Origin of the sequence: Caldifermentibacillus hisashii (assembly GCF_039654145.1) — a bacterium.
GTDB classification, from domain to species: domain Bacteria; phylum Bacillota; class Bacilli; order Bacillales; family Caldibacillaceae; genus Caldifermentibacillus; species Caldifermentibacillus hisashii.
Genome location: NZ_CP155467.1, coordinates 2879902 through 3110587 on the forward strand (window position 1 = coordinate 2879902; position 230686 = coordinate 3110587).

Annotated in this window: 219 protein-coding genes, 22 tRNA genes, 3 rRNA genes, 4 pseudogenes and 3 riboswitches (1 of these 251 cut by a window edge); of the genes and pseudogenes, 64 read left to right on the forward strand and 184 right to left on the reverse strand. The window is 38.0% G+C overall.

The features are described from left to right. Positions 1-111: the 5' portion of a hydrolase gene (locus NSQ14_RS13965; RefSeq protein ID WP_346216500.1), read on the reverse strand. Its footprint begins 216 nt before the window's first position; the window shows 111 of its 327 coding nt (coding positions 1-111); the start codon lies at positions 109-111; its stop codon lies off the left edge, out of view. A gap of 196 nt (positions 112-307) precedes the next feature. On the opposite strand from NSQ14_RS13965, the gene NSQ14_RS13970 reads away from it, so the two are divergent. Then, on the forward strand, positions 308-1384 hold the full coding sequence (locus NSQ14_RS13970; RefSeq protein ID WP_251250007.1) for a branched-chain amino acid aminotransferase: 1077 nt from the start codon (positions 308-310) through the stop codon (positions 1382-1384). A 149-nt stretch (positions 1385-1533) separates the two neighbouring features. Further along, the gene (locus NSQ14_RS13975) at positions 1534-1785 is read left to right on the forward strand and encodes a DUF6154 family protein (protein ID WP_346216501.1); all 252 of its coding nucleotides are present in this window, start codon (positions 1534-1536) and stop codon (positions 1783-1785) included. Between the two features lie 61 nt (positions 1786-1846). Here the strand turns inward: NSQ14_RS13975 and NSQ14_RS13980 are convergent, their stop codons facing one another. Beyond that, positions 1847-2281, reverse strand: coding sequence for a Dps family protein (locus tag NSQ14_RS13980; protein WP_034771904.1), 435 nt, complete (start codon positions 2279-2281; stop codon positions 1847-1849). 239 nt (positions 2282-2520) lie between these two features. On the opposite strand from NSQ14_RS13980, the gene yidD reads away from it, so the two are divergent. Both yidD and NSQ14_RS13990 read left to right on the forward strand, forming a co-directional pair. Beyond that, complete coding sequence (yidD, locus tag NSQ14_RS13985) at positions 2521-2811, forward strand: membrane protein insertion efficiency factor YidD (RefSeq protein WP_043988500.1); 291 nt, start codon at positions 2521-2523, stop codon at positions 2809-2811. Between the two features lie 243 nt (positions 2812-3054). Further along, positions 3055-4032, forward strand: a complete 978-nt coding sequence (locus NSQ14_RS13990) for a metal ABC transporter solute-binding protein, Zn/Mn family (protein ID WP_346216502.1) — start codon at positions 3055-3057, stop codon at positions 4030-4032. Between the two features lie 36 nt (positions 4033-4068). Here the strand turns inward: NSQ14_RS13990 and NSQ14_RS13995 are convergent, their stop codons facing one another. Together NSQ14_RS13995 and menB are read right to left on the reverse strand one after the other, a co-directional pair. Next, on the reverse strand, positions 4069-5571 hold the full coding sequence (locus NSQ14_RS13995; protein WP_341288360.1) for an o-succinylbenzoate--CoA ligase: 1503 nt from the start codon (positions 5569-5571) through the stop codon (positions 4069-4071). A gap of 77 nt (positions 5572-5648) precedes the next feature. Continuing rightward, positions 5649-6467, reverse strand: coding sequence for a 1,4-dihydroxy-2-naphthoyl-CoA synthase (gene menB / locus NSQ14_RS14000; protein ID WP_041844762.1), 819 nt, complete (start codon positions 6465-6467; stop codon positions 5649-5651). A 501-nt stretch (positions 6468-6968) separates the two neighbouring features. Between menB and NSQ14_RS14005 the strand changes: the two genes are divergently transcribed. After that, complete coding sequence (locus NSQ14_RS14005; protein ID WP_041902940.1) at positions 6969-7904, forward strand: 1,4-dihydroxy-2-naphthoate polyprenyltransferase; 936 nt, start codon at positions 6969-6971, stop codon at positions 7902-7904. A gap of 78 nt (positions 7905-7982) precedes the next feature. Here the strand turns inward: NSQ14_RS14005 and NSQ14_RS14010 are convergent, their stop codons facing one another. The 12 genes from NSQ14_RS14010 to NSQ14_RS14065 form a co-directional block, all read right to left on the reverse strand. Beyond that, complete coding sequence (locus tag NSQ14_RS14010) at positions 7983-9071, reverse strand: tartrate dehydrogenase (RefSeq protein ID WP_095142324.1); 1089 nt, start codon at positions 9069-9071, stop codon at positions 7983-7985. An 89-nt stretch (positions 9072-9160) separates the two neighbouring features. Beyond that, positions 9161-10153, reverse strand: a complete 993-nt coding sequence (locus tag NSQ14_RS14015) for a hydroxyacid dehydrogenase (protein ID WP_034771910.1) — start codon at positions 10151-10153, stop codon at positions 9161-9163. Positions 10154-10216: 63 nt separating this feature from the next. Continuing rightward, on the reverse strand, positions 10217-11404 hold the full coding sequence (locus NSQ14_RS14020) for a thiolase family protein (RefSeq protein ID WP_034771912.1): 1188 nt from the start codon (positions 11402-11404) through the stop codon (positions 10217-10219). Between the two features lie 5 nt (positions 11405-11409). Beyond that, on the reverse strand, positions 11410-12567 hold the full coding sequence (locus NSQ14_RS14025) for an acyl-CoA dehydrogenase family protein (RefSeq protein WP_041844764.1): 1158 nt from the start codon (positions 12565-12567) through the stop codon (positions 11410-11412). Between the two features lie 27 nt (positions 12568-12594). Beyond that, the gene (locus tag NSQ14_RS14030) at positions 12595-13392 is read right to left on the reverse strand and encodes an enoyl-CoA hydratase/isomerase family protein (protein ID WP_041844765.1); all 798 of its coding nucleotides are present in this window, start codon (positions 13390-13392) and stop codon (positions 12595-12597) included. Further along, positions 13379-14224 (reverse strand): 3-hydroxyacyl-CoA dehydrogenase, encoded by an 846-nt coding sequence (locus NSQ14_RS14035; RefSeq protein ID WP_034771917.1) that lies wholly within the window; start codon positions 14222-14224, stop codon positions 13379-13381. Before NSQ14_RS14035 ends, NSQ14_RS14030 begins: the two co-directional genes overlap by 14 nt. 110 nt (positions 14225-14334) lie before the next feature. Further along, the gene (locus NSQ14_RS14040) at positions 14335-14985 is read right to left on the reverse strand and encodes a 3-oxoacid CoA-transferase subunit B (protein ID WP_034771919.1); all 651 of its coding nucleotides are present in this window, start codon (positions 14983-14985) and stop codon (positions 14335-14337) included. After that, a complete protein-coding gene (locus tag NSQ14_RS14045) occupies positions 14963-15658 on the reverse strand; it encodes a CoA transferase subunit A (RefSeq protein ID WP_034771921.1) in 696 nt (231 codons plus the stop codon). Before NSQ14_RS14045 ends, NSQ14_RS14040 begins: the two co-directional genes overlap by 23 nt. A 256-nt stretch (positions 15659-15914) precedes the next feature. After that, complete coding sequence (locus tag NSQ14_RS14050; protein WP_034771922.1) at positions 15915-17405, reverse strand: aldehyde dehydrogenase family protein; 1491 nt, start codon at positions 17403-17405, stop codon at positions 15915-15917. Positions 17406-17574: 169 nt separating this feature from the next. Then, positions 17575-18747, reverse strand: coding sequence for an aminotransferase class I/II-fold pyridoxal phosphate-dependent enzyme (locus tag NSQ14_RS14055; RefSeq protein WP_269919343.1), 1173 nt, complete (start codon positions 18745-18747; stop codon positions 17575-17577). Positions 18748-18847: 100 nt separating this feature from the next. Further along, the gene (locus NSQ14_RS14060; RefSeq protein ID WP_152617962.1) at positions 18848-19825 is read right to left on the reverse strand and encodes an ornithine cyclodeaminase family protein; all 978 of its coding nucleotides are present in this window, start codon (positions 19823-19825) and stop codon (positions 18848-18850) included. A gap of 13 nt (positions 19826-19838) precedes the next feature. Then, the gene (locus NSQ14_RS14065) at positions 19839-21005 is read right to left on the reverse strand and encodes an NAD(P)/FAD-dependent oxidoreductase (protein WP_251242371.1); all 1167 of its coding nucleotides are present in this window, start codon (positions 21003-21005) and stop codon (positions 19839-19841) included. 157 nt (positions 21006-21162) lie between these two features. On the opposite strand from NSQ14_RS14065, the gene NSQ14_RS14070 reads away from it, so the two are divergent. The 3 genes from NSQ14_RS14070 (at position 21163) to NSQ14_RS14080 (ending at position 25229) form a co-directional block, all read left to right on the forward strand. Further along, positions 21163-22347 (forward strand): CdaR family transcriptional regulator, encoded by a 1185-nt coding sequence (locus NSQ14_RS14070; protein ID WP_095142317.1) that lies wholly within the window; start codon positions 21163-21165, stop codon positions 22345-22347. A gap of 431 nt (positions 22348-22778) precedes the next feature. Further along, positions 22779-23321 carry a flavodoxin family protein gene (locus NSQ14_RS14075; RefSeq protein ID WP_346216503.1) on the forward strand — a complete coding sequence of 181 codons (543 nt, stop codon included), beginning with the start codon at positions 22779-22781 and terminating at the stop codon, positions 23319-23321. A 447-nt stretch (positions 23322-23768) separates the two neighbouring features. Beyond that, positions 23769-25229: a sodium/proline symporter gene (locus NSQ14_RS14080; protein ID WP_041844771.1), complete on the forward strand. Its 1461-nt coding sequence runs from the start codon at positions 23769-23771 to the stop codon at positions 25227-25229. 526 nt (positions 25230-25755) lie between these two features. Here the strand turns inward: NSQ14_RS14080 and NSQ14_RS14085 are convergent. From NSQ14_RS14085 to NSQ14_RS14205, 25 genes are all read right to left on the reverse strand, one after another. Beyond that, positions 25756-25827 (reverse strand) — tRNA-Glu (locus NSQ14_RS14085). A gap of 13 nt (positions 25828-25840) precedes the next feature. Continuing rightward, positions 25841-25928, reverse strand: a tRNA-Ser gene (locus NSQ14_RS14090). A gap of 1 nt (position 25929) precedes the next feature. Further along, a tRNA-Asn gene (locus NSQ14_RS14095) sits at positions 25930-26004 on the reverse strand. A gap of 21 nt (positions 26005-26025) precedes the next feature. Beyond that, positions 26026-26099, reverse strand: a tRNA-Ile gene (locus NSQ14_RS14100). 7 nt (positions 26100-26106) lie between these two features. Further along, a tRNA-Gly gene (locus NSQ14_RS14105) sits at positions 26107-26180 on the reverse strand. 90 nt (positions 26181-26270) lie between these two features. Continuing rightward, a tRNA-His gene (locus NSQ14_RS14110) sits at positions 26271-26343 on the reverse strand. A gap of 19 nt (positions 26344-26362) precedes the next feature. Then, positions 26363-26438, reverse strand: a tRNA-Phe gene (locus NSQ14_RS14115). Positions 26439-26459: 21 nt separating this feature from the next. Next, positions 26460-26536 (reverse strand) — tRNA-Asp (locus NSQ14_RS14120). A gap of 4 nt (positions 26537-26540) precedes the next feature. Then, positions 26541-26614 (reverse strand) — tRNA-Met (locus NSQ14_RS14125). A 20-nt stretch (positions 26615-26634) separates the two neighbouring features. Then, positions 26635-26727: transfer RNA gene (locus NSQ14_RS14130), tRNA-Ser, on the reverse strand. A 9-nt stretch (positions 26728-26736) separates the two neighbouring features. Continuing rightward, positions 26737-26813 (reverse strand) — tRNA-Ile (locus tag NSQ14_RS14135). A gap of 162 nt (positions 26814-26975) precedes the next feature. Beyond that, positions 26976-27049: transfer RNA gene (locus tag NSQ14_RS14140), tRNA-Met, on the reverse strand. 25 nt (positions 27050-27074) lie between these two features. Then, positions 27075-27150, reverse strand: a tRNA-Ala gene (locus tag NSQ14_RS14145). A gap of 15 nt (positions 27151-27165) precedes the next feature. Then, positions 27166-27239: transfer RNA gene (locus NSQ14_RS14150), tRNA-Pro, on the reverse strand. A gap of 9 nt (positions 27240-27248) precedes the next feature. Further along, positions 27249-27322, reverse strand: a tRNA-Arg gene (locus NSQ14_RS14155). Between the two features lie 6 nt (positions 27323-27328). Continuing rightward, positions 27329-27417, reverse strand: a tRNA-Leu gene (locus NSQ14_RS14160). Positions 27418-27424: 7 nt separating this feature from the next. Further along, positions 27425-27499, reverse strand: a tRNA-Gly gene (locus NSQ14_RS14165). A 15-nt stretch (positions 27500-27514) separates the two neighbouring features. Beyond that, a tRNA-Leu gene (locus NSQ14_RS14170) sits at positions 27515-27596 on the reverse strand. Between the two features lie 3 nt (positions 27597-27599). Further along, positions 27600-27675: transfer RNA gene (locus NSQ14_RS14175), tRNA-Lys, on the reverse strand. Between the two features lie 20 nt (positions 27676-27695). Beyond that, positions 27696-27771: transfer RNA gene (locus NSQ14_RS14180), tRNA-Thr, on the reverse strand. A gap of 12 nt (positions 27772-27783) precedes the next feature. Continuing rightward, a tRNA-Val gene (locus NSQ14_RS14185) sits at positions 27784-27856 on the reverse strand. Positions 27857-27859: 3 nt separating this feature from the next. Next, a 5S ribosomal RNA gene (gene rrf / locus NSQ14_RS14190) occupies positions 27860-27975 on the reverse strand. A gap of 379 nt (positions 27976-28354) precedes the next feature. After that, positions 28355-31291: ribosomal RNA gene (locus NSQ14_RS14195) — 23S ribosomal RNA — on the reverse strand. A 729-nt stretch (positions 31292-32020) separates the two neighbouring features. After that, positions 32021-33571 (reverse strand): 16S ribosomal RNA (locus tag NSQ14_RS14200). The 16S, 23S and 5S rRNA genes sit together here with 21 tRNA genes alongside, the layout of an rRNA operon. An 823-nt stretch (positions 33572-34394) precedes the next feature. Then, on the reverse strand, positions 34395-35285 hold the full coding sequence (locus tag NSQ14_RS14205) for a DMT family transporter (protein WP_034771949.1): 891 nt from the start codon (positions 35283-35285) through the stop codon (positions 34395-34397). Positions 35286-35412: 127 nt separating this feature from the next. Between NSQ14_RS14205 and NSQ14_RS14210 the strand changes: the two genes are divergently transcribed. Then, a complete protein-coding gene (locus tag NSQ14_RS14210; RefSeq protein WP_081912369.1) occupies positions 35413-36114 on the forward strand; it encodes an MgtC/SapB family protein in 702 nt (233 codons plus the stop codon). A 228-nt stretch (positions 36115-36342) separates the two neighbouring features. On the opposite strand, the gene NSQ14_RS14215 is transcribed toward NSQ14_RS14210, so the two are convergent. The 7 genes from NSQ14_RS14215 to NSQ14_RS14245 all read right to left on the reverse strand — a co-directional run bounded on the left by NSQ14_RS14215 (position 36343) and on the right by NSQ14_RS14245 (position 44052). Beyond that, positions 36343-37050 (reverse strand): N-acetylmuramoyl-L-alanine amidase, encoded by a 708-nt coding sequence (locus NSQ14_RS14215; protein WP_034771950.1) that lies wholly within the window; start codon positions 37048-37050, stop codon positions 36343-36345. Between the two features lie 399 nt (positions 37051-37449). After that, the gene (gene leuD / locus NSQ14_RS14220; protein WP_346206475.1) at positions 37450-38037 is read right to left on the reverse strand and encodes a 3-isopropylmalate dehydratase small subunit; all 588 of its coding nucleotides are present in this window, start codon (positions 38035-38037) and stop codon (positions 37450-37452) included. A 216-nt stretch (positions 38038-38253) separates the two neighbouring features. After that, on the reverse strand, positions 38254-39663 hold the full coding sequence (leuC, locus tag NSQ14_RS14225; protein WP_041845265.1) for a 3-isopropylmalate dehydratase large subunit: 1410 nt from the start codon (positions 39661-39663) through the stop codon (positions 38254-38256). 2 nt (positions 39664-39665) lie between these two features. Beyond that, a complete protein-coding gene (locus tag NSQ14_RS14230) occupies positions 39666-39788 on the reverse strand; it encodes a hypothetical protein (RefSeq protein ID WP_268754229.1) in 123 nt (40 codons plus the stop codon). Further along, positions 39785-40885, reverse strand: coding sequence for a 3-isopropylmalate dehydrogenase (gene leuB, locus NSQ14_RS14235; RefSeq protein WP_041847914.1), 1101 nt, complete (start codon positions 40883-40885; stop codon positions 39785-39787). The genes NSQ14_RS14230 and leuB overlap by 4 nt, the downstream gene beginning before the upstream one ends. A gap of 52 nt (positions 40886-40937) precedes the next feature. After that, a complete protein-coding gene (locus NSQ14_RS14240) occupies positions 40938-42485 on the reverse strand; it encodes a 2-isopropylmalate synthase (protein ID WP_034771983.1) in 1548 nt (515 codons plus the stop codon). Positions 42486-43086: 601 nt separating this feature from the next. Then, complete coding sequence (locus NSQ14_RS14245; protein ID WP_346216504.1) at positions 43087-44052, reverse strand: bile acid:sodium symporter family protein; 966 nt, start codon at positions 44050-44052, stop codon at positions 43087-43089. Between the two features lie 1063 nt (positions 44053-45115). Between NSQ14_RS14245 and ilvB the strand changes: the two genes are divergently transcribed. The 5 genes from ilvB to NSQ14_RS14270 all read left to right on the forward strand — a co-directional run bounded on the left by ilvB (position 45116) and on the right by NSQ14_RS14270 (position 50670). Further along, the gene (gene ilvB, locus NSQ14_RS14250; protein ID WP_346207314.1) at positions 45116-46813 is read left to right on the forward strand and encodes an acetolactate synthase large subunit; all 1698 of its coding nucleotides are present in this window, start codon (positions 45116-45118) and stop codon (positions 46811-46813) included. After that, entirely contained in the window at positions 46810-47325 is a 516-nt protein-coding gene (gene ilvN, locus NSQ14_RS14255) for an acetolactate synthase small subunit (RefSeq protein ID WP_034771961.1), read from the forward strand. The genes ilvB and ilvN overlap by 4 nt, the downstream gene beginning before the upstream one ends. A gap of 172 nt (positions 47326-47497) precedes the next feature. Beyond that, positions 47498-48529 (forward strand): ketol-acid reductoisomerase, encoded by a 1032-nt coding sequence (ilvC, locus tag NSQ14_RS14260; RefSeq protein WP_346216505.1) that lies wholly within the window; start codon positions 47498-47500, stop codon positions 48527-48529. Between the two features lie 186 nt (positions 48530-48715). Next, positions 48716-49684, forward strand: a complete 969-nt coding sequence (ilvA, locus tag NSQ14_RS14265; RefSeq protein WP_346216506.1) for a threonine ammonia-lyase — start codon at positions 48716-48718, stop codon at positions 49682-49684. A gap of 503 nt (positions 49685-50187) precedes the next feature. Further along, positions 50188-50670 (forward strand): hypothetical protein, encoded by a 483-nt coding sequence (locus NSQ14_RS14270; RefSeq protein ID WP_346216507.1) that lies wholly within the window; start codon positions 50188-50190, stop codon positions 50668-50670. 27 nt (positions 50671-50697) lie between these two features. Here the strand turns inward: NSQ14_RS14270 and NSQ14_RS14275 are convergent, their stop codons facing one another. Both NSQ14_RS14275 and NSQ14_RS14280 read right to left on the reverse strand, forming a co-directional pair. Next, on the reverse strand, positions 50698-52059 hold the full coding sequence (locus tag NSQ14_RS14275; protein WP_346216508.1) for a PFL family protein: 1362 nt from the start codon (positions 52057-52059) through the stop codon (positions 50698-50700). 27 nt (positions 52060-52086) lie between these two features. Next, a complete protein-coding gene (locus NSQ14_RS14280) occupies positions 52087-52359 on the reverse strand; it encodes an ACT domain-containing protein (RefSeq protein ID WP_034771967.1) in 273 nt (90 codons plus the stop codon). A 74-nt stretch (positions 52360-52433) separates the two neighbouring features. Beyond that, a riboswitch (glycine riboswitch) is annotated at positions 52434-52510 on the reverse strand. Between the two features lie 571 nt (positions 52511-53081). Between NSQ14_RS14280 and NSQ14_RS14285 the strand changes: the two genes are divergently transcribed. The 4 genes from NSQ14_RS14285 (at position 53082) to NSQ14_RS14300 (ending at position 57780) form a co-directional block, all read left to right on the forward strand. Beyond that, the gene (locus tag NSQ14_RS14285) at positions 53082-55898 is read left to right on the forward strand and encodes a cation-transporting P-type ATPase (protein WP_346216509.1); all 2817 of its coding nucleotides are present in this window, start codon (positions 53082-53084) and stop codon (positions 55896-55898) included. Between the two features lie 21 nt (positions 55899-55919). Then, a complete protein-coding gene (locus NSQ14_RS14290) occupies positions 55920-56570 on the forward strand; it encodes a potassium channel family protein (RefSeq protein WP_034771971.1) in 651 nt (216 codons plus the stop codon). A gap of 12 nt (positions 56571-56582) precedes the next feature. Further along, positions 56583-57248, forward strand: coding sequence for an NAD-binding protein (locus tag NSQ14_RS14295; RefSeq protein WP_095141648.1), 666 nt, complete (start codon positions 56583-56585; stop codon positions 57246-57248). A 459-nt stretch (positions 57249-57707) separates the two neighbouring features. Next, a tRNA-Ala gene (locus NSQ14_RS14300) sits at positions 57708-57780 on the forward strand. A 157-nt stretch (positions 57781-57937) separates the two neighbouring features. Here the strand turns inward: NSQ14_RS14300 and NSQ14_RS14305 are convergent. Continuing rightward, positions 57938-58138, reverse strand: coding sequence for a YbdD/YjiX family protein (locus tag NSQ14_RS14305; protein ID WP_034771975.1), 201 nt, complete (start codon positions 58136-58138; stop codon positions 57938-57940). A 4-nt stretch (positions 58139-58142) separates the two neighbouring features. After that, positions 58143-60212 (reverse strand): carbon starvation CstA family protein, encoded by a 2070-nt coding sequence (locus NSQ14_RS14310; protein WP_343126861.1) that lies wholly within the window; start codon positions 60210-60212, stop codon positions 58143-58145. Positions 60213-60441: 229 nt separating this feature from the next. On the opposite strand from NSQ14_RS14310, the gene NSQ14_RS14315 reads away from it, so the two are divergent. From NSQ14_RS14315 to NSQ14_RS14335, 5 genes are all read left to right on the forward strand, one after another. After that, positions 60442-60771 carry an NUDIX hydrolase gene (locus tag NSQ14_RS14315; RefSeq protein ID WP_268875748.1) on the forward strand — a complete coding sequence of 110 codons (330 nt, stop codon included), beginning with the start codon at positions 60442-60444 and terminating at the stop codon, positions 60769-60771. Between the two features lie 409 nt (positions 60772-61180). Next, positions 61181-61546: a helix-turn-helix domain-containing protein gene (locus tag NSQ14_RS14320; protein ID WP_052480297.1), complete on the forward strand. Its 366-nt coding sequence runs from the start codon at positions 61181-61183 to the stop codon at positions 61544-61546. Positions 61547-61571: 25 nt separating this feature from the next. Then, a complete protein-coding gene (locus tag NSQ14_RS14325; protein WP_152617983.1) occupies positions 61572-62357 on the forward strand; it encodes an ImmA/IrrE family metallo-endopeptidase in 786 nt (261 codons plus the stop codon). Next, the gene (locus NSQ14_RS14330) at positions 62350-62925 is read left to right on the forward strand and encodes a hypothetical protein (RefSeq protein WP_041847905.1); all 576 of its coding nucleotides are present in this window, start codon (positions 62350-62352) and stop codon (positions 62923-62925) included. Before NSQ14_RS14325 ends, NSQ14_RS14330 begins: the two co-directional genes overlap by 8 nt. Before the next feature lie 373 nt (positions 62926-63298). Next, positions 63299-63814 (forward strand): type 1 glutamine amidotransferase domain-containing protein, encoded by a 516-nt coding sequence (locus NSQ14_RS14335; RefSeq protein ID WP_216407534.1) that lies wholly within the window; start codon positions 63299-63301, stop codon positions 63812-63814. Positions 63815-63864: 50 nt separating this feature from the next. Here NSQ14_RS14335 and NSQ14_RS14340 read toward each other — a convergent pair whose 3' ends face one another. Continuing rightward, positions 63865-63996, reverse strand: coding sequence for a YuzL family protein (locus NSQ14_RS14340; protein WP_342020507.1), 132 nt, complete (start codon positions 63994-63996; stop codon positions 63865-63867). A 319-nt stretch (positions 63997-64315) separates the two neighbouring features. Here NSQ14_RS14340 and NSQ14_RS14345 point away from each other — a divergent pair, with 319 nt between their 5' ends. Continuing rightward, positions 64316-64942: a spore coat protein gene (locus NSQ14_RS14345; protein ID WP_041902272.1), complete on the forward strand. Its 627-nt coding sequence runs from the start codon at positions 64316-64318 to the stop codon at positions 64940-64942. Positions 64943-65715: 773 nt separating this feature from the next. Here the strand turns inward: NSQ14_RS14345 and NSQ14_RS14350 are convergent. After that, a complete protein-coding gene (locus tag NSQ14_RS14350; RefSeq protein WP_342020508.1) occupies positions 65716-66645 on the reverse strand; it encodes a dipeptidase in 930 nt (309 codons plus the stop codon). A gap of 319 nt (positions 66646-66964) precedes the next feature. On the opposite strand from NSQ14_RS14350, the gene NSQ14_RS14355 reads away from it, so the two are divergent. Next, positions 66965-67963, forward strand: a complete 999-nt coding sequence (locus NSQ14_RS14355) for a potassium channel family protein (RefSeq protein ID WP_342020509.1) — start codon at positions 66965-66967, stop codon at positions 67961-67963. A 184-nt stretch (positions 67964-68147) separates the two neighbouring features. Here NSQ14_RS14355 and NSQ14_RS14360 read toward each other — a convergent pair whose 3' ends face one another. The 3 genes from NSQ14_RS14360 to NSQ14_RS14370 form a co-directional block, all read right to left on the reverse strand. Then, complete coding sequence (locus NSQ14_RS14360) at positions 68148-68657, reverse strand: PTS sugar transporter subunit IIA (protein WP_041845253.1); 510 nt, start codon at positions 68655-68657, stop codon at positions 68148-68150. Positions 68658-68962: 305 nt separating this feature from the next. Further along, entirely contained in the window at positions 68963-70318 is a 1356-nt protein-coding gene (locus NSQ14_RS14365; RefSeq protein ID WP_034772024.1) for a glucose-6-phosphate isomerase, read from the reverse strand. A gap of 110 nt (positions 70319-70428) precedes the next feature. Next, positions 70429-71592: an iron-containing alcohol dehydrogenase gene (locus NSQ14_RS14370; RefSeq protein ID WP_034772026.1), complete on the reverse strand. Its 1164-nt coding sequence runs from the start codon at positions 71590-71592 to the stop codon at positions 70429-70431. Positions 71593-71731: 139 nt separating this feature from the next. On the opposite strand from NSQ14_RS14370, the gene NSQ14_RS14375 reads away from it, so the two are divergent. Next, positions 71732-71965, forward strand: coding sequence for a DUF378 domain-containing protein (locus NSQ14_RS14375; RefSeq protein ID WP_034772028.1), 234 nt, complete (start codon positions 71732-71734; stop codon positions 71963-71965). Positions 71966-72168: 203 nt separating this feature from the next. Here the strand turns inward: NSQ14_RS14375 and NSQ14_RS14380 are convergent, their stop codons facing one another. After that, entirely contained in the window at positions 72169-73368 is a 1200-nt protein-coding gene (locus NSQ14_RS14380; protein ID WP_216407547.1) for an ornithine--oxo-acid transaminase, read from the reverse strand. 473 nt (positions 73369-73841) lie between these two features. Then, positions 73842-74246, reverse strand: coding sequence for a S1 domain-containing post-transcriptional regulator GSP13 (gene yugI / locus NSQ14_RS14385; protein WP_034772032.1), 405 nt, complete (start codon positions 74244-74246; stop codon positions 73842-73844). Positions 74247-74436: 190 nt separating this feature from the next. Here yugI and NSQ14_RS14390 point away from each other — a divergent pair, with 190 nt between their 5' ends. From NSQ14_RS14390 to NSQ14_RS14400, 3 genes are all read left to right on the forward strand, one after another. Next, positions 74437-74658, forward strand: a complete 222-nt coding sequence (locus NSQ14_RS14390; RefSeq protein ID WP_034772034.1) for a helix-turn-helix domain-containing protein — start codon at positions 74437-74439, stop codon at positions 74656-74658. A gap of 165 nt (positions 74659-74823) precedes the next feature. Further along, positions 74824-75669, forward strand: coding sequence for an alpha/beta hydrolase (locus NSQ14_RS14395; protein ID WP_342020510.1), 846 nt, complete (start codon positions 74824-74826; stop codon positions 75667-75669). Positions 75670-75921: 252 nt separating this feature from the next. Next, entirely contained in the window at positions 75922-77091 is a 1170-nt protein-coding gene (locus NSQ14_RS14400; protein WP_041845250.1) for a MalY/PatB family protein, read from the forward strand. Between the two features lie 282 nt (positions 77092-77373). Here the strand turns inward: NSQ14_RS14400 and NSQ14_RS14405 are convergent, their stop codons facing one another. Beyond that, positions 77374-77565, reverse strand: coding sequence for a hypothetical protein (locus NSQ14_RS14405; protein ID WP_108898534.1), 192 nt, complete (start codon positions 77563-77565; stop codon positions 77374-77376). Between the two features lie 217 nt (positions 77566-77782). Further along, positions 77783-78369: pseudogene (locus NSQ14_RS14410) on the reverse strand (peptidylprolyl isomerase). A gap of 316 nt (positions 78370-78685) precedes the next feature. Here NSQ14_RS14410 and asnB point away from each other — a divergent pair. The 5 genes from asnB to NSQ14_RS14435 all read left to right on the forward strand — a co-directional run bounded on the left by asnB (position 78686) and on the right by NSQ14_RS14435 (position 83624). Continuing rightward, complete coding sequence (asnB, locus tag NSQ14_RS14415) at positions 78686-80533, forward strand: asparagine synthase (glutamine-hydrolyzing) (protein WP_041845249.1); 1848 nt, start codon at positions 78686-78688, stop codon at positions 80531-80533. 463 nt (positions 80534-80996) lie between these two features. After that, complete coding sequence (locus NSQ14_RS14420) at positions 80997-81263, forward strand: hypothetical protein (protein ID WP_346216512.1); 267 nt, start codon at positions 80997-80999, stop codon at positions 81261-81263. A 357-nt stretch (positions 81264-81620) separates the two neighbouring features. After that, positions 81621-81761 carry a hypothetical protein gene (locus tag NSQ14_RS14425; RefSeq protein WP_346216513.1) on the forward strand — a complete coding sequence of 47 codons (141 nt, stop codon included), beginning with the start codon at positions 81621-81623 and terminating at the stop codon, positions 81759-81761. A gap of 57 nt (positions 81762-81818) precedes the next feature. After that, positions 81819-83042 (forward strand): MFS transporter, encoded by a 1224-nt coding sequence (locus NSQ14_RS14430; RefSeq protein WP_346216514.1) that lies wholly within the window; start codon positions 81819-81821, stop codon positions 83040-83042. Between the two features lie 195 nt (positions 83043-83237). After that, positions 83238-83624: a hotdog fold thioesterase gene (locus NSQ14_RS14435; protein ID WP_108898539.1), complete on the forward strand. Its 387-nt coding sequence runs from the start codon at positions 83238-83240 to the stop codon at positions 83622-83624. 292 nt (positions 83625-83916) lie between these two features. Here NSQ14_RS14435 and NSQ14_RS14440 read toward each other — a convergent pair whose 3' ends face one another. From NSQ14_RS14440 to NSQ14_RS14485, 10 genes and pseudogenes are all read right to left on the reverse strand, one after another. Continuing rightward, positions 83917-84432, reverse strand: a complete 516-nt coding sequence (locus NSQ14_RS14440; RefSeq protein ID WP_346216515.1) for an SMI1/KNR4 family protein — start codon at positions 84430-84432, stop codon at positions 83917-83919. 132 nt (positions 84433-84564) lie between these two features. Next, positions 84565-85359, reverse strand: coding sequence for an ABC transporter ATP-binding protein (locus NSQ14_RS14445; RefSeq protein ID WP_326973620.1), 795 nt, complete (start codon positions 85357-85359; stop codon positions 84565-84567). Then, positions 85352-86331 (reverse strand): annotated as a pseudogene (locus NSQ14_RS14450) (ABC transporter permease). The gene NSQ14_RS14445 and the pseudogene NSQ14_RS14450 overlap by 8 nt, the downstream one beginning before the upstream one ends. A gap of 339 nt (positions 86332-86670) precedes the next feature. Further along, complete coding sequence (locus NSQ14_RS14455; RefSeq protein ID WP_034772060.1) at positions 86671-87033, reverse strand: Na+/H+ antiporter subunit G; 363 nt, start codon at positions 87031-87033, stop codon at positions 86671-86673. 85 nt (positions 87034-87118) lie between these two features. Further along, a complete protein-coding gene (locus tag NSQ14_RS14460) occupies positions 87119-87406 on the reverse strand; it encodes a Na(+)/H(+) antiporter subunit F1 (protein ID WP_034772063.1) in 288 nt (95 codons plus the stop codon). After that, positions 87403-87882: a Na+/H+ antiporter subunit E gene (locus NSQ14_RS14465; RefSeq protein ID WP_346216516.1), complete on the reverse strand. Its 480-nt coding sequence runs from the start codon at positions 87880-87882 to the stop codon at positions 87403-87405. Before NSQ14_RS14465 ends, NSQ14_RS14460 begins: the two co-directional genes overlap by 4 nt. Continuing rightward, positions 87883-89370 carry a Na+/H+ antiporter subunit D gene (locus NSQ14_RS14470; RefSeq protein WP_346216517.1) on the reverse strand — a complete coding sequence of 496 codons (1488 nt, stop codon included), beginning with the start codon at positions 89368-89370 and terminating at the stop codon, positions 87883-87885. Further along, positions 89363-89701 (reverse strand): Na(+)/H(+) antiporter subunit C, encoded by a 339-nt coding sequence (locus NSQ14_RS14475; protein ID WP_034772069.1) that lies wholly within the window; start codon positions 89699-89701, stop codon positions 89363-89365. Before NSQ14_RS14475 ends, NSQ14_RS14470 begins: the two co-directional genes overlap by 8 nt. Beyond that, on the reverse strand, positions 89689-90126 hold the full coding sequence (locus NSQ14_RS14480; protein ID WP_346216518.1) for a Na(+)/H(+) antiporter subunit B: 438 nt from the start codon (positions 90124-90126) through the stop codon (positions 89689-89691). Before NSQ14_RS14480 ends, NSQ14_RS14475 begins: the two co-directional genes overlap by 13 nt. Further along, the gene (locus tag NSQ14_RS14485) at positions 90113-92524 is read right to left on the reverse strand and encodes a Na+/H+ antiporter subunit A (protein ID WP_346216519.1); all 2412 of its coding nucleotides are present in this window, start codon (positions 92522-92524) and stop codon (positions 90113-90115) included. The genes NSQ14_RS14480 and NSQ14_RS14485 overlap by 14 nt, the downstream gene beginning before the upstream one ends. 327 nt (positions 92525-92851) lie before the next feature. Here NSQ14_RS14485 and NSQ14_RS14490 point away from each other — a divergent pair, with 327 nt between their 5' ends. Further along, positions 92852-93532: a universal stress protein gene (locus tag NSQ14_RS14490; RefSeq protein ID WP_251245994.1), complete on the forward strand. Its 681-nt coding sequence runs from the start codon at positions 92852-92854 to the stop codon at positions 93530-93532. A 15-nt stretch (positions 93533-93547) separates the two neighbouring features. Here the strand turns inward: NSQ14_RS14490 and NSQ14_RS14495 are convergent, their stop codons facing one another. The 11 genes from NSQ14_RS14495 to NSQ14_RS14545 all read right to left on the reverse strand — a co-directional run bounded on the left by NSQ14_RS14495 (position 93548) and on the right by NSQ14_RS14545 (position 107742). After that, positions 93548-94111 (reverse strand): tyrosine-type recombinase/integrase, encoded by a 564-nt coding sequence (locus NSQ14_RS14495; RefSeq protein WP_346216520.1) that lies wholly within the window; start codon positions 94109-94111, stop codon positions 93548-93550. Positions 94112-94661: 550 nt separating this feature from the next. Next, positions 94662-95612 carry an L-lactate dehydrogenase gene (locus NSQ14_RS14500; RefSeq protein WP_244810224.1) on the reverse strand — a complete coding sequence of 317 codons (951 nt, stop codon included), beginning with the start codon at positions 95610-95612 and terminating at the stop codon, positions 94662-94664. Between the two features lie 511 nt (positions 95613-96123). Next, the gene (locus NSQ14_RS14505) at positions 96124-97326 is read right to left on the reverse strand and encodes an MFS transporter (protein ID WP_346216521.1); all 1203 of its coding nucleotides are present in this window, start codon (positions 97324-97326) and stop codon (positions 96124-96126) included. Between the two features lie 1196 nt (positions 97327-98522). Continuing rightward, complete coding sequence (gene yhbH, locus NSQ14_RS14510; RefSeq protein WP_342014260.1) at positions 98523-99689, reverse strand: sporulation protein YhbH; 1167 nt, start codon at positions 99687-99689, stop codon at positions 98523-98525. Between the two features lie 640 nt (positions 99690-100329). Beyond that, on the reverse strand, positions 100330-102225 hold the full coding sequence (locus NSQ14_RS14515; RefSeq protein ID WP_041903532.1) for a PrkA family serine protein kinase: 1896 nt from the start codon (positions 102223-102225) through the stop codon (positions 100330-100332). A gap of 494 nt (positions 102226-102719) precedes the next feature. Beyond that, positions 102720-103466: an oxygen-insensitive NADPH nitroreductase gene (nfsA, locus tag NSQ14_RS14520; protein ID WP_346216522.1), complete on the reverse strand. Its 747-nt coding sequence runs from the start codon at positions 103464-103466 to the stop codon at positions 102720-102722. A 157-nt stretch (positions 103467-103623) separates the two neighbouring features. Beyond that, entirely contained in the window at positions 103624-104112 is a 489-nt protein-coding gene (gene trmL / locus NSQ14_RS14525) for a tRNA (uridine(34)/cytosine(34)/5-carboxymethylaminomethyluridine(34)-2'-O)-methyltransferase TrmL (protein ID WP_176458906.1), read from the reverse strand. A 20-nt stretch (positions 104113-104132) separates the two neighbouring features. Next, positions 104133-104996, reverse strand: coding sequence for an amidase domain-containing protein (locus NSQ14_RS14530; RefSeq protein WP_041903534.1), 864 nt, complete (start codon positions 104994-104996; stop codon positions 104133-104135). Positions 104997-105071: 75 nt separating this feature from the next. Continuing rightward, positions 105072-106196 (reverse strand): tRNA epoxyqueuosine(34) reductase QueG, encoded by a 1125-nt coding sequence (gene queG, locus NSQ14_RS14535; RefSeq protein ID WP_328187332.1) that lies wholly within the window; start codon positions 106194-106196, stop codon positions 105072-105074. A 374-nt stretch (positions 106197-106570) separates the two neighbouring features. Continuing rightward, complete coding sequence (locus tag NSQ14_RS14540) at positions 106571-107290, reverse strand: 3D domain-containing protein (protein WP_034772095.1); 720 nt, start codon at positions 107288-107290, stop codon at positions 106571-106573. Positions 107291-107418: 128 nt separating this feature from the next. Beyond that, positions 107419-107742, reverse strand: coding sequence for a YuiB family protein (locus NSQ14_RS14545; RefSeq protein WP_095141638.1), 324 nt, complete (start codon positions 107740-107742; stop codon positions 107419-107421). A 304-nt stretch (positions 107743-108046) separates the two neighbouring features. Between NSQ14_RS14545 and NSQ14_RS14550 the strand changes: the two genes are divergently transcribed. Continuing rightward, positions 108047-109042 (forward strand): NAD(P)/FAD-dependent oxidoreductase, encoded by a 996-nt coding sequence (locus NSQ14_RS14550; protein WP_034772096.1) that lies wholly within the window; start codon positions 108047-108049, stop codon positions 109040-109042. Positions 109043-109392: 350 nt separating this feature from the next. On the opposite strand, the gene NSQ14_RS14555 is transcribed toward NSQ14_RS14550, so the two are convergent. Next, complete coding sequence (locus tag NSQ14_RS14555; RefSeq protein WP_034772098.1) at positions 109393-109755, reverse strand: HesB/IscA family protein; 363 nt, start codon at positions 109753-109755, stop codon at positions 109393-109395. Positions 109756-110080: 325 nt separating this feature from the next. Between NSQ14_RS14555 and NSQ14_RS14560 the strand changes: the two genes are divergently transcribed. After that, positions 110081-111148: an NAD(P)/FAD-dependent oxidoreductase gene (locus NSQ14_RS14560; RefSeq protein ID WP_034772100.1), complete on the forward strand. Its 1068-nt coding sequence runs from the start codon at positions 110081-110083 to the stop codon at positions 111146-111148. 94 nt (positions 111149-111242) lie between these two features. On the opposite strand, the gene NSQ14_RS14565 is transcribed toward NSQ14_RS14560, so the two are convergent. Beyond that, positions 111243-111566, reverse strand: coding sequence for a YuzD family protein (locus NSQ14_RS14565; protein ID WP_034772101.1), 324 nt, complete (start codon positions 111564-111566; stop codon positions 111243-111245). A gap of 285 nt (positions 111567-111851) precedes the next feature. Here NSQ14_RS14565 and NSQ14_RS14570 point away from each other — a divergent pair, with 285 nt between their 5' ends. Continuing rightward, complete coding sequence (locus NSQ14_RS14570) at positions 111852-112082, forward strand: NifU family protein (protein ID WP_034772103.1); 231 nt, start codon at positions 111852-111854, stop codon at positions 112080-112082. 71 nt (positions 112083-112153) lie between these two features. On the opposite strand, the gene NSQ14_RS14575 is transcribed toward NSQ14_RS14570, so the two are convergent. Both NSQ14_RS14575 and yutH read right to left on the reverse strand, forming a co-directional pair. After that, on the reverse strand, positions 112154-113143 hold the full coding sequence (locus tag NSQ14_RS14575) for a 2-hydroxyacid dehydrogenase (RefSeq protein ID WP_041903540.1): 990 nt from the start codon (positions 113141-113143) through the stop codon (positions 112154-112156). Between the two features lie 96 nt (positions 113144-113239). Continuing rightward, positions 113240-114241 carry a spore coat putative kinase YutH gene (yutH, locus tag NSQ14_RS14580; RefSeq protein WP_095141631.1) on the reverse strand — a complete coding sequence of 334 codons (1002 nt, stop codon included), beginning with the start codon at positions 114239-114241 and terminating at the stop codon, positions 113240-113242. Between the two features lie 140 nt (positions 114242-114381). Here yutH and NSQ14_RS14585 point away from each other — a divergent pair, with 140 nt between their 5' ends. Beyond that, positions 114382-114885 (forward strand): phosphatidylglycerophosphatase A, encoded by a 504-nt coding sequence (locus NSQ14_RS14585; protein WP_346206482.1) that lies wholly within the window; start codon positions 114382-114384, stop codon positions 114883-114885. Positions 114886-114978: 93 nt separating this feature from the next. Here NSQ14_RS14585 and NSQ14_RS14590 read toward each other — a convergent pair whose 3' ends face one another. The 3 genes from NSQ14_RS14590 to NSQ14_RS14600 form a co-directional block, all read right to left on the reverse strand. Beyond that, on the reverse strand, positions 114979-115743 hold the full coding sequence (locus tag NSQ14_RS14590; protein WP_346216523.1) for a TIGR01457 family HAD-type hydrolase: 765 nt from the start codon (positions 115741-115743) through the stop codon (positions 114979-114981). A gap of 165 nt (positions 115744-115908) precedes the next feature. Further along, positions 115909-116349, reverse strand: coding sequence for a DUF86 domain-containing protein (locus NSQ14_RS14595; protein ID WP_034772115.1), 441 nt, complete (start codon positions 116347-116349; stop codon positions 115909-115911). An 85-nt stretch (positions 116350-116434) separates the two neighbouring features. Then, positions 116435-116710 carry a YutD family protein gene (locus tag NSQ14_RS14600; protein WP_041903542.1) on the reverse strand — a complete coding sequence of 92 codons (276 nt, stop codon included), beginning with the start codon at positions 116708-116710 and terminating at the stop codon, positions 116435-116437. A 182-nt stretch (positions 116711-116892) separates the two neighbouring features. On the opposite strand from NSQ14_RS14600, the gene NSQ14_RS14605 reads away from it, so the two are divergent. From NSQ14_RS14605 to NSQ14_RS14630, 6 genes are all read left to right on the forward strand, one after another. After that, positions 116893-117873 carry a M23 family metallopeptidase gene (locus NSQ14_RS14605; protein ID WP_375293574.1) on the forward strand — a complete coding sequence of 327 codons (981 nt, stop codon included), beginning with the start codon at positions 116893-116895 and terminating at the stop codon, positions 117871-117873. A gap of 293 nt (positions 117874-118166) precedes the next feature. Next, the gene (locus NSQ14_RS14610; protein ID WP_346216524.1) at positions 118167-119366 is read left to right on the forward strand and encodes an ABC transporter substrate-binding protein; all 1200 of its coding nucleotides are present in this window, start codon (positions 118167-118169) and stop codon (positions 119364-119366) included. Between the two features lie 165 nt (positions 119367-119531). Continuing rightward, positions 119532-120410 carry a branched-chain amino acid ABC transporter permease gene (locus tag NSQ14_RS14615; protein WP_034772121.1) on the forward strand — a complete coding sequence of 293 codons (879 nt, stop codon included), beginning with the start codon at positions 119532-119534 and terminating at the stop codon, positions 120408-120410. 11 nt (positions 120411-120421) lie between these two features. After that, positions 120422-121381: a branched-chain amino acid ABC transporter permease gene (locus tag NSQ14_RS14620; RefSeq protein WP_192878687.1), complete on the forward strand. Its 960-nt coding sequence runs from the start codon at positions 120422-120424 to the stop codon at positions 121379-121381. Next, positions 121362-122159, forward strand: coding sequence for an ABC transporter ATP-binding protein (locus tag NSQ14_RS14625; RefSeq protein ID WP_176458904.1), 798 nt, complete (start codon positions 121362-121364; stop codon positions 122157-122159). The genes NSQ14_RS14620 and NSQ14_RS14625 overlap by 20 nt, the downstream gene beginning before the upstream one ends. Next, positions 122152-122859, forward strand: a complete 708-nt coding sequence (locus NSQ14_RS14630; protein WP_326973673.1) for an ABC transporter ATP-binding protein — start codon at positions 122152-122154, stop codon at positions 122857-122859. The genes NSQ14_RS14625 and NSQ14_RS14630 overlap by 8 nt, the downstream gene beginning before the upstream one ends. 165 nt (positions 122860-123024) lie before the next feature. Here the strand turns inward: NSQ14_RS14630 and yunB are convergent, their stop codons facing one another. The 21 genes from yunB to NSQ14_RS14735 all read right to left on the reverse strand — a co-directional run bounded on the left by yunB (position 123025) and on the right by NSQ14_RS14735 (position 145347). Continuing rightward, on the reverse strand, positions 123025-123864 hold the full coding sequence (gene yunB, locus NSQ14_RS14635) for a sporulation protein YunB (RefSeq protein WP_251241948.1): 840 nt from the start codon (positions 123862-123864) through the stop codon (positions 123025-123027). A gap of 70 nt (positions 123865-123934) precedes the next feature. After that, positions 123935-124234, reverse strand: coding sequence for a YunC family protein (locus tag NSQ14_RS14640; protein ID WP_041903546.1), 300 nt, complete (start codon positions 124232-124234; stop codon positions 123935-123937). Positions 124235-124296: 62 nt separating this feature from the next. Continuing rightward, a complete protein-coding gene (locus NSQ14_RS14645) occupies positions 124297-125682 on the reverse strand; it encodes a bifunctional UDP-sugar hydrolase/5'-nucleotidase (protein ID WP_326973632.1) in 1386 nt (461 codons plus the stop codon). A gap of 246 nt (positions 125683-125928) precedes the next feature. Then, complete coding sequence (locus tag NSQ14_RS14650; protein ID WP_326973633.1) at positions 125929-127098, reverse strand: phosphoglycerate dehydrogenase; 1170 nt, start codon at positions 127096-127098, stop codon at positions 125929-125931. 12 nt (positions 127099-127110) lie between these two features. Next, positions 127111-128193 (reverse strand): 3-phosphoserine/phosphohydroxythreonine transaminase, encoded by a 1083-nt coding sequence (serC, locus tag NSQ14_RS14655; RefSeq protein ID WP_326973634.1) that lies wholly within the window; start codon positions 128191-128193, stop codon positions 127111-127113. A 267-nt stretch (positions 128194-128460) separates the two neighbouring features. Then, entirely contained in the window at positions 128461-129858 is a 1398-nt protein-coding gene (gene sufB / locus NSQ14_RS14660) for a Fe-S cluster assembly protein SufB (protein WP_034772145.1), read from the reverse strand. 59 nt (positions 129859-129917) lie between these two features. Further along, entirely contained in the window at positions 129918-130358 is a 441-nt protein-coding gene (gene sufU, locus NSQ14_RS14665; protein WP_041903553.1) for a Fe-S cluster assembly sulfur transfer protein SufU, read from the reverse strand. Continuing rightward, entirely contained in the window at positions 130348-131577 is a 1230-nt protein-coding gene (locus NSQ14_RS14670; protein WP_326973635.1) for a cysteine desulfurase, read from the reverse strand. Before NSQ14_RS14670 ends, sufU begins: the two co-directional genes overlap by 11 nt. Continuing rightward, positions 131577-132887, reverse strand: coding sequence for a Fe-S cluster assembly protein SufD (sufD, locus tag NSQ14_RS14675; RefSeq protein WP_346216525.1), 1311 nt, complete (start codon positions 132885-132887; stop codon positions 131577-131579). Before sufD ends, NSQ14_RS14670 begins: the two co-directional genes overlap by 1 nt. Positions 132888-132917: 30 nt before the next feature. Continuing rightward, entirely contained in the window at positions 132918-133697 is a 780-nt protein-coding gene (gene sufC, locus NSQ14_RS14680) for a Fe-S cluster assembly ATPase SufC (RefSeq protein WP_041846722.1), read from the reverse strand. A gap of 327 nt (positions 133698-134024) precedes the next feature. Then, positions 134025-134876, reverse strand: coding sequence for a MetQ/NlpA family ABC transporter substrate-binding protein (locus NSQ14_RS14685; RefSeq protein ID WP_251246001.1), 852 nt, complete (start codon positions 134874-134876; stop codon positions 134025-134027). Positions 134877-134893: 17 nt separating this feature from the next. Next, on the reverse strand, positions 134894-135562 hold the full coding sequence (locus NSQ14_RS14690; protein WP_034772165.1) for a methionine ABC transporter permease: 669 nt from the start codon (positions 135560-135562) through the stop codon (positions 134894-134896). Further along, entirely contained in the window at positions 135555-136580 is a 1026-nt protein-coding gene (locus tag NSQ14_RS14695) for a methionine ABC transporter ATP-binding protein (RefSeq protein WP_034772167.1), read from the reverse strand. Before NSQ14_RS14695 ends, NSQ14_RS14690 begins: the two co-directional genes overlap by 8 nt. A gap of 144 nt (positions 136581-136724) precedes the next feature. Beyond that, positions 136725-136834, reverse strand: a riboswitch (SAM riboswitch). Between the two features lie 253 nt (positions 136835-137087). Further along, on the reverse strand, positions 137088-137417 hold the full coding sequence (locus NSQ14_RS14700; RefSeq protein ID WP_034772172.1) for an SCP2 sterol-binding domain-containing protein: 330 nt from the start codon (positions 137415-137417) through the stop codon (positions 137088-137090). A gap of 186 nt (positions 137418-137603) precedes the next feature. Beyond that, entirely contained in the window at positions 137604-137909 is a 306-nt protein-coding gene (locus NSQ14_RS14705; protein WP_034772299.1) for a thioredoxin family protein, read from the reverse strand. A 33-nt stretch (positions 137910-137942) separates the two neighbouring features. Further along, entirely contained in the window at positions 137943-138290 is a 348-nt protein-coding gene (locus tag NSQ14_RS14710; RefSeq protein WP_346216526.1) for a toprim domain-containing protein, read from the reverse strand. A 270-nt stretch (positions 138291-138560) separates the two neighbouring features. Further along, complete coding sequence (gene gcvH / locus NSQ14_RS14715) at positions 138561-138947, reverse strand: glycine cleavage system protein GcvH (RefSeq protein WP_041848331.1); 387 nt, start codon at positions 138945-138947, stop codon at positions 138561-138563. Positions 138948-139156: 209 nt separating this feature from the next. After that, a complete protein-coding gene (locus NSQ14_RS14720; RefSeq protein ID WP_326973636.1) occupies positions 139157-139519 on the reverse strand; it encodes an arsenate reductase family protein in 363 nt (120 codons plus the stop codon). A 278-nt stretch (positions 139520-139797) separates the two neighbouring features. Next, positions 139798-141582 carry an acyl-CoA dehydrogenase family protein gene (locus NSQ14_RS14725; RefSeq protein WP_108898569.1) on the reverse strand — a complete coding sequence of 595 codons (1785 nt, stop codon included), beginning with the start codon at positions 141580-141582 and terminating at the stop codon, positions 139798-139800. Positions 141583-141665: 83 nt separating this feature from the next. Continuing rightward, a complete protein-coding gene (locus NSQ14_RS14730; RefSeq protein WP_343126892.1) occupies positions 141666-142841 on the reverse strand; it encodes an acetyl-CoA C-acetyltransferase in 1176 nt (391 codons plus the stop codon). 121 nt (positions 142842-142962) lie between these two features. Beyond that, the gene (locus NSQ14_RS14735; protein WP_346216527.1) at positions 142963-145347 is read right to left on the reverse strand and encodes a 3-hydroxyacyl-CoA dehydrogenase/enoyl-CoA hydratase family protein; all 2385 of its coding nucleotides are present in this window, start codon (positions 145345-145347) and stop codon (positions 142963-142965) included. Between the two features lie 398 nt (positions 145348-145745). Here NSQ14_RS14735 and NSQ14_RS14740 point away from each other — a divergent pair, with 398 nt between their 5' ends. From NSQ14_RS14740 to NSQ14_RS14755, 4 genes are all read left to right on the forward strand, one after another. Beyond that, positions 145746-146024 (forward strand): hypothetical protein, encoded by a 279-nt coding sequence (locus tag NSQ14_RS14740; RefSeq protein WP_343126893.1) that lies wholly within the window; start codon positions 145746-145748, stop codon positions 146022-146024. Between the two features lie 29 nt (positions 146025-146053). Then, positions 146054-146392 carry a spore coat protein gene (locus tag NSQ14_RS14745; RefSeq protein ID WP_041903565.1) on the forward strand — a complete coding sequence of 113 codons (339 nt, stop codon included), beginning with the start codon at positions 146054-146056 and terminating at the stop codon, positions 146390-146392. Positions 146393-146660: 268 nt separating this feature from the next. Continuing rightward, the gene (locus tag NSQ14_RS14750) at positions 146661-147776 is read left to right on the forward strand and encodes an AI-2E family transporter (RefSeq protein ID WP_216406967.1); all 1116 of its coding nucleotides are present in this window, start codon (positions 146661-146663) and stop codon (positions 147774-147776) included. A 170-nt stretch (positions 147777-147946) separates the two neighbouring features. After that, the gene (locus tag NSQ14_RS14755; protein ID WP_034772197.1) at positions 147947-148201 is read left to right on the forward strand and encodes a DUF1450 domain-containing protein; all 255 of its coding nucleotides are present in this window, start codon (positions 147947-147949) and stop codon (positions 148199-148201) included. 63 nt (positions 148202-148264) lie between these two features. Here NSQ14_RS14755 and NSQ14_RS14760 read toward each other — a convergent pair whose 3' ends face one another. Further along, positions 148265-148717: a YwnF family protein gene (locus tag NSQ14_RS14760; RefSeq protein WP_051989137.1), complete on the reverse strand. Its 453-nt coding sequence runs from the start codon at positions 148715-148717 to the stop codon at positions 148265-148267. 264 nt (positions 148718-148981) lie between these two features. After that, positions 148982-149089: pseudogene (locus NSQ14_RS14765) on the reverse strand (ABC transporter permease); the annotation flags it as partial. A gap of 94 nt (positions 149090-149183) precedes the next feature. Between NSQ14_RS14765 and NSQ14_RS14770 the strand changes: the two are divergent. From NSQ14_RS14770 to NSQ14_RS14780, 3 genes and pseudogenes are all read left to right on the forward strand, one after another. Then, the gene (locus NSQ14_RS14770) at positions 149184-149348 is read left to right on the forward strand and encodes a hypothetical protein (RefSeq protein WP_156103241.1); all 165 of its coding nucleotides are present in this window, start codon (positions 149184-149186) and stop codon (positions 149346-149348) included. A 37-nt stretch (positions 149349-149385) separates the two neighbouring features. Then, positions 149386-149589: pseudogene (locus NSQ14_RS14775) on the forward strand (IS1634 family transposase); the annotation flags it as partial. Further along, positions 149562-149723, forward strand: a complete 162-nt coding sequence (locus NSQ14_RS14780; RefSeq protein WP_156103242.1) for a hypothetical protein — start codon at positions 149562-149564, stop codon at positions 149721-149723. The pseudogene NSQ14_RS14775 and the gene NSQ14_RS14780, both read left to right, overlap by 28 nt. Positions 149724-149860: 137 nt before the next feature. Here NSQ14_RS14780 and NSQ14_RS14785 read toward each other — a convergent pair whose 3' ends face one another. The 3 genes from NSQ14_RS14785 to NSQ14_RS14795 are packed head-to-tail and all read right to left on the reverse strand — an operon-like array spanning position 149861 to position 153007. Further along, positions 149861-150856, reverse strand: a complete 996-nt coding sequence (locus tag NSQ14_RS14785) for an ABC transporter permease (protein WP_041846869.1) — start codon at positions 150854-150856, stop codon at positions 149861-149863. Positions 150857-150869: 13 nt separating this feature from the next. Continuing rightward, a complete protein-coding gene (locus NSQ14_RS14790) occupies positions 150870-151835 on the reverse strand; it encodes an ABC transporter ATP-binding protein (protein ID WP_041846858.1) in 966 nt (321 codons plus the stop codon). Between the two features lie 2 nt (positions 151836-151837). Beyond that, positions 151838-153007, reverse strand: a complete 1170-nt coding sequence (locus NSQ14_RS14795; protein ID WP_041848337.1) for an NEW3 domain-containing protein — start codon at positions 153005-153007, stop codon at positions 151838-151840. A 226-nt stretch (positions 153008-153233) separates the two neighbouring features. On the opposite strand from NSQ14_RS14795, the gene NSQ14_RS14800 reads away from it, so the two are divergent. Both NSQ14_RS14800 and NSQ14_RS14805 read left to right on the forward strand, forming a co-directional pair. Next, on the forward strand, positions 153234-153815 hold the full coding sequence (locus NSQ14_RS14800) for an RNA polymerase sigma factor (RefSeq protein ID WP_251246010.1): 582 nt from the start codon (positions 153234-153236) through the stop codon (positions 153813-153815). Then, positions 153812-154531 carry an anti-sigma factor gene (locus NSQ14_RS14805; RefSeq protein WP_342014268.1) on the forward strand — a complete coding sequence of 240 codons (720 nt, stop codon included), beginning with the start codon at positions 153812-153814 and terminating at the stop codon, positions 154529-154531. The genes NSQ14_RS14800 and NSQ14_RS14805 overlap by 4 nt, the downstream gene beginning before the upstream one ends. Positions 154532-154686: 155 nt before the next feature. Here NSQ14_RS14805 and NSQ14_RS14810 read toward each other — a convergent pair whose 3' ends face one another. The 15 genes from NSQ14_RS14810 to NSQ14_RS14880 form a co-directional block, all read right to left on the reverse strand. Continuing rightward, complete coding sequence (locus NSQ14_RS14810) at positions 154687-155430, reverse strand: amino acid ABC transporter ATP-binding protein (RefSeq protein ID WP_346216528.1); 744 nt, start codon at positions 155428-155430, stop codon at positions 154687-154689. Positions 155431-155444: 14 nt separating this feature from the next. Continuing rightward, entirely contained in the window at positions 155445-156104 is a 660-nt protein-coding gene (locus NSQ14_RS14815; RefSeq protein ID WP_034772206.1) for an amino acid ABC transporter permease, read from the reverse strand. A 153-nt stretch (positions 156105-156257) separates the two neighbouring features. After that, entirely contained in the window at positions 156258-157043 is a 786-nt protein-coding gene (locus NSQ14_RS14820; RefSeq protein WP_346216529.1) for an amino acid ABC transporter substrate-binding protein, read from the reverse strand. Positions 157044-157323: 280 nt separating this feature from the next. Beyond that, positions 157324-157560: an indolepyruvate ferredoxin oxidoreductase subunit alpha gene (locus tag NSQ14_RS14825; RefSeq protein ID WP_034772207.1), complete on the reverse strand. Its 237-nt coding sequence runs from the start codon at positions 157558-157560 to the stop codon at positions 157324-157326. Positions 157561-157747: 187 nt separating this feature from the next. Then, complete coding sequence (locus NSQ14_RS14830) at positions 157748-158461, reverse strand: ATP-binding protein (protein ID WP_095141623.1); 714 nt, start codon at positions 158459-158461, stop codon at positions 157748-157750. A 12-nt stretch (positions 158462-158473) separates the two neighbouring features. Then, positions 158474-158953, reverse strand: coding sequence for an ECF transporter S component (locus NSQ14_RS14835; RefSeq protein ID WP_034772209.1), 480 nt, complete (start codon positions 158951-158953; stop codon positions 158474-158476). Then, positions 158950-159537 (reverse strand): cob(I)yrinic acid a,c-diamide adenosyltransferase, encoded by a 588-nt coding sequence (locus tag NSQ14_RS14840; RefSeq protein WP_346216530.1) that lies wholly within the window; start codon positions 159535-159537, stop codon positions 158950-158952. The genes NSQ14_RS14835 and NSQ14_RS14840 overlap by 4 nt, the downstream gene beginning before the upstream one ends. A 16-nt stretch (positions 159538-159553) precedes the next feature. Continuing rightward, positions 159554-159979 (reverse strand): bifunctional adenosylcobinamide kinase/adenosylcobinamide-phosphate guanylyltransferase, encoded by a 426-nt coding sequence (locus NSQ14_RS14845; protein ID WP_034772211.1) that lies wholly within the window; start codon positions 159977-159979, stop codon positions 159554-159556. A 105-nt stretch (positions 159980-160084) separates the two neighbouring features. Continuing rightward, on the reverse strand, positions 160085-160876 hold the full coding sequence (cobS, locus tag NSQ14_RS14850) for an adenosylcobinamide-GDP ribazoletransferase (RefSeq protein ID WP_095141622.1): 792 nt from the start codon (positions 160874-160876) through the stop codon (positions 160085-160087). Positions 160877-160942: 66 nt separating this feature from the next. After that, entirely contained in the window at positions 160943-161527 is a 585-nt protein-coding gene (locus tag NSQ14_RS14855) for a bifunctional adenosylcobinamide kinase/adenosylcobinamide-phosphate guanylyltransferase (RefSeq protein WP_095141621.1), read from the reverse strand. Next, complete coding sequence (gene cobD, locus NSQ14_RS14860) at positions 161497-162582, reverse strand: threonine-phosphate decarboxylase CobD (RefSeq protein ID WP_034772217.1); 1086 nt, start codon at positions 162580-162582, stop codon at positions 161497-161499. The genes NSQ14_RS14855 and cobD overlap by 31 nt, the downstream gene beginning before the upstream one ends. Then, the gene (gene cbiB, locus NSQ14_RS14865) at positions 162539-163522 is read right to left on the reverse strand and encodes an adenosylcobinamide-phosphate synthase CbiB (protein ID WP_095141620.1); all 984 of its coding nucleotides are present in this window, start codon (positions 163520-163522) and stop codon (positions 162539-162541) included. The genes cobD and cbiB overlap by 44 nt, the downstream gene beginning before the upstream one ends. Beyond that, entirely contained in the window at positions 163519-164997 is a 1479-nt protein-coding gene (locus NSQ14_RS14870; RefSeq protein ID WP_095141619.1) for an adenosylcobinamide amidohydrolase, read from the reverse strand. The genes cbiB and NSQ14_RS14870 overlap by 4 nt, the downstream gene beginning before the upstream one ends. Then, positions 164994-166052, reverse strand: coding sequence for a FecCD family ABC transporter permease (locus NSQ14_RS14875; protein WP_034772223.1), 1059 nt, complete (start codon positions 166050-166052; stop codon positions 164994-164996). Before NSQ14_RS14875 ends, NSQ14_RS14870 begins: the two co-directional genes overlap by 4 nt. Next, positions 166018-166983, reverse strand: coding sequence for an ABC transporter substrate-binding protein (locus NSQ14_RS14880; RefSeq protein ID WP_346216531.1), 966 nt, complete (start codon positions 166981-166983; stop codon positions 166018-166020). The genes NSQ14_RS14875 and NSQ14_RS14880 overlap by 35 nt, the downstream gene beginning before the upstream one ends. 155 nt (positions 166984-167138) lie before the next feature. Then, positions 167139-167323, reverse strand: a riboswitch (cobalamin riboswitch). Positions 167324-167484: 161 nt separating this feature from the next. Here NSQ14_RS14880 and NSQ14_RS14885 point away from each other — a divergent pair. Continuing rightward, positions 167485-167766, forward strand: coding sequence for a GNAT family N-acetyltransferase (locus tag NSQ14_RS14885; protein WP_328186944.1), 282 nt, complete (start codon positions 167485-167487; stop codon positions 167764-167766). 106 nt (positions 167767-167872) lie between these two features. Continuing rightward, positions 167873-168823 (forward strand): DMT family transporter, encoded by a 951-nt coding sequence (locus NSQ14_RS14890; RefSeq protein ID WP_346216532.1) that lies wholly within the window; start codon positions 167873-167875, stop codon positions 168821-168823. A 303-nt stretch (positions 168824-169126) separates the two neighbouring features. Here the strand turns inward: NSQ14_RS14890 and NSQ14_RS14895 are convergent, their stop codons facing one another. Both NSQ14_RS14895 and NSQ14_RS14900 read right to left on the reverse strand, forming a co-directional pair. Continuing rightward, entirely contained in the window at positions 169127-169258 is a 132-nt protein-coding gene (locus NSQ14_RS14895; protein WP_285847706.1) for a hypothetical protein, read from the reverse strand. Then, positions 169255-170481, reverse strand: a complete 1227-nt coding sequence (locus NSQ14_RS14900) for a hypothetical protein (protein ID WP_326973655.1) — start codon at positions 170479-170481, stop codon at positions 169255-169257. Before NSQ14_RS14900 ends, NSQ14_RS14895 begins: the two co-directional genes overlap by 4 nt. Before the next feature lie 853 nt (positions 170482-171334). On the opposite strand from NSQ14_RS14900, the gene NSQ14_RS14905 reads away from it, so the two are divergent. From NSQ14_RS14905 to NSQ14_RS14915, 3 genes are all read left to right on the forward strand, one after another. Further along, positions 171335-172015 carry an ABC transporter ATP-binding protein gene (locus tag NSQ14_RS14905; RefSeq protein ID WP_346216533.1) on the forward strand — a complete coding sequence of 227 codons (681 nt, stop codon included), beginning with the start codon at positions 171335-171337 and terminating at the stop codon, positions 172013-172015. Further along, a complete protein-coding gene (locus NSQ14_RS14910) occupies positions 172008-173090 on the forward strand; it encodes a hypothetical protein (RefSeq protein ID WP_346216534.1) in 1083 nt (360 codons plus the stop codon). Before NSQ14_RS14905 ends, NSQ14_RS14910 begins: the two co-directional genes overlap by 8 nt. Before the next feature lie 473 nt (positions 173091-173563). Then, entirely contained in the window at positions 173564-174499 is a 936-nt protein-coding gene (locus NSQ14_RS14915; protein ID WP_326973658.1) for an FtsX-like permease family protein, read from the forward strand. Between the two features lie 401 nt (positions 174500-174900). Here NSQ14_RS14915 and NSQ14_RS14920 read toward each other — a convergent pair whose 3' ends face one another. Continuing rightward, complete coding sequence (locus NSQ14_RS14920; RefSeq protein WP_269919544.1) at positions 174901-175410, reverse strand: GNAT family N-acetyltransferase; 510 nt, start codon at positions 175408-175410, stop codon at positions 174901-174903. 331 nt (positions 175411-175741) lie between these two features. Further along, the gene (locus NSQ14_RS14925; RefSeq protein WP_216406778.1) at positions 175742-176194 is read right to left on the reverse strand and encodes a GNAT family N-acetyltransferase; all 453 of its coding nucleotides are present in this window, start codon (positions 176192-176194) and stop codon (positions 175742-175744) included. A gap of 428 nt (positions 176195-176622) precedes the next feature. Between NSQ14_RS14925 and NSQ14_RS14930 the strand changes: the two genes are divergently transcribed. After that, complete coding sequence (locus NSQ14_RS14930; protein WP_326973659.1) at positions 176623-177411, forward strand: MFS transporter; 789 nt, start codon at positions 176623-176625, stop codon at positions 177409-177411. Here NSQ14_RS14930 and NSQ14_RS18920 read toward each other — a convergent pair. The 46 genes from NSQ14_RS18920 to NSQ14_RS15155 form a co-directional block, all read right to left on the reverse strand. Next, the gene (locus NSQ14_RS18920; RefSeq protein WP_412097942.1) at positions 177349-177690 is read right to left on the reverse strand and encodes a helix-turn-helix domain-containing protein; all 342 of its coding nucleotides are present in this window, start codon (positions 177688-177690) and stop codon (positions 177349-177351) included. The genes NSQ14_RS14930 and NSQ14_RS18920 overlap by 63 nt on opposite strands. A 15-nt stretch (positions 177691-177705) precedes the next feature. Further along, positions 177706-178158: a hypothetical protein gene (locus NSQ14_RS14935; protein WP_326973660.1), complete on the reverse strand. Its 453-nt coding sequence runs from the start codon at positions 178156-178158 to the stop codon at positions 177706-177708. 273 nt (positions 178159-178431) lie between these two features. After that, positions 178432-179124 (reverse strand): AIM24 family protein, encoded by a 693-nt coding sequence (locus NSQ14_RS14940; protein ID WP_034772237.1) that lies wholly within the window; start codon positions 179122-179124, stop codon positions 178432-178434. Between the two features lie 481 nt (positions 179125-179605). After that, on the reverse strand, positions 179606-180310 hold the full coding sequence (locus NSQ14_RS14945; protein WP_034772242.1) for a hypothetical protein: 705 nt from the start codon (positions 180308-180310) through the stop codon (positions 179606-179608). Positions 180311-180337: 27 nt separating this feature from the next. Next, on the reverse strand, positions 180338-180754 hold the full coding sequence (locus tag NSQ14_RS14950; protein WP_346216535.1) for a hypothetical protein: 417 nt from the start codon (positions 180752-180754) through the stop codon (positions 180338-180340). A gap of 93 nt (positions 180755-180847) precedes the next feature. Next, a complete protein-coding gene (locus NSQ14_RS14955; RefSeq protein ID WP_346216536.1) occupies positions 180848-181033 on the reverse strand; it encodes a hypothetical protein in 186 nt (61 codons plus the stop codon). Between the two features lie 106 nt (positions 181034-181139). Then, complete coding sequence (gene istB / locus NSQ14_RS14960) at positions 181140-181865, reverse strand: IS21-like element helper ATPase IstB (RefSeq protein WP_108897602.1); 726 nt, start codon at positions 181863-181865, stop codon at positions 181140-181142. Then, positions 181862-183286 carry an IS21 family transposase gene (gene istA / locus NSQ14_RS14965; RefSeq protein ID WP_216405330.1) on the reverse strand — a complete coding sequence of 475 codons (1425 nt, stop codon included), beginning with the start codon at positions 183284-183286 and terminating at the stop codon, positions 181862-181864. The genes istB and istA overlap by 4 nt, the downstream gene beginning before the upstream one ends. 78 nt (positions 183287-183364) lie before the next feature. Then, a complete protein-coding gene (locus tag NSQ14_RS14970; protein WP_346216537.1) occupies positions 183365-183556 on the reverse strand; it encodes a hypothetical protein in 192 nt (63 codons plus the stop codon). A 172-nt stretch (positions 183557-183728) separates the two neighbouring features. Continuing rightward, positions 183729-184376, reverse strand: a complete 648-nt coding sequence (locus NSQ14_RS14975) for a hypothetical protein (protein WP_346216538.1) — start codon at positions 184374-184376, stop codon at positions 183729-183731. 359 nt (positions 184377-184735) lie between these two features. Further along, positions 184736-185590 (reverse strand): hypothetical protein, encoded by an 855-nt coding sequence (locus NSQ14_RS14980; RefSeq protein ID WP_095142630.1) that lies wholly within the window; start codon positions 185588-185590, stop codon positions 184736-184738. Between the two features lie 104 nt (positions 185591-185694). Then, entirely contained in the window at positions 185695-186960 is a 1266-nt protein-coding gene (locus NSQ14_RS14985; RefSeq protein ID WP_095142629.1) for a hypothetical protein, read from the reverse strand. Between the two features lie 648 nt (positions 186961-187608). Next, positions 187609-188202, reverse strand: coding sequence for a hypothetical protein (locus NSQ14_RS14990; protein WP_346216539.1), 594 nt, complete (start codon positions 188200-188202; stop codon positions 187609-187611). A gap of 35 nt (positions 188203-188237) precedes the next feature. Further along, positions 188238-188450, reverse strand: coding sequence for a hypothetical protein (locus NSQ14_RS14995; protein WP_346207541.1), 213 nt, complete (start codon positions 188448-188450; stop codon positions 188238-188240). Positions 188451-188466: 16 nt separating this feature from the next. Beyond that, positions 188467-189858 carry a vWA domain-containing protein gene (locus NSQ14_RS15000; protein ID WP_346216540.1) on the reverse strand — a complete coding sequence of 464 codons (1392 nt, stop codon included), beginning with the start codon at positions 189856-189858 and terminating at the stop codon, positions 188467-188469. 385 nt (positions 189859-190243) lie between these two features. Continuing rightward, positions 190244-190837 (reverse strand): hypothetical protein, encoded by a 594-nt coding sequence (locus tag NSQ14_RS15005; protein WP_051989143.1) that lies wholly within the window; start codon positions 190835-190837, stop codon positions 190244-190246. Beyond that, positions 190830-192344, reverse strand: a complete 1515-nt coding sequence (locus NSQ14_RS15010) for a hypothetical protein (protein WP_346216541.1) — start codon at positions 192342-192344, stop codon at positions 190830-190832. The genes NSQ14_RS15005 and NSQ14_RS15010 overlap by 8 nt, the downstream gene beginning before the upstream one ends. A 186-nt stretch (positions 192345-192530) precedes the next feature. Then, positions 192531-193913 carry a vWA domain-containing protein gene (locus tag NSQ14_RS15015; RefSeq protein WP_346216542.1) on the reverse strand — a complete coding sequence of 461 codons (1383 nt, stop codon included), beginning with the start codon at positions 193911-193913 and terminating at the stop codon, positions 192531-192533. A 61-nt stretch (positions 193914-193974) separates the two neighbouring features. Next, the gene (locus tag NSQ14_RS15020; protein ID WP_095142692.1) at positions 193975-194646 is read right to left on the reverse strand and encodes a pilus assembly protein TadG-related protein; all 672 of its coding nucleotides are present in this window, start codon (positions 194644-194646) and stop codon (positions 193975-193977) included. Then, positions 194643-195053 (reverse strand): pilus assembly protein, encoded by a 411-nt coding sequence (locus NSQ14_RS15025; protein WP_041846190.1) that lies wholly within the window; start codon positions 195051-195053, stop codon positions 194643-194645. Before NSQ14_RS15025 ends, NSQ14_RS15020 begins: the two co-directional genes overlap by 4 nt. Further along, positions 195053-195499, reverse strand: coding sequence for a hypothetical protein (locus tag NSQ14_RS15030; protein WP_346207551.1), 447 nt, complete (start codon positions 195497-195499; stop codon positions 195053-195055). The genes NSQ14_RS15025 and NSQ14_RS15030 overlap by 1 nt, the downstream gene beginning before the upstream one ends. A 25-nt stretch (positions 195500-195524) precedes the next feature. Next, the gene (locus NSQ14_RS15035; RefSeq protein WP_095142691.1) at positions 195525-196160 is read right to left on the reverse strand and encodes a hypothetical protein; all 636 of its coding nucleotides are present in this window, start codon (positions 196158-196160) and stop codon (positions 195525-195527) included. Further along, on the reverse strand, positions 196153-196530 hold the full coding sequence (locus NSQ14_RS15040) for a hypothetical protein (RefSeq protein ID WP_095142690.1): 378 nt from the start codon (positions 196528-196530) through the stop codon (positions 196153-196155). The genes NSQ14_RS15035 and NSQ14_RS15040 overlap by 8 nt, the downstream gene beginning before the upstream one ends. Before the next feature lie 623 nt (positions 196531-197153). Then, positions 197154-197765 carry a hypothetical protein gene (locus NSQ14_RS15045; RefSeq protein ID WP_095142688.1) on the reverse strand — a complete coding sequence of 204 codons (612 nt, stop codon included), beginning with the start codon at positions 197763-197765 and terminating at the stop codon, positions 197154-197156. Between the two features lie 171 nt (positions 197766-197936). Further along, positions 197937-199565 carry a hypothetical protein gene (locus tag NSQ14_RS15050; protein ID WP_346216543.1) on the reverse strand — a complete coding sequence of 543 codons (1629 nt, stop codon included), beginning with the start codon at positions 199563-199565 and terminating at the stop codon, positions 197937-197939. Between the two features lie 16 nt (positions 199566-199581). Further along, positions 199582-200973 (reverse strand): vWA domain-containing protein, encoded by a 1392-nt coding sequence (locus NSQ14_RS15055; protein WP_346216544.1) that lies wholly within the window; start codon positions 200971-200973, stop codon positions 199582-199584. Positions 200974-201053: 80 nt separating this feature from the next. Continuing rightward, positions 201054-201263: a hypothetical protein gene (locus NSQ14_RS15060; RefSeq protein WP_235819669.1), complete on the reverse strand. Its 210-nt coding sequence runs from the start codon at positions 201261-201263 to the stop codon at positions 201054-201056. Positions 201264-201283: 20 nt separating this feature from the next. Beyond that, complete coding sequence (locus tag NSQ14_RS15065) at positions 201284-202216, reverse strand: type II secretion system F family protein (protein ID WP_041846094.1); 933 nt, start codon at positions 202214-202216, stop codon at positions 201284-201286. Positions 202217-202226: 10 nt separating this feature from the next. Continuing rightward, positions 202227-203153 carry a type II secretion system F family protein gene (locus NSQ14_RS15070; protein ID WP_041846093.1) on the reverse strand — a complete coding sequence of 309 codons (927 nt, stop codon included), beginning with the start codon at positions 203151-203153 and terminating at the stop codon, positions 202227-202229. After that, entirely contained in the window at positions 203150-204502 is a 1353-nt protein-coding gene (locus tag NSQ14_RS15075; RefSeq protein ID WP_034772282.1) for a CpaF family protein, read from the reverse strand. Before NSQ14_RS15075 ends, NSQ14_RS15070 begins: the two co-directional genes overlap by 4 nt. 12 nt (positions 204503-204514) lie before the next feature. Beyond that, the gene (locus tag NSQ14_RS15080; protein ID WP_095142694.1) at positions 204515-205666 is read right to left on the reverse strand and encodes an AAA family ATPase; all 1152 of its coding nucleotides are present in this window, start codon (positions 205664-205666) and stop codon (positions 204515-204517) included. 72 nt (positions 205667-205738) lie between these two features. Continuing rightward, on the reverse strand, positions 205739-206485 hold the full coding sequence (gene cpaB, locus NSQ14_RS15085) for a Flp pilus assembly protein CpaB (protein ID WP_346216545.1): 747 nt from the start codon (positions 206483-206485) through the stop codon (positions 205739-205741). Positions 206486-207800: 1315 nt separating this feature from the next. Further along, positions 207801-208583: a Cof-type HAD-IIB family hydrolase gene (locus NSQ14_RS15090; protein ID WP_244996649.1), complete on the reverse strand. Its 783-nt coding sequence runs from the start codon at positions 208581-208583 to the stop codon at positions 207801-207803. Positions 208584-208737: 154 nt separating this feature from the next. Then, positions 208738-209565 carry a hypothetical protein gene (locus NSQ14_RS15095; protein ID WP_227203116.1) on the reverse strand — a complete coding sequence of 276 codons (828 nt, stop codon included), beginning with the start codon at positions 209563-209565 and terminating at the stop codon, positions 208738-208740. Positions 209566-209729: 164 nt separating this feature from the next. Further along, the gene (locus NSQ14_RS15100) at positions 209730-210974 is read right to left on the reverse strand and encodes an aminopeptidase (RefSeq protein ID WP_346216546.1); all 1245 of its coding nucleotides are present in this window, start codon (positions 210972-210974) and stop codon (positions 209730-209732) included. A gap of 163 nt (positions 210975-211137) precedes the next feature. Beyond that, a complete protein-coding gene (locus NSQ14_RS15105) occupies positions 211138-211287 on the reverse strand; it encodes a hypothetical protein (RefSeq protein WP_176458941.1) in 150 nt (49 codons plus the stop codon). A 100-nt stretch (positions 211288-211387) separates the two neighbouring features. After that, positions 211388-212293, reverse strand: a complete 906-nt coding sequence (locus tag NSQ14_RS15110; protein ID WP_095142144.1) for a TIGR01777 family oxidoreductase — start codon at positions 212291-212293, stop codon at positions 211388-211390. A gap of 247 nt (positions 212294-212540) precedes the next feature. Then, positions 212541-214286 (reverse strand): adenine deaminase, encoded by a 1746-nt coding sequence (gene ade / locus NSQ14_RS15115; RefSeq protein WP_095142143.1) that lies wholly within the window; start codon positions 214284-214286, stop codon positions 212541-212543. 584 nt (positions 214287-214870) lie between these two features. Further along, positions 214871-215386 carry a PTS sugar transporter subunit IIA gene (locus tag NSQ14_RS15120; protein ID WP_216406759.1) on the reverse strand — a complete coding sequence of 172 codons (516 nt, stop codon included), beginning with the start codon at positions 215384-215386 and terminating at the stop codon, positions 214871-214873. A 53-nt stretch (positions 215387-215439) separates the two neighbouring features. Next, on the reverse strand, positions 215440-215934 hold the full coding sequence (locus NSQ14_RS15125) for a hypothetical protein (protein WP_095142141.1): 495 nt from the start codon (positions 215932-215934) through the stop codon (positions 215440-215442). Between the two features lie 10 nt (positions 215935-215944). After that, the gene (locus tag NSQ14_RS15130; RefSeq protein WP_095142140.1) at positions 215945-216733 is read right to left on the reverse strand and encodes a MurR/RpiR family transcriptional regulator; all 789 of its coding nucleotides are present in this window, start codon (positions 216731-216733) and stop codon (positions 215945-215947) included. A 138-nt stretch (positions 216734-216871) separates the two neighbouring features. Next, the gene (locus NSQ14_RS15135) at positions 216872-218197 is read right to left on the reverse strand and encodes a 6-phospho-alpha-glucosidase (protein ID WP_216406756.1); all 1326 of its coding nucleotides are present in this window, start codon (positions 218195-218197) and stop codon (positions 216872-216874) included. Between the two features lie 16 nt (positions 218198-218213). Then, positions 218214-219824, reverse strand: coding sequence for an alpha-glucoside-specific PTS transporter subunit IIBC (locus tag NSQ14_RS15140; RefSeq protein ID WP_346217126.1), 1611 nt, complete (start codon positions 219822-219824; stop codon positions 218214-218216). A gap of 686 nt (positions 219825-220510) precedes the next feature. Then, entirely contained in the window at positions 220511-221257 is a 747-nt protein-coding gene (locus NSQ14_RS15145) for an HAAS domain-containing protein (RefSeq protein ID WP_095142139.1), read from the reverse strand. Next, a complete protein-coding gene (locus NSQ14_RS15150) occupies positions 221254-221616 on the reverse strand; it encodes a PadR family transcriptional regulator (protein ID WP_041846085.1) in 363 nt (120 codons plus the stop codon). Before NSQ14_RS15150 ends, NSQ14_RS15145 begins: the two co-directional genes overlap by 4 nt. A gap of 503 nt (positions 221617-222119) precedes the next feature. Continuing rightward, the gene (locus tag NSQ14_RS15155) at positions 222120-225314 is read right to left on the reverse strand and encodes a DEAD/DEAH box helicase (RefSeq protein ID WP_095142138.1); all 3195 of its coding nucleotides are present in this window, start codon (positions 225312-225314) and stop codon (positions 222120-222122) included. A 373-nt stretch (positions 225315-225687) separates the two neighbouring features. Here NSQ14_RS15155 and NSQ14_RS15160 point away from each other — a divergent pair, with 373 nt between their 5' ends. Next, complete coding sequence (locus NSQ14_RS15160) at positions 225688-226212, forward strand: hypothetical protein (protein WP_346207561.1); 525 nt, start codon at positions 225688-225690, stop codon at positions 226210-226212. Positions 226213-226253: 41 nt separating this feature from the next. Here the strand turns inward: NSQ14_RS15160 and NSQ14_RS15165 are convergent, their stop codons facing one another. The 3 genes from NSQ14_RS15165 to NSQ14_RS15175 form a co-directional block, all read right to left on the reverse strand. Further along, on the reverse strand, positions 226254-226745 hold the full coding sequence (locus tag NSQ14_RS15165) for a GNAT family N-acetyltransferase (RefSeq protein ID WP_095142136.1): 492 nt from the start codon (positions 226743-226745) through the stop codon (positions 226254-226256). A gap of 94 nt (positions 226746-226839) precedes the next feature. Beyond that, the gene (locus tag NSQ14_RS15170) at positions 226840-227121 is read right to left on the reverse strand and encodes a hypothetical protein (RefSeq protein WP_141227972.1); all 282 of its coding nucleotides are present in this window, start codon (positions 227119-227121) and stop codon (positions 226840-226842) included. A gap of 5 nt (positions 227122-227126) precedes the next feature. Then, positions 227127-227291, reverse strand: coding sequence for a hypothetical protein (locus NSQ14_RS15175; protein ID WP_176458939.1), 165 nt, complete (start codon positions 227289-227291; stop codon positions 227127-227129). A gap of 342 nt (positions 227292-227633) precedes the next feature. Here NSQ14_RS15175 and NSQ14_RS15180 point away from each other — a divergent pair, with 342 nt between their 5' ends. From NSQ14_RS15180 to NSQ14_RS15190, 3 genes are read left to right on the forward strand one after another with little or no spacing between them, the layout of a single operon-like run. Continuing rightward, positions 227634-228008 (forward strand): GntR family transcriptional regulator, encoded by a 375-nt coding sequence (locus NSQ14_RS15180; RefSeq protein ID WP_041845472.1) that lies wholly within the window; start codon positions 227634-227636, stop codon positions 228006-228008. Continuing rightward, positions 228005-228877 (forward strand): ABC transporter ATP-binding protein, encoded by an 873-nt coding sequence (locus NSQ14_RS15185; protein ID WP_346216547.1) that lies wholly within the window; start codon positions 228005-228007, stop codon positions 228875-228877. The genes NSQ14_RS15180 and NSQ14_RS15185 overlap by 4 nt, the downstream gene beginning before the upstream one ends. After that, positions 228878-229654 (forward strand): hypothetical protein, encoded by a 777-nt coding sequence (locus NSQ14_RS15190; RefSeq protein WP_346216548.1) that lies wholly within the window; start codon positions 228878-228880, stop codon positions 229652-229654. It abuts the gene before it with no gap. Between the two features lie 187 nt (positions 229655-229841). Here the strand turns inward: NSQ14_RS15190 and NSQ14_RS15195 are convergent, their stop codons facing one another. Further along, on the reverse strand, positions 229842-230477 hold the full coding sequence (locus tag NSQ14_RS15195; protein ID WP_346216549.1) for a LysE family translocator: 636 nt from the start codon (positions 230475-230477) through the stop codon (positions 229842-229844). Positions 230478-230686: the final 209 nt, after the last annotated feature.

Below are 230686 nucleotides of genomic sequence, written 5' to 3' on the forward strand. Positions count from 1 at the left end.
TAATTTTTTTATATCACTATCTGCCGCATGGATTACATAATGATATGTATCCAATTCACTTTTACTTATTTCACCATTTACTATATCTATATAGTATTTTTGTGTTTCCATCAATCTTTCACTCCCTGCAAATTTTTGCCTTTTCAAATATCATAACTAGTTTTACATCAAATAATTACACATTTCCTAAGTTAAAATTTTTAAAATTTATTGACTAAATAATAAATCAGCTATAAAATTATCATTACAAATAATTTTTGAAAATAACTTAGAATGATTTTATTTCATTTAGGAAGGAAGACAACAAATGAATCAAGTCTCAAAAATTGATTTTATCAAAGCAGAGAAATTAAAAGAAAAACCGGACCCGGATACGCTTCAATTTGGTAAAAACTTTACAGACTATATGTTCATGATGGATTTTGATGGAGAAAACGGTTGGGTAAATCCGATCATCAAACCGTTTGAGTCGATTACATTATCACCGGCATCTTTTGTTTTCCATTATGGTCAAGCTGTTTTTGAAGGGTTAAAGGCTTATAAAACCATTGATGGGCGTTCAGTCATTTTCCGACCGGAAAAACATATCGCTCGCCTGAATGCTTCTTGTAAAAGATTATGTATTCCACCATTAGACTCTGAATTAGTATTGGAAGCCTTGACCACACTTGTAGAATTGGAAAAAGATTGGATTCCGGAAAAAGAAGGCACCTCATTATATATACGGCCTTTTGTCATTTCCACAGAACCATATCTCGGTGTTCGGCCTTCATACCATTATAAGTTTATGATCATCTTGTCGCCGGTAGGGGCTTATTATTCAGACGGACAATTAAATCCGGTAAAAATTTACGTGGAAGATGAATATGTTCGTGCGGTTAAGGGCGGTGTCGGTCATGTTAAAACCCCGGGAAATTATGCAGCAAGTATTTTGGCCCAAGAAAGAGCAAACGAGGTCGGCTATGAACAAGTACTTTGGCTCGATGGCAAGGAAAATAAATATATTGAAGAAGTTGGAAGTATGAATATCTTCTTTAAAATTAACGGAGAAATTTATACCCCGAAATTGAACGGCAGTATTTTACCCGGGGTCACGCGTGATTCCGTTATCCAAATTGTACATGATTGGGGAATCCCGCTCCATGAAGAACTAATTTCGATTGATGATCTTTATGAAACATATCAAAAAGGACAACTGGAGGAAGTATTCGGTACAGGAACGGCTGCAACCATCTCACCGGTGGGAGAACTAAAATGGGAAGAACATGTGATGACGATCAATCATTTTGAAACCGGCGAATTTGCCAAAAAATTATATGAAACAATGACCGGTTTCCATTACGGTAAAATTAAAGATAAATTCGGTTGGATTAAAGAATTATAATCAAGAAAACTCGGCGACTGCCGAGTTTTCTTTAAATGGTGTTATAAGTTTGTTTATTTTTACATATAGATATAAAATATAGGTAGTAAGGCTGACAGATTGTTTGTTCGATGATTGCTCCAAATTACAGATAAAGGAGGTTTTGGATCATGAAGTTCGTCGATGAATTATATGATTTTCACAAAAAGAAATTGACTGCTGACGACGAAGATATCGAGATTTTAGTAAGTTCAATCATGCAGGAATTATCCAAACAAGATATGTTAAACATTCTTTCCGAGCTGAATCAGCAGGAACTTTATCAAATAACCGGTACATATATAGCCTATAAATTGCGAGAAAAACTAGTCCAAGATCAACAATTAGGCTCAATTCATGACAAGGATACATATATTCATTAATAAAAACGGCTGTTATTGGTAATAACAATACATATTACCAATAACAGCCTTTGTCATTTGCTTATTTTCCTAAAAAAGCTTTAAACATCCAAATATGTTTTTGGAAGCTTTCACTGATTCCCAGTAATAAATCGGCGGTTCCTTCATCATCACCGGCCAATTCCATTGTAGCTGTTAATTCCTTGTCTATCGTTTCTAAATCGTTAACAAGCTCTTCCACCATTTCAACATCGGTTCCGACTTTACTTGCTTCTTTCACTGTAGCAAGATCGAGACATTCTTTTAATGTGGAAATTGGTTTTTCATTTAATTGTAATAACCGTTCAGCAATACTGTCGTTATGTTCGGTTACTTCATTATAAAGTTCTTCAAATTTTGCATGTAAAGTAAAGAAGTTCGGGCCTTTCACAAACCAATGGAAGTGATGAATTTTCATATAAAGGACATTTAAATCCGCAACCAATTTGTTCATATTTTGTTTTAATTCTGCGTTCATAATAATTCCTCCTTATTTATGACACATTTCTTTATATACTTTTTTCAGAACATGATACAATTATGTAAGAAAAAAGCAAATAAAAAAAGCATATTAGAGAATTAGGAAATTTTTACTAAGTAATCCTTAATTCTCCATAGCTTTATTTTAAAACAATTACTTTGAACAAGCTATAGATATAATTTGAACATTTCCCCATGACCAGGTTATTTTATTTCCCAAAAAGGATGAAGCAAACAATGTTAAAAAACATATTTATCGGGCTCATTCGTTTCTATCAAAAATTTATTTCCCCGGCGACACCACCAAGCTGTCGATTTTATCCTACTTGCTCCCAATACGGTTTGGAAGCAATTCAGCGATTCGGCGTATTAAAAGGCGGCTATTTAACGGTCAAACGAATTTTAAAATGCCACCCTCTCCATCCCGGTGGTATCGACCCCGTTCCACTTGAATGGTCGTTTCGGTCTAAAAAAGGAGATGCGAATGAAAAGAATTCGAACCCAAATATGAAAAAAGTTGAGAAATAAAGAAAAAAGTTTCCCATCTTAACGGGCAGTAAACCCGCCCCAAGATTTTCGAGTTTACAAAAAAATAGGTGGGGGTTCAACTAACCATCAAGACCCAAGTTTCTTTTTCAAATTTTTTCTTGCATAATGGAAAAAAATAAATTATGATATTAATATGCTAAATCGTAATGAATACGATTTATCTTAGAAACTAAATCGTAATTATTCCGATTTATAAATCACCAATTATTTAAGGAGGAATTTATGGGTAAAGGAAAATTAGCTATTCTCACACTCACTTTTATTTTTACCGTTATTTTAAATGGTTGTGGACCAGAAAATAAAACAAACTCTGCCGACACAAAATCAGATGGAAAAATTTCCGTTTACACGACCGTATTCCCGTTGGCTGACTTTACGAAAAAAATTGGCGGTGATTATGTTGATGTTCAATCCATCTATCCGCCCGGTGTTGATGAACATTCCTATGAACCGACACAAAAAGAAATTATTGACATGGCGAATGGCGATTTATTTTTTGCAATCGGATATAACCTTGAAGGATTTGTTAAAAAAGCACAACCGATTTTAAAAGAAGAAGGAGTTAAGGTTGTTCCGGTTGGGGAACAAGTTCATCTGGCAACACATGAAAATGACAACGGGCATTCAGATCATGCAGAACATTCAGAAGATGAAGAGCATGGACATGATCATGGCGGCGTGGACCCTCATATATGGTTAGACCCAGTTTATTCCATTGAGCTGGCCAATGCAATTAAAAAGAACTTAATAGAAAAAATGCCCGAACAAAAAGAAACGTTTGAAAAAAACTTCGAATCATTAAAAACTCAGTTGGAACAGTTAAATAAACAATTTACAGAAGTTGCCAACCAGGCAAAAGTGAAAAAATTTATTGTTTCCCATGCAGCCTACGGATATTGGGAAGAACGCTACGGACTCGAACAACTCAATATTTCCGGCATATCTACTTCTCAAGAACCGACGCAAAAGCAATTAATGGCAATAGTCGATGAAGTAAAAGCCAATCAATTGAAATATATTCTCGTGGAACAAAATGTCCACAATAAACTTGTTGATGTGATTCAATCTGAAACAAATATTTCAACACTACCGATTCATAATTTATCGGTTTTGACTGAAAATGATCTGAAAAACGGTGAAGATTATTTCTCATTAATGGAGAAAAACTTGGAAACATTGAAAACAGCATTAAATGAATAGTCCAATTAGCACTCAAAAAGGTCCCCGGAGAAATTATTATTCCCGGGAGACCTTTTTATTGTTAAGCTTTTCTTTTAACACTCTGCGAAGGACTTTATTCGCTGCGTTTTTCGGTATTTCATCCAATTCAATCCACCGCTTTGGAACTTTATACTTTGCTAATTTTTTTACACAAAATTCCTCCAACTCGATATTTGTCACTTGACAGCCATCTTTTGCGACAAAAAATGCCACCGGAATTTGTCCCCAAAAAGAATCTTCCATTCCGACCACACTGACCTCTTTTATGGCAGGATGTCTATGAATCACGTTCTCAATTTCAGAAGGATAAATATTTTCGCCACCGGAAATAATTAAATCCGAACGTCGATCTAAAACAAACAAAAATCCTTCTTCATCCAAATAACCGATATCCCCGGTATGAAACCAACCATCTTTTGTAAAACTTGTTTGATTCGCTTCATTTCGATTAAAATATCCCTTTGTCACATTCGGGCCTTTGACAACAATTTCCCCTACTTGATTAGGCAAGGCAATTTCGCCATCTTTTTCAATGCGAATATCACTAAAAAATAATGGCTTACCGGCAGAACCAAGTTTTCTAATACTATCTTCCGGTGCCAACGTAACAATTTGTGAGGAGGTTTCCGTTAATCCATAGGTCTGAAAAACGGGAATATTTTTCTGGTTACATGTTTCTAAAAGGCTCAACGGAACCGGTCCCCCACCGGTCAACATGCAGCGAAATGAAGGATGATAATTTCGGCTGCCAAGTTGCTGAATCATTCGTTGGAGCATGGTGCTTACCACTGACATGATTGTTGCTTTTCCGTCAACTAATGCTTGATTAATTTTTTCCTCCTCAAATTTTTCAAATAATACAATCGGAATCCCGTATAAAACACTTCGAATTAAAGTGGAAAAACCGCTAATATGGAAAAGCGGTACAGCAGTCAGCCAGGCATCATTCTCCTGTAAACCTAAATTCAATGCAGAGCCAATTGCACTTGACCAATGATTCCCGTAAGTTTGCATAACCCCTTTAGGTTTGCCTGTTGTTCCCGATGTATACATAATGGTGCAAACCTCATCAAACGGAAAATCAGCCACTTCTTCAAAAGACATCCTTCCATAATGATGAAATTTTTCAATCCATAGTATCGGCTTGGACCAAAATGACTCTATTGCTGAACATTGGTCCGTGAAATCCGCTTCACTAATTAAATATTGTGCACGACTGTCTGTAATTTGAAAAATCAGTTCATTCGCTTGAAGCCGACCGTTTAATAAAACGGCCGGACAACCAAGCAATTGTAAAGCATGAAGAATAACGACCATATCCAGATGATTCTTTAGTAAAACCGCAACATGGTCACCTTTTTGCACTCCGGCACTATGGATTTTTTCCGCTGCTTCTTTTGCCTTTTCGTACAACGCTTGAAAAGTTATTTCTTGACCATTGAAATGGACAGCAACTCGGTTCGGAGTTAAATTTGCCCGTTTCCGTAACCAGTTCGGAATTGTTTGAAAACCTGTCATTTTTCCACCTGACTTTACTTTAATGCTTGAGGATGAAAATTGAAGGGGCTCAGTTCAGCCCCTTGTCTACTTGATTTTTACGGAAATCTCGGGAATTGGTCAAAGTCCGGTTTCCGTTTTTCTTTGAAGGCATCCCGACCTTCTTTTGCCTCATCCGTTGTGTAAAATAATAATGTTGCGTCCCCTGCCAACTGTTGAATACCTGCCAACCCGTCAGAATCAGCGTTAAAGGCAGCTTTTAAGAAACGGATAGCTGTCGGACTCTTTTCTAAAATTTCTTCACACCATTTCACAGTTTCGTCTTCCAACTGTTCTAACGGTACTACCGTATTGACAAGTCCCATTTCCAGTGCTTCCTGTGCATTATATTGGCGGCATAAATACCAAATTTCCCGCGCTTTTTTATGACCGACAATTCGGGCCAAATAACCGGCACCATATCCGCCGTCAAAACTGCCGACTTTCGGACCGGTTTGTCCAAAAATGGCATTGTCTGCAGCAATCGTTAAATCACAGACAATATGTAATACATGTCCGCCACCAATGGCATACCCGGCTACCATTGCAATTACCGGCTTTGGAATTACCCGGATTAGCCGTTGCAAATCCAAAACATTCAGGCGTGGAATATTATCTTCACCGACATATCCTCCATCCCCACGGACCTTTTGATCACCGCCGGAACAGAATGCTTTATCGCCGGCACCGGTTAAAATAATCACCCCGATTTTCGAATCATCACGGGCGTAACTGAATGCGTCAATCATTTCTGTAACAGTTTTTGGTCGGAAAGCATTTCGAACTTCCGGACGATTGATCGTAATTTTGGCAATGCCATTATAGGTTTCATAAATAATATCTTCATATTCCCGTTCACGAATCCATTCTCTCGCCATTATAATCCTCCTTCTTTAACTGTATTCACGAAAATTTATTGGATATTTTAACAAAATGTCCATATTTATTTTACCAAACTTATCCCATTTTTCCACGGGATTAACCCGGGGAAGAGCAAAATTTGTTTTTCCATCTTATTTTTTCATTTTTATGAGGGATATTTCTTGAACTTTTATCCTTTTATTAAAATTGCACGTTTTTACTATACTGATCCCGGTTTTCTACGTGATTTGCTTTTAGAATCTATCTCTTAAATTTGATACTTCCATTTAATATTGTGAGTTTATGATCATTCTATTTCCCCGGAAACTTTTTTCGATTATCTGCTAAAGTCCGATGTTCTGATGTTCTTTACCGGATAATCTTATTTCCAACAATTACATACAGATTCGCTGAAAAAACTTGTCTATTTAATTGACACAATTGTACCGAATCCATAAACTGAAGATAGGGATGTTCACAAGTTTTTCAAAAATATTTCTTTTAGAGGAGAGAGTTTTATGCAACCTGGGATTCAGTCAAATCAGGCAAACTTGAATCCTAATAAAAAGGAATGGCAAGTATGGTGGCAGCTGACGAGACCGCATACATTAACCGCATCATTTGTGCCCGTCATTTTAGGAACGGTGATCGCCTATGAAATAACGCCAATCAAATTCGATCTGTTTCTTGCCATGCTAATTGCCAGTTTATTAATTCAAGCCGCTACAAATATGTTTAATGAATACTATGATTATAAAAGAGGGTTGGATAACGAAAAGTCCGTGGGAATTGGCGGTACCATTGTTCGTGAAGGAGTTCACCCAAAAGTAATTTTAAATCTTGCCATTACTTTAATTGCCCTGTCTGTTTTATTAGGGGTCTATATTTCCATGAACAGCAGTTGGTGGGTAGCACTCGTCGGGTCGGTATCCATTCTTATCGGTTATTTATATACCGGCGGACCTTTACCAATCTCATCAACACCCTTTGGCGAGTTGTTGTCAGGTTTATTTATGGGAATAAATATCATCTTGATTTCATTTTATATCCAAACGGGGACAATCACTGCAACAAGTATTCTTGTCTCTATCCCGACTACGATTTTAATTGGGGCTATTAATCTATCGAATAATATTCGTGATCTGAACGGAGACAAAGAACATGGTCGAAAAACCTTGCCGATTCTGGTCGGACGGGAAAATGCCATCAAAATACTGGCAGTTGCTTTTCTTATTTCTTATTTATGGATTCTTGCACTAATTTTATTTGCAGATTTATCTCCATGGTTACTTGTTGTCTTTCTCAGTTCACCAAAAGCTTATCAGGCAGTAAAAAAATTTATTGGAAAGACGATTCCCATTGAAATGATGCCGGCAATGAAAGCAACCGCCCAAACCAATACCTATTTCGGATTCTTACTTTCAATTGGGTTTATTATTTCATATCTTTTTTAAAACAATGGTTTATTCATATGCCCATCCAATTGGTTCAACTAACCATCAGTGGGGAAGAAAACCCCCACTGATGGAGTTTCACTTACTTTTGTTCTCCGTTACCATCTGAGTCAATATTTCTATCAATCGATCTCCTGTTTCAGTTGTAAGAGATTTCCCACCTAAATCCCTCGTTAAGTACCTTCCTTCTTTTAATAGGACTCTTATGGATTCAATAATATAATCTTTCCAATTACCTTCATGAAAATATTCCATCATTTGAGCAACAGACCAAATTGCGGCAAGCGGGTTCGCAATACCTTTCCCGGCAATATCAGGTGCGGAACCGTGAATGGGTTCGAACATTGGTGGAAATTGCCTTTCCGGATTAATATTTGCACCAGCAGCAAGACCAAGCCCTCCAGTAATGGCAGCACCCAAATCTGTAAGAATATCGCCAAACAAATTGGTCGTTACAACAATTTCAAATCTTTCAGGTTCCTTTATAAAATACATACTCGCGGCATCAACTAAATACGAGTACGTTTTTACGTCCGGATATTCCTGACTAATTTCATTGAACACTTGATCCCAAAATACCATTGAATAATTCAATGCATTTCCCTTACTGATACTCGTCAACGATTTTTTTTGGCGTCGTGCTTCTTCAAAAGCATAACGAATAATTCGTTCCGTGCCCTTTCGAGAAAAAACACTGGTTTGCAACACAACTTCTTCCGGGGTTCCTTTATTCATCCATTCACCAACGCCGGCATACTCACCTTCACTATTCTCTCTAATAACAAGAAAGTCAATATCTTTTTCACTTTTATCCTTTAATGGTGTTAATGATTGATTTAATAACGTTATCTCCCTTAAGTTGACATACTGATCAAATCCTTTTCGAATTTTTAACAACAAGTCCCATAATGACACATGGTCCGGGACGCTCGGATGACCCACTGCACCAAGATAAATTGCATCAAAATCTTTTAATTGTTCCAAACCATTATCGTCCATCATTTTTCCGTTCTTAACATAGTAATCACAGCCCCAAGGGAACTCTTCAAATTCAAAAAATAAGTTATTATCGATTTTATCAATTGTTTTTAATACTTTTACACCCTCCTGAAGAACTTCTTTTCCAATACCATCACCAGGTATTAAAGCTATTTTCAAACGTTTCATTATAAACCCACCTTGCGAGTTAATATTCGATTTTCTTTCAGTTGCAATGATATTCGGGAAAACTTAAGTATCATTAATTTCGAACCGGATTATCCAAACAATTGGTTATAATTAACCATTGTAGACGGTTTTTCCCCTTTTATCGTTTTTATTAAATTTTCCGCAATAATTTCTGAAGTCTTCCTTGCAGCTTCAACACTTATTCCCCCCATATGAGGAGTCATAATTACTTCATCCAATTCAAAAAATGGGTGATTTTTATTCGGGGGCTCTTCAGAAAATACATCAATTCCCGCTCGAAAGATTTTTTTCTCTTTTAGTGCTTCATATAAATCGATTTCATTTATGATTCCGCCTCTTGCTGTATTAATAAGTACAGCAGTTGGCTTCATCATATGGAAAAATTCCTTGTTTATCATGTTCCTCGTATCGTTGGTTAATGGAATATGCAAGCTAACAATATCGCTTTCTTTAAATACTTCATGAATTGATGTTGTTAGTTTCAAATCCAAAGATTTTGCTATTTCCATCTTTTTTTGGTTCATTTCACGGACATAGGCAATCACTTCCATATCAAAACCAACACGCATAATTTTCGCAACTTTTTGGGCAATGGTACCGAAACCAACTAATCCAAGTGTTTTTCCCTTCACTTCATAAGTAAATTGACCATCACGGAAATTGAAATTCCCTTTTTTAGTTTCTTGATGAAATTGAATGAGATTTTTCATTGTTGCCAAAATTAAACATACCGTATGTTCAGCAGTTGCCTGACTATTTAATTTAGGTGCATGTAGTACAGGAATACCTTTTTTCGTCGCATAGTCCACATCAATATTATCTAAACCAACACCTGCCCCTGAGATTGCCTTAACATTTTTACACGCATCAATGATTGCTCGGGTAATTTTTGCAGGCGCGCGCAAGATGATTCCATCAACATCCTCATTGTCATGTAAAAACCGAATAATTTCCTGTTCATTAAATGTAACAAATTTCGTTACTTTGGCACTCCTTTTTAAAATTTCTTCACCATGAACATGATACATGGGCAGAATTTGGAGAATATGGATTTCACACATAGAAAACCTCCCGTAAATTTATTGGAGCTTATAAACAATGGAATTTCCGGCAATCTTATTATATTAATATAATGATTCTACAACAGTTGTAATTCCTTGCCCTCCACCAATGCAAAGTGTGACTAGACCGTACTTTTCTCCTCTTCTCTCCATTTCATACAGCAATTTTGTCATTAAAATCGCACCTGTAGCACCTATCGGGTGTCCGAGTGCAATCGCTCCACCGTTAACATTGACTTTATCCACGTTCAAATCCAGTTCTTTGATGACGGCTAAAGCTTGGGCTGCGAATGCCTCATTTAATTCGATTAAACCGATATCTGCCAAAGTTAACCCACATTGTTTTAAGGCTTTCCTTGTCGATTCAACAGGTCCGATTCCCATGATTTCCGGGGATACCCCACTTACGGCTTGTGCAATGATTTTTGCCTTAGGTTTCAGTCCATATTGCTTCACTTTTTCTCCACTCATCATTAAAATTGCAGCCGCACCATCATTTCTTCCGCTTGAGTTTCCTGCCGTTACCGAACCGTCTTGTTTAAACACTGCGGGAAGCTGTCTTAATTTTTCTGTTGATGTTAATCTGGGGTGTTCATCAACTTCAAACAATATTGTATTTTTTCTATTCTTTATTTCAAAAGGTACAATTTCATCTTTAAATCGTCCCTCTTTAATTGCCCGGTCGGCTAAAATTTGGCTGCGATGGGCAAATTCATCTTGCTCGTCACGGGAAATACGATATTTTTCCGCTAAGTTTTCTGCAGTAAGTCCCATTGTTAAGTTTCCATATTTCTCCCTTGGTTGTGAACAAGGCTGACTTTCTGTATTTGGATCAAGTAATTCACCGTTTCCGGCACGGTACCCAAATCTGGCATGACGCAAATAATAAGGTGCAGTACTCATACTTTCCGCTCCACCGGCAATAATCACATGAGATAAACCGAGCATGATTTGCATATGTGCATTATTAATGGCTTGCAGTCCTGAACCGCATTGACGGTGAACAGTATACCCGGTCACGGTGACAGGCAACTCCGCACGTAATGCAGCTAACCGAGCTAAGTTCGATGTGTCGGCACTTTGTTTTGCTTGACCTAAGATGACCTCGTCCACTTCCACCTCTTTTCCATATCGATATAAAACCTCTCGAATAACCTTCTCAGCAAGTAAATCGACGGTTACATCTTTCAATGTACCCCCAAGTTTTCCAATTGCAGTACGAACAGAACCAATGATATACGAATCTACCATTTCCTTTACCCCCGTCTTCTAAACTCTCTTAATAATTCATTGGCAATGATGTTGCGCTGAATTTCTGAGGTACCTTCATATATTTTTGTGATGCGGGCATCTCTGTAATATCTTTCAATTGGATAATCTTTCATATAGCCGATTCCGCCATGAATTTGTACGGCCAAATCCGCCACTTTATTATAGACTTCCGATCCATACAGTTTTGCAATGGCCGCTTCTTTTACCACCCGTTGTTTTTGGTCAGTCATCCAAGCCACCCGGTACGTCATCGACCTTAACACTTCAATCATCATACTGATTTCCGCTAACATATGTTGAACGGCCTGAATTTCAATAATTGGTTTTCCAAACTGTTTTCGCTCATTTGCATAAGAAAGGCAATATTCCAATAGTTTTTCACAGGAACCGAGGTTTCTTGCAGCAAGACCGGCACGACCGTTTGCCAATATTTTTAATGCATTCACATACCCTTGCCCTTCTTCTCCAAGAACATTTTCGACCGGAACTTCCATATTTTCAAAAAATAACTCTGCTGAATGAGAGCCTCTTAAGCCCATTTTTCTTTCCACATTGCCTAATACAAATCCAGGAAAATCTTTTTCAACAATAAAAGAGGTAATTCCTTTTGCCCCTTTAGCCGGATCAGTGACAGCCATAACCGTAAAAACATGCGCCTCAACTGCATTGGTAATATAATGTTTTGAACCGTTGATAATATATTTATCTCCTTGTTTTACTGCTGTCGTTTTCAGGTTGGCAGCATTTGAGCCTGCTTCCGGTTCAGTTAATGCAAATGCACCGATCCATTCCCCCGATGCCATCTTCGGTAAATATTTCTGCTTTTGTTCCTCTGTCCCGAGCTCAACAATCCCGACAGTACCAATTCCCGTATGGGCACCAATTAATGTTGTGTATCCATTATGTGTTTTTCCCAATTCTTCATAAATTGCACATTTTCCAACCATATCAAGGCCTAAACCGCCGTACTCTTCAGGAATACTAAGGCCAAAAAGCCCCATTTCTTTTGATTGATTAACGATATCTGCAGGAATTTCATCATTTTCTTCAATTTCCATCGCTCTCGGATCTACTATTTCTTTAACAAATTTACGAATATTCTCTCTTAAAAATTCAATTTCTTCAGGTAATTGGAAATCCATGTGTTTTCTCCTCCCGTAAAAAAATATTTATCTATTTTTAAAGTTTGCTTCCCGCTTTTCTATAAATGCTAATGTTCCTTCCTGTTTATCTTCCGTTCCCAATGCAACAGCTTGTGATAATTTTTCTAGCCACAGTGCTGTATCGGTATCAATGTCAAATCCTTTATGAACGGCATATTTGGCAAGTTGAACGGCAATTGGTCCTTTTTTTATCACTTTTTCGGCAATTTCAGCCACTTTTGAATGGAGTTCTTCCTCATGTACATAATAGTTTGCTAAACCTATTCGTTCCGCCTCCTCACCGTCTATTATTCTCCCAGTTAAAATCATGTCGAGGGCACGACTTTTCCCGACTAAACGGGCCAGCCGTTGTGTACCGCCGGCGCCCGGGATAATCCCCAAGTTCAGTTCCGGTAAACCAAATTTCGCCTTATTCGATGCAATCCGGATATCACAAGCCATTGCTAATTCGCATCCCCCGCCCAGTGCATAGCCATTAACAACAGCAATTGTAACTTTTGGGAAATTTTCTATTTTCGAATATAATCCTTGCATTCCGGGGATAAGAGCTTCTAAAGGTTTCCTGGCATGCAATTGCTTTATATCTGCACCGGCGGCAAATGATTTTCCACCTGCACCTTCTATTATTAAAGCTTTTACTTCATCATTTTGTTTTGCCTCATCAAGAGCCGTATCGATTTCAGCGAGCATGTTATTATCCAGTGCGTTACGAACTTCAGGACGATTTATGATAAGCCGGAATATTCCTTTTTCAATTTTAATTTCAATGCACTCATAATGGTTTGATGGTTCAGTTGTATTCATAAAAACCTCTCCCACTCTTTCTTCCTAGTCTTCCCGCTTTTACATATTTTACAAGAATAGGAGAAGGACGATATTTTTCCCCTAATGTTTGATATAAATACTCCATATTTCGAAGGCGTGTGTCTAATCCCACAAGATCGGCTAATTCAAGCGGACCCATCGGATGATTTAAGCCAAGCTTGATGGCTTTGTCGATATCCTTGGCACTGGCTACACCTTCCATCAGCATATTCATTGCTTCATTTCCAACAAGGCAATTCATTCGAGAAGTGACAAATCCGGGAAATTCATTGACCTCAACATATTCTTTTTTTAATTTTGTTGCGACTTCTTTTGCGAATTGAACGGTTTCATCTGATGTTTCTAAACCGCGAACAATTTCAATCAGTTTCATTTTATGGACAGGGTTAAAGAAATGCATGGCAACCACTTTATCCGGTCTTGACGTTTGGGCGCCTATTTCTGTTGGACTCATTGTTGAAGTATTCGTTGCTAAAACAGCATCTGACTTACATAATTTATCAAGTTTTTGAAATACATCCGCCTTTATATCCATTCTTTCTATAACAGCTTCTACAACTAAATCAGCATCCTTTACCGCTGAGGCTAATTCCATATCGTACTGTAGGTTCTCCTTAGCCCGGGCATATTGGACCTCGGACAAAAAACCTTTTTGGAAACTATCGTTAAGCAATTGATTAATATCCGCTTCTGCCTTTTGAAGTGCTTCTAAACGAATATCATTTAAAACCACTTGAAAGTTTGAGATGGCAAATGCATAGGCAATTCCCTTTCCCATGACACCTGCCCCTACAACCGTAACACGTTCCATTGGTAAACCTCCCCGAATATGTATGGAATGAGCTGTTAAGGGCTGATTCCCAAACAATTTTCACTATCAAAAAAACCCTTTATAACTGTGCATGCCGGTAAAATTAGGTTCTAATTTCTTATTAATTCTTGGCTAATTGTAAAATTTGCGCCTGTGATTTTTTGTAATTCTTCTAAACTGATATCGCTTAATATCTCTACAAGCTCCACTCCTTTATTTGAGAACGTAAATACCGCATGCTCTGTTACAAGCATATTAGCTTTTTTTCCACCGCTCGTAGGATATGTAAGCTTTTTTACTAATTTCGGGCTACCGTCTTTAGCCTGATGTGTTGAGGCAAGAATAATTTTTTTCGCTCCGGCAACGAGATCCATTGCTCCGCCGACACCAAGGACGTCTTTTCCCGGTACGGACCAGTTGGCGATTTCACCAAATTCATCCACTTGAAGGATTCCCAGCACTGCAACATCAATATGCCCCCCGCGAATCATCACAAAGGAGTCGGAACTATCGAATAAAGAAGCACCTATTTCCATTGTAATCGGTTTCTTACTTGCGCTGATTAAATCCATATTTACTTGCTGCGGTTCCGGAGTCGGACCCATCCCTAGAAGACCATTTTCTGATTGTAAATAAACCTTTTTATCTCCTAAATAATCCGGAATCAATGTGGGGATACCGACCCCCAGATTAACTATCTCCCCATCGGATAATTCTTGCGCGATTCTTTTGGCAATCTTAATCCGGGCTGATTGACTCAACGTACACACCTCCTACCTTCACATAGTGACTGGCCACCACATAGTCTACATAAACATGTGGCGTGACAATTTCATAAGGTGACAAAGTTCCTGCCTCAACAATTTCATCAACTTCAGCAATAACAATTTTACTTGCTGTTGCCATAACAGGATTAAAATTCCTCGCCGTATATTCGTAGACCAAGTTACCAAGGGTGTCCGCTTTCATTGCCTTTATTAAAGAAACATCTCCTTTGATTGCTTTTTCCAAAATATATTTTTCACCATCAATCTCTTTTACTTCCTTACCTTCACCTATTTTGGTTCCGAGTGCCGTTTTTGTATAAAATCCGCCTATTCCGGCACCACCACATCTAATCGCTTCCGCAAGTGTCCCCTGTGGAATTAACTCAATTTCGAGGTGACCTTCTTTCCATGCTTTTATTGCATCCCTGTTTGTTGTAAAATACGATCCAACCGCTTTTTTCAAACAACCGGAGAGAAGAAGTTTTCCAAGACCTTTTCCCGGCTCTCCCAGATTATTACTGACAACTGTTAAGTTTTTTAAGGATGACGAAGCTATTTCATCAATCAAGGTCAGGGGTGTACCGGACAAGCCAAAACCACCAACAAGTAATGTATCTCCATCCTTTATTAATTTTAAGATATCAGAGCTTTGGATGAACTTTTTCAAAATATCTCCTCCAAACAAAAGATTAACTCGTTGTTTGTCCTCCTTTTTAATTGTTTTTCCAAAATATTTATTTATTGAAAAAATATAAGTAACTTCTGAGGTTATCTTTTAAACGAATGGCAGACATCAAAGGTAACCGGGAACCCCAATTAAAGAAATTGCCCTTGACTAAGGTTTAAGTATTTTTCACCTGACAGTCTGTTGGATTATCCCCTTTATCAAGGGCTTTTTTTATCCTATATTTCCATGATTTTCCTTACTCTACATCAATCTGGGCCCGTTGTAATTTCCCACTATAATCCACATAGACAGCTCTCCATTCGGTAAAGACATCAAGTGCTTGAATACCTGAGTCGCGATGTCCATTCCCTGTTCCTTTTGTCCCTCCGAACGGGAGATGAATTTCCGCACCTGTTGTTCCCGCATTCACATAAACAATACCCGTATCTAGATCACGCTGGGCCCTGAATACTTTGTTTACATCTTGAGTAAAGATTGAACTGGACAAGCCAAATTCCACACAATTATTGACCTCAATAGCCTCTTGAAAACTTTTAACGGGTATTAGCGATACAACCGGACCGAAGATTTCTTCTTGAGCAATTCGCATCGTTCCTTTAACATCTGTAAATATAGTCGGGGCAAAATAGTTTCCTTTTTTCAAATCCCCTTCTATTAGTTCATATCCACCGGTCAGCAATCTTGCTCCTTCTTCTACACCAATCTCAATATACCGTTTAATTTTTTCAATTCCTCGTTTATTAATAATTGGACCGACTTTTACCTCCTCATTTAGCCCGTTACCGACCGTTAAATGTTTAATTTTTGCAAGCAATCTCGCTTCCAATTCAACCTTTACTTTCTCATGAACAATGACTCGGCTGCATGCGGTACAGCGTTGCCCACTCGTCCCGTAAGCACTCCAAATGATTCCATCCGCTGCCAATTCGAGATCCGCATCATCCATGACAATGACCGCATTTTTTCCACCCATTTCCAAAGAAACTTTTTTGAGCTGTCTTCCACATTCAGCAGCAATGTTGCGACCGATTTCATTGGAACCGGTAAAAGAAATGACTTGAATATTCGGGTGGTGTACCATTGCATCCCCAACAGTTGAACCCGAACCGAATACTAAATTCATCACTCCTTTTGGTAAACCGGCTTCTTCTAGAATTTTTGTCAGCTCATAGGCCATCATTGGTGTTTCTGTTGCCGGTTTCCAAACCACTGCATTTCCGGCGACGATTGCCGGAAAAGATTTCCAAGAAGCAATGGCAATCGGAAAATTCCATGGTGTTATAATGCCTATTACACCAACGGGAACCCGCACACTCATCGCAAACTTATCTTTTAATTCCGACGGTGTCGTCTGGCCAAATAGTCTTCTCCCTTCACCGGCCATATAAAATGCCATGTCTATTGCTTCTTGCACTTCTCCTCTTGCTTCTTCCAAGACTTTTCCATTTTCCATAGTTAATAATCGGGCTAATCTTTCTTTTTGCTCCCTTAATAAGGTACCGGTCCGGTAAAGAACTTCTGCACGTTGAGGAGCCGGGACAAGCGCCCATTCCTTTTGTGCCTTCTTTGCTGCTTGAACTGCTTTTTCCACATGTTGTTCACTGGAAAGCGGAACTTTAGCAATTTCTTCTCCGGTTGCAGGATTTATAACCGGTGCGGTATGTTCTGCCTCCATCCATTCTCCGTTAATATAGTTGGCCAATGTTTTTGTATCCATTTGTTTCATAATTGCATTCCTCCCAATTAATCTTTTTTTAAAAAAATCAAAGCAACTTTTTTACCCCACCTTAACGGCGAGTCAAGAACCCAACCTCAGGATTTTCGAGTTTCCAAAGAGATAGGTGGGGGACGAACTTCCCACATGTACCCGATTGGTTCAACTCTTATCTTGGTTTCTAGAAAACTAGTGTTTTAAAACGCCGAATGACCTCATTCAGTTTTTCTTCTTTTACGGATAATGAGATCCTTATATATCCTTCACCCCCATTACCAAAAGCAGATCCGGGTGTGACGATTATTCCTGTTTCTTCAAGTAGTCGATTAACAAAAGATGATGAAGTGTAACCGTCCGGAACTTTTACCCAAAGAAAAATGGAGCCTTTTGGTTTATCAGTTAATAATCCAATCCCATTTAATGCCTGATGAAGTTTTTCCATTCTCTTTTCAAAAATTAAATTGTTTTTCCTGACGATGGTTAAATCACTTCGAAGTGCTGCAGCTGCTGCTTTTTGAATAGGTATAAACTGACTGGTGTCCATGTTGCTTTTTAATGTTGCAAGAGCCTTAATCACCTCTTGGTTACCAACAACATAGCCAATTCGCCAGCCGGTCATATTGAAACTTTTAGATAGTGAACCAAATTCAACCGCATATTCTTTTGCATTCGGAACTTGAAGTATACTTGGTGACTTATATTCACCGAATGTAACAAGGTCATAAGCTGCATCATGCGCAAGTAAAATTTGATTCTCCTTTGCAAATTGAACTGCTTCTTGAAATACCGGTAAATCTACTGTTGCTGCAGTCGGGTTACTCGGGTAATTAAGAAACATTAATTTCGCATCTTTTTTGTCTTGTTCTGTTAAGGACGTATAATCCGGGATGTAACCGTTTTCCTTATTTAGATACAAAGAAATACATTCACCGCCTGCTAAGTATACACCCATGCGATAAACAGGATAACCCGGGTTGGGAATAATCACCTTTTCCCCTGGGTTAATAACGCTTTGAATCAGGTGGACAATTCCTTCTTTTGAACCGATTAATGTTAAAATTTCCGTCTCAGGGTCCAATTTCACACCATAATGCCGGTCATAAAATTCAGCTACGGCTTCACGAAATTCGATACTTCCGTTATAAGGAGAATAACGATGGTTGACTGATTTCCTCGCCTCTTCCACCAAAACATCATAAATAAAATCAGGCGTTGGTAAATCCGGTGCCCCTATTCCTAAATCAATTACATCTACACCAAGTGCCTGTAGTTCTTTTTTCTTTCTTTGAAAATCTGAAAAAACATAAGGCGGTATGGATTGAACCTTTTTGGAGACGAAATTTCTGTTATTCATGGATGCCCTCCTTTCTTTACCAATGATTTAACATACCCCAAAATGTGGTGAATCTGCTTTTGTTTGATGAAAAGTCTAGAGACGAAAAATATTTATTTGATTAAGAGAAACTTAAACGGATCCCTATATTCTTTTTTACCGCTTTTTTATATATAAAATTAGCGACTACGATATCAAACAGCGCCATTCCTGTTGATTTAAAAACAATACTTTTTTCGCGATTAAGAATTATTTTTTCTTTGTTTACGATATAATTTGACATATGGATAATCGAGTCTCTGTGAATCAATTTCTTTTGAAGTGGAATGATAATATCACCGGTTTCTTTTATTGCATCCTCACTATCAACAAAAAGGTGTTCAGCCGTTTTATACAATGCATCGGGGAATTCTTGCATTTCTTTTTGAAAGGACCCAATCCCTATCACAATTTTATTTTTATATAATTCCTGTTTATCAGGAAGAACGGGTTCATAAGAGTTTGTTGCTGTGATAATGATATCCGCTTCTTTTACTGCATCTTCTGCATGTAATACTGTATGAATACGAATATCTGTACCAATCCATTTTTGTAATTCCTTTTTAAACTGCGGAATCTTATCACGGGTTCTGTTAAACAAATAAATATCCGTCATTCGTCTTTCCGTACAAGCGGCTATTGCTTGGTACAGTCCTTGAACCCCTGTTCCGATAATAGCTAATTTAGTTGCTGTCTCCGCGGCTAAATGGCGGATGGCTGAACCGCCAATGGCACCTGTTCGAAATCCCGTTAAAAAAGATCCATCCATAATTGCTTGTATTTCCCCTGTTCTTGGATTATTTAAAATAACTAAACTATGAAGTGTCGGTAATGGTGTGTTTTGAGGAAATACGGTAACAATTTTTGTACCAATCGCTTGATTAATAAAACAGGGCATTAAAAGAAGAGTATTCAAATTGTTTGAGACTTGCATCCGCTGTGGCATCAAAAATTCTTTCTTCTCATATAATTTGTATGCTTCATCAATGGAATCAATGGCATCTTTCATTGTAATAATTTTTTTCATATCGGATTGGTTTAAAAATAGTATTTTCCTCACTCCCTTCAAATGTTTAATAAATTCCTTCTTCTACAATCAGTTCATTTCGCTCAAATCGCTCATAGGACAAGGGGGATAAATCAACCGTCCTATACCTGCCTTCCCTAATTAATTCTGACATTCCTTTACCGATTGCCGGTGCTTGTTGCATACCATGACCGCTGAATCCACAAACTAAATAATATCCGGTTAACTCAGGATGTTCCCCAATAATGGCGTTTTGATCTTTTGTATTGTGGTCATAAAGCCCTGCCCAACCACGAATAATTTTTGCCTGTTCAAAATTGGATACCCTATGACTTAAAATTGGCCATAGCTGTTCTAAAAAAAGTGAACGTGACCAAGTAAAGTCTATTCCCGGTTCCACCTCTTCGGCATAACCAACAATCAATTGCTCTCCCTCGTGGCGAAAATAAACACCTGTTACATCAATTGTTAACGGGAGTTTCTTTTTTAATGGAACTGCAATATCAAATTGTGTAATCTGTCTTTTTAATGGAATGACCGGAATGGGAAGTCCGATTTTTTCACTTAAAGTCGACGCCCAGGCACCTGCCGCATTAATAACAATGGGCGATTTGTAGACAACCCCGTTTTTCAGTCGGACCCCTGAAATCTTATTGCCTTCCGTAAGAATTGTGTCCACTTCTTCGTACACATACTGACCACCCAGTTGTCTTGTTTTACGTGCATATCCTTGTAATACCGAATAAGGGTCTAAATAGCCATCTTCACGACAAAATAGTCCTCCTTCCAAATCATCAATATTTAATTCCGGAATAATCGAAAGCAGTTCTTCTTTTGATAAAAGTTCAGAAGGAGCGCCATTTTCACTCTGAATTTTGTGTTGTATTTTTAAATCATTTATATTTTCCTTATTCCCTAATAGAAGATATCCTCGCTGTTTCAAATCAATTTCCGCTTTTTCATTACCAATTGCCATGTCTTCCGCAAAGGTTAAATATTTTTTTAAACTGTATCTGCTAATTTGTACGTTAATCGCTGTTGTATACAACTGTCTTATTCCACCGGCACTGCGCGGTGTGGATGCATATTGATAAGTCGGATCCTTCTCAAAGATTGTAATTTTCCCTGTGTATCCGTCATTCAGTAAATTATATGCAATGCTTGACCCCATGACCCCTCCACCAATAATTACTATGTCCGATTTTCCCAAAATAGTTCCCCCTCTTAATCTTCTTTTTCTACATTTAAGCGAAAAACAGATAATAATTCTATGGTTAATATGCACAAAATTTTTACTCTTATTTATATTTACATAATGTTTTAATTAATGTTAATATAAATAAAAAACATCTTTATAGGGGGAATACTCGATGGAAGATTTAGTACAGTTTGCACAAAAAGTTATTTCATCGATATCGCAAATTTTACCATTTCCAATTAGTTTAAGTGATAAAGATGGAGTCATCATTGGTTCGACAATCCCGGAACGAATTGGTACTGTGCACCCCCCTTCAAAAGAAGTTTTGAAGAAAAATACTTATGTCGTTTTTGATGAAAATAAAATAAAAAATATGGAAAATGTTTTACCCGGGATTGCTGTACCACTAACTTTTGACAATAAAACAATCGGTGTTTTAGGAATCATTGGTCCACCAAATGAAGTTAAGCCTTATGCTCAATTAATTAAGAAATCTGTTGAGTTGATGTGGCAGGAAACAATTTATAAACAATCAGAAAATTTACGAATGCAAACTTATGAAACTTTTGTTCAATATATTCTGTTTGAAGAAACCCCCGACCCCGTAAAGATTAAAGAATTCTGTCATACGTTTCAAATTCAGGATTATAAAAAACGCTTTTGTATCTTGATCGACATAGGGAATACCGGACTCATTGAGGAGAGAATGAGAAGGGAAAATATAAAAAGACAGTTGCTCGAACATACATGTAAAGCTTTTGAATGTGACACTGATGCGTTATGTGCGTTTTTATATACAGAGAAAATTGTTTTATTAAAACCCCTTTCAAACGAAAAAGATTTTCTTCATGAGTTAAAACAATTTGAAATTCAAGCAAAAAAATTAATTAATACGTTTGAAACGATGAGTATATCTGATATTCGGATTTCAGCAGGTAACTGGCGTAGTCGTTTGGGTGAAGTCAATCACTCTTACCGGGAAGCGGAAAAAATCTTAAGTTTTGGCAAGATCTCCAAGATAAAATCTGGAATCTATAGTTATTATAATTGGGAAAGCTTATTATCAATGTTACCGCATTATTTACATGATCAATTTCAAGATGATGTCTCGATCCGACTGAAACCATTAATGGAGAATACTTCCTTTCCTGAACTCGCCAGAACATTTATCGAATACTGTCATTCCAATATGAATATTAGTAAAGCTGCCAAGAAATTGTTTATTCATCGAAACACGCTCATCTATCGATTGCAAAAGATAGAAGCACTAACATCCTTAGATACAAAATCATTTGGAGATAGTGTTATACTATATTTAGCTATAAGAACTGTGAAATCAAAGCAAAAAAGTAGTTAAGTTAAATCAAAAGGATGTTTATTTAAAGATAACTCGGTGAATGCGAGCATTTAGGCGAAAGCTAAGCCGTAGTCAGCGAAAAAACATTTTCGCTTGCGAGATAATGCTACCGAAGCTTCTCTAGTCACCGAAAAAATATAAAATTTTTTCGGCTGCGCTGTATTCCCGCGAAGCTTTCCTTGTTCACCGAAAAAATATAAAATTTTTTCGGTTGCGATGTATTCCCACGAAGCTTTCCTTGTTCACCGAAAAAATATAAAATTTTTTCGGTTGCGATGTATTCCCACGAAGCTTTCCTTGTTCACCGAAAAAATATAAAATTTTTTCGGTTGCGATGTATTCCCACGAAGCTTTCCTTGTGCTCTTATGCGTTAGGAAAGTAGAATTCGAAAAATTTATACTTTCATTAGCTAAAAATAGGAGGTTACAACATGTCCATTGCTGTTCTATACGGAGGAACAAGAAACCAAGGGAATTCAGAAATATTAACGGAAATTGCTGTGAATCATTTACCTGTCGAACGAATCTATTTAAGAAATTACAATATTCAACCCATTAAAGACGGACGCCATAGTAAAACCGACTTTCAAGAAGTAAATGATGATTATCATACGGTCATTGATCAAATTCTGCCACATGAAATTATTATTTTTTCTACCCCAATATATTGGTACAGTATGTCTGCAACGATGAAGCTATTTATTGATCGGTGGTCACAAACATTCAGAGATGCGGATTATCCCCAGTTTAAAGAGATAATGGCTGACAAGAAGGCATACGTTATTGCCGTTGGAGGCGATTCTCCATCTATAAAAGGTCTCCCACTTATTCAACAGTTTAATTATATTTTTGAATTTATGGGTATTACTTTTTCCGGTTACATAATTGGTGAAGGAAACAAACCGGGAGATATTTTACACGATGAGAATGCAGTACATGCTGCAACTCAATTAAATAAGGTGCTATTGACTTAGTCCCATTGAATAAGTACAGGATTTATCTTTTAGATGAATCCTGTATTTTTTGTATTGTGTTTTTACTGAAAACTTTCGAATTCCACATTTGTCGGTGTTTAGTTTATCCTATTTCTCCAAAATATTATTTAAAGCATCCTTAGGCTTTAATTTCCTGCCAGTTAGTTAATCTGCACAATTAGATTTCTTTGATTTTTCTGATGTGTTAAATTTCCTTCCATTACAAATATAATTTTCCTTCCTTTTTTTTGTGCAATGCAACTATAGACTTTTATCCAAAAATTAATTATAAATTTATTAATCAAGTTAGAATTTTTTTAATTTACTATAATGAAATAATTTTTAATGAAAGGAAGTGATTTAATTAGGAAAAAATTCGTTTGTTTAATAATATTATTAGGTTATGAAAGCGCTTTTATAAAAAATTACCCCTTAAGGAGGAAGTTTATGAACACGATTTTGATTATATTTATTTTGTATTGTATAGGTATTTGTACAATTGGTATCTATTTTAGCAAGAGCATACAAACGAAATCAGATTTTTTATTAGGAGGGAAAAAAATACCAGGTTGGGTCTTGGCGTTTTCAGAAAGAGCAACCGGTGAATCTGCTTGGTTACTCCTGGGTTATACAGGTTTCGTCTTTATGACCGGTTTATCCGGTATATGGGTAGCAATTGGAATTTCGATCGGAATTATTTTTTCATGGGTTTTTTTAGCAAAGCGTTTTATGAAAGAAACTGAAAAATACGATGTCTTAACTCTTAGTGATTATTTGGCGGTTCGCTTTGGACAAAAAGCAAATGTCATTCGCTGGTTAGCAAGTTTGTTAATCGTTGGCTTAATGATTTTTTATATTGGCGCTCAAATGGCTGGGGCAGGTAAGATTCTTTTTACAACTTTCAATTTGCCAATTATTGTTGGTGTTGTATTATCTTGTGCTGTTATTATATTTACATCTTTTTCCGGCGGCTTTATTTCAGTGGTCTGGACAGATATGATTCAAAGCCTAATGATGATTGTTACGTTGGTTGGGCTACCGATTGTTGCATTTACCCATATTGTAGCAAATGACATCTCTGTTACTGATTCACTACTAAGAGCAGGTGATTCCTTTGATGCTTGGTTTGGAGGTTTATCCGGATTTGCCATAGGTGTTCTCTTTTTTAATAATTTCTCTTGGTTTTTCGGCTTTTTAGGTGGACAGCCACAATTAAGTGCCCGTTTTATGGCATTAAAAAATGAAAAAGAAGCCAATCAAGGAACGATTGTAGCAACCGTATGGACAATTTTAGCGTATGTTGGTGCTTTTTCCATCGGGATCGCAGGAATTGCTCTTTATAATCAAGGGTCATTTTCAGATGTTGAAACCATGATGCCAACAATGGTTTTGGAGTTAATGCCACCTTGGATAGCAGGAATAATTCTTGCCGGGGTTTTAGCTGCTATAAACTCAACTGCAAACTCACAAATTATGGTTATCACAAGTTCCATCACTGAAGATATTGTCCACAAAACTTTAAAACTTCGATTAACAGAAAAGCAACTAATTCTTTTATCTCGTATTTCCATTATTATTATCGCTTTAGTCGGTATGGTAATTGCTCTTGTCTCGGATTCTTTAGTGTACCTAGTCGTCAGCTGGGCTTGGGCAGGGATTGGTTGTACGTTGTCTCCTGCCATTCTTATGACATTTTTTTGGAAACGTTATTCAAGTATTGGAGTAATTGCAACAATTATTTCAGGATTTGTTTCAACTGTTTTATGGATTAGTACGCCTCTAGAAAGCATCATTACTTCCCGTTTTACAACATTTTTCATTGCAGCATTTTTCGGAATCGTGTTCAGTCTCGTTTTCCCAGATAAAAATAGGATAGATAAGGATGCTGATACAGAGGTTGTTGTGTAATAAGATGTTCAGCACGTCGCATCGCTTCATAGTAGTTTACAGTATGGAAGATTACTCATAAAATCACTCAAGTAGTCTTGCCTCACCTTGTTTGTTTTTCCTTCGTGCCATTCAAATTCGAGGAAGATTATTCAGTGTCCTTGGAAACCTAAAAGTACAACTTCTAAATTTTTATTGCTAAAAGAATAGATTCGGTTGATTTTTAGTTTCGGTAGCGGATGCGCACCTTAGGGCAGGACTTGAGCCGCCTCAATGCTCGCTTCCTCACGCCTGCTTAGTTTGGCTCGTGTGACTGTCGCTATCGCTTTCGTTACAAAAGCTTTTTCGCTGCCGCCTATGCTTTTGTCGAATATGTGTGCTGTTCCCGCAGGCAACTAGTATTAATAGTTGAATTTTTATCAAAAAGGCGGACCCATTAAACATGGTGTACGCCGGTTTTTAGTATAGTTAACTGAAGTCACAAGTGTTCAGGGCTTTCCAATAAAGTAAAAACCACACATAACTTATATGTGTGGTTTTTACTTTATGACCCCTACGGGATTCGAACCCGTGTTACCGCCGTGAAAGGGCGGTGTCTTAACCGCTTGACCAAGGGGCCTACAAAATTAGAATGGAGAAGGCGGGATTCGAACCCGCGCACCGGTAACCCGATCTAACGGTTTAGCAAACCGTCCTCTTCAGCCACTTGAGTACTTCTCCATGGCTCCGCAGGTAGGATTCGAACCTACGACCGATCGGTTAACAGCCGATTGCTCTACCACTGAGCTACTGCGGAATAATTATAATACTTGTAAAATGGGCCTGAATGGACTTGAACCATCGACCTCACGCTTATCAGGCGTGCGCTCTAACCAGCTGAGCTACAGGCCCATAAATATGGAGCGGGTGATGGGAATCGAACCCACGACAACAGCTTGGAAGGCTGTGGTTTTACCACTAAACTACACCCGCATTATTTAATTTTATTGTTGAGACTGGACAGCTTTCCGTCATGTCTCCTCCTCTACCAACCCATTCCGAAAAGCTACAAATATAAGATAGGGCGACTAGTGGGAATCGAACCCACGAATGTCGGAGCCACAATCCGATGCGTTAACCACTTCGCCATAGCCGCCATAATAGTTGGCTCAAAGTGGTGGCTCGGGACGGAATCGAACCGCCGACACAAGGATTTTCAGTCCTTTGCTCTACCGACTGAGCTACCGAGCCATAATAGTTAATGTTATGGTATGGCGGTCCGGACGGGACTCGAACCCGCGACCTCCTGCGTGACAGGCAGGCATTCTAACCAGCTGAACTACCGGACCAATATTGCGGGGGTAGGATTTGAACCTACGACCTTCGGGTTATGAGCCCGACGAGCTACCAGACTGCTCCACCCCGCGATAATAAAATTATTAATATATGGCGGAGGAAGAGGGATTCGAACCCCCGCGCGGTGTAACCCGCCTGTCGGTTTTCAAGACCGATCCCTTCAGCCAGACTTGGGTATTCCTCCAAACAAATATGGTGGACCTTGTAGGACTCGAACCTACGACCGGACGGTTATGAGCCGTCTGCTCTAACCAGCTGAGCTAAAGGTCCATTGATACGTTTTAAAAAATTTTCCATTTTCAATAACTAAAATTTATTCGTACCCATACCAAAAAACTTATGGGTATAATAAGAGATTTAGTCAAAGACGCTTTGCACTAACCAGCTAAAACTAAAGGTCAATTTTATTATTTACTTTAAAACATAAAATAATAGCGGCGGAGGGGATCGAACCCCCGACCTCACGGGTATGAACCGTACGCTCTAGCCAGCTGAGCTACGCCGCCATATTAAATTATTATAAATAATAAATGGTGGAGCCTAGCGGGATCGAACCGCTGACCTCCTGCGTGCAAAGCAGGCGCTCTCCCAGCTGAGCTAAGGCCCCATCATATTTTTGCTATCGGGAAGACAGGATTCGAACCTGCGACCCCATGGTCCCAAACCATGTGCTCTACCAAGCTGAGCTACTTCCCGTATTAAAAACGCGCCCGATAGGAGTCGAACCCATAACCTTCTGATCCGTAGTCAGACGCTCTATCCAATTGAGCTACGGGCGCATTTAATGGTGCCGAGGACCGGAATCGAACCGGTACGGTAGTCACCTACCGCAGGATTTTAAGTCCTGTGCGTCTGCCAGTTCCGCCACCCCGGCGTTATTCTGGAGCGGAAGACGGGATTCGAACCCGCGACCCCCACCTTGGCAAGGTGGTGTTCTACCACTGAACTACTTCCGCATAAATTAATAGACATGCGGGTGAAGGGAGTCGAACCCCCACGCCTTACGGCGCCAGATCCTAAGTCTGGTGCGTCTGCCAATTCCGCCACACCCGCAAATGGTGAGCCATGGAGGATTCGAACCTCCGACCCTCTGATTAAAAGTCAGATGCTCTACCGACTGAGCTAATGGCTCATTTCTAAAACTTGTCCATATGGTGCCGGCCAGAGGACTTGAACCCCCAACCTACTGATTACAAGTCAGTTGCTCTACCAATTGAGCTAGGCCGGCATAATATTATAATGGAGGTTGACGGGATCGAACCGCCGACCCCTTGCTTGTAAGGCAAGTGCTCTCCCAGCTGAGCTAAACCTCCAATGCCTGGCAACGTCCTACTCTCGCAAAGGCAAAGCCTTCACTACCATCGGCGCTGAGAAGCTTAACTTCCGTGTTCGGGATGGGAACGGGTGTAACCTTCTCGCCATTATTACCAGACCATAAGTAAAACAACAATATGTATTATAATATGTTCTTTATCATTTTGCAAGAGAATTTTTCATTCTCTCAAAACTAGATAACGTAAGGCAATTTTCCGAGTAACGTTCTTATCTGTCTTGCTTCGGCTCCTAGCGACTAGCGCCACTTCACACTCACTCACTACGATAAGTCAACATCGGCTCATTACTTCGCCGTGTTTCCTTTTCCTCGAAAATGCATTCGCATTTTCTTCGTGCGATGCAAATTCAGAGAAGTAACTCTGCTCTCATTTCTGAGTGCTCCAGTGCGTACGTCGCTGAGCATAAGGAATGCTTCGTCAGCATTACCTCGCAAAGTAAAATCTGTGATTTTACTTGAGTCGCCTCAGCATTTCTAATAGGTTAAGTCCTCGAACGATTAGTATCCGTCAGCTCCACACGTCACCGTGCTTCCACCTCGGACCTATCAACCTTGTCATCTTCAAGGGTTCTTACTTCCATAAAGGAATGGGAAATTTCATCTCGAGGGGGGCTTCATGCTTAGATGCTTTCAGCACTTATCCCTTCCGCACATAGCTACCCAGCGATGCCTTTGGCAAGACAACTGGTACACCAGCGGTGCGTCCATCCCGGTCCTCTCGTACTAAGGACAGCTCCTCTCAAATTTCCTGCGCCCACGACGGATAGGGACCGAACTGTCTCACGACGTTCTGAACCCAGCTCGCGTACCGCTTTAATGGGCGAACAGCCCAACCCTTGGGACCGACTACAGCCCCAGGATGCGATGAGCCGACATCGAGGTGCCAAACCTCCCCGTCGATGTGGACTCTTGGGGGAGATAAGCCTGTTATCCCCGGGGTAGCTTTTATCCGTTGAGCGATGGCCCTTCCATGCGGAACCACCGGATCACTAAGCCCGACTTTCGTCCCTGCTCGACTTGTAGGTCTCGCAGTCAAGCTCCCTTGTGCCTTTACACTCTGCGAATGATTTCCAACCATTCTGAGGGAACCTTTGGGCGCCTCCGTTACCTTTTAGGAGGCGACCGCCCCAGTCAAACTGCCCACCTGACACTGTCTCCCAAGCCGCTAAGGCTTGCGGGTTAGAATTTCAATACAGCCAGGGTAGTATCCCAAGGTCGCCTCCATGGAAGCTGGCGCTCCCACTTCTCCGGCTCCTACCTATCCTGTACAAGCTATACCAAAATTCAATATCAGGCTACAGTAAAGCTCCACGGGGTCTTTCCGTCCTGTCGCGGGTAACCTGCATCTTCACAGGTACTATAATTTCACCGAGTCTCTCGTTGAGACAGTGCCCAGATCGTTACGCCTTTCGTGCGGGTCGGAACTTACCCGACAAGGAATTTCGCTACCTTAGGACCGTTATAGTTACGGCCGCCGTTTACTGGGGCTTCAATTCGAAGCTTCGCTTCAAGCTAACCTCTCCTCTTAACCTTCCAGCACCGGGCAGGCGTCAGCCCCTATACTTCGCCTTTTCGGCTTTGCAGAGACCTGTGTTTTTGCTAAACAGTCGCCTGGGCCTATTCACTGCGGCTCTCGCGGGCTTACACCCACAAGAGCACCCCTTCTCCCGAAGTTACGGGGTCATTTTGCCGAGTTCCTTAACGAGAGTTCTCTCGCTCACCTTAGGATTCTCTCCTCGCCTACCTGTGTCGGTTTGCGGTACGGGCACCCGGATTCTCGCTAGAAGCTTTTCTTGGCAGTGTGAAATCAGGAACTTCGGTACTTAAATTTCCCTCGCCAATCACAACTTGAGGTTATGGTCATAAGGATTTGCCTCACGACCCCTCTTATTGCTTGGACGCGGACGACCAGCGCCGCGCTTACCCTATCCTCCTGCGTCACTCCATCACTCAAACGAATCCATAGGTGGTACAGGAATATCAACCTGTTGTCCATCGCCTACGCCTTTCGGCCTCAGCTTAGGTCCCGACTAACCCTGAGCGGACGAGCCTTCCTCAGGAAACCTTAGGCATTCGGTGGATGGGATTCTCACCCATCTTTCGCTACTCATACCGGCATTCTCACTTCTAAACGCTCCACCAGTCCTCTCGGTCTAGCTTCTACGCATTTAGAACGCTCTCCTACCATAGACTCTAACAGAGTCTATCCGCAGTTTCGGTGATACGTTTAGCCCCGGTACATTTTCGGCGCAGAGTCACTCGACCAGTGAGCTATTACGCACTCTTTAAATGGTGGCTGCTTCTAAGCCAACATCCTGGTTGTCTATGCAACTCCACATCCTTTTCCACTTAACGTATACTTTGGGACCTTAACTGGCGGTCTGGGCTGTTTCCCTTTTGACCACGGATCTTAGCACTCGTAGTCTGACTCCCAAGCATAAGTATTTGGCATTCGGAGTTTATCTGAATTCGGTAACCCGATGAGAGCCCCTAGTCCAAACAGTGCTCTACCTCCAATACTCTTATCTTGAGGCTAGCCCTAAAGCTATTTCGGAGAGAACCAGCTATCTCCAAGTTCGATTGGAATTTCTCCGCTACCCACACCTCATCCCCGCACTTTTCAACGTGCGTGGGTCCGGGCCTCCAGTAAGTGTTACCTTACCTTCACCCTGGACATGGGTAGATCACCTGGTTTCGGGTCTACGACCCTATACTTATTCGCCCTATTCAGACTCGCTTTCGCTACGGCTCCAGTTTCCACTTTAACCTTGCATAGGATCGTAACTCGCCGGTTCATTCTACAAAAGGCACGCCATCACACATAATTGTGCTCTGACTACTTGTAAGCACACGGTTTCAGGTACTCTTTCACTCCCCTTCCGGGGTACTTTTCACCTTTCCCTCACGGTACTGGTTCACTATCGGTCACTAGGGAGTATTTAGCCTTGGGAGATGGTCCTCCCAGCTTCCGACGGAATTTCACGTGTTCCGCCGTACTCAGGATCCACTCAGGAGAGAACGAGAGTTTCAATTACAGGGTTGTTACCTTCTCTGACGGACCTTTCCAGATCGCTTCATCTACTCCGTTCTTTTATCACTCCGTATTGAGTGTCCTACAACCCCAAGAGGCAAGCCTCTTGGTTTGGGCTCTTCCCGTTTCGCTCGCCGCTACTCAGGGAATCGAAATTTCTTTCTCTTCCTCCAGGTACTTAGATGTTTCAGTTCCCTGGGTGTGCCTTCCTTACCCTATGAATTCAGATAAGGATCCTCTTCCATTACGAAGAGGGGGTTTCCCCATTCGGAAATCTCCGGATCAAAGCTTACTTACAGCTCCCCGAAGCATATCGGTGTTAGTCCCGTCCTTCATCGGCTCCTAGTGCCAAGGCATCCACCGTGCGCCCTTTCTAACTTAACCTTCGACGAATGATAAGCGGCGGATTTCTTCGTCGACTTCCCTTTCTCCACTGCTCATGTACCCTTTAAACGTACATTCCGCTGTTCGAAAGCTCGTCTCCTCGAACTCCTTGCTTCTAATTCGTCTCTTCTGATGAATAAGCTTCGAATGACTTCGTTAGCTTTAAATCCATCTTTTTGATTAAAAAGATTTTGTTACTTCCATGATGAGCGATCATCATTTCCGTAAACATTTTTACTCGGTTTATTTGTCTAGCTTCGGCTTCTAGCGACTAGCAAACTTCACCCGCCTCCACTACGATAAGTCAACATCGACTCGTTACCTCGTCGTGTTTCCTTTATCTCATTGCGGCGTGTTCCAGTTTGTACGTCGCTGAGCAGTCGCCTCAGCTTTTCTTTTCGCCTTACATTGTTATCTAGTTTTCAAAGAACGAATAATGATTGAGAGTATTGAACCCTCAAAACTGACAAGACAAAGACGTTTGTCACACGTTTACGTGTGTTCCATAAATTGTCTAGCTTCGGCTCCTAGCGACTAGCGAGACTTCCTTCATCCTCCGTACGATAAGTCAACATCAATTCGGCTAACGCCTCATTGTGTTTCCTTTATCTCCTGCGGATTCAGTCCAGTCCGTACGTCGCTGGGCATAAGGAATGCTTCGTCAGCATTACCTCGCAAAGTAAAATCTGTGATTTTACTTGAGTCGCCTCAGCCTTTCGTTTTCCTTAGAAAGGAGGTGATCCAGCCGCACCTTCCGATACGGCTACCTTGTTACGACTTCACCCCAATCATCTGTCCCACCTTCGGCGGCTGGCTCCTTACGGTTACCTCACCGACTTCGGGTGTTACAAACTCTCGTGGTGTGACGGGCGGTGTGTACAAGGCCCGGGAACGTATTCACCGCGGCATGCTGATCCGCGATTACTAGCGATTCCGGCTTCATGCAGGCGAGTTGCAGCCTGCAATCCGAACTGAGAATGGTTTTCTGGGATTCGCTTATGCGTCGCCGCTTCGCTGCCCTTTGTACCATCCATTGTAGCACGTGTGTAGCCCAGGTCATAAGGGGCATGATGATTTGACGTCATCCCCACCTTCCTCCGACTTGTCGCCGGCAGTCGCTCTAGAGTGCCCAACTGAATGCTGGCAACTAGAACCAAGGGTTGCGCTCGTTGCGGGACTTAACCCAACATCTCACGACACGAGCTGACGACAACCATGCACCACCTGTCATCCTGTCCCCGAAGGGAAGACCCTGTCTCCAGGGCGGTCAGGAGATGTCAAGACCTGGTAAGGTTCTTCGCGTTGCTTCGAATTAAACCACATGCTCCACCGCTTGTGCGGGCCCCCGTCAATTCCTTTGAGTTTCAGTCTTGCGACCGTACTCCCCAGGCGGAGTGCTTAATGCGTTAGCTGCAGCACTGAAAGGCGGAAACCCTCCAACACTTAGCACTCATCGTTTACGGCGTGGACTACCAGGGTATCTAATCCTGTTTGCTCCCCACGCTTTCGCGCCTCAGCGTCAGTTACAGACCAGAAAGCCGCCTTCGCCACTGGTGTTCCTCCACATCTCTACGCATTTCACCGCTACACGTGGAATTCCGCTTTCCTCTTCTGCACTCAAGTCCCCCAGTTTCCAATGACCGCTTGCGGTTGAGCCGCAAGATTTCACATCAGACTTAAAGGACCGCCTGCGCGCGCTTTACGCCCAATAAATCCGGACAACGCTTGCCACCTACGTATTACCGCGGCTGCTGGCACGTAGTTAGCCGTGGCTTTCTCGTCAGGTACCGTCAAGGTACCGGCATTTCCTCCGATACTTGTTCTTCCCTAACAACAGAGCTTTACGATCCGAAGACCTTCTTCGCTCACGCGGCGTTGCTCCGTCAGACTTTCGTCCATTGCGGAAGATTCCCTACTGCTGCCTCCCGTAGGAGTCTGGGCCGTGTCTCAGTCCCAGTGTGGCCGATCACCCTCTCAGGTCGGCTACGCATCGTCGCCTTGGTGAGCCGTTACCTCACCAACTAGCTAATGCGCCGCGGGCCCATCTGTAAGTGATGGCAATAGCCATCTTTCCTTATCTCTCCAGGCGGAAAGATAATCTATCCGGTATTAGCACCGGTTTCCCGGAGTTATCCCGGTCTTACAGGCAGGTTACCCACGTGTTACTCACCCGTCCGCCGCTAACCAACAAAAAGCAAGCTTCTTATTGGTTCGCTCGACTTGCATGTATTAGGCACGCCGCCAGCGTTCGTCCTGAGCCAGGATCAAACTCTCCAAAAAAGAGTTGATTGCTCAAAATTAAAACTGACTTAAATGGTTTATTAAAACGCTTTGTCTTGTTCAGTTTTCAAGGTTCAAAACCAAAATCGACTTACTTATTCTAACCAATTTTCTTCAATTTGTCAACTGCTTTTTTACAAAAGCAAAAAGATTAGAAAAGCAACTTTTAAGATACTAACAAAAAAACTTTTGTAAGCCGACATTCTAAAGTGACTCATCTATATTATCATCACTCAATCCGAAAGTCAATTGATTTTGAAATCAACTACTTTCTTAACGACAAGATTTATTATATCACCGGCAAATCTATATGTCAATAAATTATTCTAAAATTATTTTTTAGAGTTAATGTTAGTGTTAGAATTAACCTAGAATTATTTTGAAATTACTTTTTTACTCTTAAAGTAGTTTACTTCCTTGCCTGACATAATCCTATTATAAATGAAAGTCTCAGCATACACTAAAATCTAATCTTTTTTTTACGAATTAGATACGATATATTCCTTCCATTGCAATTTGTCACATTATAGACGTTCATTTTTACAATTACCTTCAAAATTTATTGGTGAGCTTAAATCTCTCTTACATTAAATAAGAAGGATTCCAAAGATGACCACTTGTGTTTTTCGAAAACCACAAATTCTTTATTGGCAAAATCGAATATTGGAGGTTTCTGCTTCCATAATCCTTTCAAATACATGATAGTCACCCATGTATCGCCAGGCTGCACCATAGAGGATGAAAATGGTTTTTTCATGGTTGTAAAAATTTTTCGTGCTTTCAATTTGCTTCAATCAGTAAAAGGGCTAAGTAAGAGCATTATTTACATTTGGTTACTTTTACTTTTAGCAGAGCCTAATGAAAAAATGATTAATCCACTTATCACAATGAATCCACCTACCCATTGTGTCCAGATAAGTTTTTCACCAATTAGTATATAAGCCAGTATGGCCGCTCCAACCGGTTCAAATAAAATAGCCATCGATATAATATTCGTACTTACCCATTTTAGTGCTAAGTTGAATAATGAATGACCAAGCAAATTTGGAAATATCGCCAATAACAAAAAATAAATCCAATCTGTTGTTGGATATGGGTAGAGCGGTTCTTTCTTTATCATTACATATAGTAAAAGTGCTACAGTGCTCATAAAATAAACAACAAATGTATAGGATACCACAGAAATTCTTTTTCGAACCGCTTGACCAATTAACAAATAGGCAGTGATCAATGCACAGGCTATAAGTGCCAATATGTCACCAATCAATGCTTTTTCATTTAAATAAAAATCTCCCCAACTAATCATAACACTTCCAGAAATTGCGACAACAGCACTAAAAATTGTTTTTACTGATATTGGTTCTTTAAAAAGCAAATACGTTCCAAAAAACGAAAATAATGGTTGTAATGTTACTAATACAGTAGAACTCGCAACTGAAGTATAGTCCAAAGATTCAAACCAAAGGATGAAATGAAACGCAAGAAAAACACCGGCTATGGTTGATAATATGTAGTCCTTTTTTGTCATATTTCTTAGCTCTTTAACGTATTTTATAAGATATATTGGCAACATTATTAGCACGGTGAAAAACAATCGATAAAACGCAATAACACCTGAAGGGGCTGTTGAAAATTTAACAAAAATGGCCGACGTTGATACGGATAATACTCCAATAATGACAAATATATATGGGTTTACTTTTGGTTTTTCCATACTTGTTCTCCCTATTTTCTTCATAATTATGTTTTATTTATTACTTTCATATAAATTGTTTCGTATAATAGCATTATATAGTATAGATGATAATAAAAAAATTACTAGATTGTAAGAAGGGATAAGATTGCTCGAATATATTCATTGGGAAGTATTGGTGAAATTAGGAGTTACAGCTATTCTTGGATTAATCATTGGTTTAGAGCGAGAGATTAAACGGAAACCAATTGGCTTAAAAACATCACTAGTCATTTCGATTGTTTCCTGTTTATTAACCATTGTGTCGATTGAATCTGCCTATCGGGCTACTAGTGCACAACAGGGAGTTAACATAACAATGGATCCGCTCAGACTGGCTGCACAAATTGTATCCGGGATCGGTTTTTTAGGAGCTGGTGCGATTTTAAGAAGGGGAAATGACAGTATATCCGGATTAACGACTGCGGCCATCATATGGGGAGCTGCCGGAATAGGAATTGCCGTTGGAGCCGGATTTTATTTTGAAGCGATTGCTGGTGTTGTTTTCATTATGATTAGTGTTGAATTAATTCCTTCCATTATGACTTGGATCGGACCGAAGCAGTTAAGGGAAAAAGAAATGAAGTTAGATATCATTGTTCATGAAAATAAATATGTTAAAACCATCATTGATACCATTCAAAATAAAAAAATTTCTGTTTATCATATCCGTATTCGGGATTTAAAAGATGGCGGGCATTTGATTCAATTGAATATTGGAGTTAACTACAAATTGAAACTAACGAATTTATATGAACTGATCTCCAATATGGAAGGCGTTAAACAAGTGGAAATTGAAAGTCTTCACTAAAAAATTCTTTACTCGATAAGTTGCACCATGGTATAAAAGATTTTTCACATGTCCCGAGTCAAAAAAATGGGAGTGTTGCCTTTTGTAAAATCGGTTATAGGCAACATTCCCCTATTTTCCTTTATGCCATTCATAACTTTTCATGTGTAAAAAATAACCATTCCTTCTATTATTTATATGCTCGAGTCATTTCAATAACTTATTACATGTATGAAATCTTGCTCCATGTCATGAATCATGTACAATATATACTTGAAACCCTGCATTTCTCGCTCTCTCCGCTAAAGCTTCAGCATTCTCCCGCTTTGAGAAAGCACCGATTTGAACTTTATATAAGGTATTTTGGTTTACCGACGAAGGTGGTGAGGACGGGATCGGGTTTACAGGTGCACCGGTTTTCCTTGGTAATCTAAATGCCCTCGCTAAACCGTTCACATGTCCCCGTGCAATCCGATTAATATATGCAGGATCCTTCAATTTATTTGCATCCGTAACATTGTCGACAAAACCATTTTCAGTTAGCAGTGCCGGCATATTTGATTCTCTTAACACGTGAAAATTTGCCTGCTTTTGTCCCCGGTCACGATAATCTGTTTGTTTTACCACTTCTTCATGAATGGCATCCTGATAACTTTTTGTTAATGCATCTACATTCGGATATACATAACTTTCAAAACCGGTTCCGCCACCGGAATTTATATGAACGGACAAATAAAAATCAGCTCCCCAGCTGTTTGCGGCAGATGTCCTGGCATTTAGGCTAACGGTTTGGTCTGTTGTTCTACTCATTCTTACAGAAACATTTTGGTATTCATTCAATAAAATTTGCTGAATTTGATTTGCAATTTGTAAAGTAATATTTTTTTCACTGATGCCATTACCAACTGCACCAGGGTCCGAACCACCGTGTCCCGGATCGATAAAAATTTTAACCAAATTTTTCACCTCTCCAATTTTTTTAGAATTTGAAAATTGTACCCGAATCCAGTAGAAAACATGACTATACTCGCCGGGATTTCACAATTTTTATCACAAATATAATTAGGAAATGTAACAGTTCCTTTTCCTTGATAGTCAGTCCCAAGATGAAAGACACAAAGACCGGGTATAAAATTAAAGACTTCCTAATTTATTTATATGTAAGAACTAAAAAAGGGTTAAGAATTCTGTCGTTGGTACATCGGAGGAAATTTTTTAAAAAATCGGCATACTGATTATGGTACAAATATTGTTTTTGAGGTTTTTTGCGGCATGATTTGTTTCTAATAACTGCAAAAAATGCAAGGCCTATTTCAAGATAAGCGGCTTGCATTTTTCACCAAAAATATTGGCATTTCAAACGAGTTGTCTACTCTGTTCATATGCTTCAATTTTATCTTTAAGTAATAAAGTTAAGTCAATATCATCCCAACCATTTACTAATTTTTCCTTATGATAGGCGGGAATGTCAAACGCAATAACTTGGTCACCGTCAGTAATTGTTTGTGCTTCAAGGTCAACAGCCAGTGTAAATGAATCCCGTTCGGCCTTTTCCATCCAATCTTGAATAATAGATTGGTCAAGCATAATTGGTAGGATACCATTTTTTAACGCATTATTGTAAAAAATATCGGCAAAACTTGGTGCAATTACAACTCGGAAACCATAATCAAGAAGAGCCCAAGCCGCATGTTCACGTGAAGAACCGCAGCCAAAATTTTTTCCTGCCAAAATAATGCTGGCACCGTTGTATTTTTCATCATTCATTGTAAAATCTTGCCGAAGACTCCCATCATCATTGTATCGCCAGCTATAGAATAAAAATTTCCCAAACCCCGTTCGTTCAATGGCTTTCAAAAATTGCTTCGGGATAATTTGGTCGGTATCGACATTTTCCCGATTTAACGGGTAAACGAGTCCTTTATGATATTGAATAGCTTCCATTATTTATACCTCCTTTGAAAGATGTAACAAGTCTGTCCGACGTAATTCCAAAATTTGTAAATAATGCATAACATGTTTAAACCGTCTGATTAGCGATAGATTTATTCATGTTCCTGCATGATCATGTGCCAAAGGTGGTTCATTGGACAGACTCACAGGTCCGTGCTTAATCTTTTATAAACGATTTCAACTATACAAATTACCGTTCATAACCGATTACTGAAGGACTTGTTGAAATTTCCGGACATCGATAAAATGACCGGTAATCGCCGCAGCGGCCGCCATTTCCGGACTGACCAGATGGGTGCGGGCACCATTCCCTTGCCTTCCTTCAAAATTCCGATTTGAGGTTGATGCACATCTGCCACCGGGTGGTACAATATCTTCGTTCATCCCTAAACACATACTGCAACCGGCATCCCGCCATTCAAATCCGGCATCCTTAAAAATTTGATCCAGTCCTTCCTTTTCCGCTTCCATCTTTACGAGAAAAGAACCCGGAACAACGATGGCCCGTTTAATATTTGGATGAACTTTTCGGCCACGGACAATTTCTGCCGCTTTCCGTAAATCACTTAAGCGGGAATTGGTGCAAGAGCCGATGAACACATGATCTATATTAATAGAAGAAATTGGTTGATTTTCTTCCAATCCCATATATTCTAATGCGCGGCGGACCTCCTCTTTATTTTCAACTTCACTAATCGCAGGTGTCGAACCGCTAACCGGCACGCACATACTTGGATTTGTCCCCCATGTGACTTGCGGTTCAATTTCTTCCGCATTAATCGTTAATGTTTTGTCATAAGTCGCTCCCGAATCAGTAGCCAGCGATAACCAATTTTCAGCAATCTCTTCAAACTGTTCCCCTTTTGGCACATATCTTTTTCCTTTTAAAAATTCGACCGTTTTCTCATCGGGACTAATTAACCCGGCTCGAGCCCCGCCCTCAATGGACATATTGCAAATCGTCATCCGGTCTTCCATCGAAAGTTTTCGAATGGCATCCCCCGTATATTCAACAACATAACCTTGGCCAAAACTTACTCCAAATTTTGCGATTATTGCCAAAATTAAATCTTTCGCAGTTACACCGGGACCTAGCTCTCCAACAACATGGACATTCATTGTTTTTGGTCGTTGTTGCCAAATCGTTTGAGTAGCCAGTACATGCTCAACTTCACTTGTTCCGATCCCAAATGCCAATGCACCAAATGCACCATGCGTCGATGTATGACTATCACCGCAAACAATTGTTTTACCTGGTTGTGTTAATCCGAGTTGAGGTCCGATTACATGAACAATTCCTTGGTCCGGATGAAACATATCCGCCAACCGGATTCCGAACTCTTCGCAATTTTCCTTCAATGTTTCCATTTGTTTTTTCGAGATTGGATCGCGGACAATTTCCCGGTTTGCTGTCGGAACATTATGATCCATCGTCGCAAAAGTTAGATCTGGTCGCCGTACTTTTCGATTATTCATCCGCAACCCTTCAAAAGCTTGCGGTGATGTAACCTCATGAACAAGATGCAGATCAATATATAGTAAATCCGGTTTTCCTTTCTCTCTGTGAACAACATGATTTTCCCATATTTTTTCAATAATCGTTTTCGGTTTTCCCATATTTAAACCTCCTGCAAAATCAAATCATTATCAAGGAAAAATAATGCATAGTCAAACATTACTAACTTTTCCCCGGTGGTTACCGGTACTAGTGCTTCCGGTGCCGATCCAATGAACAGAGTCATACATTGCTAAACTTTTTCCCGTTGATTACTGATTGTAATTTTTCTGTAATGACTTCCGTTATTTCGTTTGTACTGAGTTTTGTTCCGTTTTCTATTTGTAAATCAGCGGTATGATAACCGTCTGATAATGTTTCATTGACTGCTGCTTCAATCGCACTAGCTTCTTCTTCCATAACAAAAGAGAACCGGAGCATTAATGCCGCAGATAAAATCATCCCAATCGGATTCGCCATTCCTTTACCGGCAATATCGGGTGCCGATCCATGAATCGGCTCATACAAACCGAACTGATCGGATCGGATACTGGCAGAAGGAAGCATACCTAATGATCCGGTCAAAACCGATGCCTCATCACTTAAAATATCGCCAAACATATTTTCCGTTACAAGAACATCGAACTGGCTTGGGTTGGTTATTAATTTCATACTGGCGGCGTCTACTAAAAGATGTTCTACTACTACATCTGGGTATTGACCGCTTTTTTCATTGACAATTTCCCGCCAAACCCTGCTTGATTCCAGCACATTTGCTTTATCAACAGAGGTAAGCTTCTTCTTCCGCATCCGGGCAAATTGGAATGCCTTATCTACAATTCTTTCTATCTCATACCGTTCATAATATAACGTATCGACAACGACTTTCCCGTTTTCACGGCGTTCACTCGGTTTACCGAAATAAATTCCGCTCGTTAATTCACGGACAATTAAAATATCACTATCCTTAATAATATGTTCTTTTAACGGAGATGCATGGAGCAATGAAGCAAAAGCTTTAATCGGGCGGAGATTGGCAAATAGACCAAGTTCCTTTCTAATTTTTAACAGCCCTTTTTCCGGCCGAATGTCAGCGGGCACGTTATCCCATTTTGGCCCGCCAACTGCCCCTAACAGAACCGCATCGGCATTTTTACAAGCATTAACCGTTTCATCCGTCAAAGGAACTCCGAACCGATCAATTGCATTACCACCAATGGCATGTGTTTCATATACAAAACGATGATTAAATTTTTCTTCCACTACATGAAGAACTTTTACTGCCGCCTCTAAAATTTCCTTTCCAATGCCATCACCGGGAAGGAGAATAATACGATTTTCCATAGTTTTCACCTGACTTTTCTTAGCAAAATAGGTTGAATTTTTATCGATTCTACTATTTAATCGCAGTCGGCTCTTTGACAACTGAGCTTTGTTTAATTAAATACTTATTGACCGCATTAATGTAGGCATGTGCTGAAGCTTCCAATACGTCAGAAGCTGTGCCACGTCCATTCATAATTTCACCGTTCACCTTTACCTGAACATAGGCTTCTGCAAGCGCATCTTTTCCCCCGCCAATCGAACTGATTTGATAGTCTAAAAGATTTGTTTCTTCTGTAATCAAGGCCGCTATTGTTTTATATAAAGCTTCCACACTGCCATTTCCTGTACATGCCGTTTGCACGATTTTATCTTCTGGCGTTTTAACGGATACGGTTGCTGTCGGAATATTGGCTGAACCATATTGGACCTGGATCATTTCTAATTGATATTTTTGGACTGTGTTCGCATTGGTTTGGATTTCCATCAAAATTGTGAACAAATCTTCATCGGTCACTTCTTTTTTATGATCGGTTAATTGTTTGAATTGTCCGAATGCTTGGTTTAGTTTTTCCTCAGAAAGTGTAAAGCCGAGCTCTACTACTTTTTCTTTAAATGCATGTCTGCCGGAATGTTTTCCAAGGACAAGATTATTGGAATGAACGCCAACCAATTCCGGTGTAATAATTTCATAGGTTTGAGCATTTTTCAGCACACCATCTTGATGAATCCCTGACTCATGAGCATAGGCGTTTCGGCCAATAACCGCTTTATTCGGTTGTACGACCATGCCGGTTAGTTTTGCGACTAAATCACTGGTCCGCTTCAATTCATCGAGCTTCAAGTTCGTTTCATACGGGTAAAAGTCAGAACGAATCTTAAGGGCAATTACGACTTCTTCCAATGCTGCATTTCCGGCCCGTTCGCCGATCCCGTTAATGGTCCCTTCAACCTGGGTTACCCCGTTTTCAATCGCAGCCAAGGAATTTGCTACAGCCATGCCTAAATCATCGTGACAATGACAAGAAAGCGCCACTTGATCAATATTCGGCACATGTTCCCGAATATACCGGAACATTTTTCCATACTCTTCAGGCGTTGTGTAACCGACCGTATCCGGTAGATTAATCACATTGGCTCCTGCTCCAATGACTTTTTCAATAATTCTTGCTAAAAAGTCCAAATCGGAGCGTGACGCATCTTCTGCTGACCATTCAATAAACGGAAATTTTTTCTTTGCATATTTCACCATGTTCACTGAAGTTTCAATGACTTGTTCCGGTGTCATTTTTAATTTGTATTTCATATGAATTGGTGATGTGGCTAAAAACAGATGCAAACAAGGTTCTTCAGCAACTCGCAAAGCCTCCCAAGCCGCATCAATATCAGATTGAACCGCTCTGGAAAGCCCAATCACCGAGGAGTTTTTAATTGTTTGGGCAATCGCTTTTACAGCCTCAAAGTCACCTTTGGACGAGGCCGGAAACCCGGCTTCAATTCGGTCGACACGAAGCCTTTCAAGTTGTCTGGCAATCTCTAATTTTTCCAGTTGATTCAAGTTTACACCCGGTGATTGTTCTCCATCCCTCAAAGTCGTATCGAAAATTTTTATCATCGTCATACCCATCCATCCCTTCTTTAAAATTTTTTGCTTGATTTTTCATAACACATAAACAGTATCGCCATAATCTGACTGGAGACTTTTCCTTCTTGCCGGTAACCTCAAACCGATGATTATTTATAAAAAAAGGCTCTCTTCTCCCACACAAATCTATATTTAGATTCATGTTGGGGAGAAAAGAGCCTTTCCTCGGTACCACCCAAGTTCATAGCATCCTCGCAGATACTATCTCGTGAAGCATGAAGCCTCGTTTTGGTAACAGGTGTTAGAGTTACACCCGGCGAAACTTAATGAGATGAATCATCCGTTCAGTTTCACACTCAGGGATGAGACTGGAACAATATGTATTTCCGGGCTTCCACCGCCCCCGGATCTCTGTGAATACATGCCCATTGTTCCATAATCCCTTCATTGCTTTCATCTATTTTTAAAATTTCGTCATCAACTAATATTGTCATTTATCATAAAACATTTTATTTAAAAGAGCAAGAGGTTTTTATAAAAAATTTTATATAAATCTTTTTAAAAATAATTATCTAAAAAATCATGACAAAGCTCATTTAATTAAACCATTCAATCTGTTCTTGCAAGCCGTTTTAGACTACTTCGACAAATCGATTCCTGTTCCAATTGTTTCCGAGTTAGCTGCTTTCCTGCTCCAAAATGTTGCCAACAGCGGACCTGAGATATTATGCCAGACACTGAAAATAACACTTGGCACTGCCGCTAGCGGTGAAAAATAAGTCATTGCCAATGTAGTGGCCAGTCCGGAGTTTTGCATACCTACTTCAATTGCGATTGTCTTTTGGCTCGGATAATTGAGCTTGAAAAGTTTCGCTGACCAAAAACCAAGCAATAAACCGAGACAATTGTGTAAAACAACAACAATGAAAATGAGCAATCCATTTGATAATAGATTATCTTTATTCACTGCCACAACTGCCGAGGCGACTCCAACAATTCCGATAACCGAAATTAACGGTAACACAGCCGTACTCTTCTCCACTTGTTTGGGAAATAGATAATGAACTAAAACCCCTAAGACAATTGGTAACAACACAACTTGTACAACAGAAACAAACATACTCCAGAACGAAACTTCCATCCATTGCTTTGCTAATAACCATGTTAAAAACGGTGTCATTATAGGAGCCATCAATGTGGATACTGCTGTCGCACAAACAGATAACGCCGCATTTCCTTTAGCCAAATAAGCCATAACATTCGATGCAGTCCCACCTGGTGCACAACCGACAAGAATAACACCCGCAGCTAATTCCGCTGGCAACTTGAGTAAAATGGCTAGCGCAAAGGCCACTAACGGCATAATCGTATATTGACTAACTGCAGCGATAATGACACTTTTCGGTGCTTGGAAAACAGCCTTAAAATCATCAACAGATAATGTTAATCCCATTCCAAACATAATGATGCCCAGCAATAACGGAATATGAGGGGCTATCCAAGTAAAGCCTTCCGGAATAAAGTAACTTAATAGTGCAAATAAAATGATCCAAACAGCAAATGTATTGCCGGCAAAATTACTGACTTTCGCCAATTGATTCAATGTAATCACCCGCTTTTATAGTTTAATTAATGATTATAGTATAAATTTTTATTTTTTCAATACTGTTATCAAAAGATATTTTTTAGAAAAATTTTTAAAAACACTTGACTTATGCGTGAAATTCAAATAAACTATCTTTTAAAATAACGGTTAAATTGATTGATAATTTATACAATTACTGTATAAATTTTAAAGCGATGACGGGAACGGGGAAGCAAAACCAATGTGTAAGCAGCGAATCGGGGATGGTGAAAGCCCGGTTACACAGTTTGTTTCCTGATCATCCCGGAGTGCCGGACTGAACAGGGTTAACCTTAGTAAGTTTGGCCGGGTACGAACGATCAGTACCTGTTATCAAAAGAAGCTCCATGCTTCATGAGGTAGTATCTGTGAGGATGCTATGAAGTTGGGTGGTACCAAGAAAAGCAACTCTTTTCTTCCCAAACATGTCATAATTGTTCTGGGTTGAAAAGGGTTTTTATTTTTAAGCAGTCTATCTAATTTTAATTAGCCGACTCATTTGAAATATTTATTTTACTCATCTTTTACAAATTTATAAAATATTAACAAATATCCTATTGACCCTTTCAGAAAAATATTTTATTATTAACGGCAAAACAATCTTTTTTAACGCAGTGCAGCATAAATTTAATAAAGTGTTCTAAATCATTTAAGATATTTTTAACACGATGACGGGAACGGGGAGCAAAAATCATGTATTTGCAGCGAGTCGGGGATGGTGAAAGCCCGGTCATACATTTTGTTCCTGGATCATCCCGGAGTGCCGGTTTGAACAGAATTTCCAAGTAGGATCGGCCGGGTGCTTCGTTTGCACCTGTTATCAAAAGAAGCTCTATGCTTCATGAGGTAGTATTCGCGAGGGTACTATGAACTTGGGTGGTACAGAGGAAAGAGATCTCTTTTCTCCCCAAAAATTCTGCTTGATGTAGGTTTAGGGGGGTAAAGAGCTTTTTTTATACTTTCTAAATTTCTTACCAAAATACTCAATTTATTCAAAGGGGAGGTTTCTTTCGTGAGTCTTAAGGTAAAGAATGAAGAGGATATGCAAGTTGACCAAATAACTGGTGCTGACCTTTTAGTCGATACACTGATCAATGAAAAAGTGGATACGATTTTTGGGTACCCTGGGGGGGCGGTATTACCTATTTACGATGCTTTTTATCGTAAAAAAGCACCTTTCAAACACATTTTAACGAGACATGAGCAAGGAGCCATTCATGCGGCGGAAGGATATGCCCGGGTTACAGGAAAACCAGGAGTTGTGTTTGCTACATCCGGCCCTGGTGCGACCAACTTAGTAACAGGAATTACCGATGCCATGATCGACTCAATCCCGCTTGTTATTTTTACAGGTCAAGTTGCAAAAAATGTAATTGGTACTGACGCATTTCAAGAAGCAGATGTTATTGGAATTACAACACCGATTACAAAATATAATTATCAAGTGAACGATTTGGAAGATTTACCGTCAATCGTTAGGGAAGCTTTTCATATTGCATCAACAGGAAGACCCGGTCCGGTTGTTATCGATATTCCTAAAAATATCGCAACGAGGTATGTTAGTGGCAACTATACGTACGTTTCTGAAATCAATCTGCCCGGTTATCAACCAAATTTTATGCCGAATCCACTGCAAATTACAAAATTAGTTGAAGCGCTCAAAACAGCCAAAAGACCGCTTGTATTGGCAGGTGCCGGAGTATTGTTTGCCAATGCGACAGAAGAGCTGAAACAATTTACTGAAAAATACCAATTGCCTATCACTAATACATTACTTGGATTGGGAAGCTTTCCCGGTGATCATGAACTGTTCCTTGGCATGGCCGGTATGCATGGAACTTATGCTGCAAACATGGCCATATCTGAATGTGATTTATTAATTAATTTTGGCGCACGTTTTGATGATCGGCTCACCGGGAATTTGAATTATTTTGCGCCTCATGCCAAAGTTGCACATATTGACATTGATCCTGCCGAAATAAGTAAAAATGTCGAAACCCATATCCCGATCGTGTGTGATGCCAAAGAAGCACTAAAAGCACTGTTAAAATGTGAGCTTGAGGTTTCATCGCATAATGAATGGAATCAGAAACTAGCTGTCTATAAAACTGAAAAACCGTTATGGTATGAAAAGCCAAAAGAATTCGTGTCACCTCAATGGTTTATTGAACAAATATACAAAATTACTAATGGCGAGGCTATTGTGACAACAGATGTCGGTCAACACCAAATGTGGGCAGCTCAATACTTTCATTTTAATAAACCAAATTGTTGGGTAACTTCAGGAGGTCTCGGTACAATGGGATTCGGTCTTCCGGCTGCGATTGGGGCACAAATTGCAAGACCGGACGAACTCGTTATTGCGATCGTCGGTGATGCCGGTTTTCAAATGACCTGTCAAGAGCTTGCTGTTATAAGGGAAAGAAACCTTCCAGTTAAAGTTATTATTGTTAACAATGCTGCGCTCGGAATGGTTAGACAGTGGCAAGAAATTTTTTATGAAGAAAGATACTCAGAATCTATACTTACATTTAACCCGGACTTTATTAAACTTGCTGAAAGTTATGATATCAAGGGCGTAGTTATTGATAATCACGAAAATGCCGTTCAGCTATTGGAAAAAGCCATTCATTATAACGGACCGGTTCTCATTGACTGTAGAGTCCCTCAAAATGAGTGTGTGTATCCGATGGTTGCACCGGGAGCCGGCCTACATCAAATGGTGGGGGTGACAAAATGAGACGGATTATTACAGCAACCGTCCAAAACCGAAGCGGTGTTCTTAATCGAATTACCGGAATGTTGACAAAACGCCAATTTAATATTGAAAGTATTACGGTAGGCGGCTCAGAAAAAGACGGTATTTCAAAAATGACCTTTGTTATCGATGTGGCCGACCCGCTGAAATTCGAACAGTTAACAAAACAATTAAATAAACAAATTGATGTTATTAAAGTAACCGACATTACCGAAAAGGCTCATGTTGTTCGTGAATTGGCTTTAATTCGCGTCGCAGGCTCTCGTCAGCAACATGCAGAAATTCAAAGTGTCATTGCACCTTTCCGTGCCTCAATTATTGATGTGAGTAAAGACAGTTTGATTATTCAAGTAACAGGGAAACCGGATAAAATTGACGCTTTAATTGAATTATTGAAGTCCTATGGAATTAAAGAATTGACAAGAACAGGCATCACCGCATTTTTACGGGGAAATCAACCGCAAGTAACAGAGATGAATTCACTTTCTATCTAAAGAAAAGCAAATGCCCATTTCGAACGTATAGCTCGCATTGCTTTTGGTGAATTTACTTCTATCTAAAGAAAAGCAAATTTCGAAAGTAGAGCTTGGATAAGTTTTGATGAATTTACTTTCTGTCTATCACTAAAAACTGGAAAAATATAACTAATTTTTGGAGGGAATAATTATGGTAAAAGTTTTACATGATGAAGATATCCAAAGAGACGTACTAACAGGAAAAAAAGTTGCCGTCGTCGGCTATGGCTCACAAGGCCATGCCCATGCACAAAATTTGCGTGACAGCGGTTATGAAGTTGTGATTGGGTTACGTGAAGGAAAATCTGCCGCACGTGCCAGGGAAGACGGCTTTACGGTGTTGCCTGTTGCTGATGCGGTAAGTGTTGCAGATGTTGTCATGATTTTAATGCCGGATGAAACCCAAGCAAAAGTATACAAAGAAAGTATTAAACCTAACCTAAAATCAGGAGCAGCCATTGCTTTTGCACATGGTTTCAACATTCATTTTGGTCAAATCGTACCCACTGATGATGTTGATGTATTCATGGTTGCACCAAAAGGCCCGGGACATCTTGTCCGCAGAACGTATGAGGAAGGTGCCGGTGTTCCAGCTCTTTACGCGGTGTACCAAGATGCTACCGGTCAGGCAAAAGATTTAGCATTAAGCTATGCGAAAGGAATCGGTGCTGCCCGTGCCGGTGTGTTGGAAACGACATTCAAGGAAGAAACCGAAACCGATCTCTTTGGTGAGCAAGCCGTCCTTTGTGGTGGTCTCACAAGCTTGATTAAAACCGGTTTTGAAGTACTGGTGGAAGCAGGATATCAACCGGAAGCCGCCTATTTCGAATGTTTACACGAAATGAAATTGATTGTGGATTTATTGTATGAAGGTGGCCTATCCAATATGCGGTATTCCATTTCAGACACCGCACAATGGGGCGATTTTGTATCCGGACCGCGTGTAGTTACCGCCGAAACAAAAGAACGGATGAAGGAAATTTTAGCTGATATTCAATCCGGTGCTTTTGCAAAGAGTTGGATTTTGGAAAACCAAGTCAATCGTCCACAATTCAATGCGATTAACGCACAAGAGTTGAACCACCCAATTGAAAAAGTTGGTCAAGAGCTACGTGCATTAATGCCGTTTATTAAACAGTCTGTAAAAGATCAAGAAACAAAAAAAGTGGCTGTAACTAAGTAAAATGAAAAGCGGGGCTATGAGTTAATAAAAATCAGTCTGTTAACTTATTATTCATATTTGATTAGGGAACAGATTTAATAGATTTTGAAACTGATAGTCCCGCGCAAAACGTCGTTATGTTTTTTTATAAGGGAGTGTGAAGAAATTGGGGATTGTTTTTTAACTGAAAAGAAAATTTATTCTGCGATGAACGCCTTATCTCCGTTCGTTCACCGCACACCAATATTTACTTCGGAAACAACCAATCGGATTGTTGGGAAAAAGGTATATTTTAAAATGGAAAACCAACAAAAAACAGGTGCATTTAAAATACGGGGTGCCACCTACAAAATTATGCAATTAAAACGGGAGGAGCTTATGAAAGGGGTCATTACCGCTTCTGCCGGCAATCATGCTCAAGGAGTAGCTCATGCAGCCAAGAAAGCAGGAACAACGGCAACAATCTTTATGCCGGTACACACTCCGCATGCTAAGATTGATGCGACGCGAAACTATGGCGCAAAAGTAGTTTTAACGGGTGAAAGTTTCCAAGAAGCATATGAGGCTTCCCTTGAGTTGCAAAAGGAAACCGGTGCAGCCTATATTCATCCTTTTGATGACTATGATGTCATGGCCGGTCAAGGGACAATTGCACTTGAGTTACTAAGACAAGAGGATAGAATTGATACAATCTTCGTTCCTATTGGTGGCGGTGGATTGATCAGTGGTATCGCAGTAGCAGTAAAAACAATCAATCCCCATATTAAGGTGATTGGGGTTCAAGCGAATGGAGCTGCTCCGGTCTATGACAGTTTTCAAAAGAAAAAACCTACAAATTGGGACCGCGTCTCAACGATTGCAGAAGGGATCGCCGTAAAACAACCGGGAAAAAGTACATTGCCGATTATAATGAAATATGTAGATGATGTGGTGACCGTAACGGATGAACAAATTGCTGCCAGCATCCTTTATATGTTGGAACGGGGTAAAACGTTAATTGAAGGAGCAGGTGCCGCATCCATTGCCGCCTTATTCGCCTATCATCATCATTTTAAATCGAAACATTGTGGACTGATTGTTAGTGGAGGAAATATCGATCTTGATGAAATGTCGCATATTCAAAAGCTCGCCGCCATGAATCATGTCGGCAGTGAAAGTATCGCGATGAATTCATAAAAGAGAGTATCCTGATTAAAAATATTCGATTTCAGATTGTTCCTTTTTCATTCTGTTTTTAAACAAAATTAGCTTACATTACGTTGAAAACTCGCCAGAATATTGGTGAGTTTTTTGTTAGCTAATAGGAAAGTATAAATTTTTCAATTTCTACTTTCCTAACGCATAAGTGCACAAGGAAATCTTCGTGGGAATACATCGCAGCCGAAAAAATTTTATATTTTTTCGGTGAACAAGGAAATCTTCGCGGGAATACATCGCAGCCGAAAAAATTTTATATTTTTTCGGTGACTAGAGAAGCTTCGGTAGCATTACCTCGCAAGCGAAAATGTATTTTCGCTGACTACGGCTCTTGGTTGCCTAAAGGCTCGGCAATCGCCGAGTTTTCTTTATTACTATAAAATGGATAGCAAGGTTTTTTAAAGGATAGAATATTAATGTTTGAACATATTGGACACTTATTGACACCTAAAATTATCGTTCTACACCTAGGAGGCATATTTATGAAAGCAAAATGGAAAATGTATGCAATATTATTTATTCCTTGGTTAACGGTGAAAAAGCTTGGTAAAGAATCATTTATTCGATATTTCCCTACAATTGTATTTAGTAACTTAGTTATTGCCTTAATTAGTGAATTATCTAGGGCGTTAAAATGGTGGAAAGTGAGAACTCCCATTTTTCCAAAGTTAGCGACAGATATATCCTTTGTATTTGGTCCTTTTATTATTGTGAACTTGTGGATTTTCAAGCTTACATATAAAAAATTCTGGGTATATTTATTAACCAATATTTTTGCAGACTTCTTATTTGCTTATCCGTTAACAACCATCGCAGAAAAATTACGAATCTACAAAATGGTAAGAATGTCCCGTAAACAACTTTTTTACCTATGTTTTGTTATAGCGATTTTTAATTACCTGTATCAATTTTTCATTGTTGAATCGTTAAGAAAAGGAAAAAACCTAATAAAAAATGACGTATGATTTGTCCATACGTCATTTTTTATAGACTTAGTTCGTCAACGCTTGAATCGGTGCGGGAATTCTTCCACCACGCCGAATAAACTTTTCCGAACCATACCCGTTTACCGCCATGACCGGGGCGCGACCAAGTAAACCGCCGAACTCAATCATGTCCCCCTCTCTTTTACCAGGAACCGGAATAATTCGGACTGCAGTTGTTTTCTTATTAATCATTCCAATGGCTGCTTCGTCGGCAATAATTGCGGATATTGTTGTAACCGGAACATTCCCGGGAACAGCAATCATATCAAGCCCCACCGAACAAACACAAGTCATCGCTTCCAATTTTGATAGACTGAGCGCATTGTCCACGACTCCGCGAATCATTCCGTTATCTTCACTAACCGGGATAAACGCCCCACTCAAGCCGCCGACATAAGAGCTCGCCATTGTTCCACCTTTTTTCACGGCATCGTTCATTAGAGCTAAAGCGGCAATTGTTCCATGTGTCCCAACCCGTTCGAGCCCCATTTCCTCTAAAATTTCGGCCACACTGTCATTCATCGCATTGGTTGGTGCCAGTGATAGATCCATAATCCCAAACGGAACACCGAGACGCTTAGCAACCACACGACCAATAAACTCACCGGCTCGAGTAATTTTAAAAGCAGTCTTTTTTATGACTTCAGATACTTCACCTAAATCAGCTTCCGGGTGCCGCTTTAATGCATTCAACACAACTCCCGGTCCACTAACCCCAACATTTAAAACGACTTCCCCTTCTCCGGTCCCATGAAATGCGCCTGCCATAAATGGATTGTCTTCAACCGGATTACAAAAAACAACCAATTTTGCACAAGCAAGTCCATTTTGACCCTTTGTCCTTTCCGCTGCTTCTTTGATAACCTCCCCCATTTTCCGAACAGCATCCATATTGATACCGGATTTGGTTGTACCGATTGAAACGGAGGCGCAAACTCGTTCGGTGACACTTAAACTTTCCGGAATCGCTTCAATTAATGTTTGATCTGCTTTAGTCATTCCTTTATGGACAAGTGCGGAAAAACCACCGATAAAATCGATACCCAATTCTTTCGCTGCATTATCAAGTGTTTTGGCTATTTCAATTGCTTGTTCCTTTGTCGCATCACCTAAAATTTCCGCAATCGGTGTAATCGAGATTCGCTTGTTAATGATTGGGATACCATACTCTTTCTCTACTTCCTCAGCAGTTTTTTTCAAATGCTGTGCATGGGTAGTGATTTTATTATAGATTCGTTGATTCATTTTAGAAAAATCGGAATCAGCGCAATTTTTCAGACTGATGCCCATTGTGACTGTTCGAATATCAAGATTTTCCAATTGAACCATGCGAATTGTTTCCATCATTTCATTATATGTAATACTCATTTTTGTGGACTCCTTTACAACAATCAATTAAATTCGATGCATAGCTTGGAAAATATCTTCCAGTTGGATATTGATTTTTAGATTTAGTTTTTCTGCAAGTTCATCCATCTCTTTTTGCAAGTCCTCCAAATTAGCTCCCGTCATATCGACAATCATCATCATTGTAAAAAACCCTTGAAGGATGGTTTGGCTAATATCCAGTATGTTAATTTTATGATTGGAAAGGATCGTCGTAACATTGGCAATAATTCCGATCTGATCTTTTCCAATAACACTGACTACTGCGCGTTTTTTCTCCATTTTTGTCACCTCATGTTTATAAAAAATAAGATTGGATATTTCCAATCTCAAGACAGAATAACATAGAAACAGATTGTTACTCTTCTGTCCTTTTGCCTGAGATTGTGAATCCGTCGGCACCGGGATACCCGGTCTCTCCAGAAGCTGCTCCTTTTGTAGTGTTACCCACAAAATTCATCGCTTAAATTTTCTAATGAATATAGTCATATTATCAATGAAACGGGGGATGGTCAATAGAAAACCGACGCGAAATTTTGTCAATTCAGTTGGGATTTTTTGCGGAATTTCCGGTATTCTAGCAGGACTGGCGAATTTTTCGATTTTACTGTTGAATATGCGGGGGAACTGGTGAATACACGTACCCTGTTGGTGATTTACTCTTTTTTACTGTTGAATTAGCAGGTACTACTGATGAATTCTCGATTTCTTTTGTTGAAATTTTCCACTTTTACTGTTGAATTTCTTGATTTTGCTGTTGAATTACGGGGATGGACTGGCGAATCTAGGGGGACTGTTGAACGGCCGCCTACTATTAAATACTTCAATTTCCTATAAATTTAAAAATTACCTGGACTGGCGAATTCCGAACCTTTTCTTTCTTCCTCTTCAAAATAAGAACTTTTTGTAAATTTTTGTAAACACTATAGACGTCATTCGTGTGAAATTGTACACTCAAGGTATAAAAGATTACAATATTCAATTTATTATTGGGGGAAGGTCAAATGGCTACAGAAGATGATTTTAAAACTATGGATCAAATCATTTATCGAGTTGCCGCAAAACAAGTTTACGACCAATTAAAAACAAATAAAGACGGTTTATCATCCGAAGAAGCCAAAGAACGCTTACAACAATTCGGTAAAAATACAATTAAAGAAAAACAAGGGAGACCGCTATATTTACAATTTTTATCAAACTTTATCAGCATGATGGCAATTCTTCTCTGGATTAGTGGCGGTATTGCCTTCGTTGCCAAAATGCCCGAACTCGGAGTCGCTGTTTGGTGCGTCAATATTATTAACGGAATTTTTAGCTTCATTCAAGAATACAAGGCAAGTAAAGCAACAGAAGCATTAAAAAGTATGCTCGCTTCCTATGCCAGAGTGATCCGTGACGGGAAAGAAGTACAAATCTTGACCGATGAGCTCGTTCCCGGTGATGTGATGCTCATTACAGAAGGCGAAAAAATTTCTGCTGATGCCCGTCTTATTGAAGCAAGTGATCTGCAAGTGAACCAATCTGCGCTAACAGGAGAATCAAATCCGGTGCGAAAATTTTCCGATGCTATTCACCGAAATGATTTGACGAATCTTGAAATAGCTAATCTTATTTTCACGGGAAGTACTGTCTCCAGCGGTTCGGGAAAAGCGGTCGTTTTCAAAACAGGGATGGACACTGAACTTGGCAAAATTGCCGGGCTAACCCAAAACGTCACAGATGAACAGAGCCCGCTGCAAAAAGAATTAAATCGACTAACTAAACAAATCTCCATCATTGCACTGACATTCGGTTTTATTTTCTTTGTTCTTGCTGTTTTCTTCGTCAAAGACCCTGTAGCAGAGTCGTTCATCTTTGCATTAGGAATGATTGTTGCTTTTATCCCGGAAGGACTTTTGCCAACAGTCACCCTTGCCTTAGCTCGTGGTGTACAAAGAATGGTAAAGAAAAATGCACTTGTAAAAAACCTCTCCTCTGTCGAAACACTAGGCTGTACTACAGTCATTTGTACGGATAAAACCGGTACATTAACGCAAAACGAGATGACTGTAAACCATCTCTGGCTCCCGGATAAAGAGCTGGAAGTCACCGGAACCGGCTATGCACCAAAAGGGGAAATTATCGACGGAGACCATAAGATTACATCCAAGACGAATCCTGATGTTAATCTTCTCTTGACTGCTGCCAGCCTCTGCAGCAATGCGCGAATTTTGCCACCCGATGAAAAAAATCCACGCTACACTGTACTCGGTGACCCGACCGAAGCCTGTTTAGGCGTCGTTGCTGAAAAAGCGGGTTTAAAACTTGAAAACATACAAAACGAACAACCGCGCATCCGTGAACTCCACTTCGACTCGAGAAGAAAACGAATGACGACCATTCATCAATTAAATAAACCGATTCACGGAAAAAATCGGGTTGCCTACACAAAAGGGGCACCGAAAGAGTTAATTGAGCTTTGTGAAAATGTTCTGATTAACGGTCAAATCCAGCCAATAACCGATGATATGAAAAAAAAGGCTATGACAGCAAACGATAGCTATGCACGTCAAGGTTTACGGGTTTTGGCTGTTGCCGTCCGATATTTAGGTCTAGACGACCAAGATATCCCGACATCTTTAAGTGCTTATACACCCGAAATCATCGAACAAAAAATGACGTTTATCGGATTAGTTGTCATGGCTGATCCTCCGCGTCCGGAAGTCAAAGAAGCTGTGCAAAAATGTCATCAAGCAGGTATTCGCATTGTTATGATAACCGGTGACTATGGACTCACTGCCGAAAGTATTGCAAAGCGGATCGGCATTGTGACAGGCGATCACCCTCGCGTTATTTCCGGACTCGAACTAGAAGGAATGTCTGATGACCAACTGAAAAATGCCTTAAAGGATGAAGTCATTTTTGCACGGGTTGCGCCGGAACAAAAATATCGAGTCGTCGATAATCTCCAACAACTTGGTGAAGTCGTTGCGGTTACCGGTGATGGTGTTAATGATGCGCCGGCATTGAAAAAAGCCGATATTGGTGTAGCAATGGGAATCACAGGAACGGATGTTGCCAAAGAAGCCGCCGACATGATTTTGACTGATGATAATTTTGCTTCCATTGTCCATGCGGTTGAACAAGGACGAGCTGCCTACAACAATATACGTAAATTTTTACTTTATATTTTGAACAGTAATGTCCCGGAAGCTGCACCATCAATGGCGTTTTTGTTATCAAAAGGATCGATTCCACTGCCGCTCACCATCATGCAAATTTTATTTATTGATCTTGGTACCGATTTAATCCCGGCGCTTGGTCTTGGCTCTGAAAAACCGGAAGCCGGCATTATGAACAAGCCACCAAGAAACTTGAAAGAACCTTTATTAAATCGAACCATTTTGATTAAAGCATTCTTTTGGTACGGTATTTTAGAATCCATTGTTTCTCTATCTGCCTATTTCTTTGTCAATTCCATCAATGGTTTTTCGTTAGGAAATTTGGCTGAGGAAGGAAGCGCAACTTATATTGCTGCTACAACAATGACACTGGCTGCAATTGTTTTTTGCCAAATTGGTGCGGTTATGAACTGTCGTACAGAAAATGAATCCGTATTTAAAATCGGTTTTCTAAAAAATGTAACGATTAATGCAGGGATTATTCTTGAGGTCATTTTGTTACTGGTCATTATGCATGTGCCTTTATTACAAAAAGTCTTTGGTACAGCGCCAATCGGGGTACAAAGCTGGACTTTCTTAATCTGCATTCCGCCTATTATTTTAGCCATTGAAGAAATTCGTAAAGCAATTTCGAGGAGAATAGTGCAAACTCATAAATGAACAGAAATGGAGTGAAGGAAAATGCGGGATATCATTGTTGGTTGTGGTCATATGGGAGCAAGTTTGGCGATGAATCTTCAATTAAGGGGACATGATGTAACGATCATTGATAAGGATAAAGAGGCTTTTAAAAAATTACCTCCTGATTTTTCCGGTGTAAAAGTTGTCGGTTTTGGAATTGATAGAAAGATTTTAGAAGCTTTACGAATTGATCAAGTGGATGCGCTTGTTGCTTGTACGAATGATGATGAAACAAATGCGCTATTGGCCCGGATTGTAAAAAATCAATATCGGGTTCCTCAAGTGATTGCTTTACTATACGATCCAAGGAAAGCGGATATTTATCAAAGTTTCGGTATTCAAACAATTTCTCCAGTTTCCTGGGGAATTCAAAGAGTTACGGAATTATTAAGCTATAATCAACTGGATACTGTATGGTCCCCTGATAATGGTCAGGTGGAGATAATTCGGGTAGAAACTCCCCCACTTCTCATCGGTCATACCGTAAAAGAACTGATGAGTATGGGCGAAATTATGATTGTGACGATCAGTAGGGGGAATCAATCTATCATCCCTGTGTCGGGAACCATTTTACAGGCGCATGATGTTCTGTATATCGCTGTTGTTATGACTGCTAAAAATAAATTAAAAACGATGCTCGGATTAAGATAAGGGGTGAGTAATATGAATGTGATTATCATCGGTGGCGGGCAAGTTGGTTCTTATGTCGGAAAACTCCTGGAAGAAAATGGTATTCAAATAAAAATAATTGAAATACGTGAACATTTGATCGACAAGTTAATTGAGGATTTTTCCAGTGAGGTAGTTATTGGGGGAAGCGGAACAGACCCAAATACGCTAGAGGAAGCTGGAATTAAGTCAGCTGATGTTTTGGTGGCTGTTACCGGTCGTGATGAAGTAAATCTTGTCGCTTCCACCATTGCAAAGTTTGAATTTGGGGTGCGCCGTGTTGTCGCCCGTGTCAACCATCCGCGTAATGAGTGGCTTTATACGCATTCGATGGGCGTCGACGTTGCGATTAATCAATCGAATATTATGGCCCATATGGTCGTCGATGAAATGGATATGGAAAATTTGTCTACTTTAATGAAGTTAAACCGCGGCAACTACTCAATTGCGAAAGTCGCTGTACATGAAGGGTCTAGTGCAGTTGCAAAACCAATTAAAGATTTGGGGATACCCCCGAAATGCGTTTTGATTGCGGTTTTACGGGATGAGGAGGTCATCATTCCCCGCGGAGAAACGTTCATTGAACCGCATGATTCAATTTTGCTTTTGACAGATGCGGACGCAGAAAAAGAAATTAATCGGATTTTTGCGGTGAGTTAAATACCTATGAAAACGTATTTGCACTCCTGTCATAAATAAATGAGGTTAACCGATGAGCTAAACTTATTACCCTTTAAAAAGCACATAAAAATGTATTTGTGCCTCCTATCTTCGGTAATGTGGATAACTAAACTAAAACTACCAACTATCCGTTAAAAGCCTGAACGTTCTTATGAATACTTTTGTTATGTTTTGTTCATGAGAACTGGGCTTTTTGTGCACTGTGATTCCTTTTTTCCATAAGACCAGTGCTAGCCGATTCCTTCAAACCCCGATTATTTATTTATAACTAGTTCTTTTAATATCCTTACAAAAATTTAATCCCGCCCTCTTTCAGTTTGATGACTATTTATTTTTAGAAGTTGATGATAAAAATATCCTTGGATGATAAAAATATCCTTGCAAAATATTTTTATTGGTTATATAATAATTTTTGTCAGCGTTATAAAAAAAGAATATGGGGCATTAGCTCAGCTGGGAGAGCGCTTCGCTGGCAGCGAAGAGGTCAGCGGTTCGAACCCGCTATGCTCCACTACCAAAAACCCTAGATATAATAGGGTTTCTTTTAATTTTTGAAGATTGGTTTTTTCGAAAGACTTCGGATTTGTATTGATTCTTCTATTAATAATTCAAACAGCCCCATCCACCATTCGAATGGAGCTGTTTGCATTTTTCGCTATTTTATAGAATTAACAACATCTCGAAACTTTTCCACCTTTTGCATTGTAACGCTCATCTTGGGCTTCGCAGAAAAATTCCTTCCGAGACTTTATTGGTTCACCCGGATGATGTTTTTCCATATGCTCGACATACGTTTCGTAACAAGGAACACCGACTAACAAACTAAAAAATTGTTTCCGGTATCTTAATACTTTCTTAATCCATTCCATTTTGTTATGCCCCCGCATTAATATTTTCTCTAGGTATATACGGACTTTCATGAAGTTCCAGTTTTTGATTTTTCAATATTTTAATCCAAATCCGAATGGCAGAAATAAATACCATAATAACAACAAGCATAAAGATGGCGCAAAGGGCTGCATCAATATAATCGTTAAACAAAATTTGTCGCATTTCACCTAAGTCTTTCGCCGGTGCTAACACTTCCCCGTTATTATATGCCTCTTGAAACTTGTTTGCATGAGATAAAAAACCGATTGCCGGATTCGAATGGAAAAGCTTTTGCCAACCGGCTGTCAATGTAACAACAAGTAACAAAACTGTCGGGATCAGTGTAACCCATGTATATTTTTTCTTACCCATTTTAAAGAGAACCGTTGTACCAAAGATTAAGGCAATACCTGCGAGCATTTGGTTTGAAATACCGAATAGCGGCCATAGAGTGTTAATTCCGCCAAGTGGGTCAACTACTCCTTGATATAAGAAATATCCCCAAGCAGCTACACTCAATGCGGTTGCAGTAATATTCGGTAACCATGCTTCGGTATTGGCGAAAGGTTTATATACCGTACCGATAACTTCTTGAATCATAAAACGGCAAACCCGTGTCCCTGCATCAATTGTGGTCAAAATAAACAATGCTTCAAATAAAATCGCAAAATGGTACCAGAATGCCATTAATGCTTTCCCGCCGATTACTTGGGAGAAAATTGTTGCCATTCCAATCGCAAACGTTGGTGCACCACCTGTACGGGATAGAATGGATTCTTCTTCAATATGATTACTAATTTCAGTTAACATATCCGGTGTAATGGTGTAACCCCACTCTGAGATTGTTGTTGCTGCGGTCGTCACATCGGTACCAATAACCGCAGCCGGGCTATTAATTGCAAAATAAATACCCGGTGTCAGTACACAAGCTGCAATCATCGCCATAACCGCAACGAATGATTCTGTCAACATGGCACCATAACCAATTGGACGCGCATGAGATTCCCGTTCAATCATTTTCGGTGTTGTACCGGAAGAAATTAAGGCATGGAAACCGGATACGGCACCGCAGGCAATGGTGATAAATAAAAACGGGAATAAATTGCCTGAGAAAACCGGACCTGTACCGTTGATAAATTCAGTTACGGCAGGCATTTGCAGATGTGGCATGGCAATAAAAATTCCAATTGCCAAACCGACAATCGTTCCAATTTTTAAAAATGTACTTAAATAATCCCGCGGAGCAAGCAGTAACCAAACCGGTAAAACGGCTGCCACGAATCCGTAAATAATCATCAAAATGGCAATCGTTTCTCCGCTCAAATTAAATATGGCCGAAAGTTCCGGATGTTGACCGATATATCTACCAAATACAAGTGATAAAATTAAAAGAATAATACCTAATACAGTGGCTTCACCAATTCGCCCCGGTCTGACGAATCGCATATAAATCCCCATTAAAATCGCAATCGGAATCGTTGAGGCAACCGTAAATAATCCCCATGGACTACCGACTAACGCTTTAACAACAACAAGGCCAAGTACGGCAAGCAAGATAATCATGATACCTAAAATACCAACCATGGCAATAATTCCGGTTACTTTTCCCATTTCATCTTTAATCATTTCACCAAGGGATTTCCCATTGCGTCGAGTCGAAGCAAAAAGAATAATAAAATCTTGAACAGCTCCCGCCAGAACAACCCCTACAACGATCCAAAGGGTTCCCGGGAGATAGCCCATTTGTGCTGCTAATATAGGTCCGACAAGCGGTCCTGCACCGGCGATGGCTGCAAAGTGATGGCCGAACAAAACAACTTTGTTTGTCGGTACAAAGTCCTTCCCATCATTATTAATTTCACTAGGCGTTTTGCGATTATCATCCAGTTCAAAGACCCGTTTTGCCATAAATTTACTGTAAAAACGATAGCCAATCGCATAAACGCAAATCGCAGCGGTGATCAACCAGATGGAGTTAATTGATTCCCCTCTGTTTAAGGCTAAAATACCAAAACTTGCCGCCCCCAGTGCAGAAATCAAACCCCAAATAACAATTGATTTAATCGCCTTCATTCACTTACACCCACCTTTACAATATTTTGATATCGTCCATTGTTCAGAATTATACCACCCATTAAAATATTTGTATAATATGTTAATTATAATGATTATTAGATATTTATCTAAAAGTACGATAATTTATAAAACATAAAAATAGCACTCTTATATTTACAGAGATTTTCGGAACATCAATTGATAAAACCGTAGAACTTTATGTAGAAACATTTAAAGTCAATCCAAGATTAATCAAAGTAGGGGACTTCCAGGCGGGGCAATGGAACTAGGCGAAAGTTTGGAGGAAACTGCCAAACGGGAATTACTTGAAGAAACAGGGTTAAAAGCAAGAAAATTTAAATTCATTGATGTATTATCGGGAAAAGAGCTTTACTTTAAGTATCCTAATGGTGATGAAGTGTATAACGTTATATGCGTTTACCTAGCCAAAGAAGTTTATGGTGAATTGTCGATGACTGATGGAGAAAGTATTGATTTAAAATACTTCTCACCAAATCACTTACCTTCTAATCTTGATGATAGAGCGAAATTAATTATTGAAAAACACTTTAGATAATATCTGTTTCGAACATAACAACGCTTGGAAAATTGCCCAAGCGTTGTTTTTTCTGCTAGTTTTATTGCTAATTCGTGTTCGATAGCTATTATTTTTTACATGAGTATTTTTCACATTGATTGAACTGCTTAACTTCTGGACAGTCTTTTCTAATCCCCTAGATCGGGTCATTATCATTTATATAGTGTTACGAACCATATTCATTTAGTTCTCCAATGGGCTAAGATTTATCGTTCTGTTTGTTTGTTCATGTCACTCTTTCTATTGACCACTTTACCATATCTTCCCAAAACATTTGAAATCAGATCTCTTAGTAAACAGTTAGAATACAAATATTTACATGAAGTAAACAAATTGTTGACTTGAATATGAAAAATTGGATATCATATAGTTTAGGGAGGAATGTAGAATGAAAACAATTTTTGAGGAAATTGGAGAAAAAATAATTCATTACATTGAAAAACATCAAATAAGTCAAACAGAATTTGCTGAACGAATTGGTGTTTCCAAACAAGTAATGAGCAAGATTGTTAAAGGACAAAAGGCCACAAATATTGAGGAAATAAAAAAGATTGCAGATGTCATGAATATTTCTGTCGATGAACTAGTTCACCATGAATCAGAAACGAATGTCATTGAAGATCCCATACTATTTATGATGAATCAAACAGAGAATGCAAAAATAAGACATCACCTTCAATATTTAGACTACGTCATGGATGAAATGATTGAATTGGAAGAACTAAAAAAAACAAGGAGCATCGACCGTGACTAAGATTTCATTTTTAACAGAACCAGAGATGGAAGAAATTGAATTGAAGGCAAATGGAAAATTGAATGAACTTCATAAAACTTCAAGGATACTTGGTAAAGAGGTTTTTAGTATAATTAGAAAAGAAGCCATCCTCTTGCAATCCCCATTTTCAGATGAAGAATTGTGTGCATTTGTCTGTCAAAAAAAGGGTCGTTTATTTGTTTATATAAATAGTCAAATACCTACAGATAAACAGAATTTTGCAGCCGCCCATGAACTATATCATATTTGGTTTGATAAAGAATACCTTATAAATCCCCAAATGTTAGAGAGTAAAATATTAAATGACGAAACAGACAATATACGAGAATTACGGGCGAATTTATTTGCAGCCATGCTATTAGTTCCAAAACACGTATTAGAACAGGAATTGTTATTTTTAGATATCCAAAAAAATGCTATTACCGCTAATCAAGTTGTTGAATTGTCTCATGTTTTCCAAGTTCCATATAAAACGATGGTTCGGAGACTTTTTGAAATAAAATTTATCGACAAAACTCTAATGGAACAATTATGGAAAGAACCAAACGTTGAATTAATTCGTAAAAAATTGCAATTAGACAGTCCAAAGGTTGAAAGACCAATTATTCATTATGAAGGTTTAGCCAAAGATGCATGTGATCTCTATCAAGAAGGACTTATATCCCCCAAAAGATTGAAAAATCTATTATCTCTCATTAATAAAAAACCTGAGGATTTTGACATCGATTTACCAAATAACCTCCCAACAGAAGATGAAATAGATAAACTGTTAGAGGAATTAGATGAATAATTCAAACACATACATTTGGCCAGTTGCCATACTAGATGCAGACTTTGCTATTAAGGTTGGGAGAATAAAGAAGTACAATATACTAGAAGATATACTGCCAAATTATATTGGTAAGCTACTGATTCATGAGTATGTATATGAAAATGAGGTATTATCGCCAAGAGGAGCAAAGAATCAGATTGATGCCCTAATTCAAAAAAGTCGTGCAGAAATTGTTAATGAAGAGACAATAGCTAAGATGGGGAAGCTAGCATTAACCATTTACGAAAATACAATTGAAAAATTGAGACGAGTAAAAAATACAAGAGAAAATGGAAATCATTGGGGAGAAATCGTGTCGATTGCGTTTGCCCAGACAGTAAATATTCCCTACTTTCTTTCAGATGAAACGGGTCAACAATCATTCATTAATGAGAACTTTTCATCTCCTATTCAAGTCGTTCGTATTGAAGATTTAGTTCGAACAATTAAAGAAACAGGAGGGAAAAGAAAAGATGCATTATTAATTTGGACAATAGCTGGATATGGTAAAGAACGCTTTAATGATGACTTATGGCCGCTGGAGTAAGCAAACTGTTACTCTTGGCCTTGTCAATTTTTATTTTTAATAAATTTATAACATAATTTAATTTCTTTGTAATTTGTACGTTTTTTAAAAACCCTTACAATATATTTTATCTTTTAATTTGCCAAGTTTAGGAAAGTCGTATTAAGGCATTTACTAATTTTTTTGGTTGTCAACTGTCAAACTTCCAAACCCTCCCCCAATTCAATAAGTTGCTTTGTTTGAAATTTTTATCACTAGTGTTTATACTACAGTAGTGTAAGGCAGATTGTTCTATTATGAACATTCCTCGTCGAATTTTTCCTTTTGGCTTTGTATGGGAAACAGCTGAAGGGAAATACTATTCATTATAAAAAATTGGCATGGGGTGATATTAATGAGTAAAAAAATTGCTGTAGTTCTTACTGATGAATTTGAGGATATTGAATATACATCCCCGGCTCAAGCGTTTAAAGAAGCCGGCCATGAGTTAACGGTTATTGAAACAGAAAAAGGTAAAACCGTTGTCGGAAAACATGGGGAAAAAGTTCCGGTTGATGCTTCCATCGATGACGTAAAACCTGAGGACTTTGATGCACTCTTGATTCCGGGCGGCTTCTCCCCTGACCTTCTACGTGCCGACGACCGCTTCGTTCAATTTGCGAAAGCATTTATGGATGCGAAAAAACCGGTATTTGCGATTTGCCATGGACCACAATTACTAATTACTGCAAAAGCATTAGAAGGACGGAAAGTGACCGGATATAAATCGATTCAAGTCGATTTAGAATATGCTGGTGCAAAATTTGTTGACGAAGAAGTTGTAGTTTGCTGCAATCAATTGGTCACAAGCCGTACACCGGATGATTTGCCTGCTTTTAATCGAGAATCTTTGGCTTTATTGGAAAAATAAGTTTTTTGAAGATGGCTTAAAATGACAAGCCATCTTCTTTTATAACTGTACTAATACCGCTTTGCTTTTTTTCTTGATGAGTCCGCCTTTTTCCTTCCTGTTTCCCTCGTCGTTGTTCCTTGCCCTTCCGTTTCCGGTGAATTTAAACCAATTGTTGATGAATCTGCTTTTCTTTTGGACACATGATCACCTCCAAGTATAGTGTTCCTTAAAATCATCTTCAGTATGTTTTTACATTAAACCTAATATTCCGCCCTTGATTGTTTCCGGACAGTACACATACTTACCTTTATATTTTTCGGTTATGCCACATTGCATTGGAGCCTGATTGAGACAAGCGGCTATAGCGGTTAGATGTCGCTCAGTGGTTATTCCACATCATATTGAAGCCAAATTTAGCTGATTCCAAGATTTCCCACTTCAATTAGAAAATTAATTAGTGCAGAAATTTTTTGTTGAATCAAGATAGGGATGTAAAAATCTTTTCGAGGAGGAAATTTTGTGAAACTGGCTGCACATGAATTACACGATTTCAATGAACTAACGATGAGCTGTGTGAATTCGATAACCAATATGGCTTACATGCTTCAACATGTCCAAGATCCCGAATTGAAAGCCATATTGGAACGTCATTTTCCGCTACATATCAGGGATTATAATATGAAGGTGGAGTTTCTAAATCAAGCGACGGGTGCCCATAAGGAGTTGCCGTTACTTAAAGAAAACACAACACTTGAAGACTTAACGAGTTCAAATTTAAGCATGTATCCACCGGTTCAGCCGAGAACGGTCGTGGAGAATTTTAATGACCGGGAAATGGTAACTGCCTACCTGTTAACCTTAAAACGAGCCGGACGAGAATATGCTTGGTCGGCAATGGAAATGGCGAATCCGGAAATTCGGTCGTTTTGCCAAACTGCTTTTATGATGAGTTGCTCCCATGCCTATGATGTTTGGCAGTACATGGCAAAGAAAGGTTACTACCCATTGGAACCGGCAGATTCAACGATGACGCTTAAGATAGGCGCTATGTATCAAGTTGTACCGGAAGATATCCCGCAATTCCAGCAATACATGAGTCAACATGAGAACCCGACAGAAGGAGAGAGTGATCAGTTATATCAATAAAAAATCAAGGTCAAACCCAATGAAGCCATTGGCTATTTTCATGGACAAAGAATGATCTGAAAATCCCCATTCATTCTTTTATCCAAAATAAGCATTTGAGTCCGGAAAAGTGACAGTATTTGAAAATGATTCGAAAATTTGCCGGATCGGGAAATTTGAATCTGAAAAAGTGGCAGTAAGAGACGTCTCTTCAACAAAATAAGTGTTTGAAAACGGAATATTTCTGAAGAAGAGGCGCATCTATAAACCCTTAAGTGCGAAAACGTTTACCTCAACAAAATAAGTATTTGAGAACGCAAAAATGACAGAGTAAAAAACCTCTTCACCAATAGACCCCTTTGTAACGAGGCCACTGAAAAACATTTCGAATAAGTTCACTTGCTCAATATATAGTAGGATAGATCACAAAAATACATTTTAATATAGTGTTAAGCAAGTAATCTTATAATGATTTAGTACTTTTGCAGTGGCGTCCTTTGTGACCAAAAAAGTATCCGAGAAAAACCATCTCTTCAATAAAAAACAGGTCAATCCCGAGGCCACTGAAAAACGATTTAAAAAGTTTTACTAACATAATATATAGTATGATAAAACTCGGGAATACATCTAAATACGGTGTTTAGCAAGATTATTTCGAACTTTTTCAGTGGCCTCCTCAATTCCCACAAAATTGCCAAAGAGAATATGTCTCCCCAACAAAATCAGGCAATTTTTCTCAAATCAGAATTAATTCCTCCGGTAAATAATGATCTATCGTCTATAAGTTCTTAGGGTCAAACTATAGGAAGATGATCCAAAAAGTTTTGATAGGCAAAGCCACGGACTTCCTCTTCTTTATAGTACTTGAGCAGCTTTAAAATCAGGTTCTGTGTCATCCCCGTATTTTCCAAACCTTTTACTTTATGAAAAATTCCGTCAAAGTCGGATCCGAGACCAATATGTTTGACCCCGCCTAATGAACAAAAATGATCAATATGTTTTATCAAATCATCAATACTCGCTTTGCCATTTTCTGTAATAAATGGCGGGTTGTAAACAACATGGATAAGACCGTCTTTTTCAAACATCGCTCTTGCCTGTTCATCTGACAAGTTCCGCGGGTGGTCGCATAGTGCTTTTGCATTGGAATGGCTGGCAATCGGGTATTCCGCCAACTCCATCACATCCCAAAACCCTCGCTCCGATAAATGGGAAACATCGGTAAATACTCTCCTTTCATTATTAAGATAAACAATTTCTTTTCCAAATAATGTCAAACCCCTGCCTCGCGGTTCTCCGGCACCATCGGCAGCTAAATTGGCATTATTCCATGTCAAGCCAACCGACATAACACCCAATTGGAATAATGTTCGCAGCTTTTTCAAGTCATTACCGATTGCATCAACCCCTTCCAACGTTAAAAAAGCACCGATTTCCCCATCCTGTAAATGATTAAAGTCAGACCAAGATTTTAAATGTTTCATTTCCGAATTTTTTCTAAGTACCTCTTCATAAAAATAATCTATCTGATCCAATGCTTCCTGGAATTTTTGATCAGACTCCAAATTCGGCTCAATAAAAATCGCAAAAGCTTGAATTTTTATCTTCCCTTTTTGTAGTCTAGTTAAATTTGTATCCAATTCACTACTATTTCGAAAGGATAATTTTCCTTTTGCTTCTGATAATTTCATTAATGCATCACAATGAAGATCAATGACTTCCATTAATTAACCCTCCATGCTTTCCTTAAAGTTGATTAAGTAGGTTTTCTTTCGAGCAGATTCAAAAAGTCAGGAAAAATAGTTTTTGTCTTGCTTATGAAAAAGAAATGCTCCGGTATTCAAAGCTTAGTTCCCGCAAACTTTTAACCTTCTTTTTGAACATGCCAGATGAGACACCCTTTCTTTTACATTTTTTATTGATAAATCATATTCCTAAATTAGGCTTATCGTCAACAAAATTTTTTTAAAACCAACATATAGAATAAACTTTTTTGACAAGGGTGATAATGGATATTATATATTTCAACAAGAGGAGACGTATATGAATTTGCATATTTTCAATTGGTTTTTACGTTTTCCGTATGTTGTTCGGTTATTATTTATCGTGATTTTTATATTAATTGCCTTTGGCACGATCATTCATTTTATTGAGCCGGATAATTTTCCCACCATTTTTGACGGGATTTGGTGGGCAATTGTTACAACTTCGACTGTTGGATACGGTGATTTTGTACCTGGAACAGTGAAAGGTCGAATCGTTGCCATGCTACTAATTTTTTCCGGTGCCGGACTCGTTGCTTCTTACTTTGCTGCCATTGCTTCAACTACTGTTAAAAAAGAAAATGCCATAATAAAGGGAACAGCCCAAGTCCATTGGAAACATCATTTTATTATTGTAGGTTGGAATGAGAGGTCACGGGAAATTATTGAATCCTATAAAAAAATTCATCCGAATCAATCTATTGTTTTGATTGATTCCACCTTAAAAGAAAGTCCGTTTGCAAAGGGAACAAATGTCCTTTTTATAAAAGGAAGCGCAACGTCTGATACGATCTTGCACCAAGCGAATGTGAAAGAAGCGAGTCTTATCTTAATCACAGCCAACCCAACAATGTCGGAATACAGTTCGGATATGAATACGATATTATCTATTGTGGCCATTAAAGGGTTGGTCCCGCAAATTTATTGCATTGCAGAAATTTTGACCGATGAACAAGTGATTAATGCAAAAAGAGCAGGTGCCGATGAAATCATCCAATCAAATAAAATAGTAAGTGCAGTTATGAATCATACCATGCTTTCTCACGGCATATCGGATGCTATTTTAAATTTACTCGACACGTACCACGGGGTAGAACTAACTTTTATTGAAGATAAAAGTTTAAGTGGACATACGTTTGAATCTGCAGTTAACATTTGCCTAGAGGAACAAAAAATTCTTCTTGGTTTTAAAAGAGGAGAAAAAACAGAAATTGCTCCTGCAAAAGAAACAGTATTGTTACCAAGCGATCAATTGTTGGTAATTGTTCGTCAGCAATAATTTTTTCGGAATTGACACGTCCAACATTCGTAAGGGGAAGTCGTTATCCCCGACACATGCGGCACCCCCAATCTATCTTAAACCCTTAAACTTGGGGGCTTAGCTTACGGGGATTTTAAAAGATTAAAATAGGGCCTTCTGTATCAAGAAAGCCCTTTTGTTTAAAGAAAAATCGATTTTTCAGTTAAGAATTTAATACGGATGCCGTTAGGATAACTTGATCCGCTGCTTGCACTTTTCCGGATAAAATCGGTTTTTCAATTTTCTCCATTTTATCCGTATTTGTTATGATAATTGGAATGATTGTACTTTTTGCCTTTTCCTTAACCAACTCCAGGTCAAATGTTACAAGAACATCGCCAACTTTTACTTTTTCTCCCTGGCTAACATGGGCATTAAATCCTTCACCATTCATAGCAACTGTTTCCAAGCCGATGTGAATTAAAATTTCAACACCATTATTGGTTTTAATGCCTATTGCATGTTTTGTCGGGAAAACTTGAATTATTTCTCCATCCACAGGCGATACGATCTTCCCTTCTATTGGTTCAATCGCAATTCCATCCCCCATCATTTTTTCTGAAAAAACGGGGTCAGGTACATCTTCTAATTTGACGATAGTACCTGAAGCATATGCTTTTAACTCTATCGTTTTCGGTATGGTTGTATTCTTGCTGAAAAATTTTTTAAACATAGAAATCCTTCCTTTAAATCGCAAGTGTTTTTATTGTTTAGAGAATGTTCAAAAACTTTAAAGAAAATTTATAAGCTTGCATCCGATATTCCAAGGATGCGCTTCTTCCTTATTGTGAACACGTACTTATTATTTTATCATAACATAATTGTATCCTTACCCAAAATTCTTGTATTTTTTAAGGCACCTCAGTATTTTTGCTAAAAAAATGAAAACCGAATACATTGATTTATCGCATCCGGTTTTCCCAATAATATCGACATGTTGACACAGATAATTAGGCAACCATCTTACCAGTCTATATATTACGACTGCAAACGTTTTTCCAATTCAGCCTTCTTTTCTTCAAAGCCCGGTTTGCCAAGTAAAGCGAACATGTTGACTTTGTATGCTTCAACACCCGGTTGGTCGAATGGGTTGACGCCAAGTAAGTAACCACTTATAGCACAAGCCTTTTCAAAGAAGTAGACTAAGTAACCGAATGTGTAGGCATCCATTTGCGGAATTGTCACAACTAAGTTTGGTACATTTCCGTCTGTGTGGGCCAAAATCGTTCCTTCAAAAGCTTTGGTGTTGACAAAATCAACTGTTTTTCCAGCCAAGTAGTTTAAACCGTCTAAATCGTTGTCTTCAGCTTCAATCACCAATTCATGGCGAGGTTTGTCCACTTTAATGACTGTTTCAAATATGTCGCGACGGCCTTCTTGCACGTATTGACCTAAAGAGTGCAAGTCCGTTGAAAAGTTTGCCGAAGAAGGATAAATTCCTTTTTGGTCTTTTCCTTCACTTTCACCAAATAGTTGTTTCCACCATTCAGCGAAATATTGCAAACCCGGTTCATAATTAATGAGCATTTCAATGGTTTTGCCTTTATTATATAAAATATTACGGACGGCAGCGTATTGATAAGCCAGGTTTTCTTCCAATTCCGAGCTGGCAAAATCTTCACGTGCTTTGGCTGCTCCCTTCATCATCTCTTCAATATTGACGCCACTTACGGCGATAGGCAGAAGTCCGACCGCAGTCAATACTGAGTATCTCCCACCAATATCATCCGGTACAACAAAGGTTTCATAGCCTTCTTCCGTAGCTAAAGTTTTCAAAGCGCCACGAGCCCGGTCTGTTGTTGCATAGATCCTTTTTCGTGCTTCATCCACTCCGTATTTTTCTTGTAAAAGTTTACGAAAGATCCGGAAAGCAATAGCCGGTTCCGTCGTTGTACCGGATTTTGAAATCACATTGATGGACCAGTCTTTCCCCTCAAGTAAATCAATCACATCCGTTAAATAACTGGAACTGATATTGTTTCCGGCAAAAATTACTTGCGGAGTACCACCGCGTTTTTCTTTTGGCATAGCATTGTAAAAACTATGATTCAACATTTCAATGGCTGCACGGGCGCCGAGATAAGAACCGCCTATTCCGATAACGATCAATACATCGGAGTCGTTTTTAATTTTTTCAGCTGCTTTTAATATCCGGGCAAATTCTTCTTTATCATAGTTAACCGGCAGATCAATCCAGCCGCGAAAATCGTTGCCGGCACCGGTTCCTTCATGTAAGGCATGGTGTGAAACTTTTACTAAATCTTTCATTTGCGTTAATTCATGTGGTTTAAAAAACGATAACGCTTTTGAATAATCAAATTGAATATGTGTCATGTCAGAACTAACCTCCTGTAACTTCTTATTCTATTTTACTCTAGCGAATGAAGATGGAATTGGCAAGCTTTGGAAGAAAAACGGTATGTATTGTTAAAGAATTGTCAAATTTATAAGCTTGCCCGATAAATTGCTTCTGTATCTTCTGCATTTAATCTCGTGAAATTGCCATATTCCCCGTTTTTCATAGCCCGGTCTACAAGCAAATCAATTTTGCTGTCGTCAATGCCATAATCGGACAGGCGGCTTGGAGCACCGATGCTATTCCAAAATTCTCGTAATTTTTCAATACCTGCAAGTCCGACCTGTTCATCAGCTTTTCCGGTTGGATCGACCCCAAATACGCGTACGGCCAGTTGTTTGAAGCGTTCCGGTTTTACGTGTAAATTATGCTTCATCCAGTTCGGGAAAAGAATCGCTAATCCCCCACCATGTGGAATATCATAGACAGCTGATACGGCATGTTCGAGATTATGCGTTGCCCAGTCACCGCGGAAGCCCATTTGCACCATCCCATTTAACGCCATCGTTCCACAGTACAAAATCGTTTCCCTGTACTCGTAGTTTTCCAAATCATTGAGTAATTTTGGTGCTGTTTCCATCACTGTTTGTAAAAGCGACTCACACATCCGGTCTTGCAATGGCGTATTTTCATCTAGGTGGAAATAATGTTCAAATGTGTGGGCCATCATATCCACAACACCGTAAATGGTTTGATTTTTCGGAACAGTGAATGTATTAACCGGATCTAGGATTGAAAATTTTGGAAAAACAAATGGGGATCCCCAGCCGTACTTTTCTTTTGTCTCCCAATTTGTGATTACGGATCCGGAATTCATTTCTGATCCTGTTGCCGCTAATGTTAGTATTGTTCCAAAAGGTAGGGCATCTGATACAGGCGCTTTTTTAATAACAAGGTCCCACGCATCACCGTCATATTTGCTGCCTGCCGCAATCGCTTTTGTACAATCGATGACACTGCCACCACCAACGGCTAAAAGAAATTCAATCCCTTCCTTTTTACAAATATCGACTCCTCTTCGAACCGTTGAGATTCTTGGATTCGGTTCAACACCGCTCACTTCATAAATTTCCGCGTTGATATCATTCAGTATGCCGACAACTTGATCATAAAGACCATTTTTCTTAATGCTGCCGCCGCCGTATACAAGCAGCACTTTTTTTCCATATTTCGGGACTTCATCTCGTAGTTTTTCTACTGTTCCCCGACCGAATATTAACTTTGTCGGATTATAATATGTAAAATTTCTCATATCAATCGCCTCCTTATTTTCCATTATAATATAAAGTTTTACCAAGTTATATTAAGTTTTTTTTACTTCACATGCATAGATTTTCTATTTTTTCACCATTCTATTAATGAAATGATTTTTTACTATTGGAGGGATAATTATGAGCGGTTTACAGCGAATCGCACTATTGTTAACCATTATCGGAGCAATCAACTGGGGGCTAATCGGTTTATTTCAATTTGACTTGGTGGCCGCAATCTTTGGCGGACAATCTTCGTTAATTTCTCGTATTGTTTACAGCCTTGTTGGTATTGCCGGGTTAATTAATCTTGGTCTCTTGTTCATGTCAAATGGAGAAGTAGAACGTTCCGCTGAACCAAGAACAACCAGATAATATCGTATCTGAAAGTAAAGAAAACTCGGGCGTCCGAGCCTTTATGCGAGAGCAGAGCCGTAGTTCAGCGAAAAAACATTTTCGCTTGCGAGGTAATGCTACCGAAGTCACTCTAGTGCAGCGTTAGGAAAGTCCTGCTATTAGCTAAAAAAACCGGGGCTATATGCCAACCGGTTTTTTTAGTACGTTAAGGAAACAGTGCTTCAAGAGTGAAGTACTTTTTCAATTTTATCAAATGCCCAGTCCAATTCGTCCTTTGTGATAATAAGTGGTGGGGCAAATCGAATAACATTTTCATGGGTTTCTTTACAAAGTAGCCCGACCTCTTTCAATTGTTCACAATACAGACGTGCCGGTTCATCCAGTTCAACACCAATAAACAAGCCGCGTCCCCGAACTTCTTTTATATGGGGATTTGAAATCGTCTTCAATTTACCGATAAAATATTCCCCCAGTTCTAATGAACGTGCAGGTAAATCTTCCTCCACAATTACATCAAGGGCTGCAATGGAAACGGCACAGGCCAATGGATTACCGCCAAATGTCGAACCGTGCGAACCCGGATTGAAAACGCCAAGTATGTCATCATTGGCTGCTACACAAGAAATTGGCATAACCCCTCCGCCAAGTGCTTTTCCTAAAATATATACATCCGGCTTGACTCCTTCCCAATCACAGGCAAACATTTTACCGCTTCTGCCTAAACCGGATTGGATTTCATCAGCCATGAACAAAATATTGTTTTCTTTACAAATTTCATAGGCTCTCTTAAGAAATCCTTCAGGTGGTACGATAATACCGGCTTCTCCCTGAATCGGTTCAATCAGGAAAGCGGCAGTATTTGGTGAAATTGCAGCCTGTAACGCATCAATATCGCCATACGGAATACGTTTTATTCCCGGCAACATGGGTCCAAAACCGCGTTTATATTCCTCTTCGGATGATAAGGAAACCGCTGTCATCGTCCTTCCGTGAAAATTCCCTTCACAAGCAATAATCTCAGCTTGATTTTGCCGGACACCTTTCACATCATAAGCCCAACGTCTTGCAGCTTTAAATGCCGTTTCAACTGCTTCGGCTCCGGTGTTCATTGGTAACACCATATCTTTTCCGGTTAATTTTGAAACTTTTTCACACCAAGGCCCTAGCTGGTCATTATGAAAAGCCCTTGATGTAAGTGTTACTTTATCTGCCTGTTCTTTCAATGCGCGGATAATTTTTGGGTGACGATGACCTTGATTAACCGCAGAATAGGCACTTAACATATCCAAATATTTCTTTCCTTCAGGGTCCTTTACCCATACTCCTTCTGCTTCCGCAATAACAATCGGTAGCGGATGATAATTATGAGCTCCATATTTATCTGCCAGTTCCATTAATCTTTCGGATAATTGTTCCTTCATTTTTCTCCCCCTCTCATTCAATAGTTTATCATATCCTCACGAGAGCTCAACAGGGCAATCATATGCCGCTTGCCGGAAATTCACACTTTTTTTAAAATGTAAAACGAAAGTCTTCAAAAGGAGGGAAATTGCGCCAAGAATTGCAGGAAAGTTTAGTTCCTCTGAAAATTCTCCATATTTATCCTGACACGTTTGGCATTGTAACAGTCAACTTTGAGCTCCTCGTCAAAAAATTCCCCATCCTTTCCTAAACATGTTTGGCAATGGTAATTCCGTCACCACAAGCCCCTAAACATAAATTCTCCATACAGCCAATTGCAGAAAAACTCAAGCTTTTTCCCGAACTTCTTGAAATCCTCTTTTAACAAATAAAAGTATAGCATCTATATACTATACTGTTGTAAAGTAACGATATTCCGAATCATCAAAAATTTCATGGAGCAAATCGACGAAATTAAATCCTTATACAGCGACTATTTCTTCTGAATCATACCTTCATTCTTTTTTGATTCTTCAATCCACTCGGTAAGTTTTTCTTTCAGCGAATTAAACCCTTGACTGGATGAAGCAAGTAACTCTTCCAAATGATCTTTATTATATTCCTTATGACGGGGATTTTTTTCATTATGGTCCGAATCGGTAACCGCCTTTAATGATAAACTAATTTTTCCGCTCTCTTCATCAATCGCTATAACTTTAACAGAAACCTCATCGCCTACTTCTAAATAATCATGAATATCTTTTACATACCCATTGGTTATCTCAGAAATATGAATAAGTCCTTGCCGATCCTCACCGATTGCAATAAACGCACCATACGGCTGTATCCCTGAAACTTTTCCTTTTACAATACTACCCACTTCAATTTTTTCATTCATGAAAACACTCCTAAGTCTAAAATCCATTATAATATTTTACCATATACAAAATTGTTTTTCAAAACTTGGTAACAACTTCTTGCAATTTTAATAAGTTTAAATTTCTAAAAAATGTCACTATTTTAAATGCAATCAAGAAACAAATTATAGTATAATTAACTTAGAAATATGACAATAGGAGGGGAGAAAGATGCTTACAATTGGACAAAAAATAATGGAATGTCGGGAAAATTTTAATATGTCTCAAGAAGAACTGGCAATGCGGATTCGAAAAAGTTTAAAAATGGTTCAACAGTTGGAAGAAAATCAAATGACCCCTGATCAAGATACCCTTTTTAATTTATCCAGTGTATTGGATATTCCAATTTCAGACCTGATCGATTGCTGTAATGAACAAAAAATACTTCATTAATCAAGAATTTTTTTCAAGATATGTATATATTTAGTCATTTAAGGCTAGACTACAACTACTAGGCTTTCAAGTATTCCCCCCTTTTTGATGTGGACAACCTATTTTGGTTTGTCCTTTTTTATTTGCCTTTTATCCGAACAACTTAGCTTCTGGAGGGAAAAAATTGTGGTTACCCCATTAATCAACACGAAAAACTACGTTAATGTCAGAGAAATTAATGGAATTGATTTTTACTACGAACATTATCAAAACCGAAATGCAACAAAAACCCTATTTTTCATTCATGGTTTCCTATCATCAAGTTTTAGTTTTCGCTACGTAATTCCTGAATTAATGGATTCATATGAAATTGTTTCAGTTGACTTCCCCCCTTTTGGCAATAGTGGAAAAACGTTGGACTTCACTTATTCTTATAAAAATATAACTGCATCGCTGTTAAAATTAATTCATGTTCTAAACTTAAAAAATGTTTCCATCATTGGTCATTCGATGGGCGGACAAATTGGCCTCCATATGCTTTATCAAAGTCCGGAAACTTTTGAAAAGACGGTCTTATTGGCAGGTTCCGCGTATTTAAAACAGGTTCGAAAATCGCTTATTGCCCTCAGTTATTTGCCGTTTTCCGGTATGTTTGTGAAAAGATGGTTAATCAAATCAGGCGGTGTTGAAGGAAATTTAGCCAAAGTGGTTTATAATAAAACTATTATCACCGATGAAATGGTAAAAGGATATTTGGAGCCTTTTATCAAATATGACAATATATTCCGTGCCCTTGCAAAATTTATTCGTGACCGAGAAGATGATCTGCCGCAACCAATTCTAAAAAAAATAAAAACTCCGATCCTCCTTGTTTGGGGAGATTCCGATAAAATCGTACCTATTATCGTCGGTAAACGGTTGAAAAATGATTTGCCGGACTCAGAATTAGTTATTTTGCCAAAAACCGGACATCTCATCCCTGAAGAAAGACCAGAACGAACGGTTGAACTGATAAAAAAATTTATTCAATAATATAGGTTTTGGGTGGCTTGTTAAAACTGGACATCTAATACTAATCCGGTCAACTGAAAAAAATAAAGGCTTTGCGTGGCTGAATCGGGAAACCGGATATCTATTCTGACCAGCTATTGAACTGATTAAATTTTGCTCAGGCTCAATCGGGTAGCTTGCCAAATCCGGCATTTTCTTTTTACAGATAGACCAGAATAAACAATTTATTATAATCGAATTGAATGTGTTATGATTAGAGAAAAAATGGGGGGAATGAACATGAAAGAATTTGATACATTTATAGAACGGAAAGGTACAGACTCCGTGAAGTGGAATGCTTTAAAAACCATTTATGGTACGGATGACCTGCTGCCTATGTGGGTGGCCGATATGGACTTTGCCTCGCCGCCGGAAATTACTGAAGCCATAGAAACGCGGGCCCGTCATGGTGTTTTTGGATATGGGCAAGCTTCACCGGATGTTTTCCAAGCTGTAAAAAATTGGGTTCATAAGCGGTACCAATGGGATCTTGAAGAAAATTGGCTTCTTCCCAGTCCCGGTGTCGTTACCGCTTTGGGTTTCGCCATCCAGGCTTTGACGGAAGAAGGCGATAAAATCTTAATTCAAACACCGGTATATCATCCTTTTTATCATATGATCGAAAATAATCACCGCATCGTTGTGAAAAATCCATTACTTTTACATAACGGAAAATATGAAATTGATTTTGCAGATTTTGAAGCAAAATTAAAATCCGGGGTGAAGCTGTTTATTTTATGTAATCCGCATAATCCGGTCGGGCGTGTTTGGCGTCGAGAAGAGTTGGAGAAACTCGGTGACCTTTGTCATAAATATAGCGCCAAAATTGTTTCAGATGAAATTCATGCCGACATTATTTATAAACCGAATCAACATATTCCGATTGCCAGTTTAAGCTCGAATTTACAAGAATTGACCATTACCTGCATCGCACCGAGTAAAACGTTTAATATTCCGGGCTTGCAGGCGTCATTAATGATCATTCCCAATGCTGAATTGCGTAAAAAGGTGCAAAGTGTGCAAGGAAAAATTAGTTTTCACGGACTAAACATATTTGGTCGCGTCGCATTAGAAGCCGCATATAAACACGGTGAAGCGTGGCTTGAAAACTTGCTTACCTACTTACAAGACAATCGCGACTATGCGCTGCAGTTTATTGAACAGGAAATTCCGTCGGTGAAGGCCATCTCCCCGGAAGGAACGTATTTACTGTGGATTGACTGTCGCAGCCTCGGGTTATCTGACAACGATTTAAAAAAATTGTTGGTAGAAAAAGGAAAATTAGCTTTGGAACCGGGCGGCAAGTATGGTGTCGAGGGTGAAGGATTTGTCCGGATGAATATCGGCTGCCCGCGATCATTGCTGGAAGATGGGCTGGGACGTTTAAAAAAGGCTTTATCTTAAACTTGGTTTAAAGCGAGGTCGCCAGAAAACTTGACTGTAGAGTGGCTCGATGAACAAGCTTTTGCGAGAACTTATAGAGTGGCTCGATGCAGATTTTTATAAAATTGGTCTCGAATACTTTTTCGAAAATTCGCCTGTATTTGTCCTTTAAAATCTGATACAGCATAAATAAAAGGGGTGTCCGAAAAGTCATTTTTTCGACTTTTGGATGCCCCTTTCATGCTTTAAAAGATTGAAACATCATATGTTTATTAGGGGATTTCTACTTTCCGGACAACCCCTTCACCGTTTTCTCCCCGTTTCATCCAAATTCTGTTTAATTTGCTCTTCTAATTCCTTTGTCCGCAGTTCTTCCTTTTTTGAGTATTTAATAATCCAACGAAAAGTGAGGATGCAGAAAATCAAAAAGATCGTAAATGAAATTAGCGCCGGAATATATTCTGATTTATCTTCCGGAAAATAGAGATAAAGCATCCTAAAACACCCCTAATATTCGTTCAATTTCTATAATTATAGCAATTTTTCAGATACGTTGTAAAGAAAACTCGGCGACTGCCGAGCCTTAAGGCGATGGCAGAGCCGTAGTTGGGCTTATGCGTTAGGAAAGTAGAAATTGAAAAATTTATACTTTCCTGGCCAAAAAAAGGAAATCGGGTCGCTACCGATACAAATAGTCGACCCTTCCATATTATTATTCGGCGACAGTAATTTTCTCAATTATAACATTATCAATTGGACGGTCTCCGGCACCGGTCGGAACGGTAGCGATTTTATCAACAATATCCATCCCTTCGATAACTTGCCCAAATACAGTATGACGGAAATCGAGCCATGGTGTCCCGCCGTTTTGTTGATAATGCTCTATAATTTCATCCGGATAACCGGCACGTTTCATTTGATCGGCAAAACCGGATCCATATCTTGTTTTTGTACAATAAAAAATTGGCTTCCGTTCGTATTCGGTCCGGCATTCGCCATGCTCAAAGCCCCGCGGAAATTGAACAAGTCCGGGGAAAACTCATCTTCAAACGAATGACCGTAAATACTTTCCCCACCCATACCTGTTCCGGTCGGGTCTCCTCCTTGAATCATGAATTCTTTAATCACACGATGGAAAATAATCCCTTCATAATAACCATTTTTTGCATGGGTAACGAAATTTTCCACTGTTTTTGGCGCATATTCAGGAAATAATTTCAATTTAATTGTCCCTTGATTGGTCACCATTTCAGCGACAATTTCATTTGCTTGCACTTCCGGAGTAAATTGTGGATACATTTTTTCGCTCATTCCTTCATCTCCTTAATTAATGGGATTCAACCCGATAAGTCAAAATATTATGTAAAGTTTCCTCGCATGAATCGCCACTTTTTTCCTTTACCTTTCTGTATGGTAAAACATCTGAATCACATTATCAAGTTTTCTTAACTTTTATTTGATTTTTTAGGCTTATCTTTTGAAAAATATCTCGTTTTGATCAAATCGCAAACTTATCCAATGGTAGTTTTGTTAACAGGAAATTTTTTCCTATAGGCACATTTTTATCCCTTTAAAAATAAAATATTTTATCGTTGCAAAGAAGGGGTGTTTATCAATGTGCGGTATTACAGCTTGGATTGACTTCCGAAAAAATTTAAAAGGTGAATATGATACGGTAAGAAAGATGACGGAAACATTATCAAAACGCGGACCCGATGACACAAATATTTTTATTGATTCACATGTCGCTTTCGGTCATAAACGATTAGTTGTTGTCGACCCAATCGGAGGCCGGCAGCCGATGACAAAAATATTTGAAGGCAAAACCTATACAATGATTTATAATGGTGAGTTATATAATACTGAAGACATTCGGCGAGAGTTGATAAAAAGAGGCCATCAGTTCAAAGGCCATTCGGATACAGAAGTGTTACTTACCTCTTATATTGAATGGAAGGAAGATTGTGTCCGCCATTTGAACGGAATTTTTGCCTTTGTCATTTGGGATGAAGCAGAAGAAAAAATCTTTGCAGCGCGTGATCGGCTTGGAGTAAAACCATTTTTTTACAGTGAAAAGGGCAGTTCTTTAATTATTGGTTCGGAAATAAAAGCGATTCTTGCCCATCCGGATGTTGAGGCAAAAATTGGCTTTGACGGATTATCGGAAGTCTTAGCTTTAGGACCTTCCCATACTCCCGGACATGGCATTTTTAAAGGAGTCATGGAATTGCGCCCGGCCCATGCCCTCACTTTTACCCGGGATGGCTTGAAAGTTTGGCGTTATTGGCAGGTGAAAAGTGAGCCACACCCGGATTCTGTGGATGAGACGGTTGAAAAGGTACGTTCTCTAGTGAGAGATGCCGTTGTTCGTCAGCTTGTTTCCGATGTGCCGGTCTGTACATTTTTGTCCGGCGGTGTGGACTCCAGCGCAATTACCGCGATTGCGGCGGAGCATTTTGCCAAAGAAGGAAAAGGCCGACTTCACACGTACTCCATTGATTATGAAGGGAATGACCAGTATTTTCATGCAACTGAATTTCAACCAAACTCAGATGCTAAGTACATCCAGTTGATGTCAGATACATTTCATACGGTCCATCATAGATGTGTAATTTCCAATGATGAGCTTGTTGAATACTTAACAGAGGCAGTCCTTGTCCGTGATTTACCCGGAATGGCAGACATTGATTCTTCCTTGTTATGGTTTTGCCGGGAAATAAAAAAGGATTTTGTTGTAAGTCTTTCAGGAGAATGTGCCGATGAAATTTTTGGCGGCTATCCGTGGTTTCATAAAAAACATGAGCTTTCATCCAGCCAATTTCCGTGGATGCGATCAATTAATGCTCGTAATCATTTATTGAGTGAAGGGTGGCGTCAAAAATTAAACATCAATGAATATATCGAGGCTCGGTACTTAGAATCGGTAACAGAAACGCCGCTACTCAATGGAGAATCTGCTGATGAGGTGGGGCGCCGGCAATTATTCTATTTAAATATGATATGGTTCATGACAACCTTGCTTGAGCGGAAAGACCGGATGAGTATGGGGGCGAGCCTCGAGGTCCGCGTCCCGTTTGCCGATCACCGGCTAGTCGAGTATGTTTGGAATATTCCATGGGAAATGAAAACATTGGGCGGTCATGAAAAAGGCATATTGAGGAAGGCTTTGGAGGACATTTTACCAAATGAAATCCTTTATCGTAAAAAAAGTCCGTATCCGAAAACCCATAATCCGGGTTATACAAAAGGAGTTATCCGGTGGCTTGAAAGTATTTTAGCAGACAAAAGTTCTCCACTCCATGAATTTTTCAAGAAAGAAACGCTTTTGGAATTGGTTCAGTCCGGTGGGGAAAAATTTGACGTCCCTTGGTTCGGGCAACTAATGACCGGTCCACAGCTTCTCGCCTTCCTCGCCCAGTTCCATGTATGGTTTAAGGAATATGGGGTGACGGTGGTAGAGTAGGATGATTATATGAGATTCATGGCAATTTTTCCTTATAAAATCGGTCAAAGCCGGAAATTATGTTTGCGAGACCGTTTCGCAAATAAAATTAGAAAATTACTTATATTTTATGTTTTGATTAGCGCCCAAAAAGGTTTGATGAAAAGATTTTCAACAAATATCGTGTGGACTTTACCGAGATGCAATTTGAGCGTTCTTTTTTGAATAAATCCCATTCTAATTTCGTCGCTAAACTTGAGCATCTCTCGGCTTAAAATGGTGACGAGATTGAGGCTCGTCGTCAAAAAATGGGGTTTTCCGGCTCAAAATGGTGAAGAGAATAGGTTTCGTCGCCAAAAAACGGGGTTTTCTGGCTCAAAATGGTGACGAGATTTGGTTTCGTCGCCAAAAAATGGGGTTTTCTGGCTCAAAATGGTGACGAGATTTGGTTTCGTCGTCAAAAAATGGGGTTTTCCGGCTCAAAATGGCGACGAGAACGAGTTTCGTCGTCAAAAAATGGGGTTTTCCGGCTCAAAATGGCGACGAGAACGAGTTTCGTCGTCAAAATTGCGCTTTTTCCAACTCAAAATGGCGACGAGAACGAGGCTCGTCGCCAAAAAATGGGGTTTTCTGGCTCAAAATGGTGACGAGATTTGGTTTCGTCGTCAAAATTGCGCTTTTTCCAACTCGAAATGGTGACGAGATTGAGGCTCGTCGCCAAAAAATGGGGTTTTCCAACTCAAAATGGTGACGAGAACGCGTCTCGTCGTCAAAAAATGGGGTTTTCCGCCTCAAAATGGCGACGAGAATAGGTTTCGTCGCCAAAAAATGGGGTTTTCCGCCTCAAAATGGCGATGAGAATAGGTTTCGTCGCCAAAAAATGGGGTTTTCCTCCTCAAAATGGCGACGAGAATAGGTTTTGTCGCCAAAAAATGGGGTTTTCCTCCTCAAAATGGTGACGAGAAGGAATCTCGTCGTCAAAAAATGGGGTTTTCCTCCTCAAAATGGCGACGAGAATGAATCTCGTCGTCAAAATAGTGCTTTTTCCAACTCAAAATGGTGACGAGAATAGGTTTCGTCGCCAAAAAATGGGGTTTTCCGCCTCAAAATGGTGACGAGATTGAGGCTCGTCATCAAAAATACGACTTCCTCGCCCAAAAACGGCGACGAGATTCACTCTTATCGCCAAAAAATACCACATTTAGATAAAAAACGACCAATATTTCGAAACCCGAAAGTCTTTATTTAAGATGAAAAACTATGTATAATAGTTAGAGATACGAAATATTTTATGAAGGTGATCACGATGAAAGCAGAAAAGAGAAACTTATTAATTATGTGGGTCGCCAATTTTTTAGTTGCTTCCAGTACAACGATGATTATGCCGTTTCTATCCCTTTACATTAATACAATGGGGGAATTTACAACAGAATATGTCCAAAAATGGGCAGGATATGTGTTTGGTATCACGTTTTTAACTGCATTTATTTTCTCACCAATATGGGGACGGGTTGGCGATAAGTATGGATACAAGCCCGTTTTACTAATAACAGGATTTGGGATTGCCATTAGTCTTTTCTTTATGGGCTTTATGCATACTGTCCACCAACTGTTTATTCTTAGATTTATTATGGGGGCGGTCACCGGGTTTATCCCAACATCACTGGCAATGATTGCAGCTCAAACACCGAAGAAAAAAGTTGGTGAGGTTTTGGGACTTCTGCAAACAGGAAACGTAACCGGTTCTCTCTTTGGTCCACTTATCGGCGGAATGCTGGCCGATCAATTTGGCTTTAAATATACATTTACCTATACAGCCATTGCTATATCAGTAGCTTCCTTGTTTGTTATTTTTGGAGTAAAAGAGGTTCGGCAAACAGAGAAAAAAGCCAAAACAAAAGAATTTACGAGACGAGAAGTCCTTGAATTTATTTTGCAAAAAAAAGTTTTAATTACAGTCATGATTATTTCACTGCTAGTCCAAGTAGCCAACTTCACTATTCAGCCGCTCTTGGCAATCTATGTCAATGAGTTGGCACATACGGAAAGTGTAGCCTTTTTAGCCGGACTTGCTTTTTCAACAACCGGTTTTGGGAATTTACTGGCAACACGGCGTTGGGGTAGACTTGGAGACAAAATTGGCTATGAAAAAGTAATTATGGCTTTACTGATCGGTGGGGCCATTGTATTTATCCCTCAAGGAATGGTAACAGCCTTGTGGCAACTTGTGATCTTGCGCTTTTTGTTCGGTATGGTAACAGGAGGAATTATCCCTTGTATGACCGCTTATATCCGGCAAGTGGCACCGTTACAAGTTCAAGGTGAAGTGAACGGTTATAATGTCAGCTTCCGATTTTTAGGAAATGTCATTGGACCGGTATTAGGTGGAACCATTTCGGGATTTATCGGCATCCATTCTGTGTTTTTTGTAACAAGCGGCATCCTATTCTTCGCTTTCTTCCTCTTACTTTGGAGTGTAAAAAGAGACCAAAAAGATCTAGAACAAGGCAATTTCAGTACTTTGAATTAATTTTTCACTATTTCTCAGCAAATGTTAAGAAGGAAAAACTAAACTTTAGGGCGAATATAGATATATATCAGTGAAACTTCCACCAGAGGGCTTTTGTTTGTCCCCACCTATCGTCTTTGGAAGCTCAAAAATCCTGGGTGTGGGTCTTGACTCGCCGTTAAGGTGGCATAAAAAGTTTTATAAGGAGTGAAGCACTTGTATTCAAAAGGACTGACAGATAGTTTAGGAATAGAAATAAAAATTTTAGAGAAAGGATATGTAACGGCGACAATGCCGGTGGATGATAGAACGAGACAGCCGCTGGGGTATCTTCACGGAGGTGCCTCGGTTGCGCTGGCTGAAACAGTTGCAAGCCTCGGAGCCTATCTACTGATTGATCAAGAAAATGAAACATGTTTTGGTCTGGAAATTAATGCAAATCATGTACGTTCAAAAAGAGAAGGAATCGTTACGGCAGAAGGGAAAGTCTTGCATCAAGGCCGGACCACCCAAATTTGGGAAATCCAAATCAAGGATGAAGAGGACAAACTGATTTGTATCTCAAGATGCACGATAGCAGTTGTGCCTCTAAAGCATGACTAGCTTTCTTTATCCAAAAGTAACATAATTTATATGGAGGATTGCGGATTAGCATTTCCATTATACAATAGTATGTTATAAAGTGAAGCTTCCATCAGTGGACCTCTCCACTGATGGTTAATTAACCCAATCGGTGATTCAGTAACATTACTTTTAACTTTCATTATTTTATAATCGCCACGTTCAATATGGGTGATGATCCCCTCAAAGTTCAGAAATTTCCCCTAACTAAGCTGAATGAACTGCATTTGAAAAATCATCTCAAGTGTGAACATAAACATAAGGGCGTGCTTTATTACCTATAAGGCTGATCCAGTAACCAAAATTCATTTCCTTGAGCAATGATAAATTTATCAAGCCATTCTTGAAATGTATAATTAAATTTTTTTGAACCATCCGACAGAGAAAGGTATTGTCCCCCGTTTTTAAGATCCTGAATGTTCACGACTAAATCGGCATTGTCTAATAAATGCCCAATCGGATATGTATCCTCGATTTTCAAGTTATTCACATAGAAATTTTTCTCTTCAAAAATTTTATCCAAAGAATATAATTCAAGTAATGCCCGGCTACCTTTATAATCATCGGTAAACAGTTCTGCTCCATTAGATATTTTTAAAAATTGAAGATAATCCACCGGTAATGGAATACTACTATATTTTTTTAGTTCTTCATCAGTACAGGCAGGGAAAAACTTTACTTTTGAGAGAACTACATTTCCAAAATAAGTGTTCCGATACAGTGCACTATTTTTATCTAACCTATTTTTTAATGAAGTTATTAATTTTTCTATATATACTTCATTTTTCATATTGATGTTCACCTTACTTGTTATAATGGAAACACTATTTTGTTATTCTTCCTAGCGAGAAAATTGCCCAATAAATTAATTCTCGAAAAAAGACACCAAGTCAAGTACATGCTTTCCTTAATGTCTTTTCATTTACGCTAATAATGTCCGGTCGGTTACGAGCTTTTCGCCGCGAATTCGCTGAAACTCTATTAATAAATCATCAATCGTCAGTTGATTTTTCTTCGCTTCATTAATATCCAAAATAATTTGACCGTTATCCATCATAATTAATCTGTTTCCTAAGTCTAAAGCTTGCTGCATATTATGAGTAACCATCAGCGTAGTAAGGCCATATTTTTTTACAATTTGCTTCGTAAGTTCCGTAATTAGCTGAGCTCGGTTCGGATCTAGGGCTGCGGTATGTTCGTCTAATAATAAAATATCCGGTTCTGTGAATGTTGCCATCAGTAAAGAAATTGCTTGCCGTTCCCCACCGGATAGAAGACCAATTTTGGCATTCAGGCGATCTTCCAATCCTAAATTTAATGAGGCCAACGATTCGCGGAAATATTCTCTTCGTTTTTTTGTCACCCCGAGACTAAGTGTCCGTTTTTTATTTCGCGAATAGGCCAAGGCTAAATTTTCCTCAATCGTCATGGACGGTGCGGTTCCTGCCATCGGATCTTGAAACACACGTCCAATCAATTTGGAACGTTTATATTCCGGGATATTCGTTACATCGTTCCCGTGAATGACTACGTTACCTAGATCAGGAGAGAGCACACCTGATATAATATTCATCAACGTTGATTTCCCTGCACCGTTACTTCCGATAATTGTGACAAAATCACCTTTTTCCAAAGATAGATTAATATGATCGAGGGCGATTTTTTCATCCAATGTTCCTTCATTAAAAATCTTTTTAATATTTTTCAGTTCAAGCAACAGATTCACCCTCCCCGTTTGCTTTACTGTTCGATTTTCCTTGAAGCTTGTGTTTTGCTTTCCGATTTTTCTCCCGTTGTTTATCGATTAGTTTCGGCAAGACTAAGGCCAAAATCACGATAACCGCAGTAACTAACTTCTGGTCACTGGCATCCAAGATCCCTTGATTTAATGCAATCGTGATAAAGATTCGGTAAATAATTGCACCAAATACAACAGCTAAAGTTGTGCGGGCGATCGTCTTCTTCCCGAAAATAGCTTCACCAATTATAATCGATGCCAGCCCGACCACAATCATCCCAATCCCCATTCCAACATCAGAAAATTGATTGTATTGGGCAATAAGGCACCGGAAAATGCAACAAATGCATTAGAAATACCGAGACCTAAAATGATCAAGCCGTCTGTATTTGCTGAAAAACTACGGATCATTCGTTGATTATCACCTGTTGCCCGGATGGATAAACCAATTTCCGTTTTAAGAAAATAGTCTGTTAAAAATTTAAATATCAATGTGACAATGATCATAAAAATTAAAATTCCGTAATCGCCAAGTCCGATTGAGTTAAAAAAATCCCCAACTTTTGTAAAAATGGTGTCTGTATTTAATAACGGAATATTCGGACGTGAAACACCATCTTCCAGTGTTAACCCCATAATCCGTAAGTTAATAGAATAAAGGGCCAGCATCATGAGAATTCCGGAAAGTAAATCATTGATCTTTCCTTTCGTATGAAGGAGACCGGTTATACATCCGGCAAAAAAACCGGCAATCAATGCAGCCAATGATGCCAATATAGGTGAATAACCATTTACAATCATTACCGCAGCAACAGCCCCGCCGGTAACAAAACTGCCATCCACCGTCAAATCTGCAAAATTAAGGACACGAAACGATATATATACACCGAGTGCCATAATCGCAAAAATAATTCCCATTTCCGAAGCATCAAGTATCGCAGGTAAAGTCATCAACATCTCTCCCATCTTTTTCTATTGTTGCTGAAGTTCAATTTTGAAAATCCCCCTTTGCGCGCCAACCACTTTACCCCTTTAAAGCAAATATTTATTATTTATATTTGACACCTTATTAAAAAAATTGTCAATAGATATTCAAGTATTTTTTTATTAAAATAACCTTAAAATAATTTCCATTGAATAATTATGTGATTAGTACCCAAAAAGGTTTTATGGAAAAATTTTAGCTAATATAGTATTATCTATATTTATCAAAACACAATGTATTGTGATTTAAGCGTTAGTTTTTTGAAAAGGGGGCTTTTTGGCGGTAACCATTATGTTTAACCTGCTTTATTTTTTTGACAGTTCGTTTTCAAAATAATATTTTTTTAACTCATCTTCAATCGATTTTTCAGTCAGTGGTACTCCGTTACGATAGGCCGATCGAGCAATGAGATGAGCAGCAACAGGAGCTGTTAAAAACACAAAGAATATTCCCATTATGAGCCGAATACTAAAATAGCCTTCAGAAATTAAAAAGTAGAGTAATGTCCCGACTAATGTACTTAACACACCTAATGTCGAACTTTTTGATGCTGCATGTGAACGAGTATAGACATCCGGTAGGCGGATAATCCCAATAGCACTGACAAACACAATAATGGAACCGGCAAGAATAAAAAGTGCGGCAATTACTTCATCACTTCCGTGCAACAATATCACCTCTTTCAATTGATTATACTTATACTAACGGACTTATCTTCAATGCCCTTGGTATAACCACTTTTCCGAAATAACTTTACCCTTCATCTTTCTGCTTAATTACCATACCTCTTTCTGTGAATCTCGCAAAAGCAACGGTTCCGACAAAAGAAAGAATGCCAATCAACAAAATCAAATCAAAAAAGGCATGGGTGTGCAGGAGAACGGAAAAAACAGCAATACTGGCAATTAAATTAATACCGATTGCATCGAGAGCCTGGATACGGTCAGCACTTGAAGGACCTTTTACAACTCGATAAATATTGGCCAAAATCGATAATGTTAATAAACATAAAGATACAATCATAATAATTTCAAACGTCATTTTCTGGTCACATCCTTTATCGCCTTTTCAAAAACCGCCTTTGATTTGAGCACGGATGGTTTTGATTCGGGAATATGCAGTGCATGAACAAACAAAGTCTTTGCATCCGGTGTTACTTCCATCACGACCGAACCCGGTGTTAAACAAATGAGCAGAGACAATAAAGTTATTTCAAGATCTCCCTCTAAATCCGTCTCCACGCGAAAAATCCCCGGTTTGATATTTATTTTTGGTCTTACGATATGTTTAATAACAAAAAGACTTGATATTAATAATTCATATATAAAAATAAGAAACAATTTTCCTATAGCAAGAAAGGTAAAAAGATAAAATGGCTTATGAAAAAAACGTCTTAAGCAAAATAAAATGAACAAACCTACTAAATAACCACTGAAAAAAGTAAGGAAACTCGCTTCATCCTGTAAAAACATCCATAACCCGGCAATAAATAAGTTTATTAACACTTGAAGCGGCAATTATATCCCCCCTTTATCCAGTACGGCAAAAATATATTGGTTTGGATCAAGTAAACCTTTTGCAGCTATCAATACATACTCGTGGATTCCTTCAGCACCGAGTCCGAGCGCAAGACTGATACCTGTCAATAAAACAATTGGTAACATTACCCCTTTTGTTGTTCCTTTTTCCTCATCTTCGCTCATCACCGTTTCTCCCCAGAAGACATCCATAAATACTTTTATTAATGAATAAAGAATGAATATACTCGCTAATAATCCGAACCCTCCTAACCAAAAATAGCTTGCTTCAAATGCTCCTTTCGTAATATATAACTTTCCAAGAAAACCGCTTAATGGAGGAATTCCTACCATAGACAATACAGCAATGAAAAACATCCAACCTAAAGCCGGGTGTGTACGAATCAGTCCACTCATATCTTTAAGCTTGCTTGTTCCGGTAAGCCCTATAATGGTCGCACCGATCAAGAACACTAAAGCTTTTATAATCATATCGTGGATTAAATAATAAATAGAGCCCAAAAGACTTTGTTCCGTAAAAGCAACTAATCCGATCAAAATAAAACCTACACTAATAATGACATTGTATGTTAATATTTTTTTCAAATCCCGATACCCGACTGCTCCCATTGCACCAAGAATCATTGTTAGAGCTGCTAAAATACCAATACCCATATGGGTGACTTGTGGCTGGTGATAAAAAATGAGGGTAAACATCCGAAAAATCGCATAAATACCAACCTTTGTCAAAAGTGCTGCAAAAATAGCAGCGATTGCGCCAGGTGGAACGCTATAAGAACCAGGTAACCAATAAAAGAGAAAAAGACCTGCTTTTAAACTAAACACAATTAAAAACAACAAAGAAATCGTCGTAATCAATCCATCTTGTCCCGCTTCAGCAACACGAACTGATAAATGAGCAAAATTCAATGTTCCCGTTACAGCGTACAAATACGCAACACCTACGAGAATAAAAGCGGAAGAAATTACGTTGATCATGATGTACTTCAATGATTCCCGCAGCTGGTTACGAGTACCTCCTAAAGTGATCAGTACATAAGAGGACACAAGAAACACTTCAAAAAAAACATACAGATTAAATAAATCTCCGGTTAAAAATGCACCGTTAACTCCGGTGATTAAAAATAAAATCAGCGGGTAAAAATAATGTTCTTCTCTCTCTTTTCCAATCGAGTGAAAGGCATAAAGCAGACAGCAAAGAGATACAATACTTGTCATAAATAGCAGTATTGCAGCAAACATATCCGCAACAAAGCTGATTCCATAAGGAGCTTGCCAGCCGCCCAACTGCAATGTTTGAATCCCGCTGTCTTTTATTTGGTTCATCAAAATTAATGCAACCGTCCCCGGGAAAATACATGCAACCAGGCTTAACAACCGGTGCAGCCAAATATTTTTTCTGAAAATAATTAACAACATACCAATGAATAACGGAAACGCAATAGGTAAAATTAATAGATTATTCATCCGGATTTCCCCTTAGCCGTTCCATATCATCCGTCTTAAAAATTTGATAGGAACGATAACTTAGCACAAGCAACAGGGCTGTTACCGCAAAGTTAATAACGATTGCTGTTAAAATCAATGCTTGCGGCAATGGATCGGTAAATCCGGCCATTTTTTCATCAAGTAACGGGGCACTTCCGGTTTTTAAACCACCCGATGTTAAAATTAATAGATTAACAGCATGACTGATTATTGACAATCCAAAAATAATCCGTAACATTTGTCTCGATAAAACTAAATAAGTACCGATCGTAAATAACAGTCCGACAAGACAAGCCATTATCGTTTCCATAGAGAATCCCCCTCACTAATACTCAGAATGATGCTCACGGCTGTTCCAATTACTGCAAGAGCGACACCGGTATCAAAAATTAGTGCCGTAGCCAATTCCGTTTTCCCAAAAATCGGTAAATTTTTATCATTAAAATATTGAGTTAAAAACGAGTCACCCGCCAACATACCCGTAAAGCCTGTACCAATGGCAATTAAAACCCCAAGTGCGGCCAGTTTCTTAAAATCAATTTGAAAATTTTCCCGGACTTTTTCAATATCAAATGCTAAAAAAAGCAATACAATTGCCGCTGCTGTACTCAACCCGCCAATAAAGCCGCCTCCCGGATGATGGTGTCCGTTTAAAAACAAATAAACAGAAAAGGTAAAAATAATGATGACAGTCACTTTGGTTACACTTTGTAAGATGACGTCATTCGGCTTCATTGTGATCACTTCCTTTCATTCGGAACCGAGCCAATGTATACACCCCAAGCCCGGCAATACATAAAACAGAAATTTCAAGCATTGTATCAAACCCGCGAAAATCGACTAATATGGCATTAACAATATTTTTTGCACCGGCCAATTCATACGCATTTTCAAAAAAATAAGAAATCGGTTCAAACAGCTTATGACTGTTGCTTGACAAAGCAAGTATAGTAATTGTTAATCCCGTTGCAACGGACACAATCAGATTTGTTAACTTAAACTTGATCCGACCAATATTCTTTTGTAACATTGGCAAGTGATAAAAGCAAAGTAAAAATAGTACGGTTGTCACTGTTTCTACAACCATTTGTGTAAGTGCCAGATCCGGAGCACGAAAGATAACAAAAAACATTGTCACTAAATAACCTACGACACTTAGTGCAACAATGGCCGTCATTCGATTACTTGTAAATAGAACCACTAATGCGGCTATCATTACCCCCAAAACTAAACCCATATCATAAATACAGATGACATTGTCTTCGGAAACATCAAATTGGATACCGTGTAACAACAAAAGTGAGCCGGCTAAAACAATGACAAAAAACGAAAAAATATAGATAAAATAATGGCGGATCGAACCGGTCATATAGCGATTTGTTATTGTAAGTGAATAGCGCTCGACTTTTTCCAAAGATTTCTCAAACAAGTTATTTAACGTAAGCCATTGCGGATATTGTTTAAGCAAAGGAACCCACCGCTTGACTGTAATAAATAGGAGACTTCCCATAATTACAACACCGATAGTCATCAAAAGTTCAGTATTCCATCCATGCCAAGCACTAATTTTGATATCCACCTTATCGATCGTAAACATCGGTAGGATGGCAACGAATGCCGGTTTCAACAAGTATTTGGAAAAAACATTTGGAAAAAAGAAAATAACTACGACGAAGAAGGCGAGTATTACAGATGGAATTAACATACCAAAAGGTGCCTCATGTACATCCCGATTCAACTTTTCCTGTCGATATTTCCCGGAAAATGTCTTAAAAACGAGAATCATAGAGTAAACAAAAGTAAAAATACTGGCAATCCATGCAAGTAAGGGAAATAGCATACCAAGTGTTTCAAGATGAAATATTTCCGCCACCCTCACATCATTGACTGCTTTAAAAAACATTTCCTTACTTAAAAATCCGTTAAAAGGAGGTAATCCGGCCATAGAGAAACCACCAATTAGTGCAACAGTAAACGAAACCGGCATCAACTGCATCAATCCGCCAAGCCGTCTAATATCCCTTGTTCCGGTTTCATGATCAATAATTCCGACGACCATAAATAAACTGCCTTTGAACATGGAATGATTGAACAAATGAAAAATTGCGGCAAAAATGGCCATCGAATAGGTAACACCATGTTCACTCGGTCCAAAATAAAAAGTGAGTGAACCAATTCCTAATAAACTCATAATTAAACCTAATTGACTAATCGTCGAATAGGCCAGTAACGCCTTTAAATCAGTTTGTCGAACTGCTGTAATTGAGCCATATAATAAAGTAATGATTCCTATTCCCGATACTAGCCAAAACCAAACGGAACTTCCGCCAAAAACGGGTGTAAATCGAGCTACCAAATAAATTCCCGCCTTCACCATCGTCGCCGAATGAAGGTATGCACTAACGGGCGTCGGCGCTTCCATTGCTCCGGGCAACCAGATACTGAACGGAAACTGGGCTGATTTTGTAAAGGCTCCGAGTAGAATGCAAATAATCACGGGAATAAATAATTTATGTGCTTGAACGAATTCCACATTAAGAATCATTTCGCGAATACTATATGTGTCGGTGATAAGAGTTAACATAATCATTCCTGCAAACATACAAAGCCCGCCAAAGACAGTGATAAGCAAAGATTTCATTGCCCCATCTCTTGATGACTTTCGTTCATACCAAAATGCGATTAGTAAAAATGAGGAAATACTTGTCAGTTCCCAAAAGCCATATAGGATAAAAATATTATCAGAAAATACAAGACCCAGCATAGCGCCCATGAACATCATTAAATACATATAAAACTTATGAAGTTCTTCTCGGTGCTTTGATAGATAAAAAATGGAGTAAATAATGACAAGTACACCCATACCGGAAATTAATAATCCGAACAATAACGCCAAACCATCGAGATAAAAATCTAAATTCATCTCCATTGAAGGAAGCCACGCTAAGGAAGTTGTCAGATGATCACCATTTGCAACTAAGGGAATGTAGCGAAGAAGGTATAAAAATATGACCAAAGGAATCAGTAATACAAACCAACCTAAATGAATTTTCGGATGAAACAACTTATACAAAAGCGGAATTGCCATAGCAAATACAAAAGGAATAAATATCAGCATGTGTAACGAATTCAAACGGCATCCCCCCAACAATTTCATTCAATTTCGGAAGCCACGAAAAAGGCCAAAATTCTTGATCATATTCATTTTCACAGCATAACTTTATACTGAGAGCTTTTACCATACGCAACCTATGCATGTTGCCGATATACTTACAATTTTCACAGGACTACTTTTTTTACTAAGGCTTTACCATGTGACAGCCTTACATTTTTCATGTTCCTAAAATTTGTTGAAAAATGAAATATAGGCAGTTTTGGATTGACTACTCTCGTTCCATCGGTTATAGTTCTACATAGTCAAATAGGTGATTCCAACAAAAACATTTGAGGTGAATCATAGATGGAAGCAAATTTTTCAAATGAAAGAATTCTTGTTTGTGTTTACTATGGTCCAAATGGAGAAAGATTGATTCGACGTGGCTGCCAAATTGCAAATATGCTTAAAGCACCACTTTATATATTAACGGTTGATTTAGCCCCTTTTGATGAATTAGACGCCGAAAAAGTAATTTATATCGAACAGTGGAAAAAATTTGCTGAATCGCACCCTTCTGCTCAATTTATCATTAAAGATAATGAAAAACGTCCGGTGGCGAAAGTAATTGCTGAAGTGGCCAGACAGAATCACATAACCCAAATCATCCTCGGGCAGACTGCTCAAAGCCGCTGGGAACAGATTACAAAAGGTTCAATCATTCATGCGCTCTTGCATGAAATTCCTTTTGTCGATCTTCATATTATTTCTGTCTCCAGATATATTCGTGATGAAGAGGGTTTATTTGAAAAAGGAATCCGTGCATACCTTGTTAAATCCGGTACAGAATACCGTCTAACATTCAGTCATACAAAAGATATTGAATATGAAGGTATTTTTTTCAAAGAAGTCGGTACGGATTTTGATAACGGAATTTTCCGATTTATGAACGGTTGGGAAACCCGGCAAGTCCAAGTCACTGACGGGATTATTAGAGATTTAAAAAATATGGACTTGAACAAAATTGATTTAAATAACACGGATTGATGTTTAAATCTTTAATTATAAATTCACATCGACCTTAATGAGCTTTTGTTCGTTTTTATCGATTCCAATATATTTTAAAGTTTCTGCTGTGGAGTGCTGGTTAAAAATATTTTTTAAAATAGAAATGGCCACCCCTTTACGATAGGCATGATATCCGAACGTCTTTCGAAGCGTGTGGGTTCCGATTTTTTCCTGGATCCCTACTTCTTTTGCAGCATGATTGATGATTCGATAGGCTTGTTGCCTCGTAATTGGATGGTTATTTTTTTTTGATTTAAATAGAAAATCATCCGGCTGCAATTCGTTGCTTGCCAAGTAATCCCTTAATACTTCTCTTACTTTGCTGTTTAAATAATATGCTTTTACTTCCCCATTTTTTTCATCCTTTAAGTAAAGAAACTCTCTTGTTTGGGAACCGTCCCATACGTCTTTAACCGTTAAATACAATAAATCATGTACTTTAATTCCCGTATTTATCCCAATAACGAAAAGGAGTAAATCCCGAAGTGAAGATTGACTTAAAACCTTTTTCATTGCTTGTATTTTTTCAATTTTTTTAATTGGGTTCACATACTCCACAAAATTCCCCTCCAATAATGTTACACAATATTATTTTATAACTAATTATGTAACATTGTAAAGAAGTTTACTTTATTTTGTTAAAAAAACGTTTTTTTCAACTGCTTGGCTTGTGTTGTCAAAAGGTGTCCATGTGATTCGAAGCTTTCCTTGTGCAATTTTACTTAAATCGTAAAATTCCCTTTGCATCTTTTTCTTTGCCGGAATTTTTTGCTTTTACCCACAAAAAAATAGGAGCTGAACAATTAAGTTATTTTAATCATTCAGGCATCCTTATTGATAATCATTTACTATTTCGCATCCCAAGACATGTGGAAGTTTCGTCGATAAAATTGAGTAGTTCTCAGAGGCCACTGAAAAACTATTTGAATAGATTTACTAACACAATATAAAACCCGGAAATACATCTAAATGGTGTTTAGCAAGATTGTTTCGCACTTTTTCAGTGTCCTCTAGTTCTCGACCAGAGTTGTCGACGAGTTTGCCTTTCGTCCTAAGGTGGGAAACTCAAGTTATTTAATAAAGTGAAGTGTCCTTACTGCACGTTAAACTAGGTCAAATTGACACTGTTCATGGTTTCTTTTAAAACACGAATAGAATGATTGAGTCGGTCTTTCTCGGTGGCGGTCAATTCCATTTTAATCACGCCACTAATTCCATTTCTTGTGACAATAGCCGGTACACCGATAAACAAATCTTTATGATCATATTCACCGTCCAAATATGTAGAAACCGTTAAAATGGAATGCTCATCTTGTAAAATTGCCTTTGTTAATCGAACCAACCCCATTGCGATCCCATAGTAAGTTGCACCCTTTTTCTCAATGATATGATAGGCAGCATCGCGGGCTTGGACAAATATATCATTTAAATCCTCCACTTTGTATTTCGGGTCCTTTCTCATCCAATCAAAAATGGGAATCACGCCAATCCCTGCATGACTCCATACAGGAAGTTCCGTATCACCATGTTCACCTATAATATATGCATGGACATTTCTAGTGTCTACATTGAAGTAATCACCCAACATGTAACGTAGACGGGCAGTATCTAATATTGTTCCGGAACCGATTACGCGTTCTTTTGGTAATCCCGAAAATTTCCATGTTGCATAAGTAAGAATATCAACCGGATTTGATGCAACGATGAAAATTCCGTTAAAACCGCTGGCCATGACTTCTTCAACAATACTTTTCGTGATTCTCGTATTTTTTTCAACAAGGTCAAGACGTGTTTCACCGGGCTTTTGAGCTGCACCAGCTGTTAAAACAACAATATCAGCATTATGACAATCTGAATAGTCACCATGACGGATAATCATTTTGGCAGGCGCAAATGGAAGGCCATGATTTAAGTCCATTGCATCCCCTTCCGTTTTCTCTTTATTTACGTCAATCATCACGAGTTCCCCGGCAATTCCCTGATTTAATAAGGCAAAAGCGTAACTGGAACCAACAGCACCGGTTCCGACAAGTACTACTTTACTTACACGATTAGACATCAAATCCACTCCTATACAATATTTTTGGAATTCCTTTAAAATTTTGCGAAACATTTATAGATCACCGCTATAGGTGAATAATTCAAAGTCCTCTTGAAGAATGTTACCAAATAACTCCAATCCATTCCATTTCTTTTTTCTCTATGGATATTGTTTCCCAAGATAAAGAAAATAATTTTCATCTCTTCGTGGTTAAAAAAATCCGGGAAAATAACAGTCGATTTTTTATAGGATGCTATACCTCTCTTAACGTATAAAAGTATGCGTCCCGTCGTTCAGTGACCATTCACTTTATCTTTAGCCTTTTTGCCCTCTTTTTGAAGAAGCAATGTTAGGATTTTTCTCCACCTTATTTATTTTTTAACGGTGTCAATAGTGTTATGAACTTATAAGGAGGTTTTTCCAAATTTGTTCCTAAGCGGAAAGGAAATCATGTGATCTTTTTCACATTCCTATTATAGCAATAAATGGAAGGATTGGCGAGCCTTCCTAATATATTTAAAGAATTAAACTATGAAACCGCATTTATTTTTTCCGTCCTTAAAATAAATATATAAAAACCGATTGACATCAAGATGGAAAGGGCAGCTGCTAGATAAATACTGGCATATCCAATCCAATGACCGATTTGACCGAACAAAATCGCCCCAAATCCGACTCCGAGATCAAAAAAGGAAAAAAAAGTTGCATTAGCCATGCCACGACGATTTTTCGGTGATCGTTCCACCGCCCATGCCTGAAGTGCCGGCTGAATGGTACCAAAACCAAAGCCGTAAAGAAATGCTGCAATAAATAATATGAAGCTATTTGGCAACCAAGCCAAAAATAACATGGCAAGAAAAATAAGAAGCGTTCCGGGAATAAAAACAGCACGGTGCCCTTTGCGATCATATAACTGACCGGCAAATGTTCTTGTTACCATTAACGCCATTGCGTAAATAAAAAAATACGTTTGAATGCCTTCTACCCCTTTTTGCACTGTATATAGAGGTAAAAAGGAGGCGATTCCTCCAAACGTAACGGTGATGAAAAAGGCAAGAGCGGAAGGCTTTAACGCTGACTTTTCATAGAAATCCCATTTCCCAACTAGAGTCGCTTTTTCTTTTTGTTCCACTTTTTTAAACGAAATAAATGATGAAAGGATAAATGCCAACAAACCAAATATGGCACAGATGATAAATAACGATTGAAAGGAAACATGTTCCACCAAAATTAATCCGAGTGATGGACCGAATGCCAATGCTAAATTTCCCGATAACCCGTAATAACCTAAACCTTCACCTCTCCGTTTTCCCGGAATGATATCTGTCGCAATTGTTCCTGAAGCTGTCGTTGATAATCCCCAACCTAAACCTTGAACAATTCTCATGACAAAAAGGAATAATATGCTTGCGGTAACACTAAAAAATCCGACCGATAGGAAAAAGATCAATAATCCGGATAAATAAATGATACCTCTCCCCTTTGTTTCTAAAGCATGCCCGGCAAATGGACGAATCAATAATGCCGAGAAAGTAAAAATTCCAACCGCCAATCCAATTAATTGATCCCGCCCACCTAACGCTTCAACAAATAACGGAAGAGTTGGCAAAGTCATTTGGAATCCTAAAAAAACAAAAAAATTGGCTAAACAGATTAAAATAAAGTCCTTTGTCCAAATTTTTTCAATCCTAGTGCCGGTAACAGTATCTTTTTCTATTACTAATTTGGCCATTATTATCCCCTATCCCTTTGTATATCCAAAATGTTCATATTGTTCTATACAATTATATCAAAATTTTTTGCATTTAGAAATGATTACACTTTCAAATTTGTAAAAGGAAATTTTTAGCAGCTACGTACAGATCAGTACGACAGAGGAAAAACCGTTAAATGTTGTTACTGAAATGCGCCGTTGGTTTGGACAAATCGGATTCTATGGGACAAAACCACCGGAGTTTGAAACAAAACTGTCCCATAGAGCGGCTGTATGGGACAAAACAAGCGGAAATTCAAGTTAAAATGTCCCATAGGATTGGACGAATCGGGTTCTATGGGACAAAACCACCGGAGTTTGAAGCAAAACTGTCCCATAGATCGGCTGTATGGGACAAAACAAGCGGAAATTCAAGTTAAAATGTCCCATAGGATTAGACAAATCGGATTCTATGGGACAAAACCACCGGAGTTTGAAACAAAACTGTCCCATAGATCGGCTGTATGATACAAACCAAGCGGAAATTCAAGTTAAAATGTCCCATAGGATTAGACAAATCGGATTCTATGGGACAAAACCACCGGAGTTTGAAACAAAACTGTCCCATAGATCGGCTGTATGGGACAAACCAGGCGGAAATTCAAGTTAAAATGTCCCATAGGATTAGACAAATCGGGTTCTATGGGACAAAACCACCGGAATTTGAAACAAAACTGTCCCATAGATCGGCTGTATGGGACAAACCAGGCGGAAATTCAAGTCAAAATGTCCCATAGGATTGGACGAATCGGGTTCTATGGGACAAAACCACCGGAGTTTGAAGCAAAACTGTCCCATAGATCGGCTGTATGGGACAAACCAGGCGGAAATTCAAGTTAAAATGTCCCATAGGATTGGACGAATCATGTTCTATGGGACGAAACCACCGGAGTTTGAAGCAAAACTGTCCCATAGATCGGCTGTATGGGACAAAACAAGCGGAAATTCAAGTTAAAATGTCCCATAGGATTAGACAAATCGGATTCTATGGGACAAAACCACCGGAGTTTGAAACAAAACTGTCCCATAGAACGGCTGTATGATACAAACCAAGTGGAAATTCAAGCCAAACTGTCTCATAGCATCCAATCAATTTCCATTTAATTAATAAGTTGCACTCGAAAGATATCCTTCACTTCTGTTCATTTAAAAAACCCCTGCACATGACAGGGGATTTACGCATACATCTTATTTTCTTCCTTATTAAAGAAACTCTTCATCGCATGAAAGACATCTGCTTTTTGTCTTAATATAAAATAACGGAATCGCTCATCATTTATATTTTTATAGGCGGACATTAACGTACTGTGACGATTGTATTGATTTACTTCTCCATAATAAAACATGTTTGAAATTTCCATCAACTCATTAACCAATTTTACACAACGCATATTATCAGACGTTAAATTGTCCCCATCTGAAAAATGGAACGGATAAATATTGTATTGGCTCGGTGAATACTTACCATGAATCAACTCCAACGCCAATCGGTAAGCTGAAGAACAAATCGTCCCGCCACTTTCCCCTTTAGAGAAAAATTCATCCTCTGTTACAACTTTTGCCTCCGTATGGTGGGCGATAAATTCAATTTCCACTTTTTCATATTTCGTACGTAAAAACCGGGTCATCCAGAAAAAGAAACTGCGTGCCATATATTTTTCCCAGATTCCCATACTGCCACTTGTGTCCATCATTGCCAAAACAACAGCCTTTGACTCATAACGGATTTTTTCATTCCATGTCTTAAATTTCAAATCTTCCGGGTAAATCGGATGGAATGAAGGCTTCCCACTTAATGCATTACGTTTAAAAGCGGTGAGCATGGTTTTCTTTTTATCAATATTTCCCAACAAACCGGTCTTTCGAATATCATTAAATTCAATATCTTCCACAATTAATTCATGATCATTTTTTCTTTGCAGATTTGGTAATTCAAGCTCACTAAACAGTGCTTCTTCCAATTCAGCAAGTGATACTTCTGCTTCGTAATAGTCTTCTCCAGGTTGGTCCCCTGCCCCTTGCCCTTTTCCGGGTCCTTTTTCCGCTGAACCGTCACGGGCAATGACATCACCAATTTGGCTGTCGCCATCGCCTTGGCCCACGTGTTTATTCTTATCATAATTGTAACGAATTTTATATTCATCAAGTGAACGTATCGGTATTTTTATGACATCTCTTCCATTTGATAAAATAATGCTTTCTTCAGATATTAGATCAGGCAAGTTTTTTTTGATTGCTTCCTGAACCTTTTCATTATGCCTTTGTTGATCTTCGTGGCCTTTTCGATGGAGGGACCAATCCTCTTGAGAAATGGTGAAATGGTGTTTATTATAATTATTCATCCTAATTCATTCCCTCCTTTAATTTTTTTGTCACATACAAAACTTCTATCGCATACAATGTACTGTATGTTTGAATGAAGTTTAGGGATCGTTCATCCGGTCATGGTGGTATGGTAAGAGGATAAAAGTTGATATTTCAATAAAAGGAATAAGTAGTATATTATTAAAAATTACAAAAGGTCCATAAATTTAAACTATATTTTCTTGTATTACTTTATACTATGCATAGTGGACAAAAAAATTTACTACCAATTTATATTTTTCATATAAAACAGCTAATGGGCATTCCATTAGCTGTTTTATTAGTTGTTGATATTAGTTAAACTACCTTTTCTAAGCAGTATACAAAATGTCCCGGTCGTACCTCATTTTCTGCTGGTGTTCTTCTGGGGATTGATGAGATTTTCCCAAATACCGGGCAGGATTCGTTTCCTTACTAAAACAGCTTTTGGATGATCTACTTTTGGTGCATTCGGAAATAAGAGCCATGATTTTACAAAACACCAACATAAGTACATATTTCGTAGCTTCCCTTTTAGAACTAAACAATATTTTAAGCCGTATTTTTTGACTTTGTCTGCAAAAAAAGCCGCACTTTCTGCAGTACGGCAATTAAAATTTTATTATTTTTTGCTCCTGATTAACGATTCAACAGACTTCCTACATAGCGAAGCAGTTCGTTTGCGGATGTTGAGTTATAACCGTGCTCATCAATTAGCCTGGCAACCACTTCATTAATTTTCTTCAATTGTTGTTCATCCGGTGTCTTTGTTGATGTGGTAATTTTTACGACATCTTTCAGGTCTGCGAACAACTTCTTCTGGATTGCTTCACGAAGGCGTCCGTGAGAATTATAGTCAAATCGTTTTCCTTTCCGGGCATAAGCTGAAATCCGAATTAAGATTTCTTCCCGGAATGCCTTTTTCGCATTTTCCGATATGCCAATTTGTTCCTCAATCGACCGCATGAGTTTTTCATCCGGATTAATTTCTTCTCCTGTTAACGGATCACGCAGCTTTGTTTTATTGCAATAAGCTTCAACATTATCAAGATAATTATCCATCAATGTTTTCGCAGATTCTTCATACGAATAAACAAACGCTTTTTGCACTTCTTTTTTCGCCAATTCATCATATTCTTTCCGGGCAAGAGAAATAAAGTTCAAATATTTTTCTTTTGATTCAGGCGTAATCGACGGGTGCTGTTCAAGTCCTTCTTTCAAGGAACGTAACACATCCAATGCATTAATCGATTTTACTTCTTTACGAATAATTGTTGAAGAGATCCGGTTGATGACGTATCTTGGGTCAATTCCGCTCATGCCTTCATCCGAATATTCCTTTTTCAGTTCCTCCACATCAATCGCACTGAAACCTTCAACATTTTGCCCGTCATAAAGCCGCATCTTTTTAATTAAGTCAATATCCCCTCGTTTCGGTTCTTTTAAGCGGGTTAAAATGGTGAACATAGCGGCAATTTTTAATGTGTGCGGGGCAATATGGACATCGGCTACATCACTTTCACGAATCATTTTTTCATAAATTTTTTCTTCCTCAGACACTTTTAAATTATAAGGAATCGGCATTACAATAATCCGGGAGTGGAGTGCTTCATTTTTTTTGTTGGAAATAAAGGCGCGATACTCAGTTTCGTTTGTGTGAGCCACGATTAACTCGTCAGCTGAGATAAGTGCGAACCTGCCTGCCTTAAAGTTTCCTTCTTGCGTTAGAGACAGTAAGTGCCATAAGAACTTTTCATCACATTTTAGCATTTCTTGGAATTCCATCATCCCGCGATTGGCTTTGTTCAATTCTCCATCAAACCGATATGCACGCGGATCTGATTCCGAACCGTACTCGGCAATTGTCGAAAAATCAATACTTCCTGTGAGGTCGGCAATATCTTGTGATTTCGGGTCTGACGGGCTAAATGTACCAATACCGACGCGACGGTCTTCTGAGAAAAAGATCCGTTCCACTAGCACATCCTCAATCCGTCCCCCGTATTCTTGTTCAAGCCTCAACATATTAAGCGGTGACAGATTTCCTTCGATTCGAATCCCGTATTCTTCATAAAAATCTTCACGTAAATGCGGAGGAATGAGGTGAAGCGGATCTTCATGCATCGGGCAGCCTTTAATTGCAAAAACGGCACCGCGATCCGTTCTGGAATATTGTTCAAGCCCCCGTTTTAACATGGTTACCAGTGTTGATTTTCCGCCACTGACAGGACCCATTAATAATAAAATTCGTTTCCTGACATCCAGACGTTTTGCCGCCGGATGAAAATATTCTTCAACCAACCTTTCCAGAGCCGTTTCCAACCCGTATAATTGATGGCTAAAAAATTTATATCTTTTTACACCGTCAACTTCTTCAACACCGGCATCTTTAATCATATTGTATACCCGAGAATGGGCAGATTGAGCAATCCACGGTTTTTCTTTTACCAATTCCAAATACTCAGCAAAGGTACCTTCCCATTTGAGTTTTTCCTCCTCTTCACGATATTTAGCAACTTTATCTAATATACCCATATAGTACCTCCCTATATTTCTAATGATGATGCCAAAAAGTTAAAATTGTCAGCTTTTGTAAGAGCAACTTTGACTTCACATTTAACTATATTTACCTATAAATATATGAACATGCCGTCAAAATGATGATAAATAATATGAAAAGTTTCCTTTTTAACAAAAATGAACGAACATTCTGTAGATAAAATTTATATGTCGCATTATAATAAATATGAGTAAATGAACATAAGGGGGATAAAAAATGGGAACTGTCTTAATTCTTTGTGTTTCGGCAGCATTTTTAGCTGCTATCTTTACGGCGGGGTATGAGGATCGACCGCGTACATATAAGAAATAATATGTTTGGGGAGAAATTTAATAACATTTTTTATGCCTAGTTTGTATAAAAAAGAGCGCCTAAAAGGAAAAGGTTGAAAATGAACCTTTCGAAGCGCTCTTTTTATGTTCTTTCCGGTCACATTTCTTGTAAAAACGGCTCTACCAAAAACCACTCATTATTTATTCAAATGATGCTTTTTGATAAAATCATGCATGTACATACGATTTTTCATTGCAAATGTTGCCGAGACTTGACCAGTCCAACTGTCTTTCCGTTTTCCGTTTGTCCTTTTATTATAATAGTCTCGGATCGTCTTGTTATATGCGTTCAGTTGAGTTATGTATGCTTCCTCATTTTGTTGATATGTGTTTTCATGGTAAATATGATTTAACGGCAAGCGGGGTTTTTGTTCATTTATTTTTTCCGGATAACCAACCACCAGACCAAATAAAGGAATCACTCGTTTTGGAGTTTTTAAGATTTCACATACTTTCTCTAAATTGTTTCGCAACCCGCCGATATAACAAATCCCTAACCCTAATGATTCCGCGGCAATTGCGGCATTTTGAGCTGCCAGGGCCGTATCAATTAAAGCAACCATAAATTTTTCCGTACTGGCAATGGATTCTTCCATATTGACGTTTTCCATTTTGCTGATTATGTCGTAACGATGAAGGTCGGCACAGAAAACGAATAAGTGACCATTATCAGCAACATATTTTTGATTACCGGCAACTTGTGCAAGTTGTTGTTTTTTGCTTTGATCAGTTACCCCGATAATGGTATAAGCTTGTACAAAACTCGATGTCGAAGCAGCCTGTGCACAGCGGACAATCGTTTCAATCTGCTCCCTTGTTAATTTTTTCTCTTGAAAATGCCTTACCGACCGATGTTTTAAGATCGTTTCAATCGTTTCGTTCATGATAATCATCCTTTCTTATATAAAAATCAATACCGTTTCAGTTTCAGGGCGCCTGTTGCAACCATTTCTCCCATTCTAATACCTATTTTATCCCAAAACAAATAATAGCAAAAAGGGTTCAAAATGAGTTGACCTTATTTTAAACCCTTACCGATTTTCACTCACTGTATTTAATTTTTAAATGGGTAAAATTTTGTTGCCTCAAAGCCTCGTACACTAAAATGGCTGCTGTATTAGACAAATTTAGCGAGCGAACATTTGTCGTCATCGGAATCCGTAAACACCGATCTTGATTTGCCTCTAACAATTCTTTCGGCAAGCCTGTTGTTTCTCTGCCAAACATAAAATAGTAGTCTTTTTCCGGATTACTGTAATCGAAATCAGAATATGCCTTATTCCCGTATGTCTCAATATAATAAAATTCTCCCTGATTTTTCTCAAAAAATTCATCCAACGAATCATAGTAATGTATTTTTACAAACGGCCAGTAATCAAGTCCGGCTCTCTTTAACATTTTATCATCCGTTGAAAATCCAAGCGGGCGAATTAAATGAAGCTGCGAGTCTGTTGCTGCACAGGTTCTTGCAATATTACCTGTATTGGCCGGGATTTCTGGTTGATATAAAACAACATGTACTGCCACAATTTTCCACCTCAACTAATAAATCAATCATCATCTATAATTGTAAAAAATTTGTATTGGATATTATCTGTATAGGCTGAAGAATCTTCATAAGACCAATATCGCATTCGGCTATTGGTTGTATGAGCGTTTACCAACGGCATCCCATATGCATCTTTTGCCGTAACGATTGTAGTATGATTAAAGCGGCCGTCTCCTTCAAAATCATAACATATAATATCGCCTAGTTGTAACTCCCCCGGATCACTCACTTCTCTTGCACGCAAACCTACTTTGGAAGTACCTAAATACCATCGAAGCGAATGGGCTACTGACCAGCTATAACTCCAACTGTTTCCATTATACCACCAACCGCTCGAACGATTGGAAAAACCCCGCATCGGAGCTCCACCGGCATGTAAACATTGTGAAATATAATTCGTACAATCAACATCAAATTTATGATATTGCGGGTTATAGTCATTCCACCAACGTTCGGCATACTGAACGGCTTTTCTCCGGTCATAATGGTATGAAATCCTTTCTAAATTTTCATGGCGATCAATTTTTATTTCAGGGATTTCGAATGCTGGCGTTTCAAATATTTCTTCATCCGTTAACAGTGTACTTTTATAAAAATGGGCTTTTCGTTTCTCAACTTCTTCTTCAATGTAATATCGCTTTTCTTGTTTGATTAAATATTGAAAATGGACGTTGTAATATATATCAGTATGGTCTCCATTATTCATTTTATCGGTAATATGCCCTGTCGCCTTTGCTTTAACAATTTCACCATGGCGATTTGCCAAACATTCTTTTTTGCGCTCAATTTTTGAACATTCCGCTTGCCGATCACTTACACATTGTTGCACCCGTTGTTCTAATAACCTTTGTAATTGATCAATCATGGCAACACACACTCCTTTAATTAAGTGTATGTTCCACCTTCGTATTCGGTGTGATGCAAAAATTGGGCATTTTAATTATTCGGCAAGTGCCACTTCAATTTCCCGCAATACATCTTCATCCTTTTCCTCGATTTTTGCCTTCGTAAGTATTTGTTTCGCTTTTTCTGTCCCAATTTTACCTAATGCCCAAGCAGCTGTTCCCCGAATGACCGGTCGCGGATCGTTACGAATAACATCGCTTAACTCATCAATCGCCGTTTCATCTTTAAAATGACCGAGTGCAATGATCGCATTTCGCTGAATCGGCTTTTTCCCACGCCAAGCACCGGAAACACGGCCATATTTTTCTTTAAATTCTTTGTTGCTTATCTTTAGCAGTGGTTTAAGCAATGGTTTTGCCACTTCCGGCTCCGGTTCAAATTCTTCGTGAAAATGGAAATCTTTACCTTTGTTATAAGGACAAACGATTTGACATGTATCACAGCCATATAATCGATTCCCAATCACGCTACGATATTCGTCCGGTAAAAAATCTTTCGTTTGCGTTAAATAGGAGATACAAATTTTTGCATTTATTTGCCCCGGTTGGACTAACGCACCGGTCGGACAAGCTTCTATACATTTATTGCATGTTCCGCACATATTTTCTATCGGCGTATCCGGCTCAAAAGGAATATTTGTAATCATTTCACCCAAATAAACGAATGATCCATACTCCGGCGTAATGATGGCACAATTTTTCCCGCTCCAACCGATACCTGCTCGTTCCGCAACTGCCCGGTCAGATAATTCACCGGTATCGACCATTGATTTGCATCGGGCATCAGGCATCTTACTGTAAATGAATTGTTCCAGTTTGCTTAAGCGATCACGTAATACAAGGTGATAATCTTCTCCCCAAGAAGCGCGGGCAAATAAACCTCGCCGCTCACCCTTTGTCCCGCGAACATGCTTATTCATTTTCGTTGGATAGGCCAGAGCAATGGAAATGATCGATTGGGGATTGTCAAAAAGAAGGGCAGGATTCGTTCGCTTATCAATATCTGACTCTTCAAACCCGGACTGGTAATTCAATTCTTGCTGACGGATAAGTCTTGCTTTTAATGTTGTAAAAGGGGCTGCCGTGGCAAAACCAATTTTATCAATTCCAATGGATATTGCGTAGTCGATAATTTCTTTTTTCAAAGCTTGCGTTTCCAAAACGGCCTTTCCTCCCTTCAATAAATATCCCGTATTTAATCAATAACCATTTTATCTATTTTATCATTGTTATATAGTGCACTTAAAGATAGTAAAAAACGCAATGCTTCGTTCTTTCCGAAACGAAACACTGCGTTAGTCATATGTATGGAGCGGGTGATGCGAATAAAAACCACAACACCTTCTTGATAAGAAAAAGTTGTTCAATAAATAACAACGAATAATAATATACCACCCTTTCCGTCATTTGTCTACACCATTCGTCAAAAAATGTATAGGAAAAAATTACCTGTCTACTTTCGCAACTATTACAAAAAAATGCCCTCACCGATTATCAGAAGGATCGATAAAAAGAACAAATAGTTAAGAGCGTTCTATTCTTTTTTGCTTAATGAATATTGACTGCGAAACACTTGCATCGCTTCATTTTCGTTCAATTGTTCAAGTTCTGCTGCTGTCAGCGATCCATTCCCTCTTTTAACGACATAAACATTAACTTCTCGTTTTCCCCATTCACTATATACATCTTCTACAGTTTCAAAATATAAATCAATTTTATTCCCTCTGATGGCTCCACCTTTATCCGCCACAACGCCAAACCCGTAGCCTGGAATAAACAAAATTGTACCAATGGGGAAAACATTCAAGTCAGCCGCAATCGTGGAATATAGGTCCCTTTTTACTTTCACTCCGGAGTACGTAATTCCATAAGAAGGATCATTAGGATTTTTCCCGGTCGACTCATATCCTGCTGTATATCCGGTCGCAATGACTGAATGACTTGGATATTCTGCTTCCCAATTAAATGCTTCCTCTAAACTTGGAACTTTTCCTTGAATTTCTTCACTTGATGAAATTTTTGTTGCTGAAGTTGTAGCAACCTTCAAAGATTTTAATTGTAAATTGATAGACTTGAAAGAATGTAACATTTTATTTGTATTTCTTTTTTTGTCAGATGCTTTTTCATAATTATATTTATGGTCTGGTAATGTTTCAGCCTTTACTCCGGATACAGTCTGGAAAGTAATTAGCAGTGCAATAGTAAACAAAATGACCATGATAATCCGTTTGGACCATGTTTTTATTTTTACCATATTTTTCACTCCTCTCGTGTCTATTTCTTTCCCAAAGAAGAAAAAAATATTCACAAAGAGGAGAAATTCTTATTCTATTTTTATGAAAATATTAAAAATATACATTAATTAAAACAATTTACCGACAACTAAAACATCCGATAACCTCTTTTTCGTAACGCTTTCATTGTAAACCCGGCTAAAATTGTGCCTGCTAGACCACTTAATAATACAGTAATGTCAGCAGGAGCCAATGAACGTAAATTGGTTCCTAAGGTTTGAAAAGCTTCTTCAGGTTCACGAAAATAGGTGATAAAAGGGATATTATCTACAATAAAAATAACAACAATTGGATATATGCAAGTCATAATCCATGTCATCCGCAAAAGCATATTTAATATAAAACCAATTCCGAAAAACAAAACGAAAAATAACAGGATTGAAATCATTAATTGAATGATTGAGAATGGCAAGGTTTCCCTCCCCCCTTCTTGTTCCATATAACGGAAAACGATTGGCATGATGGTCATGGATTCACGTTAAGGTAAAAGACCATCTTGATTAACATAAAAGTCGTTTCCGTCATCTTTTTTTCTGAACTTTAACATTACCCTTTACTCAGTTTACTAAAGCAAAAAATATTTCGTCAATTATCAAAGCTTTGAAATGAACAAACGGCCTGCGCAGTTCTTTTTTTTACAAACTTTAGAAGTGAATCTTTCGGAATTGCTAAAACTTATGATAAAATATTTGTGAATGTTAATTGGAGGGATACCTTTGAAAGAAGATACACAAGTTTATGATATAACGATAATCGGTGGCGGCCCGACCGGGTTATTTACCGCTTTTTACGGTGGCATGCGAAAAGCAACCGTTAAAATAATAGAAAGTTTGCCGCAATTAGGCGGTCAATTAACGGCGCTATATCCGGAAAAATTCATTTACGATGTGGCAGGTTTTCCAAAAATCCGAGCTCGGGAGTTGGTAGATAATTTACAGGAACAAATTAAATTGTTCGAACCTACCGTCTGTCTGGATCAATCCGTTGAAAAACTGGAAAAACAAGAAGATGGCATTTTTAAGTTAACAACAAATCAGGAAATTCATTATACAAAGACGGTTATTATTACGGCAGGCAACGGGGCTTTCCAACCGCGAAAACTGGAATTAGAAAATGCCAGAGATTACGAAGGGAAAAATTTACATTATTTTATAAACGACATGAATTATTTTCAAAATAAAAAAGTAGTCATCTTTGGCGGCGGTGATTCTGCAGTAGATTGGGCACTTATGCTTGAGCCGATTGCCGAAAAAGTGACGATTGTCCATCGTCGCGATAAATTTCGAGCTCATGAACATACCGTCGAAAACATGCGTAATTCGAATGTTGAAATAAAAACGCCTTTTGTTCCGGTCGAATTGATTGGTGACGGGGAAAACATCAATCAAGTCAAAATCCAAGTCGTCAAACAGGAAGAAACCGAAATCATTGATGTCGATGATGTGATTGTCAACTATGGATTTGTTTCATCTTTGGGTCCAATCAAGGAATGGGGCTTGAATATTGAAAAAAATTCAATTGTCGTCAATTCGAAAATGGAAACCAATATCGAGGGTGTCTATGCATGCGGTGATATTTGTACGTATGACGGGAAAGTGAAATTGATTGCAACCGGATTTGGAGAAGCCCCGATAGCGGTAAGCAATGCAAAAAAATATATCGATCCAAGTGCAAGAATTCAACCTATGCACAGTACTTCCTTATTTGAGTAATGAAAAAAAACTCCTCTTCGAACATTTACCGAAGAGGAGTTTTTTTCTTTTAGTATAAGAAAGTATAAAAATACAAGCAATTAACTTGGGATTAGTTTTATTGTCTAGCTACGAGCCCCAGCGACTAGCAAACTTCACTCCCCTCCACTACGATAAGTCAACATCGGCTCGTCCCTCGCCGTGTTTCCTTTTCCTCGAAAAAGCTAATCGCTTTTTCTTCGTGCGATGTCTATTCGAGGAAGCAAATCTGTTCTCATTGCGGGGCGCTCCAGTTTGTACGTCGCTAAGCGGGCGCTCTGCGCTTTTCTTTTCCCAACCATTTATTCGTATCCCGATTTGTCATCTTAATGTTAACAATCACCGGGTGCTCCGGCATTTGTTGCGGTACGGAAAGATGAGCCGCATCCGCAAGTGGCAATTGCGTTCGGATTATCAATCGTAAAGCCGCCTCCGAGGAGAGACTGTTTATAATCTATTTTTGTTCCTTGTAAGATGGCAGCATCTGTTTTCTCAACAAGAACTTTTATACCATGTTGTTCAAACTCAATATCCGTTTCTTTCACTGTATGTTCCAAAGTCATCCCATAGGATAAACCACTGCAGCCGCCGCCTTTAACAAAAACACGTAAATACGCATCTTGTTCATTATTTTGTTCCATCATGTCTTTTACTTGGTATGCGGCAGATTCCGATAAAAAAATCACATTTTCCATTTTGAAACCTCCTTCATGTATCAAGGATGTTTTTCCTTTTTTAACTATACTTTTAGTATAAACATTCTTGCTGTAATTCACAACGAAATGGAATTGATTATTTCACAATGTTTTTTCGTGTTCCGGGTCGGTTTCCTATCCAATTTGTTGTGAACCCGCTAAAATAGTAAATATCGGTTGTATATTTCTTATCATTCAAATATAATTTTATTGAATATGTTTTTCAGAAATGAAAGGGGATTCACTTCCAATTTTATAATATTAGAAAAATAAAAGTTTAACAAAAATTGAGGAGTAACTAGAATCAAACAAAGGGGAAAATACCATGAAAAAACTTGTCATTTTAGGCGGCGGTTACGGTGGAATGCGGATTATGCAAAAACTTTTCCAAAGCGGAGTTCCAGAAGACATTAAAATCGTGCTAGTGGATAAAGCACCTTATCACTGTTTTAAAACCGAATTTTATGCCCTGGCAGCCGGGACTATCCCGGATAACCACATTCGGGTAGCATTTCCGAATCACCCGCAACTGGAATTTATTAATGATGAAGTGAGTCATATCGATTTGCAAAACAACCGAGTTGAATTGCAAAACCATGAAGCAATTATTTACGATGATCTTATTATTGGATTAGGCTGTGAAGATAAGTACCATGATATTCCGGGGGCCGATCAGTATACGTACGGAATCCAATCCATTGAAGCAACGAGACAGACAAATAATGCGTTAAATAATTTGCCTAGAAGTTCAAGAGTGGCGATTGTCGGTGCCGGATTAAGCGGAGTAGAAATTGCCAGTGAGCTTCATGAATCAAGACCTGATTTAAAAATATTTTTGTTTGATCGTGGCAAAATGGTTCTCTCAAAGTTTCCGGAGAAGTTGAGTAAATATGTCAACGATTGGTTTCAAGACCATGGAGTCACCATTGTCAACTATGCAAATATCACAAAAGTGGAAGAAGGCATTTTATATAATCATGATGAACCAATGAAATTTGATTGTATTGTTTGGACAGCAGGGATTCGCCCAAATAAAGTTGTTCGCGAACTTGATGTTGAAAAGGACGAATCCGGGAGAGTTGTTTTGACACCTTATCATAATATTCCCGGAAATGAACATGTTTACGTAGTCGGTGACTGTGCAAGCTTGCCGTTTGCACCGAGTGCCCAACTTGCAGAAGCACAAGGCGACCAAATTGCTCAAGTATTATTAAAAAGATGGAATGGGGAAGATTTGCCGGATGAGTTGCCGGAAATAAAATTGAAAGGGATTCTTGGTTCGTTAGGGAAAAAACAAGGATTCGGTCTCGTCGCTGAGCGTCCATTGACCGGACGTGTAGCAAGACTATTAAAATCCGGGATTCTCTGGCTGTATAAATTTCACAACGGTTGAAAATATAGTAGACAATTTCCTCGATTTGAGGAAATTGTCTTAATTATTATAAACATACATTGTTTGCCGGGATAAACCTTTTTTAAAGTCCAGCTTACTTATATCCGTATTTTTCCATTTCTGCGTAAATTACCTTTAAATTTGGATTCCCTTCCGCCACGATTTGATTACCAATGACGACAACCGGGTAAAACAAATCTTCCTCAATTACCTTTTCGGCGAATTGCCGCTTTTCCTCATCATCAGGCGGATTCATAATATCGACATAATCAATCACAAATGGTTGATTCGGATATTTTCTTGAAATTGCAGCCTGCAGCCATTCATACGTATCTTTTGATGATGGCAGATTAACACAACTTGCACAAATTTGTTCCGCACCATAAATGGTAATGACAACCGGATTGAAAATTTCCATAGGTATTCTCCTTTCTCCCTTACATTTTACAATCATCTCAAACAATGACAATGAGTACAATTTTTTAACCACTAAAAGTAAAATTTCCCAGATTCTAAGTAGTTGAAAATTTTAGGACTTAAGGTTAAGCCCACAAGGAAGCTGCGAAAGATCCATTTACAGCCGATTTCACTGAACCATGCATCAAGGGTCAAAAAAATTAGACCTGGGATTCTTTACAAAACTAACAAATGGATTTTTCTCTCTATCCTTATTATAATAGGATTTAGAAAGGAGTGCGATGGAATGCCTGAATTAAAAGAACAAGTCCAAGAGGTTTTAGATAAACTGCGTCCGTTTCTTCTCCGTGACGGCGGGGATTGTGAACTTGTTGATGTGGAAGATGGCGTTGTTAAATTGCGGTTACTTGGTGCTTGTGGAACATGCCCAAGTTCGACTATTACATTGAAGGCGGGTATTGAACGGGCATTATTTGAAGAAGTCCCGGGTGTTGTAGAAGTTGAACAAGTGTTTTAAATTGATTATAGGGCGGGGGATCTTTACCCCAGCCCTTTTTTCTCAGCGTAACGCATGGAATAAATTTTCAATCATTTAGCTAAAAACACTGCTTCATTCACTATACTAATCGGCTTTTCATTTTTCAAAATCAACTCGATATTCCGGCAACAAAGCTTCATCATTGCTGTTCGTGTTTCAATTGATGCACTGCCGATATGCGGGAGAGCAACTACATTTTTCATTTTTAAAAAAGGATGTTGCGGATCAATCGGTTCTTTTTCAAATACATCAAGACCCGCTCCGGCAATTTCTCCTTCTCTAAGTGCCAACAGTAAATCTTCTTCTATCACTACCGCACCTCTGGCCACATTGATAAAAAATGCCGTTTTTTTCATTTTTCGAAATACGTCTTTGGTGAACATTCCTCTTGTTTCTTCCGTCAGCGGGGTTAAACAAACAACATAATCGGACTCAGTTACAAGATCAGGAAAAGAGCGATAGTGAACCCCTAATGCTTTTTCAACATCCATTTTCCGATGACGATTATGGTATAAAACGTTCATATCAAAGCCTAATGCCCGTTTTGCCAAAGCTTCACCGATCTTCCCCATGCCAACAATTCCAATTGTTTTATGATGGATATCCGTACCTGCCATAAATAGCGGGCTCCAACTTTTCCACTCTCCACTTTTTACCAATTCTACGGACTCAGCTAAACGTCTCCCCACCATTAATAATAAGGAAAAGGCCAAATCAGCAGTCGTATCGGTTAAAACATCGGGTGTATGGCAAACAGCGATTCCGTATTTTGTGGCAAGTTCAATATCAATATTGTCATAGCCGACCGCCAAGTTTGCAATTACTTTCAATTTTTCGCCTGCTTGAAAAATTTCTTCATCAATACGGTCAGATAACATCGTTAACAGTGCGTCCGCTTTCTTCGTTTCCTGCAATAATATTTCCCGTGGAACCGGTTCTTCTTCTTTTTCCCACATGCCAACATCGGCAAATGTACAAAGATTATTAATTATCTCTTCCGGCAGTTTTCTTGTTATGTATATATACGGTTTCGATGACATAACTAACCCTCCAAAACTTCAATCTATTCTACTGCCATTATTATATCATAAAAATAAAGTGAAATTTCCATCCGTGGGGGTTTTTCCCACGGATGGTTAGTTGAACCAATCGAGCTTTGGTAATTGAAGTGAACGATGAGGAGCTCCGGCCATATCATAAAAATGAGCCAGGAAACGTTCATAATCACCGGATTGATTGAGAATTTTCTTTATTTCTCCTGTCATGCTATTGTCAAAATTATCTGCCAAACGGGCGTAATACAATTCAATACATTGAAAGTAGTGAATTGGCAAAACTAAACGGGAATACAGTAACCGCCAAGCAAAAGGAGATAAAGACGTCTGTGTTTCGTAATCTTGAATAAATTTTTGAATTGGTTTCTGGACCATTTGCGGCTGGCTGAAATACACATGCCGAATCCATTCTGCAATATCCCGCACCGGGTGATCAACAATCCAATCAAAAGGATCTTTCAAAATGATCGGATCTGTCCAAGTATCCATGGTAAATCGTTCATGGCAAACGGTCGCAACATCAAAACCGGCCGGTTGCTCATCGATCGTCGTATCTACAAAATATTGAATGGCATTTTCAGTCATCCCGGCATAATAAGGAAAAGAATCAATAAAAAGTCGTTCAAAGTCATTATTCGGTTGATTCATTACGTTCTGTTGCCATATTTTTTCTAGCCGATCAATGCGGCTTTCCCATAACTCTTTCCATTTACCAAGCCGATTTAGTACATCTTTTTCTGACCGAAAATATTTCCCATGGTTATGAAAGTAAGCCAACCGCCTGCCCGGAAATTGATATCGTTTATTTCGCCATTGCTCTAACTTTAAAACAATATAATAATTTTCATCCAGCTGTTTAACAAATCTCCCGTCCGTGGCAGCGAAAAAAGCAGGAACAAACTTTTCGCCATTTTGCCGAAGATAATTTGTCATTTCATAGCGAACCTGTAATTCTTCCTGCTCCTGTTCATATACTTTTATCAAAATATAAATATGATGACCATCATAATAAGCATCATATTGGCGGATTTTAAAAGATTGACCCGGGAAAATGCCAAACTCCTGTTGCAAGAACTGAATCATGCGCTGTTCCCCTTTTTAACATTTTTTTAAAATCATTGTTATAATTAATATTATGATGGATTTACCAAATATATTTTCTTTTACCTAACTATACATATCAGGTATTGTTTCAAATTAATGAATAAGGACTGGTGAATGATATGAATGAACAATCAAATATGTTTCCACAAATAGGAGATATTGCAAAAAAAGCGTTGGAAGATCGGGGTGTAACCATTAAAAATATTGCGGAATTAGTCTATTTTCTACAAAAGGGCTATCATCCTGAATTACAATTACAAGACTGTATTGAAAACGTTGAAGCTGTATTGAAAAAAAGGGAAGTGCAAAATGCGGTGATTACCGGGGTTCAATTAGATGTTCTTGCAGAAAAAGGATTATTGGAAGAACCACTGTTGTCAATTGTTAAAACGGATGAAGGTCTTTATGGAGTGGATGAAATTTTGGCATTTTCGATTGTGAACGTCTATGGTTCAATCGGTTTTACGAATTATGGTTATATTGACAAATTAAAACCGGGAATTTTGAAGTATTTGAACGATAAATCAACAGGGAAAGTTAATACGTTTTTAGATGATCTTGTTGGGGCGATTGCTGCCGCAGCGTCCAGCCGTCTTGCCCACAGAGCAGCGAATGTAGAGTAACATACATTCCAAATTGACAGAAATAGCGGCAGTTCAAAATATGTGGTAAAATGTTAAAAAATCCCTTTTTTAGGGATTTTTTAACATCTCCAATCAAAACTCCCATTCATCCAGTGAATCAATTGAATAGGTCGGTTGTTCACGGAATTCCTTCAATTTCTCTTTACTCGTTACACCGGTATGAACGATTAACGTGTCAAGACCGGTACGAATCCCTGCAGCAATATCCGTATCGTAATTGTCACCAACCATCAACGTTTCCGTCTTATCCGAACCGATTACTTTTAAAGCTTGTTCAATAATAATCGTTTCCGGCTTTCCGATGAAAATTGGTTGTACTTGCGTTGAAGTACTAATTAAAGCCGTCAGCGCACCATTACCGGGCATCAATCCGCGTTCTGTCGGCAAAGCAATATCACCGTTTGTCGAAATAAACTTGGCACCATTACGTATAGCCAGGCAAGCTACCGCTAATTTTTCATACGTAATTTCGCGATCAAGACCGACAACGACAACATCGGCATTTTCTCCGGCGAAACGAAATCCTTTTTCTTCCAAGGCGGTTTGAAGTCCTTCTTCTCCAATATAATAAACCGTTGCATTTTTATCTATTTCTTCTATGTAATTAGCAGTTGCCATACTTGTCGTAAATACTTGCTCTTTTGTTGCAGGAATATCAAAGGATCTCAATTTCTCCGCGACTTGTTCCGGCGTCCTTGTTGAATTATTCGTTACGAACAAATAGGAAACGTTATGCTTCACTAAACGTTGAACAAATCTGCCTGCCGCTTCAATTTTTTCTGATCCCCGATACATCGTTCCATCTAAATCAATCAAATAACCTTGATACTTTTTCATTCGTTCTCCTTTCAATGTTTACGAACCTATGTTCGAAAATAAAATTCGTTTAGCAAACCGGTTTACCATGAAAATAAACCTTTTTTATTGTGTTTGGTGGAGGTATGATGTTGACCGCCCTGTTTGTTATGATTTTCTAATGACCAATTTTCAGCTTTCCTTTTTTCACTTACTTTTAAATGCAGATACCGGTCCCAGTTCTTTTGCTAAGTATGTTCTGACATGGGTTGGAAAATCTATAAAGGCCTGCAAATTTTCGTTTACAAGCCGATACAGTTCTTCATGATCAATGGATGTGAAAAAGAGAACTAAACTTTTTCTAAAAGGAATTAGTTTTTTCAGCTGTTCCCCATCTTTTTCGCCAATTACCTGCTCGTCCAAAAGGATATCAATAATATCCTCATAACTTCCCGGATCACGCATAATAAAACCGTCGATAAGGCTGTTACCGACATCGATGACGGATTCTAACATCATTTGGGCCACCCGCTCCAGTGCCGCTTTTTGCACTTGGTTTTCAATCTGATCCAATTGATTAAAAATGTTGATTTGTCCTTCTAAAAAGGTAAGGGTATCTTCAATTTTTTCCCGATCGACAAAAAACATGATGGGTCATCTCCTTTTATAACAACAGCTCATTTGATTACGATCTTCTTTTATGTTGAAAGAATCAATCGTTTTAAAACTTTAATTACTTGTCCACTTTTTTTAAAACAAAATAGGGACAGCCAAAATTGCAATATTCATAAAGATATTCCGATAATGTACTAATTTTCGTATCAAAGGTTGCTTTTTGATTCTGGTCATCAAAAAAACCTTTTAGCCTTAATTGACCATATCCCCAGTCACCAACAATATAATCATAGCGACTTAGTATCTCACTGTATCGTTCACGAAAAGCTTGTTCATTAAACCCGTTTTTTCTTTCTTCCACCAATTCATAACAAAAATTGTAGATACAAACCATATGTATATCACCCTCATCTTTGACAAAGCCTATAAAATGATTATACCCCATTTTTCGTGTTCAATCACTAATATCGTTTGCTTAGAAAACACACTGTTTTTACCAAAATATATCAATCATGAATGTTCAATCGGATGCAAAAATTAGCATTATACAATTGGGAGGTGTAGTATTTGCGCAATATTATACATATAATCACAATCTGCTTTCTCCTCACCTTATTTTATCCCGGAAATGTTTTCGCTGCCGATTCGGAAAGAGAGGAATTATATCAAAGGCGAATGGTGCTTTATAAAAAGATCGAAAGCGTTACTTTTATACCTTGGTATTATTTAGCTGCCATCGATCAATATGAAAGAAATATTCGCTCAGTCCGGAAAGATTTACCGAAGCCAACCGGATTAACGGGGATTTATATTCCGGCTGAAAAGTGGTGCGGTCTTCTCAATCCGGATCAAGAAGATACGAATCCTCTAAGTATAAAAATTTTTGGCGGGATTGGTCAGGATGGTAATGGTGACGGCAAAGCGGAAAGAACAAATGATGAAGATGTTTTATATACCATGGCCAATTACTTATTGAATTTCGGAACAGATGAAGACCATATTAAAATAGGGCTTTGGGAGTATTATAAACGAGATAAAACGGTAGGAATAATAGTCAGTTTTGCAAAAATGTATCATACCTGGCAAACGTTAAATTTGGAGGAACATCACTTTCCTCTCCCGATTCGGGCAAACTTTAGTTATCGTGATACATGGGGAGATGCCAGGGGTTGGGGCGGCCGACGGATTCATGAAGGAACAGATATTTTTGCCGATTATGGCGTTAATGTCTATTCAACCTGTTACGGTGTGATTGAAATGAAAGGTTGGAATAAATATGGAGGCTGGCGACTCGGGATTCGTGATATAAACAATACGTATCATTATTTTGCCCATTTGAACGGATTTGCAAAAGATTTAAAGTTAGGCGATATGGTAAAACCGGGGCAATTAATCGGCAGTGTCGGAAGTTCCGGATATGGACCACCGGGCACAGCGGGGAAATTCCCCCCGCATCTTCACTATGGAATGTATAAAGATAACGGAAAAACCGAATGGTCTTTTGATCCATTTCCACACTTAAAACGATGGGAAAGAGAGACAAAAAACAAAAAATAATTATTTTTACAGAATATTTATATAAGACTACAGTTATCAGATACTGTAGTTTTTTTCTATTAATGGAATATTTCCTTCCTTAAAAAATATACCCACTTCAGATAAATATTTTTATTTTTAAAAAACAACTGGACGAAATGAAGTTTATGATTTACAATATCTATATATTGATATAATTATATTTTTATTCACTCACTTCTGACAATTATCTGTTGCTAGATCTACTTGGATTAAATCTAGTAATCTAACATTATTTGTCAGAATTATCACTGAATTATAAAAGGGGGATATGTATGAAAAGTAGTATTAAGAAAATTTTGGTAGCCTCTACATTGTTTGCCGGTGTATTGGCCGGTTGTTCCGGGGGGCAAAATTCTTCCGGTGGTAATTCCGGTGGTGGTGATGCCAAAGGAGATACGATAAAAATTGGCGCAAACCTTGAGTTATCAGGAGAAGTAGCTTCCTACGGTCAATCGATTTCTGAAGGCATGGAATTAGCAATTGAAGAAATCAACGATAGCGGTGGTGTAGACGGCAAAAAAATAAAAGTGGTTAAAGTGGATAATAAATCTGACAACGCTGAGGCTGCCAGTGCTGCTACCCGCTTAACAAGCCAAGAAAATGTACTGGCTATTATCGGTGCGGCAACCAGTGGGAATACGATTGCACAAGCACAAATCGCAAATGATACGAAAACAATCTTGTTATCACCATCCGGAACGGCTCCAAATGTTACTGAAAATGAAGATGGTTCCATTAATGAGTATGTGTTCCGTACGTCTTATATTGATCCGTTCCAAGGTACGGTAGCTGCAAACTTTGCCGCAAAGGAATTAGGTGTAAAAACGGCTGCTATTTATAGTGACAGTGCCAGTGACTATGCAAAGGGTCTGGCTGCCGCATTTAAAGAAACATTCCAGAAGGCCGGCGGAAAAATCGTTGCCGAGGAATCTTATGTAGCCGGTGATACAGATTTCCGTTCCACTTTAACTCGGATTAAATCTGCCAATCCGGAATTCGTATTTATTCCCGGCTATTATGAAGAAGTTGGATTAATTGTTAAACAAGCCCGTGAATCAGGTGTGACTGTGCCGTTAATGGGCGCTGATGGTTGGGATTCACCGACACTTGTTGATTTGGCCGGTAAAGATGCGTTAAACAATACATTTATTACCAACCACTATTCAGCTCAAGACCCGGATACAAAGATCCAGGAATTCGTAACAAAATTTAAAGAAAAATATAAAGATAAATCACCTGACGCATTTAACGCATTAGGTTATGATTCTGTTTATCTATTAGTGGATGCAATTAATCGTGCAGGAAGCTTAGATCGGGAAGCCGTTAAGGATGCGTTGGCAGAAACAAAAGACATTTCACTTGTAACCGGTGTTGTTACGATCGATAAAAAGCATAATCCGATAAAATCTGCAACCATTTTGGAATATGTGGACGGAGAGCAAAAATTTAAAGTAAAAGTTGATCCGGAATAAAGGTGAGACGACTTTTCACGCACAGCAAAATGGGAGGTCTTTTCCTCCCTTTTTCCAGTTAAGCAAACAAGTAATTAATATAGGAAGTGCAGCTTAATAACTGCAACTGCAACTTTGACCTTTTTCCGATTAAGCCAACATGTACTTATATAGGGAGTGAACATAATGGAATGGATACAGCAGATTGTTAACGGCATATCACTCGGTAGTATTTACGCATTGATTGCTCTCGGTTATACGATGGTATATGGAATTATTAAATTAATTAACTTTGCTCATGGCGATGTATTCATGATTGGCTCATTTGTCGGCTTTTTCGCAATTACCGGCTGGAACCTCGGTTTCTTTCCCGCCTTATTATTATCGATGACGGTTTGTGCAATTCTCGGGGTTATTATCGAGCGGGTTGCTTATAAACGGTTAAGAAACTCAACTAGAATTGCCGCCTTAATTACCGCAATCGGTGTTTCTTTGTTGATTGAATACGTAGTCATCTACTTCCGTGGAGCCCAACCGGAAGCTTATCCGAAAGAAATTTTGCCTGCTAAATCATTTGAACTGTTTGGAGCGAAAATCGACAGTCAATCGCTTTATATATTACTAATTACAATTGTCCTAATGGTTCTCCTTCAATTTATTGTTCATCGTACCAAAATCGGCAAAGCTATGCGAGCAGTGAGTCATGATCAAGATGCTGCCCAGCTTATGGGAATAAATGTAGATACAACCATTTCCGCAACATTTGCCATCGGTTCTGCCTTGGCCGGTGCCGCCGGAGTCATATTCGGACTATATTATATTAAAATTGATCCTTTAATGGGGATTATCCCGGGATTAAAAGCTTTTATCGCAGCTGTATTGGGTGGAATCGGGATTATTCCCGGCGCCATGGTCGGCGGTTTCATCCTTGGAATTGTGGAAGTTATCGTCAGTGCCTTTGGTTTTTCCTCATGGCGAGACGCCGCAGCTTTCATTATCCTAATCCTGATTCTCATTTTTAGACCATCCGGCATCTTTGGAAAAAATACGCGGGAGAAAGTGTAGGTGAAATGGATATGAAAAAGAGTAAAAGCTTTTTTCTCATGTTCGGGCTTGCGGTTGTGATCTATTCCGTTATTCAATTTTTATTATATAACGGAATATTAAACCCGTTTTATGAAAATACATTGATTACCATATTAATTAATATTATGCTGGCAGTCAGCCTCCATCTGGTCATCGGGATTACCGGTCAGTTTTCCATCGGTCATGCCGGATTTTTGGCGATTGGCGCTTATATTGCCGCTATATTTACGATGAAATTACAAATGCCGTTTATTGTGGCTCTCATTGCGGCAGGTCTTGCGGCAGCCATTGCCGGACTGATTGTCGGTATTCCCAGCCTGCGTTTACGAGGAGACTACTTGGCCATCGCCACATTAGGTTTTGCTGAAATTATTCGCATTGTCTTCTTGAACTGGGATTTTGTCGGTGGTGCCCGAGGAATGATGATCACCCGGATGACAGATTGGACCATTGCCTTTATTTGTACCATTCTCACCATACTTGTGATCGCCAATTTTACAAATTCCCGACACGGACGAGCCTGTATTTCCATCCGCGAAGATGAAATAGCCGCTGATGCAATGGGAATTAATACGACATACTATAAAGTCATTGCCTTTGTACTCGGTTCCTTTTTTGCCGGTATTGCAGGCGGATTGTATTCCCATAATTTTTATATTATCCAGCCGGGTAACTTCGGATTTCTTAAGTCCTTTGATATTTTAATTTTTGTTGTTTTAGGTGGTCTAGGCAGTATGTCCGGTGCTGTCATTTCCGCAATTTTATTAACCATTATTTCAACATTTTTACAAGAATATTCAGAAACAAGGATGATTATTTACAGCCTTGTCCTAATTATTGTTATGTTATACCGACCACAAGGGTTAATGGGGACAAAAGAAATTACCCAACTTTTTCAAAAGAAAAAGAGTTTCAAAGGGGGCAAACAATATGGTCATTTCGAAAGCTGAGCCTCTTCTCGATGTTCAAAATCTCGGTATCCGCTTTGGCGGTTTGAAAGCTGTATCTGACTTCAATATGACCATTAACCAAGGAGAATTGTTAGGTTTAATCGGTCCGAACGGTGCCGGAAAGACGACAATTTTCAACCTGTTAACAGGCGTCTATGCCCCAACAGAGGGTCAAATTATTTTTACCGGTAAAAAAATTAGTGGACTTCCGCCTTTTAAAGTAACAAGAAAAGGAATTAGTCGTACGTTCCAAAATATCCGTTTGTTTAAAGAATTATCCGTTTTGGACAATGTAAAGATTGCCTATCATCCTTTGGCGACACATAGTATTTTCAGTTCCATATTGCGCCTTCCTTCCCATTTTATAAACGAAAAGGAAATGGAAGAAAAAGCAATTGGGTTTTTAAAAATTTTCGGACTTGATCATTTAAAAGATGAAAAAGCAAAAAATCTTCCTTACGGGGGGCAGAGACGATTGGAAATTGCCCGGGCACTGGCCGCTGATCCTAAGCTGTTATTATTGGATGAACCTGCAGCCGGAATGAACCCGCAGGAAACGAAAGAATTGATGGAACTTATCGCTTTTATCCGAGAAAAATTTAATTTAACGATTCTGCTTATTGAGCACGACATGAAACTGGTTATGGGAATTTGTGAAAGAATTTTTGTACTCGACCACGGTCAATTAATTGCCCAAGGGTTACCTGAAGAAATTCGTAAACATCCAAAGGTTATTGAAGCATATTTAGGTGAAGAGGTTGGTGAAGACCATGCTTAAAGTGGAAGGGATTGATGTTTTTTACGGCAATATTCAAGCGTTGAAAAATGTTTCGTTAACCGTGGAAGAAAAAGAAATTGTAACCCTAATTGGGGCAAATGGAGCAGGAAAAACAACGCTTTTAAAAACATTATCCGGATTATTGCGACCAACTGCCGGAACAATACATTATTTAGGTGAATCCATTCGTGTAAAACCCGTTCAATCGATTGTGAAAGCCGGAATTTCCCATGTTCCCGAGGGGCGAAGAGTTTTTGCCAATATGACTGTGGAGGAAAACCTTGACCTCGGCGCTTATTTACGGAAGGATAAAAAGGGAATAAAACAAGATTTGGACAAGGTATTTTCGTTGTTTCCAATATTGCATGAACGGCGGAACCAATTATCCGGAACTTTATCCGGCGGGGAACAGCAAATGCTGGCAATCGGTCGTGCGCTTATGGCAAAACCAAAATTACTGTTGCTGGATGAACCGTCCATGGGCTTGGCTCCACTTTTAGTAAAACAAATTTTCAACATTATCCAAGAAATTAATAAGGACGGAACGACAATTTTGCTTGTGGAACAGAATGCACATATGGCCCTTTCCATCGCAAACCGGGCTTATGTTATCGAAACCGGTTCCGTTGTTTTATCCGGGAATGCATCAGAAATGCAAAACAGCGAAAAAGTAAAAGAAGCCTACTTGGGCGGAATATAAATAAATGGCTTGGACCGGGGAAGTTTTTTCCTCGGTCCTTTATCGTCTACATATCAAAATAAAGATGATAATGTAGCGCACATTTCTCGTTAAATAATTCTTATCGATCAAAAAATTTCTAGTCTTTCGTTATTCGAAGTGAGTAACTAAAACGGCAAGATCCCTTTATTCCTTTTTATCCTTTTTTTCCTTCTCCTCAGGCAACACAATCGAAGGCGTCAGTTGTCCGCCTCCGCTATTATAAAACTGCGGGACATCACCTTTCATTTCACCTGAAGCTAATAGCACATTTCGCTCAATCATTTTCATTTCCGATGTAAATGGAACAAGCATTTGAATGCCGACTTTAATATGGAGGCGGATTTCAAACCATGTACTATTAATTTGATGTTCTTTTGTCGTTGTCTCAATATTCGATTCAATATCACCGATCGCTTTAAATTCAACCGGAATATCAGGTCCTAAATTTGCCAATAAAATATGATCTGTAATTCTACCAAAAGGAACCTTAAATTGAATCCCACCCGCAGCACTTGGTTCAACTTCTTTAATTTCCCCATCTGTCGCAAGGGCCGGCGAAAACCCATCCATATGCTCCATTGAATTAATATTTTTTAAAATTTGATTTGTGATCCGATTTGCTGTATCTTCTATTTTTCCCATATTAAAAGAAGTTAATGTTGAATTGCCGTACGGATCTACTTTAATAATGTCATTTAAATCGAGTCCGTTATCAATTTCTTGCCTGATTGATTTATTTATAATATATGTAGCCAAATTGATTGATTGTGATTCTGCGTACGCCATAAGTGTTGGCTTTAAGGCACTGTTGACTATCCATAATCCCAGTGATGTTGATAATAGAAAAAAGACAAAGGACAGTAAAACAACATAGCGAAACGGGAGTGGTTTCGGTTTTATCGGTTTATAAGGTTTATATACTTTATATGGCCTAAATGTTCGAAAAAACAGAGAACGTCGTGGATATCGGCGAAATTTTACCAATAATAAATCCCCCCTTACAAATTATACTTATGCTTGTAAAGGGGGATTTAACGCTTATCTTTAAAATATTTTACATGAATAGTAGTGCTTCTTTCCCAATCATTCCCTTTTTAATTCCCCGGCTTTCCGCTTCCTCTGTTACAGATTCCAGTGGCGCATTTAACAATTCATCAATCGTTTTAACACCAACTGCTCTGGCGGCGATGATTTTCCGATCCTTTAAACGGTTATTAAGCAAGTGAACATCTAAAGCACCACACATAATATAACCTTTCTCACTTGTAACAGCCAATAATGTTGTTTTTGGCAACTTTACGACAACCGCAATAAAAATCCGATTTTCTATTGTTAAAGGTTTGATATCAATCATTTTATTCGCCCCTTTCCATATTACATTATGAAAATAGGGACGATATGTGCAGATATGACCGGTTAGTATTCGCTCTTTACCGGATAATTACACTTTAGTTTCCATCTGAGCAGGTCTCTTAAAAATTCCGGTAAGTAATATTTTTTCTCAGCCCGGGTTATTTCCGGATAAAAGCGGGCAAATGTAAACATATCCAGCGTGGCAACCGTATAATTTCGCTCCATTTGAAGGTCTTCGCCATTAATTTGGATTTTTATCGCTGATCCTTGGCCGCTGATTTCAATTTGATCATAAATGATTTTCCCAAAAATACTCCCGCGAAAACCAAATCCTTTAATTTCTAAAGTTGTATATTTATCATCTACCGTTTGGACGATGACTTCTTTTAATTCAGCACCGGTTAATCGCACAGTACACGGGTTAATCGGATGCGGACAGATCCGATGAATATCATAATCGGTCACTATGCCCGGACCTAAATGATCTAACAGAACACCTGCATTGAGAAAGGAACAATCTGCCTCGCACCATTCTGTTAAGGACGCACATAACAATTGATTCAATTCAGTATGATGAAACCAGTCTGTTTCCAGTTTTTTTGGCAAATAGGCAACCGGATTAGACAGAAGTTCCTTTCCTTCTTCAATCAATCTTTGGTCAAAATTTTCTTCCTGATCTTCTTTATCCAAATTTCTTGACGGGATTAGTTCAGCCCTTTTTTTGATCGTTTTCTTTTCATGATTTAGCAATAATTCTACTTTACCTAAGTTTAAGCCAAATTTACCGGTACAACATAATAAACAACCATTAACCCATTTTCCTTCAGGCAAAATATGATGAGTATGCGCACCTAAAATAACATCGACTTGTGGAAATTGTTCGGCAATCCTTTCATCATCAGACAGACCTAAATGGGATAGTATGATTAAAACATCCACTTTTTCCCGCACAATCGGAATCCACTTTTCCAACTCTGCAAATGGATTCGTTACCACCCAGTCCAGTGGTTCATAAAAATTAGTAAAGTTAATCGTCACACCAATGACACCGATTTTCGTTTTCTGCAAGGTTTCATAAATGGTATATGGTTTCGCCCAATGTGGTCTGTTACCTTCATTATCATATAAGTTGGCGACAATGCAATCAAATTGTGCTTCATCATAAAGGTGGAGTAAATCTTGATGTGATAAGGTAATGCCTTCATTATTGCCAATGGTAACAGCATGAAATCCAACGTCATTGAGCAGGCGAACATTCCCTTTCCCTAAAGTTGCTTCTGTAAATGGGTGGAACCGGTCTAAGTGGTCACCGATATCAAATAAAAACATTGACTCATGCAACTCTTTATGGATTTGCTTTTGCTTTAATAGTTTTTGGCGGATTCTTGGCCAATATTGAAAATGACTGTGTAAGTCATTCGTATGATAAATTATAATCTTTTCATTCATCTTATGTCCCTCAATGTTTAGCAATTTTTGAGGCTGAAAGAGGCCCGCTCTTACTTAAATTCTATCATTTTAGTATGTGAATATCCACCTCGTACATGTTTAGGTAATTTGTATCATACAAAAAAGAGAAGGGTATTTCCAATTTACCGTTCGCATTCCCTTCCCTGCCGAAAACATATCCATTAAAAGCAATGATAAATTTATCTTTGCTTTTGCACCCTGCCGAAAAACCTATCCAAATTACAATTAAATAATCCTCACTTTTATCACACCATTTATTCGGCTAATATTTTCCGTTAGTTCATTCCGTACTTCGCTTGGAATACCATTATCAATATCAATCATCGTATAGGCAAATGCTCCTTTACTGCCATTAACCATATTTGCAATATTGATCGAATGATTAGCAAGATAACTCGTAATTTGACCGACCATATTCGGTATGTTTTTATGAATAATCGAAAGTCTCTTATTCCCGACATACGGCATGCTGATGTTTGGGAAATTAACAGAGTTTTGAATATTGCCGGTTTCTAAATATTCCTTAATTTGGTTGGCAGCCATATAGGCACAATTTTCTTCGGCTTCCGTCGTTGAAGCACCTAAATGCGGAAGTGCGACAACATTTTTCATTTGTAAAATTCTTTCTGTCGGAAAATCGGTTATATAGCCGGCAATTTTCCTTTCTTGAAGAGCGATCTCCAAGTCGTCTTCGTTTACTAACTCACCCCGGGAAAAATTAAAAATATGCACATGATTTTGCATGATTTCGAAAGCATTTTGGTTAAGCATCCCTTTTGTTTCTGATGTCAAAGGCACATGGATGGTAATGTAGTCACATGATTGGAAAATTTCATTGACACTTTCCGCTCTCTTTATATTTCGCGATAATTGCCAAGCTGCATTAACCGAAATGAACGGGTCATAAACCATAACCTCCATTCCTAATGCATGTGCATCATTAGCAACAAGTACGCCAACTTTTCCAACACCAATCACACCAAGTTTCTTCCCGGAAATCTCCGTTCCTACAAATTGCTTTTTCCCGTTTTCAACAAGCTTTGGAACATTTTCTCCCTCACCAATTAATGATTTCGTCCAGCTTACTGCTTCCACTAAATGCCTGGAAGTTGCTATTAAACTCATAAGTAATAATTCTTTCACCGCATTGGCATTGGCACCGGGCGTATTAAAGACCACTATCCCTTCCTCTGTCAAACGATCAACAGGAATATTATTTACACCGGCACCTGCCCGGGCAATTGCCTTGACAGATTCGGGAATCACTTCTTCATGTAAGTTATAGCTACGTAATAAAATCGCATCCGGATAATCACTTGCATTTATTTCATAGTTATCTGTAAAAACATCAAGACCTCTTTTGGCAATTGAATTATATGTGCGGATGGAATACATGCTTTCAACCCCTTAAATATGTTTTCTCTCAAATTCATTCATGAAATCAACTAACGCCTTGACACCTTCAATTGGCATCGCGTTGTAGATGCTCGCACGCATTCCCCCTACGGAACGGTGACCTTTTAATTGATGTAATCCTTCTTGTTCAGCTTCTTTTACAAATAATTTATTCAGTTCATCGGAATCCGTCATAAACGGAATATTCATTAATGAACGGTCTTCTCTTTTCACGTTTGAATAAAATAATTTGGAATCTTCTATTGCCTTATATAGGAGATTGGCTTTTTCTTTGTTTCTTTCTTCTATGGCTGCGACTCCACCTTGTTCTTTTAACCATTCCATCAAAAGCATTGTTATATAAATTGCAAAAGTTGGTGGTGTATTATATAAGGAATTATTTTTCGCATATGTTTCATAGTTGAGCATGGTTGGAACATCTGCTTTCGCATGTCCAATCAAGTCTTCACGAATGATGACAATGGTCAACCCCGATATGCCTAAATTTTTCTGAGCACCGGCATAGATTAAACCGAATTTTGACACATCCCATTGTTCTGATAATATATTCGATGATGCATCAGCTACCAAAGGAACATGACCGGTAATTGGAAATTTTGTAAACCGTGTACCCTCAATTGTGTTATTTGTTGTAATATGCACATAGTCTGTTTGTTCATTAATTTGTTGTAAATCTTGCTCCGGAATATATGTGAAATTCTGATCATCTGAGGAAGCCAAAATTTTTGCTTCTCCGATTTTTTTCGCCTCAGAAAGGGCTTTTTTTGACCATGACCCCGTATTCACGTAGTAGGCATGTCCGCCGTCCTTTAATAAATTTAACGGAACCATAGAAAATTGTAATGATGCTCCCCCTTGAATAAACAGCACCCGGTATGTTTCAGGTATTCCCATTAATTCCCTGATTAGTTCTTCTGTCCGCTCAATAATTTTCTTGAAATCAGAAGAACGATGGCTCATTTCCATTACGGACATACCCTTCTCTTGATAGGACAATAATTCTTCCTGAGCCCGTTCAAGAACTGAAACCGGTAGTTGTGCAGGACCCGCTGAAAAATTGTATACTCTTCCCACGTATAATTTCTCCTTTTCTCTGACAAAAATAATAATTTGATAAAATATAGTATAACATAAAAATTGATAATACAATTATAAAACCAATAATTTATTTAATTAATATATTATCATTTTAATACGAAAAAGGATATGGGAAATAAAGAATTTTTTGCGTTTTCCTGTTGACGCTGGTGAATTAGAGGGGGGCACTGGTGAATCGCAAAAAAAGCATCCGGCCAAGTAAAACAATACTTAGTCGAATGCTCTTTTTACTTATAAATTCAATTACCCAATACTGCCTTCCATCTCGAATTTGATCAATCGATTCATTTCAACGGCATATTCCATTGGCAGTTCTTTGGTAAATGGTTCAATAAAGCCCATAACAATCATTTCTGTCGCTTCTTCTTCAGAAATCCCTCTACTCATCAAGTAGAATAATTGTTCTTCAGACACTTTCGACACTTTTGCTTCGTGTTCCAAAGAGATGTTATCGTTTAGGATTTCGTTGTATGGAATCGTATCAGAAGTTGATTGATTATCCATAATAATTGTGTCACATTCAATATTGGCCTTGGCACCATCTGCTTTACGGCCGAAGTGCACTTGACCACGATAGGTTACATTTCCGCCGAGTCTTGAAATGGATTTTGAAACAATCGTGGAAGAAGTATTTGGTGCTAAATGATACATTTTTGCCCCGGCATCTTGGCGTTGACCCTTACTTGCAAATGCAATGGAAAGTGTCATGCCTCGTGCACCTTCACCTTTCAATAACACGGAAGGATACTTCATAGTCAACTTCGAACCGATATTGCCGTCAATCCATTCCATTGTTGCCCGTTCTTCACAAACTGCCCGTTTTGTTACTAAGTTATAGACGTTATTTGCCCAGTTTTGAATCGTTGTATAACGGCAATATGCGTCTTTTTTAATAATAATTTCTACAACGGCACTATGAAGTGAGTTTGTTGTGTAAACAGGTGCTGTACATCCTTCTACGTAATGGACGGAAGCCCCTTCATCAACAATGATTAACGTACGTTCAAATTGACCCATGTTTTCCGAATTAATCCGGAAGTAGGCTTGCAGCGGTGTATCTACTTTCACACCCGGTGGAACATAAATAAACGATCCTCCCGACCAAACGGCAGAGTTTAAAGCTGCAAATTTGTTATCTGTATAAGGGACGACTGTTCCGAAATATTTACGGAAAATATCTTCGTTTTCTCTTAATGCCGAATCGGTATCTTTGAAGATAATTCCCATTTTCTCCAAATCTTCCTTCATATTATGGTACACAACTTCAGACTCATATTGGGCGGACACCCCTGCTAAATATTTTTGTTCTGCTTCAGGGATACCCAATTTATCAAAGGTCCGCTTGATTTCTTCCGGTACTTCATCCCAAGTACGACCTTGTTTTTCGGACGGTTTGACATAGTAAGTAATTTCATCAAAATTCAATTCGGATAAATCTCCACCCCATTGTGGCATTGGTCTTGCATAAAAATGTTCCAATGCTTTCAATCGGAACTCAAGCATCCATTCCGGCTCATTTTTCATTTTTGAAATCTCTTCAACGACTTTCCGTGTCAATCCTCGTTCTGTTCGGAAAACAGAAACGTCTTTATCGCGAAATCCATATTTGTAATCGCCAATCTCAGGCGCCTTTTTTGCCATTCTTCCTTCCTCCATTCGTCCGATAATTTCGTTGTGCTTCCTACGAAAATTTTCGCCTGTTATTCATTAGTCGAAAGTAATCCTTTTTCCATTGCTTTCCAGGCAAGTGTCGCACATTTAATTCGTGCCGGAAATTTGGAAACACCATGTAATGCTTCGATATCACCTAAATCCAGATGTTCATCATCATAGTCTTTTCCTTGGACCATTAATGAAAAAATACGGGATAATTTAAGGGCGGTATTGATATCTTTTCCTTTTATAAGCTGAGTCATCATTGAGGCAGAAGCCATGGAGATGGAACAACCTTCTCCTTCAAATTTTACATTTTCAATAATGCCGTCCTTTTCTTTCATTGTTAAGCGAATACGATCACCACATGTCGGATTATTCATGTCAATCGTTACATTTCCATCCGGTAAAACCCCTTTATTCCGAGGCTTTTTATAGTGATCCATAATCACACGGCGGTATAACGCGTCTAATTGTTCAAAAGACATCACTGAAAAACTCCTTTGCTTTGACGAGCCCCATAGCCAACCGATCCACATCTTCTTTTGTATTATATAAATAAAAGCTTGCCCGTGCAGTCGCCGTTACATTCAACCATTTCATTAACGGTTGAGCACAATGATGTCCCGCCCGAACGGCAATTCCTTCTGTATCAAGGACTGTCGCAACATCATGGGGATGAACACCATCAATGTTAAATGTTACAACTCCGGCACGTTTACTTATTTCTTTTGGACCATAAATCGTCAACCCGTCGATTTCGGATAATTTATCGATCGCATATTCGGCAAGTTGATGTTCGTGGTTTTGAATCTCATTCATTCCAATGGACTCTAAGTAATCAATTGCTGCCCCCAGACCAATCGCACCGGCAATAGTCGGGGTGCCGCCTTCAAATTTCCACGGTAATTCCTTCCATGTTGAATCATACAATTCAACAAAATCAATCATTTCTCCGCCGAACTCGACCGGTTCCATTTGTTCCAATAAATGTTCTTTTCCATATAATACACCGATTCCCGTCGGACCGCACATTTTATGCCCGGAAAAAGCATAAAAATCACAATTCAAATCTTGGACATCTACTTTTAAATGAGGTGTACTTTGGGCACCATCCACGACAACAACGGCTCCTTTACTATGGGCGATTTCAACAATTTCCTTAATCGGATTTATTGTACCCAAAACATTGGAGACATAAGTAATGGCGACGATTTTTGTCTTTTCCGAAATGGTATGACGAACCTCCTCTAAAGAAAGCGTACCATCTTCTTGAAGCGGAAAATATTTTAGCGTAGCTCCCGTCTTTTTGGCCACTTGCTGCCAAGGGATGAGATTGCTGTGATGTTCCATATAAGTGAGCACAATCTCATCACCTTCTTTCACAATTTCCCGTCCGAAACTAGTTGCCACAAGGTTGATGGATGTTGTCGTACCTCTCGTAAAGATGACTTCCTTCGTTGACTTCGCATTTATGAAATTTTTTACCTTTTCCCGTGCACCTTCGTAAGCATCCGTCGCTTTTGTTCCAAGTGTATGAACCCCTCTGTGAACATTGGAATTATATTCACGATAGTATTGATTTAATGTTTCAATCACCGATAACGGCTTTTGCGAAGTAGCCGCACTGTCCAGATAGACAAGGGGATGATTATTGACATTTTGGTGCAAAATCGGAAAATCTTTACGAATTCGTTCGATATCCATCATTTTACTTTCCTTTCAATAACTTCTGTTAACTGTTTTTTTACCCCTTCAACCGGCAATTGGTTGACAACAGGTGCCAAGAAGCCGTATATAATCAATCGTTCTGCTTCGGCTTTCGAAATACCACGGCTCATTAAATAATAAAGTTGAGTCGGATCAACCCTGCCTACCGAAGCAGCATGACCTGCCATAACATCATCTTCATCAATTAACAAAATCGGATTTGCGTCTCCGCGTGCTTTATCACTTAGCATAAGGACACGCGTCTCTTGTTCGGCGTTGGATTTTGAAGCGCCATGTTCAATTTTGCCAATTCCATTAAACACTGTGGTGGCATTATCTTTAACCACACCATGTTTTAAAATGAATCCTTCCGTACCTTTCCCATGATGGATAACTCTTGTTGTAAAGTTTTGAATTTGTTTCCCACGACCAACAACAACTGTTTTTGTGTCAGCAAAGGAACCGTCACCATGTAAATTGGTCGTATTATCAGAAATCGTATTCCCGTCATTCATTAATCCTAAAGCCCATTCGATTCGAGCATCCCACCAAGCATAACCGCGTCGGTTGACATAGGTGGTGACTCCTTTTGCCAACGTATCAACTGCACCAAATTTTACATTGGCATTATCCTGTGCAATCACTTCTGTAATGATATTGGCAATGCCCTCCAATTCATCATTTAATGAAAAATAATTTTCCACATAGGTTACTGCACTATTTTTATCCGCAACAATTAACACATGGTTAATCAGTGGGGCATCCGCATTATCATGGACAAAAATGGTTTGGATCGGCTCATTGATTTGAACGTTTTGCGGAATATAAAGAAATGCTCCGCCGTTTACTAAAGCCGTATGGAAAGCAGTTAACCGATTTTCGTCAACTTTCACAGCATTCGTCATAAAATATTTCTGAACAAGATCTCCATGTTCCTTAACTGCCGTTAATAAATCAGTAAAAATAACCCCTTTTTGTTTCAATTCGTCCGATAAAGAAACAAAACCGGCTGTTTGATTATGTTGAACATAAAGATTTTTCACACCACCTTCAACATTAATCAACGACTTCACTTGTTCAGGAAGTTGATCGACATTAGTATAGACAGAGCTTGCCTGAGCGTGTTGTTGAAAGTGAGTAAAATTCCATTTATCGATTTTTGTCCGGTCCGGATTAGGCAACGGTAATACGTCAATTTTTTCCAATGCAGCGAGACGTAAATTTTTAAACCAATCAGGCTCGTTATTTTGTACAGAAAATGATTCAATCAGGGCTTGATCGAATGGATATTGTACTTGTGTAGTCATGTTTATCCTCCTAACTGTGGCAATTCTTTATTATCCGACTTCTATTTCGTCCTCGATACCAAGTTCTTTTTTAATCCAGTCATAACCTTCTGCTTCCAGACGTTGAGCTAATTCAGGGCCGCCTGATTTAACAATTCTTCCTTGTATCATTACATGCACGAAGTCAGGAGTAATATAGTTCAACAAACGTTGGTAGTGTGTAATAATTAAGCAACTAAAGTCATTGCTGCGCATCGCATTAATCCCTTTTGATACAACTTTTAGCGCATCAATATCAAGACCGGAGTCAATTTCATCCAAAATGGCAATACTTGGTTCAAGCATCATTAATTGAAGAATTTCGTTACGCTTTTTCTCCCCGCCTGAAAACCCTTCATTTAAATAACGTTGAGCCATATTTAAATCCATTTCTAAATACTCCATTGTTTTATCTAGTTTTTTTATAAATTGCATTAACGGAATTTCATTACCTTCTTCGCGTTTTGCATTAATCGCTGAACGTAAAAAGTCTGCATTTGTCACCCCGCTAATTTCACTTGGGTATTGCATTGCTAAGAATAAGCCTGCTTTTGCTCGTTCATCGACTTCCATTTCAAGAACATCTTTTCCATCCATTGTAACAGTACCGCTTGTAATTTCATATTTAGGATGGCCCATAATGGCTGAAGCTAACGTTGATTTACCTGCACCGTTCGGCCCCATGACCGCATGAAATTCACCGGGTTTTATCTCTAAATCAAGTCCTTTGATAATCTCTTTATCTTCAATTGCTACATGTAAATCTTTAATGACTAATGTTGATCCTGCCATTTTGCTAACCTCCATTTATATATAAGATGTTATTCTCAATTTATTATCATTCTAATTTTATAGCAAATTCAAATTAGAATCAACTGATTGAGTACTTATTGTATATATAAATTTATTATATACCTTTTTACAGATAATGAGAATCAATTGGGATAAATGATAAGGGGATTTTCGTGGGGATTTATTAAGAAAGGACCGGAAAACATTCCGACCCTCTCATTTTACACCCAATATTTTCAATTTACAAACGATGAACCAATTGCTCACTTTACATTTAGTTTCTGTCCAAATTATTTGTACTTATTCAAAAGTTTATTTGATTCCTTTTTATTCCCCGTCGACCGGAACGACTGAACCGCCCCATTTATCAAGTATGAATTGTTGAATTTCATCAGAGTGCAATACATCTACCAAAGCTTTAATTTCTTCTCTGTTTTCATCACCTTTTCTAACTGCAATGACATTTACATAAGGAGATTCACTGTCTTCAATTGCAATACTGTCTTTAACCGGATTTAATCCAGCATCAAGCGCATAGTTGGAATTGATAACGACCAGATCACCTTCACCGTTATTATAAATTGTCGGTAGCATATCCGGTGCATAGTCATATTCGAATTTCAAGTTTTTCGGATTGCTCGCAATATCATCAAGGGTTGCTCCCGTTTTATCAGTTCCATCCTTTAATGTAATTAATCCTTTTGCTTCAAACAATGTAAGGATACGACCATGATCAGGAACATTGCTGCTCATTATGACAGTAGCCCCATCTTTAACCTCATCTAATGATTTATATTTTTTGGAATAGATTCCAATTGGTTCAATATGAATCCCGCCTGCATTGACGAAATCATAGTTAAATTCTTTATTTTGTGCTTCTAAGTAAGGAATATGTTGGAAAAAGTTTGCATCCAGATCTTTATCTTTTAATGCCGGATTAATTAATTCATACTTACTGAATGTTTTAATTTTCAAATCAATCCCTTGTTTAGCTAAAATCGGCTTTGCTTTTTCCAAAATTACTGCATGTGGTTCATTCGTTGCACCAATGACTAATGTTTTTGTATCCTTTCCACTGTCTCCGTCACTTTCACCCGCTGTTTTGTCGTCCTTCCCTCCGCAAGCTGCCAGAGTGAAAACAAGAATTGTACTGAACAATAATGTAAGTAATTTTTTCATTTTGGTTTCCCCCTCATTCATCTTTTATCAATTTTTTTTGTTATTATATCTCCAATAAATTGGATGATAAATACGATAATTAAGATTAATAGTGTTGCAAATAAAGTTACATCATTTTGATTACGAGAAAATCCATCTAAATAGGCATAATCACCTAAGCCGCCAGCTCCGATGACACCGGCTATCGCAGTGTAACCGACTAACGCAATCGCTGTAACTGTAATTCCGGAGATAATCGCAGGCATTGATTCCGGAAGCAATACTTTAAAAATAATGGTACTTGTCTTGGCCCCCATCGCTTTTGCAGCTTCAATGACTCCTTTATCAATTTCCCTTAAGCCAATTTCAACCATTCTTGCATAAAATGGTGCGGAACCAATGATTAAAGCCGGTAATGCCGCTTCCATACCGATCATGGTGCCTACTAATACCCTCGTGAACGGAATAAGTAAAACAATCAATATAACAAACGGAATGGACCGAAAGATGTTGACAACTGCTGAGATGATCCAATTAATGAATTTATTTTGCCATAAATTTCCTTCTGATGTTAAAAACAGTAATAATCCTAAAATAATACCGATAATGAAAATCCAAACAAGAGAGATCCCGGTCATATATAAAGTTTCAACCGTCTTTTCCCAGGCTTTTTCCCAATCAACATTCGGGAAGAGTGTTTCAATCATTTTGTACCACCTCCACCCCGACTTGATTTTTGTTTAGGAAGTCGATTGCCGCCTCAATATCACTTGGATTTCCTTCAATATGGATAAATAAAGTTCCATAGGCACCGTTTCGTGTTTGTGATACTTTTCCTTGCAAAATATTAACAGTAACCGGCAGCTCTCTTATTAATCGTGTAATTATCGCTTGTTCAGCTACATCACCGATAAACGATAATTTTGCAATTTTCCCGTCCGGATATTTCTCTAATAAATGGTCAATTGTCTCTTTCGTTTCTTCCGGTTCTGTCACCTGACCAATAAAGCGTTTTGTAATTTCTTCTTTTGGATGTCGGAATATATCAAGAACAGGTGCAATTTCAACAATTTTTCCACTGTCCATGACGGCCACACGATGACAGATTTTTCGAATGACATGCATTTCATGGGTAATTAAAATAATCGTTAAACCTAATTTCCTGTTAATATCCACAAGCAGATCAAGAATTGCGTCCGTCGTTTGCGGGTCAAGTGCTGATGTTGCTTCATCACATAATAATACTTTTGGATTATTAGCGAGTGCCCGGGCAATGCCGACCCTTTGTTTTTGACCGCCGCTTAGTTGGGATGGGTAAGCATCTTCTCTACCCTCTAAGCCGACAAGTTTAATTAAATTCTCTACCCGTTTTTCCCTTAAAGCCTTTGGAACACCTGCAATTTCCAGTGGGAATGATATATTACCGCGTACCGTTCTCGACCAGAGAAGATTGAAATGTTGGAAAATCATACCAATTTCTCGACGGGCCAAGCGTAATTCTTTCCCGCGAATATTTGTAATATCTTTATCGGCAATGGTGAGTGAACCTTCCGTAGGTGTTTCCAGTCCATTGAACATACGGATCAATGTGCTTTTCCCGGCACCGCTATAACCGATGATTCCAAAGATTTCTCCCTCATCTATCGTAAAATTCACATGATTTACAGCCGTTAATGGCCCGGATTTGGTTGTGAAAACTTTCGTGATATTTTGTACATTGATCATTTCACACCCTCCTTCAGTCTAAACTTCTCCTTTTTGTAGGAAATGATCAAAATGTGAGACGAATTATTTTATTTCTTGTTTAAAAATAAAAGCCTTCCTACACTGATAAGTAGAAAGGCACGCGAATATAATCGAATGTCCTTTCTCTTATCTCTCAAAGTCTTTAAACTTTGTGTGAATTGGCACCATTTCAATAAAAAATTGACGGTTGCCGGGCTTCATCGGGCACATCCCTCCACCTCTCTTGATAAGAGTTAGACGCTAGTATTTATTTTATTTAATATAAGATTCATATTATCATTAAAAAATAGTTGAGTCAATAAAGATTTTTTTATATACTAATGAAAAATTTCCAACTAAATTTTTTCGGTAACCCCAAAACTCGGTAATTGCGGTGTTCATTTTTTTGAAACACGGGCTTTTTCGACTATATCCACCAATTAGGATATATTTATCCAAGAACCGCACCCGCTCTAGCCGTTAATTCCCCCGAACCCGATTGATTCCTTATCCTTCTACCCGTTGGAGCCAGAAAAATGATTCAAGCAAAAGCATTGTTCGGTAATTACATTCAATTTGAACATGACGTAACTTTATTGCTTCTTGCAGCCGTATTTTTCCATCAAGGATAGATTGAATCATCTTTTCCTCTCCTGACAACTCACAATCTATTTCACCATTATATTCCTTTATGAATTCAACCTTGTCTTTAGAAAAAATGAGATAACAAGCGTCTTTTCGGTTCCGAATCAGAACAGTGACCGGCTCGTTCGGAACTAAAATTCGAACAACCGGTTGATGATTGATCCTCTTTAGAAAATTATCGACAGCCACCATACTGAGATACCCCCGAGCAATATTGAGCCGAGTACCGTTTTGTAGCAATGTTACGTTCATAATCAGGCTCTATTTATATTAATTCTCTATATGTTAAAATTCTCCTTTTTTAAAAAAAATAAAATAGCCGCCCTTTCAAAAGGTTATTTTGTCAATTTCACATAAACCTTTTAGGACAGCATCGGATTAAAGTTTTTTTAATTTTTCATATAAGTAAGGAACATCTTGAAAGGCATAAATTTTTTCTTTCACTTGATGTTCATTGAAGAGGACTAAACAGGGAACACTTTCGATAAAAAATGTCTCCGCAATTTCCGGTAAATAATTTATATCGGCTTTCCCAATCGGTAAGTCCGGCAATAATTTCGTGATCACTTCTAACATTTTTCCTGCTACTTGACAAGTACCACATAAAGGGGTGTATAAGTAAAAGGCACCTTTCTTCCCGCTCTTTAAATATTGGTAAAATGTTTCACCAGTCCATTGTTCCATTTGATTCATCCCTTATTTCCATATGGCTTAAGATTACAATAAATATTTTGAATGTACTTGTATATTTGCTTGTAAAAGAACAGTCGCAACATGATTTTCCGGGACTGAAGCAACTTCCCGATAGGTACGATCAATGTATATATGTTTTGCTTCCGGAAATTCACGTTTGAATTGTTTTCTCAATTTGTCTCCTGAGTCATCAGCATCAAAAAGCACAAATACTTCTTTATCATATAACATATCAATTAGTTCATCCAATTTGCTCAGCCCAATCGTTCCATTTGTACAGATGATTTCTACAGATTCATTTATTACCTCTTGTACTTTTTTCTTATCCGATTTTCCCTCTACAATTATAACTTTCTCAACAGCTTCCTCCATTTTCGATCACCTATCCAACATGATACAAAGAAACAACAAGATAGACAACTAATATGTTCCTTTTTATATTACTATGCAACTTTGAAAAATTATTGAAGGAATAGGGAAAAAAGGAAGAACACATTAGCTTGACTCCCCCTATTTTCCTTTATCTGTATGCGAAACATATAAAAGGAACGAATCATATTGTACATGAAATTCCAATTTTCCCCTGACAAAATTAAAAAAAGGACATCTAAACTCAGATGCCCTCCAAAATATGTATCTCATTTATTTTGCTTCATTAATCATTTGATCGTATTCGTCGGCGTTCATTAATGTTTCTAATTCAGAAAGGTCTTTCGGTTCAATGACAACCATCCAAGCTTGTTCATATGGAGATTCGTTAACTAATTCCGGACTGTCGGTTAATTGTTCATTAACTTCAACAATTGTCCCGCTGATCGGTGCATACAATTCAGAAACTGTTTTTACCGATTCCACACTTCCAAATGGCTCATTCACCTGTAATTTTTTTCCAACTTCAGGAAGTTCCACGAAAACAATATCACCGAGTTCTGATTGAGCAAAATCACTGATACCGACCCGGACTTTATCCCCTTCTACTTTTACCCACTCATGCTCCTTGGAAAAACGAAAATCTTTTGGTGTTCCCATGCTAATCCCTCCAAAAATGATGTATAGAACAAATTTATCATACAAAAGCGATTGTTAAAAGTACAACTAAACGACTATTTATTTACCCGTTCTTTTTGGAACTTGTTCATCACCTACATTGCTAATTAACTCGTACAATAAACGACTATTTATCTTAAGATTCTTATTAAAACTTGTTCACACACATCGCGAATTAACGCGAACAATAACTATTTATCTAACCACTCCTTTTCGAACTCTTCTTCTTTAAAACCGACAGTCACTTTCTCACCATTTGTTACAATCGGCCTTTTTAAAAGCATGCCATCAGAAGCTAAAAGATCAAGTAGCTCCCCTTCTTCTAAAGTGTTTATTTTATCTTTTAGGCCCAATTCACGATATTTTTGACCACTCGTATTAAAAAACCTTTTCAATTCCAACCCGCTTTTTTTATATAATTGCTTAATTTCATCACAATTGGGGGGATTTTCCACAATATGGACAGCATGATAGGAAACCCCGTGTGCATCTAACCAGTTTTTGGCTTTACGACATGTCCCGCAGTTCGGATACCAATAAAATGTTATCGACATTTTAACACCACCTTATCATTTACAATCCTTCTTTTTCTATTATAGCATGTAGCGTTAGTTTGAAAAGAATCAGCCTTTTACCGATTCGTAAATCTCCTGTTTAGGAAAAATAGTTTGTGTAATAGTAGCCGGAAAGAAAAAACAGTTCATGTGAGTGGATCCTTTCAAGTAAATCTTGCAAAAATAGTTACAAGACCTGACCTTTGAATCCGTCCCACCATGAACTGTTTTACATGTAAGAGAATGAATTTTGTTAATTATGATTGTTTAATATCACATTATACAATATATTTTTCTGCTTCAATTAATTTATCTGCAGCTTCCCGTTTTTTCGGAATCACATTAATTGGTGTGTAACGGGTTAATTTGCGTAATGAAGATAATAACATCCGCTGAGTATCACCGTCGGATACAGCAATTAATGTTTCTTTTGCATCCGCTTCGATTCGGTTGAAGGCGGCTTGAGCAAAAATTTCTGTATAAAGCAGTTTTTGTTTGCTCTTTTCTAAACCGTCACGGGCAATCGCCTTTTCTGTGCGTAATACTGCAGATTCCATCGCATAGGTAAAGGAAACGATATCAGCAATATTTACAAGGATTTCTTGCTCCTCTTCCAGTTTTTCTCCAAATTTTTGAACTGCAAGACCGGCTGCCATTAATGCGATTTTCTTTGCGTTACGGACTAAATATTTTTGCAATGCTAATGGTTCATCACCCGGTTCTTCCGGCATCAGCATCATAAGTTCTTCTTGTAAGCTTTGTGCTTTTTCAAATAAAGGCAGTTCACCTTTCATTGCTTTTTTCACATAGGTGCCCGGGACGAGTAAACGGTTAATTTCATTGGTTCCTTCAAAAATACGATTGATTCGAGAATCACGGTAAGCCCGTTCGATTTCATATTCTTGCATGAATCCGTAACCGCCATGGATTTGTACCCCTTCGTCAACAACATGGTCTAATACCTCTGTGGAGAAGAATTTATTTAAGGAGCACTCAATGGCATATTCCGCAATGGAAGCGGCAATTGCTTTTCCGTCTCTTGCTTCTTCTTCACTAAAACTGCCCATTCTTTCATCAAATAGGCCGACTGTGCGATAAACAGAACTTTCTGCGGCATAAATTTCAGAAGCTAATGTCGCTAATTTTTCTTTGGTTAAGTTGAAGCCGGCAATTGTACGGTTAAATTGTTTCCGTTCTTTGGCATACTTTACTGTTAGTTCAAATGCAGATTTGGAACCGCCGACTGCCCCAACACCTAATTTATAGCGGCCAATATTCAAAATATTAAAGGCAATCACGTGACCGCGGCCAACTTCACCTAAAACATTTTCAACAGGGACCGGAACATCTTCTAAAATTAATGTACGAGTGGACGAACTCTTAATTCCCATCTTCTTTTCTTCTGCACCGGTAGATACGCCCGGGAATGTGCGTTCAACAATAAATGCAGTGAATTTTTCACCGTCGACTTTAGCATAAACGACAAATACATCAGCGAAGCCGGCATTGGTAATCCATTGTTTTTCACCGTTTAAAATATAGTGGGTACCTGCTTCATTTAATTTTGCCGTTGTTTTTGCACCTAATGCGTCCGATCCGGATCCGGGTTCTGTCAATGCATAAGCGGCAAGCAGTTCCCCGGATGCAAGTTTCGGTAAATATTTTTGTTTTTGTTCTTCATTACCGAATAGAACAATCGGCAATGATCCGATTCCGACATGGGCTCCGTGAGAAATCGAGAAACCACCGGCACGAGACATTTTTTCAGCAATCAGCGCAGAAGTAATTTTATCTAAACCAAGACCACCGTATTCTTCCGGTACGTCTGTCCCAAGTAAACCAAGTTCCCCGGCATGCTTTAACAGTTTCACAGAGTATTCGAACTCATGATTTTCCAATTTTTCTACGACAGGCATGACTTCATTTGCAACATAGTCTTCTGTTGTTTTTGCAATCATTAAATGTTCTTCTGTAAAATCTTCCGGTGTAAATACTTGATCCGGACCGATTTCTTCAATTATAAAACTACCACCTTTTACAATTTCATCAACAGATTTTGCCATGAAAAATTCCTCCCTAAAAATTATATTTAGTTGAAAAGAATATGAAAGGAGCAACTCTCATATTCTTATTGTTTCCAATTTCCTTACAGCAGTTCAAACACACCTGCTGCACCCATTCCGCCTCCGATACACATTGTGACGACACCAAATTGAACATCTCTTCTTCGCATTTCATGGATAAGAGAAAGCGTTAATTTTGCACCGGTGCAACCAAGTGGATGACCTAAAGCGATTGCTCCGCCATTGACATTGACAATCTCTTCATCTAAACCTAATTCCCGAATCACTTGAATCGATTGAGAAGCAAAGGCCTCATTTAACTCAATTAATCCGATATCAGACAATTCTAACCCGGCCAGTTTCAGTGCTTTTGGAACTGCGACGACAGGACCAATTCCCATAATTTCCGGCGGCACACCCCCCACTGCAAAAGAACGGAATTTGGCAAGCGGCTTTAACCCTTCTGCCTTTGCTTTTTCCCGATCCATTAAGAGAACCGCTGCCGCACCGTCACTTGTTTGTGAAGCATTACCGGCCGTAACCGTACCTTTGACATTGAAAGCCGGGCGTAATTTCGCCAAAACTTCCAAGGTGGTATCCGGTCTAACACCTTCATCAGTCGTAAATTGAACAGTTTTTTCAACGAGTTTATTGTTTTCATCGACGGAGCGGAAGGTGACATCAACAGGGACAATTTCCTCATTGAATTTCCCTTCAGCAATCGCTTTTGCCGCTCTTTGATGGCTTCTCACGGCAAAAGCATCTTGTTCTTCCCGAGTAATGCCGTATTTTTCCGCAACTTGCTCAGCTGTATGACCCATGCCCATATAATATTCCGGTGCCGTTTCAGCTAAATTTGCATTCGGGCGAACCACATGTCCCATCATTGGCACCATGCTCATGGATTCAGCACCACCGGCTAAGACAGCTTCTGCCCCACCAAGCATGATTTTTTCCGCGCCATAGGCAATTGCTTGCAATCCCGATGAACAATAGCGATTAATGGTAATTGCCGGTACTGTATATGGGAGACCTGCCAATGCACCAATATTTCTTGCCATATTTAATCCTTGTTCGGCTTCCGGCATTGCACAGCCGATAATTAAATCATCAATCGGGCCTTCATAATCATTTGCTCTTTTTAATGTTTCTTTTACAACCAGTGCACCTAAGTCATCCGGTCGCGTATGACGAAGTGTTCCTTTTTTTGCCCTTCCCACAGGTGTCCGCGCACCGGCGACAATTACTGCTTCTCTCACATCGTTTCCCCCTTTGTACTCGAATAAAAAAGTATAGTAATTGGATTAAACCTTTGACAAGTTTTCCTGCCTGGCTCCACTATGAAAGCTTCGACAGCAATCCTTCTTCTCTTCTATTCTATTAATTCCTTAACGGTTTTCCTTTTACCAACATGTGTTGCATCCGCATTTGCGTTTTCGGTTCTGCTATTAAACTTAAAAATGCTTCTCTTTCCAAGTCAAGAATATATTCTTCATCTACTTCTGTTCCGAACGGCACTTTACCGCCAGCCAATACGTATGCAAGCTTTTTGGCTATTTTTAAATCATGCTCGGAAATATAACCGGATAAATGCATCCCTTGTGCACCAAGGAGTAATGTTGCATAACCGGTTTCCCCGACGACCGGTACTTTTTTACGCACAGGTGGATGATAACCGCTTTCATAAAGTTCGATAACAACTTGTTTGGCATCATAAATGACATGATCCGGATTTTTGCTAATTCCGTCAAGATTATTTAAGAACCCAAATTCTCTTGCCTCTTCAGCTGAGGTGGATACTTTTGCAGTCGCAACTGTTTCAAATACTTTGTTTGCAACTTCTTGTAAGTCGAATTTGACTCCTTTAGGCATGCTGTTTAAATGTTTGATATATAACTCTTTTGTTCCGCCACCGCCCGGGATTAATCCAACACCGACTTCCACAAGGCCGATATAGCTTTCAGGTGATGCTTGAATTCGTGCAGCCGGCAGAATTACTTCAGCTCCTCCACCGAGAGCCATTTGATGTGGTGCGGCCACAACCGGTTTTTTACTGTATTTAATATTTAACATCGCTTTATGGAATTGGCGAATCACAAAATCTAGCTCAAAAATATTATCGTCTTGTGCTTCCATTAGCATCATTGCAATATTCGCACCGACACAGAAGTTTTTCCCTTGGTTTGCGATGACAAGACCTTTATAGTTTTTCTCCACTTCTTCAATGGATTTGTTAATCATTTGAATGATATCAAGTCCAATGGCGTTGTTTGGTGAGTGGAATTCAAGTAATGCTACACCATCACCGATATCGATCAAGCTTGCCCCGGAGTTTTTCATAATCACGCCTTTTTGCTTTTTCAATAGTTTAAGATTGATAGATTTCTCGTTTTGTTTAACCGGTTTATATTCTCCGCGGTCATAATACAGGATTGTACCGTTATCTTCTTTATAGAAAGATGTTGCACCGTTTGCGATCATTTCTTTAATCCAGCTTGGAACAGTCAACCCTTCACTTTCCATACGCTGAACTGATTTTTCAAGACCAATAGCGTCCCAAGATTCAAACGGACCTTGTTCCCAACCGAAGCCCCATTTCATTGCATTATCAACAGCAACTATATCATCGGCAATTTCATAAAGTAATTCTGAAGAGTAAACCAATGTTTTGGAGAATACACTCCATAATAGTTTCCCGGCACGGTCATCGGCATAAACCAATGCTTGGAGTTTTGCCTTTGTACCCTTTTGTTGTTTTGCCAGTTCGGTTGAAGGCGTTCTCAGTTTTTTGACCGGTTCATATTCTAACGTGTTTGGATTTAACTCATGAATTTCCTTCCCTTTTTTCAAGAAAAATCCTTGACCTGTTTTCGCACCTAACCATTTTCTTTCTAACATCTTTTCAAGTAGCGGTGGAACGGTAAATACTTCTTTCTCTTCTCCTTCTACTTGATCTTTCACATTGTTGGCAACGTGAACAAATGTATCCAGTCCGACAACATCGAGGGTACGGAATGTGGCACTTTTTGGTCTGCCAATCATCGGTCCAGTAATGGAATCGACTTCACCGATGGAATAACCATTGTTTAATACTTCCTGTAAGGTGATTAATAACCCGTATGTTCCAATGCGGTTGGCAATAAAGTTCGGTGTATCTTTGGCAATGACTACCCCTTTGCCAAGGACATCTTCACCGAATTTTTCCATGAAATGAACGACTTCCGGATCGGTATCTTTTGTCGGAATGACTTCCAATAGTTTTAAATAACGCGGCGGATTGAAAAAATGCGTGCCGAGAAAATGTTTTCTAAAATCTTCTGAGCGACCTTCCGCCATTACGTTGACGGAAATTCCGGATGTGTTTGAGCTTACAATTGTTCCCGGTTTCCGATATTGGTCAACTTTTTCAAAAACGGATTTCTTAATATCCAATCTTTCGACAACGACTTCAATTATCCAATCAACTTCACTAAGTCGCTCTAAGTCATCTTCTAAGTTTCCTGCTTCAATCAGGGATAGATTATCTTTTGTAGTCAACGGTGCCGGTTTTTGTTTAAGTAATTTTTGTTTACCTGCTTCTGCAATTCGATTACGGACGACTTTATCATTTAATGTCAGTCCTTTTGCAGCTTCTTCTTTTGTTAATTCATTTGGTACAATATCGAGCAATAATGTCGGGATCCCAACATTTGCCAAATGTGCTGCGATGCCGGAACCCATGACACCGGAACCTAGTACGGCGGCTTTTTTAATTTGTTTAACCAAAACTTCTTTCCCCCTTTGTTCAGTCTTGAATGAACACTCATTCATTTTTAGTCGAAAAAAAAATTTCTAAAATAATTTTCCATCCATGTTTTTAATATACATAATTTTTCCCAACATTGCAATATATAATCATCTAGAATCACGAAATTTTATATAAATGTAGTAAATTTCAATCAGCTGAGGCAGCAATATCCCAAATAATTCTTTATTGAACTAGGTAAAGCATGTGTGCATCCCCTCTCTTGCCTGTCTTGAACAATTTAAATTTGTAGGGGGAGTTTTCCCGCCGACCGAAGTAGGATAAATAATTTTTCGGTTTAAGTGTATAAAAGCATATTTTACATAAATTAAGGAAACAGTGGAAAGATATGAGTAGTAAAAATAAAGGAGGCCACTATATGGAACAGCAACAAACACAGCAAAATCAAAGCGGGCAAATTATGCAAGAGCCGCCTAAAGTCGTAACCGTAAAAGATTCTTTATATTTAACCGACATGTTGTCTTGGAATTTGATTGCTATGAAAAAAGCTCATTTTTTCGCAAATCAATGTCAAGATCCGGAAATTAAAGCAGCTCTTCATCATGCCGGGCAAATGCATCAAAAGCATTATCAGACGATCTTAACCCACTTAAATACATCCGGCAGTCAACAAACCGGTTTCAGCGGCAGTCACTAAACATAATCGAATCTTGGGAGGTTACATAAATGAGCCAACAAAATAAAATTCAAAATCCTGCTGTCCAATTACAAAAAACTCCGGATATGAATGACCGGGATTTTATTAATGATATGCTGGCAACGGAGAAATATATGACTTGGGCCTACAGTACTGCGTTGAATGAAACAAGTTATTCCGATTTATATCAAGATGTTTTGGACATTTTTACTGAAACACAAAATTGCCAACGTGAACTGTTTGAAGTCATGTTCAAAAAAGGCTGGTACGGTTTTGAGGCAGCTGATCAGCAAAAATTACAACAATCTCACCAACAATTTCAAGGCTATAGCAACCAGTTTCCTTACAACAACCAACAAATTCAATAAATTTGCTTTTAATGAGGCAATTTCTTGACGGGAAATTGCCTTTGTTGATTTTGTTAAACGGAAAAATCGCTCATTGCCATTAACTTCTTCAATAAAAAATATGTGCCGGATAAAACATTTTTCTTCCCGCCTAATCACTCTTCCCCTTTAATCAACACAATAAAATTGATCCCATTAAAATTTTCTACATGAATATTTGAAACCTATGGAAATTTCCATCCGTATTCTATAATATTAACTTATACATAAACGGAAGGAGTTTGTTCGGTTGTTTAAAACTAAATTACATTTTTGGACATTAGAGATTCTGCTTATCGTCGGAATTATTTACATATGTACCAAAATTTCGTTTCTGTTTAATCCGATTGTCGTCTTTTTATCCACTTTGTTTTTCCCGATATTAATAACGGGTTTCCTTTATTTTCTCTTTAATCCGATCGTTTCTTTATTGGAAAAAATAAAAATTCCACGAACTTTGGCCATTTTTATTTTGTATGTATTATTTATCGGGCTCGTCGTTCTTATCGTAGCATTAGTAATCCCAATTTTATCACAGCAATTTCGCGAGCTTTTTGCAAATATTCCAAAATATATCGATAAGCTTCCAGAGATCATCAATGATATATCCAAGTCAGACGCGTTCCATTGGATTCAAAATCAAGAGTATGTAGATCTTGATCAAATTCAACATAATTTAATGAGTTATCTTTCGGATATTCCAACAGCTGTCACAAATAGTCTATCCGGCTTAATTGGTGCGGTTGCGAACATTACTTTAGTCATTGTGACGGTACCATTTTTACTTTTTTATTTATTAAAAGATGGGCATAAACTGCCGAATGCAATCTTACGGTTTTTGCCGAAATCGTATCGTAAAGAAGGCTTAGTTATTTTAAAAGATACAACAAACACTTTAGCAACCTATATTCAAGGACAGATAATCGTTTCACTATGTGTAGGTACATTGTCATTTATCGGTTACATGATCATTGGCTTACCTTATGCATTATTATTAGGATTAGCAGTTGCGGTGACCAATATTATTCCATATGTCGGACCGTTTTTAGGGGCAGCTCCTGCTTTTATCGTCGGGCTATTTATTTCCCCATGGACGGCTATATTGGTCGTTGTCGTTGCCGTAGTCGCTCAGCAGTTCGAGAGCAATTTTATCTCACCGCTAGTCATTGGGCGAGCTCTGGATACCCATCCGGCGACGATCATTATTATTTTATTGGTAGCCGGAAACATTGCGGGGATTTTGGGTATGATTTTAGGTGTTCCGGTCTATGCCGTTTCAAAAACGATTGTTTTAAACATCGTTCGACTTGTCCGGCTACACCGCGAGCATAGAAAAGAGGCTACTATCGGATTAAACAAAGAATAACAAATGCTCCCTATCCTAAAAATAGGGAGTTCTTTATTACTAAACAACCCTGACTGAAAAATAATGCCCCTCATCCATAAGTGAAACACACTCCATAAAGCATGTTGCTATTAAATTTAGTAAAACATTTGTATAATAAGGACAAAACGGAACGAATGGGGAAATCGGTTATGGGGCTTTTTAAAAAAAAGAAAAAGGTTATATTGGAGTTCTGTACCAATAATTTAAACCAATTTTATGATGATGATCTGTTTGACGAATTAGAGGAATTGGTCAATGAACAAGACTATCAAGTGAAAGAGATGGATTGCTTAAGTTATTGTGATGAATGTACATGTTCTCCCTATGTTTTAGTTAATTCGACTTTTGTTGAAGCGGAAACACCGCGGGAATTAATCATGAAGCTGAAGGAAAAGAATACATAAGCTGTGGATAATCTTTTATTTTAACAAAAAAGGACAGACCCCTATGGATCCGTCCTGTATATGCTAATCTTCATCATCTGTTGTCAATCTTTTCAAACGATCTTCTTCTTGAAGAAACTTAATAAAATTCTCCATAGCCATAACCGGTTTCTCATTAACAAGATGAATATACTGGTTTTTTCTTTCACTTGTTAAATAGCGGCTTTTTTTCATCCGTTCAATAATATAGCGAACGCCGATACGTTCTATTTCCTTTTTGGTTAGTTTTGTTTCCCGTAAAAGAGCAAATCCAAATGCACCGATGACCGCATAAATAATTACCGGTATATAAAAATCTCCGTCTCTTGTTGTAAAAAACAATAAATAGATAAGATTAATCATCGCAATACCAATAAGTGGAAATGTCCAAAACATATATTTCGAAGTTTTCCTCGCCAATGGTAAAATAAGCTTTTGAATCTGTTCTATTTCTTTCTTAATATTCTCTGGAAAACTATTCATTAAAAAGTTGTCCATATAATCACCTTTTATAATTATATTCCTAACATACCTATTCAATCACACGGTTAAACATGCAAAAAAGAAATAAAGAGACCTACCTTCATTCAATAATGGAGGTAAGGTCTCGCTAACAATCAATATTGCCAACAAAGCCGAGAGAAAAAAATCTCCGTAATGACGACCTCGCTGTAGAAGCTACTCCCCTTATCAAAAACAGATAAATTATTGATTACAGATATGATACTATATAAATTTCATACTGTCAAAACATACGCAAAATTAGTTTGCGCGTATTTCTTGCCGCATGAATAAAATGTAGGCAATGACAAAACAAATCATTGTTGCGGCAATCATTCCGGTTAGCTGCGGCCAAATTAATAATAAACTAAATATTTATTTTATTACAGAAATACATTATCATAATACTAGAAATACTGTAATACTATTCATGGTTTTTTTTAAAATTTGGAGGTCTTTGTCAATGAGGAAATTTTTTGGTATTATTTTAGGTTATTTAATTGGATTCGGTGTTTTACTGCTTATTGGAATCGATATTACTTTGGATACTTTGAAAATATTTTTATTTGCAACTATTATTGGTCTTGTCATTGGTGCAGTCGTAAATAGATTATGTAAAAAAAGGTAATATACAAGTATGGTGTTAAATTATAAAAGCAAGCACCCTACAGATAGGGCTATTTATGGACACCGGCGGGATTCCGATTACTTACGGCCTCTATCCCGGGAATATGTTGGATAAGCAAACCCTGATCCCAATGCTTGGAAACATTCAGCGCAACTTTTCTCTCGGGCGCATCATTGTGGTGGCGGATAAGGGGATGACCGCGGGAGATAACATTTGGTACACCCTTTCGTCCAAAAATGGTTAAACTATTATCTGCTTGAGTATTTAGATGAGGTGCTTGTCGACATCTGCAAGGAATTGGGAATCGATTTTGGGAAGAAATACATGTCACTCGGAGAAATCAAAAAAATTTTAGGAGACGTGAAAAAGGAATAATTTTCCTTACAACACTGTGACAGACAAAACCAGCCCTAAACATTTGTTACTACTAGGTTTAGGGCTGGTTTTTTACCATATAAGGTGCAGAAGTCAGAATACTATCTAATTTACATACTGTCAAAACATACGCAAAATTAGTTTGCGCGTATTTCTTGCCGCATGAATAAAATGTAGGCAATGACAAAACAAATCATTGTTGCAGCAATCATTCCGGTTAGCTGCGGCCAAATTAATAATAGACTTTGAGATAACGGCAACGGACTCGCTACTGCCCCAACCGTTTGCTCCATGGTTAGCGGCCCCAAGCTTCTCACGGTTGGCGAGAGCAAGGTTGTCGTTGCTTCACTAAATAAATAGTTTGGCGATAGTCTGAGCAAGTTAAGTACGAATTCTTGCCTGCCGACTGCCTGTTCAACTGTTGTAATGGAATCATTGTTTAAAAGCGGCTTTGCAATCAGATTGATAATCATCGTATAAAATACACTAAAAAATAACCAAACAGCAATTGAAGAAAGAGCCGATGTTGCCGCCTGACGAAAAATGACTGAAAACAATATACTTAAGTTTAACCAAAAGGCAATATATACGATACATGAAATAAGAAAAAACACGATCCGGAAGAATTCTTCTAAAGTTGGCGGTATACCCAAAATTAACATGCCCATAGACATAACTAATAATCCTAAAGTGAAAAATAATAAACTACTTAGTAATAAGGCAGCGACAAATTTGCCGTTAATGACATAATCTCTTGGAATCGGTTGGGCCATTAACCGACTCAATGTTCCCTTATTTCGTTCTGAGTTAATCGCATCAAAACCAAGAGCAATTCCTAACAATGGGCCTAAAAATCCAACAAAAGTGATAAACGAAGGTAAAGTTCCATCACTCGTTGTAAATAATTGCAAAAATAAATACGAACTCCGCCCAATTTCCTCGGCCGATTCATTGGCGTCAATAGCATCTTGAATAGTTGTAACAGCAGTATAAAGGGAACCAACGCATGTTAAAAGAATAATCGCCAATAAAATAATAATTCGCCAGCTTGATATATAATCGCTGAATTCTTTTTGGACAATGACCCAAAATGTGCTGTTGTTCCTATGCTTTTCCGTATGTTCCTTATTCATAAGTAACGACCATTTATTTTTTAGTGAGGCCAATTCCATCCGGATTACCTCCTTCAAAATAACGATGGTAAATTTCATCAAGTCCAAAATTTTTCTTTTGTAATTGATAAAGGGAAGCGCCTGACTCGATAATCGCTCTACTTATTGCGGCAGAAACATCTTCTTTACAATAGATTTCTATACCACTAGGAACGGTTTCTACTTTATTGACATTCGGGATGGTCTGCAATCGTTCTATTAATTCCTTATGAATAGGTTGGGCTTTAATTTCAATCACAAATGTATCTTCAACAAACAATTGCTTTGCCAGGCTTTCCATATCTCCCGCAGCCAATAATTCTCCATTGACAAAAATTCCGACTCGATCACAGATTTGTTGGACCTGATGTAAATGGTGGGAGGATAGAAGAACGGTCATTTGTTCCTCTTCGTTTAATTCCCGGATTAATTTTAAAAAATCACGAACGCCCTCAGGATCAATCCCTAAAGTCGGCTCGTCCAAAATAATGACTTCCGGTTTTTTCATGAGTACATCGGCGAGTCCGAGTCTTTGCCTCATCCCCCGTGAATATTTTCCTGTTTTTTTATCGGCGGCATCCAGTAAATCGACTTTTTGTAATAAATGATGGGCCCTTTTTTTCGCTTCATCTAAAGGAATTCCGTTCAATTGCGCTGTATACAATAAATTTTCCAAACCGGTCATATGTTGATAAAAACCGACATCGTCCGGAAGATACCCAACTTTTTTCTTAACTGCAATTGGATTTCGGGTCGGGTTTATTCCACAGACCGTAATATTTCCTGAAGTTGGTTCACTTAATCCCAACATCATTAATATCGTTGTCGTTTTGCCTGCACCGTTTGGTCCCAGTAACCCAAAGATTTCACCTTTATGAATGGAAAGAGATAAGTTATTAACCGCAAGTTGTTCTTCATATTTTTTCGTGAGTTTGTCCAATTGGATAATTGGGGTTGTCACAGCTATCTCCTCCCATATTTTTTAACAATGTAGTATAATCCCGCTACTACTCCTGCAATGATGAGGACAGCAACAATTCCCCAAAGTGTTGATGTTTTAACCGAAATTCTGAAGGTGGCATCCGCCGATTTTTCTGCCGCTGTAGCAGTAAATGTTGTTACATAGTCACCGGCAATCGCATCATCAGAGGCTTTTATTTTTGCCTTTACAGTTGCCGATTTTCCGGGTTCGATTTCGGGAATCGTGCTTCTGTCAAATTCCGACTCCCAGTTTGGAGGAGTTTTCGCTGTAATACTGACATCTGTCAATGGTGCAGTACCGGTATTTTTAATAACTAAATCAACTATTTTTTCTTTACCGGCAGTTATATCTGTACTCAATTTGCCTGAAGGTGTGGTTAATTCTAATTCGTAAGTACCGGTAATAACAGCCTCCAGTTCCAGTTCTGCTGACGTATTACCGCTCGTTGCCTTGATTGGGATTTTATAGGTTCCGGCTTTCACTTTTTCCGGCGGTGTCACCTCGACAGTAATATCTTGTGTATCATTCGGCTCTAATTTTACAGATGTAACTGAATCACTGCCTGTTTTAAAGCTTACCCCCCATCCTTTCTCGGCAGAAGAACTTAATGCATAATTTTGAGTATCGGCTGTTCGGTTTCGCAATGTGACCGTATAGGTGAATTTAGAATCAGCATTCCCTTGTAAATTTGCCTGGTCGCTTGTCAATGCTGATGCCAGTGCTCCTTGTTCACTGATTGAGATTAAAAATGGTAGTTTTGAATTGCTGTTTCCGTCCGATGCAACTAACGAAAAACGATAATCTGCTTTTTGGACATCGAGCGGTGAAGTAATGTCCAAAGATATTTTTTCTTCACTGTTTCCCCGGACGGACAGCTCCTTAATTTCTCTACCGTCTGCTGTTATTTTATACTGCCAGCCGTCGGGTAAGCCTTCAACGGAAAAAGACATATTTTTTATACTCGGGCTACTGTTGATAACGGTAATAGAGTAATTGATTGTTTCACCTGGCGTTGCAGATAATCCTGTATACGGTGTAAATAATGATACACCTTCTACAGCCAAAACTTGTCCGGGCTTGATAAAAGTAAGAAGGATGAAGCCAACTGCGATAATCGAAATCATCTTTTTCAATTTACCTGTCATTTTCATTCCCTCCTTTTAGATTTTCATATTTAATACGCAAAAATATCAATTTTAGATTTGTCATTTTAAAAATTTGGTGATAAATTTTTTATGAAAGTTGTGATCGAATTAGCAAGAGCATTTTTTTGAATGGACTTACTTTGAAACACAGCAAAATATGGTTAAACCTTTTAGGGCTAATTAGCAAATGAACCTTTCAACAACGTTTTAGCTTTTAAGGGGGGCGTTTCTGATGAGTAATGATCAGGAAAATATCCAATTATTAAAGGATATTGCAGCCGGCTCCCGACAAGCTTTTGATATTTTTTATGAAAAATATATTTCCTTTGTTTACCAAATTGCTTTTTCCATCGTTCATAATCACGCAGAGGCTGAAGATATTTGTCACGATGTATTTTTGGAAGTTTATCAAAAAGCAAGGCAGTATTCAGAGGAAAAAGGAAGTATCAAAGCTTGGCTTGCCGTGAAAACAAAGAGCCGTTCACTGGATCGGTTACGGAAAAATAAACCTCTTCTTATTCATCGTCTTGAAAATTTATCGGGGAGCAAAAATATGGAACCGGGAGCAGATTTACAATTTTTTCATTCATTAGAAAAGCATTTAATTGTTGAAGCATTAAAGGCAATCCCGATTGAACAGCGGGAAGCAATTATTCGCTCCTATTATAATGGGGAAACACATAATGAGATTGCAATGACTATGAAAAAACCGTTAGGCTCAGTAAAATCACTCATCCGATATGGACTGAATAATTTACGAAAGCAAAAAGCACTGATGCAATGGGTAGGTATTGATCGAGGTGAGAAAAAATGATGAAATCTAAGCACATCCCTGAAGAACAACTGGTTGACTATCTATTGGGAAACATTGGGGAATGGGATGCGAAACAAATAAAAGCTCATCTGAACCATTGTAAAAAATGTCAATATTTATTGAGCGATTGGCAGTTTTTATTGAGGCAAGATCATAAGAAATTTCAACCTTCTCAGTCAATGAAAGATCGTATTCAACATAGTATCAATCAGATGGAAGGAAAATCATTTAAACGAAGAACCGTGATTGGGAAACCCGGTCTCCTTTTTGCAACAATTGCATGTGTATTCCTAATTTTTTATAGTGTTCATAGTTATTATCAAGATATCAACACGAGGAATTATGAAATTGCCGAAAATGATGAAATACCACCGGAAACAATTCAAAGCGCACCTCATACCCAACAAATAAAAGTCACTCCGGTATCTGAATTTAATCAAATAAACGGTTATGTCTGGGTAAATCGTAATCGAAATGAAATGTTGTTGGAGGTAGACGGGCTTGAAGAGTTAATCAATCAGGATTATCAATTATGGATCATTTACATGGATAACTCGATCGATCATGAAATCCTACCGACTCAAAACGGAATGACAAGAATGCTATTTAGAGATATTGATGTAGATGAATTTAAAAAATTGAAAGCAAGTGTCGAACCTAGAGGCGGAAGCATTGAACAGACAGGGCCCGATACGTTCATTGTTGAATTTCAATAAACAGGCCTTCTTTTTGCAAATCAAAATAAGCATTATGCCCCGATACATTCATTGTTGAATTTCCATAAGGTGTCAGATTTCGTTTACGGGTTCTGACACCGATTTATTTAAGAAGACTAACCCATTTAATACTAATCGCCCGCTCTGAAACTGATTTATTCAAGCAGACCTAAGAACGCTTTTGTCCGTTCATTTTTCGGGTTTTTAAAAATTTGAGCAGGAGAATCGGATTCGATAATTTCCCCTTTATCCATAAAAATAACCCGGTCGGCAACTTCTTTAGCAAAGGCCATCTCATGGGTTACGACGACCATGGTCATTTGTTCATCGGCCAAATCTTTCATAACCTTTAATACTTCACCGGTTAATTCAGGATCAAGTGCTGACGTCGGTTCATCGAAAAGCAAAATTTCCGGGTTCATCATTAATGCCCGGGCAATGGCAACCCGCTGTTTTTGACCGCCGGATAGCTTTGCCGGAAATGCGTCTGCCCGATCAGCTAAACCGACTTTTTCCAACAATGCGCTACTTCTTTTTTCCAAGTCACCGCTTGCTTCCTTTCTCACAAGTTTCGGAGCCAATTCTAAATTTTGTTTTACCGTTAAATGAGGAAACAGGTTAAAATGTTGAAAAACCATTCCCATTTTCGCAGTTATTTCTTTGATTTCTTTTGGTTTTGCATACACACCATTCTTTACTAAGTTGCTGCCATCTACCGTAATGGTTCCGTTATCGATAGTTTCTAAATGAACGAGACTTCTTAATAATGTACTTTTTCCCGAACCCGATGGACCGATAATCGCAACAACCTCATTCCGTTCAACGGTAAAACTAATCTGTTTCAATACATCCAGGCGATCGTATGACTTTATCAAATTGGTAACTTCTATAAACGCCACAATATCACACTCTCTTATTCAAATTGATATTTTCTCTCGATTCTCTTTAAAATCATTGTCAAAAGCAAGGTGATGACCAGATAAATAACTGCTGCGACAAAATATGGGACGATTGTAAAATCCCGGTTAACAGCCGTTTGTGCATAATGGAGCAATTCCGGTACTGCAACAGCATACAATAAAGAGGTGTCTTTAACTAGCGTAATCGATTCATTAGCCACGGTGGGTAAAGCAACACGAAACATTTGCGGTAAAATGATTCGGGTCATCGTTTGCCATTTATTAAAACCAAGCACCTGGGCAGCTTCATATTGACCTCGATCGATTGCGAGTAACCCGCCGCGGAAAATTTCTGCAAAATAAGCCGCATAGTTTAATACGAAACCAAGACATGCCGCAACAAACCGGTCAAGAACTAAATAATCACCGATCACCGGTAACAGAGGCAGTCCAAAAACAATAAACAATAATTGCAACAATAGTGGAGTCCCGCGCATGACATAAATATAGGCATGGACAATTAATGATAATGGTTTGAACCTACTTCGAACAGCTAATGTCAATAAAAAACCAAGAGGAATGGAAAAAATGATAACGATCAAAAAAAGCAAAAGCGTTACCTTCGTTCCATCAAGCATCGGTTTCAAAACCATATTGATGTAATCAAATGACATAAGGTCCTCCTAAGTTTGGAATGTTTATTTATATTGTAGAAGAAAGCAAGGGAAAAATGCATATGAAATCGGTTATTGCTCTTCCGCTTTGATAGGGTACATACATGGAAGAGCAATCAGCCGAAACGTATTACTGCAACTATTAAACTTTTTTTATTTTAATACTTTATCTTCACCAAACCATTTTTCCGAGATTTTAGCTGCGGTCCCGTCAGCAATCAGTTCATTCAGTGCCTTTTGAACTTCTTTTAATAAGGCGTCATTCCCTTTTTTCACACCAACCGCATATTCTTCAGGTGCAAGGGATTCTTTTAAAATTTTATACGTATCCGGTTCTTTCGTCATGTAATAATCGATAACAACTTCATCAATCACAACCGCATTGACACGACCATTTTTTAAATCACTTAAAGCAAGGACATTATCTTTATATTCTGTAACCTGCTTGATATCTGAAGCAATTGGAGCGGATTTCAGTGCATCGCTTGCGGAAGATTGTGCTTGAAGACCGACATTTTTCCCTATTAAATCATCCAGTTTTTCAATTGTGGAATCTTTCAATGTGACAATCACTTGGGCATTAGCCAAATATGGTTTCGTGAATAATACCTTTTCTTTTCTTTCATCTGTAACCGTATAACCGTTCCAAATTAAGTCAATGCGACCGCTGTTCAATTCCGATTCTTTCGCACTCCAGTCAATCGGTTGAATAACGACATCCTTCCCCATTTTTTCACCTGCCGCTTTTGCTAAATCAATATCAAAACCGACTATCTCATTGTTTTCATCACGGAATCCCATTGGGGCAAATGCATCATCAATCCCGATCACTAATTGATTATCTTCTTTACTTGTATTTTTAGATGAGGCATCGGATGAGCATGCAGCTAATAGAGATACGAATAACATAAAGAATATTATTTTTCCCAGACGTTTCATAAAAGCCCTCTCCCATTCAAATTTATTTATCTTATTAGCAATTTAATTCTTTAATATACTAAAATATGAATTTGATAAACATATCATATCATCGGAAAGAAGAGTTGTCAATAAAAATATTTTATTTCATTAGCAGACTAAAGAATTCTTCGAAAAAAACGACCTCTCCTTTATGTCAGGGAAAGATCGTTTTTCATTCTTATTCTTCACATTTTTTCTATCCGTTTCCAATAAAAAAGCAGTAGCGAATTGCACCACTACCACTTACCCAAAATTGATATTATCTGTCAAAAAATTTCTTGGCTTTTTCAAAATAAACTTGTTCTTCAGGTGTTAAGTCCTCTTCATAAAAGATTGCCTCCACCGGGCAAACAGCTTGACATGCTCCGCAATCAATACAAATGGACGGATCAATATAAAATTGATCTTCTCCTTCTTCTATACAATCAACAGGACAAACCTCCACACATTCGGCAGCTTTTTCGTCCTTACATGGTGCTGTTATAACAAAAGCCATCAAAACCCCTCCATTTATCTTATTAAATATTCACCCAATCATAACCTTTTGATTAAATCAATTATATCCTTTCTTTCTATATCAAATTTAATTCTAAATTCAATAAAAGTCAATTTTCATTTTTCTTTTTTTCAGTCAGCTTTGAGTTAAATTCCTCTTGGATCCAGCCACTTTATCCCTGCTCGATTCACTTCACTAAAATCTGATGAAATAAGTGTCCACATTTATCCTGAAAAATTTGTTCCAAAGAAGAATCATAAGCAACTAGACAACAGGTAGCCGGTCCCGAAGATTTATCCAAATCGACGTCACAATTGATTTGATGAATAGGGAATTCATAGTTAAGCAGGACTCGAAGTTCATGCAAAATTCCTTTTGATCCGACAGGTAAAAGAACGACATCCTGCAATTGGCATAGTTCCTGAAATAACGAAAGAGACAGTACTTCATGTTCCCGCTCCAAAACTTCATTTCCGACTAAAGGAGAGCCGATTACCGCCAATTTCATATTGTCTACAGAAAGAATGGTGTCATGAGCTAATCGGTCTTTTTTCCCCATCACAATAATACCAATTGCTGATTGAACGAGAGAAAAATTACTCTCTGTACTACCTGTAATGGGAATATCTGCTAAACCGAGTTCTTCCAAGCCCCTCTCTATACCTTTCATGAGCGACGGCCAGACATCATCCCCGGAAAAATTATGAAGCACGACAGCTAACGGTGTTCCCCCAGCTGCCATACATTCCATCACAGCTACACGGAACCCGTAATAAGAAACAACTTCATAGGGTGTCTGAACGATATCATGCGCCTTTAATCCGATGCCTCCGCTATTATCAGCAGCAATCACAAGAGACTTCTTGTCATTTAACGGAATTTCTGTAATATCTCTTTTCATCGCTGTTCTCCTTTATACATGCAATCGTTTTGCAAAATACGTTGATAAACTTGGTGTCAGAAGTATGGCTAAGATTGTATTTAATAGGGAACCGATACACAATGACGGAATCATCCCGACGTAAAATCCGGTGCCAATGATAAAAAGGAATGGGAGGCTGGCTAAAAAAGTATTTCCCACAACAAATAACACACCGCCCAACACCCGTTTTCCCTTTTGATAAAAATAACCAAATACCCAAACAAGAACAGCCATTTCAACAGCGATTAACACATGAAACGGACCCAGTGGCATCCCGCCAATCAATGCCGATAACAGATGACCAAAAAAAGCAATACATCCCCCGGCACGCCCGCCTAAAACGACTGCCCCGATAAGCGCGGGAACCATATCCAATGCAACACTGGCAATGACGGCCGGAATTTTGATGGAAGCACCGACAACAGCCAATGCTAAAAAGATACCGAACAAACTGATTTTCTTCGCATTCATTCCGTCTGCTCCTTCCTCTTTCCATTTCGAAAAACACGGGCACTCCGAACATATTCAACATCATTTACTTCGAGCCGAAAATTGACTAATCTTGCGGCTACGAAAAAATAATCAGACAATCGATTTAAAAATTTCAATGGGTAAGGTGTTATTACTGAGTGTTCCTTCATTAATTTGACGACGAATCTTTCTGCTCTTCTTGTCACCGTCCGGGCAATATGTAATGTTGCTGCTGCACTCGTTCCTCCGGGCAAAATAAACCGTTCAATTTCAGGCAATTCTTCATTGATTTGATCAATCCGGCTTTCTAAATAGATTATCGCTTCTTCGGTTAATTTCGGTTCCCGTTTCTTTGTTACATTTGCCAAATCCCCACCACAATCAAATAACTCATGTTGAATTTTTTCCAAATCTTCCAGTAGATCCTGAAATAAAACCGGATCCAGTTCTGTCATTGCTTTGCCGACAAAACAATTCGCCTCATCAACCGTTCCGTAAGCTTCCACCCGAATATTATCTTTATCTACTCGACCGCCAATGATACTGGTTTGTCCTTGATCCCCCGTACGTGTATAAATTCGCACTTCACCCATCTCCTCTTTATTTGATTTGGATATTTATGCCATACCAAATGACATCAACCCGGTCACAAATTTTTGCCGTATCTTGAAAAATTCTTCCTGTGACATCCCGCCATAGTCGTTCTTCATGACTTGCCGGAACAATCCCTTTTGAAATATCGGAACCAATGAGAATCATCGTTTGATCCCCATCTAAGCAGCTCCATTCCGTTAATTTACCCAGCCATTTTTCCCGAACAGCTTTTTCATCACAAGCAATGAGCCAGTCCTTAACATATTGCTCAATTCCGCTTACAATCCAATATTCAGTTGCAGGCAGGAGGGAATCCGGTATCTGTTCGCCGGCATAACCGGAAACCCAAGTACTATTTTGATCATTGATAGGATAAGTTTTCCTTACCCAATTCGATTTTCCGTTAAAAGCACCACCCGTAACAAAGTGCATTGGTCCTCCCTCCTATATCAATCACGTTCTGTGAAATGATTTTATCGCCACTATTCCAATCGCAAACTTCCTTTAAGTTGGGAAATTCCACTTTAACTAACGGCTTCAGGCCAAACCAACATAGGGTAACAACCACAGGATTAGCCATAATAACGTTTCCCCTCCTTCAACAGCTGCCCCCAGCACGTCACCGGTTATCCCGCCAAACCAGCGAATTATCTTCTTTCTTGCAATCAGTATGAATAAACTCGACCCTATAATGAATGAAGCCAGCCCCCAAAAGGATTCAGGCCAAATGAACAAAATCATTCCGAGCAATACGATAAGATAAACGGGATACAGCCAAAGAGTCCCTTTTGATGCAGCCTGTTGAAACATGGCCCCAAGACCATCCGCTTTTGCTGATTTGACTTTAATCAACAAGACGCCCATCATTATTTTTCCAAAAAATGGTATCAATAAAATAAGCGGGTAAGTCCAAAGTGACATCCGGGAAATCGTTTCATAGATAAATAGAAATCGGGCACTTAATAAGACAAGCACTGAGAGAACGCCAAAAGCACCGATTCGTGAATCTTTCATAATCTCTAATCGTTTTTCCGGGTTACGAAACGAGAAATAACCGTCACTGACATCCATCCAGCCATCAAGATGCAAACCACCGGTCACAATGATCCAGGATAACCAGAGAAAAAATGCTACGGCAACAGTTGATAACGGCGTCCATTCCAGAAGAGCAAATGTAATAAACATATAGATAATCCCTTGTAAAATGCCTAATATCGGGAAAACGCGAATCGCTCGTTCCATATGCTCCCGATCCATCGGTACTTCATAAGGAACCGGAATACTTGTAAAAAATTGAATACACATGATCAGTGCCTTAATCGTCTTCATGGTGGTTCTCCCATGTTAAGACAATGTTTTTCACCTTTTCCCAATCAAGGATGTTCATGACACCCTTCATCTTTCCTCGCCTTCTTTCATAAAAATCGGAATCCCGGCTTCTATAAGAATAGCTTGATATGCATTTGTCACAATTTGCCGGTGCAAAAGACCGAGTATCCTGCTGTAAGCAAGCACAAGTTCATTATTGGCTAACGGTTCATGTAACACTTCATTACTGACAATAATTAATTTATTGACATGGGAACGGATTCTGTCAATCCCATACCACATCTTATCAAACAAGTCATCATGAAATTGAGCGGCTTTCCAGTCGTCCGAAGCAAAGAAAAACTCATTATTAAGCCAAGTCGTCAAACAATCAAGTAAAACAATATCCTCTTGACGAAAATGGTAGGCTAAATCACCGACAGATACCGGTTTCTCCCATGTCCGCCAAGGCAAGCCGCCTTTGGTCCGATCCTTTTTGTGACGGTCAATCCTTTTTTCCATTTCTGAATCTGTTGCCTGCATCGTGGCAATATAATGCAGTGTCCCGGTTGGTGATTGTTGCCACCATGTTGCAGCTGTTTTTTCGGCAAAACGGCTTTTTCCGCTCCGAACCCCGCCTGTTATAAAGATGATTGATGAATCGCTCGCCATTTTTCCATCACCTCAAGCAGGATATCGTTCTCTTTTTCACTGCGTATGGCAAAACGCAACCACTTGCCTTCTATTCCCGGGAAATTATATGTATGTCTCGGAACAATTCCCTCTTTTAATAAAAATTGGAAGAAAGTAGATTGATCCTCCATGCTTGGATCTCTTAGCAAATAAAAATTGACCGCCGATGGAAGAAAATCAAACCGGTGTTTTCGAAAATTACGAAACAGTCTTTCCCGCTCTTTTCTTACAAATAGTCTTGTTTGTTCAACATAATGTTTTTCATCAAGGCATCGTTCGCCCGCTTTTAAGGCTATCCCGTTCACGCTCCAATGGGATTGCTGATTTTGGAGGGATTGAACGATTTCCGCATCAGCCATCATATAACCTAATCTTACCCCCGGTATGGCATACATCTTTGTCATTGACCGAATCAAGATCAAATTCGGAAACTGATTTAACAAAGGAACGAGTGATTGATATGCATCAACAAAATCATAAAAGGCTTCATCAACAATCAAATAACATTTCTTCTCGGAACAGATCGTCAATATCTGTTCAATCACTTGTTTTTCAAAATAAATTCCGGTTGGATTATTCGGGTTACAAAGAAATAAAGCGTCTTGATCAGTCAGTGCTTCAGATAGATGAGGCACATCAATTTTTCCGTTATGATCGATAAAAAAATAAGAAATCGAACATTCATTTACCCGGCATGTCTGTTCATATTCCGAAAAGGATGGTTCAATAATCATAACTCGTTTTCCTGTAAGCCATTTTCCAATCAGCGAAATGATTTCCGCCCCACCATTGCCTATGATTACTTGGTCTTTATGCAGCCCTTCCTGTTCAGCAAGCCTTGTTCTTAAAGATGTTGCTTTTGGATCAGGATAGTAAATAATTTCTTGAAAAAAATCATCCCAATCTTCCCGAAGCGACTTCGGTGGACCAAGGGGATTAATATTTGCACTAAAATCATATATCTGTGCCGGTTGCCGGATTCCTGCCGCTTTATATAAATAATGCGGATTGGAACCATGTGTTGGCCAATTCAATGAAAACACCTCCAACCCATAATAGTATTAAAAACGCAAGGGAAGTTCTTTTTAAAATATTTATCGTTTCAATAATATCGTTACTTGTTAGTGGACGAAGCGGGTTCCCTATGAGCGCACGCCGGGAAACAACACCTTTATATGTATTCCGTCCGCCGAGTTGCACGCCAAGAAGTGCCGCAGCCGCTGCTTCACACCATCCACTATTCGGACTTGGATGGTTTCCGGCATCCCGAAATAAAAGTTGCCATGCTTCTTTTTTACTCCCTTGCAAAGTTTTATTGACCAATATCATAAGCATTCCGGTTAATCGGGCCGGAATCCAATTCATCAGATCATCAAGTTTGGCTGAAGCAAACCCAAACTCATGGTAGCGATCATTTTTATACCCAACCATTGAATCACATGTATTAACAGCACGATAAACAAAAGCAAGCGGGGCACCCCCAACAAAAGCCCAAAACATCGGTGCTGTTACCCCATCACTAGTATTTTCTGCGACCGTTTCCACCGCACCCCGGGTAATTTCACGTTCATCCAACTGATTCGTATCCCGGCCGACAATATAGGAAAGTTTTTTCCGTGCTTCATCCAATTGAAGATGTTGTAACGGCCGGTACACTTCTAAAGCCGCATCTTGTAATCCTTTTTGAGCAATTGTTGTTGAGATTAAAACAGCTTCCATCAAAACTCCCGCCACGATATGGATGCGGTAGGCAATAAAGGTAATACAGGATGTAACAAGAAGCACAAGAAATAGAATAAGAACCACCATTGCGAAACCTTTCCATTTCCGGGCCTTACCTCGGTTCCAATGTTTATCCAACAAGGAAATGAGCGAGCCCATCCATTTGACCGGATGCGGCCAGCTAGGTGGATCACCGACGATACGATCAATAATATAAGCGAGTGTGATTGCAGATACATGCTGGATAATCATAGGTCGGGACTCCGTTTTAGGCTTTTTTGGATTGCTTCAAGTGTACACTCATATACACCTTTTCCAATCAACTTTCCGAGGGGGGTAATCGTCCCGGCAAACTCTTGGTATTTTCCCTTTTGTGTCGCGGCAATTAAAATACTGTCGGTTGAGGTCCCGGTCGCAATGGTTCCTGTCTCTTGGTCGGGAATTTGCAATTCAGCCAGCGCCTTTACCTTTGCTTCTGTTGCCGTTATGATGGATTGGATAAATGCCTCTTCAGATAATCTGCCATTGACAATGATCCACGTATTGATTGTTCCCGGTCGATAAACAAAAGGATGTTCGACACTTCTCGATACATCCACTGCATTGCCGACCCCGGCTGTGACAACCACTAGTATGGAAAAGTCCTTGTCGAGGTATTGTTTGTATTGAACATTTTCCATCTTCACCGCCGTCATCATCCCAACCGTATTTGACGGGTCCAAACCTTCTTCCACAACAAAACGTTTTAATTCTTCACGATAGTTTCTTGAATGATATGATTTATCAACATACCGATTGATAAAAGTATTGTACCATCCAATACCGGAGCCAATAACGCCGGAGGACATTGTTTTTAACATCATAGGGGATTGGAGCAAAATGTAGTCATCGAAAACACCGATATGATTCTCCGTTACTTCTTCCGTCCCACCATTTTCTAAAGCATCATCCGGCAGTAAAACCATCAACGGGGCCGGCACTTTAGGATGCTGGTGCATTTCAATTTTCGTTTTAAACACTTGTTGAATCGTATTTTCCGTCAAAACATCTTTTGGTGTATCGTTTTTGATGACCTTTCCGTCTTCCAAGAGCAATAAACGGTCACAATACAGGCCGGCTAAATTAATATCGTGAAAAATCGAAATAATCGTCAACCCTTTTTCCCTCGTCCACTTGTGCAATAAATCCAATAAATCCTTTTGGTAGGATAAATCCAAATGATTTGTCGGTTCATCCAACAGCAAAATTTCCGGTTCTTGAGCAAGTGCTTGTGCCAAAAAAACCCGCTGTTTTTCTCCGCCAGATAAAAACTCAAGTGATTGCTCTTGAAATTTTTCAATACCGGTCCATTGCATCACTTCCTGAACCACTTCTTCATCTTTTTGACTCCATGTTTGAAATAAGCCTTTTTTATGCGCATATCTGCCAAGTGCGACCGTCTCCTTGACCGTATAAGAAAAAGCCTGTGAAGAATGTTGCGACAGAACAGCAATAACTTGGGCAAGCTCTTTTGCTGAAAATGATTGGATAGATCGGTCCCCTACAAAAATACTTCCTTTTAAAAATGGCAAAACTCCACTGATCATTTTTAATAATGTCGTTTTCCCACTGCCATTTGGACCTAATATCCCGAAAAATTCTCCCTGTTCAACAGTAAATGAAACATCTGTTAAAACAGGTTCGCCACTATACCCGCCGAATAGATTTTCAACCTTTATGGACGTCATCTTTCCCCTCCTTTCCTTTTGTTTCGGATTAAAATGGCAGCAAATACCGGAGCGCCGATTAAAGATGTAATCACACCAATGGGAAGCTCTGTCGGTGAAATGACGGTTCTTGCCGTAAGATCCGCTAATATTAAAAAAGCACTTCCGGTTAACATCGATAATGGTAATAAATGCTTATGATCAGGTCCCCACAGTAATCTTGTTAAATGGGGGATGACTAAACCAACAAAACCAATTGTTCCCGATACCGCAACAGCTGCCCCGGTTAAAATTGAGCCCGCTGTTAATACAAGCATTTTCCGTCTCTTTACATTTACCCCTAAATGCTGCGCCCTTTCTTCACCAAAGGACATCGCATTTAGTTCATTTCCATTCATAAGTAATAGAAACGAGCCGATAAGAAAAAACGGTAAAATAATCTGAATATATTCCCAACCTCTCATCGAAACGCTTCCCATTAGCCAGCTGACAATTTGCCGAAGTTCATCCCCTGTCAAAGCAATCATCAAGGATATAAAAGCACTTAAAAAGGAGCTAAAAATCACACCTGTTAAAATAATCGTTTCGACTTTCATTGAGCGATCAATTCTTTTTGCAAAAATAAGGACAGCAATAATGGTTATTAGGGCAAATAAAATACTTAGAAACGGCAGCGTATATGAACCGATGACAGGGATAGTGATATGCAAAAAGATAGTCAAAACAGCACCAACCGAAGCCCCGGATGAAACACCGAGCGTGTAAGGATCAGCTAACGGGTTTTTTAATAACCCTTGAAAGGCGGCTCCTGCAATGGCCAAGGACGCACCAACCAATCCCGCTAAAACGACACGGGGAAAGCGAATATTCCAAACGATTGTTGTATACATCGGATCGACATTTACATGCGATATATTAAAAAGACGTGATCCGATAATTTTGACAATATCACCAATCGGAACCGTTACAGTACCGATTGAAATACCGATGAGAATGGCAGCAACCAAAAGGATGGATGCTGCCATATACGCAAAAGGTTTCTTATTGGAAAATTTCCGGATAAACTGCTTTTGCAATTTCCTCTACCCCTTCAGCGAGACGTGGACCTGAACGAGTGACCATATCGGAATTAATATCGACTACTTGAGAATTTTTTACAGCATTCACCTGGTCCCAACCTTCTCGACTTAGCACTTGTTCAACTGCCCCTTCCGTATAGGATCCGTAAGTGATTATGATGACATCCGGATTGGCGGCAATGATCGCTTCCGGTTCAATTTTTGGCCATCCCTCTTCGGTCACCACATTTTCTGCATGAACGATTTTCAGCATTTCATCCATGAATGTATTTTTCCCTGCGGCGTAAATATCAGGGGCAGATATTTCTATATATACTTTCTTCTTATCTTGAATCTTTGCAGTTTTTTCACGAATTTTTTCAATTTTCGTCTTCATGTCATCAATAAGTAATTGTGCTTTAGCTTGTTCCCCTGTCGCTTTCCCAATCATTTTAATAGAATCATAGACGTCTTCAAAGTTTTCCGCATCATTCACAACAAGAACGGTTATGCCCGCATCTCGCAACTGTTGTAATCCGGCTTCAGAATTGTGAGCACCTGATGCATGTGCAAGCACTAAATCAGGTTTTAAGGAAATAATCTTTTCTACATTGAAATCCATAGAGCCAATTTTTTCTTTTTCTAATGCTTCTTCGGGATAATTATCAAAATCGGATACGCCGACAATTTCATCACCAAGTCCCAACGCAAAGGCAATCTCTGTATTGCTCGGAATTAAGGAAACAATTCTCTCCGGTTTTTTATCAATGACCACTTCCTGATCGACGGCATCTTTAATCTTAACCGGGAAGGCGGCTGTTGTACTTTCTGCTTGTTCTGTTTTAGTATTATCTCCGTTTTGATTTGTTTTCGAGTCATCCTTTGCCCCGCACCCGGCAAGTAATCCGAATGTAAGCAACAGGATTAGAAATATGTATCTTTTTTTCAAGGTGAATCTCTCCTCTATTTTGATAAACTAACTATCGATAAAATTCGATTGGTTTCGGCTTAAAAATGACCCTCATTAAAAGACAAAAAAACATCCTATCAATTCGAGGATGCAATGAACAACTATATTGCACACCTCCCTATCCGCGTAGGTTTTTTGGTGCAAAAGAATAGGCAGGTCTCCTGGCTCATGATCATCACTCTCTTATTCCGCCTTCCCATTCCGATGACAGTGGCTTGTATATAAGAGAGCTCCCATTTACAGTGGCGGGACCGCGTTGGATTTTCACCAACTTCCCTATTAAGTCTTTAAAAAAGACACCTAATCCTTTTGGATATGAAATTTTTTCTTATGCAAGAATTATAACATGTAGAATTGCTTAGTCCAAGTAAATATATTATCTATTTTTTAGACCTTTTTTCAGGGTAATTCAATAAGTTTTTTGTTATACTAATGAAAACGTATTTATTAAATAAAGTGAGAACTAGGAGGCGGTTTAAGATGGCAGAAATAAAAGCAGGTACCAATCAATTTTACATGGAAGAAGACGGGGAAGTCATTGCAAGAATTGAGTACATTCCTTCCGATCTCGACGGTAAACAACAAATCACTATAACCCATACGATTGTGAATGAAGGACATAATGGAAAAGGTTTAGGTAAACAGTTGGTAAATCAAGTGGCGGAATATGCGAAAGCAAACCAACTGCATATTATCGCTGAATGTTCTTATGCCAAAAAAGTATTGGAAAACAGTGAGGAATATAAAGATTTACTTCTCTAAATCATTTGGGGGCAGTCGATGTCCTCTTTTTTAATGGGAATTATAGAAAAGAGGAAATATTTTTATTATGATAGTGGTATGACTATTTAATGGGCAGGAGTACATTATGAACACGTATTCAAGAAAATTAGGGTTATTGCTAGTCATCCTCGGCGCGATATTTTGGGGAATCGGCGGCACTGTCTCACAAAAACTGTTTCAACAATTTGGTATCTCGGTCAATTGGCTAGTCACCATCCGATTATTGCTTGCCGGAATTGCGTTATTGACTATCCAATTTTTTAAAAAAGAACGGAGCCAAATCATTCGTGTATGGAAACAGAAAAGGTCATCCATACAATTAATTATCTTCGGGTTGCTCGGTATGCTGGCAGTCCAATATACATATATGGCATCTATCAGCCATGGTAATGCGGCAGTGGCTACACTTTTACAATATTTGGCACCTGTCATGATTATTATTTATACCGTTTTCCGCAGACAGGCCGTTCTTACCGGGCAAGACGTTATCACGGTTTGCTTAGCCCTTATCGGAAGTTTTTTATTATTGACAAACGGTTCGATATCTAAACTCTCTGTACCAATGCCGGCCATTATTTGGGGCGTTTTATCCGGTGTGGCACTCGCCTTTTATACATTGTATGCCGTCCCGCTTATCAAGCAATTCGGTTCCCTTGTTATCGTTGGTTGGGCCATGATCATCGGCGGTGTTGCTCTCAGTTTTATCCATCCGCCTTGGAGAATACATATAGCAACTTTCAACTTTGAAATCGTAATGTATCTCAGTTTTGTCATACTGTTTGGAACAATGTTAGCCTTCTGGTTTTATATTGAGAGTTTGCAAAGCTTAGAACCAAAGGAAACTAGTTTACTTGGTAGCCTTGAACCATTAGCCGCCGTGTTGACCACCGTCTTCTGGTTGAAAGTACCGTTTGGATTTTTTCAATGGCTCGGTTCTCTGTGCATAATCGGCATGATTTTATTATTAGCATTAGTGAAAAAACCAGTTTTAAAAGAAAACAGCTCAAACTATGATGAAAAAGCATTCCACAATTAATAGTTTGCATCGTGGAGGACTTTTTTCCGTGCATATAATGAAAAGACAAGTGGAGAATGTTGTTGTAGGCGTGAACCAAATCGTTTAACAAGCTAATTTCATAGGTGAACTCTGATGTATTATAGTCCTTAAACAAGGCAGAATCATCGAACGCGGCAACCATGAGAAGCTGATTGGAGAAAAAGGCAAGTACTATCAGCTTTATACCGGGGCGTTTGAGTTGGAATAGAGAAACTTTATGAATTTGGCAAAAAACCATCGGAGGTCCGGTGGTTTTTTGTCACGCGAGCTATTTGATTCATCTTAACCATTTTCTATTTCACTAGAATGATCGCTCATTGGCCCCACATCCTCATCACTAGTTACTTGAAAATCACTTTCAAAATAAATGCTACAAAACAAAGTGAATAAGATTACAAAAAGTAGCTTTTTCATTCCTCATTCTCTCCTTGTATGTTTTCATTACGTATTTGCAAAGCGAGCTTATACATTGAATTTGCTTGTTTATAAAGATTATTAGATTCATATAATGAAGCAAATAATTTAGAGTAATAAGCGGTAAGCATCCAATCATTCATCGATAAAAAGTAATCTATACTTAACTTTTGTATATCTATCATGCATTCTACAGTAAGATTGTCAGCCATTATTGTTTCAAAGACTTTATATTGTATGTCGAACTTTTCAGGAATCATGCCACTATCATTGGAACGGGCTTTTTGTATCCATTTTTTCGCATTTGAAAAATCTCCTAACGTATAATAACAACGGATTAGATTTAAAATAGCATTATTTGGGTCCTGATACGTTAAATATTTTGTTGCTTCTATATAATAGTTAACTGCCTCCAAATACTTCCCTTGGAATTCAAAGCAGTTCCCCAGATTATTATTAATAGCAAAACGATACTTTTTATGTTCCTCTTTCGGTAAGTAATCCAATATCCTTTCAGCCAATTGATACGTGTCTAATGAGTCTTGAAACTTGCCTAGATTATTATAGCAGGTGCCGAGAATGATGTGACAAGCTAAAGCCCTTTCTAAAAGATACTCATCTTTAAATATTGAAAGCGCTCGTTTCACATAGGAGCTAGCTAATTCATAATAGTATAGGTTTTTATAACTTAGGGCTAAATTGTAATAAAAAATACCCAGCTCCAATTTTCCCCCTAAACATTCATATCCATGTTGTTTTATTAGTTTTTCTCCCGTTTCAATTGCTTTCACAAAGTCATTCTTCTTAATATAAAATAACAGTAAAACATTAGCGAGAAGAAAGAAATTCCGATTTGTATCACAGGAAATAACTTGCCTAAGGGTATTGATTAACTTATCGGCTTCTTCCATATCATTTTTTATAAGTAGGTAGCGGCAATATACAATTTGAAATTTACTATAGGATTCTTCCCCAGCAATTTGTGCAAATTCCTTTAATTCCTCGATATCTTCATTTCCTTCGTTCATTTCCAATAAATTTCTATACCAATTTTCAATTCTTGAATCAACTAAACTACTATTTTGACCTATCAGTCTGTAATTGATTCCCAGCCTTTCAAAGAGAAGCGTATATAATCCATCATCCGCAATAACTAGATTATTTTCAATTCTACTTAGATAGGAGGGAGTACAAATTCCTCGACAAAGTTCGTCTTGTTTCATATTTTTCTCCAACCTTTTTAGTTTGACCAGTTTCCCAATATTAGACACGACAATCACCCCTTCCTCCAACTAACGCCTCATACATTCCTAATATACTGATTATACAAAAAAAGGGGCATTCTCAATTATTTCTATGAATGTAAGTCTTTATTTTTAAACTTACACAAGTCGATCGTAACTTTGTGTACTAACCCCTATATAAATTATATAAATTACGTAATTTACAATATATTATAATCAATGTATCTTTATAAGTAGATACTAGTATCGGAAATAAAAATAATTAAAAGAGAGCTATTAATAAAAATAAATTAATATAAAGGGCTGCTGAATGTTTATACGGGTTTGTTTTCGTTAGGCGAAGGAATGAGCAACGACTAAATTCGCTTGAGCATCAATAAGGAATATTAGTCTATCAAACCCATCGATTTTTATATTTCTTCTCTCAAAAAGGTTAGTTAATTTTTCAAATGCAATTTTCATTTATAGACTTAAAATCCGGTATATAGTATTCGTTTTATAATCTTAATACTTTATCCAAATTCCATCCAAAAATAGAATTCAAATACTTCAGCAGCCCTTAACTTTTTTATTTTGTCAGAAGGAAAAAGTAACTGCTTAAATGAACGATTTATACGTAAAAACTGGCTACATAGTTAAAATACTTCCATGTTTAAAATATATTCCACGCGCAACTGTTTCTTCTGCAGGCACCGATAGTGTAGGCGGTAAAGTGTATTTATACAGATAAAAATAGGGTAAGAGGGCTATCTCTCGAAGTGCTATTCTCTTTTTAAACAATCAATGGTATGAAACGCTTGGGATAGCCCTCTTTCGAATAGAGGGGACTTTCATGATAGAAATAAAAAATGTGACGGTCGCATATCAAACACAAACGAATCAATCAATATTCGTTTTAGATGATGTGTCAACTACGGTAGAAACGGGACAATGGGTATCGATTATTGGGCCATCTGGCTCGGGGAAGACTTCTTTTCTGAAATTAATCGGCGGATTACTAGTGCCGGCTAAAGGAACTGTGGTCATTGACGAAAAGAATATCTATCAAATGAAAGAGAATCAAAAGAAATCATTCCGGCACACAAAAGTTAGCTTTGTCTATCAACAGTTTCGTCTACTTCCACAGTTTTCTGTTTTGGAAAATGTAATGCTTCCACTCATCCCTTATAATAAAAGGAGTTTAATTCAAAAAAAGGCAATACAAATCATTGAAAAAATCGGCTTATCGCATCGAATGAACCATTTACCAAGCGAGCTTTCGGGTGGTGAACAACAGCGAGTTGCAATTGCTCGTGCATTGATAACAGATCCGGAAATATTATTATGTGATGAACCGACAGGAAACCTAGATTTTGTAAATCGGGATAATCCTTTGATGTTGCTTGAGGAAATCCATCAAGAAGGTCATACAATCATTTTAGCTACTCATGATGAAGTTGTAGCGAATAAAGGACAGCGGATTATCGAAATTGCAGATGGGACATTGAGAGAAAAGGAGTTGCACCATGATTAAGTATGCATGGACATCCGTAAAAAACAATAAATCAAGTTCGGCACTTTTCATTATTGCAATGATCGCTATTTTAACAGTTAGTACAATTAGTCTTCACTCAATTAAAGATATTCAAGCACAAGTAGATGATGATATTAAACATTTTGCACGGGGAAGCTATGACATACTGGTCCGCGCTAAAGATAGTCAGACACCCGTTGAAAAAACGTTAGGTGTAGTAGAAGAGAATTACTTAGGAGCAGGAAATGGTGGAATCACAATTGAAATGTGGAAAAAGATTCAATCTATGAAAGAGATTGAAATTGCCGCACCGGTTGCTTCATTAGGTTATTTCACTGGATTTTCTCGGACTGTAGATTTTCCTTTTCCTGAGTCTAGTAGTTTACTGAGTGCCTCGTTCATCACCTCAGATGGAATTCATGAATATCAATGGGGTGATAAAAAAGAGACATTTTACTTAAAACAAGATGGATATTTTGATGGTTTTGATTCTTTAAAGGACTTTAAAAGACGAACGGAAACTTCCGTCAGTGGTGAAAAGCCTAGATTTATGATTCCCCAATCGTTTCATCTTGTTATGGGCATAGACTTCGAACAAGAAGGAAAATTAACTGGTATTCCTTTTAATGAATTAATTCGGGAATTAACGCCTGAGGAACAAATGTTCATGTCGTTTGCAGAAAAGGCAGCAATCATAAAGGTTTTGTATTTGAAAGACCCGAAAATTTCTGTGAAAATAAATATAATCATCCAAAACATTCCTTGGGAAACAAAAGATACACTTGCATTGAAAGAAAAATTGGGTATATCTACTTCCCATGATGGTATGTTAGAATTTGTAGATGATGAAGCAAGAAAATCGCTTATTGATTATTTATCTAACTTAGAACCAATATCTAATACGTCGTATACATTTGACTTATCTAATCAAGTCACACCCTTTTATTTCGAACCATTTTCAGTGGACTATAATGGAAACATATCTCCATCTGAAAATTACGCTACTTCAATTAGTGAATCAAGTCAATTTTATTCTACAAGCCCGGTTGAATATCAAATAAAAAGGATTATTTAGCTGTTAAACAAGTTGGAGAACAAGATCATGTACCAACTTACCGTGAAATCAAAAAACACGGACAACCAGGATATTATAATACAACTGCTGTACCATTTTTATTCGTTCCAATTAATGCCTTTTCAGCGAAGGAATATGAAAAATCCTTAGCAGCAAGCCCACTAGGGATTTATCATCAAGCACCTACAACGACAAAGGATGGAACAGTCGTCCATGAAACAGCAGTTCCGGGGAGTTTCATTTCCTCACCGGCCCACGGATTAATTGATATTAATGACACAGTTCATATTAAAGGTGAAAAACCTATTGATGCTATTCGTATAAAAGTAGCCGGTATTCACCAATACGATGAAGAGGCAGAGAAAAAAATCCTTCACGTCGTTGAACAATTACACAAACTTGGCGATTTCCATATTGATATCGTAGCCCGTGCCTCGCCAAAAACGATGCAACTTGATGTAGAAGGAATCGGAATGGTAACCCAGCAATGGACAAGTTTAGATGCTGCTGCCAAGATAACCGATGGATGGAATCTATCTAATATGTTAATTAGTGGATTATTTATATTGGTAGGATTCATTTATATTTTGAATCGAATCTTCTTTTGGAAGAATACAAGGAAAAATGAAACAAAAATTTTATCGGATATTGGTTGGAGTGACAGGCATATCAACACTTTTCACTTTTTAGAACTTGGGATTCTGGGGGTTATTGCCACTTTTATTAGTTTTATTATTATGTGCAGTTTCATTTATTTTCAACTTCTCGATGGATCATCATTGTTATTATTGTCTGGTATATGCTTCCTTTTTGGATTCATTATTTTTATTATTTGTTTAAAACCATCAAACTATCAATTAACGATTAAACAAGGGGCTCCAGGTAAGTCAATATTTGTTCGGAATCTTTATTACTACAGAAAGTTTATTGTCTTAACTTTTATTCAATTAATGATTATCACGATTTTGCTCTATTTCGTTATTGGATCAATTTCAACAACAAGTAGCTTGACATCCGATACCAATCTCGGGTCCTATATTTATAATGCTATCTCCTTTTCCTTATTGCTAATAATGGTTGTGTCTGTTATTTTAGCCGTAATTACAGTGGCGGAGAGTAATACTTCTTTCTTAACTTTGCGGCAGACAGAAATGCTTACACTCCGAGATATCGGGTGGAAACTGAAGACTATTCAGCGCTTATATTTAAAGGAAACGGCAACATGGACTGCTTGTAGTATCTTTCTTGGGACAATCCTTGGTATTTGTTTGTTCGTTATCACATTTGAATTCACTCTTTTTATGACCTTAATAGCCTTACTGATTAGCGTTGTTTTATATGGAATTGTATTAATAACATCCTATTTTGTCATATCAAAGCAAATTCATTCATCAAGGATATTTCTGTAATAAGGTAGTTTTAGTGATCCGGACTTATTGGTCGCGTTTTTCCTGCCTCAGTGTAAAAGGAGGCAGGATTATTTTTTAATAGTATAAGAAAGTATAAAAATACAAGCAATTAACTTGGGATTAGTTTTATTGTCTAGCTACGAGCGCCAGCGACTAGCAAACTTCACTCCCCTCCACTACGATAAGTCAACTATCGGCTCGTCCCTCACCGTGTTTCCTTTATCTCATTGCGGGGCGCTCCAGTTTGTACGTCGCTAAGCGGGCGCTCTGCGCTTTTCTTAATGTATCTATTACTACCACACGCTTAATAAATTTCCCTCTATAGTTCTTTTTCTATCATTTCTAATACTTCATTGGTTGAAAAAATGTTATTGTTTTGTAGTGCGATCATCATGATCATTTTATAACTTCCGGAAATACCTTAACGAAACGTAATCTTCCCCTTCTGCATTACCATAGCTTGCACGTTCATGTTGAAAGACAAATCCCCTTGCCTCATAGAAAGGAATTCCCTTCATATTGCCCTTTGCAACGGAAACCCATTGTTCAGTAGCGTTAAACTCTTCTTTTTGCTGTTTCGTAATGGCGTCCAAAATCATTGTGCCAATTCCTTCATTGCGGCGACTCGGGTCAACATAGAGTACATAAAGTTCCCCTGTCGTTTCATCAATCATTCCGCCGCCACCGGCACCGACGACAACATTATTTTCAACAGCAACAAAATAACCGCCCCAATTACGGTCACTATGTGTCACTTCCTGTAAAATCCGTTCATGGTTATAAAACTCCTCTACAATTCTCTGAATACGTTCTTTCGTAAGCAGTTCTTGATACGTTGCCCAATATCCTTCTGTACAAACTTTTGCTATGCCTGCAACATGGCTTTCGTCTGCTTTACATATTTTTATCACTGAATTCTCCCCCGTCAATTAAAAATAACCAAATCCGCTTGCCGGACCGGTTGCCCCGTTCTAAATATTGTTCTTCTTCCGGCCGATAACGCTTGCTCTTTCAACAATGTAATCATCTAGGTGAAAAGCGGTATTTTAATTTCTGCTTTATAAAGTTGCTTGCTTAATAGATTGGCAGCTGTTGATTTTTCCGAGCGGTTAATACCCACAATCAATCTAGTTTCACCTTTTTAAAGCTTTTTCGAATTTTAACATTACTTCTTTAGCTATAGCTTTGATGTTTTCAAATATTCTATTAGAAGGATTTATCTACATACGAACCTTTTTACCCTTACAAATCCAATGCTAATCGCACCATATCCCTACATTGAATGCCATTTTCAAAAATTGGCTCAGGGTAATGCTTCACGAAATAATCGCGGTCAATTCCGGTTATTCGGAAGCCGCATTTTTGGTATAGAGCGAGCTGACCAATACTTGAATTTCCTGTTCCGACTTCGATGATTTCATATCCTGAAGACCTTGCTTTTTTTATGGCATCCATCACCAACCACTTGCCAATACCCAGCCCCTGTTCCTTTTCGTCAACAGCAATATTAACTAATTCAACAGTTGCCGGTCTAGTCCGTAATAGGATATAAACACCAATGATCTGGTTTTCTTTTTCAGCAATAAAGCATTCTCCCCGTTGAATATATTCCTGAACATGTTCCAAGGAAGGGTCTGCCAATAACAACAGGTCCATTGGTGGGGTTTCATTGATATTAAGTTTACGAATAATCATCTATCTATTTAACAAACCTCCTGATTAACCCATTTTCCTGTTCTTTTGTGCTGCACATTGCTGTTTTTTTAATCGGTTAAATTTTCTTGGATCATGATGCCTTGTTGCGGATTTTTCTCTAATCCGCTTAATCGATTACCTACCTGTTTCATTGAATTTATTTTTTGTCCACTGTCATCCTAATCAGTTTTTGCTTAAAATTTTTCACTTCTATCGTACTGTAAACGACACAAATCCATTTCAATAAATGATTATTCCTAAGAACAACGTCAAATAAACCATTCTCATTAAAATGGAATTTTTGCAGTGACCGGATTGTATCAATTGGTTAAGACGGTAACACCAACGAAATTTAACGAATGATAAGAAATTAGCAGAAACGTCTACTGATCCATCCGATCGAATGCAATTCAGTTTTGGAGGAAAACATGTTCGCATCACTCCCGTTGTACCCTCTTCAGGTAACTCCGAGGGAGACAGGGCGCAAAAACAAATGGTCTCTGGAAAACGCAAATGCTTGTAGAAATCCATTAAAAATCGACTTAATAGATGAAAAAAATGTCGCTCCTCGTCATAAAAAAATAAAAGCGGCTTTGTTTGCAATCTTTGAATTTGTTCATTGGGTTCGCAAGCAAGTTACTATAAAAAAATTATTTCTATTTACCTTTATCACAGTCTTTTTTAATACATGGGTATGGGAAGTTGGCATGCTACTGGCTTTATCCAAGATGAGTTCTGCAAGTGAACAACTCTATAGTATTTTACAAGGGTTGTTTGGGGGTATAGTTATTGTTACCAATATCATCATCCCATATTTTATAAAAAAAATGACACTGCGCCATTACTTCATTGGTTCGATTATCTGGGCTACCGGAATTACCTACTATGGTCTCCTTTATGATATTCCGCATTTTTTCATCGGGGCCGCCATTGTTGGTATTGGAATGCCGCTTGCCAGTTTAACACGGGTGTATATTGTTCAATCACTGGTACCGGAAGATAAAATGGGCAGAGCATTTAGCTTTAATGCTGTTTTATTATATTTTTCGAACACCATCTCACTTGCACTTTATGGTATTTTCTCCCTACATGTGTCCATCCAATTTTTAATGTGTGTGAGTGGTATCTTCATGTTGCTTGTCAGCTTGATAGGACTACTTTCTTCTATATATTTTACGAAATTCGGTCGGCGTTTTCCGATACATTTTCATAAATAGACGATTATAGGAAGAAATATTTTTAAACCCGTGTTCTAGTGCAATTGATAAAATGGATTCATCTGTATTGATTAATGAGTGCTGACTTTTAAACAAACGATATAATTGCAGCCAAGAGTATGGAGAAATCCCCTTCTCTTCCTTGAACTGATGGGCAAATTGATATTTATTTAATCCCGAAATGTTGGCCATCTGATCGAGTGACCAATCTTCTGTATAGTTTTCTTTTAGGGCATTGATTACTATATCAATATTTGTTTTCGTTTGAATCGTTGGCAGTTCCTTTTGATGAGATCATAAGCCAAATTGTAAGAGCAAGATAGTAAGCTGTGCTACACTATTATCCAAAAACAAATCATTCGCCGGTAGTTCTTCGGCTTCTTGTTGAATGAAATAATTATGGATAAAGGACGCCCACTGGCTAATCAGCGGGTGTCTAAATGCCTGTGCAGAAAACTCCGGCTCCGGTTGTTCAATACCTAATTGAATAGCTGCCTCCTTCACTACTTCCGGCTCAATTTCAATAAGAAACTTTTCCTGTATAACTTTTAGTTGTTTATGTGGTTCATTTGGGTTAAAAATAAAAAACTCTCCAGCATGAATGGTAAGATCCTCATAATAGGTCTGATATACACTTTTTCCAAAGAATGAAAAAATAAATTTATAACTTGTATCGTCTCGCCAATTACGTTCTTCTAAATGATTGCGCCGAATTAAGATTAAACCATTATTATTTGCTATGATCATCATCGATACTTCCAATCACGTTAATTTTATCTAGTACGACTGCCTTAAATTTTCTGTTTCATCTACTACCCTAGCTCGATTCAGAAAATGGATTAATCACTTTCCATCCAATTCCTACAAATAATTTCCTTAGCATCCACAAATGGACTCCGCCTATCAAGAGGAGCATGCGCTCATTCGTTTTACTTTCCACTTGCAGGATGTTTTTAAAAAATGAAAAGACCCTACCAGTATAATCTCTTTAATGTTACTCATCTTCTTCCCACATAAACTTTAATGACTTTCTTGAAAATACACTTCTTCATACGGTTGGACAATGACAAAGCCGTCCCCTTGGAAACGCATTTGGATGGACTCGCCGCTTCCTCTCCCAATAAAGGTTTTAAAGGAAACATCCGTTTGAAACTCCGGCTGCAGATTTCCTGACCAGGCAACTGTTGCATTTGGATCAGTTATAATTGGTTTGCCCGGTGTGACACGCAATGTTAACGGCTCATAATGGCTGGTAATCGCAATTAACCCGGTACCGGAACAACGGATATTAAACAATCCGCCCGCCAACATGCCGCTAACCCGCTTCATAAGCTTAATATCGTGTTTAATTGTTGTTTCCAATGCGAGTAAATCATTGCCATTCACATAGATGGACTCATTTTGTAAGTCCAGGATAATAATCTTTTTTCCGTCATCCGCCAAATACAATGTTCCTTGACCATTCGCCTTCATTAAAGAGGCTCCTTCTCCTGAAATCGCCTTTTTAAACATGCTACCTAGGCCTTGTTCCAATATTCCTTCACGTTCAAATTTAATTTTTCCGTGATAGGCAACCATGGAACCTGCTTTTGCCCAAATCTGTCCATTCAAATTAACTTCAAGAAGATGCGGAGTTTCCAGTTCAAATAATCCTTCCCCTTTATCCTCTTGTTCTGTTTGGCTCAAAAATTCGTCTAGTGAGTATTTACTCATGGCAAACACATCCTTTCATCATACATATATTTACGGATAACGGTTCGGATGTGTTTCAGATTTTTTTGCTAAGCGAAAAAATGATGAAGAACCGACCGTTTATCGAACTTGGAGCAGTCAATCTCCACCACCGCCTCCTCCATCTCCACCGCTATCCCCTCCGTCAGAGGAATCCCAACCGCCAAAACTAAAGAAACCCCCTGAATCATAGGAAGAGGAAGATTTGGATTTACTTGATTTCTTTCTTTGAGAGGAAGTTTTATATTTGCTCCGTCTTCTTTTTCTTGATAAAAGCAACCGAAAGAAAAGAAAATAAAGAATCACAGCACATCCTAAGCTAAATAAGGCCGCGTCTACATCATCTGTCCGTAAAAAGTCGATTATTAGAAAAAACCAAAAAAAGATAAAAAGATATAAAAATATTATTCTAAAAAAATGATATATTTTTCTCATGGCTGCCCCTTTCGATATGTTCATAATTTTAATGCAATTTTTTCACCGGCACATGTTCCTCCAATTCTTCAAACCAATCATGAAAACGGCAGGTGGTATAAATCGTTAGTAACGGGAAAAAGATTAAATTTAACAGCAACTGTCCGAAAAAAATAGATAAATAGTCTGAAGATACACCTGAAATGCCAAGCAATAATATTGAGCTGAATAAATTGTCGATAAGTCCCATGGCAAGTATAATCAATAGGATTTTAAAAAAGTGCTTTTTAGCTAACCTGAAAGCCGTGCCCAGAGAGCGAAACGGATTTTGTTTTTTATAAATCATAACGTAAGGAGTAAAATAAAACAATATAAGAACAATTATTCCGGGTAGCACAAATAAAGTTATCCCAATAACAATAAGTGAAATATACAGGATGGCAAATAAAAACGCCATAAATCCATATTTGAAAAATGTATGGTAACTCGAACTGAGCTGATTTTCCTCCCCGTTCAACTCCATCTGTATGAACTTGATCAACGGAATTTGAACAAGTACAAAAAAGACCATACTCAAAAATAAATTCGTATAATCCCCAAAAATTTCAGCAGGTGTATAACTTACATAATAATAAACGACATTCGAAGTAAAACCATGTACAAGCAAAAAAGGCAAGCATATCGTTAATGCTAATAACGTGATTTTCCAAAAATTATTCACATACAGACTAAAGGTCTCTTTTACATATTCCATCCTCTTCACTCCAATACATTGACATAATTAAGGATTCCGGCAATCTCTTAATAAGTTTCTTTTATAATCGTTTTCAGCCATTTGATGAATAAACTGAACGTACTCATCTGTACTAAGTTCTCCTCTCGTTTTCGTGAAAAAGTTTCCTTGAAAATCTTTTTCAAATCCTTCAAGGGATTTTATTAAATTTGCCTTTGCTTCCTTACCAAATATTTTTTCAAGCTTTTTCGCCATTTTTTTGGCTTTAAACCTTTCAAATAATATATAATTCCCTTCATCATTTAGATAAGTGATTATTTTTTCCGCATGATGCAAGTTATTAAAAACGTAATTAAATTCACTATATATTAATCCATCATATTTTTTGATTAAACTTCTTCCCCTTAACCACAGTTCTTTTGTTAATGTCTTTGATCGGTCATAGATTTCGTTATCAATTTCCAAAATAGATTGGTATATATCATTGAAAAGAATCGTATTTTTTGCCTGTATTGTTAATGTATTTATTATAATGTTTACTGAACTTTGTACAGGAAATTACATACTTTTATTTTGCTGAAGGAGCTGAATTAGTTCTTCAACATATTTTTTGCTTCTTTTCATCACTTTTTTTATCACGTTTGTAGCAGCAATTGCAGTTCCATTATGTGTCAAAAAGAAATAAGCAATTTCCACACCTTCCTGTTTATTTAAGAGACCTCGGTTTGAGGACAAGACAAGCATTCCTTTCCCCTCTTGATACTTTTTATATAAAATATAGTAATAAATGTATTTTGCAATAGAAAAGTGCAGAGAAATGCAATTAAAAATGCAGAGGTTTGCCACCCATTTAATTCCTTTTCGACAATGCGTGGGACAGTCTATAGCTCTCGCCATGAAAAGAGATGATATGGGCGTGATGAATTAGCCTGTCCACTAACGCTGCTGTTAATCGAGAATCTGTAAAGATCCGGTTCCATTGACTAAATTCTAAGTTAGATGTAATAATTACGCTTTTCTGTTCATAAAACTCCGATATAATTTGGAATAATAATTCAGCTCCTTCTTTACTAAATGGTAAGTATCCCATTTCATCTAAAATGACCAAATCAACCTTCTCCATCCGTTTTCTAAATGCTGATAAACGGTTGTTACGTAAAGCTTGCTCTAATTCCTCAACTAGGTGGGCAACACGGTAAAAACGAACCTCAAAACCTAGTTCACAAGCTTTTCTCCCTAGTCCTGTGGCTAAATGAGTCTTCCCTGTCCCGGGTGAACCAACTAAAACTACATTTTCTCGATTCTCAATAAATTGTAGGCTACACAAATCCTCTTTGGTTAAGTGAGGAGGGAACCGAAGTTGTTCGGTCCACTCGTAATCATGTAAACTCTTTTTATCTAAGAACTTCGCCTTTTTTATCAAGCGGATCGCTCTCGCTTTTTCTCTTAATCTTATTTCCTCCTTAAGTAGCCTATACAAGAATTGTTCCGGAGTTTCAAACGGTATTTGCTCGTATACATCCGCAACATAAGCTAACCTCAATGACTTACACAATTCTTTAATGTCCTGTTTCAATTGACAGCCTCCTCTCTAGGAGTTAATGAATCGTATTTACTCCAGTCCACTTCATAAGGATTATTATCACTAGGTAGCTTATCCTGTGCAATTAATTCATAGAACTCTTCATTAATCTTCTTCATGTCATGAGAAACTAATAAACTAGCTAGAGCTTCTAATCGTTTTCGTCGAATAATTAAATTATCTACCAACAAAAATTCTTTAATTCTTCCCGGTAAATACTTATTATAGCGCGAATATTCTACAACCCTTGGTTTATGAATCCATGTTTTAATTATTGAAAGCCATGGTAAAGCTTTTCGCTTTTTCATATATGGCCGATAGTCATCCAATAATATCTCCCCATTAGGTGAAACAATCTTTAATTGATCCCATGTTAATATCATTTGTAATTGACTATAGTTGCCACCCTTAGGGACATGAACCAACGTCTGATCCACTTTCACTTCATTATATTTGTTTACTTTAACAAGATGCTCTTTAAATACAGGATAGGGCTTTTCCGGTAATGCTAGAAGATAATCCCGTTCTTCCTGCCATAAGTCCTCAATACGTACGTTTTTGGCATAATGAATTCTATTTCTGTCCGCCTCTAATTTATGAAATAATTGATCAGTTAAACCCTCATAGCTGTCCATTATTGGAGCTGAAGTAAAAAAGTTATAGCGTATATATCCAACTTTATTCTCAACATTTCCTTTTTCATGGCCACTTCTTGGATTGCATACCTGCACATCAAAGCCATAATAATTCTGAAATTGAACAAATTCATCAGTTAATTGTGCTTCTTCATTTTTTGTCCTTTTTTTCTTCACAGCGGGGGTCAAATTATCGATTCTTATCCTTTTAGGTACTCCCCCAACCTGTTTAAAAAGAATATTGAGACCATGTAAGAAGCATTCTTGATTTTCAGCTGGTAACGGTACTGCAAATCCAGCATTACTATGAGGAAACGTCATAACTAAAGCATGAATATCCACAATTTCTCCATCTTGTACAGCTTCCATTACTCCAAAGTCTACTTGAGCTTCACCCGGAGGATGTTCTAATCTTTCATACCCTTTATCCTTTTCTTCTTGGTGAGTATTCATCCATTCAGAGATAAAGTAACAAACAGTACGATAAGAACCTTGGAAACCCATTTTCTTTAGTTCTTCAAATATTTGTTTCTTTGTTCTTCTTAATTTTTTCCTTAACTTTAAATCCTCAAAAAGCCAATCTGAAACAATTACTCCCCACTTTTCCTCATACATCATCCCTTTCTTTTTAAATGATTTCTGTTTAGGGAGTTGATCTTCATCCGCATACTTCTTAGCTGTTCGCCAATTAATTCCCATTGTTCTTTGTATTTCTGAAATAGATAAACCTTTGTTATTTCTTAAATGTTTGATACAATTAATATCAGACATTGCTAGCATCCTTTCTTACCTCCACTACCAATTGCTTGACACAATTACTGTAGTGGGACTTGGGGTGACTGGCAAGTCTTTTTTTGTTTATGCACAAAAATTTAGTGCAGGACTCTGCATTTTTCCTTTGCAAAGCTCTGCACTTTTATTTTGCCATACACAGTAATAAAATTCTTCATCTGTTTCGGTATATTTAAAAACGTAAGGGTAAACCTCATATTTTTCATTTTCCCGTTTATATTTTTCGGCTATTTCTTGAAATTGCTGATTTAATTGCATTTACTGACACCTTCTTCTCTTAAAACCGAGCAATGATTTAAGTCACTCGCCTATTTCTCTAAACTGCGTCAACATCAATTAAAAATAGAAAGGCATTACATAAAAATTCCCATTACTTTTCGGATTTTACATTTAGCGTCCGTATTCACTTTATTAACATTGAATATCTTATTCAAGGATTTCGGCAAATTTCTAATAAATTTTTCTTATATTCATATTCAGCCATTTGATGAATAAATTGAACGTATTCATCAGTACTAAGTTCACCTCTTGTTTTCGTGAAAAAGTTTCCTTGAAAATCTTTTTCAAATCCTTCCAAAGAATTTTGTAAATCTTGTTTGGCCTCTGCACCATAAAGCTTTTCCATTTTTCCTGCTATTTTTCTAGCTTTGAATCTGTCAATGAATGAAAAGTGTCTTCTCTCATTTAAATATGACATAATTTTTTCTGCCTCGGGAATATTATATATTACTTGCTTTACTTCACTGTACACTAAAGCATCATAATCCTTTATTAAATTCCTTCCCTTTTGCCATAATTTTTCCGTTAATACTTTTGTACCCGTGTGAATTCTTTGATCTAATTCCAGTAAATCTTGATAAATTTGATTTATACGTTCTGTATTTTTTGCTTGTAATGTTAATATATCAATAACGATATCTATTGAACTCTGTAACGGCTTTAGCAAATGTCTGTTTTTCAAAAGTAGTTCCATAAGTTCTTCCACATACTCTTTACTTCTTTTTCTATTTTTATTTATTACATGATTTGCCGCATTTGCAGTTCCGTTATGTGTTAAAAAAAAGTAAGCTATTTTCACTGCCTCTTGTTTATCAATAAGTCCACGTATAGAAGAAAGGACCATATTTCCTTTTCCCTGTCGGTATTTCTTATAAAGGATATAATAATAAAATTCTTCATCTGTTTCGACATATTTAAAAACGTAAGAATATACCTCGAATTTTTCATTGTCTTGTTTATATTTCTCGACTATTTCTAGAAATTGCTGGTTTAGTTGCAATTACGGACACCTTCTTCTCTGAAAATCCAAACAAATTTAAGTCCACAGCCTATTTTACTGCCAAACTTTTTTCATCTTTTGTTGACCTTTTTTATTGTTTCAACTTCTCTTTAATCTTCTTTTTGCTGTTTTACCAACTTTGAGTAGAGCTCGAGAAATTAAGAATTTCGGCAATCCCGTAATAAATTTCTTTTATAATCTTCTTCCATCATTCGATTAGTGACTTGAATATATTCCTCAGTGTTCAGTTCTCCTCTTTGATTGGTAAAAAAATTACCTTGGAAATCTTTTTCAAAGTCTTCTAATGATTTATTTACCTTTTCCTTTGCTTGTTCATTAAACATTATTTGAAGTTGTTTTACTACATTTCTTGCCTTATATTTTTCAAGGAAACCTAGATTCAATCGGTTTAGATAATCTATTATTTTTTCGGCACTCTCCCAACTTTTCAATAGGGTTTTCAATTCTTCATACATTGTTACATTATATTCATGAAGTAAATTTCTTCCTTTTTGCCAAGCCTCTTTCGTTAACACATGTGTTTTTCTCTGAATATGTAAGTCGAGTTCTTTAATTTGATTATAAATATCATTTACTTTTCTCGTATTCCCTATTTGCAATTCTAACGTATTATTAATCATATGATAGGAATCAGCTAAGTGTCTATTTGTTAAAATTAAATCCTCTCCTTCTAATAATTTTGATTTGATTTTTTTAACGGTTTCAACCTTCCTTTTCCGAACCTCTGACATTGGCCCCAGAGCAGCAGAAACTGTACCATTATGGGTTAAAAAGTAGTAAGCAATTTCCACTGCTTCATTTTTTGGAATCAATTTTCGGGAAGAAGACAGGATGATATACCCTCTCCCCTCTTGGTAATATTTATAAACAATATAATAAAAAAATTCGCTATCTGACTCATGAAATTTATATACGTGTTGATAAATTTCATATTTCTCTTTTTCTTTTTGTCTGTCTTCTATTAGCTTCAAAAATTCATGACTAATTTTCATCTGCACTTCCACCTTAATCATAAATAAGTAGGTATTACATGAAAATCCCCATTTGTTTTCGGCTCATTAATCTGAATTTCTTAATCATGTGCTTGTTTTCTTACTTAAAATCCGAACAATGATTTAAGTCCATCGCCTATTTTACTACCAAGATCACTTACTTTTTTACCAACCTTTTTAAATGTTTCAACAGTTCCTTTTATGATTTTTCTACCTGTTTTTGACTTATTAAGCCATTGTAAACCGGTTCCTGCAGCCCACAGGACGGCACCTGTCACCAATAAAACTCCACCAACTACTTCTGTTGCCGGTGTCGGTATCGATGCACTTATAACCCCTGCGCCCATTAACGTCTCACCAAAACTGGAAAAAGTTTTTCCAGCTAAATCGGTTTTCATTTCAAAATTTGTTTCATTTTGCCATGCATGGAAATTTGTACCTGTTTCATATGCAGAAAAACCTAGGCCTACGGTAGCTGTTGCAATATTAAATTTGGAAAGGGTGGTCATGGGGCCTGTGGCTGTAAATAATTGTTTCGTTTTTGCTAATAATCCAAATTGACTTTGGGCACCAGCAATGGATTGATAACCTTGAATCGCGGTTTTAACATTTTGAAAACCTTGGGTGGCATCTATCCCTTTCAATACCCCATCAAACGCATCACCGGATAGCTGAACGTAGCCATTTCCCGTTCCTTGCCCGACCAATTTATACCCGGAGACTAGGAAGCTTTTCCATGTACCTGATTTTCCAAACTGATAATTTCCATTTGAATCCAACACCTCTCCTACTAATTTAACTTGTTGTCCAATTGCATCATTGACAACGTATTTTATTCCTTCATAAAAACCCGGGCCTTCAGCATTTGGATTATATCCGTAATTCTGGTTATTCTTTCCAGATTGTGTAGATGTACTATTTTTATATTTAGTATATTGATCAATAATGGATTGGCTATCCTTCGAGTTAGGTGGCATTTCTGAATAGGTTCCATCTTTATCAGGCTTATAGATTGAATAAGTCCCATCCTCATTGGGCACAACAATCGTCCCATCCGGCATCATAACGGGAGCAGTAGTACCGTCAATTGGTGCGCCATTTTGTTTATTATTTACGTTGGTGCCTTGATTTCCATCACTCCACTGATTATCTCCAGTATTTGGGTTCCCCGGTTCAATGGGGTCTCCCGGCTGAAGTGGATCGCCCGGCAGAATAGGCTTCCCAGAATCAATAGGCTGACCCGGGGAAAGCGGAGTTCCCGGAGTGATTGGTTTCCCCGCGGTAAATGCCATTGTTGAAAAAGGGGTAGTTAAAAACATTGTTAACAGCACAATTACAACAAATAAAAATTTTCTAACAAATCTCCCCATATTTTCCCTCCCCTTTTAGTTTCCATCTCTTCCGGCGAAATAAAGAATGATGACATGGCTGACAACTCAATTTTAATGTAACTCCGATCCATATTTCGTTTAATTTCTTCCCAATTAAATTTCCTCCTTTTTTATACTAAAAAAAAGGAAAGTAATACACAAATCCCAACACAAAAACGGTAAAACTCACCTAGAAAATATTTGCATATTCTCCAATAGGTAATTTAGCAAGGTCCGTATACGTAGAGGCAATGGCTCTACTTGAATATTTTCTGTTGTTTTTTTCACTTCTTTGTTTTCATTTTGGTTTGCTGAGAACTATCTACATTAGTTTCTGTTGCTTCCTCCAGATTTTCTTCTGCCTTCTTGTTATCATTTGAATTGCATCCATATTAATCAAAAAATACTATACCCTTAAATTAAAAAGTGACTGAGCAACTAAAATTTCTATTGATTTTACGTACAAGCGGTGTTTGTTAAGCAGTGGATCTTGGTTCATCTCTTGAATAAAATGCCTGTATTCCTCCTTAATTTAGTCCTCTATATCCGGGTCAAATAAATACTAATTGCTATTTAAAACGTGAAACATACAATTCCAGCTTTTCGGTGAGGCGGTAACACATTGCAAACCGCCTACTTCCATTTCATTTAAAGGGAATCCATCTCTTCCGGCTTGATGAGAAAAGCCGGCAACATAAACAAACAGAAAAGAGAAATAATATAAGCAACTGCCCCCATTGCCATAAATTCAATGTACTGTTCTGCTATTGTCGTCCCCTCTTGACTAGTAAATATCATAATGAAGGGAAGAATGATGATAACAATAAGAAATAATATATGGAAAATCCTCCCACCCTTGGAATCAAATGGATCTTTAAACATTTTGCCAATTTTCCATTTTGATAGGTGGGTGACAATAAATAATAATAACCATGTGACCACAAAAAGAATCCATAAATGACTTTCCCCAATCCAAAGTAATCGAATAATCGGTTGTGCACCTACAAATGCCATCATAAAAATCATACCGTAGCTCATTATCGAAAAATATCTTTTACTATCTGTCATTGTCAGCCAAGCATAAGCAGTTCGAATGATAAAGAACATAGCAACAGTTGTATTAATTAACCAAAATTTTGTACTCCACTCCGGTAATGCACTAAATAATAAAGCAAAAAATAAATTAAATCCAATTGCTGAAACTAATTTACTTTCTTTAAATGTAAGTCGATTATTATCCAAAGATACCACCTATTTTCTAAATACAGATTTAAAATTTAGACCCTAGAATTACCCGGTTCATATACTTTGCCTGGTATAATAAATGTTCCTCCCTGAATCGGTGCACCCGGGGTAATTGGTTTCCCCGGGACAATGGGTGTTCCCGGAGTAATATATGCAAAGGCACTTACAGCCGGAAACACCGTCCAAAAGATTAGCATAGAGGCTAGCATTAAATATAAAATTCTTTCAAGTTTCCTTCCTCTCAAATAATCTCACCCCAACCTATTGGGTATTGGTATTGTATTTCTCCTGTAACTGGTTAATTGCTTCGTTATAGTTCTGTTCATTTAATGCTTTAAGTTCTTCTTTGAATTTTTCTACCTCACCATTAATCCATTGGTGGTACTTGGTATTCTTTTTAGTTAGGTATTCATAGGACTCTTTACTAAAAAGTTTGTCCTCATACAGTTCGCTAAGTATTAAATAAATATTCACTTTTTCATCAGTAGCTTTACTTCCCTCATCAGTAATATAGTTAAAAATGTCTAAGCTATTTGAAATTTTTTGTCCTTCAAGATGTTGTTGACCTTTTTCAAGCCATTCTTGCCATTGACTGGTTAAATCATTTAATTTCTTCAACTGTTCCTGAAGTTCGCCCTCATTAGTTACTGTTTCATATATACCGTCCGTTGCTGCTGCAATTTGTTTTAATTGATTTTGTCCTTCACTATCTACATCAAATCCAATAACATTTATGATTGGGGATATATTTGATGAATACAAATCTTTAGCCGCTTCAATCGGCTGATCTTCACATGTATCAATTCCATCACTGACTAAATAAACGATATTTGTATTATTGGCTCCATCAAAGGATGCTAAGTCATTTTTCGCTTCCCGCAAGGCTAAACCAATCGGCGTCCAGCCGCTTGGTGAAAATTTGTTAAGTGCTGCTTGGAACTCGCCTGCATTATAATTCGATATTGGATAGACAAGTTCACTGCTGCTACATGACAATGCTTTGTCAGCGTCTGAACCTGTTCCCTTATGACCATAAACCCTGATTCCAACTTTCGCATCTTTTGGTAGTTTACTTACAAATTTAAGAATTGATTCTTTCGCAGAAGCCATTTTCTCTCTTCCGTCAATTTTTTGGGCCATACTACCCGATGAATCAATGATAAATATAACATTTAGATTTTCTTTGAATTGATATCGTGAATTATCGGAATCCGGGGCACCGAAGAACTCAAATTTTAAACGATTAATTAGATTTTCCGGTCCCTCATAATCTTTTTGCAGTTTTCTTAATAGTTCACGATAAAAATAGTCTAATTCCTTCTTACTTGGATTTCCGGATATATCCGGTAAATTACTTATAATCTTCTTTCGTTCATTATCAGATTCAATTTGTTCAATTGTAATATTTGCATATTCTCCAATAGGTAATTTAGCAAGGTCCGTATACGTAGAAGGCAATGACTCTACTTGAATATTTTCTGTTGTTTTTTTCACTTCTTTGTTTTCATTTTTGGTTTGCTGAGTACTATCTGCATTAGTTTCTGTTGCTTTCTCCAGTTTTTCTTCTGCCTTTTCCTTATGATTAGAATTGCATCCATATAAAACAAAAAATAATATGGCGAGTAGTGTAAGATATTTGATAATTAACTTCAAAATATACTCATCCTTTTCTGTCTAATTTTAGAATGACAAAAAGTTCGTAAGGCATTTCTAAATTCTTTATACAAAAATATTAGCTTATCAATTCTGTAATCCTGTTGGAATGTTTTTGAAATAGGAACACCTAACTTCACCCTTAAATTAAAGAGTAATTGAGCAACTAAAATTTCTATTGATTTTACGTACAAGCGGTGTTTGTTAAGCAGTGGATCTTGGTTCATCTCTTGAATAAAATGCCTGTATTCATCCTAAGTTTAGTCCTCTATATGCGGACAAATAAATACTTATTGCTTTCATTAAAAATTTAGAACGTGAAACATACAATTCTAGCTTTTAGGTATGGCGGTAACAGATTAAGAACCGCCTACTTCCATTTCATTTAAAGGGAATCCATCTCTTCCGGCTTGATGAGAAAAGCCGGCAACATAAACAAACAGAAAAGAGAAATAATGTATAGCACTGCCCCCATTGCCATAAATTCAATGTACTGGTCTGTTATGGTCGTCCCCTCTTGACTAGTAAATATCATAATGAAGGGAAGAATGATGATAACAATAAGAAATAATATATGAAAAATTCTTCCACCCTTGGAATCAAATGGATCTTTAAACATTTTGCCAATTTTCCATTTAGATAGGTGGGTGACAATAAATAATAATAACCAAGTGACCACAAAAAGAATCCATAAATGACTTTCACCTATCCAAAGTAATCGGATAATCGGTTGTGGGCATACAAATGCCATCATAAAAATCATACCGTAGCTCCCAATCGAAAAATATCTTTTACTGTCAGTCATTGTCAACCAAGCATAAACAGTCCGAATGATAAAGAACATGGCAACAGTCGTATTAATTAGCCAAAACTTTGTACTCCACTCCGGTACTGCGCTAGCAGCCGAGGCAAAAAATAAATTAAATCCAAAAGCCGAAAGTAATTTACTTTCTTTAAATGTAAGTCGATTATTATCCAAAGATACCACCTATTTTTTTAAACCCCGATTTAAATTTTGAACCTATCCAATTACCTGCTTTTCCAATACCATCGTAAGCTTTTTTAAATCCTGTTCGAATGCCTCTTTTTACCGATTTACCAATATCCGAGTTCATTATGAAATAAGTTAAAATGCCTGTCGCTAAGCCTGCTGCTGCCCCTGCAGCTGTACCTAATCCAGGAACTACAGAACCGCCAACCATCCCGACTGCAGCACTGGATGCAACGGATGATATAAATGTTGTCCCAATTCCAATTGTTGCATCTGTAGAGAGATCCGCAAAGAATTCTGAAGTAAATAATTTTGACTTTTTAGGGCCAAGTGTATAATCATTCAAGGTTTGACCAAATGTGAAAATAGTGTTTACGAATCCATTCCCTTTTAATAACTTAGAAGGTTTAATAAAATCTTTATTAAATGTCCATTTTGATTCAATCTTTGGAACTTTATGCCCCTTCATTTTGACCTGCTTTTCTTGCTTAAAAAAAGGAAACCAATTATCTCTAATACTCTTTTTAAATGTCTCTTTGAATCCCAGTAATCCCTTATCCCTAAGGTATTGTTTTCTTTCAAAAGAGTTATAATTTCGTTTATTGTCTTTTATGTCTGAGGAAAATTTATCAAGTAGTTTTTGTTTAAATTTCCCTTCTACTTTTCGGTTTCCTAAATATTTATACTTATGACCGCTTTTATATTTTTCATTTTTAACAAACTTATATCCTGCCCCATGAGCAACTATGCCTTGTGCAATTGAATCTCCAGCAAAATAAAAATCCAGCCCCCACCTTTTGACTGTTTTTGCCAAATTTAATCCCGAATCAATGGTCTTGTACAACCAAGATGTTTCATTTTCTGAATCACTTGTATTTGGACCGTTACCGGGCAAAGATGTATTTCCATTACTAGGTCCTTGGCCTCGACCTGTAGCTGTTCCACCATTTGGGTCTTGACCACTATTAGTTGCTGTCCCGCCATTTGGACTCTGACCACCATTGATTGCCGTGCCACCATTTGGGCCCTGGCCATCATTGATTGCGGTGCCACCATTCGGACCTTGACCTCCATTGATTGCGCTACCGCCATTCGAGCTCTGACCTCCATTGATTGCCGTGCCACCATTCGGGCCTTGACCTCCATTGATTGCCGTGCCACCATTCGGGCCTTCACCGCCGTTAATTGCCGTACCACCATTCGGGCCTTCACCGCCGTTAATTGCCGTGCCGCCATTCGGGCCTTGACCTCCATTGATTGCCGTGCCGCTATTCGGGCCTTGACCTCCATTGATTGCCGTGCCGCCATTTGGACCTTGACCGCCTTGTATCGCAGTTCCCCCAAGCACCGGATGTCCCAATACCGGAGGCGCATTTGGTATGATAAAAGTTCCGTATGTTAAGGGAGTCGCTGGAACGATAGGCTGCCCGGAGATTAATCCGGAAGAACCACTGACACTATCTCCGCCCTTTACAGCTTTACCCGGTTCATACACTTTGCCTGGTATAATAAAGGTTCCCCCCTGAATCGGTGTACCCGGGGTAATTGGTTTCCCCGGGACAATGGGTGTTATGCAAAGACACTTACAGCCGGAAACAGCGTCCAAAAGATTAGCATGGAGGCTAGCATTAAATATAAAATTCTTTCAAGTTTCCTTCCTCTCAAATAATCTCACCCCAACCTATTGGGTATTCGTACTAGAAATATATTTACTCTCAAGTTTATTTATTGCTTCAGAAAAACTTTTTTCATTTAATGATTCTAATTCTACTTTAAATTTTTTTATCTCTTCTTGTATCCATAAATGATAGTCTTTATGCTTGGTTTCTAGATATTCAAGAGATTCGTCACTCATACGACCAGCTTCATGTAATTCAAATAAAATAAGATCTATTTTTATCCCTTCCTTTAGTGCTTTCCCTTCCTCGTGTGTAATGTATGAAAAAATGGCCAAGTCGTTTTGTATTTTTTTAGATTCAATTTTTTGCTTTCCCTGCTCTAACCATTCTTTCCATTGTTCTGCCAAATTACTTAAATTATCCAGTTCCTTTTGCAATTCCCCTTCATTTGTTACGGTACCGTAAATTCCTTCAGTGGCAGCGGCAATTTCTCGCAATTGGTTTTGGCCTTTACTATCCACATCAAATCCAATGACATTGATAATTGGGGAAATATTAGACGAATATAATTCTTTAGCCGCTTCAATCGGTTGATCATCACATGTATCAATTCCATCACTGACTAAAAAAACGATATTTGTATTATTAGCTCCATCAAAGGATGATAAGTCATTTTTAGCTTCCCGCAAAGCCAATCCAATAGGCGTCCAGCCACTTGGTGAAAATTTATTGAGTGCAGCTCGGAACTCACCCTCATTAAAATTCGATATTGGATAGACAAGTTCACTGCTGCTACATGACAATGCTTTGTCAGCGTCTGAACCTGTTCCCTTATGACCATAAACCCTGATTCCAACTTTCGCATCTTTCGGAAGTTTATTTACAAAATTGAGAATCGAATCTTTCGCTGATGCCATTTTCTCTTTTCCATTAATTTTTTGAGCCATACTGCCAGATGCGTCAATAATAAATACAACATTTAAGTTATCTTTAAATTGATAACGGCTATCCGTATTTTCCGGGCTGCCTAGTGCCTCAAACTTTAATCGGTTAATGAGATTTTCCGGACCCTCATAATCCTGTTGCATTCTTTTTAGCAGTTCTCTATAAAAATAATCTAATTCTTTTTCACTTGGGTTTCCGGATATATCAGGTAAATCACTAAAGACCTTTAAAATTTCCTCTTTTGAATTTTCTCCGGATGTGTCCATATTGTAATACTTACCAATTGGCAATTCAGCCAGCTCCTGATATGTTGTTGGTAATGGTTCCACCTTTATATTGCCATTAACCGCTTTCTCTTTCCTTTCCTTTTTTACCGTCTGTTCATTTCCCGGTGTAGATTTATCTTCTGTTTCGTTACTTTCCTTGGCGCTATCATTACTGCATGCACTTAGTAAAAATAGAAGTAGTGCGGAAACAAGAATACTTTTAAAAATTTTCATACCTAGACACCTCCCTTTTAAAAATTTTTTAAGTAGAATTAGTTATCTAGCTAAACTGACACTAATCTAGCGGATAAGTTGCCTCTCCCCACCCTAAGCGATGAACAAAATCAAGTTTTGGTCCACTCCCCTTTTGAGGAATATCACTGACTATTTTTCGTAAAAACTTTTCCTGCTCTTGCCCTTCGAAGTGAACTACGGCTTTTACTTGGACACGCTCATCTTTAAAAACAGTTATTTCTGATTTACTGGTATCCCCGTTATTTCTTTGGATTACATCTGCTGCTACTTGCCTTATGTCTGTTAATTTCGTACGAATTTTATCTGTAATATATGTTTCAAGCATTTCGTCTAAGCCGGGTAATTCCGCTTCAACCACCTGGTCAATCGCTTGGATGGCCGCCTCATTTCGAGAGTAGCCCACTGCCAATAAGTTAGTTTCTTGTTGGTCAATTTTATAAGAAAGCTTTTGCTCTTCAGGAAATACTCCTAGTGGGTTTGCTTCTAAAAACTTTTGAATTTGATATTGGTCATAATCACTTACGGCTTCCCGAATCCCATCGTATAACACATCCGTTGCCGCAATACTCGCTTGTTCTGCTGCATTTGAAGCTTGTTGCTTGGTGACAAACACACCACTGATATTAATAATTAAAACCAGCATGAGTCCCATGATAAAAACAATCCAGATAATATAAAAACTTGCATTTCCACGTTCATCTAAATTCTTCATCTCATCACCCGGCTCGCCGTTTCTTCTTTAAAGTCAATGGCCGTCGTCTTTTTCCACTCTTTAGGAACAAAAACAAGTTGATGCTTTAAATCCATCTTCACTTTAAAGTCCTCCCCTACTGGCATCGTAGGATCACCACTAACCGGTACCACTTCAAATTTCTCCAATAATAAGACAGAACTTTTTCCAATAACCTCTTTCGCTTTATTTTCCGCTTTAAGTTCATCTTCTTCCAAAGCAAATACTTTTGCCGCCTCATTTGCAGCTGTTTTTGCGGTCATAAGTGCATACCCCGATGCAACAACCTGCCAAAGCAACAAGAAAAGCATAAAATAAAACGGAAGAATCCCGAGAAATTCAAAACTTATTGCACCTTCTTCATTTTTTAACCGTTTTTCCCTTTTCATCATAAATTTCCCCCGGCATCAACTAAACGATTAATTTTATATTGGAGATACCAAATATGAAACAATACTAATAAAACCGGACTAAATATTTCTTCAACTTCTTCCTCAAGTAACTCTTTTAATCGAAAAGTTGAATAATACAACAAACCTAAATAAAAGAATGAACAAATCGTATCCAATGAATCAAAGAAATTTAATCCTAAATCCGTTAAAAAAGCCCCTCCTAAAAACTGGTAAATAAACGAAACAACAAGAAAAATGATAAACACCCACCACCATTTAAAGGGAATATAATTTTGTTCACGCAGCCGGATAATGTCTTTTTTCCTGCTTAAAAACCAGTATCCAATATAAATACCTAAAGTTAGGACAGATAGAAAAACAACAAAAAAAACATTTGTTTTTTTCATATATATCATTTCATTCTTTTCAATCTCAGGCTCCATAACGATTCCCCTTAAAATATATTTTTTAATCTTGTTGATATTTTATCGTTAAATAAATGTAAATGAACGGAAACAGCAATGCATTAATTAGTGAACGCAATATAATGTAAAAAAACAAATTATTTTCAAATCCTTGGACAATGTACAGTGCACCTGACCAAACGAACACATTTAAGGAAACAATAATTAACAAATCAATTAAAATAAATATATTTTCCTCTTTAACTACTTTCCATGCAGATCGTAATGAATCCCGAATCGATTTCTTCTGTATAAATAATGGCATTAATAAGATCATTGACAATCCGATAAAAGTTGGAATCAATAATAAAAACGAACCATAAACAGATAGAATATAAAAGATGAAAGTAAAAATGAATATATACCCAAAGTTGTTTATGAACGCCTTAAACATAGCACTCCATTGATAAGATTGATCATTTAAATCATGCCAGGTTATAAAAAAGAATGGTGGGAACAGAACTGTAAAATTTAGAATAACAAAGAAAAAAATTGGAATATATGGTTGTTCAATATTCAACTCATACATATATTGACCAGCTAGTAATAAAAAAATCGTAACTGGTATCACTAGAATACAAGAAACAATAATGATGTTGACTAAGTTACGATTATAAATATCTAATGTATCCCTAATCATCATTGGTCACCTGATTTCGTTTCGTAATTTGTAAAAAGATAAATGTTGTTATCAATGATGTTGTGGTACTTATTACTAAACTATTATTTACACCATCAGGATTAAAAAGAACATTTACCCCTAAAACATAATTCGCAGCAAAAAAATTGAAAAGAGTTAATATTATACTTGCTAAATAGCTGGAAAAATATGGCGTCTTTGGATTCCAAATAGGAGCTGTAATTCCGGTTACGACATAAGTAACTAAGAAAATAATGGAAACTACTAAAAATTCGTAATTAATTTGTAATAACCCAATTAAAAATGACACTACTAAGGTACTTATTAAGGAAATTCCTACTGTACTAAACAACCCTTTTAAACTGAACATATACAATCCTCCATTTAGTAACATTTTGATTGCTTTCTGCTAAATGGAATCACTTAGCTTTACAAAAACTATCTAAAATATTATGTGTAGCATCTTAATGAGAGGCCATTTTTTATTTCCTCCCCTTTTTATCGATACTTTTTTTAATTCATGAACTCTTTTAGGATGAATTAAAAATACAGGCTATATAAATTGCCATTGTAGTGACCATAATATAAGATAAAAGAGAAAAATAACTTTACTATGATTCTGATGTTTTCTCCAAAAATGGAAAAACAAAATCAATGCGACCAGTGCAAGTACTTCATTAATAATAAATAGCATACAAGAACCTTCCGAATCCAATCAGTGGTATAATAAAGGTTCCTCCCTGAATCGGTGTACCCGGAGTAATATATGCAAAGGCACTTACAGCCGGAAACACCTCCCAAAAGATTAGCATGAAGGCTAGCAATAAATATAGAATTCCTTCAAGTTTCCTTCCTTTCAAATAATCCACCTCAACGGCAATATTCTATTCTTCTAATGCCTTAGTTGTTTAGTTGCTCTGGATTAACGTACTTATCGTGAAAACTTCAATTTTATCAAACAATCCTTTTAGACGAAACCTTTTAAATTCCCAATTATTTACGAATGCTTTTTTTCTTAACATTACTTCCGTTTCTCATCTCTTCAATTTTATGGGGTTTGATTAACATAATGGGACTAATAAACAATAACAATAACGAAAACAAGTAACAAACAATGGCAATCGGAAAAGCCTCAGGTATTTCTGCATAAAGCGTAATCCGATATACAATCGATCCAAGGCCGATGACAACACCAGATATTACCCAAACAAAAATTCCATATTTTGTTGGTTTAATAAAACCCATTGCAGTCTTTTTCGACAATGGAAAAGATGCAATAATGATAGTAATTAATACGAATATTTGTATCCAAAAGGTACTTGTTCCATAGAACATCCTAAATATTGGTTCAACAAAGAAAATAGATAGTACAATCATTAACACGTAAGATAGTAAAGAAAAATAACGAACACTAAAATCCCTATTTTTCCTCCAGAAAATAAGGGACAAGATAAAAGATAGAAATGCTATAAATTCATTTATCAACGCTAATGTCCAAGATTCTTTAGGAACAAAGCTTGTAAAGAATCCAATCATTGCCATAACTAAATTTGTTGAGATAATTTTACTCTCTTTAAACGTGACAATTCTTTTGTTTGATATCAAATATATCACCTTACTTATCATTTTTGAGATAGCTAATCTTATGTATCGGGTTTGAAACTTTGTCGAGTGATTTTTATGACAATAGTTCCAAACCCGAGCAATACCTTTAGTTGTTTTTAGGTACCTTCAATTGTAGATAAAGAATAGAAATACTTTTCAAAAAATGTTCTGCTATCCCCCAAATAAACTTCCAGCTTTTTTAAACATTGAAGAAACACCACTTTTTATTCTCTTACCAAGTTTCTTAGCCCCACTTACAATTCCATCATAGGTAACCTTAACAGCATCCCTGACTGCAGTTTTAATTTTCCGACCAGTTTTCGTACCGTTTATTAAGTAATTTACAATAAAACCTGTTCCCAAACCTGCCACGGCTCCAACAATTGTACCAACAACAGGAACTGTAGACCCGGCCACAGCACCTGCTATCGCACTCGATGCAAGGCTCCCTAAAGCAGTTGAACCGACGCCAATTGCTGTATCTACCGTCACATCTGCAGCAAAATCTGTTGAAGCGTATCCTAAATCACTCTTCCTTCCCCACTTGGAATAATCAATTAAATTGTTGGATGATGACAGAAGAACGTTGACAGGTCCATTCAGTTTTAACAAATTTTTGGCCTTATAAGCATCTTTCGAGAAGATATTCCAAGATTCTTTTACAGAACCTTTAACACTTTCCCAGACATGACCAATCCTTTTTGATTTAAAAAAGGAGTCCAATCTTTCTTGCCCTATATGTCTGGAATATGAACCAAAAGCGGTTTCTTCTCCTTTATGCTTGTAACCTTTATATCTCTCGTAAAACCAATTAACCACTTTATTATCCAGTTTATTTTTTCCTTTAACACCATACTTTCCGTTTCCTTTTTCGTTAAACATAAAGCCTGCATAGCCCGCAGCAGATGCCTGAGCAATTTTATCAGCAAATCCAAGAATATAAGTCTTATAATCTTTAAGAACCCCTGCTATTTGACCAACGATCCCTCTACTTGTATCCGTTGATTTAAATAGTAAATTTATTAATGAGGGTTCTTGACTACTTTCTCCAATTAGTTCATTACCATTTGAAGGTCCATTTCCATTCTTGCCTGAATTGCCTCCACTAAGGCCTTGACCGCCATCTGTAGCAGTACCACCATTTGGGCCTTGACCACTATTAGTTGCTTTCCCGCCATTTGGACCCTGACCACCATTGATTGCGGTGCCGCCGTTCGGGCCTTGGCCTCCATTGATTGCCGTGCCACCGTTCGGGCCTTGGCCTCCATTGATTGACGTACTGCCGTTCGGGCCTTGACCTCCATTGATTGCCGTGCCGCCATTCGGGCCTTGGCCTCCATTGATTGCCGTGCCGCCATTCGGGCCTTCACCGCCGTTAATTGCCGTGCCGCCATTCGGGCCTTGACCTCCATTGATTGCCGTGCCGCCATTTGGACCTTGACCGCCTTGTATCGCAGTTCCCCCAAGCACCGGATGTCCCAATACCGGAGGCGCATTTGGTATGATAAAAGTTCCGTATGTTAAGGGAGTCGCTGGAACAATAGGCTGCCCGGAGATTAATCCGGAAGAACCACTGACACTTTCTCCACTCTTTACAGCCTTACCCGGTTCATATACTTTGCCTGGAATAATAAAGGTACCTCCCTGAATCGGCGTACCCGGGGTAATTGGTTTCCCCGGGACAATGGGTGTTCCCGGAGTAATATATGCGAAGGCACTTACAGCCGGAAACACCGTCCAAAAGATTAGCATGGAGGCTAGCATTAAATATAAAATTCTTTCAAGTTTCCTTCCTCTCAAATAATCTCACCCCAACCTATTGGGTATTGGCATTGTATTTCTCCTGTAACTGGTTAATTGCTTCATTATAGTTCTGTTCATTTAATGTTTTAAGTTCTTCTTTAAATTTTTCTACCTCACCATTAATCCATTGGTGGTACTTGGTATTCTTTTTAGTTAGGTATTCATAGGACTCTTTACTAAAAAGTTTTTCCTCATACAGTTCGCTAAGTATTAAATAAATATTCACTTTTTCATCAGTAGCTTTACTTCCTTCATCAGTAATATAGTTAAAAATGTCTAAACTATTTGAAATTTTTCGTCCTTCAAGATGTTGTTGACCTTTTTCAAGCCATTCTTGCCATTGACTGGTTAAATCATTTAATTTCTTCAACTGTTCCTGAAGTTCACCCTCGTTGGTTACTGTGTCATATATCCCGTCAGTGGCTGCTGCAATTTGTTTTAATTGATTTTGTCCTTCACTATCCACATCAAATCCAATAACATTTATGATTGGTGATATATTGGATGAATATAAATCTTTAGCCGCTTCAATTGGCTGATCTTCACATGTATCAATTCCATCACTGACTAAATAAACGATATTTGTATTATTGGCTCCATCAAAGGATGCTAAGTCATTTTTCGCCTCCCGCAAGGCTAAACCAATCGGCGTCCAGCCGCTTGGTGAAAATTTGTTAAGTGCTGCTTGGAACTCACCCTCATTATAATTGGATATTGGATAGACAAGTTCACTGCTGCTACATGACAATGCTTTGTCAGCGTCTGAACCTGTTCCCTTATGACCATAAACCCTGATTCCAACTTTGGCGTCTTTCGGAAGTTTACTTACAAAATTGAGAATCGAATCCTTCGCTGATGCCATTTTTTCCTTTCCATTTATTTTTTGCGCCATACTACCAGAAGCGTCAATAATAAATACAACATTTAAGTTATCTTTAAATTGATAACGGCTATCCGTATTTTCCGGGCTGCCTAGTGCCTCAAACTTTAATCGGTTAATGAGATTTTCCGGTCCCTCATAATCTTTTTGCAGTTTTCTTAATAGTTCACGATAAAAATAGTCTAATTCCTTCTTACTTGGATTTCCGGATATATCCGGTAAATTACTTATAATCTTCTTTCGTTCATTATCAGATTCAATTTGTTCAAGTGTAATATTTGCATATTCTCCAATAGGTAATTTAGCAAGGTCCGTATACGTAGAAGGCAATGGCTCTACTTGAATATTTTCTGTTGTTTTTTTCACTTCTTTGTTTTCATTTTTGGTTTGCTGAGTACTATCTGCATTAGTTTCTGTTGCTTCCTCTAGTTTTTCTTCTACTTTTTCCTTATGATTAGAATTGCAACCATATAAAACAAAAAATAATATGGTGAGTAGTGTAATGTGTTTGATGGTAAATTTCAAATTATACTCATCCTTTTCAGTCTAATTTATAAAACAACAAAAATTTCCTTAGGTATTTCTAAATTCCTTGAACATAATTACTAGCCTACCATCTCAGTAATCTTTTTAATAATATTCTTAATGATTTTTCCTATTGACTCTTCTTCATTACTTACAGCCTGCGAAATAAGCCCCAACACGAGGATTAGCAATGCTGCCAAACCCAACCATTCCAGTGATTGTGCTCCTTTCTCATTTTTCACCGGATGCATCATTTTAATGTACAGACCTAATAATTTTTTCTTCATCATTCACTCTCTCCTTTTCTTTTTTACTCAAAAAATGTAAATAAATTTTTGTTTTGTGAAAACATATTCATGATCATCAATCCCCCGATAAATATGAGGGCTGATGGCATCACCAGAAATGTAGTAACAAGCGTAATCTTTGGCGAAGCTTTTGCCGCCTTTTCTTTGATTTGCTCTTTTTTCATTTTGCGCATTTCCTCTGAAATCTGCTTAAACGTTTTAGATATTGGGACACCTAACCTTTCCCCCTGAATCAATGAGCGAATGAGCAATTGAAATTCCCTGCTATCATTGCGTTCAAGCAGCGCCTGATATGCATCCGACCTTGGAACACCAACATCCATTTCTTGAATGAAACGGCCGAATTCTTCCTTGATAGGTCCCTCAAAATACGGGACAATTTCCCTTAATGCTTGATCTAACCCAACTCCGGCTTGCAAGGTTACGCTCATTGTATCCATAAAATCCGGAAGCTGGTACGATAATTCCTCCTGCCTTTTCTTTGCCTTGTTTTTTAACCAAAGGATGGCCCCCATATAGCCGAAAACAGGATAAAGAATAACCGTAAATTGGGAAAAAGGAAATCTGAGTACAAGTGAGACAGCCCCGATAAAGAAGCCTAATATTAATAAAAATATCTTTAAGCCCTGGAATCTTGCCAAGGTCAATCGATATGGAAAACCAGCTTGAGTAAGTAGTTTTCGAACGTCATCATTCTCACTGAAAAAATTTATTCGTTGACCAAGGTCAGAAAAGTCATCCGCAAATTCAAACATTTTTGCAATCAATTTTTCTTTTCTTGTCAGTCTTCTTTCAAATGTGTACGGGATAAAGGTTTTTTCTTTTATGTCTTCTTTGAGTTCATGTTTTTTCATTAAATACAAATAGAAGTTTCTCAGTGCAAGTGCGAAAAATCCAAGTGCCAAAATAATAAAGATAACAATTAATCCATCCATAATTTTATTTTCACACCTTTATATTGGTAATCTTTCTAACAAGAAGAAAGGTTCCAACCGTTCCTAAAAGAAACAATGCAAACAAGACTAAACCTACTCCTGAAAATAGCGGGTCTAAAAATCCGTCAACCACATTATTCATCATTAGCACCAAGAAAATAGGGATAATTGGAACGATATACGCGACATAGCGCTGTTCCGCTGTCATTGTTTTGATTTCCTGTTGGAGGAGATTCCTTTCCTCTAATGTTTCACTCATTTCATCTAATACCGCATACAAATTACCACCTGCCTTTTTTTGAATAAGTAATGTAGCAACAAAAAGTTGAAATTCTCGAACATTAATTCTTTTCTCCATTTGCCGTAATGCTGTATGAAAGTCGACACCAAGAGATAGTTCATATGCTAATCGTTTAAATTCTGCCTTTGCCGGCATCGAAATTTCCTGGGCAACTAGTTGAATCCCCTGATTTAAGGTCATCCCTGAACGAGTCGTGTTCGCTAATGTACGACAAATTTCCGGTAACTGTTGAATAATTTTTTGCTTCAGCTTTCCTTTTCTCATGAAAAAGATTAGTCTTCTTGCTCCTTCAAGAAGGAGTGCGGAAATAAACAGGGCTAATGGAAATTCAACATTAAACATATTATGAAGTAAAAAATTAATACCAAAGTAAGAAACGATAATTGCTCCAATGTATTCCGACGGTGTAAAAGGAATGTTTGCAACTTCCAATTTTTCATATATTGGTTTGGCTATCTCAGTTTTATCAAAGCGGTCCCCTAAAACGACAATAAAACTTTTCCGCTTTTTACCATCATTGTAAAAATGGTCAACGTTTTTCTTCCAATCCCGCTTTTCTTTTCGGTAATCCAAATAAAAGTAACAAGCGATAATAAATACAAATACAGCCATTGTTGAGACGAGCCAATAGGTCATGATACCACCTCCTTTTCTATTGGTGTAAATGCGGCTTTCGGTATGGTAACGCCAAAAACTTTCAATCTATCTAAACATTGCGGCACATAGCCGGTTGGTGTGAAATAACCCTCGATGCTCCCATCGCTCCGAATACCAACTCTTTTAAACTGAAAAATTTCTTCAACGGAGTAAGAGCCATCTGCATTTTTTCTTACTTCCGATATCGAAACAATTTTCCTTGTTCCATCTGTTAATCGGGTTGCTTGAACAATAATATCAAGAGCTCCGACAATATATTCCCGAATAATATGACTGGGGAGCTCCATCCCCGCCATGACGACCATCGCTTCAACCCTCCGCAATGCATCATCCGGAGAATTCGCATGAACGGTTGTAAGGGAGCCTTCATGACCGGTGTTCATAGCTTGAAGCATGTCAAACGCTTCCCCGCCCCGAACCTCACCGACAATAATTCGATCCGGCCGCATCCGTAGGGCGTTTTTCACCAGTTGCCGAATGGTTATCTCCCCACGTCCCTCCACATTGGACGGTCTTGCTTCTAAGCCGACAACATTTGGACGGTCTAATCTAAGTTCCGCTGAATCTTCAATGGTAATTACCCGCTCGCCATGCGGTATGGAATCAGCGAGGACATTTAACAAAGTTGTTTTTCCGCTACCTGTTCCGCCGGAGATGAGTGTATTCATTTTCGACCGGACAATTCCATCCAGAAACTGTGCCATCGCAGAATTCAATGTATAAAAGTTTAACAAGTCAGCCATTTTGAAGGGTTCTTTTCTAAACTTTCGGATTGACACCAGTGTTCCATTTAAACTGATTGGCGAAATAACAGCATTAACACGGCTACCATCCGGTAATCGTGCATCAACCATAGGTGAACTTTCGTCTATTCTTCTCCCTAGAGGTGAAATAATCCGGTCAACAATATGGCGAACATGTTCATCATTACGAAACTTGACTTCCGTTAATTCAAGTTTTCCTAGTCGTTCGACATACACTTCATTATAGCCATTGATTAGTATTTCTGTTATTGTCGGATCATTGATTAGCGGCTCCAAAGGTCCAAACCCGACTGATTCATCTAAAATTCGCGTAATCAGTATTTCTTTATCTTTTCTTGATATAATGACTTTTTCTTCGGACATAAATTGACTGACAATCTGCTCAATTCGAAGACGCATTTCCCCCTGTGATAATTCAGTAAGGGATTCGAGATTCGTGTCCCTCAGTAACCGTGCCTTGTAATGCTCTACTAACTCATCGACGAAACGATTTTCGTATTGATATGATTGAATATTGGGTTTGGCATTCAGTTTTTGCCTGCGATTTTCAAATAATGATGACATTTTTTAAACCCCCTATTTTAACACCGAATGCGCCCATTTTCTAATATCCTTTGCAAAGGGAATCAGCCTTCTTTCTTTCGCCATTTTCCGTACAGGTTCCCCTTTATTAACAAAAGGTTGTAACCCCTTTATATCTCTTCTTATTTTGGCTTCGATAGGAAAACGGACGATATCCTTCAAATCTTTTTCTTGAACTTCATTTTCCTTCCCAACATGGTTTAAAATGATGCTCATCCTCGATTTTAATTCAATTCCTAATCGGATTGAGAGTTCCTCAAATTGTTTTAGTACTTTTAATGATGGTGTGTCCGGTACTAACACATAATAAATTTTATCGGATTCCTCCAAAGCAGTTACGACTTGGTTATTGATAAAAGATGGAAGATCAATGATAACAAAATCGAAACTTCTTCTACAGGTTCTCAGAAGCTTCGTTATAAAATCTTCTGATAAAGTTTCGGCCACTTCCGCATCGCATGGACTGATTAATACATCCATTTTTGAAAAACTCTCCGTTTGGGAAACATTGCGAATATGACCTTCATTCAATTCTCTGATTACCGGGGCTAAATCGGCAATCGATCGGTTAGAATTTATTGATATGACCGTCTCAATTCCGCCAAATTGCAAATTCAGATCAATTAAAATCACCTCAGCCGTCGATTCCAACTTCAATGTTTGTGCGAATGTTGATGCCAATACGGTTTTCCCCGTTCCCCCGCTACCGCTGAAAAAAGAAATGATTTGACCGCTCCCTCTTACAAAAGTGAAAAAGGTTGTGTCCTGATTGTCCTTGTTCAATTCATAGTTTTTTATAATCGTAGGAAGTTTAGCGGCAAATACTCCTTGCTCTTCCGGGAAAACAAAAAACTCCGTTGCTCCGGCTTTTGTAATGCTCCTTAGCAAGGTAAAGTCGGAAGTTTTTGCAATAAAAATAACTAAAGTTGATGGGCTTGCCGTTTTTATAAATTGAATGTTCTCCACCGCTATATCATTTGTTGGCTGAATAAATATGACGATATCCTTCGCTTCCCGGTTTATTTCGCGGACAACGTCAACCGGGTTCACAATTTGGGTTTGGATATGTTCCCCAATTATATTCAGTATTTGATTTTGTATAATTTCATCATCACTTACTAATAAGAGCTTTACGTTATCTTCCACGTTTCATTCCTCTCCACCTTCAAAACAAGATTTATAGAAAATTATGATCAGCAATTCTTATAGATTATGGCTTTATGGATTTTCCTGTTGTGCCGGATTTTCATTCAATTGTTGCTCAGTTCCGTTTGGCTCAGTTCCGGCTTGTATCTCTTGCCCTTGGGTTTGTTGTTGCTCTGTTTCTGTCGGTTGACTTTCTATTTGAGTTTCTTCTTTTCCAACATTCGCCTTTAGCACTCGAATATGATCAGCATAATTTTGTATATTAATTAATTTAGGTGCATCATCTAAAGGCACCTCTAATGCGACACCGACAAAATCTTTCCCTTTCCCCTGAGCCCATGCTACCGGGACATCTTTCATAAATAATTCTGTTTTCTTTTCTCCTTTTTCCTCTTTGGAAATAATAATATCAACGCGGTCATTCGTTGTGACAACTTGGTCAAATTGAACCTTATCCGATCGATACATTGCCACTAACCGATGATTTGCTTCCCTTAGTTCTGTTGCAGGCTTAAGCATGTTACCGGTAATGATATCATCCTCTTCTAAAGGGACAACAGTTACCATGTTGATGAGTTTTTTCTTATCCGTGATGTAGGAATCTAATACATATCGATTGGGGATTTCCATCGTTTTTATTTGACCTTCCGTTATTAATGTTCGCGATGGAATACTCCCTGCTGCTACATAAATCTTCGTCATCCCGCCAAGCTCTGCATTTAATGTTCGAACTTTGTCATACACTAAATATCCTGCAATTGCAGCCAGAACGAATGCCAAGAGTAAAAATATCGTTGCTCGCCTCTTTGACTCTAACATGCTACTACCTCATTTCTACGCCTTAAGTAAAACGGTTGATGATTTTTACACTTTCCCCGGTAAAGTGAAACTTCCATCCGTGGGGGGGTTACTCCCCATGGTTGGTTAGTTGAACCAATCGGGCACTTATTGCACTTATCTTCCTCCCTTACATCTTGGATTTCTCTTAAAGCATAGAGGAAGATTTAGTGACCGTTTGTGCGGGATAAAGTGAAAATTCCAACAGTGCGGATTTGCTTCATTCCCCCTGTTAGTTAGTTAAAGCAATCAGACCTTTACGAGTAGTTCATCTCCACCTATTTTCATTGTAACTTGAGGCTGGTGTCCTACTACCCGTTAAGATGGGACAAGTAAAATATATAAATTTTAAAAAATTATTATTACTTGTTTTAATAAATACCAATTAATTTAAAGTTCGTCAATATCTCAAAAAATATGTCGAATTTTGTCTTGTTCTTTTATCCTATATTTATTGTGAAATCGAGATAATTTTAGGAATAAAGTCTTAGGTCATTTTATTCTCACTTTTGACAATCCTTACCATATTTTGTAAAAACAATATTGTTTTTTTACAAATATTACAATTCGTGGGGCTTTATTCCTCTTTTTTTAATGCCTTTGTTATTTAAACAAATGACAGTTTTCGACAAAAACTTTTTGTGCAAAAGTAAAATAAGAAAAGCGCAGAGCGCCCGCTTAGCGACGTACAAACTGGAGCGCCCCGCAATGAGAACAGATTTGCTTCCTCGAATAGGCATCGCACGAAGAAAAAGCGATTAGCTTTTTCGAGGAAAAGGAAACACGGCGAAGGACGAGCCGATGTTGACTTATCGTAGTGGAGGGGAGTGAAGTTTGCTAGTCGCTGGCGCTCGTAGCTAGACAATAAAACTAATCCCAAGTTAATTGCCTGTATTTTTATACTTTCTTATACTATAAAGAAAACTCGGCGATTGCCGATCCTTTAGGCGAAAGCAGAGCCGTAGTCAGCGAAAATACATTTTCGCTTGCGAGGTAATGCTACCGAAGCTTCTCTAGTTCACCGAAAAAATATAAAATTTTTTCGGCTGCGATGTATTCCAGTGAAGCTTTCCTTATGCGCTTATACTTAATTCTTAAAATTTCCAACTACGTCGAATTCGCTTCTTTGCTGGAAATTTATACTTTCTTAACGTATAAAAAAAGCGACTGTTCAAAAACAATCGCTTGATGATGATTCTCCTTTAATCCAGAAAAGGGAATGAATGTGTTTGCATATTTTCCATTGTTCATATTCATTTAAATTTGGCTTCAACTTTTTGAAAACAACCTTTGAAAATTAAATTAGCCCCATCATTTTCAAACCGTGTTGTATCCCGTCATGATCCACTGACTTGGTTACGTATTTCGCTACAGATTTTACTTTCTCTTCGGCATTCCCCATTGCAACACTATTATGAATGGTAGAGAGCATTTGCATATCATTGAGACCGTCGCCAAACGCATATTGCCGTTCTTCTGGAAAGCCTAGTTTTTCAATAATTTTTTCAATGCCCTTCGCTTTTGACCCACCTTTGGGGAGGACATCAACTGAAACCGGATGCCATCTGACAAAATCAAATTCCGGAAAAGCCGTCTCATATTGTTTTTCCTCTCCCTCAGGACAAAACAATAACGCTTGGTACAATTCACGCCCTACATAATATTCCGGATCAAGCGAAGGATAGCGATCAATTTTCAAAGTGTTGATACTTTCTTTCACATAGGGATGTTCCGGAATGTTGGTTTTCATATCTTTATGATCCATATATGCCACGGGATAATGATGACTCAGTGCTGCTTCTGTTAATTTTTCTACAGCATCCGTCCTCAACGGATTTTTGTACAGTACTTTACCATTTAATACAACATATTGTCCATTGTAACTAACATATGTATCAATCCCCAACTCTCTCCGCAAATTTTCAAACATAAAGGGTGCTCTTCCGGTAGCGATGGCAACTATATGCCCTTGTTCCTTCAATTTAAAAACGGCTTCTTTCGTTGAATTGGGTAGTTTTTTGTTAGAATCAAGTAACGTTCCATCAATATCAAAAAAAATTACACTGCGATTTTTTGTCAATGCACTCACCTTCAAAATATGTCTTTCTCTTAGTTTAAACGTTGAAAAGGATTTCATGTCAACAATTATTAAGAAATTGAATAAAAAAAGAAAAGCTCAGGGCTTCCGAGCTTTCATTTTCTGCCTGTTTTTAGTGAGAGAAGGAGAAAACTGTTTAATTTTTATCTATGAAACTTTCTACTTCATTCATCGCCTGCTCATCATCCATATAAGCGATGATTTTCTCGATAATCTTTTTATTTTCCAGCATTGCTTTGCGAAAATCTGATTCGACTTTATGATCATCAGTTTCACTGATATCATCAATAATCAATTTTGCCAAAATTACACGCATTACATGGATGTCGTCAATCTCTACAACCCGCTGCCAAGCTTCTTCTGTCAGAACAAGATTTTGTTTTTCATAAACATATCCGGCAAAAGCACGTTTTAAGTACTCAATCGGTTGCATATAGAGTACCTTTTTAAACAAATCTGCATTGACATCAGTGAAAAATCTATTTATGGCATAGGCAACCATTTTTATCTTCAATTCCTGTGCTTCCGTTAGTGCGACTGAATCACCGTCATAGTACAAAAACGCATCTTCATCTGCCATATACGTTTTCCCATCCGTATTTTGCTCAGCTAACTGTAGAACATGAGCAATTCGAAAATGAAACAGCGATAACTTTTGTTCAATTCTTTCCAGTTCACCCTGCAAAAGCGTGTCAATATTACTTGACAATTCCGGAAAATGAGTTTTAAATTTTTTAGCAACTTCTTCCACTGGAATATATGTTTTTATTTCGCGACCAGTAAACATCATATCAAGCATTGCAGTTCCCAGTTGCCTCTCAACAATGTGCGGATGCCCGGGAACTTTGCCGAAAACGTCCATGAAAGAAAATTTTTCAGGTGGCAAACAAATCCACGTGCCTGCAATTGCCCGAATCAAATCGGAAGCCAAATATTTTGGTCCGGTTTCAGTTTTACAAGCCATGTTTATCAACCCATCTATATCATTTGTTAAATTCAGATAATAAGTAAATAATTTTACGGCACCAACCATATTCGGTAATGAATAAGTCTTTATTGGTATAGATAAGTTTTTTTGCACTTTTTTATAGAAAAAAGGGGGGAATAGACATCGCCCCCTTTTTTACATTAAATCGCCCAATCCCCGTTACGGAAAACGGGTACGACTGTGCCGTCTTTTTTAATGCCATCGATATTCATTTCACTGGAACCGATCATGAAATCAACATGAACATGAGATGTGTTAATTCCTTTTGCTTTTAACTCTTCTTCACTCATTTTCGTACCGCCTTCTATATTCGTTGGATAGGCAGAACCAATTGCCAAATGGTTAGAGGCATTTTCGTCAAATAATGTATTAAAGAAGGTTATTCCTGACTGAGAAATTGGTGACGGATCCGGAACAAGCGCAACTTCCCCTAAACCTGTCGCACCTTCATTTTCAAAAACGAGTTTCTTAATAACTGCATCTCCTTTTTCCGCTGAGATATCAACTATTTTGCCATCTTTAAAATGAACTTCAATTCCTTCAATTAATGTTCCTGCATAGCTAAGTGGTTTGGTGCTACGAACAACACCATCCATCCGACGGGTATCAGGCACGGTAAACACTTCTTCTGTCGGCATATTGGCGATGAAAATTTCTCCTTTAGGATTACGGCTTCCGGCACTTGCCCAAATATGATTTTCCGGCAATCCTAACGTCAAATCCGTTCCCGGTGCTGTATAGTGGAGGGCACTAAACTGAATTTCATTTAGTTTATCTGCTTTTTTCTTCAATGTCTCTACATGTTGGTCCCAAGCAGTAATCGGATCATCTTCATAAACACGACAAGTTTTGAAAATTTGGTCCCATAACGCATCAACTTGTTCTTCTGTTGTGGCTAAATCCGGAAATACTTTTGCAGCCCAACCGGCACCGGCTGCAGCAGCAACTGTCCATTTTACTTCATCATTTTGAGTTGCTGTCAGTTGTGTCTTAAATGCTTTTGACGCTGCTTTTTGATATGCTGTTATTTTTTCCGGATCAATATCATTTAATAATCCCGGATCACTTGAAACAATGGAAAGCCGACTAACCCGATGATTTAAGATATGATCTTCAACTTCTTCAATTTCATATTTTGGAATATCCGTTAGTACTTCTGTCGGTTGGTGTTGATAATGCATTTTACCAATGGCATCATCACTCCATTTTACGACCACTTTTTCGGCTCCTAATTTATAAGCTTCTTCTGTAATTAAGCGAGCGAGTGGGGCTTGGTCCACAGTAATCGTCATTTTTACCCAGTCACCCGGTTGCACATTAATTCCTTTTACAGCAAGTAGTTTCGCATATTTCTGTAAATTCTTTTCAAAGTTTGGCAAAACCATTTGTCATTCCTCCATTCAAATATGTACATATTCTATATCAACATAGTTTTCCATTTTCTGCAAGTATTGAACAATGTATTAATTTTGTTTTGATGAACGCCAATTCAATACATATATAATAGTAGAAACTGGAAAAAACCATTCCTAAAATGGTAAATTTTCATTATTTATTTGTTTTATCTGTTTGATTGTTTGAATTTTTTAGCAGAGGTTGTTTATGAAATTTGGTCAGCTCATCATTTGTTTGTAAAACAGATGAACCTAAATTATTATTCAATGCACCTTCTTCGTTTAGTCTTTCTTTTTTTGCCATAAAATTACCTCCAAATCTGTATAATGATTTCCTTATTTTATCCGTTTATTTTAAATGCAATACATGATCAAGAGGGAACTAGACTTTTCATAGTAAACAATTACTTTTTCACAAGCAAATCTTTCAATGCTTTTTCAACGGTGGGAAATTCGAATTCAAATCCTTCGTCCAGTAACACGCTCGGTAAAACCTTTTGACCTTCAAGGACAAGCTTACTTTTTTCTCCAAGAACAAGTTTTAATAAAAATGAAGGGGCCGGGAACCAATGAGGTCGCCTTAATACAAAGCCGATTGTCCGGCCCAATTCCTCCATTTTGACAGGATTTGGTGCGACAACATTTACAGGCCTGCGAACACGTTCATTTTCCATAACAAACACGATAGCCCGAACGGCATCTATTACATGAATCCAAGATACCCATTGTTTACCTGAACCAACTGTCCCGCCGGCAAACAATTTATAAGGTAAAGTCATCAGAGGTAATGCACCACCGTCATTGCCCAGTACGACACCAAATCGCATAAAAACCGTTCTGATGCCGAATTGTTCAGCTTCTTTTGCCTTCTTTTCCCAATCAATAACAGTCTTGGCCAAAAAGTCATTCGATCTGTCCGGTGATTTTTCCGTATATATTGCATCGAATGAAGACGGATAGATACCGACTGCACTTGCATTAATTAAGGTCGCCGGTTTCTGAGGCAAAAGCTTAATAATTCGTAATAATTCTTCCGTTGCTTCCATCCGACTTTGGTAAATTTCCTTCTGATGTTTTTTTGTCCATCTTCCGTCATTAATAGATACACCGGCTAAATTGATATAGACATCCGTATTTTCTAACTTTTCCTCAAGATTTGATGATCCGTTTAGCCAAGTCACATATTCCACATTTGGAAATAAACTTTTTCCACTTCTTGTTAACACAATAATTTCATGCCCTTGTTGTATAAGAATATTCGTTAACTTATTCCCAATAAAGCCTCTCCCTCCGGCAATAACAATTTTCATGCCCCTCACCCCTACCCCTAAAATGATTTACAGACTTTTGAAAAACTATTCCGGCTAAATCAACGACAATTGATACAAAAAACCGGTTTATCCGCCATTCTTCGGTCTTCGTTCAAAACATCTCAATAGATTATATTTATCAAAGCATAATTTTTATGAATGATGTAATTATTTTGAATTGTTAGAAAGGGTTTGACTGCAGTGAGTGCCCTTCCTTTTTTTAATATAAAGTGGAAACTATATACCTTTATACAAGTAGTGGAATATGCTTAAATTCGCTAACATCAAACAGCCCTTGATCGGTAAGTTTTAATTTCGGAATGACCGGTAAGCTTAAAAATGCAAGTGTGATAAACAGATGTGGCAGCCGACCATTCGTTACAAGGTCTAAGGAGGCGTGCAAATTTTCGATCTCCTTCAGCACTTCCGGATAAGGTTTATTCGACATAAGTCCTGATATAGCTAATTCTAGAGTGGCTAACACTTTCCCATTTTGAACAACAACTAATCCGCCTTGAATGGCTTGGATTACTTCCACTGCTTTCAAGATATCCCCGTCATTCGTTCCGGCAACTATCAAATTATGCGAATCATGTCCGACCGTTGAAGCAACCGCGCCTGATGTCAATCCAAGCCCCTTCACAATACCTAAACCAATATTTCCCGTCAAATGGTGCCGTTCAATTACAGCTAATTTAGCTAAATCTTTTTCTGCGTCAGGTGAAAAAATGCCATTTTGTACCGGAACTTCTTCAATTAATTTATTCGTCACAATTTGATCCGGGATAACTTCAATGATATGGGCCTTTTGATGAACACCCATGGCAAGTTGTAAGTCTTCTTCTTTTATCTTATTTACCCGAACCGATTTCATTAATTTTTCCCTCGAAGGAATTGGCTGAGCACCATCAATTTTCCCTGTAAATGTTCCCGCTTCTGCAACCAACTTTCCGGCTTTGAAAACTTTTGCGATTTCAAGAGTCTTCAAATCTTCCAAAAAGACAAGATCTGCTTCAAATCCCGGAGCAACTGCACCTTTCGTATTCAAGGAAAAACATTCAGCAGCGTTTAATGTAGCAAGTTGAATTGCCTGAATCGGGTCCATGCCATATTGAATAGCCAAACGTATGTTATGATCAACACTGCCTTCATTAAGCAAATCATCTAAATGTTTATCATCCGTGCAAAATAAAAATCTTCTGGCATTAGAAGGGGTAACCATTTTGATTAGTTGTTTCAGGTTTTTTGCCGTTGTTCCTTCACGAATCATCACATACATTCCTCTGGCGATCCGCATTTCTACTTCATTGCTGTTAACACATTCATGATCGGTTGTGATTCCGGCTGTCCGGTAAATATTTATCCCGTTCTCATCAAAACCGGAGCCGTGTCCATCAATTTGATTCCGATGTATTTTTGCTGATACAATTTTTTTAAACATTTCTTTATCATGATTTTTTACACTGGGAAAATCCATCACTTCTGCAAGTCCTAACACACGCGGATGAGCATAAAAGGGTTCCAGTTGTTCATTTTGCAGAACTGCTCCTGAGTTTTCAAAAGAGGTTGCAGGTACACACGAGGGCAACATGACAAATACATCTAAATCCAGTCCTTCCGAATCATGTAGCATAAAGGAAATTCCTTCTGTTCCTGAGACATTGGCAATTTCATGCGGATCGGTAATAACAGTCGTAACACCGTGGGGCAAAACAACTTTGGCAAATTCTTTCGGGGTAACCATCGATGACTCAATATGAACGTGGGCATCAATAAATGATGGAGCAATATATTGACCTATTGCATCAATGACGTGTTTCCCCTCATATTCCCCGATGCCAACAATGATTCCATCTGTTATCGCAATATCCGCCTGTTTAATTGTCAAATTAAATACATCGACAATTTTTCCGCCTTTAATTACGACATCAGCAGGCACACGTTTGCTCGCTGCATCTATCCTTCTCTTTAATGATTCCATTTCATTTTTCATCTGTGTTCCCTCCGTTTTTAACTAATTATTTTACCATTTTTATAAAAGATTACAAGTTATGTTGACAAAGTTGCCATTTGTCTATAATTTAGAGGGATTCTTAATCTGTGTTAGAAAAGCGGAAGAAAAACTAACCTAATTGGGTTAGCAAATTGCTTGTTGTTTGAGAAAAGATTGTCGTAAAAATATGGGTCAATAAGAAAAGCGCAGAGCGCCCGCTTAGCGACGTACAAACTGGAGCGCCCCGCAATGAGATAAAGGAAACACGGCGAGGGACGAGCCGATGTTGACTTATCGTAGTGGAGGGGAGTGAAGTTTGCTAGTCGCTGGCGCTCGTAGCTAGACAATAAAACTAATCCCAAGTTAATTGCTTGTATTTTTATACTTTCTTATACTATTAAAAAAAGAACCTAGTCACTTTTAGGTCCTTTACAATTAGTAATAGCCGGGATGCATTATTTCGATTGTTCCTATCATTGGTCAAAAAACAGTAAACAACATGACCGACATAATGATCATATATCATACGGCTTGTCTGTATTTACCTTCTTCAGCTTCTTCTTTATGAACTTATGACAACCGCATTAAGGTGAAAAATTTGGAGCCTTTAATTGAAACAGTACTGTTTTTCCTGCTTCTACAGTATCCAGTTTATTCCAGACTAAAGTGTAATGATTGTTTTCATTGTTTGTAACAACAAGAGGAATAACAGACTTTTTGCCATTTGCTTCAATCTTGGAAACATCAACTTTCATGATAGGTTGACCTAACTCTACTTCTTCATTAACAGAAACAAAGGGTGTAAATCCACTTCCATTTAGTTCAACGGTATCTAAACCAATATGAATCAATAGTTCAATACCATTGTTATCTTGGATTCCAATTGCATGAAGGGCATCTGCCAACATTACAACTTTTCCTTTCACCGGGGATACAACTATAGTATTTGCAAGCTCAGGTTGCACGGCAGCTCCTTCACCAACCATCTTACTAGAAAAAACAGGATCAGGAACTTCATCCAAACTAAGAAATTTACCAGTAACAGGTGCAACAACGTTAATCAAGGTAGAATTGTATTTTTTTAAATAATTTTTTAGCATATGACCATCTCCAAAATAAATAAAATGATTATAATTATATTTCGATAACCGTTTTAAGAAAAACTAATTCGAAATAAAGCAAAGCCACATAGTAAGGAAAATAATAATAAAGATGCGGATAATATTGTTAAATGTTTATACCGAAACATTATATTCATTTGCAATACATGTCTTAATCTCAAATTCATTCTATATAATGTAATCCCGGTAATAGCTGCTAATAATAAGTTCGTGACGACAAGTTGAGAAATAAGTAAAATCCATAGTGTAAAACCAATGTACTCTTGGTCATCCCCAGTTTCAAAATCAGGATAAATGGTAATGAGAATATATGCCCAAGCTAAATCGACAAGTGCAACTAAAAATTGGATATTATTCCAAACATTTTGATATAGATATTCAGAAAATGTCAATCCTTCCCCTACCAATGAGAGCAAAATGTATGTTCCGAATAAAATAGGAACAAGAATGACCATGATAACTAATAGTTTATATGACCTTTTGGCTGTTGAAAAAGGGAGAAACAAATTTTTTACTATCGTTTTCATTTAAATTTCCTCATTCTTTACTTATATTCAAATATGTTTCTATATATTTTATATACAAAAGTTCACATAATACTTGTAAAGAACCCATTGAATTTGCTTCCGGAGTAGAATTATCAGTTGTTTTTTTCATGATTTCCACTGATTGATAATATAGATTATAGGTAGCTAAAGAGGCTAATTGATTATTTTTAAAATCCGTTATTGAAAGAGTAGGTACATTATTTAGTTTTAAGATTCGTAAGCTATCGATGATATGCTCAATCTTACCACTTAGTGAAATAATGATAATGAAATCGTCTTTTGTATAATTTGGTAACATCAATTTAAACTCGGTATAATGCTGAATTAATATGATTGGACGGTTACAACTAAAAAGTACTCGCATTAGTTGCTCACCGGCTAATTTTTGTGCCCAACCGGTCCCATATATATAAACATGTCGGGCATCTTTAAGACATTTTATTATTTCTTTTGTGTTCGTATTTTGAAAATGTTTTAGGGTATCGTTAATGCTATTCTCAAACAATTCAATATAATTTTTCTTGCTTTTAAACTGTTTAAAGTCAATTTTATTAGATAGATCATTCTTTAAAGCAAATTTAAATTCACTATAACCTGAAAAGCCTAGTTTTTGTGTCATTCTTAATATTGATGATGTTGACATATTGCACTTTTTTGATAATTGTGTAATACTCATGTTTTGGCATTCAACTTTATGTTCAAGAATATAGTTTAATACATATAAATCATTATTGTTTAAATTCTCGTAGTGTTTATTAATGATGGCTACTAGTTCCATCGTCTAACCTCCTCATTAATGGAAAAACCAATTATTATTAATTATAACAAAATTTGAACAGAATACCCTGTTATATTTTGCTATAACAGGGTATTATTCTATTTTCGAGGAGGATAAACGATACGCTAATCATATTTATTAATACAGTTCAGGCCAATATTCTTTATTAGCTTCAATTAAATCATCTAAAATTTGCTTTGCCACACTTGCGCTAGGTACAGTTTTAGAAAGGGTTAACGCTTGCCATAATTTTTGATAGGATTGTTCAATCCATGCATCTACAACTAATTTTTCAACTGCCACTTGTTGTTCCATTAAACCTTTTTGGAATCTAGGTATTGTTCCCATTGTTAATCTTTCGGGTCCATTTGATCCCACTATACATGGTACTTCTACCATTGCAGTTGGATCAAAGTTTTCTATAGAACCGTTATTTTCAACAATAATTAACATTCTTTCATGTGTGTTATATGCAATTGCTCTTGCCAAGTCTATAATATAGCCGGCATGTTCATCCGATATTTCCAGATCAAAACCTTTCGTAGATTGTTGCTTAGCAATTGTACGACACATACTAAATACTTTCTTTTCACGACCCGCTCTTATTTCATCGACACGTGTATGGTTTGGGTCACTATGCTCAACAACATAATCTGGATACAAATAATATTTTAAGTAAGTATTTGGAAGAGAATCAGGATCTAAAGCATAAACATCTTTTACTTTTAAGAAAGTTTGTTTCCAACTTTCTTCCCATTGACTTTCATCACCAGGAGGAAGATAACCTTTTTCTGCTACATATTCTTTAAGTTTTGGCATTAAATCATTACCGTCTTTATCCCTTATCGCTTCCCACCAACCAAAGTGATTCAAACCATAATATCTAACTTCCATGTCTTTGTATGATTCTAAACCAAGTATTTTGGCCATATTATTTTGAATAGCAATTGGCATATCACAAATATTCAATATCTTTGAGTTTGGTCTTAATCTTCTCGTAGCTTCTGCAACAATCGCTGCAGGGTTAGAATAATTTAACATCCATGCATTTGGAGAGTATTTTTCCATATAGTCTAAAATCTCCAATACTCCGCCAATTGATCGCATACCATATGCAATTCCTCCGGGACCGCATGTTTCTTGACCTAAAACTCCATATTTTAGAGGTATTTTTTCATCCTTATCTCTCATTTCATATTTTCCAACACGGATTTGTGCCATGACAAAGTCAACATCAGTAAAACCAATTTCAGGATCTGTCGTTGCTAAAAACTCTATATCTGGAGCATTTTCTTTTATAATTACCTCTACTGCATCAGCAATGATTTTTTGCCTTTCACCATCGTTATCATATAATTTAATTTGGCGAACAGGAAATTTTTCCAAGTTGTTTAATAATGTTAGAATAATCCCCGGAGTATATGTGCTTCCTCCACCTGCAATAACTAATGAAAACTTTTTCATTTTAGTCCACCTCTAGTTAGTTTATTTCTATATTCATTAATCTTTCAAATTCTTCTCGAACTTGTGGTACAGACAAACCTATAATAATTTGTATTGCTTTACCATTTCTTACAACTCCGTGAGCCCCAGCAGATTTAAACACTGAATCAGTTGCTATCAGTGATTCATCATTAACCGTTACCCTTAATCTAGTTGCACAGTTAGTAACACTTTGTATATTATCACGACCACCAAGGGCCTCTAAATAACTTGCAGCGGCTAATGTAAATTGACTGCCACCACTCTCACTGCTTGCTGTTGCGACTTCATCTCTTTGTCTCTTTTTGTAGTCTTCTTTTCTATATAGTTTAGTTTCTACTTGATCAGGTTCACGTCCTGGTGTTGCAAAATTGAATCTTTCTATCAAAAACTTGAATACAAAAAAGTATATGACCATAAATAATAATCCAATAACGATTTGTGTAACATATGTTGGCCAATGGTGTTGGAATAGTGGTAACCAGTTTTGCGTAACCCAGTCGATTAAACCACTGTTAAAGTTACCAGAAACTCCAAATGCATACATAATTGTATTCATTGTTGCAGATATCAAAGCGTAAATAACAAATAAGATAGGTGCAACAAAAAGGAATGTAAATTCAAATGGTTCGGTAATACCTGCTAATATAGCTGTAAGAACGGCTGGTATTAATAGTGCCAAAACTTGCTTTTTCTTTTCCGGTTTTGCAGTAAAATAGAATGCCGCAGCAACCCCAAGTGGAGCAAAAACTTTTTCAGTACCAAACATTAAAAAGGCACCTTCTGGAAATAACTCTTTAATTGGCTGAGTCGATGCAGCAAATTCATTTAAATGCTGTAGCCAATATTTTTGAAGCCCTTCATCAACTGCAGCCGGTCCCCAAAGAAATGGCATATAAATAAAATGATGTAAACCGGTTGGTATTAGCACTCTGTTTAAAAAATTATAGATCCAAATACCAATAACTCCAGCAGATACCATAAAATCTTGTAATCCTGAAATACCTTGTTGTACGACTGGCCATACATAACAGGTTATTAACGCTAATGGAAGCATAATAAAAAATCCAATTAACCCTACAAGAGAAGAACCTTGAAATACACCTAACCATTCCGGTAATTTTGTTTCAAAATATCGATTATGAATCCAAACAGATATAGAGGCTATTAATATTGCACCGAGTATATTGGTATCCAACGTTTTTATACCAGCAATCATATCTAAACCTGTTCCAGAGGCGCCTTTACTAATATCAATTGAAAAGTCAACGCCAAAAGATGGTCCCCAAAATGACAATATGCTATTAATAAAGTAATTGAATGTTAAATATATTAATAAAGCTTCAATTCCTGCTCGAGCTTGTGCTTTTTTAGCTAACCCTAAAGGTAATGCTGCAACAAAAATAAGCTCCATTTGGTTAAATATGGTCCATCCTCCATTTTGAATTGTTGTCCAAAATTTATACCAAAATGAATCTGAATCAGCAAGTCCTCCCACAATGGATGGGTTTGTTAGCATAATGGTAATGGCAATGATAATACCTGAATACGTAAAGAATAGGACCGGAGTAAACATTGCACCTCCAAAACGTTGCATGGTTTGCATAATTTTACCGTTCAATACCATTCACCTCACATTTATTATTTTTTACCTAGTAAAAAAACCAAAAATTAAACTACTCGAGTAAATTCAATTGCTTTTTGTGCGATATCGCTTACATTTCCATATTAAAACGCTTTCGAATTTGCCACAATAGTTTTCAGGAATTATGGGAAATAAACTGCAGTCTGAAAACCTTTTCATTATCTGAAAAAATTACCAAGAGGCTATGTATTTTTTATTTAAAATTTATTCAGTTTCGTTAGGTTCCGCAAAATAGTGGTTTGTCTGGTCGAGCGAGGTATTATGATTTGGTAAAGAGGTTATGTAATCTGTACGTGATTTAATCCTTAGACTGCTTGGAATAAAGTGCCTTATTAAAAAAGATAACTCCTGCGTCCGAGCCTTTGGCGACTCGTATCGGTTATGCCGAAAAAAGGGAAATTTCTCCAGTCCGGTGTATATGTTGAAAAAGCCACTGCTTTTTCAACTGAGGAGCCCGTGTTTTCGAGGCCATCCCTGTATTTCGTAGGATTCCTTTACGTGGATACATAATCCTTAAAATTTTCCTCAACAAGCAAATTAACATTTTCAGGTGAAAATTTATAATTTCTTAACGTGTAACAAAAAATCAGTTTCTGACAACTCTGGGACAGAAACTGATTTTGATATTGTTATCCGAACAAAGTGAATTGTTACTCAAAACGATTTTCTTTCCTATTTACGAAAAATAAATAGATTAGTATCCCTAATAAAGAAATTAAATGGGAAATAACCATTTGCAGATCTTCCTTAAGCGGTGTAAACATTAAAACATACTCCGGTAAATAAAGAAATATTGGAATGACAATCAGTACCAACGATTTACTCCAAATGGAACCACCAATAAAAATCAGAGCTGAAAGGCAGAACAGAACAATATTTCCCGTAGAATTAAAATGAATGACTGTTTCTCCATAGCGGTTATCCAACCAAATTAATAAGACAAAACCACCAATTTGAATAGCTGATATCAATAATAAAACGATCCAACCAACGGACTTTTTACGGACACCCGACAAAAATTTCATCGTCTTCATTAACAGCAGTAGGAAACAAACAGTTAGTAAAGGATAACCAATGAGTTCAAACCATGAATAGTCAGTGTCCCGGTTGATTACGTCCCCCATTAACACAAAAGCAAAGACACCGAGAATCATCATTGCCCCATACCCTGTCCATTGCTTGATATCAAACTTCATTTCGTTTGCAAACTGTTCCATATATTCCTTTGGAGAATTGCCGATAATATCTATAATGGATTTTCCCTTTTTTTCTGCTTCCCATAAATGATCTTCAAGTTCTGCCACAATATCTTCAATTTCTTGATCAGATTTTCCGGTTGAAAAAAGATACAGACGTAAATCTTCAATAAACTTTCTACTTTCTGGAGATAACTTCACTTTTCAATCTCCCCCTTTGTTTCTTGATCTAATAGCATATTTACACTGGTGGAAATGTTCATCCAGATTTCTTTAAATTTTTCCAACTCCTCCAGTCCTTTATTTGTAATGTAATAATACTTTCGTTGAGGTCCTCCCGATGGAACCGGCTTAGTTTTTACTTCCACTAATTTTTCCTTTCTCATTCGTAACAGCAATGGATAAATACTCCCTTCTTTAACCATGATAAAACCGTATTTTCCAAGTTTTTCAATCATTTCATATCCATACGTTTCACCTTTTGAAATAATTGCCAATAAGCATCCTTCTAAAATTCCCTTTAATATCTGACTGGATTCCAACGCATTCCCTCCTTTCATTGATAAAACTATCTTGCTATACAATATAGTAAACAAAAAAATAAATATGTTTCCCAAACAGCAGACTAATTTGTATTGCAATATAGTTAAAATATAATTCAGAATCATGCGTTTGTCAAGCATATTTTACAAAAAAAACAATTAATTTTTCCTCAAGCATTCGTTTAGAGCACAGTTAACAGATAGACAAAGGTTGAAGGAAAGTGATTGCTGTTGAATAATGGGACAGAGTTGTTGAATTTTGCTTCTTCACTGTTGAATTTGCAGGGTGAATTGTTGAATTTTGCTTTTTTACTGTTGAATTAATGCTAGTTCACTGTTGAATTCACGGGGGAAACTGTTGAATAAGGAGTAGCATTGTTGAATTCCGGGGGGTATTTGTCTCGTTTTCCATTCTTATCAGTGGGGGTTTCTCCATCCCCCACTGATGGTTAGACGGGCAATACATCCCGCACCCGTCTTCGTTTGTAAACTAAAAAAAACATGAGGAGGACCAAAGGAATTTATTTCATTAAAATGTCCCGAATATCCTCCTCTGTCAAGGTGGATGTGGTTTTTTCATCAGCATCAAGAATATCTGCAATGAGCTTCCGTTTCTTTGCCTGCAGTTCATTCATTTTTTCTTCAATTGTACCGCGTGCAACTAGCTTAATGACCTGTACCGTATGTTTCTGACCAATTCGGTGCGCCCGGTCGGCAGCTTGTTCCTCTACTGCCGGGTTCCACCATAAGTCATATAAAATCACAGTATCCGCTCCTGTCAAATTAAGACCGGTACCTCCAGCTTTTAGGGAAATCAAAAACAAGTCCCGTTCACCTTCATTAAATCGCCGGCAAAGTTCTATACGTTCCTCTGAAGGTGTACTGCCATCCAGATAAAAGTAGGCTTGACCGCGGCTGGTCAATTCCCTTCCAATCATTCCCAGCATCTGCGTGAACTGCGAAAAAATCAACAACCTTCTACCGGATCGTCTTGCTTCCTCTAAAATTTGAAAAAGCTGTTGGAATTTTGCTGAACTGCCCTGATAGCCCTCAACAAACAAGCCCGGGTGACAACAAATTTGGCGCAATCGCGTTAAGCCTGCCAATATACGAATTTTATTTTTATCGAACGTCTCTTTATCTAAGTGCTTTAAAGTCTCCTCTCTAAGTTTTGCCAAAAATCCTGCATATAGTTTCTTTTGTTCCGGCAGCAATTCAGATACAGCAAGCGACTCCTCTTTTTCCGGAAGTTCAGCCAACACATCTGTTTTTTCCCGCCGGAGCATAAACGGGCGGACTCTCTTTGCAATGTCTTGCGTTCTTAGATGGCTATATGCCTCCAGCCCTTGAAACAGTTGAGGGAAAACAACATGATAAATCGACCAAAGTTCTTCTATAGAATTTTCAAGTGGTGTTCCGGTCAAACCAAAGCGGTTATCTGCTTGGATTTTCTTTACTGACCGGGCCGTTTGCGTAAAAGGGTTTTTAAACGCTTGTGCTTCATCAAAAAACACGGTATGAAAGACTTGCTTCTCAAACCAAGTGAAATCTCTACACAGTATCGGATACGATGTAATGAGAACATCGATATCTTGTAGATTTTTCCGAAGCTCTTTTCGTTCGATTTGATTCCCATCCATCACAATTGCTTGAATTTCAGAGGCAAAAGTCATCAGTTCATTGAGCCAGTTATATGTTAATGAAGACGGACACACGATTAGAACCGGACACTTTCGGCTCCTTATATTTGCGAGTTCAGATACAATAAAGGTAATGCTTTGCAATGTTTTTCCCAATCCCATATCATCGGCAAGTACCCCGCCAAATCCGTATTGAGCAAGTGCCTTCATCCATTTGAAACCCGCCTTTTGATAATCTCGTAAAATTGACTCCAAACTTTTTGGCACCTCAAATTCCAGGCTTTCCGGATGAAGCAATTGATCTAAAAAGGCCAAAAACGATTCTTCCGGAGAAAAAACAGGACTATCCTGAATGAAGTCAAGAAACTTCAAACTTTCTAAGATAGGTTTCTCTAAAGTTAACTGATACCCGTCGTCTTGTGCCGGTTCAGCCGCTAAAAGTTTACGGATCACTTCCATTTCCTTCGCCTCCAAGGATAGAAGAGACCCATTCGGAAGCCGGTAATATTTCTGTTTCAATTCCAAGGCAGCTAAAATCCCGCGAATATCTTTGTCGCTAATCCCGTCCATTTCAAACTTGAATTCCAGCCAATGGGTGCGTTCTTGATGCATTTTCACTCGAATTTTCGGATGAACCTCTCGTACAATACGATTGCGGACGGCCGTTGTCGCATAAATTTGAGCAAGCTTTTGCAGTTTCGGCAAGATATGTACTAAAAAATCATACTCTAATTCTTCATTTTGCATAAAATAGCCGCCTTCTGTTTTTGTAAACCCGCTCGTTTCCATCAGTCCCAAAATTTCATCTTCCCTCTTAATATTTCTAACGACATAAGGACCGGTTATGTTTTCTCGACTTTCTAACGGTTGAATGACCACATGTTCATAATGGAATTCCAAGCCGGCCAACAGGCGATTTCTCACCCGATCCAAGTAAAGTTTTGCCACAAGCGGTGTTTTCATCATCCGTTCCATAAGCGGTTTGGACAGCCGGACTTCCCCGATTCTTTTTAAGCCCGGTACGATCTTTTTTAAAAAAAGATCCAGCTGCTTCTCCGGAATGGGTAGGTGTTCAGTCCCGGACTTAGCCAGCAATTCTATTAGTCCCGTTAATCGCGCAAAATCATCTTTTAACTGAAACAGTTTTCCTTTCCATAACACGGACCTGTAACCATCCATCAAAATCAATCGTTCAAGACCGGTTATTTTCAACTGATATTGAGATGGCTCACTTTCTTCCAATTGAAACTGAATCGGCGGTGGTCCCTCAACAATGTTTAATCCGGAAAATACTTGCCCTTCCTGTTCAAGCGTGACTAATGGTGCTTTTCCTAATATGGGGTACAGGCTTGCCCATGCAGATGGCGGAATCAATAACGTTCTCAGTGGAGGCACAGTGTTCGACTTTATCGGTAATACTTCTAAAAAGGCTGCTTCATCACGTGCCACACGTACCAACTGATGTAAAACGGTATCCGACTCATTCATAAAACAATGCAAACTTGGATCATAGGTAAATGCAGGAGATAGCTCACTCGCTTTCCCAGCTCTGACATCCTGTAAAAAACCGCGAATATTTGGAATCGGAGTCTGATTAATTTTCACTTCGATTCCGAATAAATACTGATCCTGTCCAAGTGAAAATGGACTTAGTCGGAAGTGCACGTCCAGTACTTCTCTCTTTTCAAAATGAAGTTGATGACCGGTTGTTCGGGCTGGCTTATTTTGAAATAGAGCCAAAAAGTCGCCGGTGAAGTCGCCGGTCTCTTCGTTTCCATAAGAAGCCATTCCTTGTCGATTCTGTTCATAAAGCGCAATAAGTACCGCGGCCACATGTTGGCACGGTTTACTAAAATTTAAAAGCGCAGAACAGCTGCATGACGTGTCAATATTTTCTTTTTCGTCTTTTTCAATTTTGACATAAAAATCTTCCGCCCCTTGTACGGTTGCAGCAACAAATTCGGCCTGCTCCTCATGAAAAATGACTTTATTCGCCCGATAAAAAGCGTCCCCCCGTTTGAAGGAGACGGTCCCACACATGTCTTTTATAATTTTATGATTCAGTTTGATATCCAATGGAAACCGCTCCTTCTTAATTTTTTGCGTTCCTATAATTATTTTCCATTTTATCACGAATTCTTGATACAATCGATATGCTTAAATATTATCTCAAGCGCAACTCATAATCTATCCAAAGTCTTTTATGAATCAACATGATACCTTGATTTATTTAACTATCATTGCTTGTCAGGCCACTTAGCATTGTATTTTTATTGTCGTGAATACTGTTAAACCATGCAGCCAATTATTACTTAAATCTTGGGAAAAATAAAATTATATATAGACAAACTAATGTTCCGTATGTTAAAATATCTCTATCAATTACAACTTTTGACATGCTTGTATTTGTCCGAAATTTACTTAATAATATCAGTAGGAGGGAATGCCGGTGGAAAATGAACTGTTAAAACAAATACTCGCAAAATTAAACGAAATTGATGACATCAAAACAGGTTTAAACGAAATGAACAACAGATTAAATCGAATGGAATCCGACATTAGTGAAGTTAAACAAGACATTATCGGCATGAAAGAAGAAATAAAAGAAATCAAATTAGAACAACAACTAATGAAACAAGATATAACAGATATCAAACAAGAACAACTACTAATGAAACAAGATATAACAGATATCAAACAAGAGCAATTACTTATGAAACAAGATATAACAGATATCAAACAAGAGCAATTACTTATGAAACAAGATATAACAGAAATGAAACAAGAGCAATTACTTATGAAACAAGATATAACAGAAATGAAACAGGAACAGCAACAAATTAAATTAGCCGTTCTTGAAACGAATGAACGGACAAAGGAAATTGCAGCGAAACAAGATGAACATGAGCAACTCATTCATTTATTAGGAATGAGATCCCTTAAACAGGAAGCAGAATTAAATCGGATGAAGTAATCGTCATTTGACGGTTTTTTTTGTAGTTTTTATAGAGTTAATTATAAACCCATATACAAAATCTCCCCTGGTAGGCCATCAATTTCACATAACTTTTCTGATTGGAAGCCGCTGTTAATTAATATTTTTCTAGAAGGAATATTTTTCGGATCGATTATGGCGGTTAACCTTTTTATAGAGTTATTTTTCGCTTTTTCGATTAATATTTCGGCAATCTCAGATCCGTAGCCTTTCCCCCAATGTTCCGGAAGCAGCATATAGCCGAGTTCCGCTTCAGAGGTTTTTTCTTCATTTAAAATTAAACTTCCCAGCCCGATGAATTCATTTACATTGTTACTTGAATGGTAAACTTTAAAAGTACCAAATTGGTCAAATTTCTCATTTCTCCGTAATATCTTTGCAAAATTAACATATGCTTCTTCCAATGGAATCGATCGTTCCGTAATCATCGCCATCACTGCTTCATTTGACACAAGCCTAAAATAATCATGAAAATCTGTCGCCATGAACTTTCTCAAAATTAGGTTATACACTCCGGGCCCCCTTATATTTTTACAACCATAATCATACCATTTAAAATAGACCTTATCAAAATGTTAGAGCATCTGCTTTCTTTTTAATAAAAATTTAGCCAATAATACCTTTTATCAGTTCCGATAATCGGATCATTCCTTTTTCAAGGTCTGCCAATGAGGCATAGGAATAAGACAACCGGAGATGCACTTGATCATTTTTGTCATAGATACTTCCGGGATTAATTAAAATGCCTTCCTGAAGGGCTAAATCAAATAGTTTTCTTGTGGATATACCGTCCCGCAATTCAAGCCAAATATAAAATCCGCCGGCAGGGATATTCCATGATGCAATGTCAGAAAAATACTTCGCTAATAATGCCAGTGCAAGATCCATGGCTCCTACTTATTCAGTTTTTTCATTAGCTCAATTATTTCTTCGTTCTGCTTGACCTGAATTTCACTGTTGATTTTAATTTCGCGAATCCAAAATAACATAAAAGCAATGACGACCGATATTACGACATACTTAATCACAAATGCAAAAGTCCCAAAAATACTTATCATCATTTTCCACCCTTTCATTTATTTTTACACAACTTCAACCTTTTGAAAATTAACGCCCAATCCTTTTCAGCAATCTAGTATAGAACCTATTATTGATAGAACCAAACAAAACTCCTACCTTATATAAAAAATACGAATGACCTATAACAAAGTTTCACAACATGTTTAAAAAGTTTGTTATAACATTTTGAAAAAGAGCTTTTAGGTACAAACCATTTTTTATTAAATTTATTGACAGAAAATTATTTTCCATATATACTTATATACACAGGTATATAACTATATTAGCAGTAAACTAATCATGGCATTGAAAAATCCCGGCAATTTAAGGTGGTGAAACGGGTGAATAACTTAGATAACAATAAGCCGATTTATTTACAAATACGGGAAAAAATTGAAGATCAAATCGTAACCGGCTTGCTGAAAGAAGGAGATCAAGCACCTTCTACAAATCAGCTTGTGAATTTTTATAAAGTCAATCATGTTACGGTATCAAAAGGTGTTAACCAGTTAGTGGATGAAGGAATCCTTTTTAAAAAGAGGGGTGTAGGGATGTTTGTTGCTGAAGGAGCGAAAGAAAAATTGATTCAACAACGGAAGGAAAAATTTATCGAAGACCATTTAATTAAATTAGTTGAAGAAGCTAATATTTTAGGAATTACCGAAGATGAGTTAATTGATTTAATAAAAAGAGTGAAGGGAAGGGGAATGAAGTGAACAAATTTATAGAGGTTAATAACGTATGCCTTTCATACAAAAACCAGCAAGTCATAAAAAATATCTCATTTTCATTAGAACAAGGGAAAATATATGGGTTAATAGGACGGAATGGAGCGGGAAAAACCTCGCTTTTATCACTGCTTGCCTCTTTTAACCAACCGACAGCCGGGACAATTAAAATTGATGGCGAGGTTCCGTTTGAAAATGCACGGATTATGCAAAAAGTTGCCTTTATTTATGATCGTGACTTTAAAGATGAGAGTAGTCCAGTAAAAGAAATGTTTGATACAGTAAAACGTTATCGACCAAATTTTGATGAAGAATATGCAAAATATTTATTGGACCGTTTTGAACTACCGTTAAAAAAACCGGTTAATAAATTATCAAAAGGAAAGAAAGCGGCCTTAAATGTGACAATAGGGCTTTCCAGTCGGGCGCCAATTACGATATTTGACGAAGCTTATTTAGGAATGGATGCGCCAACAAGGACATTTTTTTACAAAGAATTATTAGAAGACCAAGCAAGGTATCCGAGAACGTTTATTTTATCTACCCATCTTGTGTCGGAAATGGATTATTTATTTGAAGAAGTCCTCATTATTCATCGTGGTGAGCTTGTTTTTCATGATGATTTTGAAACTTTAATATCAAGGGGAGCTGCCATTACGGGGGATTTTTCTAAAGTAGATCAATTTGTCCAAGGAAAGATGAAATTAAGTGAACAAACTTTAGGGCGGACAAAATCTGTTATGATATACGGAAATTTAACGGAGGACGAAAAGGAAAAAGCTCGTTCCATTGGTTTGGATATCGGACCGGTAAATTTACAAGATTTATTTATTTATCTAACGGAGGAGGGGAAATAAATGAAGAAAAAATCAATTCGAACGAAACTTGCTATCGATTTATTTACACTGCAAGGAAAATGGACAGTATGGTTTCTTAAAATCATGTTTGTCGTTTATATCGCTCATATTCTTTATCCATTAATACATAATGGGGAATCGGTAAGAGCGGTAGATGATTTTTATGCGAGAAGTTACATTTTCGGTAATATTTATATGTTAGTTATCGGGATTATCACGTCAATCAGTTGTCTTCCCTATTACGTTCAAAATGGGATTACGAGAAGGGACTATTTTTTCGGTGCAACGATAAGTACATTAGGATTAGCCATTGTTATTCCACTCATTGCATTAATCATTCATTTTCTTACAAAGGGAATGATTGATTGGACAAACTTGCCGATTGAATTAAAAGGACTGCCAGATATTCGCATTGCAGAAGAAGATTCATTCATTGCTCAAATGATTTTGGCAGTGATTGATGCACCATCTGTGGCAGAAATAAGTGGATTATCACTTCTCGTATTTATGGTAAATCTATTCTTTTATTATGTGATCGGTTGGATGATTGGGTCAGGGTTTTATCGATTTGGTGGCATAAAAGGTATGCTGTTTGTTGTCCTTGCCCTTGCCATCTTCTTAATTAATGCCGGTATTTGGGGGAACCCTGTACCCGCTTGGCTGCCAATTCCGGATTTAACCCTGTCCTTCTATGCAATCATTGGTACAGTTTTACTAATTTTCATTGTACTGGGAATTATTAGGTTGGTAACAAGAAATGTGCGAATCAAATTGTAAATGATCCTACTTGAATATTTATTCTTGCTTATTCGGATAAAGAGAAAGGGTGTCCTGTTTCTTATGATTCCATTTTTTGGAAATATAGAAAAGATGTTCCTTTCTCTTTAGTCGCTTAGAACCGCTAGTGTTTTCGCTTTTTTGGCGTTGACGCTAGCGGTTCTTTTTTTCTATCGATTAAAACTTTCTATCCAATCTCAAAGACACTTTTAAAAAATTCAACAGCAAAATAAACGGCAAAAGCAATTAACAGAAGTCCGGCAATCACGGAAATCCACTTTATGATCGTCCGATTTAAGAAGACTCGTGTTTTTGCGATAATCGTCATTAAGATTAAATCATGCATTAAGATACCTGCCAAAATTCCGGCTGCAACCACAAAAAAACCGGAATTTCCGGTTGACTTAAAAGAGTTTGCCAATACCGTTCCAAAAATCCCCAACCAAAAAACGACACTTCCCGGTGAGATGGCAACAAATAATCCGTTTAAATAAGATGACTTTAATGATTTCTCCGGTTTCTCATCTCCCAAGTGAATGTCTTTTTCAGCATTTTTTATACTGTCCCATCCGATAAAAAGTAAAAAAAGACTTCCTATTAGCCACATCCAACTTTGGACAACGGGCAAGGATAAAACTGGTGCAAGTCCGAAATACAGTAAGATAATTAATATAAAATCGACCGTCATCCCACCCAAACCGACAAACCAACCATGCAAAAAGCCATTTTTTAACCCCTGCTTTGTCATTTCAATCGTAATCGCTCCAACGGGCAAAGCAATGGATAACCCTAAAAATACATATGTAAAGAAAAGAGAAACCATGATTTTCCTCCTTGTTAGTGGATTTCAAATGATATTAAGAAAGCTGTGAAGAAGGGGTTCCCCTTGCTAATTGATGTCATACTGCTTCCATTTCAATTGTTTGGCCCCCATTTTATAAAAAAACCTTTGTGCGACATATCTATATCAAGGCAAAATAATGTCATAAAGCCACAAGCTTTCTCATTTCATCCACCCCTTTATCATGTTAT

What these genes read in the sequence shown, in the direction of transcription:
- NSQ14_RS13970 (WP_251250007.1), top strand. Translation starts at nt 308, where the DNA reads ATGAATCAAGTCTCAAAAATTGATTTTATCAAAGCAGAGAAATTAAAA.
- NSQ14_RS13975 (WP_346216501.1), top strand. Translation starts at nt 1,534, where the DNA reads ATGAAGTTCGTCGATGAATTATATGATTTTCACAAAAAGAAATTGACT.
- NSQ14_RS13980 (WP_034771904.1), bottom strand. Translation starts at nt 2,281, where the DNA reads ATGAACGCAGAATTAAAACAAAATATGAACAAATTGGTTGCGGATTTA.
- yidD (WP_043988500.1), top strand. Translation starts at nt 2,521, where the DNA reads ATGTTAAAAAACATATTTATCGGGCTCATTCGTTTCTATCAAAAATTT.
- NSQ14_RS13990 (WP_346216502.1), top strand. Translation starts at nt 3,055, where the DNA reads ATGGGTAAAGGAAAATTAGCTATTCTCACACTCACTTTTATTTTTACC.
- NSQ14_RS13995 (WP_341288360.1), bottom strand. Translation starts at nt 5,571, where the DNA reads ATGACAGGTTTTCAAACAATTCCGAACTGGTTACGGAAACGGGCAAAT.
- menB (WP_041844762.1), bottom strand. Translation starts at nt 6,467, where the DNA reads ATGGCGAGAGAATGGATTCGTGAACGGGAATATGAAGATATTATTTAT.
- NSQ14_RS14005 (WP_041902940.1), top strand. Translation starts at nt 6,969, where the DNA reads ATGCAACCTGGGATTCAGTCAAATCAGGCAAACTTGAATCCTAATAAA.
- NSQ14_RS14010 (WP_095142324.1), bottom strand. Translation starts at nt 9,071, where the DNA reads ATGAAACGTTTGAAAATAGCTTTAATACCTGGTGATGGTATTGGAAAA.
- NSQ14_RS14015 (WP_034771910.1), bottom strand. Translation starts at nt 10,153, where the DNA reads ATGTGTGAAATCCATATTCTCCAAATTCTGCCCATGTATCATGTTCAT.
- NSQ14_RS14020 (WP_034771912.1), bottom strand. Translation starts at nt 11,404, where the DNA reads ATGGTAGATTCGTATATCATTGGTTCTGTTCGTACTGCAATTGGAAAA.
- NSQ14_RS14025 (WP_041844764.1), bottom strand. Translation starts at nt 12,567, where the DNA reads ATGGATTTCCAATTACCTGAAGAAATTGAATTTTTAAGAGAGAATATT.
- NSQ14_RS14030 (WP_041844765.1), bottom strand. Translation starts at nt 13,392, where the DNA reads ATGAATACAACTGAACCATCAAACCATTATGAGTGCATTGAAATTAAA.
- NSQ14_RS14035 (WP_034771917.1), bottom strand. Translation starts at nt 14,224, where the DNA reads ATGGAACGTGTTACGGTTGTAGGGGCAGGTGTCATGGGAAAGGGAATT.
- NSQ14_RS14050 (WP_034771922.1), bottom strand. Translation starts at nt 17,405, where the DNA reads ATGAAACAAATGGATACAAAAACATTGGCCAACTATATTAACGGAGAA.
- NSQ14_RS14055 (WP_269919343.1), bottom strand. Translation starts at nt 18,747, where the DNA reads ATGAATAACAGAAATTTCGTCTCCAAAAAGGTTCAATCCATACCGCCT.
- NSQ14_RS14070 (WP_095142317.1), top strand. Translation starts at nt 21,163, where the DNA reads ATGGAAGATTTAGTACAGTTTGCACAAAAAGTTATTTCATCGATATCG.
- NSQ14_RS14075 (WP_346216503.1), top strand. Translation starts at nt 22,779, where the DNA reads ATGTCCATTGCTGTTCTATACGGAGGAACAAGAAACCAAGGGAATTCA.
- NSQ14_RS14080 (WP_041844771.1), top strand. Translation starts at nt 23,769, where the DNA reads ATGAACACGATTTTGATTATATTTATTTTGTATTGTATAGGTATTTGT.
- NSQ14_RS14205 (WP_034771949.1), bottom strand. Translation starts at nt 35,285, where the DNA reads ATGGAAAAACCAAAAGTAAACCCATATATATTTGTCATTATTGGAGTA.
- leuD (WP_346206475.1), bottom strand. Translation starts at nt 38,037, where the DNA reads ATGGAAGCTATTCAATATCATAAAGGACTCGTTTACCCGTTAAATCGG.
- leuC (WP_041845265.1), bottom strand. Translation starts at nt 39,663, where the DNA reads ATGGGAAAACCGAAAACGATTATTGAAAAAATATGGGAAAATCATGTT.
- NSQ14_RS14230 (WP_268754229.1), bottom strand. Translation starts at nt 39,788, where the DNA reads ATGACTCTGTTCATTGGATCGGCACCGGAAGCACTAGTACCGGTAACC.
- leuB (WP_041847914.1), bottom strand. Translation starts at nt 40,885, where the DNA reads ATGGAAAATCGTATTATTCTCCTTCCCGGTGATGGCATTGGAAAGGAA.
- NSQ14_RS14240 (WP_034771983.1), bottom strand. Translation starts at nt 42,485, where the DNA reads ATGACGATGATAAAAATTTTCGATACGACTTTGAGGGATGGAGAACAA.
- ilvB (WP_346207314.1), top strand. Translation starts at nt 45,116, where the DNA reads ATGCAAGTTGACCAAATAACTGGTGCTGACCTTTTAGTCGATACACTG.
- ilvN (WP_034771961.1), top strand. Translation starts at nt 46,810, where the DNA reads ATGAGACGGATTATTACAGCAACCGTCCAAAACCGAAGCGGTGTTCTT.
- ilvC (WP_346216505.1), top strand. Translation starts at nt 47,498, where the DNA reads ATGGTAAAAGTTTTACATGATGAAGATATCCAAAGAGACGTACTAACA.
- ilvA (WP_346216506.1), top strand. Translation starts at nt 48,716, where the DNA reads ATGAACGCCTTATCTCCGTTCGTTCACCGCACACCAATATTTACTTCG.
- NSQ14_RS14270 (WP_346216507.1), top strand. Translation starts at nt 50,188, where the DNA reads ATGAAAGCAAAATGGAAAATGTATGCAATATTATTTATTCCTTGGTTA.
- NSQ14_RS14275 (WP_346216508.1), bottom strand. Translation starts at nt 52,059, where the DNA reads ATGAGTATTACATATAATGAAATGATGGAAACAATTCGCATGGTTCAA.
- NSQ14_RS14280 (WP_034771967.1), bottom strand. Translation starts at nt 52,359, where the DNA reads ATGGAGAAAAAACGCGCAGTAGTCAGTGTTATTGGAAAAGATCAGATC.
- NSQ14_RS14285 (WP_346216509.1), top strand. Translation starts at nt 53,082, where the DNA reads ATGGCTACAGAAGATGATTTTAAAACTATGGATCAAATCATTTATCGA.
- NSQ14_RS14290 (WP_034771971.1), top strand. Translation starts at nt 55,920, where the DNA reads ATGCGGGATATCATTGTTGGTTGTGGTCATATGGGAGCAAGTTTGGCG.
- NSQ14_RS14295 (WP_095141648.1), top strand. Translation starts at nt 56,583, where the DNA reads ATGAATGTGATTATCATCGGTGGCGGGCAAGTTGGTTCTTATGTCGGA.
- NSQ14_RS14305 (WP_034771975.1), bottom strand. Translation starts at nt 58,138, where the DNA reads ATGGAATGGATTAAGAAAGTATTAAGATACCGGAAACAATTTTTTAGT.
- NSQ14_RS14310 (WP_343126861.1), bottom strand. Translation starts at nt 60,212, where the DNA reads ATGAAGGCGATTAAATCAATTGTTATTTGGGGTTTGATTTCTGCACTG.
- NSQ14_RS14320 (WP_052480297.1), top strand. Translation starts at nt 61,181, where the DNA reads ATGAAAACAATTTTTGAGGAAATTGGAGAAAAAATAATTCATTACATT.
- NSQ14_RS14325 (WP_152617983.1), top strand. Translation starts at nt 61,572, where the DNA reads ATGGAAGAAATTGAATTGAAGGCAAATGGAAAATTGAATGAACTTCAT.
- NSQ14_RS14330 (WP_041847905.1), top strand. Translation starts at nt 62,350, where the DNA reads ATGAATAATTCAAACACATACATTTGGCCAGTTGCCATACTAGATGCA.
- NSQ14_RS14335 (WP_216407534.1), top strand. Translation starts at nt 63,299, where the DNA reads ATGAGTAAAAAAATTGCTGTAGTTCTTACTGATGAATTTGAGGATATT.
- NSQ14_RS14350 (WP_342020508.1), bottom strand. Translation starts at nt 66,645, where the DNA reads ATGGAAGTCATTGATCTTCATTGTGATGCATTAATGAAATTATCAGAA.
- NSQ14_RS14355 (WP_342020509.1), top strand. Translation starts at nt 66,965, where the DNA reads ATGAATTTGCATATTTTCAATTGGTTTTTACGTTTTCCGTATGTTGTT.
- NSQ14_RS14360 (WP_041845253.1), bottom strand. Translation starts at nt 68,657, where the DNA reads ATGTTTAAAAAATTTTTCAGCAAGAATACAACCATACCGAAAACGATA.
- NSQ14_RS14365 (WP_034772024.1), bottom strand. Translation starts at nt 70,318, where the DNA reads ATGACACATATTCAATTTGATTATTCAAAAGCGTTATCGTTTTTTAAA.
- NSQ14_RS14370 (WP_034772026.1), bottom strand. Translation starts at nt 71,592, where the DNA reads ATGAGAAATTTTACATATTATAATCCGACAAAGTTAATATTCGGTCGG.
- NSQ14_RS14375 (WP_034772028.1), top strand. Translation starts at nt 71,732, where the DNA reads ATGAGCGGTTTACAGCGAATCGCACTATTGTTAACCATTATCGGAGCA.
- NSQ14_RS14380 (WP_216407547.1), bottom strand. Translation starts at nt 73,368, where the DNA reads ATGAAGGAACAATTATCCGAAAGATTAATGGAACTGGCAGATAAATAT.
- yugI (WP_034772032.1), bottom strand. Translation starts at nt 74,246, where the DNA reads ATGAATGAAAAAATTGAAGTGGGTAGTATTGTAAAAGGAAAAGTTTCA.
- NSQ14_RS14390 (WP_034772034.1), top strand. Translation starts at nt 74,437, where the DNA reads ATGCTTACAATTGGACAAAAAATAATGGAATGTCGGGAAAATTTTAAT.
- NSQ14_RS14400 (WP_041845250.1), top strand. Translation starts at nt 75,922, where the DNA reads ATGAACATGAAAGAATTTGATACATTTATAGAACGGAAAGGTACAGAC.
- NSQ14_RS14405 (WP_108898534.1), bottom strand. Translation starts at nt 77,565, where the DNA reads ATGCTTTATCTCTATTTTCCGGAAGATAAATCAGAATATATTCCGGCG.
- asnB (WP_041845249.1), top strand. Translation starts at nt 78,686, where the DNA reads ATGTGCGGTATTACAGCTTGGATTGACTTCCGAAAAAATTTAAAAGGT.
- NSQ14_RS14420 (WP_346216512.1), top strand. Translation starts at nt 80,997, where the DNA reads ATGGCGACGAGAACGAGTTTCGTCGTCAAAAAATGGGGTTTTCCGGCT.
- NSQ14_RS14425 (WP_346216513.1), top strand. Translation starts at nt 81,621, where the DNA reads ATGGTGACGAGATTGAGGCTCGTCATCAAAAATACGACTTCCTCGCCC.
- NSQ14_RS14430 (WP_346216514.1), top strand. Translation starts at nt 81,819, where the DNA reads ATGAAAGCAGAAAAGAGAAACTTATTAATTATGTGGGTCGCCAATTTT.
- NSQ14_RS14440 (WP_346216515.1), bottom strand. Translation starts at nt 84,432, where the DNA reads ATGAAAAATGAAGTATATATAGAAAAATTAATAACTTCATTAAAAAAT.
- NSQ14_RS14460 (WP_034772063.1), bottom strand. Translation starts at nt 87,406, where the DNA reads ATGACGTTTGAAATTATTATGATTGTATCTTTATGTTTATTAACATTA.
- NSQ14_RS14470 (WP_346216517.1), bottom strand. Translation starts at nt 89,370, where the DNA reads ATGAATAATCTATTAATTTTACCTATTGCGTTTCCGTTATTCATTGGT.
- NSQ14_RS14475 (WP_034772069.1), bottom strand. Translation starts at nt 89,701, where the DNA reads ATGGAAACGATAATGGCTTGTCTTGTCGGACTGTTATTTACGATCGGT.
- NSQ14_RS14480 (WP_346216518.1), bottom strand. Translation starts at nt 90,126, where the DNA reads ATGAAGCCGAATGACGTCATCTTACAAAGTGTAACCAAAGTGACTGTC.
- NSQ14_RS14490 (WP_251245994.1), top strand. Translation starts at nt 92,852, where the DNA reads ATGGAAGCAAATTTTTCAAATGAAAGAATTCTTGTTTGTGTTTACTAT.
- NSQ14_RS14500 (WP_244810224.1), bottom strand. Translation starts at nt 95,612, where the DNA reads ATGTCTAATCGTGTAAGTAAAGTAGTACTTGTCGGAACCGGTGCTGTT.
- NSQ14_RS14505 (WP_346216521.1), bottom strand. Translation starts at nt 97,326, where the DNA reads ATGGCCAAATTAGTAATAGAAAAAGATACTGTTACCGGCACTAGGATT.
- yhbH (WP_342014260.1), bottom strand. Translation starts at nt 99,689, where the DNA reads ATGAATAATTATAATAAACACCATTTCACCATTTCTCAAGAGGATTGG.
- NSQ14_RS14515 (WP_041903532.1), bottom strand. Translation starts at nt 102,225, where the DNA reads ATGGGTATATTAGATAAAGTTGCTAAATATCGTGAAGAGGAGGAAAAA.
- nfsA (WP_346216522.1), bottom strand. Translation starts at nt 103,466, where the DNA reads ATGAACGAAACGATTGAAACGATCTTAAAACATCGGTCGGTAAGGCAT.
- NSQ14_RS14530 (WP_041903534.1), bottom strand. Translation starts at nt 104,996, where the DNA reads ATGATTGATCAATTACAAAGGTTATTAGAACAACGGGTGCAACAATGT.
- NSQ14_RS14540 (WP_034772095.1), bottom strand. Translation starts at nt 107,290, where the DNA reads ATGGTAAAAATAAAAACATGGTCCAAACGGATTATCATGGTCATTTTG.
- NSQ14_RS14555 (WP_034772098.1), bottom strand. Translation starts at nt 109,755, where the DNA reads ATGGAAAATGTGATTTTTTTATCGGAATCTGCCGCATACCAAGTAAAA.
- NSQ14_RS14560 (WP_034772100.1), top strand. Translation starts at nt 110,081, where the DNA reads ATGAAAAAACTTGTCATTTTAGGCGGCGGTTACGGTGGAATGCGGATT.
- NSQ14_RS14565 (WP_034772101.1), bottom strand. Translation starts at nt 111,566, where the DNA reads ATGGAAATTTTCAATCCGGTTGTCATTACCATTTATGGTGCGGAACAA.
- NSQ14_RS14570 (WP_034772103.1), top strand. Translation starts at nt 111,852, where the DNA reads ATGCCTGAATTAAAAGAACAAGTCCAAGAGGTTTTAGATAAACTGCGT.
- NSQ14_RS14575 (WP_041903540.1), bottom strand. Translation starts at nt 113,143, where the DNA reads ATGTCATCGAAACCGTATATATACATAACAAGAAAACTGCCGGAAGAG.
- yutH (WP_095141631.1), bottom strand. Translation starts at nt 114,241, where the DNA reads ATGATTCAGTTCTTGCAACAGGAGTTTGGCATTTTCCCGGGTCAATCT.
- NSQ14_RS14585 (WP_346206482.1), top strand. Translation starts at nt 114,382, where the DNA reads ATGAATGAACAATCAAATATGTTTCCACAAATAGGAGATATTGCAAAA.
- NSQ14_RS14590 (WP_346216523.1), bottom strand. Translation starts at nt 115,743, where the DNA reads ATGAAAAAGTATCAAGGTTATTTGATTGATTTAGATGGAACGATGTAT.
- NSQ14_RS14595 (WP_034772115.1), bottom strand. Translation starts at nt 116,349, where the DNA reads ATGTTTTTTGTCGATCGGGAAAAAATTGAAGATACCCTTACCTTTTTA.
- NSQ14_RS14600 (WP_041903542.1), bottom strand. Translation starts at nt 116,710, where the DNA reads ATGGTTTGTATCTACAATTTTTGTTATGAATTGGTGGAAGAAAGAAAA.
- NSQ14_RS14610 (WP_346216524.1), top strand. Translation starts at nt 118,167, where the DNA reads ATGAAAAGTAGTATTAAGAAAATTTTGGTAGCCTCTACATTGTTTGCC.
- NSQ14_RS14615 (WP_034772121.1), top strand. Translation starts at nt 119,532, where the DNA reads ATGGAATGGATACAGCAGATTGTTAACGGCATATCACTCGGTAGTATT.
- NSQ14_RS14620 (WP_192878687.1), top strand. Translation starts at nt 120,422, where the DNA reads ATGAAAAAGAGTAAAAGCTTTTTTCTCATGTTCGGGCTTGCGGTTGTG.
- NSQ14_RS14625 (WP_176458904.1), top strand. Translation starts at nt 121,362, where the DNA reads ATGGTCATTTCGAAAGCTGAGCCTCTTCTCGATGTTCAAAATCTCGGT.
- NSQ14_RS14630 (WP_326973673.1), top strand. Translation starts at nt 122,152, where the DNA reads ATGCTTAAAGTGGAAGGGATTGATGTTTTTTACGGCAATATTCAAGCG.
- NSQ14_RS14640 (WP_041903546.1), bottom strand. Translation starts at nt 124,234, where the DNA reads ATGATTGATATCAAACCTTTAACAATAGAAAATCGGATTTTTATTGCG.
- NSQ14_RS14645 (WP_326973632.1), bottom strand. Translation starts at nt 125,682, where the DNA reads ATGAATGAAAAGATTATAATTTATCATACGAATGACTTACACAGTCAT.
- NSQ14_RS14650 (WP_326973633.1), bottom strand. Translation starts at nt 127,098, where the DNA reads ATGTATTCCATCCGCACATATAATTCAATTGCCAAAAGAGGTCTTGAT.
- sufB (WP_034772145.1), bottom strand. Translation starts at nt 129,858, where the DNA reads ATGGCAAAAAAGGCGCCTGAGATTGGCGATTACAAATATGGATTTCGC.
- sufU (WP_041903553.1), bottom strand. Translation starts at nt 130,358, where the DNA reads ATGTCTTTTGAACAATTAGACGCGTTATACCGCCGTGTGATTATGGAT.
- NSQ14_RS14670 (WP_326973635.1), bottom strand. Translation starts at nt 131,577, where the DNA reads ATGGATATCGAACGAATTCGTAAAGATTTTCCGATTTTGCACCAAAAT.
- sufD (WP_346216525.1), bottom strand. Translation starts at nt 132,887, where the DNA reads ATGACTACACAAGTACAATATCCATTCGATCAAGCCCTGATTGAATCA.
- sufC (WP_041846722.1), bottom strand. Translation starts at nt 133,697, where the DNA reads ATGGCAGGATCAACATTAGTCATTAAAGATTTACATGTAGCAATTGAA.
- NSQ14_RS14685 (WP_251246001.1), bottom strand. Translation starts at nt 134,876, where the DNA reads ATGAAAAAATTACTTACATTATTGTTCAGTACAATTCTTGTTTTCACT.
- NSQ14_RS14690 (WP_034772165.1), bottom strand. Translation starts at nt 135,562, where the DNA reads ATGATTGAAACACTCTTCCCGAATGTTGATTGGGAAAAAGCCTGGGAA.
- NSQ14_RS14695 (WP_034772167.1), bottom strand. Translation starts at nt 136,580, where the DNA reads ATGATCAATGTACAAAATATCACGAAAGTTTTCACAACCAAATCCGGG.
- NSQ14_RS14700 (WP_034772172.1), bottom strand. Translation starts at nt 137,417, where the DNA reads ATGGTGGCTGTCGATAATTTTCTAAAGAGGATCAATCATCAACCGGTT.
- NSQ14_RS14705 (WP_034772299.1), bottom strand. Translation starts at nt 137,909, where the DNA reads ATGGAACAATGGACTGGTGAAACATTTTACCAATATTTAAAGAGCGGG.
- NSQ14_RS14710 (WP_346216526.1), bottom strand. Translation starts at nt 138,290, where the DNA reads ATGGAGGAAGCTGTTGAGAAAGTTATAATTGTAGAGGGAAAATCGGAT.
- gcvH (WP_041848331.1), bottom strand. Translation starts at nt 138,947, where the DNA reads ATGGGAACACCAAAAGATTTTCGTTTTTCCAAGGAGCATGAGTGGGTA.
- NSQ14_RS14720 (WP_326973636.1), bottom strand. Translation starts at nt 139,519, where the DNA reads ATGTCGATAACATTTTATTGGTATCCGAACTGCGGGACATGTCGTAAA.
- NSQ14_RS14725 (WP_108898569.1), bottom strand. Translation starts at nt 141,582, where the DNA reads ATGGCAAAATCTGTTGATGAAATTGTAAAAGGTGGTAGTTTTATAATT.
- NSQ14_RS14740 (WP_343126893.1), top strand. Translation starts at nt 145,746, where the DNA reads ATGGAACAGCAACAAACACAGCAAAATCAAAGCGGGCAAATTATGCAA.
- NSQ14_RS14745 (WP_041903565.1), top strand. Translation starts at nt 146,054, where the DNA reads ATGAGCCAACAAAATAAAATTCAAAATCCTGCTGTCCAATTACAAAAA.
- NSQ14_RS14755 (WP_034772197.1), top strand. Translation starts at nt 147,947, where the DNA reads ATGGGGCTTTTTAAAAAAAAGAAAAAGGTTATATTGGAGTTCTGTACC.
- NSQ14_RS14760 (WP_051989137.1), bottom strand. Translation starts at nt 148,717, where the DNA reads ATGGACAACTTTTTAATGAATAGTTTTCCAGAGAATATTAAGAAAGAA.
- NSQ14_RS14770 (WP_156103241.1), top strand. Translation starts at nt 149,184, where the DNA reads ATGAGGAAATTTTTTGGTATTATTTTAGGTTATTTAATTGGATTCGGT.
- NSQ14_RS14785 (WP_041846869.1), bottom strand. Translation starts at nt 150,856, where the DNA reads ATGAATAAGGAACATACGGAAAAGCATAGGAACAACAGCACATTTTGG.
- NSQ14_RS14795 (WP_041848337.1), bottom strand. Translation starts at nt 153,007, where the DNA reads ATGAAAATGACAGGTAAATTGAAAAAGATGATTTCGATTATCGCAGTT.
- NSQ14_RS14800 (WP_251246010.1), top strand. Translation starts at nt 153,234, where the DNA reads ATGAGTAATGATCAGGAAAATATCCAATTATTAAAGGATATTGCAGCC.
- NSQ14_RS14805 (WP_342014268.1), top strand. Translation starts at nt 153,812, where the DNA reads ATGATGAAATCTAAGCACATCCCTGAAGAACAACTGGTTGACTATCTA.
- NSQ14_RS14815 (WP_034772206.1), bottom strand. Translation starts at nt 156,104, where the DNA reads ATGTCATTTGATTACATCAATATGGTTTTGAAACCGATGCTTGATGGA.
- NSQ14_RS14820 (WP_346216529.1), bottom strand. Translation starts at nt 157,043, where the DNA reads ATGAAACGTCTGGGAAAAATAATATTCTTTATGTTATTCGTATCTCTA.
- NSQ14_RS14825 (WP_034772207.1), bottom strand. Translation starts at nt 157,560, where the DNA reads ATGGCTTTTGTTATAACAGCACCATGTAAGGACGAAAAAGCTGCCGAA.
- NSQ14_RS14830 (WP_095141623.1), bottom strand. Translation starts at nt 158,461, where the DNA reads ATGAAAAGAGATATTACAGAAATTCCGTTAAATGACAAGAAGTCTCTT.
- NSQ14_RS14835 (WP_034772209.1), bottom strand. Translation starts at nt 158,953, where the DNA reads ATGAATGCGAAGAAAATCAGTTTGTTCGGTATCTTTTTAGCATTGGCT.
- NSQ14_RS14845 (WP_034772211.1), bottom strand. Translation starts at nt 159,979, where the DNA reads ATGCACTTTGTTACGGGTGGTGCTTTTAACGGAAAATCGAATTGGGTA.
- cobS (WP_095141622.1), bottom strand. Translation starts at nt 160,876, where the DNA reads ATGAAGACGATTAAGGCACTGATCATGTGTATTCAATTTTTTACAAGT.
- NSQ14_RS14855 (WP_095141621.1), bottom strand. Translation starts at nt 161,527, where the DNA reads ATGGCGAGCGATTCATCAATCATCTTTATAACAGGCGGGGTTCGGAGC.
- cbiB (WP_095141620.1), bottom strand. Translation starts at nt 163,522, where the DNA reads ATGATTATCCAGCATGTATCTGCAATCACACTCGCTTATATTATTGAT.
- NSQ14_RS14870 (WP_095141619.1), bottom strand. Translation starts at nt 164,997, where the DNA reads ATGACGTCCATAAAGGTTGAAAATCTATTCGGCGGGTATAGTGGCGAA.
- NSQ14_RS14885 (WP_328186944.1), top strand. Translation starts at nt 167,485, where the DNA reads ATGGCAGAAATAAAAGCAGGTACCAATCAATTTTACATGGAAGAAGAC.
- NSQ14_RS14890 (WP_346216532.1), top strand. Translation starts at nt 167,873, where the DNA reads ATGAACACGTATTCAAGAAAATTAGGGTTATTGCTAGTCATCCTCGGC.
- NSQ14_RS14895 (WP_285847706.1), bottom strand. Translation starts at nt 169,258, where the DNA reads ATGAAAAAGCTACTTTTTGTAATCTTATTCACTTTGTTTTGTAGCATT.
- NSQ14_RS14900 (WP_326973655.1), bottom strand. Translation starts at nt 170,481, where the DNA reads ATGAAACAAGACGAACTTTGTCGAGGAATTTGTACTCCCTCCTATCTA.
- NSQ14_RS14905 (WP_346216533.1), top strand. Translation starts at nt 171,335, where the DNA reads ATGATAGAAATAAAAAATGTGACGGTCGCATATCAAACACAAACGAAT.
- NSQ14_RS14910 (WP_346216534.1), top strand. Translation starts at nt 172,008, where the DNA reads ATGATTAAGTATGCATGGACATCCGTAAAAAACAATAAATCAAGTTCG.
- NSQ14_RS14915 (WP_326973658.1), top strand. Translation starts at nt 173,564, where the DNA reads ATGGTAACCCAGCAATGGACAAGTTTAGATGCTGCTGCCAAGATAACC.
- NSQ14_RS14925 (WP_216406778.1), bottom strand. Translation starts at nt 176,194, where the DNA reads ATGATTATTCGTAAACTTAATATCAATGAAACCCCACCAATGGACCTG.
- NSQ14_RS14930 (WP_326973659.1), top strand. Translation starts at nt 176,623, where the DNA reads ATGTTCGCATCACTCCCGTTGTACCCTCTTCAGGTAACTCCGAGGGAG.
- NSQ14_RS14935 (WP_326973660.1), bottom strand. Translation starts at nt 178,158, where the DNA reads ATGATCATAGCAAATAATAATGGTTTAATCTTAATTCGGCGCAATCAT.
- NSQ14_RS14940 (WP_034772237.1), bottom strand. Translation starts at nt 179,124, where the DNA reads ATGAGTAAATACTCACTAGACGAATTTTTGAGCCAAACAGAACAAGAG.
- NSQ14_RS14945 (WP_034772242.1), bottom strand. Translation starts at nt 180,310, where the DNA reads ATGGAATATGTAAAAGAGACCTTTAGTCTGTATGTGAATAATTTTTGG.
- NSQ14_RS14955 (WP_346216536.1), bottom strand. Translation starts at nt 181,033, where the DNA reads ATGCTTGTCTTGTCCTCAAACCGAGGTCTCTTAAATAAACAGGAAGGT.
- istA (WP_216405330.1), bottom strand. Translation starts at nt 183,286, where the DNA reads ATGCTAGCAATGTCTGATATTAATTGTATCAAACATTTAAGAAATAAC.
- NSQ14_RS14970 (WP_346216537.1), bottom strand. Translation starts at nt 183,556, where the DNA reads ATGCAATTAAATCAGCAATTTCAAGAAATAGCCGAAAAATATAAACGG.
- NSQ14_RS14980 (WP_095142630.1), bottom strand. Translation starts at nt 185,590, where the DNA reads ATGAAAATTAGTCATGAATTTTTGAAGCTAATAGAAGACAGACAAAAA.
- NSQ14_RS14985 (WP_095142629.1), bottom strand. Translation starts at nt 186,960, where the DNA reads ATGGGGAGATTTGTTAGAAAATTTTTATTTGTTGTAATTGTGCTGTTA.
- NSQ14_RS15015 (WP_346216542.1), bottom strand. Translation starts at nt 193,913, where the DNA reads ATGAAAATTTTTAAAAGTATTCTTGTTTCCGCACTACTTCTATTTTTA.
- NSQ14_RS15020 (WP_095142692.1), bottom strand. Translation starts at nt 194,646, where the DNA reads ATGAAGAATTTAGATGAACGTGGAAATGCAAGTTTTTATATTATCTGG.
- NSQ14_RS15025 (WP_041846190.1), bottom strand. Translation starts at nt 195,053, where the DNA reads ATGAAAAGGGAAAAACGGTTAAAAAATGAAGAAGGTGCAATAAGTTTT.
- NSQ14_RS15030 (WP_346207551.1), bottom strand. Translation starts at nt 195,499, where the DNA reads ATGGAGCCTGAGATTGAAAAGAATGAAATGATATATATGAAAAAAACA.
- NSQ14_RS15035 (WP_095142691.1), bottom strand. Translation starts at nt 196,160, where the DNA reads ATGATTAGGGATACATTAGATATTTATAATCGTAACTTAGTCAACATC.
- NSQ14_RS15040 (WP_095142690.1), bottom strand. Translation starts at nt 196,530, where the DNA reads ATGTTCAGTTTAAAAGGGTTGTTTAGTACAGTAGGAATTTCCTTAATA.
- NSQ14_RS15060 (WP_235819669.1), bottom strand. Translation starts at nt 201,263, where the DNA reads ATGATGAAGAAAAAATTATTAGGTCTGTACATTAAAATGATGCATCCG.
- NSQ14_RS15065 (WP_041846094.1), bottom strand. Translation starts at nt 202,216, where the DNA reads ATGGATGGATTAATTGTTATCTTTATTATTTTGGCACTTGGATTTTTC.
- NSQ14_RS15070 (WP_041846093.1), bottom strand. Translation starts at nt 203,153, where the DNA reads ATGACCTATTGGCTCGTCTCAACAATGGCTGTATTTGTATTTATTATC.
- NSQ14_RS15075 (WP_034772282.1), bottom strand. Translation starts at nt 204,502, where the DNA reads ATGTCATCATTATTTGAAAATCGCAGGCAAAAACTGAATGCCAAACCC.
- cpaB (WP_346216545.1), bottom strand. Translation starts at nt 206,485, where the DNA reads ATGTTAGAGTCAAAGAGGCGAGCAACGATATTTTTACTCTTGGCATTC.
- NSQ14_RS15095 (WP_227203116.1), bottom strand. Translation starts at nt 209,565, where the DNA reads ATGGCTTGTAAAACTGAAACCGGACCAAAATATTTGGCTTCCGATTTG.
- NSQ14_RS15100 (WP_346216546.1), bottom strand. Translation starts at nt 210,974, where the DNA reads ATGGTTTTGCCAAACTTTGAAAAGAATTTACAGAAATATGCGAAACTA.
- NSQ14_RS15105 (WP_176458941.1), bottom strand. Translation starts at nt 211,287, where the DNA reads ATGGCAAAAAAAGAAAGACTAAACGAAGAAGGTGCATTGAATAATAAT.
- NSQ14_RS15110 (WP_095142144.1), bottom strand. Translation starts at nt 212,293, where the DNA reads ATGAAAATTGTTATTGCCGGAGGGAGAGGCTTTATTGGGAATAAGTTA.
- ade (WP_095142143.1), bottom strand. Translation starts at nt 214,286, where the DNA reads ATGAAAAATGAAATGGAATCATTAAAGAGAAGGATAGATGCAGCGAGC.
- NSQ14_RS15120 (WP_216406759.1), bottom strand. Translation starts at nt 215,386, where the DNA reads ATGCTAAAAAATTATTTAAAAAAATACAATTCTACCTTGATTAACGTT.
- NSQ14_RS15125 (WP_095142141.1), bottom strand. Translation starts at nt 215,934, where the DNA reads ATGAAAACGATAGTAAAAAATTTGTTTCTCCCTTTTTCAACAGCCAAA.
- NSQ14_RS15130 (WP_095142140.1), bottom strand. Translation starts at nt 216,733, where the DNA reads ATGGAACTAGTAGCCATCATTAATAAACACTACGAGAATTTAAACAAT.
- NSQ14_RS15135 (WP_216406756.1), bottom strand. Translation starts at nt 218,197, where the DNA reads ATGAAAAAGTTTTCATTAGTTATTGCAGGTGGAGGAAGCACATATACT.
- NSQ14_RS15150 (WP_041846085.1), bottom strand. Translation starts at nt 221,616, where the DNA reads ATGAAAGGAGGGAATGCGTTGGAATCCAGTCAGATATTAAAGGGAATT.
- NSQ14_RS15170 (WP_141227972.1), bottom strand. Translation starts at nt 227,121, where the DNA reads ATGGATCTTGCACTGGCATTATTAGCGAAGTATTTTTCTGACATTGCA.
- NSQ14_RS15175 (WP_176458939.1), bottom strand. Translation starts at nt 227,291, where the DNA reads ATGATAAGTATTTTTGGGACTTTTGCATTTGTGATTAAGTATGTCGTA.
- NSQ14_RS15190 (WP_346216548.1), top strand. Translation starts at nt 228,878, where the DNA reads ATGAAGAAAAAATCAATTCGAACGAAACTTGCTATCGATTTATTTACA.
- NSQ14_RS15195 (WP_346216549.1), bottom strand. Translation starts at nt 230,477, where the DNA reads ATGGTTTCTCTTTTCTTTACATATGTATTTTTAGGGTTATCCATTGCT.